The organism is Enterobacter cloacae complex sp. HYC080_NIDB (assembly GCF_056673325.1).
The window spans coordinates 514,509-743,634 of the sequence record NZ_CP114212.1 but is presented as its reverse complement, the minus strand read 5'-3'; the positions used below and the strand labels follow the sequence as shown (position 1 = coordinate 743,634).

The 229,126-nt window shown below is 55.6% G+C and carries 214 protein-coding genes, 3 tRNA genes, 1 other RNA gene, 1 pseudogene and 1 riboswitch (2 of these 220 only partly in view); of the genes and pseudogenes, 110 read left to right on the top strand and 109 right to left on the bottom strand.

Going from position 1 to position 229,126, the window contains the following annotated elements; translation table 11 throughout:
• The 4 genes from ftsP to O1723_RS03530 form a co-directional block, all read right to left on the bottom strand.
• A protein-coding gene (ftsP, locus tag O1723_RS03545) for a cell division protein FtsP (RefSeq protein ID WP_023331309.1) crosses the window boundary here: on the bottom strand, positions 1-595 show its start. It extends 818 nt beyond the left edge of the window; the window shows 595 of its 1,413 coding nt (coding positions 1-595); the start codon lies at positions 593-595; its stop codon lies off the left edge, out of view.
• 58 nt (positions 596-653) lie between these two features.
• Positions 654-1,391, bottom strand: a complete 738-nt coding sequence (gene plsC, locus O1723_RS03540; protein WP_014885242.1) for a 1-acylglycerol-3-phosphate O-acyltransferase — start codon at positions 1,389-1,391, stop codon at positions 654-656.
• Between the two features lie 163 nt (positions 1,392-1,554).
• Entirely contained in the window at positions 1,555-3,813 is a 2,259-nt protein-coding gene (gene parC / locus O1723_RS03535; RefSeq protein ID WP_014885243.1) for a DNA topoisomerase IV subunit A, read from the bottom strand.
• Between the two features lie 118 nt (positions 3,814-3,931).
• Entirely contained in the window at positions 3,932-4,333 is a 402-nt protein-coding gene (locus O1723_RS03530) for a YgiW/YdeI family stress tolerance OB fold protein (protein ID WP_023337800.1), read from the bottom strand.
• Between the two features lie 139 nt (positions 4,334-4,472).
• Between O1723_RS03530 and qseB the strand changes: the two genes are divergently transcribed.
• The 5 genes from qseB (at position 4,473) to lysM (ending at position 8,091) form a co-directional block, all read left to right on the top strand.
• Positions 4,473-5,132 carry a quorum sensing response regulator transcription factor QseB gene (qseB, locus tag O1723_RS03525; RefSeq protein ID WP_014885245.1) on the top strand — a complete coding sequence of 220 codons (660 nt, stop codon included), beginning with the start codon at positions 4,473-4,475 and terminating at the stop codon, positions 5,130-5,132.
• Entirely contained in the window at positions 5,129-6,466 is a 1,338-nt protein-coding gene (gene qseC, locus O1723_RS03520; RefSeq protein WP_014885246.1) for a quorum sensing histidine kinase QseC, read from the top strand. The genes qseB and qseC overlap by 4 nt, the downstream gene beginning before the upstream one ends.
• Before the next feature lie 105 nt (positions 6,467-6,571).
• On the top strand, positions 6,572-7,153 hold the full coding sequence (locus O1723_RS03515) for an NAD(P)H-dependent oxidoreductase (protein WP_014885247.1): 582 nt from the start codon (positions 6,572-6,574) through the stop codon (positions 7,151-7,153).
• Between the two features lie 31 nt (positions 7,154-7,184).
• The gene (locus O1723_RS03510) at positions 7,185-7,499 is read left to right on the top strand and encodes a putative quinol monooxygenase (RefSeq protein ID WP_023337801.1); all 315 of its coding nucleotides are present in this window, start codon (positions 7,185-7,187) and stop codon (positions 7,497-7,499) included.
• A gap of 151 nt (positions 7,500-7,650) precedes the next feature.
• The gene (lysM, locus tag O1723_RS03505) at positions 7,651-8,091 is read left to right on the top strand and encodes a peptidoglycan-binding protein LysM (protein ID WP_023337802.1); all 441 of its coding nucleotides are present in this window, start codon (positions 7,651-7,653) and stop codon (positions 8,089-8,091) included.
• 30 nt (positions 8,092-8,121) lie between these two features.
• On the opposite strand, the gene O1723_RS03500 is transcribed toward lysM, so the two are convergent.
• From O1723_RS03500 to O1723_RS03480, 5 genes are read right to left on the bottom strand one after another with little or no spacing between them, the layout of a single operon-like run.
• Positions 8,122-8,997 carry a MurR/RpiR family transcriptional regulator gene (locus tag O1723_RS03500; protein WP_014885250.1) on the bottom strand — a complete coding sequence of 292 codons (876 nt, stop codon included), beginning with the start codon at positions 8,995-8,997 and terminating at the stop codon, positions 8,122-8,124.
• Positions 8,994-9,944 carry an iron-siderophore ABC transporter substrate-binding protein gene (locus tag O1723_RS03495; protein WP_023337803.1) on the bottom strand — a complete coding sequence of 317 codons (951 nt, stop codon included), beginning with the start codon at positions 9,942-9,944 and terminating at the stop codon, positions 8,994-8,996. Before O1723_RS03495 ends, O1723_RS03500 begins: the two co-directional genes overlap by 4 nt.
• A 9-nt stretch (positions 9,945-9,953) precedes the next feature.
• Complete coding sequence (locus O1723_RS03490) at positions 9,954-10,994, bottom strand: FecCD family ABC transporter permease (RefSeq protein ID WP_023337804.1); 1,041 nt, start codon at positions 10,992-10,994, stop codon at positions 9,954-9,956.
• Positions 10,991-11,974 carry a FecCD family ABC transporter permease gene (locus tag O1723_RS03485; protein WP_023337805.1) on the bottom strand — a complete coding sequence of 328 codons (984 nt, stop codon included), beginning with the start codon at positions 11,972-11,974 and terminating at the stop codon, positions 10,991-10,993. The genes O1723_RS03490 and O1723_RS03485 overlap by 4 nt, the downstream gene beginning before the upstream one ends.
• The gene (locus O1723_RS03480; RefSeq protein ID WP_023337806.1) at positions 11,971-12,783 is read right to left on the bottom strand and encodes an ABC transporter ATP-binding protein; all 813 of its coding nucleotides are present in this window, start codon (positions 12,781-12,783) and stop codon (positions 11,971-11,973) included. The genes O1723_RS03485 and O1723_RS03480 overlap by 4 nt, the downstream gene beginning before the upstream one ends.
• A 384-nt stretch (positions 12,784-13,167) precedes the next feature.
• On the opposite strand from O1723_RS03480, the gene O1723_RS03475 reads away from it, so the two are divergent.
• Positions 13,168-15,309, top strand: coding sequence for a TonB-dependent siderophore receptor (locus tag O1723_RS03475; protein WP_248191207.1), 2,142 nt, complete (start codon positions 13,168-13,170; stop codon positions 15,307-15,309).
• 83 nt (positions 15,310-15,392) lie between these two features.
• On the opposite strand, the gene parE is transcribed toward O1723_RS03475, so the two are convergent.
• From parE to nudF, 5 genes are read right to left on the bottom strand one after another with little or no spacing between them, the layout of a single operon-like run.
• Entirely contained in the window at positions 15,393-17,285 is a 1,893-nt protein-coding gene (parE, locus tag O1723_RS03470; RefSeq protein WP_014885256.1) for a DNA topoisomerase IV subunit B, read from the bottom strand.
• Between the two features lie 28 nt (positions 17,286-17,313).
• Positions 17,314-17,895: an esterase YqiA gene (yqiA, locus tag O1723_RS03465; protein ID WP_023331317.1), complete on the bottom strand. Its 582-nt coding sequence runs from the start codon at positions 17,893-17,895 to the stop codon at positions 17,314-17,316.
• Entirely contained in the window at positions 17,895-18,722 is an 828-nt protein-coding gene (gene cpdA, locus O1723_RS03460) for a 3',5'-cyclic-AMP phosphodiesterase (protein WP_014885258.1), read from the bottom strand. The genes yqiA and cpdA overlap by 1 nt, the downstream gene beginning before the upstream one ends.
• A 27-nt stretch (positions 18,723-18,749) precedes the next feature.
• Positions 18,750-19,172: a DUF1249 family protein gene (locus O1723_RS03455; RefSeq protein ID WP_003862516.1), complete on the bottom strand. Its 423-nt coding sequence runs from the start codon at positions 19,170-19,172 to the stop codon at positions 18,750-18,752.
• Positions 19,169-19,801: an ADP-ribose diphosphatase gene (gene nudF, locus O1723_RS03450; protein ID WP_008502974.1), complete on the bottom strand. Its 633-nt coding sequence runs from the start codon at positions 19,799-19,801 to the stop codon at positions 19,169-19,171. The genes O1723_RS03455 and nudF overlap by 4 nt, the downstream gene beginning before the upstream one ends.
• A 198-nt stretch (positions 19,802-19,999) precedes the next feature.
• Between nudF and tolC the strand changes: the two genes are divergently transcribed.
• From tolC to O1723_RS03435, 3 genes are all read left to right on the top strand, one after another.
• A complete protein-coding gene (gene tolC / locus O1723_RS03445) occupies positions 20,000-21,484 on the top strand; it encodes an outer membrane channel protein TolC (RefSeq protein WP_086527700.1) in 1,485 nt (494 codons plus the stop codon).
• A gap of 194 nt (positions 21,485-21,678) precedes the next feature.
• A complete protein-coding gene (locus O1723_RS03440; protein WP_014885260.1) occupies positions 21,679-22,344 on the top strand; it encodes a DUF1190 family protein in 666 nt (221 codons plus the stop codon).
• A 2-nt stretch (positions 22,345-22,346) separates the two neighbouring features.
• Positions 22,347-23,507, top strand: coding sequence for a glutathionylspermidine synthase family protein (locus O1723_RS03435; RefSeq protein ID WP_023337808.1), 1,161 nt, complete (start codon positions 22,347-22,349; stop codon positions 23,505-23,507).
• A 79-nt stretch (positions 23,508-23,586) separates the two neighbouring features.
• Here O1723_RS03435 and ygiD read toward each other — a convergent pair whose 3' ends face one another.
• Positions 23,587-24,375 carry a 4,5-DOPA-extradiol-dioxygenase gene (ygiD, locus tag O1723_RS03430; RefSeq protein WP_023337809.1) on the bottom strand — a complete coding sequence of 263 codons (789 nt, stop codon included), beginning with the start codon at positions 24,373-24,375 and terminating at the stop codon, positions 23,587-23,589.
• 523 nt (positions 24,376-24,898) lie between these two features.
• On the opposite strand from ygiD, the gene O1723_RS03425 reads away from it, so the two are divergent.
• From O1723_RS03425 to O1723_RS03410, 4 genes are all read left to right on the top strand, one after another.
• Complete coding sequence (locus O1723_RS03425; RefSeq protein WP_014885263.1) at positions 24,899-25,459, top strand: fimbrial protein; 561 nt, start codon at positions 24,899-24,901, stop codon at positions 25,457-25,459.
• Between the two features lie 75 nt (positions 25,460-25,534).
• Positions 25,535-27,973 (top strand): fimbria/pilus outer membrane usher protein, encoded by a 2,439-nt coding sequence (locus tag O1723_RS03420; protein ID WP_023337810.1) that lies wholly within the window; start codon positions 25,535-25,537, stop codon positions 27,971-27,973.
• A gap of 6 nt (positions 27,974-27,979) precedes the next feature.
• The gene (locus tag O1723_RS03415) at positions 27,980-28,741 is read left to right on the top strand and encodes a fimbrial biogenesis chaperone (protein WP_032645305.1); all 762 of its coding nucleotides are present in this window, start codon (positions 27,980-27,982) and stop codon (positions 28,739-28,741) included.
• Complete coding sequence (locus tag O1723_RS03410) at positions 28,725-29,786, top strand: type 1 fimbrial protein (protein ID WP_014885266.1); 1,062 nt, start codon at positions 28,725-28,727, stop codon at positions 29,784-29,786. Before O1723_RS03415 ends, O1723_RS03410 begins: the two co-directional genes overlap by 17 nt.
• A gap of 44 nt (positions 29,787-29,830) precedes the next feature.
• On the opposite strand, the gene ribB is transcribed toward O1723_RS03410, so the two are convergent.
• Complete coding sequence (gene ribB, locus O1723_RS03405) at positions 29,831-30,484, bottom strand: 3,4-dihydroxy-2-butanone-4-phosphate synthase (protein ID WP_014885267.1); 654 nt, start codon at positions 30,482-30,484, stop codon at positions 29,831-29,833.
• Between the two features lie 106 nt (positions 30,485-30,590).
• Positions 30,591-30,741, bottom strand: a riboswitch (FMN riboswitch).
• Between the two features lie 119 nt (positions 30,742-30,860).
• Between ribB and ubiK the strand changes: the two genes are divergently transcribed.
• Positions 30,861-31,157 (top strand): ubiquinone biosynthesis accessory factor UbiK, encoded by a 297-nt coding sequence (gene ubiK / locus O1723_RS03400; RefSeq protein ID WP_014885268.1) that lies wholly within the window; start codon positions 30,861-30,863, stop codon positions 31,155-31,157.
• A 102-nt stretch (positions 31,158-31,259) separates the two neighbouring features.
• Here ubiK and hldE read toward each other — a convergent pair whose 3' ends face one another.
• From hldE to O1723_RS03385, 3 genes are read right to left on the bottom strand one after another with little or no spacing between them, the layout of a single operon-like run.
• Positions 31,260-32,690, bottom strand: a complete 1,431-nt coding sequence (gene hldE / locus O1723_RS03395) for a bifunctional D-glycero-beta-D-manno-heptose-7-phosphate kinase/D-glycero-beta-D-manno-heptose 1-phosphate adenylyltransferase HldE (RefSeq protein WP_248191208.1) — start codon at positions 32,688-32,690, stop codon at positions 31,260-31,262.
• A 40-nt stretch (positions 32,691-32,730) separates the two neighbouring features.
• A complete protein-coding gene (gene glnE, locus O1723_RS03390) occupies positions 32,731-35,586 on the bottom strand; it encodes a bifunctional [glutamate--ammonia ligase]-adenylyl-L-tyrosine phosphorylase/[glutamate--ammonia-ligase] adenylyltransferase (RefSeq protein ID WP_023337813.1) in 2,856 nt (951 codons plus the stop codon).
• Between the two features lie 21 nt (positions 35,587-35,607).
• A complete protein-coding gene (locus O1723_RS03385; RefSeq protein ID WP_023337814.1) occupies positions 35,608-36,909 on the bottom strand; it encodes a CYTH domain-containing protein in 1,302 nt (433 codons plus the stop codon).
• Positions 36,910-37,138: 229 nt separating this feature from the next.
• On the opposite strand from O1723_RS03385, the gene O1723_RS03380 reads away from it, so the two are divergent.
• The gene (locus O1723_RS03380) at positions 37,139-37,759 is read left to right on the top strand and encodes a TIGR04211 family SH3 domain-containing protein (protein ID WP_248191212.1); all 621 of its coding nucleotides are present in this window, start codon (positions 37,139-37,141) and stop codon (positions 37,757-37,759) included.
• A 60-nt stretch (positions 37,760-37,819) separates the two neighbouring features.
• Positions 37,820-39,061: a multifunctional CCA addition/repair protein gene (locus O1723_RS03375; protein WP_014885273.1), complete on the top strand. Its 1,242-nt coding sequence runs from the start codon at positions 37,820-37,822 to the stop codon at positions 39,059-39,061.
• 13 nt (positions 39,062-39,074) lie between these two features.
• Here O1723_RS03375 and bacA read toward each other — a convergent pair whose 3' ends face one another.
• Together bacA and folB are read right to left on the bottom strand one after the other, a co-directional pair.
• Complete coding sequence (gene bacA, locus O1723_RS03370; protein WP_038421017.1) at positions 39,075-39,896, bottom strand: undecaprenyl-diphosphate phosphatase; 822 nt, start codon at positions 39,894-39,896, stop codon at positions 39,075-39,077.
• Positions 39,897-40,002: 106 nt separating this feature from the next.
• Complete coding sequence (gene folB / locus O1723_RS03365; RefSeq protein ID WP_014885275.1) at positions 40,003-40,371, bottom strand: bifunctional dihydroneopterin aldolase/7,8-dihydroneopterin epimerase; 369 nt, start codon at positions 40,369-40,371, stop codon at positions 40,003-40,005.
• Positions 40,372-40,478: 107 nt separating this feature from the next.
• On the opposite strand from folB, the gene plsY reads away from it, so the two are divergent.
• The 9 genes from plsY (at position 40,479) to ureG (ending at position 46,690) form a co-directional block, all read left to right on the top strand.
• Positions 40,479-41,093 (top strand): glycerol-3-phosphate 1-O-acyltransferase PlsY, encoded by a 615-nt coding sequence (gene plsY / locus O1723_RS03360; RefSeq protein WP_014833311.1) that lies wholly within the window; start codon positions 40,479-40,481, stop codon positions 41,091-41,093.
• 111 nt (positions 41,094-41,204) lie between these two features.
• On the top strand, positions 41,205-42,032 hold the full coding sequence (locus O1723_RS03355) for an urease accessory protein UreD (RefSeq protein ID WP_023337816.1): 828 nt from the start codon (positions 41,205-41,207) through the stop codon (positions 42,030-42,032).
• A gap of 10 nt (positions 42,033-42,042) precedes the next feature.
• Positions 42,043-42,345, top strand: coding sequence for an urease subunit gamma (locus O1723_RS03350; RefSeq protein WP_003862556.1), 303 nt, complete (start codon positions 42,043-42,045; stop codon positions 42,343-42,345).
• 10 nt (positions 42,346-42,355) lie between these two features.
• A complete protein-coding gene (locus O1723_RS03345) occupies positions 42,356-42,670 on the top strand; it encodes an urease subunit beta (RefSeq protein ID WP_023331328.1) in 315 nt (104 codons plus the stop codon).
• On the top strand, positions 42,663-44,366 hold the full coding sequence (gene ureC / locus O1723_RS03340; protein ID WP_248191210.1) for an urease subunit alpha: 1,704 nt from the start codon (positions 42,663-42,665) through the stop codon (positions 44,364-44,366). The genes O1723_RS03345 and ureC overlap by 8 nt, the downstream gene beginning before the upstream one ends.
• Positions 44,367-44,375: 9 nt before the next feature.
• A complete protein-coding gene (ureE, locus tag O1723_RS03335) occupies positions 44,376-44,840 on the top strand; it encodes an urease accessory protein UreE (RefSeq protein ID WP_023337818.1) in 465 nt (154 codons plus the stop codon).
• 9 nt (positions 44,841-44,849) lie between these two features.
• A complete protein-coding gene (locus tag O1723_RS03330) occupies positions 44,850-45,389 on the top strand; it encodes a HupE/UreJ family protein (protein WP_023337819.1) in 540 nt (179 codons plus the stop codon).
• Positions 45,389-46,063, top strand: coding sequence for an urease accessory protein UreF (locus O1723_RS03325; RefSeq protein ID WP_014885281.1), 675 nt, complete (start codon positions 45,389-45,391; stop codon positions 46,061-46,063). The genes O1723_RS03330 and O1723_RS03325 overlap by 1 nt, the downstream gene beginning before the upstream one ends.
• Positions 46,064-46,072: 9 nt before the next feature.
• Positions 46,073-46,690, top strand: a complete 618-nt coding sequence (gene ureG, locus O1723_RS03320) for an urease accessory protein UreG (protein ID WP_014885282.1) — start codon at positions 46,073-46,075, stop codon at positions 46,688-46,690.
• An 86-nt stretch (positions 46,691-46,776) separates the two neighbouring features.
• On the opposite strand, the gene tsaD is transcribed toward ureG, so the two are convergent.
• Positions 46,777-47,790 carry a tRNA (adenosine(37)-N6)-threonylcarbamoyltransferase complex transferase subunit TsaD gene (gene tsaD / locus O1723_RS03315; protein WP_014885283.1) on the bottom strand — a complete coding sequence of 338 codons (1,014 nt, stop codon included), beginning with the start codon at positions 47,788-47,790 and terminating at the stop codon, positions 46,777-46,779.
• Positions 47,791-48,026: 236 nt separating this feature from the next.
• Here tsaD and rpsU point away from each other — a divergent pair, with 236 nt between their 5' ends.
• The 3 genes from rpsU to rpoD all read left to right on the top strand — a co-directional run bounded on the left by rpsU (position 48,027) and on the right by rpoD (position 52,113).
• Entirely contained in the window at positions 48,027-48,242 is a 216-nt protein-coding gene (gene rpsU / locus O1723_RS03310; RefSeq protein WP_001144069.1) for a 30S ribosomal protein S21, read from the top strand.
• A gap of 115 nt (positions 48,243-48,357) precedes the next feature.
• Positions 48,358-50,103 carry a DNA primase gene (gene dnaG, locus O1723_RS03305; RefSeq protein WP_023337820.1) on the top strand — a complete coding sequence of 582 codons (1,746 nt, stop codon included), beginning with the start codon at positions 48,358-48,360 and terminating at the stop codon, positions 50,101-50,103.
• A 165-nt stretch (positions 50,104-50,268) separates the two neighbouring features.
• Entirely contained in the window at positions 50,269-52,113 is a 1,845-nt protein-coding gene (rpoD, locus tag O1723_RS03300) for an RNA polymerase sigma factor RpoD (RefSeq protein WP_014885285.1), read from the top strand.
• A gap of 526 nt (positions 52,114-52,639) precedes the next feature.
• Here the strand turns inward: rpoD and mug are convergent.
• A complete protein-coding gene (gene mug, locus O1723_RS03295) occupies positions 52,640-53,146 on the bottom strand; it encodes a G/U mismatch-specific DNA glycosylase (protein ID WP_023337821.1) in 507 nt (168 codons plus the stop codon).
• Between the two features lie 125 nt (positions 53,147-53,271).
• On the opposite strand from mug, the gene O1723_RS03290 reads away from it, so the two are divergent.
• The 4 genes and pseudogenes from O1723_RS03290 (at position 53,272) to O1723_RS03275 (ending at position 56,946) form a co-directional block, all read left to right on the top strand.
• A tRNA-Ile gene (locus tag O1723_RS03290) sits at positions 53,272-53,347 on the top strand.
• A 319-nt stretch (positions 53,348-53,666) separates the two neighbouring features.
• A protein-coding gene (locus O1723_RS03285) for an IS3-like element ISKpn34 family transposase (protein ID WP_100245182.1) occupies positions 53,667-54,787 on the top strand; the annotation gives its coding sequence in 2 pieces (ribosomal slippage) (positions 53,667-53,925 and positions 53,925-54,787; 1,122 coding nt in all).
• Between the two features lie 91 nt (positions 54,788-54,878).
• Positions 54,879-55,511: pseudogene (locus tag O1723_RS03280) on the top strand (phage integrase); the annotation flags it as partial.
• 265 nt (positions 55,512-55,776) lie between these two features.
• Positions 55,777-56,946 carry a coiled-coil domain-containing protein gene (locus O1723_RS03275; RefSeq protein ID WP_014885298.1) on the top strand — a complete coding sequence of 390 codons (1,170 nt, stop codon included), beginning with the start codon at positions 55,777-55,779 and terminating at the stop codon, positions 56,944-56,946.
• Here O1723_RS03275 and O1723_RS03270 read toward each other — a convergent pair whose 3' ends face one another.
• Entirely contained in the window at positions 56,947-57,711 is a 765-nt protein-coding gene (locus O1723_RS03270) for a siderophore-interacting protein (protein ID WP_248191311.1), read from the bottom strand.
• A gap of 147 nt (positions 57,712-57,858) precedes the next feature.
• On the opposite strand from O1723_RS03270, the gene O1723_RS03265 reads away from it, so the two are divergent.
• Complete coding sequence (locus O1723_RS03265) at positions 57,859-58,353, top strand: PadR family transcriptional regulator (RefSeq protein WP_014885300.1); 495 nt, start codon at positions 57,859-57,861, stop codon at positions 58,351-58,353.
• Here the strand turns inward: O1723_RS03265 and O1723_RS03260 are convergent.
• Together O1723_RS03260 and O1723_RS03255 are read right to left on the bottom strand one after the other, a co-directional pair.
• Positions 58,350-59,909 (bottom strand): methyl-accepting chemotaxis protein, encoded by a 1,560-nt coding sequence (locus O1723_RS03260; RefSeq protein WP_023337827.1) that lies wholly within the window; start codon positions 59,907-59,909, stop codon positions 58,350-58,352. The genes O1723_RS03265 and O1723_RS03260 overlap by 4 nt on opposite strands.
• A gap of 336 nt (positions 59,910-60,245) precedes the next feature.
• The gene (locus O1723_RS03255; RefSeq protein WP_014885302.1) at positions 60,246-61,766 is read right to left on the bottom strand and encodes a methyl-accepting chemotaxis protein; all 1,521 of its coding nucleotides are present in this window, start codon (positions 61,764-61,766) and stop codon (positions 60,246-60,248) included.
• 435 nt (positions 61,767-62,201) lie between these two features.
• On the opposite strand from O1723_RS03255, the gene ygjG reads away from it, so the two are divergent.
• A complete protein-coding gene (ygjG, locus tag O1723_RS03250; RefSeq protein WP_023337828.1) occupies positions 62,202-63,581 on the top strand; it encodes a putrescine aminotransferase in 1,380 nt (459 codons plus the stop codon).
• 72 nt (positions 63,582-63,653) lie between these two features.
• Here ygjG and O1723_RS03245 read toward each other — a convergent pair whose 3' ends face one another.
• Positions 63,654-64,256, bottom strand: a complete 603-nt coding sequence (locus tag O1723_RS03245; protein ID WP_014885304.1) for a helix-turn-helix domain-containing protein — start codon at positions 64,254-64,256, stop codon at positions 63,654-63,656.
• Positions 64,257-64,298: 42 nt separating this feature from the next.
• Here O1723_RS03245 and O1723_RS03240 point away from each other — a divergent pair, with 42 nt between their 5' ends.
• The 3 genes from O1723_RS03240 to O1723_RS03230 all read left to right on the top strand — a co-directional run bounded on the left by O1723_RS03240 (position 64,299) and on the right by O1723_RS03230 (position 66,968).
• Positions 64,299-64,985, top strand: coding sequence for a B3/B4 domain-containing protein (locus O1723_RS03240; protein ID WP_014885305.1), 687 nt, complete (start codon positions 64,299-64,301; stop codon positions 64,983-64,985).
• 12 nt (positions 64,986-64,997) lie between these two features.
• Positions 64,998-65,846, top strand: coding sequence for a dihydrodipicolinate synthase family protein (locus O1723_RS03235; RefSeq protein ID WP_014885306.1), 849 nt, complete (start codon positions 64,998-65,000; stop codon positions 65,844-65,846).
• A gap of 150 nt (positions 65,847-65,996) precedes the next feature.
• The gene (locus O1723_RS03230) at positions 65,997-66,968 is read left to right on the top strand and encodes a WaaS/CpsH family glycosyltransferase (protein ID WP_014885307.1); all 972 of its coding nucleotides are present in this window, start codon (positions 65,997-65,999) and stop codon (positions 66,966-66,968) included.
• A 40-nt stretch (positions 66,969-67,008) separates the two neighbouring features.
• Here O1723_RS03230 and lsrG read toward each other — a convergent pair whose 3' ends face one another.
• The 6 genes from lsrG to lsrA are packed head-to-tail and all read right to left on the bottom strand — an operon-like array spanning position 67,009 to position 72,694.
• A complete protein-coding gene (gene lsrG / locus O1723_RS03225; protein ID WP_014885308.1) occupies positions 67,009-67,302 on the bottom strand; it encodes a (4S)-4-hydroxy-5-phosphonooxypentane-2,3-dione isomerase in 294 nt (97 codons plus the stop codon).
• Entirely contained in the window at positions 67,299-68,186 is an 888-nt protein-coding gene (gene lsrF / locus O1723_RS03220; RefSeq protein ID WP_014885309.1) for a 3-hydroxy-5-phosphonooxypentane-2,4-dione thiolase, read from the bottom strand. Before lsrF ends, lsrG begins: the two co-directional genes overlap by 4 nt.
• Positions 68,187-68,197: 11 nt before the next feature.
• Positions 68,198-69,199, bottom strand: a complete 1,002-nt coding sequence (gene lsrB, locus O1723_RS03215) for an autoinducer 2 ABC transporter substrate-binding protein LsrB (protein WP_014885310.1) — start codon at positions 69,197-69,199, stop codon at positions 68,198-68,200.
• A gap of 1 nt (position 69,200) precedes the next feature.
• Positions 69,201-70,178: an autoinducer 2 ABC transporter permease LsrD gene (gene lsrD, locus O1723_RS03210; protein WP_014885311.1), complete on the bottom strand. Its 978-nt coding sequence runs from the start codon at positions 70,176-70,178 to the stop codon at positions 69,201-69,203.
• Positions 70,179-71,210: an autoinducer 2 ABC transporter permease LsrC gene (gene lsrC, locus O1723_RS03205; RefSeq protein ID WP_014885312.1), complete on the bottom strand. Its 1,032-nt coding sequence runs from the start codon at positions 71,208-71,210 to the stop codon at positions 70,179-70,181. It abuts the gene before it with no gap.
• Positions 71,207-72,694 carry an autoinducer 2 ABC transporter ATP-binding protein LsrA gene (lsrA, locus tag O1723_RS03200; protein ID WP_014885313.1) on the bottom strand — a complete coding sequence of 496 codons (1,488 nt, stop codon included), beginning with the start codon at positions 72,692-72,694 and terminating at the stop codon, positions 71,207-71,209. Before lsrA ends, lsrC begins: the two co-directional genes overlap by 4 nt.
• Before the next feature lie 215 nt (positions 72,695-72,909).
• On the opposite strand from lsrA, the gene lsrR reads away from it, so the two are divergent.
• The 3 genes from lsrR to O1723_RS03185 all read left to right on the top strand — a co-directional run bounded on the left by lsrR (position 72,910) and on the right by O1723_RS03185 (position 77,700).
• Complete coding sequence (gene lsrR, locus O1723_RS03195; RefSeq protein WP_014885314.1) at positions 72,910-73,878, top strand: transcriptional regulator LsrR; 969 nt, start codon at positions 72,910-72,912, stop codon at positions 73,876-73,878.
• 34 nt (positions 73,879-73,912) lie between these two features.
• Positions 73,913-75,493: an autoinducer-2 kinase gene (gene lsrK / locus O1723_RS03190; protein ID WP_248191313.1), complete on the top strand. Its 1,581-nt coding sequence runs from the start codon at positions 73,913-73,915 to the stop codon at positions 75,491-75,493.
• Positions 75,494-75,678: 185 nt separating this feature from the next.
• Positions 75,679-77,700 carry an NADPH-dependent 2,4-dienoyl-CoA reductase gene (locus O1723_RS03185; RefSeq protein WP_023337831.1) on the top strand — a complete coding sequence of 674 codons (2,022 nt, stop codon included), beginning with the start codon at positions 75,679-75,681 and terminating at the stop codon, positions 77,698-77,700.
• An 82-nt stretch (positions 77,701-77,782) separates the two neighbouring features.
• Here the strand turns inward: O1723_RS03185 and rlmG are convergent, their stop codons facing one another.
• Complete coding sequence (gene rlmG, locus O1723_RS03180; RefSeq protein ID WP_014885317.1) at positions 77,783-78,919, bottom strand: 23S rRNA (guanine(1835)-N(2))-methyltransferase RlmG; 1,137 nt, start codon at positions 78,917-78,919, stop codon at positions 77,783-77,785.
• Between the two features lie 83 nt (positions 78,920-79,002).
• Between rlmG and O1723_RS03175 the strand changes: the two genes are divergently transcribed.
• The 4 genes from O1723_RS03175 (at position 79,003) to sstT (ending at position 83,246) form a co-directional block, all read left to right on the top strand.
• Positions 79,003-79,506, top strand: a complete 504-nt coding sequence (locus O1723_RS03175; RefSeq protein WP_014885318.1) for a YgjP-like metallopeptidase domain-containing protein — start codon at positions 79,003-79,005, stop codon at positions 79,504-79,506.
• 70 nt (positions 79,507-79,576) lie between these two features.
• Positions 79,577-80,575 carry a Gfo/Idh/MocA family protein gene (locus O1723_RS03170; protein WP_023337833.1) on the top strand — a complete coding sequence of 333 codons (999 nt, stop codon included), beginning with the start codon at positions 79,577-79,579 and terminating at the stop codon, positions 80,573-80,575.
• A 252-nt stretch (positions 80,576-80,827) separates the two neighbouring features.
• Complete coding sequence (locus tag O1723_RS03165) at positions 80,828-81,793, top strand: TerC family protein (protein ID WP_014885320.1); 966 nt, start codon at positions 80,828-80,830, stop codon at positions 81,791-81,793.
• A 211-nt stretch (positions 81,794-82,004) separates the two neighbouring features.
• Positions 82,005-83,246: a serine/threonine transporter SstT gene (gene sstT, locus O1723_RS03160; protein ID WP_479983859.1), complete on the top strand. Its 1,242-nt coding sequence runs from the start codon at positions 82,005-82,007 to the stop codon at positions 83,244-83,246.
• A 139-nt stretch (positions 83,247-83,385) separates the two neighbouring features.
• Here the strand turns inward: sstT and O1723_RS03155 are convergent, their stop codons facing one another.
• The gene (locus tag O1723_RS03155; RefSeq protein ID WP_023337835.1) at positions 83,386-84,873 is read right to left on the bottom strand and encodes a UxaA family hydrolase; all 1,488 of its coding nucleotides are present in this window, start codon (positions 84,871-84,873) and stop codon (positions 83,386-83,388) included.
• A gap of 17 nt (positions 84,874-84,890) precedes the next feature.
• Positions 84,891-86,303 carry a glucuronate isomerase gene (uxaC, locus tag O1723_RS03150; protein WP_248191314.1) on the bottom strand — a complete coding sequence of 471 codons (1,413 nt, stop codon included), beginning with the start codon at positions 86,301-86,303 and terminating at the stop codon, positions 84,891-84,893.
• A 474-nt stretch (positions 86,304-86,777) separates the two neighbouring features.
• On the opposite strand from uxaC, the gene O1723_RS03145 reads away from it, so the two are divergent.
• From O1723_RS03145 to O1723_RS03095, 11 genes are all read left to right on the top strand, one after another.
• Complete coding sequence (locus O1723_RS03145) at positions 86,778-88,076, top strand: MFS transporter (RefSeq protein ID WP_479983858.1); 1,299 nt, start codon at positions 86,778-86,780, stop codon at positions 88,074-88,076.
• A gap of 181 nt (positions 88,077-88,257) precedes the next feature.
• Entirely contained in the window at positions 88,258-89,034 is a 777-nt protein-coding gene (gene exuR, locus O1723_RS03140) for a transcriptional regulator ExuR (protein ID WP_479983857.1), read from the top strand.
• Between the two features lie 343 nt (positions 89,035-89,377).
• Positions 89,378-90,040 (top strand): DedA family general envelope maintenance protein YqjA, encoded by a 663-nt coding sequence (yqjA, locus tag O1723_RS03135; protein WP_014885326.1) that lies wholly within the window; start codon positions 89,378-89,380, stop codon positions 90,038-90,040.
• Between the two features lie 2 nt (positions 90,041-90,042).
• A complete protein-coding gene (gene mzrA, locus O1723_RS03130; protein ID WP_014885327.1) occupies positions 90,043-90,426 on the top strand; it encodes an EnvZ/OmpR regulon moderator MzrA in 384 nt (127 codons plus the stop codon).
• Between the two features lie 143 nt (positions 90,427-90,569).
• The gene (locus tag O1723_RS03125; RefSeq protein ID WP_032645308.1) at positions 90,570-90,938 is read left to right on the top strand and encodes a DUF1090 domain-containing protein; all 369 of its coding nucleotides are present in this window, start codon (positions 90,570-90,572) and stop codon (positions 90,936-90,938) included.
• A gap of 29 nt (positions 90,939-90,967) precedes the next feature.
• Positions 90,968-91,273 carry an ElaB/YgaM/YqjD family protein gene (locus tag O1723_RS03120; RefSeq protein ID WP_008503141.1) on the top strand — a complete coding sequence of 102 codons (306 nt, stop codon included), beginning with the start codon at positions 90,968-90,970 and terminating at the stop codon, positions 91,271-91,273.
• A 1-nt stretch (position 91,274) separates the two neighbouring features.
• A complete protein-coding gene (locus O1723_RS03115) occupies positions 91,275-91,673 on the top strand; it encodes a phage holin family protein (RefSeq protein ID WP_014885329.1) in 399 nt (132 codons plus the stop codon).
• Positions 91,670-91,966: a YqjK-like family protein gene (locus O1723_RS03110; RefSeq protein ID WP_014885330.1), complete on the top strand. Its 297-nt coding sequence runs from the start codon at positions 91,670-91,672 to the stop codon at positions 91,964-91,966. Before O1723_RS03115 ends, O1723_RS03110 begins: the two co-directional genes overlap by 4 nt.
• Positions 91,967-92,246: 280 nt before the next feature.
• A complete protein-coding gene (locus O1723_RS03105; protein WP_014885331.1) occupies positions 92,247-92,639 on the top strand; it encodes a DoxX family protein in 393 nt (130 codons plus the stop codon).
• Positions 92,640-92,710: 71 nt separating this feature from the next.
• On the top strand, positions 92,711-93,697 hold the full coding sequence (locus O1723_RS03100) for a glutathione S-transferase family protein (protein ID WP_023337837.1): 987 nt from the start codon (positions 92,711-92,713) through the stop codon (positions 93,695-93,697).
• 107 nt (positions 93,698-93,804) lie between these two features.
• Positions 93,805-94,170 carry a DUF805 domain-containing protein gene (locus O1723_RS03095; RefSeq protein WP_014885333.1) on the top strand — a complete coding sequence of 122 codons (366 nt, stop codon included), beginning with the start codon at positions 93,805-93,807 and terminating at the stop codon, positions 94,168-94,170.
• Between the two features lie 41 nt (positions 94,171-94,211).
• Here O1723_RS03095 and O1723_RS03090 read toward each other — a convergent pair whose 3' ends face one another.
• Positions 94,212-95,114: a LysR family transcriptional regulator gene (locus O1723_RS03090; RefSeq protein WP_014885334.1), complete on the bottom strand. Its 903-nt coding sequence runs from the start codon at positions 95,112-95,114 to the stop codon at positions 94,212-94,214.
• 104 nt (positions 95,115-95,218) lie between these two features.
• Between O1723_RS03090 and O1723_RS03085 the strand changes: the two genes are divergently transcribed.
• Positions 95,219-95,920: a pirin family protein gene (locus O1723_RS03085; RefSeq protein WP_014885335.1), complete on the top strand. Its 702-nt coding sequence runs from the start codon at positions 95,219-95,221 to the stop codon at positions 95,918-95,920.
• A gap of 39 nt (positions 95,921-95,959) precedes the next feature.
• On the opposite strand, the gene O1723_RS03080 is transcribed toward O1723_RS03085, so the two are convergent.
• From O1723_RS03080 to garL, 11 genes are all read right to left on the bottom strand, one after another.
• On the bottom strand, positions 95,960-97,261 hold the full coding sequence (locus O1723_RS03080) for an L-cysteine desulfidase family protein (protein WP_014885336.1): 1,302 nt from the start codon (positions 97,259-97,261) through the stop codon (positions 95,960-95,962).
• A 20-nt stretch (positions 97,262-97,281) separates the two neighbouring features.
• Positions 97,282-98,613 carry an SLC5/6 family protein gene (locus tag O1723_RS03075; RefSeq protein ID WP_014885337.1) on the bottom strand — a complete coding sequence of 444 codons (1,332 nt, stop codon included), beginning with the start codon at positions 98,611-98,613 and terminating at the stop codon, positions 97,282-97,284.
• Positions 98,614-98,873: 260 nt separating this feature from the next.
• Entirely contained in the window at positions 98,874-99,284 is a 411-nt protein-coding gene (locus O1723_RS03070; RefSeq protein ID WP_023337838.1) for a Spy/CpxP family protein refolding chaperone, read from the bottom strand.
• Between the two features lie 149 nt (positions 99,285-99,433).
• Positions 99,434-101,728 carry a formate C-acetyltransferase gene (gene pflB / locus O1723_RS03065; protein WP_014885341.1) on the bottom strand — a complete coding sequence of 765 codons (2,295 nt, stop codon included), beginning with the start codon at positions 101,726-101,728 and terminating at the stop codon, positions 99,434-99,436.
• Between the two features lie 15 nt (positions 101,729-101,743).
• Positions 101,744-102,952: a propionate kinase gene (gene tdcD, locus O1723_RS03060; protein WP_014885342.1), complete on the bottom strand. Its 1,209-nt coding sequence runs from the start codon at positions 102,950-102,952 to the stop codon at positions 101,744-101,746.
• A gap of 30 nt (positions 102,953-102,982) precedes the next feature.
• Positions 102,983-104,314 (bottom strand): threonine/serine transporter TdcC, encoded by a 1,332-nt coding sequence (gene tdcC / locus O1723_RS03055; protein WP_248191317.1) that lies wholly within the window; start codon positions 104,312-104,314, stop codon positions 102,983-102,985.
• A gap of 9 nt (positions 104,315-104,323) precedes the next feature.
• On the bottom strand, positions 104,324-105,313 hold the full coding sequence (tdcB, locus tag O1723_RS03050) for a bifunctional threonine ammonia-lyase/L-serine ammonia-lyase TdcB (RefSeq protein WP_248191318.1): 990 nt from the start codon (positions 105,311-105,313) through the stop codon (positions 104,324-104,326).
• 114 nt (positions 105,314-105,427) lie between these two features.
• Positions 105,428-106,348, bottom strand: a complete 921-nt coding sequence (gene tdcA, locus O1723_RS03045; protein WP_014885345.1) for a transcriptional regulator TdcA — start codon at positions 106,346-106,348, stop codon at positions 105,428-105,430.
• A 687-nt stretch (positions 106,349-107,035) separates the two neighbouring features.
• Positions 107,036-107,412: RNase P RNA component class A (gene rnpB / locus O1723_RS03040), an RNA gene on the bottom strand.
• 59 nt (positions 107,413-107,471) lie between these two features.
• Positions 107,472-108,362 carry a 2-hydroxy-3-oxopropionate reductase gene (garR, locus tag O1723_RS03035; protein ID WP_014885346.1) on the bottom strand — a complete coding sequence of 297 codons (891 nt, stop codon included), beginning with the start codon at positions 108,360-108,362 and terminating at the stop codon, positions 107,472-107,474.
• Between the two features lie 20 nt (positions 108,363-108,382).
• Positions 108,383-109,153, bottom strand: a complete 771-nt coding sequence (gene garL, locus O1723_RS03030; RefSeq protein WP_023337841.1) for a 2-dehydro-3-deoxyglucarate aldolase — start codon at positions 109,151-109,153, stop codon at positions 108,383-108,385.
• A 359-nt stretch (positions 109,154-109,512) separates the two neighbouring features.
• Here garL and garD point away from each other — a divergent pair, with 359 nt between their 5' ends.
• Complete coding sequence (garD, locus tag O1723_RS03025; protein ID WP_023337842.1) at positions 109,513-111,084, top strand: galactarate dehydratase; 1,572 nt, start codon at positions 109,513-109,515, stop codon at positions 111,082-111,084.
• A 74-nt stretch (positions 111,085-111,158) separates the two neighbouring features.
• On the opposite strand, the gene O1723_RS03020 is transcribed toward garD, so the two are convergent.
• Positions 111,159-111,974 (bottom strand): DeoR family transcriptional regulator, encoded by an 816-nt coding sequence (locus O1723_RS03020; RefSeq protein WP_023337843.1) that lies wholly within the window; start codon positions 111,972-111,974, stop codon positions 111,159-111,161.
• A 251-nt stretch (positions 111,975-112,225) separates the two neighbouring features.
• Between O1723_RS03020 and kbaZ the strand changes: the two genes are divergently transcribed.
• The 11 genes from kbaZ to O1723_RS02965 all read left to right on the top strand — a co-directional run bounded on the left by kbaZ (position 112,226) and on the right by O1723_RS02965 (position 124,312).
• Positions 112,226-113,521, top strand: coding sequence for a tagatose-bisphosphate aldolase subunit KbaZ (gene kbaZ / locus O1723_RS03015; protein ID WP_248191014.1), 1,296 nt, complete (start codon positions 112,226-112,228; stop codon positions 113,519-113,521).
• Between the two features lie 20 nt (positions 113,522-113,541).
• Positions 113,542-114,015 (top strand): PTS N-acetylgalactosamine transporter subunit IIB, encoded by a 474-nt coding sequence (agaV, locus tag O1723_RS03010; protein WP_023331375.1) that lies wholly within the window; start codon positions 113,542-113,544, stop codon positions 114,013-114,015.
• Positions 114,016-114,025: 10 nt separating this feature from the next.
• Complete coding sequence (agaW, locus tag O1723_RS03005; protein WP_023331376.1) at positions 114,026-114,805, top strand: PTS N-acetylgalactosamine transporter subunit IIC; 780 nt, start codon at positions 114,026-114,028, stop codon at positions 114,803-114,805.
• The gene (gene agaE, locus O1723_RS03000; protein ID WP_023337845.1) at positions 114,795-115,673 is read left to right on the top strand and encodes a PTS N-acetylgalactosamine transporter subunit IID; all 879 of its coding nucleotides are present in this window, start codon (positions 114,795-114,797) and stop codon (positions 115,671-115,673) included. Before agaW ends, agaE begins: the two co-directional genes overlap by 11 nt.
• A 16-nt stretch (positions 115,674-115,689) precedes the next feature.
• Entirely contained in the window at positions 115,690-116,124 is a 435-nt protein-coding gene (agaF, locus tag O1723_RS02995) for a PTS galactosamine/N-acetylgalactosamine transporter subunit IIA (protein ID WP_023337846.1), read from the top strand.
• Complete coding sequence (nagA, locus tag O1723_RS02990; RefSeq protein ID WP_023337847.1) at positions 116,121-117,254, top strand: N-acetylglucosamine-6-phosphate deacetylase; 1,134 nt, start codon at positions 116,121-116,123, stop codon at positions 117,252-117,254. Before agaF ends, nagA begins: the two co-directional genes overlap by 4 nt.
• Positions 117,255-117,500: 246 nt before the next feature.
• Positions 117,501-118,649: an SIS domain-containing protein gene (locus O1723_RS02985; RefSeq protein WP_248191011.1), complete on the top strand. Its 1,149-nt coding sequence runs from the start codon at positions 117,501-117,503 to the stop codon at positions 118,647-118,649.
• A 12-nt stretch (positions 118,650-118,661) separates the two neighbouring features.
• The gene (gene kbaY / locus O1723_RS02980) at positions 118,662-119,534 is read left to right on the top strand and encodes a tagatose-bisphosphate aldolase subunit KbaY (RefSeq protein ID WP_023337849.1); all 873 of its coding nucleotides are present in this window, start codon (positions 118,662-118,664) and stop codon (positions 119,532-119,534) included.
• Positions 119,535-119,650: 116 nt separating this feature from the next.
• Positions 119,651-121,222: a maltose/glucose-specific PTS transporter subunit IIBC gene (gene malX, locus O1723_RS02975; protein ID WP_023337850.1), complete on the top strand. Its 1,572-nt coding sequence runs from the start codon at positions 119,651-119,653 to the stop codon at positions 121,220-121,222.
• A 12-nt stretch (positions 121,223-121,234) separates the two neighbouring features.
• Complete coding sequence (locus tag O1723_RS02970; protein WP_023331383.1) at positions 121,235-122,407, top strand: MalY/PatB family protein; 1,173 nt, start codon at positions 121,235-121,237, stop codon at positions 122,405-122,407.
• A 15-nt stretch (positions 122,408-122,422) separates the two neighbouring features.
• Positions 122,423-124,312, top strand: coding sequence for an alpha-galactosidase (locus O1723_RS02965; protein WP_023337851.1), 1,890 nt, complete (start codon positions 122,423-122,425; stop codon positions 124,310-124,312).
• Between the two features lie 64 nt (positions 124,313-124,376).
• Here the strand turns inward: O1723_RS02965 and rsmI are convergent, their stop codons facing one another.
• Complete coding sequence (gene rsmI, locus O1723_RS02960; protein ID WP_014885356.1) at positions 124,377-125,240, bottom strand: 16S rRNA (cytidine(1402)-2'-O)-methyltransferase; 864 nt, start codon at positions 125,238-125,240, stop codon at positions 124,377-124,379.
• Between the two features lie 62 nt (positions 125,241-125,302).
• Here rsmI and O1723_RS02955 point away from each other — a divergent pair, with 62 nt between their 5' ends.
• Genes O1723_RS02955 through dolP form a run of 4 tightly spaced genes read left to right on the top strand, consistent with a single transcriptional unit; the run spans position 125,303 to position 129,003 of the window.
• Entirely contained in the window at positions 125,303-127,453 is a 2,151-nt protein-coding gene (locus O1723_RS02955) for a penicillin-binding protein activator (protein ID WP_248191010.1), read from the top strand.
• Positions 127,411-127,806 carry a YraN family protein gene (locus O1723_RS02950; protein ID WP_014885358.1) on the top strand — a complete coding sequence of 132 codons (396 nt, stop codon included), beginning with the start codon at positions 127,411-127,413 and terminating at the stop codon, positions 127,804-127,806. The genes O1723_RS02955 and O1723_RS02950 overlap by 43 nt, the downstream gene beginning before the upstream one ends.
• A 21-nt stretch (positions 127,807-127,827) precedes the next feature.
• A complete protein-coding gene (gene diaA, locus O1723_RS02945; protein WP_003861754.1) occupies positions 127,828-128,418 on the top strand; it encodes a DnaA initiator-associating protein DiaA in 591 nt (196 codons plus the stop codon).
• A 9-nt stretch (positions 128,419-128,427) separates the two neighbouring features.
• On the top strand, positions 128,428-129,003 hold the full coding sequence (dolP, locus tag O1723_RS02940; protein ID WP_014171764.1) for a division/outer membrane stress-associated lipid-binding lipoprotein: 576 nt from the start codon (positions 128,428-128,430) through the stop codon (positions 129,001-129,003).
• 61 nt (positions 129,004-129,064) lie between these two features.
• Here dolP and O1723_RS02935 read toward each other — a convergent pair whose 3' ends face one another.
• Both O1723_RS02935 and O1723_RS02930 read right to left on the bottom strand, forming a co-directional pair.
• Positions 129,065-130,102, bottom strand: a complete 1,038-nt coding sequence (locus O1723_RS02935) for a permease (protein WP_023337853.1) — start codon at positions 130,100-130,102, stop codon at positions 129,065-129,067.
• A gap of 40 nt (positions 130,103-130,142) precedes the next feature.
• Positions 130,143-130,787 carry an NAD(P)H-binding protein gene (locus O1723_RS02930; RefSeq protein WP_014885360.1) on the bottom strand — a complete coding sequence of 215 codons (645 nt, stop codon included), beginning with the start codon at positions 130,785-130,787 and terminating at the stop codon, positions 130,143-130,145.
• A gap of 128 nt (positions 130,788-130,915) precedes the next feature.
• On the opposite strand from O1723_RS02930, the gene O1723_RS02925 reads away from it, so the two are divergent.
• Positions 130,916-131,434 carry a type 1 glutamine amidotransferase domain-containing protein gene (locus O1723_RS02925; protein ID WP_248191008.1) on the top strand — a complete coding sequence of 173 codons (519 nt, stop codon included), beginning with the start codon at positions 130,916-130,918 and terminating at the stop codon, positions 131,432-131,434.
• Here O1723_RS02925 and O1723_RS02920 read toward each other — a convergent pair.
• On the bottom strand, positions 131,414-131,848 hold the full coding sequence (locus O1723_RS02920; RefSeq protein ID WP_023331387.1) for a YhbP family protein: 435 nt from the start codon (positions 131,846-131,848) through the stop codon (positions 131,414-131,416). The two genes, O1723_RS02925 and O1723_RS02920, sit on opposite strands and share 21 nt — an antisense overlap.
• A 14-nt stretch (positions 131,849-131,862) precedes the next feature.
• Here O1723_RS02920 and O1723_RS02915 point away from each other — a divergent pair, with 14 nt between their 5' ends.
• Positions 131,863-132,192: a GIY-YIG nuclease family protein gene (locus O1723_RS02915; protein WP_023331388.1), complete on the top strand. Its 330-nt coding sequence runs from the start codon at positions 131,863-131,865 to the stop codon at positions 132,190-132,192.
• Here O1723_RS02915 and O1723_RS02910 read toward each other — a convergent pair.
• Both O1723_RS02910 and ubiT read right to left on the bottom strand, forming a co-directional pair.
• A complete protein-coding gene (locus tag O1723_RS02910) occupies positions 132,179-132,682 on the bottom strand; it encodes a GNAT family N-acetyltransferase (protein WP_014885364.1) in 504 nt (167 codons plus the stop codon). The genes O1723_RS02915 and O1723_RS02910 overlap by 14 nt on opposite strands.
• Positions 132,676-133,200: a ubiquinone anaerobic biosynthesis accessory factor UbiT gene (gene ubiT / locus O1723_RS02905; protein ID WP_014885365.1), complete on the bottom strand. Its 525-nt coding sequence runs from the start codon at positions 133,198-133,200 to the stop codon at positions 132,676-132,678. Before ubiT ends, O1723_RS02910 begins: the two co-directional genes overlap by 7 nt.
• Positions 133,201-133,411: 211 nt before the next feature.
• Between ubiT and ubiU the strand changes: the two genes are divergently transcribed.
• The 3 genes from ubiU to O1723_RS02890 all read left to right on the top strand — a co-directional run bounded on the left by ubiU (position 133,412) and on the right by O1723_RS02890 (position 136,379).
• A complete protein-coding gene (ubiU, locus tag O1723_RS02900; protein WP_014885366.1) occupies positions 133,412-134,407 on the top strand; it encodes a ubiquinone anaerobic biosynthesis protein UbiU in 996 nt (331 codons plus the stop codon).
• Positions 134,408-134,414: 7 nt separating this feature from the next.
• Positions 134,415-135,293 carry a U32 family peptidase gene (locus O1723_RS02895; RefSeq protein ID WP_248191006.1) on the top strand — a complete coding sequence of 293 codons (879 nt, stop codon included), beginning with the start codon at positions 134,415-134,417 and terminating at the stop codon, positions 135,291-135,293.
• A 78-nt stretch (positions 135,294-135,371) separates the two neighbouring features.
• Positions 135,372-136,379 carry a luciferase-like monooxygenase gene (locus O1723_RS02890; RefSeq protein WP_014833426.1) on the top strand — a complete coding sequence of 336 codons (1,008 nt, stop codon included), beginning with the start codon at positions 135,372-135,374 and terminating at the stop codon, positions 136,377-136,379.
• Positions 136,380-136,441: 62 nt separating this feature from the next.
• Here the strand turns inward: O1723_RS02890 and mtr are convergent, their stop codons facing one another.
• The 12 genes from mtr to O1723_RS02830 form a co-directional block, all read right to left on the bottom strand.
• On the bottom strand, positions 136,442-137,686 hold the full coding sequence (mtr, locus tag O1723_RS02885) for a tryptophan permease (RefSeq protein ID WP_023331390.1): 1,245 nt from the start codon (positions 137,684-137,686) through the stop codon (positions 136,442-136,444).
• Between the two features lie 142 nt (positions 137,687-137,828).
• Positions 137,829-139,724, bottom strand: a complete 1,896-nt coding sequence (locus tag O1723_RS02880; RefSeq protein WP_023337856.1) for a DEAD/DEAH family ATP-dependent RNA helicase — start codon at positions 139,722-139,724, stop codon at positions 137,829-137,831.
• A complete protein-coding gene (gene yrbN, locus O1723_RS02875) occupies positions 139,717-139,797 on the bottom strand; it encodes a protein YrbN (protein WP_097397692.1) in 81 nt (26 codons plus the stop codon). The genes O1723_RS02880 and yrbN overlap by 8 nt, the downstream gene beginning before the upstream one ends.
• A gap of 107 nt (positions 139,798-139,904) precedes the next feature.
• Positions 139,905-140,789 carry a lipoprotein NlpI gene (nlpI, locus tag O1723_RS02870; RefSeq protein WP_013098912.1) on the bottom strand — a complete coding sequence of 295 codons (885 nt, stop codon included), beginning with the start codon at positions 140,787-140,789 and terminating at the stop codon, positions 139,905-139,907.
• 109 nt (positions 140,790-140,898) lie between these two features.
• A complete protein-coding gene (gene pnp, locus O1723_RS02865) occupies positions 140,899-143,037 on the bottom strand; it encodes a polyribonucleotide nucleotidyltransferase (RefSeq protein WP_014885370.1) in 2,139 nt (712 codons plus the stop codon).
• A gap of 242 nt (positions 143,038-143,279) precedes the next feature.
• Positions 143,280-143,549, bottom strand: a complete 270-nt coding sequence (gene rpsO / locus O1723_RS02860; RefSeq protein ID WP_003861789.1) for a 30S ribosomal protein S15 — start codon at positions 143,547-143,549, stop codon at positions 143,280-143,282.
• A 154-nt stretch (positions 143,550-143,703) separates the two neighbouring features.
• On the bottom strand, positions 143,704-144,654 hold the full coding sequence (gene truB, locus O1723_RS02855) for a tRNA pseudouridine(55) synthase TruB (protein ID WP_014885371.1): 951 nt from the start codon (positions 144,652-144,654) through the stop codon (positions 143,704-143,706).
• A complete protein-coding gene (gene rbfA / locus O1723_RS02850) occupies positions 144,654-145,058 on the bottom strand; it encodes a 30S ribosome-binding factor RbfA (RefSeq protein ID WP_014885372.1) in 405 nt (134 codons plus the stop codon). Before rbfA ends, truB begins: the two co-directional genes overlap by 1 nt.
• 87 nt (positions 145,059-145,145) lie before the next feature.
• On the bottom strand, positions 145,146-147,833 hold the full coding sequence (infB, locus tag O1723_RS02845; protein ID WP_014885373.1) for a translation initiation factor IF-2: 2,688 nt from the start codon (positions 147,831-147,833) through the stop codon (positions 145,146-145,148).
• A 24-nt stretch (positions 147,834-147,857) separates the two neighbouring features.
• Positions 147,858-149,360: a transcription termination factor NusA gene (gene nusA / locus O1723_RS02840; RefSeq protein WP_014885374.1), complete on the bottom strand. Its 1,503-nt coding sequence runs from the start codon at positions 149,358-149,360 to the stop codon at positions 147,858-147,860.
• A 28-nt stretch (positions 149,361-149,388) separates the two neighbouring features.
• On the bottom strand, positions 149,389-149,841 hold the full coding sequence (gene rimP, locus O1723_RS02835; protein ID WP_014833432.1) for a ribosome maturation factor RimP: 453 nt from the start codon (positions 149,839-149,841) through the stop codon (positions 149,389-149,391).
• Between the two features lie 207 nt (positions 149,842-150,048).
• Positions 150,049-150,125 (bottom strand) — tRNA-Met (locus O1723_RS02830).
• A 287-nt stretch (positions 150,126-150,412) separates the two neighbouring features.
• On the opposite strand from O1723_RS02830, the gene argG reads away from it, so the two are divergent.
• The gene (argG, locus tag O1723_RS02825) at positions 150,413-151,759 is read left to right on the top strand and encodes an argininosuccinate synthase (RefSeq protein WP_014885375.1); all 1,347 of its coding nucleotides are present in this window, start codon (positions 150,413-150,415) and stop codon (positions 151,757-151,759) included.
• A 178-nt stretch (positions 151,760-151,937) separates the two neighbouring features.
• Here the strand turns inward: argG and O1723_RS02820 are convergent.
• The 6 genes from O1723_RS02820 to rlmE all read right to left on the bottom strand — a co-directional run bounded on the left by O1723_RS02820 (position 151,938) and on the right by rlmE (position 157,530).
• Positions 151,938-152,024, bottom strand: a tRNA-Leu gene (locus O1723_RS02820).
• 9 nt (positions 152,025-152,033) lie between these two features.
• Positions 152,034-152,366 (bottom strand): preprotein translocase subunit SecG, encoded by a 333-nt coding sequence (gene secG / locus O1723_RS02815; RefSeq protein WP_003861803.1) that lies wholly within the window; start codon positions 152,364-152,366, stop codon positions 152,034-152,036.
• A gap of 223 nt (positions 152,367-152,589) precedes the next feature.
• Positions 152,590-153,927, bottom strand: coding sequence for a phosphoglucosamine mutase (gene glmM / locus O1723_RS02810; RefSeq protein ID WP_014885376.1), 1,338 nt, complete (start codon positions 153,925-153,927; stop codon positions 152,590-152,592).
• Entirely contained in the window at positions 153,920-154,768 is an 849-nt protein-coding gene (gene folP, locus O1723_RS02805) for a dihydropteroate synthase (RefSeq protein ID WP_014885377.1), read from the bottom strand. Before folP ends, glmM begins: the two co-directional genes overlap by 8 nt.
• Before the next feature lie 98 nt (positions 154,769-154,866).
• The gene (gene ftsH / locus O1723_RS02800; protein WP_013098921.1) at positions 154,867-156,801 is read right to left on the bottom strand and encodes an ATP-dependent zinc metalloprotease FtsH; all 1,935 of its coding nucleotides are present in this window, start codon (positions 156,799-156,801) and stop codon (positions 154,867-154,869) included.
• 102 nt (positions 156,802-156,903) lie between these two features.
• Positions 156,904-157,530: a 23S rRNA (uridine(2552)-2'-O)-methyltransferase RlmE gene (gene rlmE / locus O1723_RS02795; RefSeq protein WP_003861812.1), complete on the bottom strand. Its 627-nt coding sequence runs from the start codon at positions 157,528-157,530 to the stop codon at positions 156,904-156,906.
• Positions 157,531-157,657: 127 nt separating this feature from the next.
• Here rlmE and yhbY point away from each other — a divergent pair, with 127 nt between their 5' ends.
• On the top strand, positions 157,658-157,951 hold the full coding sequence (gene yhbY, locus O1723_RS02790; RefSeq protein WP_003861814.1) for a ribosome assembly RNA-binding protein YhbY: 294 nt from the start codon (positions 157,658-157,660) through the stop codon (positions 157,949-157,951).
• Positions 157,952-158,102: 151 nt separating this feature from the next.
• Here yhbY and greA read toward each other — a convergent pair whose 3' ends face one another.
• Positions 158,103-158,579 (bottom strand): transcription elongation factor GreA, encoded by a 477-nt coding sequence (gene greA / locus O1723_RS02785; protein WP_014171793.1) that lies wholly within the window; start codon positions 158,577-158,579, stop codon positions 158,103-158,105.
• Positions 158,580-158,807: 228 nt separating this feature from the next.
• Between greA and dacB the strand changes: the two genes are divergently transcribed.
• From dacB to pmrB, 3 genes are read left to right on the top strand one after another with little or no spacing between them, the layout of a single operon-like run.
• Complete coding sequence (gene dacB / locus O1723_RS02780; RefSeq protein WP_248191004.1) at positions 158,808-160,241, top strand: serine-type D-Ala-D-Ala carboxypeptidase; 1,434 nt, start codon at positions 158,808-158,810, stop codon at positions 160,239-160,241.
• A gap of 2 nt (positions 160,242-160,243) precedes the next feature.
• Positions 160,244-160,906, top strand: coding sequence for a two-component system response regulator PmrA (gene pmrA / locus O1723_RS02775; RefSeq protein ID WP_014885379.1), 663 nt, complete (start codon positions 160,244-160,246; stop codon positions 160,904-160,906).
• Positions 160,903-161,946 carry a two-component system sensor histidine kinase PmrB gene (gene pmrB, locus O1723_RS02770; RefSeq protein WP_014885380.1) on the top strand — a complete coding sequence of 348 codons (1,044 nt, stop codon included), beginning with the start codon at positions 160,903-160,905 and terminating at the stop codon, positions 161,944-161,946. The genes pmrA and pmrB overlap by 4 nt, the downstream gene beginning before the upstream one ends.
• A gap of 34 nt (positions 161,947-161,980) precedes the next feature.
• Here the strand turns inward: pmrB and cgtA are convergent, their stop codons facing one another.
• The 4 genes from cgtA to rplU form a co-directional block, all read right to left on the bottom strand.
• Positions 161,981-163,153, bottom strand: a complete 1,173-nt coding sequence (gene cgtA, locus O1723_RS02765; RefSeq protein WP_014885381.1) for an Obg family GTPase CgtA — start codon at positions 163,151-163,153, stop codon at positions 161,981-161,983.
• Entirely contained in the window at positions 163,150-164,124 is a 975-nt protein-coding gene (locus O1723_RS02760; protein WP_248191001.1) for a DMT family transporter, read from the bottom strand. Before O1723_RS02760 ends, cgtA begins: the two co-directional genes overlap by 4 nt.
• Positions 164,125-164,219: 95 nt before the next feature.
• Positions 164,220-164,477, bottom strand: a complete 258-nt coding sequence (gene rpmA / locus O1723_RS02755) for a 50S ribosomal protein L27 (protein ID WP_004385076.1) — start codon at positions 164,475-164,477, stop codon at positions 164,220-164,222.
• A gap of 19 nt (positions 164,478-164,496) precedes the next feature.
• Complete coding sequence (rplU, locus tag O1723_RS02750) at positions 164,497-164,808, bottom strand: 50S ribosomal protein L21 (RefSeq protein WP_003025032.1); 312 nt, start codon at positions 164,806-164,808, stop codon at positions 164,497-164,499.
• Between the two features lie 257 nt (positions 164,809-165,065).
• On the opposite strand from rplU, the gene ispB reads away from it, so the two are divergent.
• Complete coding sequence (gene ispB / locus O1723_RS02745; protein ID WP_014885383.1) at positions 165,066-166,037, top strand: octaprenyl diphosphate synthase; 972 nt, start codon at positions 165,066-165,068, stop codon at positions 166,035-166,037.
• Positions 166,038-166,266: 229 nt separating this feature from the next.
• A complete protein-coding gene (gene sfsB / locus O1723_RS02740; protein WP_014885384.1) occupies positions 166,267-166,554 on the top strand; it encodes a DNA-binding transcriptional regulator SfsB in 288 nt (95 codons plus the stop codon).
• 61 nt (positions 166,555-166,615) lie between these two features.
• On the opposite strand, the gene murA is transcribed toward sfsB, so the two are convergent.
• The 7 genes from murA to mlaF all read right to left on the bottom strand — a co-directional run bounded on the left by murA (position 166,616) and on the right by mlaF (position 171,408).
• Positions 166,616-167,875: a UDP-N-acetylglucosamine 1-carboxyvinyltransferase gene (gene murA, locus O1723_RS02735; protein WP_014885385.1), complete on the bottom strand. Its 1,260-nt coding sequence runs from the start codon at positions 167,873-167,875 to the stop codon at positions 166,616-166,618.
• Positions 167,876-167,925: 50 nt separating this feature from the next.
• Positions 167,926-168,180 (bottom strand): BolA family iron metabolism protein IbaG, encoded by a 255-nt coding sequence (gene ibaG / locus O1723_RS02730; protein WP_008501458.1) that lies wholly within the window; start codon positions 168,178-168,180, stop codon positions 167,926-167,928.
• A 126-nt stretch (positions 168,181-168,306) separates the two neighbouring features.
• Positions 168,307-168,600, bottom strand: coding sequence for a lipid asymmetry maintenance protein MlaB (gene mlaB, locus O1723_RS02725; protein WP_014885386.1), 294 nt, complete (start codon positions 168,598-168,600; stop codon positions 168,307-168,309).
• A complete protein-coding gene (gene mlaC / locus O1723_RS02720) occupies positions 168,600-169,235 on the bottom strand; it encodes a phospholipid-binding protein MlaC (protein ID WP_014885387.1) in 636 nt (211 codons plus the stop codon). Before mlaC ends, mlaB begins: the two co-directional genes overlap by 1 nt.
• Before the next feature lie 17 nt (positions 169,236-169,252).
• Positions 169,253-169,801 carry an outer membrane lipid asymmetry maintenance protein MlaD gene (mlaD, locus tag O1723_RS02715; RefSeq protein ID WP_014885388.1) on the bottom strand — a complete coding sequence of 183 codons (549 nt, stop codon included), beginning with the start codon at positions 169,799-169,801 and terminating at the stop codon, positions 169,253-169,255.
• 4 nt (positions 169,802-169,805) lie between these two features.
• A complete protein-coding gene (gene mlaE, locus O1723_RS02710) occupies positions 169,806-170,588 on the bottom strand; it encodes a lipid asymmetry maintenance ABC transporter permease subunit MlaE (protein ID WP_010436044.1) in 783 nt (260 codons plus the stop codon).
• A gap of 7 nt (positions 170,589-170,595) precedes the next feature.
• Positions 170,596-171,408, bottom strand: a complete 813-nt coding sequence (gene mlaF / locus O1723_RS02705) for a phospholipid ABC transporter ATP-binding protein MlaF (RefSeq protein WP_014885389.1) — start codon at positions 171,406-171,408, stop codon at positions 170,596-170,598.
• Positions 171,409-171,635: 227 nt separating this feature from the next.
• On the opposite strand from mlaF, the gene O1723_RS02700 reads away from it, so the two are divergent.
• From O1723_RS02700 to npr, 11 genes are all read left to right on the top strand, one after another.
• Entirely contained in the window at positions 171,636-172,613 is a 978-nt protein-coding gene (locus O1723_RS02700; protein WP_014885390.1) for a calcium/sodium antiporter, read from the top strand.
• A 13-nt stretch (positions 172,614-172,626) separates the two neighbouring features.
• Positions 172,627-173,613, top strand: coding sequence for an arabinose-5-phosphate isomerase KdsD (gene kdsD, locus O1723_RS02695; protein WP_014885391.1), 987 nt, complete (start codon positions 172,627-172,629; stop codon positions 173,611-173,613).
• A 14-nt stretch (positions 173,614-173,627) separates the two neighbouring features.
• Positions 173,628-174,194: a 3-deoxy-manno-octulosonate-8-phosphatase KdsC gene (kdsC, locus tag O1723_RS02690; protein ID WP_014885392.1), complete on the top strand. Its 567-nt coding sequence runs from the start codon at positions 173,628-173,630 to the stop codon at positions 174,192-174,194.
• A complete protein-coding gene (lptC, locus tag O1723_RS02685; protein ID WP_014885393.1) occupies positions 174,191-174,766 on the top strand; it encodes an LPS export ABC transporter periplasmic protein LptC in 576 nt (191 codons plus the stop codon). Before kdsC ends, lptC begins: the two co-directional genes overlap by 4 nt.
• Positions 174,735-175,289: a lipopolysaccharide ABC transporter substrate-binding protein LptA gene (gene lptA / locus O1723_RS02680; protein WP_014885394.1), complete on the top strand. Its 555-nt coding sequence runs from the start codon at positions 174,735-174,737 to the stop codon at positions 175,287-175,289. Before lptC ends, lptA begins: the two co-directional genes overlap by 32 nt.
• Before the next feature lie 6 nt (positions 175,290-175,295).
• Positions 175,296-176,021, top strand: a complete 726-nt coding sequence (gene lptB / locus O1723_RS02675; protein ID WP_014885395.1) for an LPS export ABC transporter ATP-binding protein — start codon at positions 175,296-175,298, stop codon at positions 176,019-176,021.
• Between the two features lie 47 nt (positions 176,022-176,068).
• Entirely contained in the window at positions 176,069-177,502 is a 1,434-nt protein-coding gene (rpoN, locus tag O1723_RS02670) for an RNA polymerase factor sigma-54 (RefSeq protein ID WP_014885396.1), read from the top strand.
• A gap of 22 nt (positions 177,503-177,524) precedes the next feature.
• Positions 177,525-177,812 (top strand): ribosome hibernation promoting factor, encoded by a 288-nt coding sequence (gene hpf / locus O1723_RS02665; RefSeq protein ID WP_014171818.1) that lies wholly within the window; start codon positions 177,525-177,527, stop codon positions 177,810-177,812.
• Positions 177,813-177,894: 82 nt separating this feature from the next.
• Positions 177,895-178,386 (top strand): PTS IIA-like nitrogen regulatory protein PtsN, encoded by a 492-nt coding sequence (gene ptsN, locus O1723_RS02660; protein ID WP_008501443.1) that lies wholly within the window; start codon positions 177,895-177,897, stop codon positions 178,384-178,386.
• A 45-nt stretch (positions 178,387-178,431) separates the two neighbouring features.
• Entirely contained in the window at positions 178,432-179,286 is an 855-nt protein-coding gene (gene rapZ, locus O1723_RS02655; RefSeq protein ID WP_014885397.1) for an RNase adapter RapZ, read from the top strand.
• Positions 179,283-179,555: a PTS phosphocarrier protein NPr gene (gene npr / locus O1723_RS02650; protein ID WP_003861872.1), complete on the top strand. Its 273-nt coding sequence runs from the start codon at positions 179,283-179,285 to the stop codon at positions 179,553-179,555. The genes rapZ and npr overlap by 4 nt, the downstream gene beginning before the upstream one ends.
• A 38-nt stretch (positions 179,556-179,593) precedes the next feature.
• Here npr and mtgA read toward each other — a convergent pair whose 3' ends face one another.
• From mtgA to lptF, 5 genes are all read right to left on the bottom strand, one after another.
• The gene (gene mtgA / locus O1723_RS02645; protein WP_248190998.1) at positions 179,594-180,319 is read right to left on the bottom strand and encodes a monofunctional biosynthetic peptidoglycan transglycosylase; all 726 of its coding nucleotides are present in this window, start codon (positions 180,317-180,319) and stop codon (positions 179,594-179,596) included.
• On the bottom strand, positions 180,316-180,969 hold the full coding sequence (elbB, locus tag O1723_RS02640; RefSeq protein WP_014885399.1) for an isoprenoid biosynthesis glyoxalase ElbB: 654 nt from the start codon (positions 180,967-180,969) through the stop codon (positions 180,316-180,318). Before elbB ends, mtgA begins: the two co-directional genes overlap by 4 nt.
• A 232-nt stretch (positions 180,970-181,201) precedes the next feature.
• Positions 181,202-183,535, bottom strand: coding sequence for an aerobic respiration two-component sensor histidine kinase ArcB (gene arcB / locus O1723_RS02635; RefSeq protein WP_248190995.1), 2,334 nt, complete (start codon positions 183,533-183,535; stop codon positions 181,202-181,204).
• A 135-nt stretch (positions 183,536-183,670) separates the two neighbouring features.
• Entirely contained in the window at positions 183,671-184,753 is a 1,083-nt protein-coding gene (gene lptG / locus O1723_RS02630; protein WP_014885401.1) for an LPS export ABC transporter permease LptG, read from the bottom strand.
• A complete protein-coding gene (lptF, locus tag O1723_RS02625; protein WP_014885402.1) occupies positions 184,753-185,853 on the bottom strand; it encodes an LPS export ABC transporter permease LptF in 1,101 nt (366 codons plus the stop codon). Before lptF ends, lptG begins: the two co-directional genes overlap by 1 nt.
• A gap of 266 nt (positions 185,854-186,119) precedes the next feature.
• Between lptF and pepA the strand changes: the two genes are divergently transcribed.
• The 5 genes from pepA to ahr all read left to right on the top strand — a co-directional run bounded on the left by pepA (position 186,120) and on the right by ahr (position 192,778).
• The gene (pepA, locus tag O1723_RS02620) at positions 186,120-187,631 is read left to right on the top strand and encodes a leucyl aminopeptidase (RefSeq protein ID WP_014885403.1); all 1,512 of its coding nucleotides are present in this window, start codon (positions 186,120-186,122) and stop codon (positions 187,629-187,631) included.
• Positions 187,632-187,749: 118 nt separating this feature from the next.
• On the top strand, positions 187,750-188,193 hold the full coding sequence (gene holC, locus O1723_RS02615) for a DNA polymerase III subunit chi (RefSeq protein ID WP_014885404.1): 444 nt from the start codon (positions 187,750-187,752) through the stop codon (positions 188,191-188,193).
• Positions 188,193-191,048, top strand: a complete 2,856-nt coding sequence (locus tag O1723_RS02610; RefSeq protein WP_014885405.1) for a valine--tRNA ligase — start codon at positions 188,193-188,195, stop codon at positions 191,046-191,048. Before holC ends, O1723_RS02610 begins: the two co-directional genes overlap by 1 nt.
• 123 nt (positions 191,049-191,171) lie before the next feature.
• Entirely contained in the window at positions 191,172-191,675 is a 504-nt protein-coding gene (locus tag O1723_RS02605; protein WP_014885406.1) for a GNAT family N-acetyltransferase, read from the top strand.
• An 83-nt stretch (positions 191,676-191,758) separates the two neighbouring features.
• Positions 191,759-192,778: an NADPH-dependent aldehyde reductase Ahr gene (ahr, locus tag O1723_RS02600; RefSeq protein ID WP_014885407.1), complete on the top strand. Its 1,020-nt coding sequence runs from the start codon at positions 191,759-191,761 to the stop codon at positions 192,776-192,778.
• Between the two features lie 43 nt (positions 192,779-192,821).
• Here the strand turns inward: ahr and O1723_RS02595 are convergent, their stop codons facing one another.
• Entirely contained in the window at positions 192,822-194,462 is a 1,641-nt protein-coding gene (locus O1723_RS02595; protein ID WP_014885408.1) for a dihydroxyacetone kinase subunit DhaK, read from the bottom strand.
• A 137-nt stretch (positions 194,463-194,599) separates the two neighbouring features.
• On the opposite strand from O1723_RS02595, the gene O1723_RS02590 reads away from it, so the two are divergent.
• Positions 194,600-196,102, top strand: a complete 1,503-nt coding sequence (locus O1723_RS02590) for a helicase HerA-like C-terminal domain-containing protein (RefSeq protein WP_014885409.1) — start codon at positions 194,600-194,602, stop codon at positions 196,100-196,102.
• Here O1723_RS02590 and mnmL read toward each other — a convergent pair.
• Positions 196,082-197,023, bottom strand: a complete 942-nt coding sequence (gene mnmL, locus O1723_RS02585) for a tRNA modification radical SAM protein MnmL/YtqA (RefSeq protein WP_096059327.1) — start codon at positions 197,021-197,023, stop codon at positions 196,082-196,084. The genes O1723_RS02590 and mnmL overlap by 21 nt on opposite strands.
• Positions 197,024-197,709: 686 nt before the next feature.
• Here mnmL and gltB point away from each other — a divergent pair.
• Both gltB and gltD read left to right on the top strand, forming a co-directional pair.
• Positions 197,710-202,170 carry a glutamate synthase large subunit gene (gene gltB / locus O1723_RS02580; RefSeq protein ID WP_014885411.1) on the top strand — a complete coding sequence of 1,487 codons (4,461 nt, stop codon included), beginning with the start codon at positions 197,710-197,712 and terminating at the stop codon, positions 202,168-202,170.
• 9 nt (positions 202,171-202,179) lie between these two features.
• The gene (gene gltD / locus O1723_RS02575; protein WP_248190993.1) at positions 202,180-203,598 is read left to right on the top strand and encodes a glutamate synthase small subunit; all 1,419 of its coding nucleotides are present in this window, start codon (positions 202,180-202,182) and stop codon (positions 203,596-203,598) included.
• Positions 203,599-203,712: 114 nt separating this feature from the next.
• Here the strand turns inward: gltD and O1723_RS02570 are convergent, their stop codons facing one another.
• The 9 genes from O1723_RS02570 to zapE form a co-directional block, all read right to left on the bottom strand.
• The gene (locus tag O1723_RS02570; RefSeq protein ID WP_014885413.1) at positions 203,713-204,273 is read right to left on the bottom strand and encodes a DUF1120 domain-containing protein; all 561 of its coding nucleotides are present in this window, start codon (positions 204,271-204,273) and stop codon (positions 203,713-203,715) included.
• Positions 204,270-206,690, bottom strand: coding sequence for a fimbrial biogenesis usher protein (locus O1723_RS02565; protein ID WP_023337861.1), 2,421 nt, complete (start codon positions 206,688-206,690; stop codon positions 204,270-204,272). Before O1723_RS02565 ends, O1723_RS02570 begins: the two co-directional genes overlap by 4 nt.
• A 4-nt stretch (positions 206,691-206,694) precedes the next feature.
• On the bottom strand, positions 206,695-207,399 hold the full coding sequence (locus O1723_RS02560) for a fimbria/pilus chaperone family protein (protein ID WP_014885415.1): 705 nt from the start codon (positions 207,397-207,399) through the stop codon (positions 206,695-206,697).
• A 120-nt stretch (positions 207,400-207,519) separates the two neighbouring features.
• Positions 207,520-208,203: a DUF1120 domain-containing protein gene (locus tag O1723_RS02555; RefSeq protein ID WP_023337863.1), complete on the bottom strand. Its 684-nt coding sequence runs from the start codon at positions 208,201-208,203 to the stop codon at positions 207,520-207,522.
• Positions 208,204-208,656: 453 nt separating this feature from the next.
• Positions 208,657-209,151: a ClpXP protease specificity-enhancing factor gene (sspB, locus tag O1723_RS02550; protein WP_014885417.1), complete on the bottom strand. Its 495-nt coding sequence runs from the start codon at positions 209,149-209,151 to the stop codon at positions 208,657-208,659.
• 5 nt (positions 209,152-209,156) lie between these two features.
• A complete protein-coding gene (sspA, locus tag O1723_RS02545; RefSeq protein ID WP_014885418.1) occupies positions 209,157-209,795 on the bottom strand; it encodes a stringent starvation protein SspA in 639 nt (212 codons plus the stop codon).
• A 308-nt stretch (positions 209,796-210,103) separates the two neighbouring features.
• Positions 210,104-210,496, bottom strand: a complete 393-nt coding sequence (gene rpsI, locus O1723_RS02540) for a 30S ribosomal protein S9 (RefSeq protein WP_003860436.1) — start codon at positions 210,494-210,496, stop codon at positions 210,104-210,106.
• A 15-nt stretch (positions 210,497-210,511) separates the two neighbouring features.
• The gene (rplM, locus tag O1723_RS02535; RefSeq protein WP_003860434.1) at positions 210,512-210,940 is read right to left on the bottom strand and encodes a 50S ribosomal protein L13; all 429 of its coding nucleotides are present in this window, start codon (positions 210,938-210,940) and stop codon (positions 210,512-210,514) included.
• A 331-nt stretch (positions 210,941-211,271) separates the two neighbouring features.
• Positions 211,272-212,396 (bottom strand): cell division protein ZapE, encoded by a 1,125-nt coding sequence (gene zapE, locus O1723_RS02530; protein WP_014885419.1) that lies wholly within the window; start codon positions 212,394-212,396, stop codon positions 211,272-211,274.
• Positions 212,397-212,585: 189 nt separating this feature from the next.
• Here zapE and zapG point away from each other — a divergent pair, with 189 nt between their 5' ends.
• From zapG to degS, 3 genes are all read left to right on the top strand, one after another.
• Positions 212,586-212,984 carry a Z-ring associated protein ZapG gene (zapG, locus tag O1723_RS02525; protein ID WP_010436126.1) on the top strand — a complete coding sequence of 133 codons (399 nt, stop codon included), beginning with the start codon at positions 212,586-212,588 and terminating at the stop codon, positions 212,982-212,984.
• 170 nt (positions 212,985-213,154) lie between these two features.
• The gene (gene degQ, locus O1723_RS02520; protein WP_014885420.1) at positions 213,155-214,522 is read left to right on the top strand and encodes a serine endoprotease DegQ; all 1,368 of its coding nucleotides are present in this window, start codon (positions 213,155-213,157) and stop codon (positions 214,520-214,522) included.
• A gap of 92 nt (positions 214,523-214,614) precedes the next feature.
• On the top strand, positions 214,615-215,682 hold the full coding sequence (gene degS / locus O1723_RS02515) for an outer membrane-stress sensor serine endopeptidase DegS (RefSeq protein WP_014885421.1): 1,068 nt from the start codon (positions 214,615-214,617) through the stop codon (positions 215,680-215,682).
• Between the two features lie 90 nt (positions 215,683-215,772).
• On the opposite strand, the gene mdh is transcribed toward degS, so the two are convergent.
• A complete protein-coding gene (gene mdh / locus O1723_RS02510; RefSeq protein ID WP_014885422.1) occupies positions 215,773-216,711 on the bottom strand; it encodes a malate dehydrogenase in 939 nt (312 codons plus the stop codon).
• A 397-nt stretch (positions 216,712-217,108) separates the two neighbouring features.
• Between mdh and argR the strand changes: the two genes are divergently transcribed.
• From argR to yhcN (O1723_RS02495), 3 genes are all read left to right on the top strand, one after another.
• On the top strand, positions 217,109-217,579 hold the full coding sequence (gene argR, locus O1723_RS02505; RefSeq protein ID WP_008502836.1) for a transcriptional regulator ArgR: 471 nt from the start codon (positions 217,109-217,111) through the stop codon (positions 217,577-217,579).
• A 375-nt stretch (positions 217,580-217,954) separates the two neighbouring features.
• Positions 217,955-218,218, top strand: a complete 264-nt coding sequence (gene yhcN, locus O1723_RS02500; protein ID WP_014885423.1) for a peroxide/acid stress response protein YhcN — start codon at positions 217,955-217,957, stop codon at positions 218,216-218,218.
• A 111-nt stretch (positions 218,219-218,329) separates the two neighbouring features.
• Positions 218,330-218,596, top strand: a complete 267-nt coding sequence (gene yhcN / locus O1723_RS02495; protein WP_014885424.1) for a peroxide/acid stress response protein YhcN — start codon at positions 218,330-218,332, stop codon at positions 218,594-218,596.
• A 67-nt stretch (positions 218,597-218,663) separates the two neighbouring features.
• Here the strand turns inward: yhcN (O1723_RS02495) and O1723_RS02490 are convergent, their stop codons facing one another.
• The 5 genes from O1723_RS02490 to aaeX all read right to left on the bottom strand — a co-directional run bounded on the left by O1723_RS02490 (position 218,664) and on the right by aaeX (position 223,641).
• The gene (locus tag O1723_RS02490; protein ID WP_014885425.1) at positions 218,664-218,936 is read right to left on the bottom strand and encodes a barstar family protein; all 273 of its coding nucleotides are present in this window, start codon (positions 218,934-218,936) and stop codon (positions 218,664-218,666) included.
• Positions 218,937-218,980: 44 nt separating this feature from the next.
• Positions 218,981-220,435, bottom strand: coding sequence for an NAD-dependent succinate-semialdehyde dehydrogenase (locus tag O1723_RS02485; RefSeq protein ID WP_023337864.1), 1,455 nt, complete (start codon positions 220,433-220,435; stop codon positions 218,981-218,983).
• 89 nt (positions 220,436-220,524) lie between these two features.
• Positions 220,525-222,492, bottom strand: a complete 1,968-nt coding sequence (gene aaeB / locus O1723_RS02480) for a p-hydroxybenzoic acid efflux pump subunit AaeB (protein WP_014885427.1) — start codon at positions 222,490-222,492, stop codon at positions 220,525-220,527.
• A 5-nt stretch (positions 222,493-222,497) separates the two neighbouring features.
• Positions 222,498-223,430 carry a p-hydroxybenzoic acid efflux pump subunit AaeA gene (gene aaeA, locus O1723_RS02475; RefSeq protein WP_014885428.1) on the bottom strand — a complete coding sequence of 311 codons (933 nt, stop codon included), beginning with the start codon at positions 223,428-223,430 and terminating at the stop codon, positions 222,498-222,500.
• A gap of 7 nt (positions 223,431-223,437) precedes the next feature.
• Complete coding sequence (aaeX, locus tag O1723_RS02470) at positions 223,438-223,641, bottom strand: p-hydroxybenzoic acid efflux pump operon protein AaeX (RefSeq protein WP_003860416.1); 204 nt, start codon at positions 223,639-223,641, stop codon at positions 223,438-223,440.
• Positions 223,642-223,820: 179 nt separating this feature from the next.
• Between aaeX and aaeR the strand changes: the two genes are divergently transcribed.
• On the top strand, positions 223,821-224,747 hold the full coding sequence (gene aaeR, locus O1723_RS02465; protein ID WP_014885429.1) for an HTH-type transcriptional activator AaeR: 927 nt from the start codon (positions 223,821-223,823) through the stop codon (positions 224,745-224,747).
• A 51-nt stretch (positions 224,748-224,798) separates the two neighbouring features.
• On the opposite strand, the gene tldD is transcribed toward aaeR, so the two are convergent.
• Together tldD and yhdP are read right to left on the bottom strand one after the other, a co-directional pair.
• Entirely contained in the window at positions 224,799-226,244 is a 1,446-nt protein-coding gene (gene tldD / locus O1723_RS02460; RefSeq protein WP_023331419.1) for a metalloprotease TldD, read from the bottom strand.
• A gap of 84 nt (positions 226,245-226,328) precedes the next feature.
• A protein-coding gene (gene yhdP, locus O1723_RS02455) for an AsmA2 domain-containing protein YhdP (protein WP_023337865.1) crosses the window boundary here: on the bottom strand, positions 226,329-229,126 show its 3' portion. Its footprint extends 1,000 nt past the window's final position; only the last 2,798 of its 3,798 coding nucleotides appear in the window; its start codon lies off the right edge, out of view — the gene reads right to left on this strand; it ends in the stop codon at positions 226,329-226,331.

Sequence of the window (229,126 nt, the reverse complement as noted above, 5' to 3'; positions counted from 1 at the left end):
ACTCCGGCGTGCCAAAGTTATCCAGGCGCTTGTCCTGAATAATGATCGGGAAATCATCCACGCCGTAGTGGTTCGGGATCGGCAGCGACTTGCTGACCTCATCTTCCACCAGCCACATCCCGGCCAGACCGTTATAGACCTGCTGCGCCGTGCGGTTAGGCGTGTTAGCGTGATACCACAGCGTTGCCGCGCTCTGGCGGATCGGCAGGACGGGTGCCCAGTCGGCGTTGGGAGACATCATGCGCGCCGCGCCACCGATCAGCGGGCCTGGAACCTGTAAACCGCTGATGGTCATGGCAACATTTTCAGTGGTGCGGTTGCTGTAAATGAGCTTAACGTCATCGCCGTTCCACACGCGAACGGTTGGCCCGAGGTAGCGCCCGTTAATGCCCCATACCTGCGCGCGCGTGCCCTGGGTAAAGGACCAGTGGCTGCGCTGTAGCGTCAGAAATAGCGGCTGGCCGCGACGGGATTCAATCAACGGCGGAATGGGTAGCGGCTGTTGCTGCCCGGCGGCGCTGGCTGTCAGCGGCATCGCACCCGCACAGAGGGCAATCCCCGAAGCCTGAATAAACTGACGCCGACTGAGTGACATATAAGCTCCATCTGAAACGACTAACAACGCGGGAATTCGTTTTCCCTTTAACGCCGGATTAAATCTTACCGGCGGCTTCTCTTTCTGCGACTTCTTTGTCCAGCTGCGCAATACGCTGAGCCATCAGCTCGCGGCAATGTGCTGCCAGCTCGCGTACCTGGTCTTTACCGTATTTGCTGGTATCGACAGGCGGCAACATTTCGACAATCACCAGACCATTATTCAGGCGGTTAAGATTAATCTTATTCGAAGTATTGGAAACGCACACAGGAATAATTGGAACACCCGCCGCAATTGCGGCATGAAAAGCGCCCGTTTTAAACGGCAGCAGGCCACGCCCACGGCTACGCGTTCCTTCCGGGAACATCCAGATGGATATTTTGCGCTTTTTAAAATGATTCACCACTTCCGCAATGGTGCTGTGTGCTTTTGCGCGGTTATTACGATCGATCAGCAGGTTACCGGTCAGCCAGTACAACTGGCCAAAAAACGGGATCCACAGCAGGCTCTTTTTCCCCACCGTCACGGTCGGCGGCAGAACGATATTGGAGGCCGTCACCATATCGTAGTTGTTTTGATGGTTGGCGATATAGATGGCATTACCGAAGTTCTCTGCCCCTTCAGGCAGGCGTTTTTCAACCTTCAGACCAAACAACGGTGCAAGGCGGCCGAACATATGGCCGAAGGTGGCAACGTGCTTAGGATTGCGCGGGCTGAACAGGCAATAAATTGAGCCGAAAACACAGACCAGAATACAGTAGATAACGGTAAGAATAAGACGAACAATATATAGCATAGCGACCTCTGAAGCCCCAACAGCTGACAATTATACTTCACCTGTGGCCAGGTAAGGACTTTATTACGAGCGCGTATTGTTAATCGCAACGCACGAATTAACAACGATTTTACGGGAAATTTTATTGAACTTCCCCCTCCGGACGGAGGGGGATATCACGAGACTACTCTTCGCTGTCACCCGCGCTGCTGCGCGCCGGTGAATCTATCTCCACACGGTCGATACGCTGCAGGCCGCGCATCAGCGAACCGCGACGACCGCGTTCGCCCACCACTTTCTGCAGCTCTTCCGGGCGCAGTTTGATCTTACGCTTGCCAACATGAATGGTCAGCGTGCTCTGCGGCGGCAGCAGGAAGAGGTGCGCCAGACCATCTTCACCTTTCGCGGCTTCCGCCGACGGGATGTTGATGATCTTGTTGCCCTTCCCTTTCGACAGCTCCGGCAGGTCGCTGACCGGGAACATCAGCATGCGTCCGGCGGAGGTGATCGCCAGCAGCATATCGCTTTCGTTCTCGATCACCAGCGGCGTCATCACGCGAGCGTTATCCGGCAGGCTAATCAGCGCTTTACCGGCACGGTTACGCGACACAAGATCGTTAAAGGTACAGATAAAGCCATAACCCGCGTCAGACGCCATCAGCAGCTTCTGGTCATCGGCCTCCATCAGCATATGATCAACCGTCGCCCCCGGCGGCAGCGTCAGCTTACCGGTAAGCGGTTCGCCCTGGCCGCGCGCGGAAGGCAGCGTGATCGGGTCGATGGCGTAGCTGCGACCGGTGGAGTCGATAAACGCCACCGGCTGGTTACTCTTGCCTTTCACCGCCGCTTTAAAACTGTCTCCGGCTTTGTAGCTGAGACCCGGCGCGTCGATATCATGGCCTTTGGCGCTGCGCACCCAGCCGCTTTGCGACAGCACAATTGTCACCGGCTCGGAAGGCTGCATGTCATGCTCGTTCATCGCCTTCGCTTCTTCGCGCTCGTGCAGCGGAGAACGACGATCGTCGCCGAAGGCATCAGCATCCGCCTGCAGCTCTTTCTTCAGCAGGTTATTCATCTTGCGCTCGGACGCGAGGATCGCCTGCAGCTGATCGCGCTCTTTTTCCAGTTCGTTCTGTTCACCGCGGATCTTCATCTCTTCCAGTTTGGCGAGATGGCGCAGTTTCAGTTCGAGGATCGCTTCCGCCTGCGTTTCGCTGATGCCAAAGCGCGACATCAGGGCCGGCTTCGGCTCGTCCTCGGTACGGATGATCTCAATGACTTCGTCGATATTGAGGAACGCCACCAGCAAACCTTCGAGGATATGCAGGCGCTTCAGCACTTTCTCCAGACGATGGTTAAGACGACGGCGGACCGTATCGCGACGGAACGTTAGCCATTCGGAAAGGATCTCCAGCAGGTTTTTCACCGCCGGGCGTCCGTCAAGGCCGATCATGTTCAGGTTGATGCGGTAGCTTTTTTCCAGATCGGTGGTGGCAAACAGGTGGTTCATCACCTGCTCCATGTCCACGCGGTTGGAGCGCGGCACGATCACCAGACGGGTCGGGTTCTCGTGGTCAGATTCGTCGCGCAGGTCGTCCACCATCGGCAGCTTTTTATTGCGCATCTGGGAGGCGATCTGCTCCAGCACTTTCGCGCCGGAAACCTGGTGCGGCAGCGCGGTGATCACCACAGCGCCGTCTTCTTTATTCCACACCGCGCGCATGCGCACGGAGCCGCGACCGTTCTGGTAGATTTTGCGGATTTCCGCACGCGAGGTGATGATTTCCGCTTCAGTCGGATAATCCGGCCCCTGAACGATATCCAGCAGCTCGTCGAGCGACGTTTTAGGCTGCTCAATCAGGGTGATGGCGGCTTTCGCCACTTCACGCAGGTTGTGGGGCGGAATATCTGTCGCCATACCGACCGCAATACCGGTGGTACCGTTCAGCAGAATGTTTGGCAGACGCGCAGGCAGCATCTTCGGCTCCTGCATCGTACCGTCGAAGTTTGGCACCCAGTCAACGGTTCCCTGACCCAGCTCGCCCAGCAGCACTTCGGCATATTTAGAGAGACGAGATTCGGTATAACGCATCGCCGCGAAGGATTTCGGATCGTCCGGTGCCCCCCAGTTCCCCTGACCATCCACCAGCGGATAGCGGTAAGAGAACGGCTGCGCCATCAGGACCATCGCTTCATAACAGGCGCTGTCGCCGTGCGGATGGTATTTACCCAGCACGTCACCGACGGTACGGGCGGATTTCTTGAACTTGGCGGTGGCGTTCAGCCCCAGTTCGGACATCGCATAGACGATGCGGCGCTGAACCGGCTTCAGGCCATCCCCGATAAACGGCAACGCCCTGTCCATGATGACGTACATGGAGTAGTTCAGGTAGGCGTTTTCCGTGAATTCATGTAGCGCGAGGCGCTCTGCCATATCGCTCATTACGTGTGATTCCTCAACTCAGAAACCGATGGGTTTCAGGCAATATTGCCGCAGATACTACCCTATCTGACGAGTTGAGTCACAAAGAAAAAGGGCCGGGTGAGCGGCCCTTTTCGGGTTATTTGTTCAGCTTGATAACCTGCTTCACATCGATTTCAAACTCGTTCCAGTCTTTATCGACTTTACCCTGCAGCTCCACTTTATCCTGCGGGGTCACGGTCACGCCGTTCCAGCGCTTGTGGTCAATTTCGACCACCACCGTACCGGACTCATCGCGGAAGGTGTAGCGGTCATCGGACAGGCGCTCGGTAATGTTCCCGCGCAGCTTCACCCAGGCATCGTCCTTCAGATCTTTCACTTTAGCCGCGGTGGTGAGGTTGGCGTTGTTATCGACAAAACCGCCCTGCTGAGTTTGCGTCTGGGCCGGCGTGGCGGATGGGCCACTAAAACCGCCCTGAGCAGCAAAGACCGGCGCGGTGGTCATCATCATGATGGCAGTAATTGCAGCGAATTTTTTCATCGTAATCTCTCCCTTTAATGTCGTTTCGCAGTCCATTAAACAGGGTAATCCTTAACAACTTCTTAAGGGGAAAATTTATTTATTTTTACTGTACACCAGCCGCTTAGAGAGGGTTTACTGGCGGCATCAAGGAGGGAACATGCGTATTTTACTGGTAGAAGATGACAAGCTCATCGGCGATGGCATCAAAGCGGGGTTAAGCAAACTGGGCTTTAGTGTGGACTGGTTTACCGAGGGGAAAACCGGGCAGGCCGCGCTCGCTTCCGCGCCCTATGATGCCGTGGTACTGGACCTGACGCTGCCGGAAATTGACGGTCTGGACATTCTGCGCGCCTGGCGTGAAGGCGGACACAGCGAGCCGGTACTGATCCTGACGGCGCGGGATGCGCTGAACCAGCGTGTTGAAGGGCTGCGCCTCGGGGCGGACGATTATCTCTGTAAGCCTTTTGCCCTGATCGAAGTGGCTGCCCGCCTTGAAGCGCTGGTGCGCCGCAGCCACGGCCAGACGCGCAGCGAACTGCGCCACGGCAAGGTCACGCTCGATCCAGCGAGCCTTATCGCCACGCTGGATGGCGAAACGTTAACGCTTAAGCCTAAAGAGTTCGCGCTGCTGGAGCTGTTAATGCGTAACGCAGGCCGGGTACTGCCGCGCAAGCTGATCGAGGAAAAACTCTATACCTGGGACGATGACGTCTCCAGCAATGCCGTCGAAGTCCATGTTCATCATTTACGCCGCAAGCTCGGAAGCGACTTTATCCGCACCGTACACGGCATCGGTTATACCCTGGGTGACGCATGAAATTGAGCCTGAAGCTGCGCCTGACGCTGCTGTTTTTAGTCCTCTCTCTGACGGCATGGTTCGCCGCCAGCCTGGTGGCCTGGCAGCAGACCACCCACAAGCTGGATAAGCTGTTCGATACGCAGCAGATGCTGTTTGCCAAACGACTGCTGACGATGGAACTGGACGAGCTTCATGCGCCAGCGCGCATGCGAGAGGTGCCGAAAAAAGCCAAACACGGGCATCTTGACGACGACGCGCTGGCCTTTGCGATTTACGCTTCAGACGGCACGATGATCCTGAACGACGGCGAAAACGGCCGCGATATCCCGTATCACTATCGCCGTGACGGCTTTGACGACGGACGGCTTCAGGACGATAACGACGAATGGCGCTTTTTATGGCTGACCTCGCCAGACGGGAAATACCGCGTGGTGGTCGGCCAGGAGTGGGAGTACCGGCAGGATATGGCGCTCGACGTCGTCAGCTCACAGCTGACGCCGTGGCTGGTGGCGCTGCCGGTAATGCTGCTGTTGCTTATTGTCCTGCTGAGTCGGGAACTGAAACCGCTGAAAAAGCTGGCACAGACCCTGCGCGCGCGCTCGCCGGATGCCACCGATGCCCTGCCCACCCAGGGCGTGCCGGCGGAAGTGCGCCCCCTGCTCGACTCGCTGAATCATCTCTTTGCGCGTACCCAGGAGATGATGACCCGCGAGCGCCGTTTTACCTCCGATGCCGCCCATGAATTACGCAGCCCGCTGGCGGCGCTGAAGGTGCAAACCGACGTGGCGCAGCTCTCTCAGGACGATCCGCAGGCGCAGGAAAAAGCGCTGACGCAGCTGCACGCGGGCATCGATCGCGCGTCCCGCCTGGTGGATCAGCTCCTCACGCTGTCGCGTCTGGACTCGCTGGACAGCCTGGACGGTGTAGAACAGATAGCGATGGCCGATTTGCTGCAGTCCGCGGTAATGGATATCTACCCTCCGGCGCAGCAGGCGGGCATTGATATTCGTCTGAACATTAACGCGCCAGAGGTGACGCGCACGGGTCAGCAACTGCTCCTGAGCCTGCTGGTACGTAACCTGCTGGATAACGCCACCCGTTACAGTCCGCGCGGCAGCGTGGTGGATGTGACGCTGGATGCGCGTCGCTTTACCGTGCGCGACAACGGCCCGGGTATTTCCCCCGATGCGCTGGCGCGTCTCGGCGAGCGGTTTTACCGTCCGCCAGGTCAGGATGCCACCGGAAGCGGGCTGGGGTTATCCATTGTGAAACGCATCGCCGCCCTGCACGGGATGCACGTCGCGCTGGGCAACGCCCCTGAAGGCGGCTTCGAAGTGAACGTCAGCTGGTAAAAGATTATTGCATTTAACGCAAAAGACTTTGCACATTTTGCTCATTTTTCCGCTCCGTCCTCGCGCGTAGAATACCCGGCATACTCTCAGTCACGAGGACAAATAATGAGCAACATTTTGATTATCAACGGCGCAAAAGAATTTGCGCACTCTAAAGGCCAACTGAATGACACCCTGACCGAGGTCGCGGATGGTTTCCTGCGCGACGCCGGGCATGATGTTAAGGTCGTGCGTGCGGACAGCGAGTATGACGTGAAGGCGGAAGTGCAGAACTTCCTGTGGGCCGACGTAGTGATTTGGCAGATGCCGGGCTGGTGGATGGGCGCACCGTGGACGGTGAAAAAGTACATGGACGACGTCTTCACCGAAGGTCACGGTTCACTGTATGCCAGCGACGGCCGCACCCGTTCAGACGCGTCGAAAAAATACGGTTCCGGCGGTCTGATTCAGGGCAAAAAATATATGCTTTCCCTGACCTGGAACGCTCCTCTGGAAGCCTTCACCGAAAAAGATCAGTTCTTTGAAGGCGTGGGCGTCGACGGTGCGTATCTGCCGTTCCACAAGGCGAACCAGTTCCTGGGGATGGATCCGCTGCCGACCTTTATCGTCAACGACGTGATTAAAATGCCGGACGTCCCGAGCTATATCGCAGAATATCGCAAGCATCTCGCGAAAATTTTTGCTTAACTGGTAGCCTGGAATTAAAGGAGTAGTCACAATGCTTACCGTTATCGCAGAAATCCGTACTCGTCCAGGTCAACATCACCGTCAGGCGGTGCTGGATCAGTTCGCGAAAATTATCCCAACCGTACTGAAAGAAGAAGGCTGCCACGGCTACTCGCCGATGGTTGACGCCGCTACCGACGCAAGCTTCCAGGCCACCGCGCCAGACTCCATTATCATGGTTGAGCAGTGGGAAACCGTCGCCCATCTTGAAGCGCATTTGCAGACCGCACATATGAAAGCGTGGAGCGATGCGGTGAAAGGTGACGTGCTGGAGACCCACATCCGTATTCTGGAGCAAGGGGTTTAAGTTCGTGGAATTTGCCGGGTGGCACTGCGTGTACCCGGCCTACAAAACCTGAACCGTAGGCCCGGTAAGCGTTAGCGCCACCGGGCTTTTTTCGCACCTTAAACCTCAACTGCTATGCTTATTCTGACTTCATGATTAACAGGAGGATGGAATGGGTCTTTTTAACTTCATAAAAGAAGCAGGCGAAAAGCTGTGGGATAACCTGACCGATCATAAAGGCCAGGGCGACAAAATCACCGAGCACCTCAAGAAACTCAACATTCCCGGTTCAGACAAAGTCCAGGTTAACGTTACCGACGGCAAAGCCAGCGTAACGGGCGACGGGCTGACCCAGGAGCAGAAAGAGAAAATCCAGGTCGCCGTCGGGAACATCGCGGGCGTCAGCGAAGTGGAGAACAATATCACCGCGACCGATGCCAAAGATGAAGCCACCTACTATACGGTAAAATCCGGCGATACCCTGAGCGCCATCTCCAAAACCGTGTACGGCGATGCCAACCAGTACAACAAGATTTTCGAGGCCAATCGCCCTATGCTCTCCAGCCCGGATAAAATCTACCCGGGCCAGACGCTGCGTATTCCTAAAGCGTGATCAACGAGTCGGGGTTACCCCCGACTGTTTTTAACCGCTTTTCTTCCCCGGCTTTAACCCACGATGCAACTCATTGATACGCTTCATTGACTTAATGGTGCGCTGCGGCTCGGTGGAGGCAACGGATAAAACAATCATCTCCAGACACAGCAGCACCGTGCCATGAAGCGGGATTTTACCCTTCTCTCCGCCACGCGGGACGTGGATCACCACGCTGGCCTCTTTACTGAATTGTGAGTCGGTGGCATTGGTCAGCAAAACGGTGGGGATCCCCAGGCGTTTCGCCTCGCGCAGCGTGGTTTGTCCTTCCCGATGCGCAGATTTTTGCGCCATCATGATCAGCACATCACCGCGCTGGAGCCCAATCAACTGTTCCGCAAGCCCTATCCCGGTACGGTTGAGCGGCATGGCGGGGAGTCCCATCCGGCTGAACAATCTGGCGGTGTATTCGGCCAGAATCCCGGACGCGCCAATACCAAATAGGGCAACCTGCCTCGCCTGAGCCAGCAGTGAGACCGCCTGCGCCATTGCGAGGCGGTTGTGGGGTTCAGACAAGACGTTACAGGTATGCTGGTGCCCCTCCAGCACGAAATCAATGCTCGCATTGACGTCGCTGGTAAGCGTATTCACCGTGGTGGAGATCTTTTCGCTGGAGGTCACCACCGGACCAAACCACTGCTCCAGCGTCTGCTTGAGATCGCGCAATCCACCAAAACCGAGTGCCTGGATGGCGCGGACGACGGTAGCATCCGACGTTTTAAGCAGCGTCGCGATCTCCATCGCCGTCTGTTCCATCACCGCTTCACGATTTTCATTGATATAGCGCGCCACCAGCAGCAGCCGCGGCGTAAGCTGGTGCGCCCGCGAGCGGAGGCGGTCGCCGAAAACATCGACTTTTCGGCTCATCGTGACGCCTCCGGCAAAGGACGTCCGGCAATCTGCGACTGCACCTGCGCGGCCATGAGCCCTAACGAGGCGAACGAGTTCGAGATGGCCTCTTCGCGCGAGATCAGTACGTAGTGGCCGGTTCGGCAGGCATTCAGGAACTGACACCAGCCGGGCATGACCGCATCCATTGCTGCCAGCTCATCCTGCGGTTTGCCGCCTGTATCCCCGCGCCAGGTAGCGAAAACGAAATCAGCATCCAGCTCCGGCAGCCGTTCAGCACTGACGTCAATCCGTCCGCCCTCCGGGATGGACTCAATCAGCGGCGGGAAGGTAAACCCGGCATCACGCAGGACGCGCCCCAGCGAATGGTAGCTGTGCATGGTGTTGATTTTCCCCTGATTAGCCTGAATCACCGACACGGTGATTTTGCGTGTGTCGATAGTCGCCTTCAGCGCCTTGATTTGTTCCTGATAGCGGCGTTCAAAAACCTTGAGCCGCGCCTGCGTGCCCGTCAGCTGCGCCAGTTTGCGGTAGATCTCCGGCGCGCCGCCGTCGAGATGATCGATACTCACCGTCGGGGCTATTTTTTCCAGCTGCTCCACCGGCGTATTGCGGGTCGGCTCGGTAATGATCAGATCCGGTTTTGCCGCGGCGATGGCCTCAATGTCGATATCGGCAGTGCCGATAAATTTGATGTCGGAATTATCGAAGTCGACGCCGGTCAACATGCCGCTGGACCGCAGAAAGTGGCTACCGTCCGGTCGCGTGCGGCCATGGCTCGCCACGGGCGGTACGCCAAGCTCAATCAGTGGAATGGTGATATCCAGATCGTGTAACGAGACGATCCGTTTCGGATGTACCGGTACCACCACTTTCCGGTTCAGATCGTCCGTAAACGTCTGGGTCGGCTCGGCCGCACTCACCGCAAAGCCCACCAGCACCAGCATCGCAAACAGTACGCGCATCATAGTCTCCTAAAATCTGTCCCGACGCTGCCAGAGCAGCAGCAGGAAAAAGGGTCCGCCAATCAGTGAAATCACAATGCCCGCAGGCAGCTGCAGCGGGAGGAATGCCAGCCGCCCGACGTTATCCGCCAGCAGCACCAGCAGCGCCCCCAGCACGGCGCTTCCCGTCAGGAGCGCGGTTTGCCCGCCGCGCAGCAGCAGGCGCGCCATATGTGGCGCAATAAGCCCGACAAAACCAATACTGCCCACGCAGGAGACGCAGGCCGCCGTCAGCACCACCGGGGCGAGAACGCGCAGCAGCGCCAGTCGGTTTGTGCGCACCCCCAGCCCCGCCGCCGCGTGGTTGCCGAGCAGCGCCACGTCGGCAGCGCGGGCGGTTAATAAAAGTAGCGCAAATGCCGGAAGCGACCAGGCCGCCGCAATGCTGACCAGCGTCCAGTTTGCCGCGTGCAGGCTTCCCGCCAGCCATAGCATCGCCGTCTGCACGTCGCGCACGTCCGCCGTGGTCATAAAGACGCCCATTGCCGCGGCGAAGGCCCATGAAACGCCGATGCCGATCAGAATGAATCGTGGACGCGAAATATCACGCGCCAGGGCCACCACCAGCAGCGCAGTGAGTAGGCCTCCGGCTATGCCGACCAGCGGCCGCCAGCCTAGTCCCAGCGCCGGAAACTGAAAAATCAGCAGCAGTACCGCCGCGCTACAACCCTCTTTCACGCCGATAAGCCCCGGGTCCGCCAGGCCATTGCGGGTAATGGACTGCATTGCTGCGCCAGCCATGCCGAGCATCGCGCCGCACAGTACCGCCATCAGCAGGCGCGGCAGACGGATATCCATCACGATGTAGTGCGTCTCTGGGGTCAGGCTTTCGGGATAAAACAGCGCCCGCCCGATGGCGGATGCAGGAACGGGAAGCGAGCCGTGCGTCAGGCCAAAAGCGGTTAGCACGCAGGCTGCCAGCGTCAGGACGGCCAGGCACGCCAGCGCTTTTGGACGAACCAGCGCCGAGAAAGCCCCCACGCGTAACGCACGCAATCCAGCCCGGTTCATTTGAACATCCTTGCAGCCATGAAGATAAAGACGGGCGCGCCGACCAGGGCAGTCATGATGCCGGTTGCCAGCTCCCAGGGCGTAAACAGCGTGCGGGCAGCAATGTCCGCCAGCAGCAGAACCAGTGCCCCGCACAAGGCAGAGAGCGGCACCATCACGCGTAAATCAACCGACACCAGACGACGAATGAGCTGCGGCACCACAAGACCGATAAAGCCAATCGGCCCGGCGAGGGAGACCGCCGCCCCGCAGAGTAGCGCGATAGAAAGCAGAGCGAGCAGGTGGATTTTCAGCAGCGACACGCCCAGCCCCTGCGCCATCCTGTCGCCCATCGCCAGCATATTGAGCGAGGGCGATAACCCGAGCGCCAGCATAAACCCCATGGCCGCCACCCACAGGGCAGCGGCGATCGTTTCACCGCTAAGCCCTGCTAAATCTCCCGCCAGCCAGGTCCGCATGGCGAGCAGCGTCTGTTCATCCAGTATGAGCACCGTGGCGGTAATCGACGCGGCAAACGCCGACATCGCCACGCCGCACAGGGTCACCTTCATCGGCGTGAGTCCGGCGCGGCCGGACGAGGAGAACATCAGTACCAGCAGAAACAGCGCAGCGGCGCCAGCGGCGGCAATCAGCGGGCGTCCAAACGGCAGCGTTAGCCCAAGCGCGCTCGTCAGTACCACCGCCAGTGCCGCCCCGGCATTGAGCCCCAGAATATGCGGTTCGCCGAGCGGGTTGCGGATCACGGATTGCAGCAGCACGCCCGCGACGCCGAGGGCAGCACCTGTCACCATCGCGCCGCAGAGACGCAGCAGCCGCAGTTTGATAATGATGTTATGGTCGAAATTGCGCGGGTCGAAATGGAAGAAGGCCTCCACCACCGTCTTCGGGGCGATAAAACGCGCACCGATACCCAGATGCGCAATCGCGCCCATCGCCAGCAGCAAGGTGAAAAGCAGGAAAGCCAGAGAGGTGCGCATCATGGCTGTTCCGTGACCTGGCGGAACGGCATAAAGAACGGTTTGCCGGTCAGCGGATTGATGGACATATGCACGTCGACATCAAATACCGCTTTAATCAACGCCGGCGTGCAGACGTCGCCCTCATGTAATACGCCCTCCACTTTTCCCTGGCGTAAAAAGACCAGTGAATCACCATAATTCACGGCGAAGTTAAGGTCGTGCAGCACCACTACCACGGTACGTCCATGCGCGCGCGTCAGCGTATGCAGCAGCTCCAGGATCTCCACCTGGTAACGGAGATCGAGGAAGGTTGTCGGTTCATCCAGCAGGATATACGGCGTCTGCTGTGCCAGCGCCATGGCGATCCAGCAGCGCTGACGCTGGCCGCCGGACAGGCTTTCGACGGGCCTATGGGCAAACTCCGCCGTGCCGGTCAGGCGCAGCGCCTCTTCCACCGCCCGCTCGTCTTCGTCGCTCCACTGGCGCATAAAATTCTGCCACGGGAAACGCCCGCGCGAGACCAGCTCGAAAACGGTTAACCCTTCCGGCAGCAGCGGCGACTGCGGCAGGATGCCAAGCTGGCGGGCGACCGCTTTCGTCGGCTGCGCGTGGATTGCCTTGCCGTCGAGAACGGCCGCGCCGCCCAGCGGCTGGAGTAAGCGCGCAATCGTACTCAGCAGCGTCGATTTTCCGCAGCCGTTCGCGCCCACCAGAACGGTTATTTTCTGCTGCGGGATCGTAAGGGAGATATCATCAACGATGATTTTTTTCTGGTAACCGGCAGAAAGATTCTCCAGAACCAGTCCCGGTTTTTGGGTGTTGTGAGCCACGTGAATGCCAACGTAATGAAAAACAGCAATAAATATAAATAAAAATCATTCTCTTTTGAGAGTTTGCCGCCGCGTCATGTAGTAGTCAAGTGAAGAAACACCCTTAAAAAACCAGGGGTAACGGGGCATTTACACGCGACACAAAACACAAATAAGTATCTATTTTTCAATCAATTAAATGGTTAACCTTTTGTATTTTCGTCACGTTTCGCCTGTGTAGCCAATTTTTATCTTTTTTCATTTACTACTACATGCCTGCATGATTGAATGATTCTCAATTACATGTTCGATGCCGGTTCTGGCTAACGAGCAGACCATTAAGGGCAATGACTCACACATTCTTCCGTGAAGGTGATTCACGGATATTTCGGGATAACAGATGTAATGGCTACGTTCACACCTTCACTCTCTGGGGTAAAAGGGCGCGCGCTCTTTTCTCTGCTGTTTATCGCACCGCTGGTACAGGCCGCAGACGCTAATACGGCTAAAGACGGCGAAACGCTTACCGTTATCGCCGATCCCACTGCCGTGGCGGAGGCCACCAACGGCTATCAGCCGCTGAACACCTCCACCGCGACGCTGACCACCATGCCCATGCTGGATATCCCGCAGGTGGTGAATACCGTCAGCGATAAAGTGCTTGCGGATCAGCACGCTACCACGCTCGATGAAGCGCTGTATAACGTCAGCAACGTGGTTCAGACCAACACCCTGGGCGGTACGCAGGATGCCTTTGTGCGCCGTGGATTTGGCGCGAACCGTGACGGCTCGATCATGACCAACGGTCTGCGTACCGTCCTGCCGCGTAGCTTCAACGCCGCTACCGAACGCGTGGAGGTGCTGAAAGGCCCGGCCTCAACGCTTTATGGCATTCTCGATCCGGGCGGCCTGATTAATGTCGTCACTAAACGCCCGGAGAAAACCTTCGGCGGCGCAATTTCTGCCACCTCCTCCAGCTTTGGCGGCGGCACCGGACAGGTTGACGTGACCGGCCCGATTGACGGGACCCGTCTGGCGTACCGCCTGACGGGGGAGTATCAGGACGAGGACTACTGGCGCAATTTCGGTAACGAACGCAACACCTTTATCGCCCCCTCCCTGACCTGGTTTGGCGATGATGCCACGGTGACCGTGCTCTATTCCCACCGCGACTATAAAACGCCGTTCGATCGCGGCACGATCTTCGACCTCAACACCAAACAGCCGGTGAACGTCGATCGCAATACCCGTTTTGACGAGCCGTTTAACATCACTGACGGGCAGTCCGATCTCGCTCAGCTTAACGCGGAATACCGCCTTAATAGCCAGTGGACCGCGAAGTTCGACTACAGCTACAGCCAGGATAAATACAGCGATAATCAGGCCCGCGTAATGGCCTACGATGCCAAAACCGGTAACCTCACCCGTCGCGTGGATGCGACCCAGGGCTCAACCCAGCGCATGCACAGCACCCGCGCGGATTTGCAGGGCAACGTGGATATCGCGGGCTTTTACAATGAGATCCTGACCGGCGTGTCGTATGAAAATTACGATCTGCTGCGTACGGACATGATGCGCTGTAAGAACGTCAAAGGTTTCAATATTTACCATCCGGTTTACGGCAAACTCGACAAGTGTACAACCGTCTCCGCCGCTGACAGCGACCAGACGCTGAAGCAGGAGAGTTACTCTGCCTACGCGCAGGATGCCCTGTACCTGACCGATAAATGGATCGCCGTCGCCGGGATGCGCTATCAGTATTACACCCAGTACGCCGGTAAAGGCCGTCCTTTCAACGTTAACACCGACAGTCGCGACGAACAGTGGACGCCAAAGCTGGGGCTGGTTTACAAACTCACGCCGTCCGTTTCGCTGTTTGCTAACTACTCCCAGACGTTTATGCCGCAGTCGTCCATTGCGAGCTATATTGGCGACCTGCCGCCGGAAACGTCGAATGCCTACGAAGTGGGCGCAAAGTTCGACCTGTTCGACGGGGTTACTGCCAACATCGCGCTGTTTGATATTCACAAACGTAACGTGCTGTATACCGAAAGCATCGGGGACGAAACCATCGCCAAAACCGCGGGCCGCGTGCGTTCTCAGGGCGTAGAGGTGGATCTCGCCGGGTCGCTGACGGAGAACACCAACATTATCGCCAGCTACGGCTATACCGACGCGAAAGTGCTGGAAGACCCGGACTATGCGGGTAAACCGCTGCCAAACGTACCGCGCCATACCGGTTCCCTGTTCCTGACCTACGATATTCATAATGCGTTTGCCGGGAATACGCTGACCCTCGGCGGCGGCGGACATGGCGTGAGCCGTCGCTCAGCGACCAACGGTGCGGATTATTATCTGCCGGGCTATTTCGTGGCGGATGCGTTTGCGGCGTACAAGATGAAGCTGCAGTATCCGGTGACGCTGCAGGTCAACGTGAAGAACCTGTTTGATAAGACCTACTACACGTCATCTATCGCGACCAATAATCTGGGCAACCAAATCGGCGATCCGCGTGAAGTGCAGTTTACGGTGAAGATGGAGTTTTGATGTAAAAAAGCCCGGTGGCGCTCACGCTTACCGGGCCTACGATCCATTCCCTCTCCCTGTGGTAGAGAGTTAGGGTAAGGGCATCAGGCCTCAATATCCGCCATATCACCCTTCTCCTGCAGCCAGTTACGTCGGTCTTCCGAACGTTTCTTGGCAAGGAGCATATCCATCATGGCATTCGTTTGCTGTTCGTCTTCGTCGCTGATGGTCAGCTGCACCAGACGGCGCGTATTCGGATCCAGCGTCGTTTCACGCAACTGCATCGGGTTCATCTCACCCAGCCCTTTAAAGCGCTGGACGTTAGGCTTGCCCTTCTTACGCTTCAGCTGCTCCAGCACGCCCGCCTTCTCTTCTTCCGTTAGCGCGTAATAAACCTCTTTGCCGAGGTCGATACGGTACAGCGGCGGCAGCGCGACGTGGACGTGACCGTTTTTCACCAGCGTGCGGAAGTGCTTCACGAAAAGCGCGCACAGCAGCGTGGCAATGTGCAGACCATCGGAGTCCGCATCCGCGAGGATACAGATCTTGCCGTAACGCAGCTGGCTCAGATCGTCGCTGTCAGGATCGATACCGATCGCTACGGAAATATCATGCACTTCCTGCGAAGCCAGCACTTCATCTGAAGAGACTTCCCAGGTGTTCAGGATCTTACCCTTAAGCGGCATGATCGCCTGATATTCACGATCGCGCGCCTGCTTGGCCGACCCGCCCGCCGAGTCACCTTCCACGAGGAACAGTTCGGTACGGTTGAGGTCCTGTGCGGTACAGTCCGCCAGCTTGCCCGGCAGCGCAGGGCCGCTGGTCAGCTTTTTACGTACCACTTTCTTCGCCGCACGCAGACGGCGCTGAGCGCTGGAAATCGCCATTTCAGCCAGCATCTCTGCCGCCTGAACGTTCTGGTTCAGCCACAGGGTAAAAGCATCTTTCACCACGCCGGAGACGAACGCCGCACACTGACGTGACGAGAGACGCTCTTTGGTCTGGCCGGCAAACTGCGGATCCTGCATCTTCACGGAGAGCACGTAGGCGCAGCGATCCCAGATATCTTCCGCCGACAGCTTCACGCCGCGCGGCAGAATGTTGCGGTATTCGCAGAACTCGCGCATCGCATCCAGCAGGCCCTGACGCAGGCCGTTGACGTGCGTACCGCCAAGCATGGTTGGAATCAGGTTGACGTAGCTTTCCGTCAGCAGCTCGCCGCCTTCCGGCAGCCACAGCAGCGCCCAGTCCACCGCTTCGGTGTCACCGCTAAAGTTACCGACGAACGGTTTTTCCGGCAGCGTCGGCAGGCCGTTTACCGCTTCGCACAGATAGTCATTAAGACCATCGGCGTAGCACCAGGTCTGCTCGGTGTTGTTGACGTGATCGGTAAAGGTGATTTCTACGCCGGGACACAGCACCGCTTTCGCTTTCAGCAGGTGCGTCAGGCGAGAAACGGAAAAACGCGGGCTGTCGAAGAAGCTTTCGTCTGGCCAGAAGTGGACGCTGGTACCGGTGTTGCGTTTGCCGCACGTGCCGACAACCTGCAAATCCTGCACCTTTTCGCCGTTTTCAAACGCGATGTTATAGACCTGACCGTCGCGACGGACGTTCACTTCCACCCGTTTGGACAGGGCGTTAACCACGGAGATCCCCACGCCGTGCAAACCGCCGGAGAACTGGTAGTTTTTGTTGGAGAACTTACCGCCCGCGTGCAGACGACACAGGATCAGCTCAACGGCAGGCACGCCCTCTTCCGGGTGGATGTCCACCGGCATGCCGCGCCCGTCGTCGATAACTTCCAGCGACTGATCGGCATGCAGGATGACGTCAACGCGTTTGGCATGGCCCGCCAGCGCTTCGTCCACACTGTTATCAATAACTTCCTGGCCCAGGTGGTTTGGGCGCGTTGTATCGGTGTACATCCCCGGGCGGCGGCGAACCGGCTCAAGCCCGGTGAGGACCTCAATGGCATCAGCGTTATAGGTTTGCGTCATGATTTAAACTAGCAATTCGCATTGATTGTCAGTGGCTGTGCAGTCCAAGAAAATCGACAATCTGGGTGAAATGATTCTCAAAGCCCGTGAAAGCATGGTTTCCGCCTTCTTCTATAGTCTGGCGGCAGGATGCGTAATACGCCACTGCCTGGCGGTAATCCAGCACTTCATCACCCGTCTGTTGCAGCAGCCAGATGAGATCCGGCGCTTCAAGCGGGTCGACCTGCATAACTTTGAGATCGTAAATATGGCGTGACTCTAGCACATATTGCTGCCCGGTGTAGGGGTTCTCGTTTTCACCAAGAAAGTCCCTCAGCAGCTCAAATGGCCGTACCGCCGGATTCACCACAACGGCCGGCAGCATAAAGCATTGCGAGAGCCAGGTGGCGTAGTACCCGCCCAGCGATGAGCCGACCACACCAAACGATTCACCGCCGTGTTCAAGCACGATGGATTCGAGCATTTCCGCCGCCTCCGCCGGATAAGGCGGCAGCTGCGGGATAATCATCTCAACATGGGGGTGATGCTCGCTCAGCCACTGGCGAAACTGTGTCGCTTTTGCGGAGCGCGGCGAGCTGTTGAATCCGTGCAGATAAAGGAGCGTAGACATCAATAGCCTTCTGAAGCGGTATCTGGTCGGAATTGTGCGCCTGCCAGACGGCAGACTTCCGTGGTCAGCGTGCCGTCGGCATGCAGTTCCAGCCAGCGCCAGCCTGGCGCGATAGTATCCAGCGTAAAGTTGGCACAGTGCGGTTTAAACTGCACGCAGGTCGACGGCGTCGCCAGCATGCGGCGCCCGTTCCAGTCGAGATCCTGTTCCTGATGAATGTGTCCGCACAGCAGATGTTTCACGCGGGGGAACTTCGTCAGCACGCGATCCAGCGCGGCGGAGTTACGCAGGCTGTGTTGATCGAGCCAGCTGCAGCCCGCCGGGAGCGGATGATGATGCAGCAACAGCAGGGTATGACGTTCAGGTTCGGCAGCCAGTTTGGTCTCCAGCCAGTCGAGTTGAAACTCGCTTAACTCACCGTGCGGGACGCCAAATACCTGGCTGTCCAGCAGCAGGATCTGCCACTTTTCACCCGCAAAAACACACTTCGCCGGAGAAATCCCCGCGTCCTGGAGCGAGCTGTACATCGCGGGCTGGAAATCGTGGTTTCCCGGCAGCCAGACGCAAGGCACGCTAAAGCTCGCGATGCCTTCAGCAAAATGCTGGTAGGCCGCGGAGGATTGGTCCTGCGCCAGATCGCCTGTTGCAACTATCAGATCGCAGTCGCGATGTTCAGCGTGAATGGCGCTAAGTACTGCCTGATAGCTCTCCCAGGTATTCACCCCGAGCAGCGTCTCATGCTTTTCGGCAAAAAGGTGGGTATCGGTGATTTGTAATATCCTGACTGGCGCCCCACCAGCAACAGTCAGGTTCAACAGGCTTTCCAAATGGTGTCCTTAGGTAGGTTTATGACGCTAACAAACCGGAATCGCCATTGCTCCATGTGCTAAACAATATCTTAGCCAGTCGGCTAAAAACTGGTTAATTTGATGCTTTTCGTCGCGTTGATGCAACTTTTTATTCGGGTAATCATACCGCGCCTTGAAGCGAAAGATCTGCTGACTCGAACACACTTCAGCGACCATCGCATCATGATAGAGGCGCACCGTCATTGACGGCAGGCTCCAGTAGCTAATGCTGGGCGCCGTTTGTTCAATTTCGACCAGCGTAGTGTAGCGCGTTGATTCTGTTATCGTTAACCGATACTGCGCATTGCTCACCTGATAGCTTACCGTTTCGCCGGGTGCGTCATTTCTCGGCAGCAGGCGGCGCAATTGTGCGAAATTGGTTTCGCACAGGCGCATCATTTCTGGGAAGTCAGGTGTATAGCGCTTCATTTTTTCCACTCGTTTCGTAATGTCTGATAATGCAGTTGCAGCCATTGCAGGGCAATGACAGACGCTGCGTTGTCGATTTTCCCCTCTTCTACCCACTGATAAGCCTGTTCCCGGCTCACCACATGAACCCGAATATCTTCGTTTTCATCAGCCAGACCGTGGATCCCTTCCGCCGTCGTGGCGTCCACTTCGCCCACCATGATGGACAAGCGCTCGCTGGTGCCCCCCGGGCTCGCCAGATAACTCAACACCGGTTTTGTACGACCAACCACCAGCCCGGCCTCTTCCAGCGCCTCGCGGCGGGCGACGTCTTCAACCGTCTCGCCCTCTTCGATCATCCCGGCCACCATCTCCAGCAGCCACGGGCTCTCACTGACGTCATAGGCGGCGATGCGGATCTGCTCCACCAGCACAACTTCGTCACGCACTGGGTCAAAGGGTAGCAAGACAGCCGCATGCCCGCGCTCAAAAATTTCGCGTCTGATTTCGCCGCTCATTTCACCGTTAAACAGGCGATGCCTGAAACGGTAAAGATCCATTGAAAAAAAACCGCTATAAAGCGTTTCTCGTGCAATAATTTCTACATCGTTTTTGGCGAATGTCACGGGCAACTTTTCTGGTTTTTGCATGAGTCGAGTCCTGGTAGCAATGGTGATGAAATTGTGAATTTCAAGGCTGTTTGGCTGCCGTTTGTAAGGCTATATGGTAGATTGGTGCAAATTACCGCCAGATGGCACGTAACGCCAACCTTTTGGTGTGGATGATTCTGTTAGAATCGGCAATTATTTTTTAATTAGATCAGCGCTAATACTGCTTCACAACAAGGAATGCAAATGAAGAAATTGCTCCCCATCCTTATCGGCCTGAGCCTGACGGGCTTCAGTGCAATGAGCCAGGCGGAAAACCTGTTACAGGTCTACCAGCAGGCACGTCTGGGCAACCCTGATTTACGTAAATCAGCGGCCGATCGTGATGCTGCGTTTGAAAAGATTAACGAAGCGCGTAGCCCACTGCTGCCGCAGTTAGGTTTAGGTGCAGATTATACCTACAGCAACGGTTTCCGCGACGCTAACGGCGTTAACTCCAATGCTACCAGCGCCTCACTGCAATTAACACAGACGCTGTTTGATATGTCCAAATGGCGTGCCCTGACCCTGCAGGAAAAGAGCGCGGGTATTCAGGACGTCACCTATCAGACCGATCAGCAGACGCTGATCCTGAACACGGCCACCGCGTATTTCAACGTGCTGAGCGCCATCGACGCGCTCTCCTACACTGAAGCGCAGAAACAGGCGATTTACCGTCAGTTGGATCAAACCACCCAGCGCTTCAACGTGGGTCTGGTGGCGATCACCGACGTACAAAACGCCCGTTCACAGTACGACACCGTGCTGGCTAACGAAGTGACCGCGCGTAATAACCTCGACAACGCGCTCGAAGCGCTGCGTCAGGTCACCGGCAACTACTATCCTGAGCTGGCCTCTCTGAACGTGGACAGCTTTAAGACGGATAAACCGCAGGCGGTTAACGCGCTGCTGAAAGAGGCGGAAAACCGCAACCTGAGCTTGCTGCAGGCGCGTCTGAGCCAGGATCTGGCCCGCGAGCAAATTCGTCAGGCGCAGGACGGTCACCTGCCAACCCTGAGCCTGAGCGCGTCAACCGGCGTCTCTGATACCAGCTACAGCGGCTCTAAAACCAATACGTCACAGTATGACGACAGCAATATGGGCCAGAACAAAGTGGGCCTGAGCTTCTCCCTGCCGCTGTACCAGGGTGGTCAGGTTAACTCGCAGGTGAAACAGGCGCAGTACAACTTTGTTGGCGCTAGCGAGCAGCTGGAAAGCGCGCACCGCAACGTGGTGCAGACCGTTCGCTCTTCCTTCAACAACGTGAACGCCTCTATCAGCAGCATCAACGCCTATAAACAGGCCGTGGTGTCTGCACAGAGCTCCCTGGATGCGATGGAAGCCGGTTACTCCGTGGGTACACGTACGATTGTTGACGTGCTCGACGCGACCACCACGTTGTACAACGCGAAACAGCAGCTCTCCAGCGCACGTTACCAGTACCTGATTAACCAGCTGAACATCAAACAGGCTCTGGGTACGCTGAACGAGCAGGATCTGCAGATGCTGAACAGCACGTTGGGCAAACCGGTTTCAACGTCGCCAGAAAGCGTCGCGCCTGAGAACCCGGATCAGGTTGCCGCCGTTGATAACTTCAACGCTAACGGTAGCACCCCTGCGGCACAGCCAGCCGCCGCGCGTAGCACGGCCCCCGCAAGCAGCGGTTCTAACCCGTTCCGTCATTAAGCATTGCCCGATGGCGCTTCGCTTATCGGGCCTACTTAATCGTAGGCCGGGTAAGCGAAGCGCCACCCGGCGCAAAATCACACCCGAACGTAAGCCAACGTAAAGATCCCCCTGATTCCGCCTCTCTTCGCTTCATTTTCAACCACTCATCCTCTATCCTGAGCGTTATTACCACTGGGTCCTGGAAGACAAATATGAAACGGACAAAAACGATTAATCACGCGTCGTTCCGCAAAAGCTGGAATGCGCGCCACCTCACTCCCGTTGCGCTGGCGGTTACGGCTGTCTTTATGCTGGCAGGCTGTGAGAAAAACGACGAAACGGTTTCGCTGTATCAAAACGCAGATGACTGTTCCGCTGCAACCGGTCAGGCCGCAGAATGTAAGACGGCGTACACCAACGCGCTGAAAGAAGCGGAACGCACTGCGCCGAAGTATGCCTCACGTGAAGACTGTGTGGCGGAGTTTGGTGAAGGCCAGTGCCAGCAGACGCCAGCTCAGGCAGGTATGGCGCCGGAAAATCAGGCGCAGGCGCAGTCCAGCGGCAGCTTCTGGATGCCATTAATGGCAGGTTACATGATGGGCCGCCTGATGGGTGGCGGCGCGGGTTACCAGCAGCAGCCGCTGTTTAGCTCGAAAAACCCGGCCAGCCCGGCCTATGGTCAATATACCGATGCCAGCGGCAAAGGCTACGGCGCAGCAACCCCGGGCCGTACCGTGACCGTTCCGAAAACCGCAATGGCGCCGAAACCTGCGACCACCAACACCATCACTCGCGGTGGGTTTGGTGAGTCTGTGGCGAAACAGACCAGCATGCAGCGCAGTGCGTCAGGCACCTCTAGTCGCTCAATGGGCGGCTGATCATGGAACGAGTCAGTATTACCGAACGCCCGGACTGGCGCGAAAAAGCGACCGAGTACGGGTTTAACTTCCACACCATGTACGGGGAACCGTACTGGTGTGAAGATGCTTACTACAAGCTCACGCTCGCTCAGGTGGAAAAGCTTGAAGACGTGACCGCAGAACTGCACCAGATGTGCCTGAAAGTGGTGGAGAAAGTCATCGACAGCGACGAGCTGATGACCAAATTCCGCATTCCAAAGCACACCTGGAGCTTTGTTCGTCAGTCATGGAAAACGAATCAGCCTTCGCTCTACTCTCGCCTCGATCTGGCATGGGACGGCGTGGGCGAGCCTAAGCTTCTGGAAAACAACGCGGATACGCCAACCTCTCTGTACGAGGCGGCATTCTTCCAGTGGATTTGGCTGGAAGATCAGATGAACGCCGGAAACCTGCCGGCAGGCAGCGACCAGTTCAACAGCCTGCAGGAGAAGCTTATCGCGCGTTTCGCCGAGCTGCGCGAGCAGTTTGGCTTCAACCTGCTGCACCTCGCCTGCTGCCGCGACACGGAAGAAGACCGTGGAACGGTGCAGTATCTGCAGGACTGTGCCGCCGAAGCCGACGTGGCGACTGAATTCCTTTATATCGAAGATATCGGTTTGGGAGAAAAAGGTCAGTTTACGGATATGCAGGATCAGGTGATCAGCAACCTCTTCAAGCTCTATCCGTGGGAATACATGCTGCGCGAAATGTTCTCCACCAAGCTGGAAGATGCGGGCGTGCGCTGGCTGGAGCCGGCATGGAAAAGCATTATCTCTAACAAAGCTCTGCTGCCGATGCTGTGGGAAATGTTCCCGAACCACCCAAACCTGCTGCCAGCGTATTTTGCAGAAGATGATTTCCCGCCGATGGAGAAATACGTCGTTAAGCCGATTTTCTCCCGCGAAGGCGCGAACGTGTCGATTATCGAAAACGGCAAAACGGTGGAAGCGGTTGAAGGACCGTACGGCGAAGAAGGGATGATCGTCCAGGCATTCTATCAACTGCCGAAGTTTGGCGACAGCTATACGCTGATTGGCAGCTGGCTGATTAACGACCAGCCCGCCGGGATTGGCATTCGCGAAGATCGCGCGCTTATCACGCAGGATCTGTCACGGTTCTATCCGCATATTTTTGTAGAGTAAGATCTGCCGGGTGGCGGCTTCGCCTGACCCGGCCTACGGTTTTGTAGGCCCGGTAAGCGTAGCGCCACCGGGCATGTTTTCACCCTACCTGCACCGACAGCATACTCAAACTACCCATCTCAATACCATCGACCGGGAGTGTCACCGGCTCCTGACCATCCCACGCGCCAAGAACGTACAGCAGCGGCAGGAAGTGTTCCGGCGTCGGGTTAGAGAGCGAACCGCCTTCGTGATCCAGATAGTTCACTAACGGGTGCTCTTCACCCGGTCCCTGCCAGGTCAGATTGGCTTTCACGTAATCGTTGAAAGCAGTAGCCCACGGGTACGGCGTATTTTCACCGTGCCAGCGTGCCGTGCGCAGGTTATGCACCACGTTGCCGCTCGCCACCAGCATGATGCCTTCATCACGCAGCGTCGCCAGCTTACGCCCCATTTCCAGATGCCAGGCTGCCGGTTTGGTGCTGTCGATGCTGAGCTGCACCATCGGGATATCCGCATCAGGATACATTTTAATCAGCACGCCCCACGAGCCGTGGTCAAAGCCCCAGGCCTCTTTATCCAGCGCTACAGGAACAGGCGCCAGCAGTTCGACCAGATGCTCTGCCAGTGCAGGCGAGCCCGGTGCCGGATAGTGCGTGTCATAAAGGGCCTGCGGGAAGCCGCCAAAATCATGTATGGTTTTTGGCGTTTCCATGGCGGTCACGCCCGTTCCCCGGGTGAACCAGTGTGCAGATACCACCACAATCGCTTTCGGCCGCGGCAACGTCTCCCCCAGCTGACGCCAGGCGCGGGTATAGACGTTGTCTTCGAGAACATTCATTGGGCTTCCGTGGCCTATAAACAGGGCGGGCATACGGGAAGAAGTCATGATGATATCCTTACAGAAGGTGTTAATTTAATGGTGCTACATTACGCGCAATCTGGCGCAGATGAACGCAGATAAGCATGAAGATCATCATCAGGAAATTTGAACATCCGGAACAACTTAAGAAAAGATGAATGTCAGCGATGGGATTGAGCCTGGTTCTGCGCCAGGCAGCAGGCATAGGCGGTGGCAAACATACTAAAAATTAATAAATTCAATGAAAAAATAGTACTCACTGATAGTCTCTTTTTTTTACACGTATTTTTACATTTATTTATTTCCTGAAAGTCAACTTTTAAATAAGACATTATTATCGCTAATATGACCATTGTTTCACGCGACTGAAAAATCCATTTTTCGCTGTTAATCCGATACTAAAGATCACTTCAGATTATATTTTAATGTTGACTACATTTATTTTTAAGAGCAATTAATCGCACTCACTCTTTTTTCACAGGTATAATCTCATGGTAATTTTCTGAAAATTAATATTCAGAGTATGAATTCATTGGAAAAGGATATTTTCATGCATGCAGGTAAAAAAGCACTGTTAGCCGTTGCGATGGCAACAATTGTCTCTGGTTCAGCATTTGCCGCCGATCAGGGCTCCGGGAAAATTAAATTTAAAGGCGTTGTTATTGACGCGCCTTGCAGCATTGCACCAGACAGCGTTGATAAAGAGGTGGATCTCGGTGAAGTGACCACCGCCGTCATCAATGCAAACAAGAAGTCCACCCCCGTTGCGGTAGATATTAACCTGCAGAACTGCGTTCTGTCAGATCCCGACGATGAGACGGCGACGCCAATAACCAAAGTGGAAGTGACGTTCAGCAGCACCGCCACCTACGCATCAGATACCAGCCTTCTGAGCAACACCTATGCAAGCGGTGCTGAAAACGTCGGTGTCCGTCTGCTGGACAACGACGAAGCAAACATCACCCTTGGCTCGGCAAAAACGGTGGATCTGCTGCCTAATTCAGACACCCAGACGCTGCACTTTAAAGCGCGCATGGAAGTGCCAACAGGTACCACTGCCACCGCGGGCCAGGTTGAAGCTAACGCCAACTATGTGCTGATGTATAAATAACGATTAAACATGATCCGTTATACCGACTGGTGATGTTTACCAGTCGGCTTTTTTATTTATTCGAGTAACAGAATGATGAAAAATAAATCACAATCGATAATCATCATTACTGCCATCTTGCTTGCGCACGCCGCCTCTGCCACTGAATTTAATATTAATGCTATCGATAAAGATTTACGGTCTGGCATTGATCTCTCTCGCTTTAAAGAAGAGACGTCCGTTACGCCAGGACGTTATTTTGTCACCGTCGCGATCAACGATATTCCACTGGCAAACGGCTGGGAACTGACCTGGAAAGAGGTTGATAACAAAGCCGAAGTCTGTATTCCCGCAGAACTGGCAGACACCTTTGGCCTGCAGGACACTATTCGTAAGACCCTAACGCTTAAACAGGGCTGCGTGGATTTTACCTCGCAGGCGGATATTAAATTCCGCTTCGAGCAATCAACCCAAACGCTGCACGTCACCGTACCTCAGGCCATGATGCAATTTCGTCCGAACGACTGGATGCCCCCCTCCACCTGGGACAACGGCGTGGCCGGCGTGCTGCTGGACTACAACCTCTTTGCCAGCCATTATCAGCCACAGGAAGGTAGCAGCACGGATAACGCGAACGCCTACGGTACCGCAGGTGCCAACCTGGGTGCATGGCGTCTACGTAGCGATTATCAGTACAATCAAACGCATGCCGAGGGAGGGTCAACCCATAACGGCCGCTTCTCACGCGTCTATATGTTCCGTCCTCTGCCGACGCTTGGCGCGAAACTGACGCTGGGTGAGACAGACTTTCAGTCCGCTATCTTTGATGCCTTTACCTATACCGGGGCGTCGCTGATCAGCGATGAGCGCATGCTGCCCTGGTCTCTTCGCGGCTATGCACCGCAAATCGCCGGGATTGCGCAAACTAATGCCACCGTCACGGTGAGTCTCGCTGACCGCGTGATTTATCAAACTAAGGTGCCACCCGGCCCGTTTGTCATTCAGGATTTGAACCAATCCGTCCAGGGCACGCTGGACGTTAAAATTACCGAAGACGACGGCCGCGTGAGCACGTTTCAGGTGTCCGCCGCCTCCGTGCCCTTCCTGACGCGCAAGGGCCAGGTTCGCTACAAGCTTGCCGTGGGCAAACCCCGCGAAGATGCATCGCATACCCTTGAAGACAGTGCCTTTATGAGCGGCGAGTTCTCGTGGGGCCTGTTCTCCAATACCTCACTGTACGGCGGCACGCTCGCCGATGGCGATAACTATCGCTCCATCGCAGCGGGCATCGGGCAAAACCTCGCGCTGATCGGGGCCCTCTCCTTCGATGTGACCCAGGCGACCAGCCAGCTCCCGAACAAACCCTCTCAGACGGGTTACAGCTATCGCTTCAACTACAGCAAACGCTTTGATACCACGGGAAGCCAGCTTACCCTGGCCAGCTACCGCTACTCCGACCCGCAGTTCCTCAGCTACGCACGCTTCCTGGACAGCGAAAATAATGACAGCCAGTCGGAAAAACAGACGTTTAGCATCACGGCCAGCCAGTACATTCCCGCGCTGTCACTCAATCTCTACCTTAGCCTGCTCCGGCAAACCTGGTGGGACGAAGCGCCATCCAATACGGGCAGCCTGACCGCGGGGTACAACTTCGATCTGGGCCGCTGGAAAAACCTTGGCGTTTCGGCATCGTTCAGCAAAACCCACTATCAAGATCGCGAGGACGACAATCAGTTCTACCTGTCTCTCAGCGTGCCGCTGGATCCTGACCATCGCCTCAGCTATGACCTGCGCAACAGCGACAACCTGAGCCAGACCGTCTCGTGGTACGACACCTCTGATAAGAACAACACCTGGGGCGTTTCTGCCGGTACCGAAAGTCAGCAGACCGATGCAGGCGCGCAGTTCAGCGGAAACTACCAGCACTACTCCCCGCTCGGCGATCTCAACGTTTCCGGAAGTTATAAGGCGAATGACTACAGCTCCCTCAGCGCCAGCTGGAATGGGTCCTTCACCGGTACGGCAAAAGGCATGGCCCTGCACCGCCGCAGCTACGGCAACGAACCGCGTGTCATGGTGAGCACGGACGGCATCAGCAATATTCCGCTCAACATGTCGCGGGACCAGACCAACGCCTTCGGGATCGGGGTGCTTCCTTCGTTCTCCAGCTACTCACCGTCGAGCGTGCAGGTCAACCTGAACGATCTCCCCGAAGGCGTAGACGTGGATAACCGCGTCATGACCTCGACCTGGACAGAAGGGGCCATCGGCTACCGCCAGATCGCCACCCGAGCGGGAAATGATGTTCTGGGCATCCTGCGAACCGCATCGGGCATGCCGCCGCTGGGCGCGCGCGTCCAGATGGCGGATAGCGGTAAAGACGTGGGTATCGTCGCCGACGAGGGCCATGTCTGGCTGGGTGCCGTACAGCCCGAGCAGCAATTCCTGGTAACCTGGGGCGACGCCAGCCAGTGTCGCTTCACGCTACCTTCACACCTCACTAACCTTTCGCAGCTTATGCTGCCGTGTCAGTAAATTATGATGAAACTCACTCCACTGAAAAGCCTGTGCCTGATGTTGATCGGTACAGCATTCGCCACCCAGGCGGCCATCAATCTGGATCGTACCCGCATCGTCTTTCCCGAAACCGACAAGGCCAGCAGCCTGAAGGTCGATAACCAGAGCAAAACGCTCCCCTATCTTGCGCTCTCCTGGATCGAAGACGAAAACGGTCGTAAGGAAGACAGCCACTTTATGGCGCTTCCTCCGATCCAGCGCATTGAACCCGGATCGTCATCCCAGGTCAGGATCGTGAAGCAGGCGGCCACCAACGCGCTGCCAAAAGATCGGGAATCGCTCTTCTACTTCAACCTGCGCGAAGTGCCACCAAAAAGCGACAGCCTCGACGATGATCGCAGCGTCATGCAGGTCGCCATGCAGAGCCGTATCAAGCTGTTCTGGCGCCCGAAGGCTATCGTGAAAAAAGCAGGCGATCGTTCTGAAATGCGCATGGAGGTGACGGCAACGGCAAAAGGGCTGACAATTCATAACCCTACACCTTATTACCTCACCCTCGCCTGGCTAAGCAAAAATGGTAAAACCATGCTGCCCGGCTTTGACAGCCTGATGCTGGCACCCTTTGCCAGCGCCTCTGTCACCACCGGTGGCTATCACGGCAGCTATTACAGCATTGGTTATATCGACGATTACGGCGCACTGCGAAAGCTTGACGCGACCTGTCAGGGGACGTCGATCTGCCAACTTAAGGATGCGAAGGCCACAAGCGATGCGAAAGCTCACTAATGTTTTGATCGCGATGCTGCTGGCGCTGCTGCCCTTAAAAGCCGCGCTGGCGCTCGATTGCTATCTGGGCGCTCAGGGCGGCCCGGTGGAAGAGACAAAAACGATCAGTCCGTTTGCTATCCCCAGCAATGCACAGGTGGGGCAAAAGATCTGGGAATCTGACGACATTAAAATCCCGGTCACCTGTAACCACGATGTGGCCGGCAGCTTCGAAAAAGAGGACGTCTATGCCTGGGTCAACCCCTATCCAGCCGCTTCCGACCCTTACTACGAGCTGGGGGTCACCTATGAAGGCATGGATTATGACGCGACGGGGCAGCCAAACGGCGTAGATACCCGCCAGTGCCTTGATAATAACAACATCACCATGTACACCCCGGAACAAATTAAGCAAATGGGGTGGGAGAACCGACTATGCTCAGGCAATGCCAATGATATTCACACCACGCGCACGTTCATTGCCCGACTGCGCCTTTACGTTCGTATTAAGGCCGTTCCGCCGCACGGCTACAAAAGTTCGCTGGGGGACTACGTCGTGGTGCAGTTTGACGGAAAAGGCGGGGTTAACCAGATGGCCGATGCAAAAAACCTCAAGTACCACATTAACGGGTTAGAAAACATTACCGTCCTCGACTGCGGCGCAACCTTCAGTATTTATCCTGAGAACCAGGAGATAGATTTCGGTACCTTCAGTGCTCGCGACATCGTGAATCAGCAAACGCGCAACCGCACCTTTACGGTTAAAACCACGAAAGTGCAGGACGCCCAGTGTTCAGATGGCTTTAAAATGGACTCATCGTTTTACACGACGGAGTCGCTCTCCGAAAACGATACTGCCCTGTTGATTGGAAATGGCTTAAAGCTACGTATCCTCAATGGAACCCAGCCTTATACCTTCAACCACTACGAAGAGTATGCGGATTTCACCGGGAGTACATTGAACTATGAACAAACCTATACCGCGGAGCTCTCCCCCGACGCGGGAAAAGCCATTCAGTCAGGTCCGTTCGAAACGGTGGTGCTGTTTAAAATTAACTACCACTAGCCACAAAAAAGCCGGGTTTCCCCGGCTTTTTCACATCAGCGGTTTCAGCTGGCTTTGCGCTCGTGCGCCTGGCGGTACTCCACCAGATCTTCAATCGTGACTACCGGCATGTTGTGCAGACGCGCAAAGGTAATGCACTCCGGCGCGCGCGCCATGGTGCCATCATCGTTGGTCAATTCACACAGCACGCCAGCAGGTTTAAAGCCTGCCAGGGTCACCAGATCGATAGTCGCTTCGGTATGACCACCACGGGTCAGCACGCCGCCCGGCTGCGCACGCAGCGGGAAGACGTGGCCAGGACGGTGCAGATCGGAGGGTTTCGCCCCATCCGCAATGGCTGCACGCACGGTGGTCAAACGGTCAGCCGCCGACACACCGGTGGTTACGCCATGTGCAGCTTCAATGGTCACGGTAAAACCGGTCCCGAAGGCGCTGGTGTTGTTTTCAACCATCATTGGCAGATCAAGCTGCTGGCGGCGTTCTTCGTTGATACACAGGCATACGATGCCGCTACCGTGACGGATGGTCAGCGCCATCTGCTCAACGGTCATGTTTTCGGCAGCGAAAATCATGTCGCCTTCGTTTTCACGGTTTTCATCGTCAAGCACCATCACACCGCGGCCTTCGCGCAGTGCATCCAGTGCATGTTCAACACGTTGAATTGAAGTGCCAAAAGAGGAAAGTAGCGTCTGATTCATGGTAAAAAAACCTCATTAACATTATGGTTACCAGAATCAGGGCAGTCTTAGGAGCGCCGAACAAGCGGCAAAAAGATAACGTGAGCGGGCCCATGCCCGACTGGATCGTTACTCTCTCCCATCCGGACTCTAACCGTCGGCCCCGGAATTACACCGGATCTGCTGACCTTTGAGTAGTCACCCAAAGCGCTCGCGGGCTTTCAGCGTGAAGCTGATTTACCGCCGGTGGGGAATTTCGCCCCGCCCTGAGAATAAGCGAGATAACTATAACGCTATTGATTATGCTGGGCAATGCATAAGCATCAAACAATTTTGTTTACCCCGGGCATGACGCGCTACAATGGACACTGACACCTTTCCATCAAGGGAAACGACAATGATTGACCCAAAGAAAATTGAGCAAATTGCGCGTCAGGTTCATGAATCCATGCCAAAAGGCATTCGTGAATTTGGTGATGACGTTGAGAAGAAAATCCGCCAGACGCTGCAGGCGCAGTTGGTTCGCCTTGATTTAGTTAGCCGCGAAGAGTTCGACGTGCAGACGCAGGTTCTGCTGCGCACCCGCGAGAAGCTGGCGCTGCTGGAACAGCGTCTGAGCGAGCTGGAAAACCGTCATGCACCGGAAGAAGTGAAGCCGGCACCGGCGATTCCACCGGTGGATGATCAGGCATAAGTGCGGCCTGTTGTGCCCGGTGGCGCTTCGCTTACCGGGCCTACATGTCCCGGCGCAGCCGCCACGCGACATGAAAAAAACGGGCCAACTGGCCCGTTTTTTTTACTGACTGTCTTTCTGGATCTTCCTGATGATGTTGGTGGTTGAACATCCGTCCTCAAAGTTGAGCACCATCACTTCACCACCGTTGGCCCAGACCTCTTCGCTACCTGCGATTTGCTCCGGCTTGTAATCACCGCCTTTGACCAGCAGGTCCGGCAGAATGCCAGCAATCAGGCGCTGCGGGGTATCTTCTTCAAACGACACCACCCAGTCCACCGCTTCCAGCGCGCCGAGCACAATCATGCGCTGCTCCAGCGGGTTCACCGGACGTGTTTCGCCTTTCAGACGTTTGGTCGACGCATCGCTGTTGACCGCCACAATCAGACGATCGCCCAGCTTGCGCGCATTCGCCAGATAAGAGACGTGACCCGCATGCAGAATGTCGAACACGCCGTTGGTCATCACCACTTTCTCGCCGCGTTTACGCGCAGCGGCAACAGCCACTTTCAGCTCGTCTTCGGTCATGACGCCAAAACCGGTGTCGGCACGCCCGCGCACCGCGTTTTCCAGCTCGATAGGGGAAACGGTTGAGGTCCCGAGTTTGCCGACGACCACACCCGCCGCAGCGTTCGCGAAGTAGCAGGCCTCTTCCAGGGAGTTACCCGCTGCCAGCGTCGCCGCCAGCACGCCGATCACCGTATCACCGGCACCGGTCACGTCGTACACTTCCTGCGCCTGGGTTGGCATATGTAGCGGCGCTTTGCCCGGCTGCAGCAGCGTCATCCCCTGCTCGGAGCGGGTCACCAGCAGCGCAGACAGCTCGAAGTCAGCAATGATCTTCATGCCGCGTTCAACCAGTTCTTCTTCGGTTTTGCACTTGCCCGCCACCGCTTCGAACTCAGAGAGGTTTGGCGTCAGCAGCGTCGCGCCGCGATAGCGCTCAAAATCGGTGCCTTTCGGGTCAATCAGCACCGGCACGTTAGCCTTACGCGCCAGCTGAATCATCGTCTGCACGCTCGCCAGCGCACCTTTAGCGTAGTCGGACAGCACCAGCGCACCGATATTACCCAGCGCCTGGTTAATGCGCTCGTGCAGCGGCTCAGTATCAACGCCTTCAAACCCTTCTTCAAAGTCGAGGCGGATCAGCTGCTGGTTGCGCGACAGCACGCGCAGCTTGGTAATCGTTGGGTGGGTCGGAACAGAAACGAAGTCGCACTTCACGTTCACGTCCGCCAGCGACTTGCTCAGCGCACGCGCCGCATCGTCGATGCCGGTCAGGCCAACCAGACGCGACTGTGCGCCCAGGGAGGCAATGTTCATCGCCACGTTTGCCGCGCCGCCGGGACGCTCTTCAATGGTGTCGACCTTAACCACCGGTACCGGCGCTTCCGGAGAGATACGGCTGGTTGGCCCATACCAGTAGCGATCCAGCATCACATCCCCGACAACCATTACTCCAGCACGTTCAAACTCTGGCAGTGTTACTTTCATTCCTGACTCCAGAAAGATTCACAATTTGCGCGCGATAATATCACACTTGATTTGTTACGCACGGCTCCACCAGCCATTTCTGCCAGCTTGCCGTCACCTGGGCGCGCTCTGCGGCAAAACAGTCCAGCGCGACATGTCCCGGCTGCTCCTGCAACGCCAGGTGATGAAGTTCATCGCGCAGCGTGGTGTAGGCGCGGGTTAAGGCCTGCGCCTCTTGCTCGTCCATAATGTCGTTTTGCGCCAGCAGTTCCAGAATGCGCACGTTATCCGACCAGCGCGTCAGCTTCGGCTTATCGTGGGCGTGCAGCAGCACCAGATACTGAGTGATAAATTCAATATCGGTAATACCACCCTCGTCGGCTTTAATATCAAAGCGATCGCGATGCTTATTGCCCAGATGCGCGCGCATTTTCTCGCGCATCTCGCGCACCTCGGTCTGCAACGTACTGCCCTCGCGCGGGGTGGTCATGACCGCCTTGCGAATCGCATCGAACTGCGCGTGCAGCTGCGGATCGCCATAGACCACGCGGGCGCGCACCAGCGCCTGATGCTCCCACGTCCAGGCTTCGTTTTTCTGATATTCGGCGAAGGATTCCGTTGAGGTCACCAGCATGCCCGCCGCGCCGGACGGGCGCAGGCGCGCATCTACTTCATACAGAATGCCGGACGAAGTGCGGGTGCTGAACAGGTGCATAATGCGCTGGGCCAGGCGCAGATAGAACTGACGCCCGTCGATTTCGCGCTCGCCGTCGGTCATCACGTCCGCCGGGCAATCATGCAGGAAGATCAAATCCAGATCGGAACTGTATCCCAGCTCCCAGCCGCCGAGCTTGCCGTAACCCACCACCGCGAAGCCGCGCCCTTCTCGATCGGCCAGATGTTTTGGCTGACCGTAGCGGGCCACCATCTGCCCCCACGCCTGATGGACAACCGCGTCAATAATCGCTTCCGCAAGCCAGGTTAAGTGATCGCTCACTTTCATCACCGGCAGCGTTCCGGCAATATCGGCCGCCGCCACGCGCAGCATCTGTGCCTGTTTAAACTGGCGCAGCGCCTCAAGCTGTTGCTCTTCGTCCTCTTCAGGCACGCGCAGCAAATACTGGCGCAGCTCGTCACGATACGCATCCGTCGCCGTCGGCTGATAGAGCGTGTTCGGGTCGAGCAGTTCGTCCAGCAGCAGCGGGTAACGCGCCAGCTTGTTCGCCACCATCGGCGACGCGGCGCAGAGCGTTATCAGGTGCTTCAGCGCGCCCGGAAACTCGCTCAGTAGCTCAAGATAGGTGGTACGCGTGATAATCCCGCTCAGCAGCGGCATCATGCGCGACAGCGGCACCGGCGCGTCTTCTCGCGAGCAGACCTCGCTCAGCAGGTGCGGCATCAGATGATCCAGCACCTGACGACCGCGCGGCCCGATGGCGCGTTTGTTCAGTTCGAGACGGAAATCGGCAATTAAGGCCACCACACGATGACGGGCATCATCGCTTAAGTGCGTCAGCACCGGCGTGGTGTCATCTTCCTGGAGCGCATCCTGCCACAGCTCGCGCCAGTGCTCGGAGAGCGCATCATCAGGGGATTCACTTTCATCGTCGCCAATCAGATCGTTAAAGATGCGGCGCACGCCTGCCATGTGTGCGTCCAGCGTTTCGGTCAGTGCCGCCCAGTCGTCCGCCCCCATGCCCCAGGCCAGACGCGCCCGGTTCAGCTCATCGCCCGGCAATGTCTGCGTCTGCTCGTCATTGATGCTTTGCAGCAAATTTTCCAGACGGCGCAGGAAAAGATAGGCTTCGCGAAGGGTTTGCGCGTCGCCGTCCGGCAGCAGGTGCAGTTGCTCAATGGCGCTCAGCGTCGGCAGGAGCGAGCGCGACTGCAGCGACGGCTCTCGCCCGCCGCGAATGAGCTGGAAGACCTGAACGATAAATTCAATTTCACGAATGCCGCCCGCGCCGAGCTTAATATTGTCCTTCAGCCCACGGCGGCGAACCTCGCGGGCAATCATCCCTTTCATATTACGCAGGGACTGGATCACGCTGAAATCAATGTAGCGGCGGAAAACGAACGGGCGCAGCATGGCGCGAAGTTCGTTAGCATAAGCGTCGTCGCTGTCGCCCATGATCCGCGCTTTGACCATTGCGTAACGCTCCCAGTCGCGCCCCTGCTCCTGGTAATAATCCTCCAGCGCGGCAAAGCTCAGCACCAGTGGACCGCTGTCGCCAAACGGGCGCAGGCGCATGTCCACGCGGTAGACAAAGCCGTCCTGCGTCGGCTGGTCCAGTGCCTTGATCAGACGCTGGCCGAGGCGGGTAAAGAACTGGGCGTTGTCCAGCTCGCGGCGCCCGCCGCGCGTCGAGCCGTTTTCCGGCCAGGCAAAAATCAGGTCGATATCTGAGGAGAAGTTCAGCTCGCAACCGCCCAGCTTCCCCATCCCCAGAATCAACAGCGGCTGCGGAACCCCTTCTTCACTGCACGGCGTGCCCCACTCTTTACAGCAGGCGGCGTAGAGCCAGTCTCGCGCGGCGATGATCAGTGTTTGCGCCAGCTCGCTCAACTGCTGCAACGTACTCTCTTCGCTCACCAGCGCCAGCGACTGCGCCCAGGCAATGCGAACCATCACCCGGCGGCGGAACTGACGCAGAACGCGCATCAGCGTCGCTTCATCAGCCACATCTGCCAGCGCGGTTTGCAGCCAGCTGGCATACTGCCGCCACTCATCCGCCTGCGGCGGTGCGCTCTCCAACTCTGCCAGCCAGTCCTGGTTGGCACTCACACTTTCCTGAACAAAATCACTGAACGTGAGCACGCTTTTGGCCTGCTCACTTAACGATGACGCCGGTAAAGACTCGGGCAGACGTTCGCAAACGGTCTGCCAGTGCTGCTGTAACTGCGAAGAAAGCGGCATATCAGGGGTTCCTTGCCAGAATTAACGTTTTCCGCTGTGCAGCCAGTACGGATCCTGCGAAATGGCCTCGTTGCGGAAATGCTCGATCTCAATCTGCTGACGGGTTTCAATGGCATGCTTGAGCCCCTGCCAGTTTTCCAGCCAGGCCTGCGCCTTCACGCCCTCATACGCCCCCGACAGCAGCAACATGCTGTCGATATTACGCGCCAGACGGGGAAGCTGATCGCCGTACTGGTCACCCAGCGGATGTGCAAAGGTCGTTCTCAGCTCGGCAGCGTGACGGGATAGATGGATATCCGCGAAGCGTTTAAAATTATCCGCGATTTTGGTCTGCGCTTTTGCATCCAGGAAGCTGCGCCAGCCGCGCGTCACCAGAAACTCGGTCAGCGCCAGTTTTGCCGCGGCGTTTTGCGGGCTGTAGATCACCGTTTGCGCGGAGACATCGGAATGCATCAGTGTTTCAGTTTGGGTCAGCAGGTCACGTAAGTGAGCACTTGCTTTACGCGGTACGATACCGCCAAACAGTGCCAGGGCATGACGCACCAGCCCAATGGCGGCCAGCACCTGTTTGCTGGCATTTTTCACGCTACGCGCCCAGAGTTCCTCATGGTACTGCCATTGAGAGAGGGCCAGCTCCAGCGCCGCTTCCATGCCCTGTTCAATGCTGGCCTTCGGAACAACACGCAGAATCGGGGTCTCTCTCAGCAGGCGTGGCGCATTCCCGGCCGCCAGGTGATAACCGCGCGCCGCTTTGCTCAGGCTGCCCTGACGTAAACCCGGCTGGCTCACCAGCTTGCGCGCCAGTTTCAGCACGTCGCTCGCATCTCCTTCCAGCAGTTCCAGCTCCAGCTCGCAAATAGGCTCCTGGAACTCACCCGCCTTCACTTCGCCTAAATCCAGCGCGATTTCAATGCGGCTCTTACCTTCCGTCACCAGCCATTTCTCACGGCAAAAATCGGTGCTGAACAGCGGCTGTACCTGCTCTGCCAGCGTGGCAGGCCGTTCACCTTCCGGCCAGACCTCCGCCGGGAAACGATCCAGCTCAAGTTCTGGCTTACTGATGTCGATATTGTATTCCGGGCGCTGGTGCAAACCGCCGACCACGCGGCCGGCGATTTTCATCGTCATCTCGTAGCGCCCGTTTGCGCCGCGGATGCGCAGCCCCATATCGTGGCTACGCAGCCAGTTGTCCGGCGTTTCGTAGTAGATGTTGAGCAACGGTACGGGTTCATGGTGCTCGCCGGAGAGCGTATGCAGATGCTGGCGGAGCGCGTCAACGCTGTCTTTTTCGACGATAAATTTTAATTCGATTTCCTGAGCCATAGCCTTGTACTTTTGCGGGCGTCACAGACGCGTCAATGAGGGCGAACTTCCTCGCCATTTGTTTGTCAGTACATAGTATTTTGCGCCAAATTGCCATGCAATGAGCAATTTGACGGGCGTAAATGTGTAGAGTCGTGACACAGATGATTCTGATTGCTGACGAATGCTTTGCGTAGAGACACTGTTGCCACTACTATCGTTCCACTATTTATGAAAATAACGACTAATGATGCTTAAATTACGCCTGATTGGACTTACTTTACTCGCTTTTAGCGCCGCAACCGCAGTGCACGCTGAAGAGGAGCGTTACGTTTCTGACGAACTGAACACCTGGGTACGCAGTGGCCCCGGAGATAATTATCGCCTCGTGGGCACGGTGAATGCCGGCGAGGAAGTCACCCTGTTACAGACCAATGCGGACACCAACTATGGTCAGGTTCGCGACAGTACCGGCCGTACTTCCTGGATCCCGCTGAAAGAGCTGAGCACCGTACCAAGCCTGCGCACGCGCGTTCCGGATCTGGAAAACCAGGTGAAGACCCTGACCGACAAGCTGAACAACATCGACGGTACCTGGAACCAGCGCACCGCAGAGATGCAGCAGAAAGTGGCACAGAGCGACAGCGTGATTAACGGTCTGAAAGAAGAGAATCAAAAACTCAAAAACGAGCTGATCGTCGCGCAGAAAAAGGTAAACGCCGCGAATCTGCAGCTTGATGACAAGCAGCGCACCATCATCATGCAGTGGTTTATGTATGGCGGCGGCGTGCTGGGCGTGGGTCTGGTGCTGGGTCTGGTCCTGCCGCATCTTATCCCAAGCCGCAAGCGTAAAGACCGCTGGATGAACTAATTCGTCTTCTCTGCCAGACTTACGTATCATTCTGGAAAAGAGAAAACGGGAGAGTTGGGCGTGAAGAGTTATCTGGTCGGTGGTGCGGTACGTGATGCGTTGTTAGGTCTGCCGGTCAAAGATAAAGACTGGGTTGTCGTTGGCGCCACCCCGGAAGAGATGCTCGACGCGGGCTACCAGCAGGTAGGCCGCGATTTTCCCGTGTTTCTTCATCCGAAAAGCCGCGAAGAGTACGCTCTGGCGCGTACCGAACGGAAATCCGGCTCCGGCTATACGGGTTTCACCTGCTACGCCGCGCCTGATGTGACGCTGGAGCAGGATTTGCTGCGCCGCGATCTCACCATTAACGCCCTGGCACAGGACGAAAACGGCCATATCATCGATGCCTACGGCGGGCAGGATGACCTGCGCAACCGTCTTTTACGTCACGTCTCCCCGGCATTTTCTGAAGATCCGCTCCGCGTTCTGCGCGTGGCGCGCTTTGCCGCGCGTTACGCCCATCTGAGCTTCCGCATTGCTGATGAGACGATGGCGCTGATGACGGCCATGACCGAGGCGGGCGAATTAGAACACCTGACGCCGGAGCGCGTCTGGAAAGAGACGGAAAATGCCCTGACCACCCGCAACCCACAGGTCTTTTTCCAGGTCCTGCGTGACTGCGGCGCACTGAAGGTGCTGTTCCCTGAAATCGACGCGCTGTTTGGCGTACCCGCGCCGGCAAAATGGCATCCGGAAATTGATACCGGCGTGCACACGCTGATGACGCTGAGCATGGCGGCCATGCTCAGTCCTGAAGTAGACGTGCGTTTTTCCACCCTCTGCCACGATCTCGGCAAAGGCTTAACGCCGAAAGAATTCTGGCCACGGCATCATGGTCACGGCCCGGCAGGCGTAAAGCTGGTAGAAGGGCTTTGCCAGCGCCTGCGCGTGCCGAATGAGATCCGTGACCTGGCAAAACTGGTCGCTGAATTCCACGACCTGATCCACACATTCCCGATCCTGAAACCCGCCACTATCGTGAAGCTGTTCGATAATATCGACGCCTGGCGCAAGCCGCAGCGCGTGGAGCAGATCGCACTCACCAGCGAAGCCGACGTTCGCGGCCGCACCGGGTTTGAAGCATCCGATTACCCGCAGGGGCGACTGCTGCGCGAAGCGTGGATTGTGGCAAAAGCGGTGCCGACGAAAGACGTTGTCGAGGCAGGATTTAAAGGCCCGGAAATTCGTGAAGAGCTGACGAAACGGCGAATTGAGGCCGTAACGGCGTGGAAGGAAAAGCGTTGCCCTCAGCCGAAAGACTGAGGGCAGTGGGTCATCAGAAGAAGACCACGTAAACGGCAGCTGCGACAATAAAGCGGTAGATCGCGAACGGAATGAACGAGATACGCTTAATCAGCTGCAGGAAGGTTTTGATGGCAATCAGCGCCACGATAAAGGCGGTGATAAAGCCCACGGCAAACATCGGAATGTCACCCGTGGTCAGGAAGCTAATGCTTTTGTAGAGATCCAGCGCGGTGGCGCCCATCATCATTGGCACCGCCAGCAGGAACGAGAACTCCGACGCCGCGTAACGGCTCACGCCCATCAACATCCCGCCGGAAATCGTTGCCCCAGAACGGGAGAAGCCCGGCCACAGCGCCAGACACTGGAAGCAGCCAATGATAAATGCCTGACGATACGTCATATCGTCCAGCCCTTCCGCACGCGGGGTTTTAGGCTTCAGCACTTCGGCAGCAATCAGCAGGAAGCCACCGACCACCAGCGCGTACATCACGTTAATAGGGTTAAACAGCGATTTGATGGCATCGTGGAAAACCAGGCCCAGCACCACTGCGGGGATCATCCCGAGCAGAATATGAATGAGCGTCAGGCGCCCCGAGCCTTCGCCTTCACGCTGCGGCAGACGGCCAAAGTGGATGCCGATCAGGCCAAACAGGCGACGCCAGAACATCACGACCACCGCCAGAATAGAACCGAGCTGAATGACGACTTCAAACGTCTTTGCGGTATCGCCTTCAAAGCCCAGCAGATGGCCAACGATAATCATATGGCCTGTACTGGAAACTGGCAAAAACTCCGTCAATCCTTCGACCACACCCAGTATTGCCGCCACCAGCAGCGAGTGCATATCGCTCATCTATAAACCCCTAAAAAGATATAAAAAAAACGGTCGCCCCAACGGCTCCCGTGAAAGATACAGCTATAAGACCGATATAACCTAAAATGGTTTAGCAATTATGACGTTAAATCTTGCCTTTCAGATTTGTGCCACGCTCGATAATCACGCCCACATTGGCCGCACGCGCTACCGCTCCCGGCTTGCTCAGCTTGATGCGCACCCACGGTGAGTTGAATTTGGTCAGCAGCAGTTCCGCCACCTCTTCCGCCACACGTTCCACCAGCGCAAAACGCTGTCCTTCCACATGGCCGATGACCGTTTCACTGATGTCGGCGTAGCTCAGACAGTCATTCACATCATCGCTTTTTGCTGACTTGCGGTTATCCCAGCCCATTTCGATATCGAACACTAACTTCTGCTCGATGGTCTGTTCCCAGTCGTAAACACCAATTGTGGTGATTACCGAAAGTTGCTCTATAAATACAATATCCATCACGACCTGCCTGCTTTTTGGCTAAACCGGATACCACTTCCGGCGAATTATGCGTATTATCCACAGATGCTGAGAATACAGATACATTTTCAAAACGGAACAGCGTTATGAGTGCAATCGCGCCTGGAATGATCCTCCTCGCCTATCTTTGCGGCTCAATCTCCAGCGCCATTCTGGTCTGCCGCATTGCCGGGTTACCTGACCCGCGTGAAAGTGGTTCCGGGAATCCGGGAGCGACCAACGTACTTAGAATTGGCGGCAAGGGAGCAGCCGTAGCGGTTTTGATTTTTGATGTTCTGAAAGGGATGCTACCCGTCTGGGGCGCTTATGCGCTGGGCGTCACGCCGTTCTGGCTGGGGCTCATTGCGATTGCGGCCTGCGTCGGCCACATCTGGCCCGTTTTCTTCGGTTTTAAAGGTGGTAAAGGCGTTGCAACCGCCTTTGGCGCTATCGCCCCTATCGGCTGGGATCTTACCGGCGTAATGGCGGGCACCTGGCTGCTCACCATCTTGCTGAGCGGTTATTCCTCGCTCGGCGCCATCGTCAGCGCGCTCATTGCCCCGTTTTACGTCTGGTGGTTCAAACCCCAGTTCACCTTCCCGGTGTCAATGCTCTCCTGCCTGATCCTGCTGCGTCATCACGATAATATTCAGCGTCTGTGGCGTCGTCAGGAGACCAAAATCTGGACGAAGCTCAAGCGAAAGAAAAAAGATCCGGAGTAAAACGCGCAACGCCGGCAGCAGAAAACGTATCCATAAGCGACTCATATGACAGCCTTCATTTCCGCCAGGGCATACTGAAACGTATCCCGATGGTGTGGAAATGGATGCAGCATGTTAGCAGCTCAGGTCACTGATAATACGTATAAAGGCTGGCAGGCATCGCTTGCCCTGCTGTTTTGTCACACCCCTGAGAAAACCCTCCTGCACGCCGCCCACCACGTCGGGCCGCTCACCGTTCAACGCCCGTTTTATCCCGAAGGGGAAACCTGTCACCTCTATTTACTGCATCCGCCCGGCGGCATTGTGGGCGGCGATACGCTGGACATTTCCGTTCGGCTGGACGCCAAAAGCCACGCGCTTATCACCATGCCCGGCGCCAGTAAGTTCTATCGCAGCAGCGGCCCGCAGGCCTGTCTGAACCAACACTTTTATCTTGATGATGGATCCACGCTGGAGTGGCTGCCGCAGGATACCATCCTCTTTCCCGGTGCCAATGCCGCACTGCGCTCCGTCTTCCACCTGAAGTCCTCCAGCACGCTGCTGGCGTGGGAGTTGTATTGCCTGGGTCGCCCGGTAATCGGTGAAACCTTCAGCCACGGCACGCTGGAGAGCCGCCTTGAGGTCTGGGTAGACGATGAACCGCGCCTGATTGAGCGTCAGCACCTGAGCGACGGCGATCTTGCGCCCGTTGACGGACATCCGTGGCTCGGCACGCTGCTGTTCTATCCGGCCGGGGAAACGCATCTTGATACGGTCCGCGAGCGCCTCGCACCGCTGGGAAATTATGCAGGTGCAACGCTTACCGACGATCTGCTGTCGGTGCGTTTCCTCTCCCACGATAACCTGATTTGCCAGCGGGTGATGCGCGACATCTGGCAGTCGCTTCGCCCGCTTCTCACCCCTAAAAATGCCTGTTCGCCGCGTATCTGGCAGACATAAGAGAAACGTTATGGAACTGACCCCCAGAGAAAAAGACAAGCTGTTGCTGTTCACCGCCGCGCTGGTTGCCGAACGCCGCCTTGCGCGCGGGGTTAAGCTCAATTATCCGGAATCGGTCGCGCTGATCAGCGCCTTTATTATGGAAGGCGCGCGCGATGGCGAAACCGTCGCCTCGCTGATGGAAGCGGGTCGTCACGTACTGACGCGCGACCAGGTAATGGAGGGCGTACCGGAGATGATCCCGGATATTCAGGTGGAGGCCACCTTCCCGGACGGCTCCAAGCTCGTCACCGTCCACAATCCGATCGTCTAAGGAGCACGTCATGATCCCTGGTGAATACCAGATCCAGCCCGGCACGGTTGCCCTCAACGTCGGGCGTGAAACCCAACAAGTGATTGTTGAAAACCACGGCGACAGGCCGATACAGGTCGGATCGCACTATCACTTTTACGAGGTCAACCCGGCGCTGAAGTTCGACCGGGAAGCCACCAGAGGCTACCGGCTGAATATTCCGGCAGGCACCGCCGTGCGTTTCGAGCCCGGCCAGAAGCGGGAAGTCACGCTGGTACAGGTGACGGGCGCGCAGCGTATTATCGGGTTTCGCGGCGAGGTGATGGGGGAGGTGAAAAATGGCTGACATTTCACGCCGGGCGTATGCCGATATGTTCGGCCCCACCACCGGCGATAAAGTGCGGCTGGCCGACAGCGAGCTATGGATCGAAGTGGAAGACGATCTCACGGTCTACGGTGAAGAGGTCAAATTCGGCGGCGGAAAGGTGATCCGCGACGGTATGGGCCAGGGGCAGATGACCGCCGACGACTGCGTGGATCTGGTGCTCACCAACGCGTTGATCATCGATCACTGGGGGATCGTGAAAGCCGATATCGGCGTCAAGAACGGGCGGATCTTTGCCGTCGGTAAAGCCGGTAACCCGGATATTCAGCCCGGCGTGACGATCCCAATCGGCGCCGCAACGGAAGTGATTGCCGCCGAAGGGAAGATCGTGACCGCGGGCGGGATCGACACCCATATTCACTGGATCTGCCCGCAGCAGGCGGAAGAGGCGCTGGTTTCCGGCGTGACCACCATGATCGGCGGCGGCACCGGCCCTGCGGCGGGCACCAACGCCACCACCTGCACGCCAGGGCCGTGGTACATCGCGCGTATGCTGCAGGCAGCCGATACGCTACCAGTGAATATCGGCCTCCTCGGCAAAGGTAATGGCTCTAACCCGGACGCCCTGCGCGAGCAGGTCGCGGCTGGCGCCATTGGGCTGAAGATCCACGAAGACTGGGGCGCAACGCCCGCGGCGATCAACTGCTCGCTGGAGGTTGCCGAAGAGATGGATTTTCAGGTGGCGCTGCACAGCGACACGCTGAACGAGTCCGGGTTTGTCGAGGACACGCTGGCCGCGATTGGCGGGCGCACCATCCACACCTTCCATACCGAAGGCGCGGGTGGCGGCCATGCGCCGGATATTATCACCGCCTGCGCGCATCCGAATATTCTGCCCTCCTCCACCAACCCGACGCTGCCCTACACGGTGAACACCATCGACGAGCATCTCGACATGCTGATGGTCTGCCACCACCTCGACCCGGATATTGCCGAGGACGTGGCGTTTGCCGAGTCGCGCATTCGCCGGGAGACCATCGCCGCTGAAGACGTGCTGCACGATATCGGCGCGTTCTCGCTCACTTCGTCAGATTCACAGGCCATGGGCCGCGTGGGAGAAGTGATTATCCGTACCTGGCAGGTTGCGCACCGCATGAAGGTCCAGCGCGGCGCCCTGCCGGAAGAGACCGGCGATAACGACAACTTCCGCGTGAAGCGCTATGTCGCTAAGTACACCATCAACCCGGCGCTGACCCACGGCATCGCCCATGAGGTCGGTTCCATTGAGGTGGGCAAGCTGGCGGATCTGGTGGTCTGGTCACCGGCGTTTTTTGGCGTCAAACCTGCCACCATCGTCAAAGGCGGAATGATCGCCTGCGCGCCGATGGGCGATATTAACGCCTCGATCCCCACGCCGCAGCCGGTGCATTACCGCCCGATGTTTGGCGCACTGGGTGCCGCGCGCCACGCCACCCGGCTGACGTTTATCTCCCAGGCCGCCAGCGCGAACGGCGTCCCGCAGCAGCTCAATCTGCAAAGCGCCACGGCGGTGGTGAAAGGCTGCCGGACGGTGAAGAAGACCGACATGATCCACAACGGTTTACTGCCCAATATTACCGTCGATTCGCAAACCTACGAGGTGCGCGTCGACGGTGAACTGATAACCAGCGAACCGGCCGACGTTCTGCCGATGGCGCAACGCTATTTCCTGTTCTGAGGAGTGATGATGATCTATTTAACCCAACGCCTGGACCACGCGCACCCGATTACCGCCAGCGTCACGCTGCCGATTGACGTGCGGGTGAAAAGCCGCGCCCGTGTGGCGCTGAACGACGGCCGCGACGCCGGGCTGATGTTGCCGCGCGGCCTGCTGCTGCGCGGGGGCGACCTGCTGACGACAGACGACGGTAGTGAGGTCATCGAAGTGATCGCAGCGGCAGAGTCGGTCTCCGTGGTGCGCTGCGCCGACCCGTTCCTGCTCGCCCGCGCCTGCTACCACCTGGGCAACCGCCACGTGCCGCTGCAGATCATGCCCGGCGAACTGCGCTATCACCACGATCACGTTCTCGACGACATGCTGCGCCCGTTCGGGCTGGAGGTGACCTTCGACTCCCTGCCGTTTGAACCGGAAGCGGGCGCCTATGCCAGCGATGCCCACAGCCATAGCCACTCTCACGCTCATTCACATTAAGGATTAATTATGCGCAAGTTCCTCCCCCTGTTACTGCTGGCCTTTTCCGTTCCGGCGCTCGCCCATCCAGGCCACGGTGCCGACAGCTTCCAGGCCGGTTTTTTCCATCCCCTGACCGGGCTCGATCACCTGCTGATGCTCACCGGCGCGGGCGTGCTCTCGGCGCTGAGTGGCCGCAAACTCCTGCTGCCGTTTGCCACTCTCGGGATGATGCTCGTTGGCGCTGTTGCGGGCAGTCTGCTCGGCGGATTTAGCGGCATGGAGATGCTGATTATCGCCTCGCTGGCGGTCTGCGGCGTGATGATGTTTAAAACTGAAAACCGTCTGCTGCTGGCGGTACCTGCTCTGGCGATGTTCCACGGCTGGGCACACGGTGTGGAGATGTCCGGCCACAGCTTCTGGCTCTTCACCAGCGGGTTTATGTTCGCCAGCGCCACGGTGCTGTGCGCCAGCTTCGCGGCAGGTTTACTGCTGCGCCGTCATGACGGCCTGCGTAAAACGTTCGGCGGTGGGTTGATTGTCTCTGCCCTGCTGGCGTTGATGAGCTGATGGAGCACGCCCGCCAGTGGCTGCGCCTGATGCAGCTCTCCAGCAGTAGCCTGCCGGTTGGGTCGTTTACCTGGTCGCAGGGGCTGGAGTGGGCGGTAGAGGCAGGCTGGGTCACGAATGCCGACGCCTTTAAACGCTGGCAAATCCAGCAGATGGAGCAGAGCTTTTACTGCGTCGATCTGCCGCTCTTTACTCGCCTGTATCTCGCCTGCGAACAACAGGATTGGGTGGCGGCAAAACGCTGGACGGCATACCTGCTCGCCTGCCGGGAAACGCGCGAGCTGCGCGATGAGGAGCGCAACCGTGGCGCGGCCTTTACGCGCCTGATTAAAAGCTGGGAGCCTGACTGCCCGACTGAATGGCTGACACTGTGTATGCAGAGCCAGCTCTGCGGCATGGCGTGGCTCGGCGTGCGCTGGGGCATTGGCGCGCGCGAACTGGCGCTCAGTCTCGGCTACAGCTGGATTGAGAGCGCGGTGATGGCGGGCGTTAAGCTGGTGCCGTTTGGGCAGCAGGCGGCGCAGCAGTTGATTATCGACCTGAGCGACCACTTCGCCGCCGGGTTCGAAGAGGCATTTTTACGTGACGACGACGCACTGGGCGCAGCCACGCCGCTGTCTGCCATCGCCTCCGCGCGGCACGAAACACAATATTCACGACTATTCCGTTCCTGAGGAGTCAACATGGCTGATTACAAACATCCCCTGCGCGTCGGCGTCGGCGGCCCGGTAGGGTCGGGTAAAACCGCCCTGCTGGAAGCGCTCTGCAAGGCAATGCGCGATACATATCATCTTGCGGTAGTCACTAACGATATCTACACCAAAGAGGATCAGCGCATCCTGACCGAGGCGGGCGCACTGGAGCCGGAGCGCATTGTTGGCGTGGAGACCGGCGGCTGCCCGCATACCGCCATCCGCGAAGATGCCTCGATGAACCTGGCGGCGGTGGAAGCGTTAAGCGAGAAATTCGGCAATCTGGACCTGATCTTCGTCGAAAGCGGCGGGGATAACCTGAGCGCGACGTTCAGCCCGGAACTGGCGGATCTCACTATCTACGTGATCGACGTGGCCGAAGGGGAAAAAATCCCGCGTAAGGGCGGGCCGGGGATCACCAAATCTGACTTTCTGGTGATCAACAAAACCGATCTCGCACCCTACGTGGGTGCGTCGCTCGACGTGATGGCGCGCGATACCAACCGCATGCGTGGCGAACGTCCGTGGACGTTTACCAATCTGAAAGCGGGTGACGGTCTGGCGACGATTATTGCGTTTCTGGAAGAGAAAGGGATGTTGCGGGTGTAATGCGGTTTATCGCCGGGTGGCGGCTTCGCCTGACCCGGCCTACGGTTTTGTAGGCCCGGTAAGCCCAGCGCCACCGGGCAAAAAACTCACGCCTCAGGCAGTTCCGCCAGCGGCCAGCGCGGACGCACGGACACGCTCAGGTCAGACGTTGCCCCCGCGTTCAGACGCACCATCCCGGCGTAAGCGATCATCGCGCCGTTATCGGTACAGAACTCTGGACGGGCATAAAACACTTCCCCGCGACGCTTTTGCATCATCTCAGCCAGCTTCGCGCGCAGCGTGCGGTTGGCGCTGACGCCGCCCGCCATCACCAGACGCTTAAAGCCGGTCTGATCCAGCGCGCGCTTGCACTTGATCATCAGCGTATCGACCACCGCATCTTCGAACGCGCGGGCGATATCGGCACGGGTCTGTTCGCTGTCGTCGTTATTACGAATCGTATTCGCCGCGAAAGTTTTCAGCCCGGAGAAGCTAAAGTCCAGCCCTGGACGGTCGGTCATCGGACGCGGGAAGACAAAACGCCCTTCCGTTCCCTGCGACGCCATTTTCGAGAGCATCGGGCCGCCAGGATAATCCAGCCCCAGCAGCTTGGCGGTTTTGTCGAACGCTTCACCGGCGGCGTCGTCGATCGACTCGCCCAACAGCGCGTATTTGCCAATGCCCGTTACGCTAATCAGCTGCGTATGACCGCCGGAAACCAGCAGCGCAACAAATGGGAACTCAGGCGGATTCTCTTCCAGCATCGGCGCCAGAAGGTGACCTTCCATATGGTGAACCGGAATGGCCGGCACGTCCCACGCGAACGCCAGCGAACGACCTACCGTCGCGCCAACCAGCAGCGCGCCCACCAGACCCGGACCCGCGGTATAGGCCACGGCATCAATATCAGTTGAACGTAACCCGGCCTCTTTCAGCGCCGCCTGAATCAGGGGAACCGTTTTACGCACGTGGTCACGAGAGGCCAGTTCCGGCACGACGCCGCCGTAGTCAGCGTGCAATTTCACCTGACTATACAGTTGGTTGGCCAGAAGGCCTTTTTCGTCGTCGTAAATGGCGATGCCGGTTTCATCGCAGGATGTTTCAATACCCAGTACACGCATGACTTGTTTTACCTCGTTTCACTACCGCGCAGTGTAGAGCCTGGGCGGGGTGATGTAAAACTTTGTTCGCCCCAGGAAGAAGGCTCGTGTATACTCCTCACCCTTATTAAAGTCCCTTTCAAAATCGCATCGGTGCTTTACAAAGCAGCAGCATTTGCAGTAAAATTCCGCACCATTTTGAAATAAGCTGGCGTTGATGCCAGCGGCAAACCGAATTTATTAAAGGTGAGAGTTACATGCCGGTAATTAAAGTACGTGAAAACGAGCCGTTCGACGTAGCACTGCGTCGCTTCAAACGTTCATGCGAGAAAGCAGGTGTTCTGGCTGAAGTTCGTCGTCGTGAGTTTTATGAAAAACCAACGACCGAACGTAAGCGCGCTAAAGCTTCCGCTGTGAAACGTCACGCGAAGAAACTGGCTCGCGAAAACGCACGCCGTACTCGTCTGTACTAATCGCTTGAGGGCCTCAGCCCTCAATTGACAGACAGAGTAGTAGTCGTAAGGCCGTGCTTCCGGAAGGAATGCGCGGCTTGTTTTCGTTTATAAGTCGCTTAAATTTTTGGGGCATATGGCCGGAAGAATCCCACGCGTTTTCATCAACGATCTGCTTGCCAGAACCGACATCGTCGATCTCATCGACGCGCGGGTAAAGCTGAAAAAGCAGGGCAAGAACTACCATGCGTGCTGTCCGTTCCATAACGAAAAAACCCCCTCTTTCACCGTTAACGGTGAAAAGCAGTTCTACCATTGCTTTGGCTGTGGCGCACACGGTAATGCCGTCGATTTTTTGATGAACTACGACAAGCTCGAGTTCGTTGAAACCGTCGAAGAGCTGGCGGCGATGCATAACCTTGAAGTGCCGTATGAAGCAGGCAGTGGGCCAAGTCAGATCGAGCGCCATCAACGGCAAACGCTGTATCAACTGATGGATGGCCTGAATTCGTTTTACCAACAGTCTCTTAAGCACTCTGCGGCTGAGCCTGCGCGTCAATACCTGACAAAGCGCGGACTGAGCGACGATGTGATTGCGCGTTTCGCTATTGGTTACGCCCCGCCCGGCTGGGACAACGTGTTAAAACGTTTTGGCGGCAATAGCGAAGATCGTAAGTCTCTCATCGACGCAGGCATGCTGGTCACCAACGACCAGGGACGAAGCTACGACCGCTTCCGTGAACGGGTGATGTTCCCGATCCGCGATAAGCGTGGCCGGGTGATTGGTTTTGGTGGTCGCGTGCTGGGTGATGCCCTGCCGAAATACCTCAACTCCCCGGAAACCGATATTTTCCATAAGGGCCGCCAGCTTTACGGTCTTTATGAGGCGCAGCAGGATAACGCGGAACCTCCGCGTCTTCTGGTCGTCGAAGGCTATATGGACGTTGTCGCGCTGGCGCAGTACGACATTAACTATGCGGTGGCGTCATTAGGAACGTCCACGACGGCAGACCATATCCAGCTGCTGTTTCGCGTCACCAACAACGTGATTTGCTGTTACGACGGTGACCGCGCAGGACGCGATGCCGCCTGGCGTGCGCTGGAAACGGCGCTACCGTATATGACCGACGGGCGTCAGCTACGCTTTATGTTCCTGCCGGATGGCGAAGATCCGGATACGCTGGTGCGTAAAGAGGGCAAAGCGGCGTTTGAAGCGCGGATGGATCAGGCTCAGCCGCTCTCCACGTTTCTGTTTAACAGCCTGATGCCGCAGGTGGATTTAAGTACCCCTGACGGGCGCGCGCAGCTCAGTACGCTGGCGCTGCCGTTAATCAGCCAGGTGCCCGGCGAAACGCTGCGTATCTATCTGCGTCAGGAGTTAGGCAACAAGCTCGGCATTCTGGATGACAGCCATCTTGAACGTTTAATGCCTAAACAGGCTGAAAACGGCACGGTTCGCCCCGCGCCTCAGCTAAAACGCACAACCATGCGTATACTGATAGGGTTACTGGTACAAAACCCCGAACTTGCGCCGCAAGTGCCATCGCTGGCGGGTTTGAACCACGAAAAATTGCCCGGACTTGGCTTATTTTCAGAACTGGTCAACACGTGTTTGTCTCAGCCAGGTCTGACCACCGGACAACTTTTAGAACATTATCGCGGCACAAAAGAGGCCGCTACCCTTGAAAAATTGTCGATGTGGGACGATATAGCAGATAAGGACATTGCAGAAAAAACGTTCACCGACTCGCTCAACCATATGTTTGATTCGATGCTTGAGTTGCGCCAGGAAGAGTTGATAGCTCGCGAGCGCACGCACGGCTTAAGCAGCGAAGAACGCCGGGAACTCTGGATGATTAACCAGGAACTGGCGAAGAAATAAGTGAAAGACAAAAGTATTTAACGGCTTAAGTGCCGAATATCGATCGGGGAGCCCCCGGCAGCCGCACTGAGAGGCAGCGGCAAAAATATAAGTACGCCCTCGCTTTAAAGGTTGGCAGCCCCATCGCCGACACCAATCAAACGAATTAAGTGTGGATACCGTCTTATGGAGCAAAACCCGCAGTCACAGCTGAAACTTCTTGTCCAACGCGGTAAGGAGCAAGGCTATCTGACCTATGCCGAGGTCAATGACCATCTGCCGGAAGATATCGTCGATTCAGATCAGATCGAAGACATCATCCAAATGATCAATGACATGGGCATTCAGGTGATGGAAGAAGCACCGGATGCCGATGATCTGTTGCTGGCTGAAACCTCCAACAATACCGACGAAGATGCGGAAGAAGCTGCCGCACAGGTACTGTCCAGCGTTGAATCTGAAATCGGGCGTACCACTGACCCGGTCCGCATGTACATGCGTGAAATGGGTACCGTTGAACTGTTGACCCGCGAAGGCGAAATTGACATCGCAAAACGCATCGAAGACGGGATCAACCAGGTTCAGTGTTCTGTTGCCGAATACCCTGAAGCGATCACCTATCTGCTGGAGCAGTACGATCGCGTTGAAGCGGAAGAAGCGCGCCTGTCTGACCTGATCACCGGGTTTGTTGACCCGAACGCGGAAGAAGATCTGGCGCCTACCGCGACTCACGTTGGTTCCGAACTGTCTCAGGAAGAGATGGATGACGACGAAGACGAAGATGAGGAAGAAGACGACGACAGCGCGGACGATGACAACAGCATCGACCCGGAACTGGCGCGTGAGAAGTTTGCCGAGCTGCGTACCCAGTACGAAGTCACGCGTGACACCATCAAAGCGAAAGGCCGCAGCCATGCCGCCGCGCAGGAAGAGATCCTGAAACTGTCTGAAGTATTCAAACAGTTCCGCCTGGTGCCAAAACAGTTCGACTACCTGGTAAACAGCATGCGCGTGATGATGGATCGCGTACGCACCCAGGAACGCATCATCATGAAGCTGTGCGTTGAGCAGTGCAAAATGCCGAAGAAGAACTTCATCACCCTCTTCACCGGCAACGAAACCAGCGAAACCTGGTTCAACGCCGCTATCGCGATGAACAAGCCATGGTCTGAAAAACTGCACGACGTGAAGGACGATGTCTATCGTGGTCTGCAGAAGCTGCATCAGATTGAAGAAGAGACCGGCCTGACCATCGAGCAGGTCAAGGACATCAACCGTCGTATGTCTATCGGTGAAGCGAAAGCCCGCCGTGCGAAGAAAGAGATGGTTGAGGCGAACTTGCGTCTGGTTATCTCTATCGCCAAGAAATACACCAACCGTGGCCTGCAGTTCCTGGATCTGATCCAGGAAGGCAACATCGGTCTGATGAAAGCGGTAGATAAGTTCGAATACCGTCGTGGTTACAAGTTCTCCACCTACGCTACCTGGTGGATCCGTCAGGCTATCACACGCTCTATCGCGGATCAGGCGCGCACCATCCGTATTCCGGTGCATATGATTGAGACCATCAACAAGCTCAACCGTATCTCCCGCCAGATGCTGCAGGAGATGGGCCGTGAGCCAACGCCGGAAGAGCTGGCTGAGCGCATGCTGATGCCGGAAGACAAGATCCGTAAAGTGCTGAAGATCGCCAAAGAGCCAATCTCCATGGAAACACCAATTGGTGATGATGAAGATTCGCATCTTGGTGATTTCATCGAGGACACCACCCTCGAGCTGCCGCTGGACTCTGCCACCACCGAGAGCCTGCGCGCTGCGACGCACGACGTTCTGGCCGGCCTGACCGCCCGTGAAGCAAAAGTGCTGCGTATGCGTTTCGGTATCGACATGAACACCGACCACACGCTGGAAGAAGTGGGTAAACAGTTCGACGTGACCCGCGAACGTATCCGTCAGATCGAAGCGAAGGCGCTGCGTAAGCTGCGTCATCCAAGCCGCTCTGAAGTGCTGCGTAGCTTCCTGGACGACTAACTTGTCCTGACAGTGAAAAAGCTCCCAATCGGGAGCTTTTTTTTTGTTTATTACTTCTTCCTGTGGGCTGTGGGATCCCAGTAATTTATAAGCAAAAGCAATAACGTTGTTTCAGAGCGAATGCAGGCTTTCAGCGATGCTCTGATCCGGCTGTAAATCGCTGAGGCGTTTTCTGCAGGCCGGGGCGAGGCGCATGGATGCGCCGAGAGGGCGGGCTTTACAGGGACGTTACCTCCGCCCGTCCCCGATAAGCCGGAAGGAATAAGCCGAGGGCACCGCGAAGCGGCGATTTACCGCCGGGAGCCCGGGTCGCCAGGGTGGTGGCGCCTGAGCCACCCTGGCACGTTCACAGGTCATGTCGTGACAGAGTAGCAAGGAACATAAAGTGAACGGAATGATCACCACAGCCGTATATTCCCCTCACCCTAACCCTCTCCCCGGAGGGGCGAGGGAACTGTTCCGTGCTGCTATAACGTTGTGGGGATCCCTTAGTCATGTGAGGTGAGGGCATCAGGCCGCAGAGTCCCTAAAGCCCTCGCACCATTAGCGCCTCATCCAGCTCCCGATACGCCTCCACCAGCTTATCCAGCGTTGCCCTGTTAAGCCCGCTTGGATTCGGCAGCACCCACACCTGCGTCGCGCCGATGGTAATGCTCTGCTTACCCCATTTAGCGCCGCGCTGACTGAACGCCTGCTCGTAGGCCTGCTTGCCGAGGATCGCCAGCGCTGCGGGCTGATAGTCCTCGATCTTTTTGACCAACTCCCGTCCGCCGCTGCGGAGCTCATGCAGGTTGACCTCGCTCGCCTGCACCGTCGGGCGCTCAACAAGCATAGTAATGCCGCAGCGCGTATCCAGCAGGTGCTGTTCCTCTTCGGGCCTGAGTAATCTATCGGTAAACCCGGCCTGGTGGATCACTTTCCAGAAGCGATTGCCCGGATGGGCGAAGTGAAAGCCGGTGTGCGCCGAGGACTTACCCGGGTTGATTCCGCAGAACACCACCCGCAGGCCAGGGGCCAGAATATCGTTGATCATTTTTACTCCCGATCAATCCATCGTAAGGGAAGTATAAAGGATTGATTATGCATTGTTTATAAAAACAGCAGGCAGGTGTGAATGGCTGGATTGCTGTAGAGAGTTACTTTATAATTCACCGCCACGGCCCCTTAGCTCAGTGGTTAGAGCAGGCGACTCATAATCGCTTGGTCGCTGGTTCAAGTCCAGCAGGGGCCACCAAATTAAAGCAATAAATACATGCACTTAGGCCACTCTCGAGAGTGGCCTTTTTGTTTTCGCCAGCACAAGTGTCGCAAAAGTGTCGCAAGAAGGTTTAGACCTGCCAAATTGCTCTGAGTTAGACATGACGTTCAGAAGTAGTTTTGGAACAAAAAAGACTCAACTGCAAAAGTTGCTACGATGGCCCCTGATTCACCTGAACAATTTTGCTTGGGCTGTGTTTATGCTACCAACGTATGATGCAATGCTGACCTGCTCCCCGTTGATTAATACACCGTGATGTTAGTAATGTCTTCATAAGCCACATGAGGACATCCCCATGAAGAAGCGTTTTTCCGACGAACAGATCATATGTATTCTCCGCGAGGCCGAAGCCGGCGTTTCTGCCCGTGAGCTCTGCCGTAAGCACGCCATTTCCGACGCCACCTTTTACACATGGCGTAAGAAGTATGGCGGTATGGAGGTGCCTGAGGTTAAGCGCCTGAAGTCGCTTGAGGAAGAGAACGCCAGACTCAAGAAGCTGCTTGCTGAAGCCATGCTGGATAAGGAGGCGCTTCAGGTGGCTCTTGGGCGAAAGTACTGACGACAGACCAGAAGCGGGAAGCCGTGGAAGTCATGTGCGAGGCTAAGGGTCTGTCGCAACGTCGTGCCTGCGGGCTGGCAGGTCTGTCCCTGTCAACCTGCCGATATTCGGCTCAGCGTCCGGCTGCTGACGCGCAGCTGTCTCTACGCATCACAGAGCTGGCACTTGAACGCCGCCGTTTTGGTTACCGGCGTATCTGGCAGCTTCTGCGACGTGAAGGTCTTTGCGTTAACCACAAGCGGGTTTACCGCATCTATCAACTTAATGGCCTGAGTGTAAAACGCAGACGACGTCGTAAAGGGCTGGCAACAGAACGTCTGCCGCTGCTCCGCCCGATGGCGCCCAATCTGACCTGGTCAATGGATTTCGTCATGGACGCACTGGCCACAGGTCGCAGGATCAAGTGCCTGACCTGCGTGGATGATTTCACAAAGGAATGCCTGACGGTCACTGTTGCCTTCGGGATTTCAGGCGTGCAGGTCACGCGTATTCTGGACAGCATTGCGCTGTTTCGCGGCTATCCGGCTACGATAAGAACCGATCAGGGCCCGGAGTTTACCTGCCGCGCACTCGATCAGTGGGCTTTTGAGCATGGTGTGGAGCTGCGACTTATCCAGCCCGGCAAGCCAACGCAGAACGGATTTATTGAGAGTTTTAACGGACGCTTTCGTGATGAATGCCTGAATGAGCACTGGTTCAGCGATATTGTTCACGCCAGGAAGATCATTAATGACTGGCGACTGGATTATAACGAGTGTCGACCACATTCATCACTGAATTACCTGACGCCGGCTGAATTTGCAGCGGGCTGGCGAAACGGGAAATATGAAGAAAAACCAACCGACATTACTAACTGAAGGTTGTATCTAACTCTGGGGGCAGGTCAAAGGGATTCTTACAGAAGAAGAATTCCAGCAGCAGAAAAAATTCATTTTGAATGGTTAATTTATGTCTGTAAGAAAGTTAGCTTACGGCCAACGGGTTGCTGATTTTTACACTGTAGACAGAACTGATGGTAAAGACGGCAAGCGGGTTCGTAGGAAGTTTGTCACTAAAGGCGAAGCGCTGGCGTTTGAAAATTACACACTGCAAAAATTTGAGGACACGCCCTGGTTAGGCCAGGGCAAAGACAAACGTCGTCTTTCGGATATAGTCCATCTATGGTTTGAGCGCCATGGAATAACTTTGCGTGACGGCGAGAAACGTAAAAGCAACATGCTCTGGGCAGATCTGTGCATAGGGTCGCCCCCGGCTACTGAATTCTTAGCCCAGCTTTTCACCGCGTACCGGGCAAAAAGGCTCGATGGCCATTTTGCCCGTACTAAGCGCGTTACTCAGGTTTCGCCTCGCACCATGAACTTAGAGCACGCGTATTTCCTCGCTGTGTTCAATGAATTGAAACGACTTGGCGAATGGGAAGCGCCAAACCCGCTAGATAACATTCGACAGTTCAGAACAGAAGAAAGTGAGATGGTCTTTCTTACTGGAGAGCAGATTGACAGTCTCTTAGAAGAAAGCCACCACAGCTCTGCTAAAGATTTGGAGATGATTGTCAGAATTTGCCTGGCTACTAGTGCTCGCTGAATGACGGGCGCCCCCTTGTTGTCCCCTGAGTTTTCCTCCTGGCATTCGCCAGGCTATATTCCTCCTCTGATTTTTTGCGGCACCCTGTGCAAGCACACACGCAATCAATCAAATGTAGTCCGTCCTGCCGCTCACCCTCACAAACCCTAAAAACTAAAGAAATCCCCCATCGCGCCGATCATCATCCGTGTGTATTATTTCCTGTAGCGTTGCCCACAACTACCCTTAACTCAAATACTTAAGCGCCAAAGCGAAAGGCATCATGAGCACACCGATCAAACGGCTAGAAATCATTAAAAATGCCATTGAACTGGAAGATGACGACATCATCCAGAGCCAGCTGACACGGCTGAAGAATGAAGCGTTTGACGATGAGCTACAGGCAATCGTCGTGGCGCTTGAGCAGAAGAATTACACCGCCGCCATCAGGGCCATTACCGCCTGGCTGCAGGGCCAGCGCGCCATCACCCCGTGGCGCGACCCGCAAGTGGCAGCCAGCAAGCTGGAGCTGAAGGCGCTGGAAGAGCGTCTGCGCGATCTCATCGATCGCCGCAACGCGCGGGTGCAGCAGCTTGATGAGTTCAACGATCTCTATTTCTCCCGTCTGGGTCCCCTGATGCAGCAGATCCTCGCCCTGCGTAAAACCCTGGCGGAGCTGAACCTGCGTCGTCAGCAGGCGGAGGCGCGTCGTCGCGAGGAAGATTACCGTCGCTGCCAGCGCTATATGGCGCAGGCGGTAGAGGTGCTGGCGACGCTCACCCAGCGCTGGCGCGATCTGCCAGCCGACTCCGTGCAGGCGGCTGAAGCGCGCAAGCATCTGGAGCAGCAAAGTAATTTGATTGCTAATTTGCTGGCCGAGGCGCTGGAGCTGGAGAGCGGCTTAACGCGCGAAGAGGAGCCTGCTCGCCAGGCGCGTGACGAAGCCAACGAAGAGTACGAGAAGTATCGCGAGCAACATCACGATGTCGAAATGCGGCTGCGCAAAGGGAAGCTCCTCTCTGAAGAAGATCAGAACGAACTCAAGCGTCTCTGGCGGCAGGCGAGCAAACTCTGTCATCCGGACCTGGTGGCGGACGACCTGAAAGAGGAAGCCAACGCGATGATGGTGCAGCTCAACCAGGCCAAACAGCGTGGCGACGTCAAGGCTATTCGCTCGCTGGTCGCCCGCCTGCAGCAGGGCTTCGAGCCGCTGATGGCCAGCGACAGGCTGAACGATCTGGAACGTATCCGCAAAAAAATGGCGCAGGTACGCGAGCAAATCGACACCTTAGTGAACGAGCTGGCGGAGCTGGAGAAAGAAGAGTCCTGGCTGCTGGTGTCGTCGCTGAGCAATATGGAGGCGTACTTTGCTCAGCAGGAGAAAGCCCTGCACGAGGTTCGCGCCTCGCTCGAACACCAGGTGAACGAAGCGCAAATGGATTCAGCAGCCTGATTATTTAGCGTGCCAGTAGGCGCTGGCACGCACCAACTGTTGATCAATCGCGTCAGTGTCAAACTGACGGCTCAGGCTTTTTACTACCTTTCCTTCCCCGGTCAGCCAGATAAAGTACTCTTCCGCCGGAACGGTCAACGCCGCCAGACGATCCGCCACCGCCTGCTCGCGGTGGCCCACTACCCAGGTGATGTCGACGTCGCTCAGGTGCGCCAGATAGTCCTTATATGCGTCGTTCCCGACCGTTACTACCGCGTGAATTTCTGGGCGAACCGGCAGTTTAGCAAGACTCTCTAAGCGTCGACGTAGCGCAGGCATACCGGATTCATCACACACGTACAGTTGCCAGGCGTAATCTTCCGGCACCACCAGCGAACCGCGCGGCCCACCAATGGTCAACGTGTCCCCCGCTTTCGCCTCAACCGCCCAGTTGCTGGCAATGCCGCCGTCATGAATGAAGAAATCGAGCACCAGTTCATGGCGAGACTCATCATACAGCGGCGTATAGTCGCGCGTCTGCGGACGCACGCCGTCGCCCCAGTCGATGCCTTCATCAGTCACCACGGGCGGCACAAACGCCGCCCCCGGTGCCGGGAAAAAGACTTTGGTGTGGTCGTCGAAGCCGCGTGAGCTAAACCCCTCCAGCGCCTCACCACCTAATACAACGCGCTGGAAACCCGCGCTCACGCGTTCCACGCGGAGCACCGTCAGCTCGCGAAAACGCAGGTCATTACGAACACGCTGTGGGTAACGGGTTGATGCCATTTTTAGCCCCTTCTCTGATGAATACGATATATCTAAATTAATTTTTAAATGATAATGATTACTAATCAGTAAAAAAGCAAGATCTTTTAGATTGCATCTGAATATATCTTAGATATAGTTTAGATATATCAAATTGAAGGAATTACTATGCGACACGAACATGATGGCGGCGGACGCCGACCGCGCTTTTTCGGCCACGGCGATCTGCGGCTGGTGATTCTGGATATCCTGACCCGCAATGCGAGCCACGGCTATGAGCTGATCAAAGAGATTGAGAACCTGACCCAGGGTAATTACACCCCGAGCCCTGGGGTGATCTACCCGACGCTGGATTATCTGCAGGATCAGACCTTTATCACCATTACGGAAGAAGAGAACGGCAGAAAGCGAATTGCGATTACCGTGACGGGCCAGCAGTGGCTGGATGAGAACCAGGAACAGCTTGAGCACATACAGGCACGCATCAAAGCGCGTTCTGTCGGCTTCCAGCTGCGCAAAAACCCGCAGATGAAGCGGGCGCTGGATAACTTTAAAGCGGTGTTAGACCTGAAGGTGAATCAGGGAGAGCTCAGCGACGCGCAGCTTAAGCAGATTATCGGCGTCATTGACCGCGCGGCGCTCGAGATCTCCCAGCTGGATTAAGCCGGAGCGTGTTCGCTCACGCGGAAGACGCGTACCAGCTCTTTCAGGTGCATCGCCTGTTCGTTAAGCGATGCCGCCGCGGCGACGGACTCCTCCACCAGCGCGGAGTTCTGCTGGGTGGTGGCATCAATCAGGCCAATCGCGCTGTTAATCTGCGAGATCCCTTCCGTCTGCTCATGGCTGGCCTGGCGGATCTCACGCAGGATGACGTCCATCTCTTCCACGTTGCCCACCATCCCGTTGATCAGCGCGCTCGCTTTTTCCACCAGGTTCATGCCGTCCTGGGTCTGACTGGTGGAGCTCTCAATAAGCTCACGGATTTCGCTGGCCGACGACGCGCTCTTCTGGGCAAGCTGGCGCACCTCACCGGCCACCACCGCAAAGCCACGACCGTGCTCACCGGCGCGCGCTGCTTCCACGGCCGCGTTCAGCGCCAGAATGTTGGTCTGGAAAGCAATGGCGTCGATCAGGTCGATAATGTCGGACATCCGGTTCGACGTCTCGTTAATCAGGCGCATTTTGCTGGTCACCTGCTTCATCATCTCACCGTTGTTTTTGACCACCGTGGCAGCATCTGCCGAGAGGTTGGTCGCTTCGCCAGTGTGCGAGGCGGTGTTTTTCACCGTCGCGGTGATCTGCTCCATCGAGGCTGCTGTCTGTTCAACGGAACTTGCCTGCTCTTCCGTGCGCGCGGCGAGATCCTGGTTACCCGCAACGATCTGCGCGGCTGCGCTGGAGATATTCTCCGAGCCGGTTTGCACCTGCTGCACAATGTCCAGCAGACGGTTTTTCATCTCCATCAACGCATGCAGCAGTAAGCCCGTTTCGTCTTTGCCGTGCGGCGTGATGCTGCCCGTCAGATCGCCCTCTGAAATGGCCTTCGCAAAATTCACCGCCTCGCCGAGCGGACGGGTGATAGCGCGCACGATAAACCAGCCGATCAGGCTGCCTGCCGCGACGCTAAAGAGGGTGATGAGGATCAGCAGCAGTCGGTTAGACCTGAAATCCCCTTCTACCTGCGCGCCTGCACTCTGCATCTCGCTGTTTTGAATGGCAATCAGCTCCTTCACCTTCGCTTTATAAGCCTGCTGCACGGCAAGGGTGGTGGTCATCATCTCTTGAATGGCACCCGCACGATTGTTGTTCTGCACCGCCTGCAGGATGCGATAGCGCGAGTCCAGATACTGCTGGCGCACGCTACGGATATCCGCCAGCACCTGCTGAGACTTTTCATCCTGCAACGCGTTGTTCAGCTCGCCCAGGATCACCGTGATGTGCTCGCTGATCTCTTTCAGGTGCTGCTGAGATTGCCCCGTGTAAGTCCCCTGCTCGTCCAGCAGCATCAGCTGTTGAGTGCTAATAAATTCCTGGAAGTTATCGATTAACTGGTTCGCTTTTACCGTGGCCGGATAATCACGGGTAATAATGGATTGCATCCCATTATTTGCCCGGTTCAGACTCAGCAGAGACAGGCTCGCGCTGATTGCCATCAGGACAATAAAGAACCCAAACGCCAGAAATAATTTCGTGCCGATTTTTACGTCATGTAAGAACATATTTACTCCATCGATGTGATTATTTCTCAGACGATCGCTGTTATCGGTAACGAATTCGCTAACTTTATGACTTTGATCGTTTTTTTATTTCATAACCATCACAATGGATAGGCAGGGACTATTAATTTCGTCTCATCGATCGTTACCAGACCACCAGAAGCGTGTTTTGCAAAACAGCATCATGGGAAACTGACTTAGGCAGGAATAAATAACTGAGGTGCTTTTTTTAGTTATTTAATATTATATTAACAATAAAGCACATTAATAGTCACAAGCAGCCATAAAAAAGCCGTTTATTCCTTACGGAATAAACGGCTTTTCCGGAACTTTACTGACTCAATGGAGCACGGTTACCGCATCCTTCAGACGCCCGGCACGGTGTTTCACCATGGCAGAAATGTGCGCGCTCTCCTCGACCAGGTCGGCATTTTTCTGCGTGATGCTGTCCAGCTCGGCCACCGCACGGGTTAATTCTGAGAGCCCGGTGGCCTGCTCGGAGGTGGAGTGACTGATCTGAGCGATAAGCTGCGTCACGTTTTTCACCTGCTCGACAATGTCATCCATCGTGCGGCCAGCGGCGTGCACCTGCTCGGAGCCGGACTGCACTTTGCTGGCGCTGGCATCAATGAGTTTACGAATATCGTTAGCCGCACTGGCGCTGCGGCTGGCGAGATGGCGGACTTCGCCCGCGACCACGGCAAACCCTTTCCCCTGCTCACCCGCCCGTGCCGCTTCAACTGCCGCATTGAGCGCCAGGATATTGGTCTGGAAAGCGATGTCGTTTATCAGGGAGGTAATCGAGCCAATTCGCTGCGTGCTGTCGGCGATGTCATCCATGGTTTTGACCACGGTCTGCATCGCATTGCCGCCCTTCGTCGCCGCACTGCTCGCGGCAACGGAGAGTTTATCCACCTCGGCGGCAGTTTCAGAGTTGCTCTGCACGGACGCGGCCATCTGGTTCATCGTTGCGACGGTCTGCTGCACATTCGCTACCGTCTGACGCGTGCGATCGTTCAGATCTTCATTACCCCGGGCCAGCCTGTCGCTGCCGTCACGCACGCTCACCACCTGGCTCGAGACGTCGTTGATCAACCAGCGGCACATCAGCCCCAGCTGGCCTATCGCGCGCAGGGTTAGCCCCAGCTCGTCACTGCGGTTCAAATGCTGCACGCTGTTGCGCTCCCCGGTAGCCACCCTCAGGGCCTGTCGCGCCACGTTTTCGACCGGACGCACAATCTGTTGCTCAAACAGCAGCGTCCCCAGCAGCATGACCACCGCAGCCGCAACGAGCGGCATCCACCCTGCGGAGGTGGCGATCAGCGTGGCGGCGAGGACGGCAAAAAGCACCGCCATTACGCTACGCACCCGCCAGCGCAGCGGCATGGCCGGCAGTTTACCCAGCCAGCCCTTTCCCACCACCAGTCCTTTATGAATACGTTTCTTACAGCTGCCGTCATTCAGCGCGCGGTAGAGCGGCTCCACGGTGGCTATCTCTTCCGCCGTGGCTTTGGTGCGGATCGACATATAGCCCGTCACCTTCCCGTGACGCACCATTGGCACCGCATTCGCGCGCACCCAGTAGTGGTCACCGTTTTTGCGCCGATTTTTGACAATCCCGCTCCACGGTTCCCCCTGTTGCAGGGTGTACCACATATCGGCAAAGGCGGCTTTTGGCATATCAGGGTGGCGCACCATATTGTGCGGCTGGCCCGTCAGCTCATCAAGCGGGTAACCGCTCACCTGCACAAACGTGTCGTTGGCGTGGGTAATGTAGCTGTGGATGTCTGTGGTAGACATTAAGGTGGTGTCATCATCCAGAGGATATTCATTCTGGGTGACATAGGTTGGAGAGGACATTGTGAGCATCCCTTGCAGGTTATTTGAATGTTAAATTTGTGGGTAATTGTTTTTTCGGCGGTAACCAATTTATCTTTAGTTGTTAAACTTGATGGAGATCGCAGATTTCACTTAAACCGCACTTTTTGTGAGAATTTATAATTCATTGATTTGAAATACTTTCTCTTGGAAATTACCTGCAAAGCATGACCTGTTAACGCCCGCTTAAGTGGCATGCATTGCACTCCTTTCGTGCAATTGCGCTTTTATGCCCCGTCCTGCACGTGCTGTGCCTTATCGCTAAATCCCGTTTCGGTTGTATCGGCATGATTAAATATTGTGCAACATTATTTTAACCTGGCGTTTATCCCGATTTTCGTTAAGTCCTCTGAAGTGGCGTAATCCCTGCAATACTTAAACCAGTATCATGTGATACGCGATCCCCGGGAGCATATTTTGAACAGGTTACCTTCCAGCGCCTCGGCTCTTGCCTGTACCGCGCACGCATTGAATCTCATAGAGAAGCAAACGCTTGATCATGAGGAGATGAAACAACTTAACCGAGAGGTCATCGATTACTTTAAAGAGCACGTCAATCCAGGATTTCTGGAGTATCGCAAATCTGTTACCGCCGGCGGGGATTACGGAGCCGTAGAGTGGCAAGCGGGAAGTCTGAACACGCTTGTCGACACCCAGGGACAGGAGTTTATCGATTGCCTTGGTGGTTTTGGTATCTTCAACGTGGGGCACCGTAATCCAGTTGTGGTTTCCGCCGTACAGAATCAACTTGCGAAACAACCTCTCCATAGCCAGGAACTGCTCGACCCGCTTCGCGCCATGCTCGCGAAAACGCTGGCGGCCTTAACGCCCGGCAAACTGAAATACAGCTTCTTTAGTAACAGCGGCACGGAATCGGTCGAAGCGGCGATTAAACTCGCCAAAGCGTACCAGTCGCCGCGTGGGAAATTCACCTTCATTGCCACCAGCGGCGCGTTCCACGGTAAATCCCTGGGCGCACTGTCGGCGACCGCTAAATCCACCTTCCGCAAGCCGTTTATGCCGCTGCTGCCGGGCTTCCGCCACGTGCCGTTCGGCGACATTAACGCCATGCGCACCGCGCTGAGTGAATGCCGTAAAACCGGCGATGACGTGGCGGCGGTGATCCTGGAGCCGATTCAGGGCGAAGGCGGCGTGATCCTGCCTCCGCAGGGCTATTTGCCTGCCGTGCGTCAGCTGTGCGATGAGTTTGGCGCCCTGCTGATCCTCGACGAAGTCCAGACCGGGATGGGACGCACCGGCAAGATGTTTGCCTGCGAGCACGAGAACGTTCAGCCAGACATTCTGTGTCTGGCGAAAGCGCTCGGCGGCGGCGTGATGCCGATTGGTGCTACGGTAGCCACCGAGGAGGTATTCTCGGTGCTGTTCGACAACCCGTTCCTGCATACCACGACCTTTGGCGGTAACCCGCTGGCCTGTGCGGCCGCGCTGGCGACCATCAACGTGCTGCTGGAACAAAACCTGCCTGCGCAGGCGGAGCAGAAAGGCGACATGCTGCTGGATGGCTTCCGCCAGCTGGGCCGGGAATATCCGGATCTGGTGCAGGATGCACGCGGCAGAGGGTTATTGATGGCGATTGAGTTTGTCGACAACGAAATCGGCTATAGCTTCGCGAGCGAGATGTTCCGCCAGCGGGTACTGGTGGCCGGAACGCTCAACAACTCGAAAACCATCCGTATTGAACCGCCGCTGACGCTGACGATTGAGCAGTGCGAGCAGGTGCTAAAAGCGGCACGTAAAGCGCTGGCAGCACTGCGTGTGAGCGTGGAAGAGGCGTAAAAAGCGCCGGGTGACGCTACGCTTACCCGGCCTAAGCAAGCCCGGTAAGCGTTAGCGCCACCGGGCAGTTTTTTACCGGTGAAACTCCGCCACCGTCATGGTGAAGCGAAGCACGGTATCGCCTTCGTTCCCATAGCCGTGCGCCATTTCGGTTTTGGCGACCGCCGACGCGCCAGCCTCAACCTGCGTCACCGTCTCGCCCACCGTCAGCGACAATACCCCCTCGTTCACGTGTAGCAGTTCACATGTGCCTGCCGGGTGCCCCGGTGAAGAGAAGTGTTCCCCCGGCTGCATCTCCCACTGCCACAGTTCAATCATGTCCGGGCCAGCGGTACCCGCCAGTAATCTGGCAGAACCGCCCTTTGCGCCCTGCCACAGAACCGGGATAGCCTGTTTTTCAATAACATGCACGACCGGTTCGCTGGAGACGTTAACAATATCCGCCACGGAAACGCCCAGCGCGGCAGCCAGTTTGCACAGGATAGCGATACTGGGGTTGGCGGCCCCCTTTTCGATTTCCACCAGCATGCCTTTGCTGACGCTGGCGCGGCGGGATAGCTCATCCAGCGACAATTTTTTATCTTTACGCCAGTTGCGGATGCGGTTCGCCACGGCCAGGCTTACTTGGGCAACATCGGCCCCCTGCTCAGTCATTATATTGACTTTATCAGTCATTGGTCACTACCATGGTATAAAACAGTCAATACAGGATTATTTATGTCTCTCGTTACGCCGTCAATAGACCCGCGTCTTGCCGGGATTGCCCCGGGCTTTCGGGCGCTGAGCATTCTGGTTGAAGCCGCACAGATTACCCATCCAGAAGTTGCCCCCGCCGCGCTGACGCAGGCTTGCCAGCAGGTGTTGAATGATGATGTACCGTGGGCACAAGCGCATCTCGCTGCCTGGGATGAGGTATTTAAAAACTTTGGCGCGAAGCCAAAACGTACCCCCTGCTCGGCCTACGCACTGCGAAAGCGGGTGCTTAAAGACGGTTCGCTACCTTCACTCGACCCGGTGGTGGACATCTATAATGCGGTCAGTATTCGCTACGCCATTCCGGTAGGGGGCGAGAATCTCGCGGCCTATTCCGGTGCGCCGCGCCTGACGCTGGCCGAGGGCAATGAACCCTTTGACACCCTGAAAGAGGGCCAGCCGGTGGTGGAATACCCGGATGCTGGCGAGGTCATCTGGCGCGACGATATGGGCGTCACCTGTCGTCGCTGGAACTGGCGACAAGGGATACGCACCCGTCTTGATAGCCAGGCGCAGACCATGTGGTTTATTCTCGAAAGTCTGCCAACGATGCCGTCAGGTGCGCTCGAAGAAGCGGGCGAGGAGCTGGTCAGCAATCTGCAACGATTAATGCCAGGCGCAACGGCTCAGGTTCAACTGCTGGAACTGTAAGAGGACAACACGATGTTTCACGGGTTAAGTGCGTTTCCGTTAACGCCCCTGAAAGAGGGGAAGTTTGACGAGCAGGCCTTTATCAACCTGCTGCGCCCCCTGATCGACGCGGGGGTGGATTCGCTGGGTATTCTGGGTTCAACGGGCAGCTATGCCTACCTCACGGTTGAGGAGCGCACGCACATTACCCGCTGCGTGGTGGAACATGCCAATGACATTCCGGTCATGGTCAGTATTGGCGCACTGAGACTGGATGACATTCTGCGTCTGGCTGAGCACGCGCAGAAGGCGGGAGCATCCAGCGTGCTGATGGCACCGGTGTCGTACCAGCGTTTGACGACGGACGAGGTCTATTCGCTATATGAGACGGTAACTCGCCAGCTCTCCGTCCCGCTGTGCGTTTATGATAATCCCACCACCACCGGGTTTGAGTTTAGCGACGAGCTGATGTTTGCCGTGGCGGCGCTGCCCAATATTGGCTCGGTGAAAATGGGCCACATGCCGGAGGATGTGTCGCAGGTGCGGGCGCGTCTTCCGAAGACGGTCACGCTGGGGATAAGCGGCGACTGGCGGGCAGCATCCGCCCTGCAGGCCGGGTTTGACGTCTGGTATTCCGTCGTCGGCGGGCTGTTCCCTCAGGCGGCACTGGCAATTGCGCACTCGAAAGACAGCATGGAATCAGAACGTCTGGAGCCACTGTGGGCGCTGTTCCGCCGTTACGGCAGCGTGCGGGTGATGGCAGCGGCAGCCGAGATGATGGGAAAAGTGGAGGCACCGGCGCTCCCCTTCCCACTGCAGGCGATTCAGGGTGAGCCGCGCGAGGCGCTTGCTGCGATCCTGGCGGACCTGAAGCTGGCCTGAAAAATGCCGGGTGGCGCTAGCGCTTACCCGGCCTACAAAACTTCATCAATCTGTTGCGTCCCCGATCAAACGTGGAATCTCGCAATAATGATTCCTTTTCCAGTATGAGATATCATTTCCCGATAATCGGCCAGCCACCTCTGAGGGACCATGCGCTATTTTTTTCTGGAATGGGTCAATCCTTTCGAAATCATGATGCTTAATTCGCTTGCTCAGGATCATCCCGTTAAGCAAATTAATCGCATTATGCGACGTTATAAATCAATCAATGCCCTGTTACCAGGCAACGCATTAAAAAAATGGCATAAACGCACCCACTGTGCTGTGAAATTATCAGCAATCAAGCCCGATGATATTGCGATTTGCAATGGATACAGCGTCTTTCCATTCCTGGATTATGTCGCCAGTATGCCTTGTAAAAAAGTGCTGATTCTCCGCGACTCCGTTGAAGCCCTGACACGTAAACGGCGTCACCTTGGGCAACTGGCTCAGGATCAAGATTACATCGAGACCGTTCGCCCGATCTTTGATGCTATTTATAGCTTTGATCCCGCCGATTGCGAACGTTATAACCTGCGTGCAATTGAGCAGTTTTTGCCCTTTAGCTGGAAAGAAATCGAGCAGTTTCAAAAACAAAATCCAACTGAAAATAAAAGCTGTTTTTTTGTCGGTGGCTATGAACCCATTCGCGCAAATGTTGTGCGCACATTGACGCCGGTACTCGAAAATTGCGGCTACAAGACAGATTTCTACCTGCTGGATAAGTACGATAACCAGGATAACTATCCCGATAATTGTCAAAATAAAAAACTGAGCTATCAGGAAAATATTGAAAAAGCCAAACGCTGCTCTGTCATGCTGGAAATAAACAAACCCGAGCAACAGGGATTAACTCTCCGCGCTCTGGAAGCCCTGATTCTGAATAAGAAGCTGATCACCACAAACGCGTCGATTAAAAACATGGCGCTTTACCATCCCGACCGTATTTTCATTTTTAACGGTGTAAATACCGAGAGTCTGGAAGCGTTTCTTCACAGCGGCCTGCCTGAAAGAGATGAAAAACTCCTCAGACAATATTGTGCAGACAGCCTGCTCACAACGTTACAAAAGCATCATCCCTGATCGATGCTTGCCCGGCAGACCGGTCTACCGGGCAAAAAAACTACTCCGGCAACAACCCCACAAAACTGAGTTTTTTGCGCGGCTCCGACATCAGGTCCTCAAGCTTATCCACGCACGCCAGATAGTGCGGCGTCTGCTTATGCGCCAGCACCGCCGCTTCGTCTTTATAGGCTTCGTAGATAAAGAACCGGGTTTTCACCCTCGGATCCTGCAGGACGTCAAAACGCAGGTTTCCCGGCTCCTTAATCGCCCCTTCATGGTTGGCGCGAAACACCGTCAGAAACTCGTCCACCCGCTCGGGTTTGATGTTGATCTCCACTAACGTCACGTTCATTTTGCTTCTCCCTGTTTCTCTTCCTGCCAGAACTGGAACGCTTCACGGGCGCTCATGTTCTCGTGAACCACTTTTTTCACTGCCTTCAGCATGGCGAGCGGCGCGCTGGACTGGAAGATATTGCGCCCCATGTCCACACCGGATGCGCCCTGGTCAATCGCGCGCCAGCACATCTCCAGCGCTTCGTGCTCCGGCAGCTTTTTGCCGCCGGCGATGACGATCGGCACCGGGCAGCTGGCGGTGACTTTTTCAAAGCCCTCATCCACATAATAGGTTTTGACGAACTGCGCCCCCATTTCGGCGGCAATGCGGCTGGCAAGTGAGAAATACCGCGCGTCGCGCGCCATCTCTTTCCCCACTCCTGTCACCGCGAGGGTTGGCATGCCGTAGCGGGCACCGGCGTCGACAAGCTTGATGATGTTGTTGATCGACTGATGCTCGAACTCGCTGCCAATGTAGACCTGTGCTGCGACCGCGCAGACGTTCAGCCGGAGCGCATCTTCCATTGCCACCGCCACGCACTCGTTGGACAATTCGCCCAGAATTGAGTTACCGCCGGAGGCGCGCAGCACAACCGGTTTGTTGGTGGCCGCAGGCACGGTGCTCCGCAGGATACCGCGGGTACACATCAGCACATCGGTTTCGCCAAACAGCGGCGCAATGGAGAGATCGATACGCTCAAGGCCGGTGGTCGGCCCCTGGAAATAACCGTGGTCAAAGGCCAGCATCACCGTGCGGTTGCTTTGCGGGTTGAAGATGCGCGAAAGCCTGGACTGCATCCCCCAGTCCAGCGAACCACAGCCCTTCAGGGTAAACGGCACATTTTGCTGTGGCGTGCCGATGCCAAAATCCTTCCCGTCTTTGATGTCGTCTAAATCAGCCATTTGTTCCCCCGTCAGAAATCGTATTTGTTGATGTTCTCTTTAGTGAACACCACGCGTTCCGGCAGCAGCACGATGCCGTTACCTTTCGCCTCATACTGGTAGCCCTGCACGCTGTTCGGTTCGACCTTCAGCGTACCGATCTCTTTCACGTCCACGCTGTCGCCAACGTTAAGATCGCCTTTTTTCAGTAAACGATCGGCGACATTGACCGCAATTTTGCCCTGTTGCACCACGTCCCACAGGCCGAAGGCTTTTACCGTGCCGCGCTCCACGTATGGACGCATGACGTTTGGCGTGCTGAACCCGACAATCGCCACCCCTTCCCGCTTCAGGTTTTCTGCTGCCTGCGCAGCGGCTGGCAGGGCGTTGGCATCCGGGGCGATGATCGCATCCAGATCCGGATACGCTTTTAAGATCCCCTCGGCGGTTTGCAGGGATTTGGTGGCATCGTTATAGCCAAACTGAGTGGTCACAATCTGCCACTGAGGATGATCTTTCTCGATTTTAGCCTTCGCCTCTTTCACCCACTGGTTCTGGTCGGTGACCGTTGGGCTGGAGTAGAAGAATGCCACTTTGGCATTCGGTTTGGTGACCTGCTTGCCCGCCATCTCCACCAGCAGGCCGCCGAGCTGTTCCGGCGTCCCCTGGTTGATATATATGCTGCGGCACTCCGGTTTGGTGTCGGAATCCCAGGTCAGCACTTTGACGCCGCGCTGCATCGCGCGTTTTAAGGCCGGGCAGAGGCCGTCCGGCGACACGGCAGAGACGATAATCGCGTTGTAGCCCTGGTTAACGAAGTTGTTGATGAGCTGCACCTGGCCGGAAACGCTCGGCTCGGTTGGACCGTCATAGGTGACGTCCACGCCGAGGTCTTTCCCCGCCTCTTTCGCACCGTTGCCGCCGCTGGTGAAGAAGCCAACCCCCACCAGTTTCGGGATAAAGGCAATCCGATCCGCCGCCTGCGCCGAGGCGAAGCTGAGGGCCATTGCCAGGACTATCAGTTTTGTTTTCATCTTACGCTCCGGAAAGTTTTCTAAAGAGAGAACGCACCCATTCGCGGTGCAGACTCAGCGAACGACCCATCACCACCACAACCAGCAGCGCTCCTGAAAGCGCGCTCGATACCTGGTTGGGGATGCCGACCATCTGTAAACCCTGTTGCAGGTACCCCACCAGCAGCGCTGCCAGCGCCGTACCGACAACCGAACCTGACCCGCCGTAGATATTCGCCCCGCCGAGTACGGCGGCGGTGAGCGCAGGCATCAGCAAATCGCGCCCCAGATCTGACCGCGCGGAACCGAAATAGGAGACCATGACCAGTGCGGCAATGGCCGAGGCCACGCCCACCAGACCATACAGCGCGTAGGGCATACCGTTAACCGACAGCGCCGCATAGCTTGCCGCACGCGGGTTCTGGCCAATCAAAAACAGATGACGGCCAAAGCGCCCGCGGTGGGTAATCAGCCAGAAGAAAACGGTAATCACAGCGAACAGCACCAGCGGGAGCGGCAGGCCAACGACCGTGAGATTCGCGAACGCGGTAAAGCTGTCCGGGAAGCCGCCGATGCCCTCATAGCCCGTCGCCCCCGCCATGCCGGAAAGCAGCAACGCCCCGCCACCGTAGAGATAGAGCGTGCCGAGGGTAATCACCAGTGGACTGATGCCGGTGTAGTGGATCAGCGCCGCATTCACCAGCCCGCACAGCAGGCCGAGCAGCAGCGTCAGCGGAATGGCCACCGCCATCGGCCACCCGGCCTGCATCATCACCCCCAGCGCGATGGCGCACAGGCCGATGGTCGAACCCAGCGAGATGTCGATCCCGCCGCTGATAATGACAAGCGTGAGCGGCAGCGCCACGATACCGATACAGATGAAGTCGCTGGTGCTGAACAGCAGCATATTGATGTCGAGCATGCGCGGGTTAATGGCGCCAAAGAGCAGGATCTCCAGCACCAGCAAAACCAGCAGCGCGCTTTCCCAGTTAAGCTTCATTTACGCCACCTCTTTTTTGCGTTTGGGAAAGGGAGTGACGTGCTTTCCCCCTCTGTGACCTGGCTGGAAGCGGCCGTATTTCAGCGCCCGCTGATGGCGCGCCAGCGCCTGACGCAGCCGCCCGTCGAGCACCAGTACGCCCAGCAGCACCAGCCCGGCGATAAAGTCATTCCACCAGGCTGGCAGCCTGAACAGCACCAGTACGGTGTCGATTTGGGTGAGGAAGAAAGCCCCAAGCAAGGCACCGATCAGCGTGCCGGTGCCACCCAGCAGAGAGATCCCCCCGAGCACGCAGGCGGCGATGGCCTTCATCTCCAGCCCGCTGCCGGTCTGGTTGGGGACAAAACCAATTTGCGCGGCAAAGACAATCCCTGCGCAGGCCGCCAGCATCCCGTTCAGGGTAAAGGCGAGCATGCGGGTGCGGTTCACCGCTACGCCCAGCTGACGCGCGGCGGTGAGGTTATCCCCCACCGCGTAGAAATCACGGCCGAACGCGGTACGCGACAGCGTCCACGCGCCCGCGGCGGCGATAATTAACACCACCATACCGAGTGGCGACATGCCGAGGGCAAGCGGTTCAGAGAGAGATTTCAGCCCCGGCGGCAACCCTTCAATCCACTTCCCGCCCGTCCAGAGCAGCATCGCCCCGCGATACAGCCCCAGCGTGCCGAGGGTGGCGACAATCGCCGGGATGCGCAGCCCCACCACCAGCACGCCGTTAAATGCCCCGGCCAGTGCGCCAATCGACAGTGCGAAGAGGATGGAAACGGGCAGGCTGTAGCCGCCATTGAGCGCCACGCCGACGGCGATTGCCGACAGCCCAACGGTCGAGCCCACCGAGACGTCAATATTGCGGGTCAGCATGACCAGCGCGGCACCAATGGCCAGCAGGATCAGGATCTGGGCACTGGCGAAGATCATCCCCAGCGTTTGCAGGCTGAAGTAAGACGGGTTCAGCGCCACCAGCACGGCAAACAGTGCCAGAATGGCGAGAAACGCGCTCAACTCACGGTTCTTTAATAAGGTCTTCATGATTGCCCTCCGAACGCCAGCGCCATCATCCTGTCGAGGCTAACGGCATGGCGCGGCAGCTCGCCGCTGAGTACGCCCTGATGCATCACCAGTACGCGATCGGCAAGGCCCGGGAACTCATCGAGATCGCTTGAGATCATCAGTACCGCGACGTTCTGCGCGGCCACGCTTTTGATGAGTTGGTAGATATCGGCGCGCGCGGAGACGTCCACGCCACGCGTCGGTTCATCGACAATAAGGAGTAAAGGATTGGCCTCCAGACAGCGCGCCAGCAGTACCTTCTGCTGGTTGCCGCCGGAGAGCGTACGCACGGTTTGATCCGCATGGTTGAGCTTAATCCCGAGTGCACGGTGATAGCGCTCTACCACCGCCGACTCCCGCTTGCGCTGCTGCCAGAGAGACGGCTCGTTCAGCGCCACGGTGTTCCAGCGGATCGGCGCGTCGAGGAACAGGCCGGAAACCTGCCTGTCTTCCGGCAGATAGACCAGCCCTTTTTCCAGCCGTGAACTTACCGGATCAGTAGTGATCTCCTGATTCTCCAGCCAGACGCGCCCCCCGCGCACCGGGCGCAGGCCGTAAAGCGTTTCGGCAAACTCGGTGCGCCCGGATCCCACCAGCCCGGCCAGGCCGACGATCTCACCGGCGAAGATCTCAAGACTCAGATCGATAAACCCCTCCCCGGTGAGATCCTCCACGCGCAGCACCGGGAAATCCTGCGGCTGGGTGCGGCGGTTGCCCGGCAACGCCAGCCACAGCTTTTGCGTCTCGCTCAGAGATTTTTCCCGACTCACTGGCGTCATGGCGGCAATCAGGGCGTTATCGTCAAACTGCGCGGTTTCACCGCTCAGCACCACTGCACCGTCGCGCATCACCGAGATGTGGCTCGAAAGCAGGCGAATTTCCGGCAGCTTATGCGAGATAAAAACAATGCCGACGCCAAGCGCCTGCAACGCGCGGATCTGGCGGAACAGGCGTTCGGTTTCGCCGGGCGTGAGCGAGGCGGTGGGTTCGTCGAGGATCAGGATCCTGGCGTTGCGCATTAGTCCGCGGAGGATCTCTACCATCTGCTGATCCGCCACTTCCAGGGTGCTGGCGGTGGCATCAAGGTTAAGCTGGCATTGCAGCTGTTGGAGCTTATCGGCCAGGCGCGGTTCCAGATCCCGTTCACGGGGCAGGCGAAAGAGGATGTTTTCCCGCACCGTCAGGTTGGGGAACAGCAGCGGCTCCTGCGGTACCAGATAAATGCCGAGCCTATGCGCCTGCGCTGGCGTAAGCCGTGCAAAAGACTCCCCCGCAACCGAAAGTTCACCGCTGTCGGGCGTTTCAACTCCGGCGATGATCTTCATCAGCGTCGATTTTCCCGCACCGTTCCCGCCCATCAGGGCGTGTACCTGGCCCGCGAGCAGCGTGAAATCAATGCCTTTTAACACCGGCACGCCCGAGAACTGCTTGCTGATCCCCCGCGCTTCAATAAGTGGTGTCATCATCGCTCCGCTATTGAACAAATGATTTTTAGATTTAATAATGTTCAAAAGCGTAGACGGTGAACTATATTTACAACCGTGCAGGGATCACAGTTTTATTGATTAAGATCCAGATACAACAGAAACCCGCTTAAAGATCCGTTTTGTCGCGTGGCTCACATTTTCCCTTCGCGTCATCACGAACATATGATCTAAATTTTTATAAGAGTTCAATTATGAGCGATAAACGCACTGCGGAAGAAGGACGGTTTGCCGGGCTGGCGCTGGCGGAAGAGGAGCTGGTGGCGCGCGTGGCCTGGTGCTATTACCACGACGGGCTGACCCAGAACGACATCGGTGAGCGACTCGGGCTGCCGCGTTTGAAGATCTCCCGTCTGCTGGAGAAAGGCCGCCAGTCCGGGGTGATCCGCGTGCAGATCAACTCCCGTTACGAGGGCTGTCTGGCGCTGGAAACCGAACTACAGCAGCGCTTTGGGCTGAAGCTGGTGCGCGTGATGCCCGCCCTGAATACGCCGCCGATGAACGTGCGGCTGGGCATTGGCGCGGCGCAGTCGCTAATGGGCGTGCTGGAGCCCGGCCAGCTGTTGGCGGTGGGATTTGGTGAAACGACCATGAGCAGCCTGCAGCACCTGAGCGGCTTTATCAGCTCGCAGCAGATCCGCCTGGTGACGCTCTCCGGCGGCGTCGGGCCGTATATGACCGGTATCGGCCAGCTGGACGCGGCCTGCAGCGTCAGCATGATCCCCGCCCCGCTGCGCGTGTCATCCGCCTCCGTTGCCGGGATCTTAAAACGCGAAACCAGCGTGCGGGACGTGATCCTCGCCGCCACCGCCGCCGACGTGGCGGTGGTCGGCATAGGTTCGGTGAACCAGCGCCGTGACGCCACGATACTGCGCTCCGGCTATATCAGCGAAGGTGAACAGCTGATGTACGCCCGCAAAGGCGCAGTCGGCGACATTCTCGGTTATTTCCTTAATGCCGAGGGGGAATGCGTTGAGGAGCTGGAGATCCATAAAGAATTACTCGGCGTCACGCTCGATGAACTGGCGCAACTGCCCACCATCGTTGGCGTGGCCGGCGGGGAAGAGAAAGCCGATGCGATTTATGCCGCACTTAAGGGTCGCCGTATCAATGGCCTGGTGACGGAGGAGACGACAGCCCGCGCGGTGCTGGCCCTGGCGTAACGGGGATGCCCTGCGCTAACAACGAGGCAAGCTCATGAGTTACCTTTTAGCGTTAGATGCAGGGACCGGCAGCGTTCGCGCCGTGATTTTCGATTTACAGGGCAACCAGATTGCCGTCGGTCAGGCCGAGTGGAAGCACCTGAGCGTGGAGAACGTACCGGGATCGATGGAGTTCGATCTCGACACCAACTGGCGGCTGACCTGCCAGTGCATGCATCAGGCGCTGGAGCGTGCGCACCTGACCGCGGCGGATATCCAGTCCGTTGCCTGCTGCTCCATGCGCGAAGGGATTGTGCTGTACGACCGCAACGGCGAGGCCATCTGGGCCTGCGCCAACGTCGACGCCCGCGCCAGCCGCGAGGTGGCCGAGCTCAAAGAGATCCACGACAACCGCTTTGAATCCGAAGTGTATGACGTCTCCGGGCAAACTCTCGCCCTGAGCGCCATGCCGCGCCTTCTGTGGCTGGCGCACCATCGCCCCGACATTTACCGCAAGGCCGCGACCATCACCATGATCAGCGACTGGCTGGCGGCGAAGCTTTCCGGCGAGCTGGCGGTGGATCCCTCCAATGCGGGCACCACGGGCATGCTCGATCTCTTTTCCCGCGACTGGCGTCCGGCGCTGCTCGACATGGCCGGGCTGCGCGCCGATATTCTCTCCCCGGTGAAAGAGACCGGCAGCGTACTGGGAGCCATTACCCATGAAGCCGCGCAGCAAAGCGGCCTGCGCGAAGGCACGCCGGTGGTAATGGGCGGTGGCGACGTGCAGCTGGGCTGCCTGGGGCTGGGCGTGGTCCGCGCCGGACAAACGGCGGTGCTGGGCGGCACCTTCTGGCAGCAGGTGGTGAACCTGCCGCAGGTGCGCACCGACCCCGATATGAATATCCGCGTGAACCCGCACGTCATCCCCGGCATGGCCCAGGCGGAGTCGATCAGCTTCTTCACCGGGCTGACCATGCGCTGGTTCCGCGACGCCTTTTGCGCAGAAGAAAAGCTGATTGCCGGGCGGATGGGAGTGGACACCTATACTCTGCTGGAAGAGATGGCGAGCCGCGTGCCGGCAGGCTCCCACGGGGTGATGCCGATCTTCTCCGACGCGATGCATTTCAAGCAGTGGTACCACGCCGCGCCGTCGTTTATTAACCTCTCAATCGACCCGGAAAAGTGCAACAAAGCGACGCTGTTCCGTGCCCTGGAAGAGAATGCGGCAATCGTTTCGGCCTGCAACCTGGCGCAGATTTCGCGCTTCTCCGGCGTGACGTTTGAAAGTTTAGTTTTTGCGGGCGGAGGAGCAAAAGGCGCCCTGTGGAGTCAGATCTTAAGCGACGTCACCGGGTTGCCGGTACGCGTGCCGGAAGTGAAAGAGGCGACAGCGCTCGGCTGTGCGATTGCGGCAGGCGCAGGCGCGGGATTATTTGCAGATATGGCCTCAACGGGCGAGCGGCTGGTGAAGTGGAGCCGCGAGTTCACGCCAAATCCCCAGCATCGTGAGCTGTATGACGGCATGATGCAAAAATGGCAGGCGGTGTATGCCGACCAGCTTGGGCTGGTGGATAGCGGGCTGACCACATCGATGTGGCAGGCCCCGGGATTGGTACGGGCAGCGGCGCCGTAAAAAACGCCGGATGGCGCTGCGCTTATTCGTCCTGGGGTTTTGTAGCCCCGGTAAGCGCAGCGCCACCGGGGAAGTTCTTTGAGATCTATCACAATCATTCGATCCCGCTTTTACCTTTCCGTTGCCGCTGGCTAAATTAGTAACTCATCCGACCACATAACAATAATTTTACACTGGAAGAGACTATGAGCCGCTACCCGTCGTTGTTCGCCCCCCTGGATCTGGGGTTCACCACCCTTAAAAACCGCGTGTTAATGGGCTCGATGCACACCGGGCTGGAAGAGCGTCCGGACGGTGCCGAGCGTCTGGCGGCCTTCTACGCCGAGCGCGCGCGGCATGGCGTGGCGCTGATTGTCACCGGTGGCGTAGCACCTGCGTCTTCAGGCGTGACGATGGAAGGTGGCGCGGTGTTGAACGATGCGAGCCAGCTTGCACATCACCGTATCGTTACCGACGCGGTTCACAAAGAGGGCGGCAAAATCGCCCTGCAAATCCTGCACACCGGGCGCTACAGCTATCAGCCGAAACTGGTCGCGCCGTCGGCCATTCAGGCGCCGATTAACCGCTTCACACCGCATGCCCTCAGCCACGACGAGATCATAGCGCTGATTGACGACTTCGCCCGCTGCGCGGCGCTGGCGCGTGAAGCAGGTTATGACGGCGTCGAAGTTATGGGCTCAGAAGGTTATCTGATCAACGAATTCCTTGCCGCCCGCACTAACCAGCGCGAGGACGAATGGGGCGGCGACTATGTCCGCCGCATGCGCTTTGCCGTTGAAGTTGTGCGTGCGGTGCGCGAACGAACAGGAACAGATTTTATTATCATCTTCCGCCTGTCGATGCTCGACCTGGTGGAGGGCGGCGGGACGTTCGACGAAACCGTGCAGCTGGCGCAGGCGATTGAAGCCGCTGGTGCCACCCTCATTAACACCGGGATTGGCTGGCACGAAGCCCGTATTCCGACCATCGCCACACCGGTGCCGCGCGCGGCATTCAGCTGGGTGACGCGCAAGCTGAAAGGCAAAGTGTCTGTTCCGCTGGTCACCACCAACCGCATTAACGACCCGCAGGTGGCGGACGATGTGATATCGCGCGGCGATGCCGACATGGTGTCGATGGCGCGGCCGTTCCTTGCGGATGCCGAGCTGCTGTCCAAAGCGCAAAGCGGACGCGCGGATGAGATCAACACCTGCATCGGCTGTAACCAGGCCTGCCTGGATCAGATCTTCGTCGGCAAGGTGACCTCCTGCCTCGTCAACCCGAGAGCCTGCCACGAAACTAAAATGCCGGTCGTTCCGGCGGCCAGTATAAAACGCCTGGCCGTCGTGGGCGCAGGCCCGGCAGGCCTGGCGTTTGCAGTGAATGCCTCCTCGCGCGGCCACAGCGTGACGCTTTTTGACGCCGCAGGCGAGATTGGCGGGCAGTTTAATATCGCCAAACAGATCCCCGGCAAAGAGGAGTTCTACGAGACCCTGCGCTACTACCGCCGGATGATCGACCTGACGGGCGTCGAGCTCCGGCTCAATCAGTTTGTCAGCGCGGCGGATCTGATCGGTTTTGATGAGGTGATCCTGGCAAGCGGGATCGTACCGCGAACGCCTGCGATCGCAGGTATCGATCATCCAAAAGTGCTGAGCTATCTCGACGTATTGCGTGACAAAGTGCTGGTCGGGAAAAGCGTAGCGATTATCGGCTGCGGCGGAATTGGCTTTGATACCGCCATGTACTTAAGCCAGCCGGGTGAGGCCACCAGCCAGAACATTGCCGAGTTTTGCATGGAATGGGGTATCGACACCAGCCTGAGCCAGTCCGGCGGCCTGCGTCCGGAAGGACCGCAATTGCCGAAAAGCCCGCGTCAGATTGTGATGCTGCAGCGTAAAGCCAGCAAGCCGGGCGAAGGACTGGGTAAAACCACGGGCTGGATCCACCGGGCAACCCTGCTTTCACGCGGGGTGAAGATGATCCCGGCGGTGAGCTACGAAAAGATCGACGACGAGGGTCTGCACGTTACGATCGGCGGTGAACCGCAGCTGTTGCGCGTGGATCATGTGATTTTGTGTGCCGGGCAGGAGCCGAGAAGGGATCTGGCGGATCCGCTGCGCGAAGCCGGAAGAACGGTGCATTTGATTGGCGGATGCGATGTGGCGATGGAGCTGGACGCACGGCGGGCGATTGCACAGGGGACGAAGCTGGCATTAGCGATTTGATTTCTTGCCCGGTGGCGCTGCGCTTACCGGGCCTACAAAACCGTAGGCCTGTGCAAGCGCAGCGCCGCCAGGCAAAACAACCTTAACGACGACGCCCCAGCTTCACCGCCTTCAGCACCACAAACTTGTTGTTCGTCGCGATGGTGACGCAGTTGCCGAAAATTTTCTTCAGCTTGTGGAAGTAGTCCAGGTGGCGGTTCGCCACGATGTACAGCTCGCCGTTGATTTTCAGACAGCGGCGCGCGTGGTGGAACATCTCCCAGGCGACGTTATCCGTCAGGGCATGCTTCTGATGGAACGGCGGGTTACAGAACACGGCGTTGAAGCGGAACGGCTCCACGCCGGAGAGCGCGTTGTTGATCATAAACTCGCAGCGATCCAGCGCCTCTGGCAGGTTAGTTTCCACGTTCAGACGACTGGAGGCCACCGCCATTGGCGATTCGTCGCTAAACACCACGCTGGCGTCCGGGTTTTTCGCCAGCAGCGTCAGGCCAATCACACCGTTCCCGCAGCCCAGGTCGACGATCTCCCCTTCCAGATTTTCCGGCAGATGTTCCATAAAGAAGCGTGCGCCGATATCCAGGCCGGTACGGGAGAAGACGTTCGCATGGTTGTGGATGGTCCAGTCGGTGCCTTCCAGCTTCCAGCTCAGCGTCTCTGGCGCGTCGGCCAGCTCCGGTGCGCTAAACGTACAGTTGATCAGGCGCGCTTTTTTCCAGGCAAGCGTAGTGGTGGTTGGACCGAGGACTTTCTCGAACAGCTCCAGCGTCGACGTGTGGATATCGCGTGCCTTGGCACCCGCGATAATACGGGTTTCTGGCGTGACGACTTTTCGCAGCGCGCGCAGCTGTTGCTCCAGCAGCGCCATGGTTTTTGGCACTTTAATCAGCACTACACCCGGCGCCTGCGGGTACTCCGCGGTGCTGTCGAGGAACTTCACGCTGGATTCGTCGATTTCGTTATGGCGCAGGTTTTCACGCGTCGCCAGCTCGCTTAAGTAAGAATCGCCGATGCTGTAAGGTTTGTGCTCCGCCAGGGCGCAGCCCAGCGCGCCGAATGCATCATTCAGGATCAGAACCGGCCCGAGGATTTCGGTATCATCCAACTGCTGCAGCAGATACTCATCCGCCGCTTCCCACGCCTGAAGCGGGTTAACGTCGTCCGTTTCCGGGAAACGTTTAAGGTTGAGTGAACGGAAACCGTTGTCTAAGTGGCTCATCGGCCCTCCTGAATGGTAAAATTTGGCGTATCCCTGAAAAGGGTGCGTGAGTATACCCGTTTTATTGTCGATTTGGGGCGTTGATGAACCAACTTACTTATCTCCAGGGCTACCCGGAGCATTTACTTTCTCAGGTTCGCAGCCTGATTGCCGAGCAGAAGCTGGGCGCGGTGCTGGAAAAACGCTACCCCGGTACGCACGATTTCACGACCGATAAAGCCCTCTGGCAGTATACGCAGGATCTGAAAAGCCGGTATCTGAAGAGCGCGCCGCCGATCAACAAGGTGATGTACGACAACAAAATCCACGTTCTGAAAAACGCGCTCGGCCTGCACACCGCTATCTCCCGCGTGCAGGGCGGCAAGCTGAAAGCCAAAGCCGAGATCCGCGTGGCGACGGTTTTCCGTAACGCACCGGAAGCCTTTCTGCGGATGATCGTGGTCCATGAGCTGGCGCACCTGAAAGAGAAAGAGCACGACAAAGCGTTCTATTCCCTGTGCTGCCACATGGAGCCGCAGTACCACCAGCTGGAGTTTGATACCCGGCTGTGGCTGACGCATTTATCGTTAAAGAGTAATGCGCAGTAACGCACGCGAATTGTCATGATGACGTGCTACAGTGGTTAAAGGTTCCCCGCTACGGAGTACGTAAACGTTTATGATACGTTTCGCAGTCATTGGAACGAACTGGATCACGCGCCAGTTCGTCGACGCCGCCCACGAAACCGGCAAACTTAAACTCACCGCAGTCTATTCCCGCAGCCTTGAGCAGGCGCAGAGTTTTGCGAATGATTACCTCGTCGAGCATCTCTTCACCTCTCTCGACGAGATGGCGCAAAGCGACGCCATAGACGCGGTGTATATCGCCAGCCCGAATTCCCTGCACTTCCCCCAAACGAAGCTGTTTCTCAGCCATAAAAAGCATGTGATTTGCGAGAAGCCGCTGGCGTCGAATATCCAGGAAGTGGAAGCCGCCATCGCGCTTGCCCGCGAAAACCAGGTGGTGCTGTTCGAAGCGTTCAAAACGGCCAGCCTGCCGAATTTCCTGCTATTGCAGCAGTCGCTGCCAAAAATAGGCAAAGTGCGTAAAGCCTTCATCAACTATTGCCAGTACTCGTCGCGCTATCAGCGTTATCTGGACGGTGAGAACCTCAATACCTTTAACCCGGCCTTCTCTAACGGCTCGATTATGGATATCGGTTTTTACTGCCTGGCCTCTGCAATCGCGCTGTGGGGCGAGCCGCACGGCGTCACGGCCACGGCCAGCCTGCTGGAAAGCGGTGTGGATGCGCACGGCGTCGTGGTGCTGGATTACGGCGATTTCAGCGTCACGCTGCAGCACTCTAAAGTCAGTGATTCTGTGCTGCCGAGCGAAATTCAGGGCGAAGCCGGGTCGCTGGTGATTGAGAAGATTTCCGAGTGTCAGAAAGTGAGCTTTGTGCCGCGCGGCGGTAAAGCGCAGGAGCTGACGCAGCCTCAGCATATTAACACTATGCTCTATGAGGCAGAGGTCTTCGCCCGTCTCGTGGAAGACAACGAAGTGAATCACCCGGGCCTCGCGGTGAGCCGCACCACGGCGAAGCTGCAAACGGAGATCCGCCGTCAGACCGGCGTGGTGTTCCCGGCAGACGGCGTGGGCGCAGAAGCTATCGCGTAAAGCTGTGTAATGAAAAGGCGCAGACCATTGACGAAACCGATGGTCTGACATATTTTGTTACCTGCAAAGGGGAGTAACTTCTTCGCCGGTGGATCGTCATTACGATGCGTGCAAAATCGCATCCGGTCGCCGGGCAACCTTCGTGGTTGTAAGTGAGACCTTGCCGGAAGGCGAGGTCTATGCATAAAAAGCTAACGGCTATCGTCTTCTGACCATAGCCGTTTTTGTTTTTTTATGTGTAAGGAAAATAGTATGCATTCTGTCGGCACTCCAATGTTGTGGGGCGGATTCGCGGTTGTCGTGCTCATCATGCTGGCGATCGACCTCTTTTTGCAGGGGCGTCGCGGTGAGCACGGCATGTCCATAAAGCAGGCCGCCGTCTGGTCCCTGGTATGGGTCACCCTCTCTCTGCTCTTCTGTGCTGCCTTCTGGTGGTACCTGGCCTCAACCGAAGGCCGTGCGGTGGCCGATCCTCAGGCGCTCGCCTTCCTCACCGGCTATCTGATTGAAAAAGCCCTCGCGGTCGATAACGTCTTCGTCTGGCTGATGCTGTTCAGTTACTTTGCCGTGCCTGCGGCGCTGCAGCGCCGTGTGCTGGTCTATGGCGTGCTGGGTGCGATTATCCTGCGTACGATCATGATCTTCGCCGGTAGCTGGCTGATTACCCAGTTCGAATGGCTGCTGTACGTCTTCGGCGCGTTCCTGCTGTTCACCGGGGTCAAAATGGCGCTGGCGAAGGAAGATGAAACCGGTATTGGCGAAAAGCCGCTGGTCAAGTGGATCCGCAGCCACCTGCGCATGACGGATAAGATCGAGAGCGAGCACTTCTTCGTGCGCAAGAACGGTCTGCTATTTGCGACTCCGCTACTGCTGGTGCTGATTCTGGTTGAGCTGAGCGACGTGATTTTCGCCGTAGACAGCATTCCGGCCATCTTTGCAGTGACGACAGATCCGTTCATCGTTCTGACCTCTAACCTGTTCGCGATCCTTGGCCTGCGCGCCATGTACTTCCTGCTGGCAGGTGCCGCAGAGCGCTTCTCGATGCTGAAGTATGGCCTGTCGGTGATCCTCGTGTTCATCGGTATCAAGATGCTGATCGTCGATTTCTACCATATCCCGATCGCTATCTCGCTCGGCGTGGTGTTCGGCATTCTGATCGTGACGCTGATTATCAATACCTGGGTTAACCGCCAGCACGATAAGAAGCAGCAGGTTTAGTGCGTTTTGCCGGGTAAGCGCAGCGCCACCCGGCACTTCCGTTAACCAATAGTTAAAAAACATGACGCAACACGTAAAATCCAGCATTTTACTCTTCCGCCTTGCCCTGCTTTCCCTGATACTCAACCAGGCAAACAAATACTTACATCCGGACATAAATGTGACTTAGAGCACATACAGGATGGAACGCAATTTCACTCAGGAATAACGTATGAGCACACAATCAAGCGGTCTGTTCGCGCGCCTGGCGCAGGGCAGCCTCGTTAAACAAATTCTCGTCGGGTTGGTACTGGGCATTCTGCTGGCAATGGTGTCAAAACCCGCTGCAGAAGCCACCGGGCTTCTCGGCACCCTCTTTGTTGGCGCCCTGAAGGCCGTCGCACCGGTTCTGGTTCTGATGCTGGTCATGGCCTCCATTGCCAACCACCAGCACGGACAAAAAACCAACATTCGCCCTATTCTGTTCCTGTATCTTCTGGGAACCTTCTCCGCTGCCTTAACGGCCGTGGTATTTAGCTTCCTGTTCCCGTCTACGCTGCACCTGACCAGCGCGGCCGGTGACATCACACCGCCGTCCGGCATTGTGGAAGTGCTGCGCGGTCTGCTGATGAGCATGGTATCCAACCCCATCACGGCGCTGATGAACGCGAACTACATCGGCATCCTGGTCTGGGCGATTGGTCTGGGCTTCGCGCTGCGTCACGGCAACGAGACCACGAAAAATCTGGTCAACGATTTATCGAATGCCGTCACCTTTATGGTGAAACTGGTGATTCGTTTTGCGCCAATCGGTATTTTCGGGCTGGTCTCCTCCACGCTGGCCACCACCGGTTTCGACGCGCTGTGGGGCTACGCGCAGCTGCTGGTTGTTCTGGTCGGCTGTATGCTGCTGGTGGCGCTGGTGATCAACCCGCTGCTGGTGTTCTGGCAGATCCGCCGCAACCCGTATCCACTGGTGCTAACCTGCCTGCGTGAGAGCGGGGTGTATGCCTTCTTCACCCGCAGCTCTGCGGCAAATATCCCGGTTAACATGGCGCTGGCGGAGAAGCTGAAGCTGGACCGCGATACCTATTCCGTGTCGATCCCGCTGGGTGCGACCGTGAACATGGCGGGCGCGGCAATCACCATCACCGTGCTGACCCTGGCAGCGGTACATACCTTAGGTGTTCCGGTCGATCTACCAACGGCGCTGCTGCTGAGCGTGGTGGCTTCTCTGTGTGCCTGTGGCGCGTCCGGCGTGGCGGGTGGCTCGCTGCTGCTGATCCCACTGGCATGTAACATGTTCGGTATCCCGAACGAGATCGCCATGCAGGTTGTGGCCGTCGGCTTTATCATCGGCGTATTGCAGGACTCCTGCGAAACGGCGCTGAACTCCTCAACCGATGTGCTGTTCACCGCAGCGGCCTGTCAGGCGGAAGACGCGCGTTTAGCGAAGAACACTCTGCGCGGTTAAAAAGAAAAGCCCGGTGGCGGCTACGCCTTACCGGGCCTACAAGGTAAATGCAAAACGGCAACATGTGTTGCCGTTTTTAATGTTTGTACCAGCTCCCCGTGGGAGAGGGCCGGGGTGAGGTCACCAGCCCGCACTCAACCTAAAGCGTCACACCACTCTTAAAGATCGCCAGCTCGCGAAAATCGTTCTTCTCATTGCAGGTCTGTCTGCCGCTGGCAAACGCCACGATGGCGTCCACGAACTCCGTCAGCAGCTGCGGCATCGCTTTGCCGTGAATCAGCTGGCCTGCGTCGAAATCAATCCAGTGCTTTTTCTTCGCCGCCAGCTCGCTGTTGGTCGCGATTTTGACCGTCGGCACAAAGCCACCGTACGGCGTGCCGCGACCGGTACTGAACAGCACCATGTGGCAGCCAGCCCCCGCCAGCGCGCTGGTGGCGACCGCATCGTTACCCGGTGCGCTCAGCAGGTTCAGACCGTGGGTTTTCAGGCGCTCGCCGTAACGCAGGACGTCCACGACCTGGCTTGCCCCCGCTTTCTGGGTACAACCGAGGGATTTCTCTTCAAGCGTCGTGATCCCGCCCGCTTTGTTACCCGGCGACGGGTTCTCATAAATCGGCTGATTATGGGCGATGAAGTACTGTTTGAAGTCGTTCACCATGGTGACGGTCTTCTCAAACGTCTCTTCGTCGCGGCAGTGGCTCATCAGAATGCGCTCTGCGCCGAACATTTCCGGCACCTCGGTCAGCACCGTTGTGCCGCCGTTAGCGATCACGTAATCCGAGAAGCGGCCCAGCATCGGGTTCGCCGTGATGCCGGACAGGCCATCGGACCCGCCGCACTCCAGACCAAACTTCAGCTCGCTTAGCTTGCCCGGCTGGCGTTTATCGTGACGCATCACCTCGTACAGCTGGTGCAGATGTTCCACGCCCGCCTCCACTTCGTCATCCTGGTGCTGACATACCATAAAATGAACGCGCGCCGGGTCAAATTCGCCCAGCGTGTCGCGGAAGGCATCGACCTGGTTGTTTTCACAGCCGAGGCCAATCACCAGCACCGCTCCCGCGTTAGGGTGGCGCACCATGTTTTGCAGCATAGTGCGGGTGTTGATATGGTCGTCGCCGAGCTGCGAACAGCCGTAGGTATGGCTGAAGAGATGTACGCCGTCGGTACCCTCGGCATCGTGTGTCTCTTTCAGAAAACGCGTCTGGATCTGGCGTGCGATGCCGTTCACGCAGCCGACGGTTGGAAGGATCCACAGCTCGTTGCGGATCCCCACCTCACCGTTCGCACGACGGTAGATCTGCACGTCCCGATCCGCCGCCTGCTCTTCTTCCGACTGGAAATCAGGTTGATAGCTGTACTCGTCAAGATCGCTCAGATTTGTGCGGGTGTTGTGGGAATGAATATATTCACCCGGCGCAATATCCGCCAGTGCATGACCGATGGGCAAGCCGTACTTCACCACGTTCTCCCCTTTCGCAATGGGGATCAGGGCAAACTTGTGTCCACGCCCAACGGCCTGGCGTAACGTCACCGACTGGTTGTTGAAGGTCACTTCCGTCCCTTCGGTTAAATCTGCCAGCGCGACGGCAACGTTATCCAGCGAATGGATTTTGATGTATTGCATATCAACCTCAGACGGCCTTAGTTCAGTTCAATGGCGAAGTAGTCACGCGCATTGTTAAAGCAGATGTTTTTCACCATGTCGCCCAGCAGCTGGATATCGGCTGGCGCTTCGCCTGCGTGAACCCAACGGCCAATCATCTGGCACAAAATGCGGCGGAAATATTCATGGCGCGTATAGGACAGGAAGCTGCGGCTGTCAGTCAGCATGCCGACAAAGCGGCTCAGCAGGCCAAGCTGTGCCAGCTGCGTCATCTGACGCTCCATGCCATCTTTCTGGTCGTTGAACCACCAGCCGGAACCGAACTGCATCTTGCCCGGCATCCCTTCGCCCTGGAAGTTGCCAATCATGGTGCCCAGCACTTCGTTATCGCGCGGGTTCAGGCAGTACAGGATGGTTTTGGGCAGCAGGTTTTGTTCGTTCTGTTTGCTCAGCAGTTTAGATAACTCTTCCGCCAGCGGGCGATCGTTGATGGAGTCAAAGCCCACGTCAGCACCGAGCAGTTTGAACTGACGCTGGTTGTTGTTGCGCAGCGCGCCGATGTGGTACTGCTGTACCCAGCCGCGACGGGCGTATTCCGCACCGAGGAACACCAGCACCGCCGTTTTAAACTGCGCCACGTCGTGCTCGTTAAGCGTTTCATCCGAGAGACGACGCGCCAGAATGCTGTCCAGCTCGGCTTCGCTGGCGTCCGCAAACAGCACCACGTCCAGCGCATGGTCAGAGACTTTACAGCCATGTGCCGCAAAGTGATCCAGACGTTTGGTCAGCGCGGTTTGCAGATCGGCGAAACGGCGGATATCGGTATCGGACACCTCGGCCAGCTTCGCCATGTAATCGTTGAAGGTGGCCTGTTCGATGTTGAAAGCTTTGTCCGGGCGCCAGCTTGGCAACACTTTAATATCGAAAGAGGTATCTTTCGCCACGACAGCGTGATGTTCCAGGGAGTCAATGGGATCGTCGGTGGTACCCACCATCTTCACGTTCATCTGCTTCATGATACCGCGTGCGGAGAAGTTATCCTGCGCCAGCAGTTCGTTGCACTGGTCCCAGATTTCATCCGCAGTGGCAGGTGAAAGCAGTTTTCCGGTGATGCCAAACGGACGGCGCAGTTCCAGATGGGTCCAGTGAAAGAGCGGGTTGCCGATCGTGTGTGGAACCGTCGCGGCCCAGGCGTCAAACTTCTCGCGGTCGCTGGCGTCGCCGGTACACAGGCGCTCAGCCACACCGTTGGTGCGCATCGCACGCCATTTATAGTGGTCACCCTTCAGCCAGATGTCATACAGGTTTTTGAAACGGTAATTTTCGGCAACCTGCTGCGGCGGCAAGTGGCAGTGGTAGTCGAAAATCGGCTGGTCTTTGGCATAGTCATGGTACAGACGGCGAGCAAATTCGGTATCTAGCAGAAAATCGTCAGTCATAAACGGCGTCATTATCGTCATCCTCATTACGGGAGCGTCAGAAAGCGTATGTTCATATGCTGCAAAGTTATCACACCAATTTCCATCGGCAGACGTTTTTTTCGTGAGTAAGATCAATAAACGCCAACAAATAAATCCCCCTGAATGACGTAAACTCTTCTCCACCCCGCGCCAGTACTGGCTTCATCCGCAAAGCAGAATGCCCACACAAATAATCATACATTTGTGATGTCACTCACCTTTTAAAGTTGTATGACAAGTTATCTTTTCGCCGTCGCAAACCATAAGCCGACGGAATGCATTGCCGGTGTGAAACATCGGATTTAACGGTACGGATACCGACTGAAAGACGCTTACTGATGGCAAAGTTCGGGCCGTTCCGGAAACACCTTCCGGCTACGCCCCTCCCGTTACACAGCTGCTCCCGGAAACGGTTGAGAGGTTGCCGTGCTCTGGCACGGAAATAACATAACGATGAGGTTTTAGATGCGTAAAATTAAAGGGTTACGTTGGTATATGATCGCACTGGTGACGCTGGGTACCGTGCTGGGCTACCTGACGCGTAACACCATAGCGGCGGCGGCGCCTACGCTAATGGAAGAGCTGCACATTTCAACCCAGCAATATTCCTACATCATTGCGGCCTACTCCGTGGCTTATACCATTATGCAGCCGGTTGCTGGCTATGTTCTGGATATTTTAGGCACCAAAATCGGCTATGCCTTCTTCGCCGTCACCTGGGCCATTTTCTGTGGCGCAACGGCGCTGGCAGGCAGCTGGGGCGGGCTCGCGCTGGCGCGTGGTGCAGTAGGTGCCGCCGAAGCGGCAATGATCCCGGCAGGGCTGAAAGCCAGCTCCGAATGGTTCCCGGCGAAAGAGCGTTCCATTGCTGTCGGATACTTCAACGTGGGGTCGTCGATTGGCGCGATGATTGCACCGCCGCTGGTGGTGTGGGCTATCGTGATGCACAGCTGGCAGCTGGCGTTCATTATCTCAGGCGTGCTGAGCTTCGCATGGGCAATGGCGTGGCTGATTTTCTACAAGCATCCGCGCGACCAGAAAAAACTCTCCGAAGAAGAACGCGAATACATTATTGGCGGTCAGGAAGCGCAGCATCAGGTCAACAACGGCAAGAAACTGTCCGTCTGGCAGATCCTGGGCACCCGTCAGTTCTGGGGTATTGCCCTGCCGCGCTTCCTCGCTGAGCCTGCCTGGGGGACGTTCAACGCGTGGATCCCGCTGTTCATGTTTAAGGTCTACGGCTTTAACCTGAAAGAGATCGCGATGTTCGCCTGGATGCCGATGCTGTTCGCCGATCTGGGCTGTATCGTGGGTGGCTACCTGCCTCCGCTGTTCCAGCGCTGGTTTGGTGTGAACCTGATTGTCTCCCGTAAAATGGTCGTGACCATGGGCGCGCTGCTGATGATTGGACCGGGGATGATTGGCCTGTTCACCAGCCCTTACGTGGCTATCGCGCTGCTGTGCGTTGGCGGTTTTGCTCACCAGTCACTTTCCGGCGCGCTGATTACGCTCTCGTCTGACGTCTTCGGCCGTAATGAAGTCGCCACCGCTAACGGCCTGACCGGGATGGCGGCATGGACTGCAAGTACGCTGTTTGCGCTGGTAGTGGGTGCCCTGGCAGACACCATCGGCTTTAGCCCGCTGTTCGCCGTGCTGGCCGTCTTCGACCTGATGGGTGCGGTAGTGATCTGGACGGTACTGAAAAACAAATCCGCCGAGGAACTGCAGAAAGAGACGCTCGGGAAACCGGCCACGCAGAGTTAGCATCGCTGTGCCGGGTGGCGGCTTCGCCTTACCCGGCCTACAAAACCCGTAGGCCCGTGCAAGCGAAGCGCCGCCGGGCATTAAAGGCCGCTCCGTAGCGGCTTTTTTCATGTCAAAATCTGGAGAGTGGCACGCAGAAGTGGTATAACAAATCATCTGCCGTACCCTGCCTGGAGCGCATATGGACATCACCGAACCACGTCGTTTATATCAACAACTTGCTGCGGAGCTGAAAGATCGCATCGAGCAAGGCGTCTATCTTGTCGGTGATAAACTTCCCGCCGAGCGTTTCATTGCCGATGAAAAAAGCGTGAGCCGTACCGTCGTGCGTGAAGCCATTATCATGCTGGAAGTGGAAGGCTATGTTGAGGTCCGCAAAGGCTCCGGTATTCATGTGATTTCCAATCAGCCTAAACACTCTCCGGTAACGGATGAAAGTCTGGAATTCGCCAGCTATGGTCCGTTTGAGCTGCTCCAGGCTCGCCAGTTAATCGAAAGCAATATTGCCGAATTTGCCGCGACGCAGGTGACCAAGCAGGACATCATGAAGTTAATGGAAATTCAGGAGAACGCCCGCAAAGAAAAATGTTTCCGGGATTCTGAGTGGGACCTGCAGTTTCACGTCCAGGTTGCGCTGGCAACCCAGAATACGGCGCTGGGGGCAATCGTTGAGAAAATGTGGACTCAGCGCGTTCACAACCCTTACTGGAAAAAACTGCACGATCATATCGATTCCCGCACCGTCGACAACTGGTGTGACGATCATGATCAAATCCTTAAGGCGCTGATTCGTAAAGATCCTCACGCGGCAAAACTGGCGATGTGGCAACATCTGGAAAATACCGAGCAGATGCTGTTCAATGAAACCAGCGACGACTTCGAATTTAACGCAGACCGCTATCTTTTTGCTGATAATCCAGTGGTTCATCTTGATACGGCACCCAGTGCCGCAAAATAGATGACCTTTCTGCTGACAGGCGCTTCGCTGCGCCTTCCGGCTTAAGTGGGTAAGCAAAACATATATAGTGTCAGCCTTTGTAAATCCCCTCGCTCACTTCCAGGGCTTACGCCAAAATCACCTCACCCTGCAAATTCTGTGACGCAGAACGTTGGGCTTTGTTACAATTGGATTCACTTCGTTATTTTGTAAGTTAGTGCTTGCTAACCAGCCAATTAACAGGGAACAGTGTTGGCCACACCGCAATGTGTCCGCGAGCGACCATAATGAAATCACAACAATGTCGCCGTACTGTTTGTCCCGGCTAACAGGCGTGACGTTAACCGATTTCCAGGAACACTGAATGGAACTTTTGACTCAACTACTGCAAGCCCTCTGGGCGCAGGATTTTGAAACGCTGGCCAACCCTTCCATGATTGGCATGCTCTATTTTGTCTTATTTATGATCCTGTTCCTGGAGAATGGTTTGCTGCCTGCGGCCTTCTTACCGGGTGACAGTTTGCTTGTGCTTGTCGGTGTGCTGTGTGCCAAAGGGGCAATGGCATTCCCGCAAACCGTTTTATTACTGACCATCGCGGCCAGCCTCGGCTGCTGGGTAAGTTATATCCAGGGAAGGTGGCTGGGCAATACCCGGATCGTACAGAACTGGCTTTCTCATCTGCCGGCGCATTACCACCAGCGGGCGCATCACCTTTTCCATAAGCACGGGCTTTCCGCACTGCTGATGGGCCGCTTTATTGCCTTTGTGCGCACCCTGCTGCCCACCATTGCCGGGCTGTCCGGGTTGAGCAGCACGCGCTTCCAGTTCTTTAACTGGATGAGCGGCCTGCTGTGGGTGCTGATCCTGACGACGCTGGGCTATGCGCTGGGTAAAACACCGGTCTTCATGAAATACGAAGATCAGCTGATGTCTTGTCTGATGCTGCTTCCAGTGGTTCTGCTGGTCTTCGGCCTGATTGGCTCGCTGGTCGTTCTGTGGAAGAAAAAGTACGGAGCGCGAGGTTAACGATGGTTATCTCTCCCCTCGCCCTGCGCCGTTCTGCCTGTGCATTCATTGTACTGATGTTCCTCTGCGCCCTTCTGCTGGCCTGGAGCGCGCTTTCACATGAGGAATCTACGCTGGCCATTCGTCCGGTTAATCAGGGCGCCAGCGTGCCCGACGGTTTCTCTGTCTGGCATCATCTGGACGCGAACGGGATCCGCTTTAAAAGCATTACGCCGAAAGACGATGTGCTACTGATCAAGTTTGACTCCCGCACGCAAAGCGCCGCGGCGAAAGCGGTTCTTGACCGTACGCTGCCGCGTGGGTATATCATTGCCCAGCAGGAAGATGACAACCAGCCAGCGGCGTGGCTGTCATTGATTCGCGATACGTCGCATCGGTTTGGATAATTACCAGGATTCCGAATCTTTTCACTCACTTTGGTGAATCCCCCGTTTACTTACTATGCTTAAGTACGCGGAGCACCCCTCGAATGTACTCCGCATCATTCTGGAAAGCGGCTTACGCCGCAACACAATGGAAGGTTTCGATAATGAAATTCCGCATGACTCTGGCTCTGGCCCTTTTTTCTTTAAGCACAGCGACCTTCGCCAACTCTCTCTGTCAGGAGAAAGAACAGGATATTCAGCGTGAGATCGGTTATGCCGAAAAGCATAACAATCAGCACCGTGTTGATGGTCTTAAAAAAGCGCTGAACGAAGTGAAAGCAAACTGTACAGACAGCAAGCTACGTGCCGATCATCAGAAAAAAATCGCTGAACAGAAGGACGAGATAGCCGAGCGCCGTCAAGACCTGCAGGAAGCGAAAGAGAAAGGGGATGCGGAAAAAATTGCTAAGCGCGAGAAGAAGTTGAAAGAAGCGCAGGACGACCTGAAAGCGCTGGAAGCTCGCGATTATTGAGTTAACGGAAATCTCAACAGGAGAGAATCATGTCAAAAGATACGACGTCTGAACATCTGCGCGCTGAACTGAAATCCCTGGCCGATACCCTTGAAGAGGTGTTGAACTCTTCCGCCGACAAGTCGAAAGAAGAAGTGAGCAAGCTGCGTAGCAAAGCGGAGCAGGCGCTGAAAGAGAGCCGCTACCGCCTGGGTGAAACCGGTGATGCACTGGCAAAACAGACCCGTGAAGCGGCGGCTCGCGCGGACGAATATGTGCGCGATAATCCATGGACGGGGGTAGGTATTGGTGCCGCCGTCGGTGTGGTACTGGGTGTTCTTCTGACGCGTCGTTGATATGGAAGATCCTCGTCACGCACAAGGGCCTGCTAACAACGTCCTCGGCATCGGCCAGCGTATTTTAACCACGCTGGTCGGGATTGCCGAAACGCGCGTCCGGCTTGCAGTGGTCGAGCTGGAAGAGGAGAAAGCAAATCTCTTCCAGATGCTGCTGATGCTCGGCCTGACCATGCTCTTCGCCGCATTTGGTCTGATGAGCCTGATGGTGTTAATCATCTGGGCCATTGATCCGCAGTATCGACTCAACGCGATGATTGCCACCACCGTCGTTTTGCTGGTCGCCGCGTTGATTGGCGGCATCTGGACGCTGCGCAAAGCACGCAAGTCGACTTTCCTGCGCCATACGCGTCAGGAGCTGGCTAACGATCGCGCCCTGCTGGAGGATGACAAGCCGTGAGCGATAAAGCCGAACGTCAGAAGCGCAAAGCCTACCTGTTAAGTCAGATCCAGCAGCAACGGCTGGATCTTTCTGCCAGCCGTCGCGACTGGATTGACGCGACGCGGCGGTTTGACCGTGGCTGGAATACCTTTCTGAGCCTGCGTTCATGGGCGCTGGTCGGCAGTAGCGTCATGGCTATCTGGACGGTTCGTCATCCAAATATGCTCATCCGCTGGGCACGCCGCGGTTTTGGTGCCTGGAGCGCCTGGCGTTTGGTGAAAGCGACGTTGCGTCAGCAGCAGTTGAGGTAGCCTTCTCGCCGGGTGGCGGCTTCGAGGTAAAAGCAAAACGGTAACTCAGGTTACCGTTTTTTGTTTTTGCGCCCTCTCCCCGTGGGAGAGAGTTGGGGTGAGGGCACCAGCGCGTACCTGTTTTTACTCAATATCTTTGAAGAAGATTGACAGTTTTCCTTGCTAACAATTGTCACCCGCCCCGTTTATTATCCTCTCCATCGACAGCATATCCGCGGTATCTACCCGGAATTGCACACAAATAAAGTTCAGCCGCTGATGTGGTTTCCTGGAGAGTAAAATGAAAAAATTAGAAGATGTTGGTGTACTGGTAGCGCGTATTCTGATGCCAATCCTGTTTATCGTAGCGGGTTGGGGAAAAATCACCGGTTATGCGGGTACCCAGCAGTACATGGAAGCCATGGGCGTGCCGGGGTTCCTGCTGCCTCTGACCATTCTGCTTGAGTTCGGCGGCGGCCTGGCGGTTCTGTTCGGTTTCCTGACCCGTACCACCGCGCTGTTTACCGCGGGCTTCACCGTGCTGACAGCGTTCATCTTCCACAGCAACTTTGCGGAAGGCGTGAACTCTCTGATGTTCATGAAAAACCTGACCATCGCGGGTGGCTTCCTGCTGCTGGCAGTCACTGGCCCGGGCGCATACAGCATCGACCGCCTTCTGAATAAGAAGTGGTAAGCACGCTATACTGAATAAACACAAAGCGAGGAGACCTCTCCTCGCTTTTGCTATCTGACGGAGGAGAAAAAATGGGACAACTCGTAGACGGCGTCTGGCAGGATGTCTGGTATGACACAAAATCCACCGGAGGACGCTTTAAGCGCTCTGTTTCGGCCTTCCGTAACTGGCTGACCGCCGATGGCGCACCTGGCCCGAGCGGTGAAGGCGGCTTCGCGGCCGAGAAAGATCGTTATCATCTTTATGTTTCTCTGGCCTGCCCGTGGGCACACCGCACGCTGATTGTGCGCAAACTTAAAGACCTTGAATACCTCATTCCGGTTTCGGTGGTCAACCCGCTGATGCTGGAAAACGGCTGGACGTTTGACAGTGATTTCCCCGCCGCGACCGGCGACGATCTTTACCACCACGATTTCCTCTACCAGCTTTATTTGCGCGCCGATCCGCACTACACCGGACGCGTTACTGTCCCGGTACTGTGGGACAAGAAAAACCAGACGATTGTCAGCAACGAATCTGCGGAAATCATCCGCATGTTCAATACCGCGTTTGATGCACACGGCGCCCGCGCCGGGGACTACTACCCGGTTGAGCTGCGCGATAAAATTGACGAGCTGAACAGCTGGATCTACGACAACGTCAACAACGGTGTCTATAAAGCCGGGTTTGCGACCAGCCAGAAAGCCTATGACGACGCGGTCGGGAAAGTGTTTGAATCGCTGGAGCGTCTGGAGCAGATCCTCGGCCAGCATCGCTATCTGACAGGCGACCGCCTGACGGAAGCCGATATTCGTCTGTGGACCACGCTGGTGCGCTTTGATCCGGTCTATGTCACTCACTTTAAGTGTGACAAGCATCGTATCAGTGACTATCTGAACCTGTATGGTTTCCTGCGCGACATCTACCAGATGCCGGGCATAGCCGAAACGGTCGACTTCGACCATATCCGCACCCACTATTTCCGCAGCCACAAGACCATTAATCCGACGGGCATTATCTCCATCGGCCCGTGGCAGGATCTGGATGAGCCGCACGGTCGCGACGTGCGTTTTGGATAAATATCAAGGGCATCACCAGATGCCCTTTTTTAATTCACAATCTCCATCTATCCTTATCTCGATCGCTTAAAAAACAAGTGATTGACCGATTATTGAGGCAAGGAAAAATGGACTGGTATTTAAACGTACTGCGCAACTATATTGGATTTGGTGGCCGCGCCCGCCGCAAAGAGTACTGGATGTTCATTCTGGTGAACTTCATCTTCGCGCTGGTGCTAAGCATCGTGGATAAAATTCTGGGCTGGGAGTGGGCGAGCGGGGAAGGCGTTCTCACCTCAATTTACGGCTTATTTATTCTGTTGCCTTCCTGGGCCGTGCAGTTTCGACGCCTCCACGATACCGATCGTTCGGCGTGGTGGCTGTTGCTGCTGCTGATCCCGATCGTGGGATGGATTGTGATTTTGATCTTCAACTGCCAGTCCGGTACGCCGGGCGAAAACCGCTTTGGTCCGGATCCTAAGATCGCTGCGTAAATTATTGCCCGGTGGCGCTTACGCTTACCGGGCCTACACGCTTATTTGTTGTGGTGCGCAAAGAGTTTGGGTATTTCGCGCAGGCACCACGATTTGGCTTCGCCCATGCTGTCGCGGCGCCAGGCCATAATAATGTCCACTTCGCTGGTGTACTCCGGGCTCACAACGCGCAGACGCCCTTCCGCAATATCTTTTTCCACAAACGGATACGGCATGGTTGCCACGCCAAGCCCGGCCAGCAGCGCCTGTCGTTTGTCTTCCAGTGAAGTGACCGTCAGACGAGGCTGTTTATCCAGCAGCTGCACCGTCAGTACCGGACGTTCACGCGCGGTATCAGCGACCGCCACGCCGCGATACTTCACGCGCGTCACCTCAGAGAGCGGCTCTGGCTCCTGGTGAATCGGGTGATTGGGTGCGGCAACGTAAACGTTCATCACGCTGTAGAGCTTGCGCGAGTTGATTTCCGACGACGAGCGGAAGTGCATATCCGGCGCAATAACGATATCCGCCCTGCCCGTCTCCAGGCGCTCCCACGCGCCTGCCAGCACTTCGGTAATGATCGACAGCTGCGTGTTCGCTTTATCAGCCAGACGGTCAACCAGCGGGAACAGCGCTTCAGTAGGCACCAGCGCTTCGGTCACTAACGTCAGATGGGTTTCCCAACCGCGCGCCAGCGCTTCGGCATCGGTCGTTAACTTATCCGCCGCTTCCAGCAACACGCGACCGCGCTCCAGCAGCATTCGGCCCACGTTGGTGAATTTTGTTCGATGACCGGAGCGGTCAAACAGCACCACGTCCAGCTCCTCTTCCAGCTTCTGCATGGTGTAACTCAGCGCCGACGGAACGCGCCCCAGTTCATCAGCGGCTGCCGCAAAACTGCCGCGCCGGTCAATCGCGTCCATGACGCGAAGCGCCTCAAGCGTCAATGCTCTCTCTTTAGCCATCTCGTTCTCATTCAGGAAATTTGAACATACCGGGCAGAATATCTGGCTAACAATGCAGCGTCCATACCTTTACCATTGTTTTAGTGTAAAGAGAGGTCAAGTTTATGATTACGACAAGAACAGCTAAACAGTGCGGACAAGCCGATTTCGGCTGGCTGCAGGCCCGCTACACCTTTTCTTTTGGACACTACTTTGACCCTAAACTCCTCGGTTACGCTTCATTACGCGTGTTGAACCAGGAAGTGCTCGCCCCTGGCGCGTCCTTCCAGCCGCGTACGTACCCGAAAGTCGATATCCTGAACCTGATCCTGGAAGGCGAGGCAGAATACCGCGATAGCGAGGGCAATCATGTCCAGGCAAAGGCTGGCGAAGCGTTGTTAATTTCCACACAGCCGGGCATCAGTTACAGCGAGCATAACCTCAGCAAAGATAAAACGCTGACCCGTATGCAGTTGTGGCTGGACGCCTGCCCTGAGCGGGAAAACCCGCTGGTACAAAAGGTAGATTTAACGGGCGATAAGCAGCAGCTGATTGCGTCGCCTGATGGCAGCAAAGGCAGCCTGCAGCTGCGTCAGCAGGTATGGCTGCATCATATCGAACTGAAGAAAGGTGAGCAGGCGAGCTTCCAGCTTCATGGACCGCGTGCGTATTTACAGTCCATCCACGGTACGGTGCATGCGGTAACGCATACGGAAGAGAAAGAGGCGCTCACCTGTGGTGACGGGGCGTTTATTCGTGATGAAGCGAATATTACCCTGGAGGCCGATACGGCATTGCGGGCGCTACTGATTGATTTACCGGTGTAATTAACCTTACCCCTCTCCCAAACGGGAGAGGGGTATTCTTTACACCTTACTCGCCATAATCTCGATAATCTGCCGATCCGTTGCCTGCATCGAGCGGCACGCCAGTGCGCACAGGTTGGAAATAGACTGTTCCACATCGTGCGCCACAATCCCCTCATTGCCCGTTACGGCAGAATCGTCCAGCGCCATCATGACTGCTTTCCAGGCACTGTTGACGCTGGTGGAGACTTTCATCGCGCAGCTATTGGAGGCGCCATCACAGATCATCCCACTGACATCCCCGATCATACTGCCGATTGCCATCGCAACCGTCTTGTAGCTTCCGTCCATCAGCCACGCCATACCTGCCGCTGCGCCCATTGCCGCCGTCGTTGCTGCACACAATGCGGACAAGCGCGGAAGCTGGTAGTGGATATAAATGGCCGACAGATGTGAAAGCATCAGCGCCCGCGCCAGCCGCTCGTCGTCAGCCTGAACGTGTTCAGCCACAACAACAACCGGCATAGTCGCGGTGATCCCCTGGTTTCCTGACCCGGAATTACTCATCGCTGGCAGTGTCGCACCGCCCATGCGGGCATCCGAGGCCGCGCTGGTGCGGATAACAATATCTGAACCCAGATCCTGTGCCATCCATCCGCGGGTGCGCTGTTTATCGAGCGTCGCACCAATGTGCAACCCCCATTGCCCGCTGAGCCCTTCACGTGAGAGCGCATCGTTCAAACGCCCGGCATCAAGGATAAACCGGATCGCATCGAACGGGACCTGCTCGACAAACTCCAGGATCTGCGAAAGCGTCGTGGTTGACAGCACCGCCAGGGGGTCACTCCCTGCCTCTGCCTGTTGATCGTCCAGCCTGAAGCGCGTTTCGCCCTGACACACCACCTCCACCACACGGGTATGCCCGCCCGCGATAGTCACCATCGCCGAGGCATCACCGGCGTATACACAGGCTCGTGAATAGAGAATCTCTTCGCACGGTTCCTGAAGTTTCACCTGCACCTGACCGGCATTCAGCAGCGCTTTAGCCCGTACCAGCGCATCCGCGCTGGCATCTTTCAGTACCTCCAGCCCCGCCTGCGCATTACCACCGATGGCGCCCAGCGCCGCCGCAATCGGCAACCCGACCATGCCGGTACCCGGCACCGTTACGCCCAGCCCGTTCTTCATCAGGTTCGGCGATACCCACGCCTCAATCTGTGTTACGTCGCCTGACAGGTGCTCTGCGGCAATTGCACAAGCCAGCGCCAGAGAAACGGGTTCGGTGCACCCCAGTGCAGGTTTAACTTCTTCCTGCACCACGCGAATAAATTGATTCCATAAAGGATGAGTTTGCTCAGACATCGTTACGACCTTAATTACCCTCAGGAGAATGCGAGGAAAGGAGAAACACAAAGCAGCAGCCCGGTGATAACAATAATCACCAGCGACACGCCTTTATATTTATGCAGTGCTGGCACTTTATAGACCAGCCATGCAGGGATCAGGCAGCCCACCATGCCGAAGATAGGGCTACAAATGGAGGTGAAGCTCAATACCGGCGCGTTTAAGACAATCGCGCTCCAGGCCAGCAGAATGGCGAATAACATGATGCCGCGCTGGACGGTGCTTTCATTGATTTTCTCTGTTGGCATTTTGCGGCGTAGGACGTTCATCACGATCCCCTGCGTGGCCTCACGAAAGCCCAGATAGACGCCGAAGAATGCCGTCATCACGGCAAAGATATTGAGAATTACGCTGACGATTTTGACCCAGCCCGCACCGTCGCCGCTGATAAATTGCGCCGCGATCGCCAGGGCAGAGATATTCTGCTCGTAGGCTTTGACCGCTTCGTCGTGTCCCATTGCCAGGGTGAAAGAGACAGCGTAAAAGAAGACCGTCACAAACAGTACGCCAAAAGCGATATTCATTGCCCGCAATGCTTTGTGTCGCGCCACTTCAACGGACTTTTCCCGTGAGCGGTACGAGATAACCATCGGGCTTAAAGTCTGAATAAACAGAATGGAGGTTAAGGTAAAGGGCAACGTAATAATGGCGTTTTTAATCAGCAGACCCACCGGTGGCAGCATGCCCACATTGGCTAAATGCCAGAGGCCAATCATCGACAGCCCCAGCGCGGCAACCACGAATAGTTTGGTCAGCACCATCAGGCTGGAGACCTTAAACAGCAGCTTTTCACCGCGTGAAGAAATGGCGACCAGAATGCAGATCAGGAATAAACCGTAGAACGGATTGTCAGACAGCAACCCGTCGGTCACACCGAAAGTATGCAAATACGATGCGCTGTCGTTGGTGATGGCAGTGGAATAAACAAACATCCAGATCACCAGCATCACGAAATAGAGCGCACCTAATAGGATGCCCCAGTTTTTACCTAAGTAACCGCTAATTACGCTTGGGTAGTCTTTGCATTCCGGAGACTCCGCCAGCGTATTAATAAACAAACGCTGGAACAGATACATGGCCGGATAACCAATAATCGACGAGAGCAAAAAGACCCACAATCCCATTAATCCAACCTGCACAGGGAGAAAAACAATCCCCGCGCCAATGGCCATCCCGATACTCATGATGACCCACCCCGTGTCGGTGCTGTCGAATTTAATCGCTTCTCGCCACTCGCTTTCACTCATTCCCGCCCGCCTTGCCGCAGGGGAATCATTCACAATCACACTGCTGTTTGTTGCCGTATCCATTGGGTACTCGCTTATTTTGTAGGGTAAACAGTTGTTTTTATTAGATTCCGATCGCCAGCGATTGCGAGTCAGAGAATGCAGGTGTGTGTTATTGATGTGGGAAGATCATATCCGGAGCGAGGGAGAAAAAAGTCACAAGTTTTATGGGGATTTTCAAAGACTGGAGGAAAAATTTCTTTTTTTAATTCTTTAAATGCATAACTTTTCTAAAAGTGACGACGATCAAGAAATAAAAACCCGCGCCGTGCGCGGGTAGGAAATCACTCAGCCAGCGCGTTAGCCATATCGGTTTTGACCTGCTTACGCTGCTCCGGCGTCAGCACCTGGCTGACGTCAAAGTAATATTTCACTCGGTAGTAGCGCGCCTGCTGCTCAATCTTACTGAAGGCAGAGAGCTGGCTTTTCACCGGGCTTTCGTCCCATTTACCCGCCTGGAACATGTCGATCAGCGCACCGTCCTTCACGCCCGTCATTGGGATCTTGCTGACGTTTTGCTCCAGTTGCTGATGCAACTCTTTAATCTTATTAATCTGCTCATTGCTGAGCTTCAGGTGCTGTACCAGCGGATCCTGCGATGGAGACGGGGCTGCCTCAACGTTCGCGGCCTGCGCGGTAAAACTGCACACCGCCAACGACGCTGCAATCAAAGCAATACGGGTCATTTTCATCATCTTACTGTCCTTACATTTTGTTATTGGGAAAAGCAGGAACATTGTTTTTCAAGAGCGGATGAATATGTGTGAGTAATTATATAAACAATTTTGTATGTTTAGCGGGCAAAAAAGTGCCCCCTGCGTTGAGGGGGCATGTGAACACACTTTTAGATAGATTGAGTAAACGTCCTCGATATCACATCCTGCTGCTGCTCGCGCGTCAGGGCATTAAAGCGCACGGCATAGCCTGAAACACGAATGGTCAGATTCGGGTAATTTTCCGGATGCGCAATGGCGTCCAGCAGCATTTCCCGGTTCATTACGTTGACGTTCAGGTGCTGCCCGCCTTCAATGGCCGCTTCATGGTGGAAGTACCCGTCCAGCAGCCCCACCAGGTTGGTTTTGCGCACCAGCTCATCTTTGCCCAGCGCCTGCGGCACGATAGAGAAGGTGTAGGAGATCCCGTCCTTCGCATAGGTGAACGGCAGCTTGGCCACCGACGTCAGCGAGGCCACCGCCCCTTTTCTGTCACGGCCGTGCATCGGGTTCGCGCCAGGGGCAAACGGCGTGCCACCGCGGCGACCGTCCGGCGTATTCCCGGTCTTCTGACCGTAAACCACGTTGGAGGTAATGGTCAGAATAGACTGGGTCGGCACCGCATTGCGATAGGTCGGCAGCGCCTGAATTTTCTTCATAAAGCGCTCAACCAGGTCGCAGGCGATGCTGTCCACGCGGTCGTCGTTGTTGCCGTACTGCGGATAGTCACCTTCGATGACGAAATCAACCGCCAGACCGGTGTGGTCGCGCACCGGTTTCACCGTGGCGTATTTAATCGCGGAGAGAGAGTCCGCCGCGACCGACAGCCCGGCGATGCCGCAGGCCATGGTGCGATAGACGTCACGGTCATGCAGCGCCATCAGTGAGGCTTCGTAGCTGTACTTATCGTGCATGTAGTGAATGAGATTCAGCGCGCTGATGTACTGCACCGCCAGCCAGTCCATAAAGTGATCGAGGCTGGCCATCACGGTGTCGTAATCCAGCACCTCATCCAGCAATGGCGCGGTTTTCGGGCCGACCTGAATCTTCAGCTTCTCATCCACTCCGCCGTTGATGGCGTACAGCAGTGTTTTCGCAAGGTTGGCGCGGGCGCCAAAGAACTGCATCTGCTTGCCGATCACCATCGGGCTGACACAGCAGGCAATGGCGTAGTCGTCGCTGTTGAAGTCGACTCGCATCAGATCGTCGTTCTCGTACTGCAGTGAGGAGGTGACAATCGACACCTGCGCGGCATATTTCTTAAACGCAATCGGCAGCTGTTCAGACCAGAGGATCGTCAGATTGGGCTCCGGCGCAGGCCCCATGGTGTGCAGGGTGTGCAAATAGCGGAAGCTGTTTTTGGTCACCAGCGTGCGGCCGTCCAGCCCCATTCCGCCAATCACTTCCGTCGCCCAGATCGGATCGCCCGAGAAGAGCGTGTCGAACTCCGGCGTGCGCAGGAAGCGGACCATGCGGATCTTCATGATGAAGTGGTCGATCAGCTCCTGCGCCTGCACCTCATTTAGCCGTCCGGCCTGCATGTCGCGCTCAATGTAGATATCAAGGAACGACGCCGTGCGCCCCAGCGACATCGCCCCGCCGTTCTGGGATTTCACCGCCGCCAGGTAGGCAAAGTAGACCCACTGCACCGCTTCCTGCGCGTTCATCGCCGGACGCGCAATATCAAAGCCGTAGTTCGCCGCCATCTGCTGGATCTGGAGCAAAGCACGCTTGTGCTCCGCCAGCTCTTCACGCAGGCGGATCGTCGCTTCGAGATCGTCACCGCGTTCCAGCTTCGGCTGGAGATCCGCAAACTGCAGCTCACGCTCGCGCACCAGATAGGTGATGCCGTACAGCGCCACGCGTCGGTAGTCACCGATGATGCGCCCGCGTCCGTAACCGTCCGGCAGACCGGTCAGTACGCCGGATTTACGGCAGCGCATCATCTCCGGCGAGTAGACGTCAAACACACCCTGGTTATGGGTTTTACGCAGGTCGGTAAACAGGTATTCAAACTGCGGATCCATCTCGCGGCCATAGGCTTCAAACGAGCTGCGGATCATGTTGATCCCGCCATACGGATGCAGGGCACGCTTGAGCGGTTTATCGGTTTGCAGCCCGACGATCGTCTCCAGATCCTGATCGATATAACCCGGCCCGTGAGCGGTAATGGTGGTGGCAATGTTAGTATCAAAATCTACCGGGGCGTGGGTGGCATTCTCCTGACGAATGCCGACCATCACCTTCTGCCACAGCGCCGTCGTTGCTGGCGTCGCCTGCGCGAGGAAAGCTTCGTCGCCTTCATAAGGGGTGTAGTTATGCTGAATAAAATCGCGCACGTTGACGGCGTTTTTCCATTCTTCACCGCGAAAGCCAGCCCATGCGTCGCTGTAGGGCGCGACGCCTGTATCGATTGTTACGTTCATGTGTTTCTCGCTATATCAGGCGTAAGCCGCAGCCGGGGTGACCTTCCCAAGACGGAGGGCGTCCAGCGCGATCATTTTTTCTTCATTGGTAGGGACAACCGCGCAGACTACGCGGGAGGAATCGGTGCTGATGACGCGCTCGCCCGCGCTGCCCGGCAGGGCATTTTTAGCCTCGTCGAGGAGGATGCCGAAGACCTTCAGATGCTCCGCCACCAGCGCGCGGATCAGTTTCGAGTTTTCACCAATACCACCGGTAAAGATCACGCCATCCAGACGATGCAGCGATGCCGCGTGACCGGCGATATGCCGCGCAATCCGGTGGACAAAGGTGTGGATCGCCAGCTGCGCCCGTTGATTGCCCTCGTGCCAGGCTTTCTCCAGCGCGCGTAAATCGGAGGAGATGCCGGATATCCCCAGCAACCCGGACTCTTTGTTAACCACGCGCTCCAGCTCATCAAATGACTGGCCGGTTTGCTGGGCAATCCACGCCATCGCGCCAAAATCCACGTCGCCGCAGCGCGTGCCCATCACCAGCCCTTCCAGCGGCGTCATGCCCATGGAGGTATCGACGCTCTCACCGTTGCGCACCGCGCAGATGGAGGCCCCGTTACCAAGATGAGCAATCACCAGCCCGCTGTCGTCGGGGGACAGCCCGAGAAGCGTATGCGCCTGTCCGGCCACGTAACGATGGGAAGTGCCGTGAAAACCGTAACGCCGTACGCCCAGCGCTTCAAAATAGCGGTACGGCAAGCCGTACAGATACGCCTGAGGCGGCAGCGTCTGATGGAAGCTGGTATCGAATACCGCCACCTGCTGCACGCCCGGGAACAACCGCTCTGCGGCTTCCACGCCGCTTAAGTTGGCGTAGTTATGCAGCGGTGCCAGCGGGGAAACCTGACGGATCTGCTCAATCACCTCTTTCGTAATCAGGGTCGACTCGCTGAAGAGGTCGCCGCCGTGCGCAATGCGGTGGCCAATTAAGGCCACGCTGCTCATCAGGTTGCGCTTCTCCAGCTCCAGGGCGATGGCTGCCAGCGCCCCTTCGTAGTCCTGGTGAGCCAGTTTGACTGGCTCACCCCCGTTCACGGAAATAAAGGCCTTTTCGGTGTTAATACCGTCCGCAATGCCCGTCATCAGGGCCTCACAGCTGCTGGCGTCGAGCACCGAAAACTTAACAGAGGACGAACCGCAGTTAATAACCAGTACTACCGGAAACTCAATCATCATATGACTCCGCTCTTCCTGAGCTATGGGTTAGAACAGTTTGTAAACAATATTCAGAATGGTCAGCAGGCCCACAACCGTGACGAAGATGTTCTCGGGTTTGCCCTTATATTTCGCCATGGCTGGCGCTTTGCGGATGGCGTACATCGGCAGCAGGCACAGCAGAGAGGCGATGATCGGTGCGCCCATGGCTTCGATAAGGTCGAGAATGTTCGGGTTGGCATAGGCCACAACCCAGGTGGAGCCCATGATGAAGACCATGCTGATGGTGTTCAGCTTGCCAACGGAAACCTTCTTCTTATCCCCCTTATAACCGAACTTGAGGATCAGGCCGTTCAGCCCTTCCAGGGTGCCCAGATAGTGCCCAAAGAAGGATTTAAAGATAGCGACCAGCGCGATGATGGACGCACCGTATTCCAGCACCGTGGCAAACGTCGATTTGGTTCCCGACATGGAGGCAAAGTGGTTCGCCAGATAAGAGAGCACCGGAATGTTCTGCGCTTTGGCATCCGCCATGTTCTGCGGAGAGAGCGTAAACAGGCAGCTAAAGGCGAAGAACATCACTACGGCGACCATCAGCATGCTGGCGCGACCGATGATTTTGGAACATTTCTGCTCGGTAAACGCTTTACCGAACTCGGGCTCGTACTCTTCACGCTTGGAGACCACAAATGAGGAGACGATGGGCGAGAAGTTGAAGGAGAAGACCATGATGGAGATCCCCAGCCACACCGTGACCAGAATGCCGTCATGACCGGTAAAGGAAATATCGCTCAGGTTGACCTGGTCGATCACCGCCGAGTTCCAGTATGGGATCAGCGACAGGGAAATCAGCACCAGGCTGGCGATGAACGGGAACACCAGGAAGCTCATCACCTTCACCATCAGATCTTTACCAAACCAGATCACAAAGGCCATCAGCAGCAGCAGGAACAGCGCCACTACACCACAGTTCAGCGCAGGCAGCTGGAGCTGGTTTTCCCAGAACGTCATAAAGGTGTTGGTAATGGTCACGCCGTAAATCCACAGCAGTGGGCAAATGGCAAAGAAGTAGAGGAAGGTGATGACCACCCCACCGGTCTTGCCGAAGTGCTCTTCCACCGTTTCGGTAATGTTGCCGGAGACATTACTGCCGGACAGGCACAGACGCGCCAGCGCGCGGTGACAGTAAAATGCAATCGGGAACGCGAGGACCAGCATCAGCAGGATGGGGATCAACCCGCCAAAGCCTGCGCGAATAGGGAAGAACAGCACGCCTGCGCCAATGGCGGTTCCGAACAGGCCCAGCGTCCAGGTGGTATCAGACTTACGCCAGGAGGACGTTTTTGTCTGGCCAACGATAATGCTTTCTGTGTTGCTCATAGGTCACCTTTATGCGTCAACGAAGCCGGTAATTTGGGAAACACGGGAGAGATCGATATTGCCGCCGGAAATAATGCAGACGGTTTTTCGGCTCTGAATATAGTGGTCAAGTTTGCCGCTTAATAATGCCGCGCAGGCCAGCGCGCCAGCACCTTCCGTCACCACTTTATTTCGCTGAATAAGCGCAATCATGCTGTTGCGAATATCGTCTTCGCTCACCAGCACAATGTCATCAACCAGTTCGCGGACGATTTCGAAGATTAATTTACCCGGACGAGATACGTCGCAACCGTCAGCTAATGTACCGGTGACGCGATGGTTGGTGATTTCTCCGGCCTGGTATGATGCCGCCATCCCATGAACATTTTCAGACTGTACGCCAATAATATTAATGGTCGGGTTAATGGATTTAATGGCCGTTGCAATCCCGGCAATTAATCCGCCACCGCCGATGGGAACAATCACGTTATCCACATCATACAAATCTTCGAGAATTTCCAGGCCAATGGTGCCCTGTCCGGCGATCACTTTCGGATCGTCATACGGCGGGATAAAAATGCGCCCTTCCATCTCGACGATTTCACTCACTTTCGCGATGGTGTCATTGAAGTTCTCGCCGTGAAGCACCACTTCAGCCGAGTAGTCACGCGTCGCGGCTACTTTAGACTTTGGCGCGCCCATCGGCATCACCACTTTGCCGTCAATGCCGAGCATTGCACACGAGAGCGACACACCCTGCGCGTGGTTTCCCGCCGAGCAGGCGACGACGCCCTTACGCTTTTCAGCATCGGTCAGCGAGCTTAATTTATTAAACGCACCGCGAATTTTAAACGAGCCGGTACGCTGCATATTTTCAAACTTCAGGAATATTTCACCCTTACAGCGCTCGCTGAGATAATTCGAACGCGGCATGCCGGTTTTATAGATTTTACCCGCCAGGCGTTTTCTGGCGTCCTGAATATCTTCAATCGTTACCGGAAGGTCGTAGGTAATGTGCATAATATCCTCGTTATAATAATTCATTCTTTTCAGGCAAAGTCAGGGTATCAGAGCATAAAATTATCTCTGGGTGTTTTTTATAAAATGTTTATTGCTTCTAAGGAGATCAATATTTCATCGTCGTCTTTCACCGGTGAGTGAGGCATATTGTTTTGCCAGTTCAACCAATACTGACGCGGATTTTTTAATTCTGTAATTTTTCGACCACACGGCGGCATAACGCGCCACGGGTAATTCATCCTCTACCGGCAGAACAATAAATTGATCCGAGCCGAACGGAGCAATCATGTCGCGTGGAATCACCGTCAGATAATCGGCATTCAGGACAAGGTTATAAATGGTGACCACGGAATCGGTCTGGACGATGTTTTCAATACTGATGTGGTTGTCTTGCAGAGTGGTCAGAAGTTCTTTGTAGTAGCCCATATCGGTTTGCGGCATCACCCACTGCTCATGCGTGAGCGATGCCAGTGTCGTCGGGCCGGTGCACGTTCGTGATTTACTGGCGACCAGCACAAATTCTGACTCAAACAAGGGCTCGACGTGCAGATCCTGCAGCAGCATCTCATCACTCAGCGTGCCGATGGCGAAATCCAGCCGACCATCGCGAATGGCTGGCAGGAAAGAGGAGAGCTGGGCTTCATACATAGATACACGCGCTTTCGGGAACACTTCCTTGAATTTTTTGATCATTTCGGACAGGAAGGTGAAACCAATCAGTGATGGGTAGCCAAAGGAAACGTCCATCACGGTGCTGAAACTCAGGCTGTTGATCTCGCTCACCATGTTTTTCATTTCGCGGGTGATCGACTCTGAGTAGGAGAGCAGCACCTGGCCTGCGGCAGTCAGTTTTACGCCCGTGTTTTTACGCACCATGACTTCCACGCCGAAGTAGGATTCGATATCGCTGATGATTTTGCTGACGGCGGGTTGCGTCAGGCCCAGTTGTCTTGCAGCAGAACCTATGGAGCCACTTTTAATGACTTCCTGAAATACCACGAGGTGCTGTGTTTTCGGTAGAATAATAGTGTTCATAATATTCTGCGCTTATTTCCCTATGACGCAGCGGATTCTACCCAATATTGTTTCAGGGGGTATGTGCTGTTACTCACAATTTGCCTTCCCGCGTTATTCACCGGAACAACAAAAAACATAAAAAACCTTTATAATCAATTAAGTAAGCTTGTCAGATCACACCATTACGCTGATATCGATCAACAAAACTAACACTAATAAATTTATTTTATGGCGATAACCTGGATAAATTTTTCTGCGTTAATAAAATCAATAAAGACGATCTTTCAGGCAATTAAAGACCAATAAATAACCGTTATTCAGTTGAAACATTCTTTCAATTTATCAATTTTTACAGATGCTTTTAGGCTGGCTTTCGATAAAAAGAGGAATACGTCACACATTCGCAGGATGAATGTTTTTAAATGCAATATGTAGATATCAAACATGAAAACATATTGATTCATTAAGACAACAATCACAACAAATTAACAACACCGTGGATTAACCCCTTTTCAGCGCGAAATTTTGTGATAACGATCGCCTGTAGATTGCTTGAGGCCATTGAAGAGATAAAAACAGTGAAATGTGCTTAATGTCGCAAATATGAGAATTGATGTCGTTTGTGGGGTTGTCGGGTGGCGCAGCACTTAACCGACCTACAACCACCTGAAAGCAAAAACCCCGCCGAAGCGGGGTTTTTTAAAAAGTTGAAGCTGACCGATAAGCCGGGTTCTGTCGTGGACAGTCATTCATCTAGGCCAGCAATCGCTCACTGGCTCAAGCAGCCTACCCGGGTTCAGTACGGGCCGTACCATGTGAACCCCTATTTGGCCTTGCTCCGGGTGGAGTTTACCGTGCCACGGACTGTTACCAGCCGCGCGGTGCGCTCTTACCGCACCCTTTCACCCTTACCTGATCCCGCTTGCGCGGGCCATCGGCGGTTTGCTCTCTGTTGCACTGGTCGTGGGTTTCCCCCCCAGGCGTTACCTGGCACCCTGCCCTATGGAGCCCGGACTTTCCTCCCCTCCGCCCGTCTCCCCCGAAAGGGACGACGACGAAGCGGCGACTGTCTGGTCAGCTTCGGCGCGCAGTATAGAGGGTTTGCGCGCCGCTGTCACCTTCAGGTGCAGACAAGACGTAATTAACGCGCGACTTCTACCTTTGCCAGTTTTTCGTAGTAGCACGCAATCGCACTGTGATCGGCCATGCCCAGACCATCTGCACGCAACGCCTGCATCATCTCCATCACCGCCGCGGTCAGCGGCAGCTGTGCGCCTACACCGTGGGACGTATCGAGCGCGTTCGCCAGATCTTTAATGTGCAGGTCGATACGGAATCCCGGCTTGAAGTTACGGTCCATCACCATCGGCGCTTTGGCATCCAGGACGGTACTTCCCGCCAGACCACCGCGAATCGCCTGATAGACCAGGTCCGGGTTAACGCCCGCTTTGGTTGCCAGCGTCAGCGCTTCAGACATCGCGGCGATGTTCAGCGCCACAATGACCTGGTTCGCCAGCTTGGTCACGTTGCCCGCGCCAATTTCACCCGTATGCACCACGGAGCCTGCCATCGCTTTCATCAGGTCATAGTATTTATCGAAAATAGCTTTATCCCCGCCGACCATCACCGACAGCGTGCCGTCGATCGCTTTCGGCTCACCGCCGCTGACCGGCGCGTCCAGCATATCCACGCCCTTCGCTTTTAGCGCCTCGCTGATTTCACGACTTGCAAGCGGTGCGATAGAGCTCATATCAATCAGCACCAGGCCGGGCTTTGCGCCCTCAATGATGCCGTTCTCCCCCAGCGCGACCTCTTTAACATGCGGGGAGTTTGGCAGCATGGTAATGATGACATCGCACTGCTCAGCAATCGCTTTGGCGGTGGAGGCTGTTTCTGCGCCAGCCGCCATCACCTCGGCCACAGATTGCGGATTATGATCGGAGATCACCAGTGAGTAACCCGCTTTGATGAGGTTCTTACTCATTGGTTTACCCATGATCCCCAGGCCAATAAAACCCACTTTCAGCGTCATAACTGTTTCCTCAATGATGGTTATTTTTTAAAAGCGTCCGCTAATTTCTGCGTCGCTGAGCGGAACACCCCGAGATCGCTGCCGACGGCAACAAAGGTGGCTCCCCACTCCAGATAACGTCGGGCGTCGGCTTCAACCGGCGCCAGTATGCCGCTCGGTTTACCGTGTGCTTTGGCGCGAGCAAATATGTGCTGGATCGCACGCTGCACGTCAGGGTGGCTGGCATTGCCCAGGTGGCCAAAGGCGGCAGCCAGATCGCTTGGGCCGACAAAGATACCGTCCACACCGTTTGTGGCTGCAATAGCGTCGAGGTTATCAACCCCCTGCTGGCTCTCAATCTGCACCAGAACAGTGATGTTGCTATTGGACTGCGCGAAGTAGTCCGGCACGGTGCCGAACATGTTGGCGCGGTGTGAGACGGAGACGCCGCGGATCCCTTCCGGCGGGTAGCGCGTTGACGCCACGGCCAGCGCCGCTTGTTCCTGGGTTTCCACAAACGGGATGAGGAAATTGTAGAACCCGATATCCAGCAAACGTTTGACGATCACCGGGTCATTGGTTGGCACTCGCACCACCGGGGCGCTGGCGCTGCCTTTCAGGGCCATCAGTTGCGGAATAAAGGTGCTGATATCATTTGGCGCATGTTCGCCGTCGAGCACCAGCCAGTCAAAACCAGCAAGGCCCAGCACTTCAGTACTTATTGGGTTTGCCAGCGCAGACCAACAGCCAATCTGGATCTGGTGCGCCGCAAGGGCCGCTTTAAACGTATTCGGGAAGATATTGTTATTCATCACTTATACCTTTTTAATTCCGCAGTTTGAGCCGGGATTATTTATTGCGAAACACACTGTTTTTATATTTATTTCTCTGACTGAATGTTGGCAATATAAAATCGTCCTTCAGTATAATCGTCACTTCACAACAGCACATTGTTTTTATGCTCAAGTATTGCGCCTCATTTCAACGCCATTTTGAGCATATGCACAACGCTGTGGGCGCTAATGCACAGAATCAGGGATTAGTCAGCCTGACGCGATCGCGATCACATTTTTACCGGTCTTCTGCTGACATTCTTTATTTCCTCGAGAATAAAACGATTATCCAACGGGTTAAATTTACTATCTGACACTTTGCCGGAGAAATGTGAATAATGGCCGATATTGAAATTAGAGAGGCATCGCCGACGGCGTTTTATATAAAAGTTCACGATACGGATAACGTGGCGATTATTGTCAATGACAATGGCTTAAAAGCGGGAACACGCTTCCCGGACGGACTGAAGTTAATTGAACATATTCCCCAGGGGCATAAGGTCGCACTGGTCGATATTCCTGCCCATGGGGAGATCGTGCGTTACGGTGAAGTCATCGGCTATGCCGTTCGCGCAATTCCGCAGGGAAGCTGGATTGAGGAGTCGCTGGTTGAGCTGCCAAAAGCGCCACCGCTGAACACCCTGCCACTTGCCACCCGCGTACCGGAACCGCTTCCCCCACTGGAAGGCTATACCTTTGAAGGCTATCGCAATCCGGACGGCAGCGTCGGTACCAAAAATCTTCTTGGTCTCACCACCAGCGTACACTGCGTGGCGGGCGTGGTGGATTACGTGGTGAAAATCATCGAACGCGATCTGCTGCCGAAATACCCGAACGTCGATGGCGTGGTTGGCCTGAACCATCTCTATGGCTGCGGCGTAGCGATCAACGCGCCAGCGGCGGTCGTGCCGATCCGTACCATTCATAATATTGCCCTCAACCCGAATTTTGGCGGCGAGGTGATGGTGATTGGTCTGGGGTGCGAAAAACTCCAGCCTGAGCGTCTGCTGCAGGGTACCGAAGACGTCAAAGCCATTCCGGCAGACGAGGCCAGCATTGTACGCTTGCAGGACGAACGCCACATTGGGTTCCGGTCTATGGTCGACGATATTCTGCAGGTTGCCGAGCGTCACCTGGATAAGCTCAACCGACGCCAGCGCGAAACCTGCCCCGTGTCCGACCTGGTGGTGGGCACCCAGTGCGGCGGCAGCGATGCGTTCTCTGGCGTGACGGCCAACCCGGCGGTGGGCTTTGCGTCCGATCTGCTTGTTCGTTGCGGTGCGACGGTGATGTTCTCTGAAGTGACCGAAGTCCGTGATGCCATCCATTTACTGACGCCGCGCGCCGTCAATGAAGACGTGGGCAAGCGCCTGCTTGAGGAGATGGCCTGGTACGATAACTATCTCGACATGGGTAAAACCGACCGTAGCGCGAATCCGTCTCCGGGAAACAAAAAAGGGGGCCTGGCGAACGTCGTGGAAAAAGCCCTGGGTTCAATTGCTAAATCCGGCCAAAGCGCGATTGTGGAAGTCCTCTCTCCGGGACAGCGGCCGACCAAACGCGGCCTGATCTACGCGGCAACGCCTGCCAGCGATTTTGTTTGCGGCACCCAGCAGGTGGCATCCGGCATTACGGTACAGGTCTTTACCACCGGACGCGGCACGCCGTATGGCCTGATGGCAGTCCCGGTGATCAAAATGGCGACGCGCACCGAGCTGGCAAACCGCTGGTACGACTTAATGGATATCAACGCGGGAACCATCGCCACCGGAGAAGAGAGCATTGAGGACGTGGGCTGGAAGCTATTCCACTTCATTCTGGACGTGGCAAGCGGGCGCAAGAAAACGTTCTCGGACCAGTGGGGATTACATAACCAGCTGGCGGTGTTTAACCCGGCACCAGTGACGTGATGACTTCCCACCCTGCCCTCTCCCTACGGGGGAGAGGGCAAAAAAAACAGCGAACGGTCCCCTCTCCCGGTGGGTTAGGGTGAGGGGGAAACCAGCACTACATCAATCCCGCTTTTACGCAATCCATCCAGACTTTCCGCCGGAATGCCCTCATCGACAATAATCATATCAATCCTTTGCGTATCAATGATTTTATGCAGGCTTGAGCGGTTGAACTTGCTGGAATCAGTCACAACGATAATGCGCTCTGCCACCTCGCACATTTTGCGATTCAGACGCGCTTCATCCTCGTTATGCGTGCTCACGCCACGATCCAGATCGATGGCATCAACGCCCAGGAACAGCAAATCAAAGTGATAATTCTGTAAGGACTGTTCCGCCTGGTCGCCATAGAAAGACTGCGACTGACGACGCAAGTGGCCGCCGGTCATCAGCAGTTCCACCCCTTCCGCTTCCAGCAACGCATTCGCCACATTCATTCCATTGGTCATGGCAATGACATCCGTGTGCTGGCGCAGCATTCTGGCAATTTCAAAGGTCGTGGTGCCAGAGTCGAGAATAATGCGATGGCCCGGCTTCACCAGCGCGGCGGCGGCCTGAGCGATGCTGCGCTTGACCGCCGTATTGAGCGAACTTTTATCCTCAACGGAGGGCTCGATGCCGGGCACATTACCTTCACAAATTAGCGCCCCGCCGTAAGCGCGAACAGCGATGCCCTGCCTTTCCAGGAATGCCAGATCGTTACGGATCGTCACTGTCGATACGCCATATAAATGAGAAAGATCGTTAACCTGCACGCTTCCCTGCGCCCGCAACCGCTGAATGATCTGCTCTCGCCTTTCACTGGTACCGGTGACGCGCTTTTCTGCGGATGAATCGGAGCTATTCATATGAAGTCCTTAATCAATACACTTTCGTTTCATTTCGTTTTGCCTATTAACGCCTTTCTTTTTGTGGAATGCAAGCGCTGTCTGGGGGACATACGCAAACAAGCTCAACGCTGAAACCTTTCATTATGTTTCTTTTGTGAAACAGATCGGAAAACTATTATCTTTCGTTTTATTTTTACATCACCATAATGCAGGATTAAATGAAACAAAACGAAAGATTACTACCAACGCCATCCGAAATGGAGAGGAAAGTGAAACATCTGACAGAAATGGTGGAACAACATAAACGGGGGAAGGCAAACGGAATTTATGCCGTCTGTTCCGCACATCCACTGGTACTTGAAGCGGCCATTCGTTACGCCCAGTTACGCTGCACGCCACTGCTGATCGAAGCGACCTCAAACCAGGTGGATCAGTTTGGCGGCTACACCGGCATGACGCCCGCCGATTTTCACGGTTTCGTTAGCAGGCTGGCGGAGTTCCTTGGTTTTCCGACGTCACAATTGATCCTCGGCGGCGATCACCTGGGCCCAAACCGGTGGCAAAACCTGTCGGCTTTACAGGCGATGGCGAACGCCGACGATCTGATCAGAAGCTACGTCACTGCGGGGTTTAAGAAGATCCATCTGGACTGCAGTATGCCCTGCGAGGACGATCCGGTTCCCTTAACCGATGCCATCGTCGCTGAGCGCGCCGCGCGTCTGGCCAAAATTGCCGAAGACACCTGCCGGGCGAAATTTGGTGTAGCCGATCTGGTCTACGTTATTGGCACGGAGGTGCCGGTTCCCGGTGGTGCACATGAAACGCTGAGTGAACTTGAAGTCACCACGCCTGAGGCGGCGCTCGCCACGCTTGAAGCGCATCGCCATGCATTTGAGAAAGTGGGGTTGAACGACATCTGGCCACGCATTATCGGCCTGGTGGTTCAGCCTGGCGTGGAGTTCGACCACGCCCACGTCTGCGATTATCAACCGCAAAAAGCCATCGCCCTGAGTGAAATGGTTGAAACCTATGACACGCTGGTATTTGAAGCGCACTCCACTGACTACCAGACATCACAGGCGTTGCGCCAGCTGGTGAAAGATCACTTTGCAATCTTAAAAGTCGGCCCGGCCCTGACCTTTGCCCTGCGTGAAGCGCTGTTCTCACTGGCCGCCATTGAAGAGGAGCTGCTGCCAGCCAAAGCCAGCTCTGGCCTGCGTCACGTACTGGAAAACGTGATGCTCGATCGCCCCGAGTACTGGCAAAGCCATTATCACGGTGACGGCAACGCACGGCGGCTGGCACGGGGCTACAGCTACTCCGACCGCGTGCGCTATTACTGGCCAGACAGCGAGATTGACGATGCCTTTGAACGACTGGTCCGCAACCTGGATGACGAACCCATCCCGCTGCCGCTCATCAGTCAGTATTTGCCGTTGCAATACGGCAAAGTTCGCGAGGGCGCTCTCAAGTCGACACCGCGGGAACTCATCATTGACCACATTCAGGACATACTCCAGCAGTACCATGCCGCCTGCGAAGGCGTACCGACTCAACACGCATAATTAAAAAAGAGGAAAACACTATGCCAAACATTGTCTTATGCCGCATTGATGAACGCCTGATCCACGGACAGGTGGGCGTTCAGTGGGTAGGGTTTGCGGGGGCGAACCTGGTTCTGGTGGCAAATGACGAGGTTGCAGACGATCCGGTTCAACAGAACCTGATGGAAATGGTACTTGCGGAAGGGATCGCCGTGCGCTTCTGGTCTCTGCAAAAAGTTATCGACAACATTCACCGCGCCGCTGACCGCCAGAAGATTCTGCTGGTCTGTAAATCACCCGCCGATTTTTTAACGCTGGTAGAGGGCGGCGTGCCCATCACCCGTATTAACGTCGGAAACATGCATTACGCCAGTGGCAAACGGCAAATTGCCAAAACGGTATCTGTCGACGCGAACGATATCACTGCGTTCAACGGCCTGAAAGCGGCCGGGGTGGAATGCATCGTTCAGGGCGTTCCAACAGAGGCTGCTTTGGATCTCTTTAAACTGCTATGAGGGATTCACAATGGAAATCAGTCTGTTGCAGGCTTTCGCGCTGGGGCTTCTCGCCTTTATCGCGGGCCTGGATATGTTTAACGGGTTAACACACATGCACCGCCCGGTGGTACTGGGGCCACTGGTTGGTCTGATTCTGGGCGATCTGCATACCGGCATTCTGACCGGCGGCACGTTAGAGCTGGTCTGGATGGGTCTGGCGCCGCTGGCTGGTGCGCAACCGCCAAACGTGATTATCGGCACCATTGTCGGCACCACGTTTGCCATTACCACAGGCGTGAAACCGGATGTCGCCGTTGGGGTCGCTGTACCGTTTGCTGTTGCGGTACAAATGGGCATTACCTTCCTCTTCTCCGTGATGTCCGGCGTCATGTCCCGTTGCGATCGCATGGCGGCTAATGCGGACACGCACGGTATTGAACGGGTTAACTATCTTGCCCTGCTGGCGCTGGGTATCTTCTACTTTCTCTGCGCTTTTCTGCCAATTTACTTCGGTGCGGAGCACGCGAAAACCGCCATTGATGTCCTGCCGGAACGTCTGATAGACGGTCTCGGTGTTGCAGGCGGCATCATGCCAGCCATCGGCTTCGCCGTGCTGCTGAAGATCATGATGAAAAACGTCTACATCCCTTACTTCATTATCGGTTTTGTCGCTGCGGCCTGGCTGAAACTTCCGGTGCTGGCGATTGCGGCTGCTGCGCTGGCGATGGCGCTGATCGACCTGATGCGTAAATCACCTGAACCGACTGCGTCAACGGCCCAGAAAGAGGAATTCGAAGATGGCATCTAATCAAACCACTCTGCCAGGCGTGTCTGAAAGTGAAGAGACCCTGCTCACCGGCGTAAACGAAAACATCTATGAAGACCAGAGCATCGGTGCCGAACTGACGAAAAAGGACATTAACCGTGTCGCATGGCGCTCCATGCTATTACAGGCCTCGTTTAACTACGAGCGTATGCAGGCCTCCGGCTGGCTGTATGGATTACTGCCTGGGCTGAAAAAGATCCACACCAACAAGCGGGACCTGGCGCGGGCGATGAAAGGCCACATGGGGTTCTTTAATACCCATCCGTTCCTGGTCACCTTTGTTATCGGCATCATTCTGGCGATGGAGCGCTCCAAGCAGGATGTGAACAGCATCCAGAGCACCAAAATTGCCGTGGGCGCGCCGCTCGGCGGCATTGGCGATGCCATGTTCTGGCTCACGCTGCTGCCCATCTGCGGCGGTATTGGTGCCAGCCTGGCGCTACAGGGTTCGATTCTGGGTGCGGTGATCTTTATCGTGCTGTTTAACGTGGTGCACCTCGGCCTGCGCTTTGGTCTGGCGCACTACGCCTACCGGATGGGCGTTGCCGCGATCCCGTTGATTAAAGCCAACACCAAAAAGGTCGGCCACGCTGCGTCTATCGTCGGGATGACGGTGATCGGCGCGCTGGTAGCAACCTATGTGCGCCTGAATACCACGCTTGAAATCAAAGCCGGGGATGCGGTTGTCAAACTGCAAGCCGACGTCATCGACAAGCTGATGCCCGCATTTCTGCCGCTGGTCTATACCCTGACCATGTTCTGGCTGGTGCGTCGTGGCTGGAGCCCGCTGCGCCTGATTGGTATCACCGTGGTGCTGGGCGTTGTCGGTAAATTCTGTCACTTCCTGTAAAAGCAAAGAGGTCGCGATGTTAGGCATCATTTTGACGGGTCACGGTGGGTTTGCCAGCGGACTTGAACAGGCGATGAAGCAGATCCTCGGCGAGCAGCCGCAGTTTATCGCCATCGATTTCCCGGAAACCTCCTCGACTGCGCGGCTAACCGCGCAGCTTGAGCAGGCGGTAACTGAACTGGATCCCCAGTACGATATCGTGTTTCTTACCGATCTGCTCGGCGGTACGCCGTTTCGCGTAGCGTCAACGCTTGCGATGCAAAAGCCGGGAAGGGAAGTGATCACCGGCACCAACCTGCAACTTCTGCTGGAAATGGTGCTGGAACGCGACGGGTTAAGTAGCGAAGCGTTTCGTCTGCAGGCGCTCGCGTGTGGCCATCGCGGCCTGACCAGCCTGGTGGATGAGCTTGGGCGCTGTCATGAGGAAGCCCCTGCAGAGGAAGGGATATGAGCCAGCTGCTGCGCGCGCGACGGATCCTTACCGAACAGGGCTGGCTGGACGACCACCAGCTACGCATTGAAAGCAGTGCGGTTGCGGCGATTGAACCCATCCCGGCGGGCGTTACGACGCGGGATGCGGAGCTGCTTTGCCCGGCCTATATCGACACGCACGTCCACGGCGGCGCTGGCGTGGACGTCATGGATGATGCGCCCGGCGTGCTGGACACCCTGGCAATGCATAAAGCCCGCGAAGGCGTGGGCGCATTTCTGCCCACCACCGTGACCGCGCCGCTGAAGGCAATCCACGCCGCGCTGATGCGTATCGCCCGGCGCAGTCAGTCCGGCGGCTCGGGCGCGCAGATCCTGGGCAGCTATCTGGAAGGACCGTACTTTACGCCGCAGAACAAAGGGGCGCATCCGCCGGAGCTGTTCCGGGAGCTGGATATCGTCGAGCTGGACAGGCTGGCTGACGTTTCACAGGGCACGCTACGGGTGATGGCGCTCGCGCCAGAAAAACCCGGCGCGCTGCAGGCGATTCGCCATCTTAAACAGCGCGGGATACGCGTGATGCTGGGCCACGGCGCTGCCACGTACCGGCAAACACTTGCCGCGTTTGATGCGGGTGCCGACGGGCTGGTTCACTGCTACAACGGCATGACGGGGCTGCACCACAGAGAGCCCGGAATGGTCGGCGCAGGGCTTACGGACAAACGGGCGTGGCTGGAGCTGATTGCCGACGGGCACCACGTCCATCCGGGGGCGATGCGCTTATGCTGCTGCTGCGCGCAGGAGCGCGTGGTGCTGATTACCGATGCAATGGAGGCGGCAGGTATGCCGGACGGACGGTATACGCTTTGTGGCGAAGAGGTCTCGATGCAAAACGGTGTGGTTCGAACCGGCTCCGGCGGGCTGGCGGGCAGCACGCTGTCGCTGGATGCCGCGGTCAGGAATATGGTGGAGTATGCGGGCGTAACCGCCGAAGACGCTATCCATATGGCCTCGCTGCACCCTGCCCGGCTGTTGGGCGTTGACGGTCAGCTAGGATCCTTAGCCCCGGGTAAACGCGCCAATATCATTGCGCTGGACGGGGGTTTACACCTCCAGCAGATCTGGATTCAGGGACAGGCTCTCTCCCTTTAGCCCTTTCATTGTGTCTCCTGTTGGCCTTACGGCACCCGATCGTAAGGCCTTTCTTTTCCTTTCCTTAACTCTTCCCTTTCCTTTCACGATCACACTTTTCGTTTTATTTCTTTTATTTCATTGAAGTTTCGATTTCTTTTCTATAGATTTTATTTAACTGCTTAAGTGAACAAGTGAAACGAAACGAAAGATAGCGACACGATTGCCAGCGTCTGATGTGGAATTCACACGACTAAGGACTGAGTTATGCCACAAACCACTACCGCCGCGACAACCGGCACCTGGACAGAGGAAGAGATCCGCCAGCAGCCTGCCAGCTGGATCCGCTCGCTCAACAACATCGATAAACTGCGTGCTTCGATCGACAGTTTCCTGACGCCGCTGCTGCGCAAGGAGGATCTGCGGATCGTCCTGACCGGCGCGGGCACATCCGCCTTTATCGGCGATATCGTTTCTCCCTGGCTCGCGAGCTACACCGGGAAAAACTTCACTGCCGTGCCGACAACCGATCTGGTCACGAACCCGGTGGACTACTTCAGCCCTGCGCATCCGCTGCTGCTGATTTCGTTTGCCCGCTCCGGCAACAGCCCGGAAAGCGTCGCGGCCGTCGAGCTGGCAAACCAGTTCGTGCCGGAGTGCTACCACCTGTCGATCACCTGCAACGAGGCGGGGAGCCTGTACCAGAACGCCGTCGACAGCGATAACGCCTTTGCCCTGCTGATGCCTGCCGAAACGCACGATCGCGGGTTCGCGATGACCAGCAGCATTACCACCATGATGGCGAGCTGTCTGGCGGTGTTCGCGCCGGAAACGATCAATAGCCACACCTTCCGCGACGTCGCCGATCGCTGTCAGGCGATCCTCACCGCGCTCGGCGATTTCAGCCACGGCGTCTTTGGCAATGAAGCGTGGAAACGCGTCGTCTATCTGGGAAGCGGCGGCCTGCAGGGCGCGGCGCGCGAATCGGCGCTGAAGGTGCTGGAGCTGACGGCGGGCAAGCTGGCGGCGTTTTACGATTCCCCGACGGGCTTCCGTCACGGGCCGAAGTCGCTGGTCGATAGCGAAACGCTGGTGGTGGTGTTTATCTCCAGCCATCCGTATACGCGTCAGTACGATCTGGATCTGCTGGCCGAGCTGCGCCGCGATCGCCAGGCCCTGCGCGTCGTCGCCATCGCCGCTGAAAACGATCCGGTCATTGAAGCGGGTCCGCACATTCTGCTGCCGCCTTCACGTCCGTTTATCGATATGGAACAGGCGTTCTGCTTCCTGATGTATGCCCAGGTCTTTGCACTCACCCAGTCGCTCAGCGTAGGCAATACGCCCGATACGCCATCCGCCAGCGGGACGGTCAACCGTGTAGTGCAGGGCGTTGTTATTCATCCGTGGCAGGCTTAAGAGGATCGGATCATGAGTATCATTTCAACCAAATATCTTCTGCAGGACGCACAGGCAAAAGGCTACGCCGTTCCGGCGTTCAACATCCACAACGCGGAGACGATCCAGGCGATCCTTGAAGCGTGCAGCGAAATGCGATCGCCGGTGATCCTCGCGGGCACGCCGGGCACCTTTAAGCATATTGCGCTGGAAGAGATCTACGCCCTGTGCAGCGCGTACTCCCACACCTACAACATGCCGCTGGCGCTGCATCTCGATCACCACGAATCGCTGGATGATATACGCCGCAAGGTCAACGCGGGCGTGCGCAGCGCGATGATCGACGGCAGCCACTATCCGTTTGAACAAAACGTGAAACTGGTGAAGTCGGTGGTCGATTTCTGCCACCTCAACGACTGCAGCGTCGAAGCCGAGCTGGGCCGTCTGGGCGGCGTGGAAGATGACATGAGCGTAGACGCCGAAAGCGCGTTCCTCACCGATCCGCAGGAGGCGAAACGCTTCGTCGAACTGACCGGCGTTGATAGCCTTGCCGTCGCCATCGGCACCGCACACGGCCTGTATACCAAACGTCCGAAAATCGACTTCCAGCGGCTGGCGGAAATCCGCGAAGTGGTCACCGTGCCGCTGGTGCTGCACGGCGCGAGCGATGTGCCGGATGAGTTTGTTCGCCGCACCATCGAGCTGGGCGTATGCAAAGTCAACGTGGCCACCGAGCTGAAAATTGCCTTCTCTGACGCGGTTAAAGCCTGGTTTGCCGAAAACCCGCAGGGGAACGATCCGCGCTTCTACATGCGGGTAGGCATGGACGCCATGAAAGAGGTGGTCAGAAGCAAGATCGCCGTTTGCGGCTCGGCAAACCGGCTCCTGCTTCCTGCCGAAGCCTGATCCCATCGCGCATTACGTCAATACCTAAAAAATAACTATAAGCCTCGCAAATATGAAGGCGCGTCCTTAAGCCGGACAGCGCCTTCCATTATCCTAAAAATCCGAGGAGTCCCTACATGACACAGGAAAAGTCGTTTAAATCGAAAGCGTGGGAATTTTTCCAAAGCCTGGGAAAGACGTTTATGTTCCCCGTCTCTCTGCTGGCCTTTATGGGGTTGCTGCTGGGTATCGGTAGCTCCATCACCAGCCCTTCCACTATTAAAAGCTTTCCCTTTCTGGGCGGCGAGTTAACGCAGCTGACCTTTGGCTTTATCGCCATGGTGGGCAGCTTCGCCTTTACCTATCTGCCGCTGATGTTTGCCATGGCTATCCCGATGGGCCTCGCCAAACGCAACAAGGCCGTGGGCGCTTTTGCCGGGTTCGTTGGCTATATGCTGATGAACATGAGCATCAACTACTACCTGACCGCCACCCACCAGCTTGCCGACGCCGCCACCATGAGACAGGTAGGACAATCGATCGTGCTGGGGATCCAGACCCTGGAGATGGGCGTGCTGGGCGGCATCGTGGTGGGGGTAATCACTTACTTCCTGCATGAGCGTTTTCAGGACACGGTGCTGCATGACGCCTTTGCGTTCTTTAGCGGCATTCGTTTTGTGCCCATCATTACCGCACTCACGCTGTCGCTGGTCGGGCTGTTTATCCCGCTGTTGTGGGAATACGTGGCGCTGGGCATTGCCGGAATTGGCCATATCATTCAGAGCACCAGCGTTTTCGGACCGTTCCTGTACGGTGTAGGCGTGCTGCTGCTTAAACCCTTTGGTCTGCACCATATCCTGCTGGCGATGGTGCGCTTCACGCCGGCAGGCGGCATTGAGATGGTCAACGGCCATGAAGTGGCCGGTGCGCTGAATATCTTCTACGCCGAGCTGAAAGCCGGACTGCCGTTTAGCCCGCACGTTACCGCGTTTCTGTCACAAGGCTTTATGCCGACCTTTATCTTTGGCCTGCCTGCCGTGGCGTACGCCATCTACCGCACCGCGCGTCCGGAAAACCGCCCGGTAATTAAGGGGCTGCTGCTTTCCGGCGTGCTGGTTTCCGTCGTCACCGGTATTTCAGAACCGATTGAGTTTCTGTTCCTGTTTATCGCCCCCGCGCTTTACGCCTTCCATATCGTGATGTCGGGCCTGGCGCTGATGGTGATGGCCCTGCTGGGGGTCACCATCGGCAACACCGACGGCGGGATTTTGGATCTGCTGATCTTCGGCGTGATGCAGGGGATGTCGACCAAATGGTATCTGCTGTTCCCGGTCGGTATCGCCTGGTTTGCCATCTACTTCTTCGTCTTCCGCTGGTACATCCTCAAACACGATATCAAGACGCCGGGACGTGAAGTGGACGCGCAGGGTGCGCAGCAGGCCGTCGAAGCCAACACCCGCGCGCGTGGAAAATCGAAATACGATCACGGGCTTATCCTGCGCGCGCTCGGTGGCAAAGAGAACATCGAGTCGCTCGACAACTGCATCACCCGCTTGCGCCTGGTCGTGAAGGAGATGGGGCTTATCGATCAGCAGGAGCTGAAAGCGGCTGGCGCCCTGTCGGTGGTGGTGCTGGATGCTCACAGCGTTCAGGTGATCATCGGCCCGCAGGTGCAGAGCGTCAAAACCGGCATTGAAGCCTTAATCTAACAGGGGGTTGTTGTGTTTGATTTCGACAAAATCATCGAGCGTAAAAGCGATAAGTGCCGTAAATGGGACCATGCGTTTGTCTGCTCACGCTTTGGTGATGTCCCGCAGGGGTTTATCCCGCTGTGGATCGCAGACATGGACTTCACCTCGCCGCCGGCCGTTATTGAAGGCTTCCAGCGCATCGTGGAGCACGGCACCTTTGGCTATACCTGGAGCTTCGACGAATTTTACGACGCGGTGATGGCCTTCCAGCGCACGCGTCATCAGGTTGAGGTGGAGAAGTCGTGGCTCACCCTGACCTACGGCACCGTCTCCACGCTGCATTACACGGTCCAGGCGTTCTGCACGCCTGGCGATAGCGTGATGATGAACACGCCGGTCTACGATCCGTTTGCGATGGCGGCACAGCGCCAGGGCGTGCGGGTGCTTGCTAACCCGCTGTCCGTGAAGGAAAACCGCTATCAGCTGGATTTTAATCTGGTTGAAGATCAGCTCAAAACCCACCGTCCAAAACTGTGGTTCTTCTGCTCGCCGCATAACCCCTCGGGCAGGATCTGGCGCGCGGATGAGATACGTCAGGTCTCCGATCTCTGTAAACGCTACGGCACGATTCTGGTGGTCGATGAGGTTCACGCAGAGCACATTCTGAAAGGCACATTCGTCAGCTGTCTGACCTCGGGCTGTGCCGCACTGGACAACCTGATCGTGCTGACGTCGCCAAATAAAGCCTTCAACCTAGGCGGGCTGAAAACGTCCTACTCCATGATCCCGGACGATTCGCTGCGCCAGCGCTTCCGCCAGCAGCTTGAGAAGAACTCGATTACCTCACCCAATATGTTTGGCGTATGGGGGATTATTCTCGCCTACCAGCACGGCCTGCCGTGGCTCGACGCGCTCAACGACTATCTGCAAGGCAATGCCCGCTACCTTGCGGACGCTATTCAGACCCACTTCCCGGCGTGGAAGATGATGAACCCGGAATCGTCGTATCTGGCCTGGATAGACGTAAGCGCCGACGACCGCAGCGCCACAGAGTTGACCCAACATTTCGCCCAGCAGGCCGGTGTCGTGATTGAAGACGGCAGCCACTACGTGCAAAACGGCGAAAACTACCTGCGGATTAACTTCGGCACCCAGCGCTACTGGCTGGAGCAATCCATCAACCGAATGCTGAAGCATTTCTGATTAGGATCTTAACCGATGAAAAAAGTGCTCACTCTCTCGCTGCTGGCCCTGTTTGTTTCTCAAGGTGCTCTGGCCACCAACTACGTGCTCAATAACGACAATATTGCTCTGTCATTTGATGACGCAAACTCAACGGTAGTGGTTAAGGACAATAAGGCTAACCATCCGCTCACGCCGCAGGAGCTGTTCTTCCTGACGCTGCCGGACGAGACAAAAATCCACACCGCGGATTTCACCATTAAGCACGTCGAAAAGCAGGACAACGCTATTGTCGTCGACTTTACCCATCCGGACTTTAACGTAACGGTGAAGCTGAACCTGGTGAAGGGAAAATACTCCAGCATCGACTACACCGTTGCCGCAGTCAGCCAGCCGCGAGACGTGGCGAAAATTACCTTCTTCCCGACGAAAAAGCAGTCTCAGGCACCCTATGTTGACGGGGCGATCAACAGCTCGCCGATCGTTGCTGATTCGTTCTTTATTTTGCCGGACAAGCCCATCGTTAACACTTACGCCTATGAAGCGACCACCAATCTCAACGTAGAACTGAAAACGCCGATCCAGCCAGAGTCGCCGGTCAGCTTTACCACCTGGTTCGGCACCTTCCCGGAAATCAGCCAGCTGCGCCGCAGCGTGAACCAGTTTATTGATGCCGTGCGTCCGCGACCGTACAAGCCTTATCTGCACTACAACAGCTGGATGGATATCGGCTTTTTCAATCCGTACACCGAGCAGGATGTTCTGGGGCGGATGGACGAGTGGAATAAGGAGTTCATTACCGGACGCGGCGTGGCGCTGGACGCCTTCCTGCTGGACGACGGCTGGGACGACCTTACCGGGCGCTGGCTATTTGGCCCGGCATTCAGCGACGGTTTTGGCAAGGTTCGGGAAAAAGCCGACAGCCTGCACAGCTCGGTCGGACTGTGGCTCTCGCCGTGGGGAGGCTACAACAAGCCTCGCGACGTTCGCGTCTCGCATGCAAAAGAGTATGGGTTTGAAACCGTCGACGGGAAGCTGGCCCTGTCAGGACCGAACTACTTTAAGAACTTCAATGAGCAGATCGTTAAGCTTATCAAAAACGAACGCATTACCTCATTCAAGCTGGACGGGATGGGTAATGCCAACGCGCATATCCAGGGCAGCCCGTTTGCCTCGGATTTTGACGCCTCTATCGCTCTGCTACATAACATGCGCAGCGCCAACCCAAATCTGTTTATCAACCTGACGACCGGCACCAACGCCAGCCCATCCTGGCTGTTCTACGCCGACTCGATCTGGCGCCAGGGCGATGACATTAACCTGTACGGGCCCGGCACGCCGGTACAGCAGTGGATGACCTACCGCGATGCCGAAACGTACCGCTCCATTGTGCGCAAAGGCCCGCTGTTCCCGCTGAACTCGCTGATGTACCACGGGATCGTCAGCGCGGAAAACGCCTATTACGGGCTAGAGAAAGTACAAACGGACAGCGATTTTGCCGATCAGGTCTGGAGCTACTTCGCGACCGGCACGCAGCTGCAGGAGCTGTATATCACTCCTTCAATGCTGAACAAGGCGAAGTGGGATACCCTTGCGCAGGCGGCAAAATGGTCGCGGGAAAACGCCAGCGTGCTGGTGGATACCCACTGGATAGGCGGAGACCCGACGGCGCTTCAGGTTTACGGCTGGGCGTCATGGAATAAAGACAAAGCCATTCTTGGTTTGCGAAACCCGTCGGACAAGCCGCAAACCTACTATCTGGATTTAGCGAAAGATTTCGAAATCCCGACAGGAGAGGCAGCGCAGTTTAGTCTGAGAGCGGTATATGGCCGTAATGCAACCGTACCGGGACAATACAAAAACGCCGTGGTGATTACGCTACAACCGCTGGAAACGCTGGTGTTTGAGGCGGTGCCAGGAAAATAAAAAGTGTTCAGATCTGTAGGCCGGGTAAGGCGCAACCGCCGCCCGGCAAAAAGACGGCTGGGGCTTACTCCCCCTGCTGCTCCAGCGCGTACTTATACAGGGCATTCTTCTTCACGCCGTGAATTTCCGCCGCCAGCGCAGCCGCTTTTTTAAGCGGCAATTCGGCCTGTAGCAATGCCAGCGTGCGCAGCGCATCGGCTGGCAAGGCATCCTCTTCTGCTTTATGCCCTTCGACAATCAGCACCATCTCACCTTTGCGGCGGTTTTCGTCTTCCTTCACCCACGCCAGCAGTTCACCCACCGGTGCGCCGTGAATGGTTTCCCAGGTTTTGGTCAGCTCGCGCGCCAGCACGACGTAGCGGGACTCACCCCAGACGGTAACCATATCGTCCAGGCTTTCCAGCAGGCGGTGGGTGGATTCGTAGAAAATCAGGGTGCGCGGTTCCGCTTCCAGGTCTTTTAAGACGTCGCGACGGCCTTTGGATTTGGCGGGCAGAAAACCTTCATAGCAGAAACGGTCAGACGGCAGACCTGCGGCGCTTAACGCAGCAATCGCGGCGCACGGTCCCGGCAGGGGCACAACGCGAATGCCGGCTTCACGGCAGGTACGCACCAGATGGTAGCCGGGGTCGTTAATCAGCGGCGTTCCCGCGTCGGAGACCAGCGCAATGTTCTGCCCCTCCTTGAGCTTCGCCACCAGCGTGTCGGCTTTTTGTTGCTCATTGTGATCGTGCAGGGCAAACAAACGGGCGTTAATCGCGAAATGCTGCAGCAGTAAACCGGTATGACGAGTGTCCTCAGCCGCAATTAAATCAACGGCTTGCAATACAGTGAGTGCACGTTGGGTAATATCAGACAAATTCCCGATAGGAGTAGGTACAATATAAAGCTGGCCTTGAGAATTATCTGCCGTTTCGTGTTGTTTCATTGTTTCGTCCGTATTGCCGATTTAATATTGAGCATTGCGTAAAAAAAATCACTGGATACAGTATGGTACCGTTAACGTTTCTTCGAAAAAAAGCCACGCGCAGCGTGCCGCTTCTGCTGGCAGCCCTGATCTTTGCAGGCTGCGGCACCCAGGCACCTGACCAGAGCACCGCCCATCTTGAGGGTTCCGCTCAGGCTGATTCTGGCTTTTATCTGCAACAAATGTCGCAGAGTTCAAATGATACCAGGATCAACTGGCAATTACTCGCCATTCGTGCACTGCTGAAAGAGGGAAAAACCCAGCAGGCTGCAGAGCTGTTCGGCCAGCTGCCGAAAGATCTTAACGATACCCAGCGTCTTGAGCAGAGCCTGCTCTCTGCCGAGCTGAAGGTCGCGCAGAAAGAGTATGACGGCGCGAAAAAGATCCTGGGTAGCATCGACCTGAGCGCGCTGGATAAAAACCAGCAGGCACGCTTCTGGCAGGCGGGTATCACCGCTGAACAGGGGCGTCCTTCCCTGACGCTGCTCCGCGCGCTTATCGCTCAGGAACCGCTGCTTGCCGGTGCCGACAAGCAGAAAAATATTGATGCCACCTGGCAGGCTCTTGCCGCCATGACCCCGGATCAGGCAAAGGCGCTGGTCATCAACGCGGATGAGAACGTGCTGCAGGGCTGGCTTGATCTCCAACAGATGTGGTTTAACAACCGCACCGACCCTAAGATGCTGAAGGCCGGTATTACCGACTGGCAGACTCGCTACCCGCAAAACCCGGGCGCCAAAATGCTGCCAACCCAGCTGGTGAACGTGCAGAACTTTAAGCCAGCATCGACCAGCAAAATTGCACTGCTTCTGCCGCTGAATGGTCAGGCGGCGGTGTTTGGCCGTACGATTCAACAGGGCTTTGAAGCGGCGAAAAACGGCACTATGCCGGTGACGGGCAGCGCGGTGCCGGTGCAGGCAGCACAGGCGGCCAACGTGAACGATGTTGTCAGCCCTTCCGCCGCCGAGACCAGCGATCTGACCACGGCGCAAACCCCGGCGCAAGGCACGATGCAAAACCCGGTGACCGCACCGACGACGCCTCCGCCTGCTGCAGAACCAGCAACACAGGCGCCAGTGGAGACACCTGCTTCTCCTGCAGCGCCTGAGGCAACAGCAGAACAAACTCAACAACAGCCAGCACAACCAACCACTCCACCTGCCGCGCAGCCGCAGGCCGTGGCGACCACCAGCCCTAACCCTGGCACCGAACTGAAAATTTACGACACCAGTTCGCAGCCGCTTGACCAGGTACTGGCTCAGGTGCAACAGGACGGGGCGAGCATCGTTGTCGGTCCGCTGTTGAAAAACAACGTGGAAGAGCTGATGAAGAGCAATACCACGCTAAACGTGCTGGCGCTCAACCAGCCGGAGCAGGTTCAGAACCGGGCCAATATTTGCTACTTCGCGCTCTCTCCGGAAGACGAAGCTCGCGATGCGGCACGTCATATCCACGAGCAGGGTAAACAGGCTCCACTGTTGCTCATCCCGCGCAGTACGCTGGGTGATCGCGTAGCGAATGCCTTCGCCGATGAGTGGCAGAAGCTGGGCGGCGGTATCGTGCTGCAGCAGAAATTCGGTTCCGTCTCAGAACTGCGCGCGGGCGTAAACGGCGGAGCGGGTATCGCGCTTAACGGCAGCCCGGTGACCGCCAGCCTGCCACAGCAGCAGGGCGTGACCATTGGTGGGCTGACCATCCCTGCCCCACCTACCGACGCGCAGATCGGCGGCGGTGGAAAAGTGGATGCGGCTTATATCGTTGCCACACCGCAAGAGATCGCCTTTATCAAACCGATGATTGCGATGCGTAACGGCAGCCAGAGCGGCGCAACACTCTATGCCAGTTCCCGCAGCGCGCAAGGCACCGCTGGCACGGATTTCCGTCTGGAAATGGACGGCCTGCAGTACAGTGAAATTCCGATGCTCGCGGGCAGCAACCCGGCGCTGATGCAGCAGGCGCTGAGCAGCGTACGTAACGACTACTCACTGGCGCGTCTGTATGCCATGGGAGTCGATGCATGGGCGCTGGCGAACCACTTTACCCAGATGCGTCAGGTACCGGGCTTTGAGCTTAACGGCAACACCGGCGATCTGACCGCGACGCAGGACTGCGTGATCAACAGGAAGTTATCATGGCTCAAATACCAGCAGGGACAAATCGTCCCGGCCAGTTAAGCCGTAAAGAGACCGGCGATGCGTGGGAGTTAAAAGCGCGTCGCTGGCTTGAAGGCAAAGGACTGCATTTTATCGCCGCTAACGTTCGCGGACGTGGCGGCGAAATTGATCTGATCATGAAAGAGGGTCAGGTGATTGTGTTTGTAGAAGTCCGCTTTCGACAGTCTTCCCGTTTTGGCGGTGCTGCCGCCAGCGTGACGCTCGCCAAACAACATAAATTATTACAGACTGCCCACTTGTGGCTTGCCCGCCATAATGGGAGTTTTGATACTGTGGATTGCCGGTTCGATGTGATAGCCTTCACCGGAAATGAGATCGAATGGCTTAAAAACGCTTTTGGCGAAGACGCATAATTACGATTTAAAAGGGATAACGTGCTCGAAAGAATTAAAGTGTGCTTCACAGAAAGCATCCAGACTCAGATTGCCGCGGCGGAAGCCCTTCCGGACGCGATCTCTCGTGCTGCAATGACGCTGGTGCAATCCCTGCTTAATGGCAACAAAATCCTCTGTTGTGGCAACGGTACCTCAGCCGCCAACGCACAGCATTTTGCTGCCAGCATGATTAATCGTTTTGAAACCGAACGCCCGAGTTTACCTGCCATTGCACTTAATACCGATAATGTGGTCTTAACAGCGATTGCTAATGATCGTCTGCATGACGAAATTTACGCAAAGCAGGTGCGCGCCCTGGGGCATGCCGGTGATGTGCTGCTGGCCATCTCCACGCGCGGCAACAGCCGGGACATTGTCAAAGCCGTTGAAGCCGCGGTCACCCGTGACATGACTATCGTCGCCTTAACCGGCTATGACGGTGGTGAACTGGCGGGTCTGCTGGGGCCGCAGGATGTGGAAATCCGCATTCCGTCTCACCGTAGCGCACGTATTCAGGAGATGCATATGCTCACGGTAAACTGCTTATGCGATTTGATCGATAACACGCTTTTCCCTCACCAGGATGATTAAGGAGTTTTTATGAAGGCTTTATCGACCCTCGCAGTCCTTATGTCTGCATTGCTGCTTCAGGGATGTATCGCTGCGGCTGTCGTGGGTACTGCCGCAGTAGGCACCAAAGCGGCGACCGATCCACGCTCTGTAGGAACGCAGGTGGATGACGGTACGCTGGAGCTGCGCGTCAACAGTGCGCTGTCGAAAGACGAACAAATTAAGAAAGAAGCGCGTATCAACGTGACGGCTTATCAGGGCAAAGTCCTGCTGACGGGTCAGTCACCGAATACCGAACTCTCCAGTCGCGCGAAACAGATCGCCATGGGCGTTGAGGGCACTACGGAAGTCTTCAATGAAATCCGTCAGGGCCAGCCAATCAGCCTGGGTACGGCGTCGTCTGACACCTGGATCACCACAAAAGTCCGTTCCCAGCTGCTGGGTTCAGATCAGGTGAAATCCTCAAACGTAAAAGTGACGACCGAAAACGGTGAAGTGTTCCTGCTGGGTCTGGTTACCGACCGTGAAGGGAAAGCGGCAGCGGATATCGCCAGCCGGGTCAGCGGCGTGAAGCACGTCACCACCGCGTTTACTTACATCAAATAAAAAAACCTCACTTGAAGGGATTTTTGTAGGCCCGGTAAGCGTAGCGCCACCGGGCTTTTTTTCACAGAAGCGCAATGCTTCCCACCAGCACCCCACTTAACGCTACCAGCCCCGCTGTCAGCCACAGCGCTTTTGCCGGGAAAGACTTACGCAGCATGACAAGCGACGGCAAACTAATGGCCGGCAAGGTGATAAGCAGCGCCAGCGCGGGCGCGGTGCCCATGCCAGCCAGCATCATGGTCTGAACAATCGGAATTTCAGCCGCCGTTGGGATCACAAACAGGCAGCCAGCAACGGCCATCGCAATCACCCACATCAGCGTGTTATCAATCGCGCCATCCGCATGCGGGAACAGCCAGACGCGCGCCGCGCCGAGTACCAGAACCGCCAGGATATAAACCGGAATGGTGCTCCAGAAAAGTTGCCACAGCGCTTTACCCCAGCGGGCAAAGAAACTGCCCTGCGGCTCGCTGATGTCCAGCTCAACAGAAGCGGGCTCTGGCGCTTTCTCTTTCACCAGATTTTGCACCAGCGTCGCCACCACCAGCACCGTCAGCAGCCCGGCAACCAGGCGGATAGCCGCAAAATGCCAGCCGAGGACAAAGCCCATAAACACCAGCGTTGCTGGGTTGAGCAGCGGGTTGCCCATCCAGAACGCCAGCGCACCGCCCATCGAGACACGCTGACGGCGCATTCCTGCGGCCACAGGGGCTGCACAGCATGAACACATCATGCCCGGCAGAGAGAAAATCGTCCCCAGCAAGGTGCCCTGAAAGCGTGGCTGCCCGAGGGTTTTCACCAGCCAGTTTCGCGGAATAAGTACCTGAATCAGCGACCCCAACAAGACGCCTAATACCGCAGCTTTCCAGACAGCCAGGAAGTAGACCATGGCGTAGTCCCACGCCGCCTTCAGCGGGCTGGCATCCGCCTGCGCGAGTATCGATTTACCAATGCTGTGCGTTTCGGCGGCGGTGAAGGCCTTGCCATAGTACGGCTGCCATTTCACATACCAGAGGCCAATGATGACCACGAGAAAGAAGAGTGCGGGCTTCCACCATTGGACAGGTGTCGCCGCCTGAGATGAAGACTGACCAGTCATACCATTCCCCGGAGAGTGTTATTGAATAAGCCGGAGAAGTTTACGCCTCGCCCTGCGCGATTTCACGCAGTTTTGCCGAAGGGATGATATTGACCCCTTCCTGCGACGGTGCCAGCGCCTCTTTCAGCATCGCCTGCGCGACATCCCGCGCCTCAATGGACTTCCAGTTACCCGGCAGGATGCGAAACAGCGGAGCGAAAACAGACTCGTTAAAGCGCCGTTCGTCGCGGTGCCCCATCAGCATGGAAGGCCGCACAATGGTCAGATATTCCCACTTCTGGGCAATCAGCGCCTCTTCCATCTTGCCCTTCACCTGGTTGTAAAAAAACGGCGAGCCGGTGCTCGCGCCGTGCGAACTGACCACCAGAAAATGCTTTGCCCCCAATTTTTTCGCCGTCAGTGCGGTATCCACCACTAGGGTGTAATCCGCATGGACAAAGGCTTCTTTACTGCCCGCCTCACGCCGCGTCGTACCGAGGCAGCAAAAGGCGATATCAATCGGGTCCTGCACCTGCGCCAGCGCGTCGGTGAGCTGCGGGTCGTGTGGGTTAAAGACGCCAGAGATATCCAGCAGCGGGCGACGCGTCGGTGCGGCGATATAGTTAATATGGCGATCCTGGATCAGCAGCCGCAGCAGATGCCCGCCGACCAGCCCGGTTGCGCCCGTAATCAGTACCTGGCTCATCGTATCCCCTTTACAGAATTGTCCGTTTGCGAACTCAGCGTGGTCGACCACACTTAGAAGTCTGTTACAGGTAAGTATTTACCACAAGCGGAGAAAAATCAGTCTGAAGCCAAAACAACGGAGGAAGCATGGGCAAGAAAATCGCAGTCTTGATTACCGACGAGTTTGAAGATTCAGAATTCACCTCTCCTGCAGAGGCATTCCGCAAGGCGGGACATGAGGTCATTACCATTGAGAAAGAAGCGGGCAAAACGGTGAAAGGCTATAAGGGCGAAGCCAGCGTGACCATCGACGAAACCATCGATAACGTCAGCCCGTCTGATTTCGACGCCCTGCTGTTACCCGGCGGCCATTCACCGGATTACCTGCGCGGGGACGAGCGTTTCGTCACTTTCACACGTGACTTTGTCGCTACCGGAAAACCGGTCTTTGCTATCTGTCACGGCCCGCAGCTGCTGATCAGCGCCGACGTGGTCCGCGGACGTAAGCTGACGGCGGTGAAACCGATCGTTATCGATCTGAAAAATGCGGGGGCTGAGTTTTACGATCAGGAAGTGGTCAACGACAAAGACCAGTTGATCACCAGCCGGACCCCGGACGATCTTCCGGCGTTTAACCGGGAAGCGCTACGCCTGCTCGGCGCGTAGCCAGTGAAGCTTCTTGCCAAAGCCCAGCGTGTTGTCGGTAAATTTCAGCTCATCGAGGCGGATTTCCCACACCGGGGCTTTTAGCGCAGCGGCAACCGGGAAGCGGCGCGTGTAGTGCTTACGGCGCGCGTCGCTCTCTTCTCCCTCCAGCCGACGGATCTCTCCTTTGAACTGCACGCCACGGATCAGCGCGACCGTTTTGGGCTGGCCATTTACCGTACCCGCCACCTTCGCCTGCTGGCCGGTCATTTGCGCATGCCGCGTTTTGTCTTCGCTCATGACATAGAAGGCTACACGCTCGGGATCGTAGTAATAAAAGGCGTTCGCGCACCACATCTCTTCGTCTTTACAGACGCACCAGGTGACGACATGCTGCTTCGCCAGCCAGCGGTTAATGGCTGCCAGTGTTTCCATTTTCGCTCTCTCTCATGCTATGGTGCGTTCACCTTAACATACTGAATCTGTTTACCGTGTGCTGGTTTCTCTATCTCGTCCGAACCGCTGATAACGCACTCTACACCGGGATCACTACCGATGTGGCGCGGCGTTTTTTACAACATCAAACGGGGAAAGGGGCAAAAGCGCTGCGGGGGAAAGGTGAACTTCAGCTGGCTTTTTACGCCGCCGTCGGCGACAGGTCGCTGGCGCTCAGGCTGGAATACCGAATTAAACAGCTGACGAAGCGCCAGAAAGAGCGCCTCGTTACCGGAGACGGCTCATTTGAGGCGCTACGCGAAAGCCTGCTCAGAAACGATTGAAGTGATCGTGGTAATCAACCAGGCCACTCACACCGTTCAGGGCATCATCCGCCAGGCGATGTACCTGGAAGGCAGATTCGGTACCCGGCCAGCGGCAGCGCAGATCGTAATGCGCGGCCTGCTCGAAGCCTAAGCGGCCATAAAATGCCGGATCGCCCAGCGTGACCACGGCGGCATAGCCAAACTCATTCAGCGAGTCCAGCCCTTCATACACCAGCTGGCGCGCCAGGCCCTGGCCGCGATAGTTCTCATCGACCGCCAGCGGTGCCATGCCTACCCACTGCAGATCTTCGCCCTGAACAATTACCGGGCTGAAGGCAACATAGCCAACAACCTGACCTTCGTCATCGGTGGCTACCAGCCCTAAAGTAATCAGGCCGTCTTCACGGAGATCGTGGACCAGTTGGGCCTCCGCATCGCTCTCAAAAGCGCGGCGTAACAACGCATCGATACCCGGTGCATCAATCCCAATTTCGACTCGAATCAGCATGGCTCACCTACTGAAGTGTGTTTACTGTCAGGCGGGGTTTTCAGCCCGGCCTCAACGAAATCTGCCATTTGCATCAGCATCACGCGCAGCGCTTTCGGCATCTGCTCCAGCTCAATGGCATCCATTAAATTTTTCACGTACAGACCCAGCTCCGTATCGCCTTCAATGACCAGACGGCGCTGGAAGAATAACGTATCCGGGTCCTGTTTACGCGCGGCGATCATCAGCAGATCGCTGGCACTGGCGCTAAAGCTCACATCCGCCTCGGCGGACTCACGCACAATGAGTTGATCATTCTCAACCGAGGTAAACCAGCGCAGCCCGATGTCACGCACCTCAATGCTCAGCCAGCGGCCTTCCAGAAACTCCAGCTCGCCGTCCTGCAGCGCCTGGCGGAATTGCCAGCTCAGGACCTGCTCGAGCACCTGACGTTTTAGCGCGAACGGCGCCAGTTTCACCGGCACGCTCAGCATTGATGGACCGAATTGTACGAGACGTGAACGCAGTTTATCCAGCACGAGCTTTACTCCCTGATAGCAATAGTCCCGCTATTTTGCCATATCCGACGCACAACATAGCGGCGTAAATCAACAAACCGTCGTCCGGTGACGCTCATTATTGGTGTCATCAATACGCCATTAGCTGCCTTAAATCAAAAATTGTCGCCCAGGGGTTAATTAAAATCCCAGCTCGTTAACAATTTTGCGATCGACTACATCAGGATAATTTATGGAGCTGCTCTGCCCTGCCGGTAACCTACCGGCGCTTAAGGCGGCCATCGAAAATGGGGCCGATGCGGTCTATATCGGGCTGAAAGATGATACCAACGCCCGCCATTTTGCTGGCCTCAACTTTACGGAGAAAAAGCTTCAGGAAGCCGTTAACTTCGTTCACCAGCACCGCCGCAAACTGCATATTGCCATTAATACCTTTGCGCATCCTGACGGCTATGCCCGCTGGCAGCGCGCGGTAGATATGGCCGCACAGCTGGGTGCCGATGCGTTAATCCTGGCCGACCTCGCCATGCTTGAGTATGCGGCAGAACGCTATCCGCATATTGAGCGCCACGTCTCTGTTCAGGCATCAGCCACGAATGAAGAGGCCGTGCGTTTTTATCATCAACACTTTGACGTCGCTCGCGTGGTGCTGCCCCGCGTGCTCTCCATTCATCAGGTTAAGCAACTCGCGCGCGTCACGCCAGTGCCACTGGAAGTTTTTGCCTTTGGCAGCCTGTGCATCATGGCCGAAGGCCGTTGCTACCTTTCTTCTTATTTAACCGGTGAATCACCCAATACCGTTGGGGCCTGCTCTCCTGCCCGCTTTGTCCGCTGGCAACAAACCCCGCAGGGGCTGGAATCACGCCTGAATGAAGTGTTGATTGACCGCTATCAGGACGGCGAAAACGCGGGTTATCCAACGTTATGCAAAGGCCGATATCTGGTTGACGGTGAGCGCTACCACGCGCTGGAAGAGCCTACCAGTCTCAACACGCTGGAGCTGCTGCCGGAACTGCTGGCGGCGAATATTGCCTCGGTAAAAATTGAAGGTCGCCAGCGTAGCCCGGCCTATGTGAGCCAGGTGGCGAAAGTCTGGCGTCAGGCTATCGACCGCTGCATGGCGGACCCGCAAAACTATGCTCCGCAGGCAGCCTGGATGGAGACGCTCGGTTCTATGTCCGAAGGCACGCAAACGACGCTTGGCGCGTATCACCGTAAATGGCAGTGAGATAACCATGAAATATTCATTAGGACCGGTGCTCTACTACTGGCCAAAAGAGACGCTGGAAGATTTTTACCAACAGGCCGCCACCAGCAGCGCTGATGTGATTTATCTCGGTGAAGCCGTGTGCAGCAAGCGCCGCGCCACCAAAGTGGGCGACTGGCTGGAGATGGCGAAAAGTCTCGCCGGAAGCGGTAAACAGGTGGTGCTCTCGACGCTCGCGCTGGTGCAAGCCTCGTCCGAACTGGGTGAACTGAAACACTACGTTGAAAACGGTGAGTTCCTGCTGGAAGCGAGCGACCTGGGCGTGGTGAACATGTGCGCCGAACGTAAGTTACCGTTCGTCGCGGGTCATGCATTGAACTGCTATAACGCCGTCACGCTGCGCCTGCTGCTCAAACAGGGAATGACGCGCTGGTGTATGCCAGTGGAACTCTCCCGCGACTGGCTGGTAAACCTGCTGACGCAGTGTGACGATCTCGGCATTCGCAATCAGTTTGAAGTGGAAGTGCTGAGCTACGGCCATCTTCCGCTGGCTTATTCCGCGCGCTGCTTTACCGCGCGTTCGGAAGATCGCCCGAAAGACGAGTGTGAAACCTGCTGCATCAAGTACCCGAACGGGCGCAGCGTGCTATCCCAGGAAAATCAGCAGGTGTTTGTCCTGAACGGGATCCAGACCATGAGCGGCTATGTCTATAACCTGGGCAACGAACTGGCGTCGATGGACGGCCTGGTGGACATAGTGCGTTTATCCCCTCTGGATACCGGCGTGTTCGCGATGCTGGATGCCTTCCGCGCAAATGAAACCGGCGCAGCTCCGCTGCCGCTAACGGCAAACAGCGACTGTAATGGTTACTGGAAACGCCTGGCCGGGCTGGAACTGCAGGCCTAAAAAAGGCTCACTTTGTTAACAACGGTTATCATTTTTTAATGCAGTATTAAAGATTGACCGTCGACAAAGTGAGCTGTTATGACTGACAAAACCCTTCCGTTTTCGGTGCTGGACCTGGCGCCGATCCCACAAGGCTCCTCGGCCAGAGAAGCCTTTTCGCATTCTCTCGATCTGGCTCAACTGGCTGAAAAGCGTGGCTACCATCGCTACTGGCTGGCCGAGCACCACAACATGGTCGGCATTGCCAGCGCCGCCACCTCGGTCCTGATTGGTTATCTGGCGGCGAACACAACGACATTGCATCTGGGCTCCGGTGGCGTGATGCTGCCGAACCACGCCCCGCTGGTGATTGCCGAGCAGTTTGGCACGCTGAATACCCTCTATCCTGGCCGTATTGATTTGGGGCTGGGTCGTGCGCCGGGTAGCGACCAGCCGACCATGCGCGCCCTGCGTCGCCATATGAGCGGCGATATCGACAACTTCCCGCGCGATGTGGCTGAACTGGTTGACTGGTTTGACGCGCGCGATCCGAACCCGCACGTGCGCCCGGTGCCGGGCTACGGCGAGAAGATCCCGGTGTGGCTGCTGGGTTCAAGTCTTTATAGCGCGCAGCTTGCCGCGCAGCTGGGTCTGCCGTTTGCGTTTGCCTCGCATTTCGCACCGGATATGCTGCATCAGGCTCTGCATCTCTATCGTACGAACTTTAAACCGTCTGAACGTCTGGAGAAACCGTACGCGATGGTGTGTATTAATATCATTGCCGCCGACAGTAATCGCGATGCTGAATTCCTGTTTACCTCCATGCAGCAGGCGTTTGTGAAGCTGCGCCGCGGTGAGACCGGGCAACTTCCACCGCCAGTGGAGAATATGCATCAGCTGTGGTCTGCCTCTGAGCAGTATGGCGTGCAGCAGGCGCTGAGCATGTCGCTGGTGGGGGATAAAGCGAAAGTGCGACACGGTCTGGAAGCGGTGCTGCGTGAAACGCAGGCGGATGAGATTATGGTTAACGGCCAGATTTTCGATCACCAGGCGCGTTTGCATTCGTTTGATTTGGCGATGCAGGTGAAAGAGGAGTTGGTGGGGTAGTTTTTTGCTTTGCTCCCTCTCCCTTTGGGAGAGGGTCGGGGTGAGGGGGCAAGCCGCACGTTTTACTGGTATACCGGCAACAGATTAAAGCTCGACAGTACGTGAACCACCGCGTTACCCACCCCAAACACCAGGATCAGTGCAATCATCGGTTTGCCACCCCAGACGCGGAATTTAGGGCTACCGAAGCGTTTACGTGATTTACGCGCCAGCAGCGCCGGCACAATCGCCGCCCAGATGGTTGCCGCCAGACCCGCATAGCCGATGGCGTACAGGAAACCGTTCGGCCACAGCAGCCCCCCCGCAACGGGCGGCAGGAACGTCAGCAGCGCCGTTTTGAAACGCCCCATCGCGGAATCATCAAAGCCAAACAGATCCGCCAGGTAGTCAAACAGACCCAGCGTCACGCCAAGGAAAGAGCTCGCCACGGCAAAGTTGGAGAAGATCACCAGCAGCAGATCCAGGCTACGGCTGTTCAGCACGCCGCTCAACGCCTGAACCAGCACATCAATGTTACCGCCCTTCTGCGCAATATCGATGAACGCCGGGCGCGGGATGTTGCCCATCGTACCAAGCAGCCAAATCACATACAGGCCCAGCGCCAGCAGCGTACCGTAGACCAGACACTTCACGATGGTGCGTGGATCTTTGCCGTAGTACTTCATCAGGCTCGGCACGTTACCGTGGTAGCCAAACGATGCCAGACAGAACGGCAGCGTCATCAGCAGATACGGGGTGTAGGAAGTATTCACTTCCGCGACATTAAACAGCGTGGCGGGCGTGACGTGCCCCAGCAGGCTACCGAAGGTCAGGAAGAAGGTGATGACCTTTGCGCCCAACACAATCGCCGTCATGCGGCTCACCGCTTTGGTACTCATCCAGACGATAAAGGCCACGCCCAGAGCAAAACACAGACCCGCCAGACGCGCCGGAACATTTAGCGACATCTCAGCAAAGGTGTGGTGCAGTATCGAGCCGCTCGCGGAAATGTACGCGTAGGTCAGAATGTAGAGCACAAACGCGATGGAAAGCCCGTTTACCAGGTTCCAGCCCTTGCCCAGCAGATCTTTGGTGATGGTGTCGAAGCTGGAGCCAATGCGGTAGTTGAGGTTCGCCTCAAGGATCATCAGCCCGGAATGGAGCATACAGAACCAGGTAAAGACCAGCGCCGCCAGCGACCAGAAGAACCACGCACCGGACATGACCACAGGCAGGGAAAACATCCCGGCACCTATAATGGTTCCGCCGATGATCACCACGCCGCCAAGCAGCGAAGGTGACGTTTGGGTGGTGGTTAGTGTCGCCATACAGCCTTTTCTCCAGTCAATTATGCGGTTCTGCATTTTAGTGTGACGCACTGTACCAGTACAAGAGTACAAAGGGAATAAAAAAAGCCCCGATAGCATTTATCGGGGCTGTATATTTTACTTTACGTCAGAAGCGTAAGGCTTACGCGTCACCGAAACGACGACGGCTGGTGCCTTCTTCACGACGTGGGCCACGGTTTTCGCGGCGCTCGCCGGAGAAACGACGACCTTCACCACCGCGACCTTCTGTGCGACCGCCTTCACGACGCTCGCCGCCGAAACTGCGGCCACCGCCACGACGTTCGCCGCCACGGTCAGGACGTGGCTGAGCATCGCCCAGCAGCTGCATGTTCATCGGCTTGTTCAGGATGCGGGTGCGAGTAAAGTGCTGCAGTACTTCACCCGGCATACCTTTTGGCAGCTCGATGGTAGAGTGGGATGCGAACAGCTTGATGTTACCGATGTAACGGCTGCTGATGTCGCCTTCGTTAGCGATAGCGCCAACGATGTGACGAACTTCAACACCATCATCACGGCCCACTTCAATGCGGTACAGTTCCATATCGCCCGCTTCACGGCGTTCACGACGTGGACGGTCTTCACCACCACGCTCTGGACGGTCACCACGTGGGCTACGATCGTTACGGTCGCCACGACGTTCAAAGCGATCGTCACGGTCACGGAATTCACGCTTAGGACGCATTGGCGCATCAGGTGGCACGATCAGAGTACGTTCGCCCTGCGCCATTTTCAGCAGTGCCGCAGCCAGGGTTTCCATGTCCAGCTCTTCGCCTTCAGCCGTAGGCTGAATCTGCGACAGCAGTGCACGGTACTGATCCAGATCGCTGCTTTCCAGCTGCTGCTGTACTTTCGCGGCGAATTTTTCCAGACGGCGTTTGCCCAGCAGTTCTGCGTTTGGCAGTTCAGCTTCTGGAATAGTCAGCTTCATGGTGCGTTCGATGTTACGCAGCAGACGACGCTCGCGGTTCTCAACGAACAGCAGCGCACGGCCCGCACGACCCGCACGACCGGTACGGCCGATACGGTGAACGTAAGACTCGGAATCCATCGGGATGTCGTAGTTAACAACCAGGCTGATACGCTCAACGTCCAGACCACGTGCTGCCACGTCGGTTGCAATCAGGATATCCAGACGACCGTCTTTCAGGCGCTCCAGCGTCTGCTCACGCAGAGCCTGGTTCATGTCACCGTTCAGTGCTGCGCTGTTGTAGCCGTTACGCTCCAGCGCTTCAGCCACTTCCAGGGTCGCGTTTTTGGTACGCACGAAGATAATCGCCGCATCAAAATCTTCCGCTTCCAGGAAACGTACCAGCGCTTCGTTTTTGCGCATGCCGTACACAGACCAGTAGCTCTGGCTGATGTCCGGGCGAGTGGTGACGCTGGACTGAATACGCACTTCCTGAGGATCTTTCATGAAGCGTTTGGTGATACGACGAATCGCCTCTGGCATGGTGGCAGAGAACAGCGCGGTCTGATGACCTTCTGGGATCTGCGCCATGATGGTTTCGACGTCTTCGATGAAGCCCATACGCAGCATTTCATCTGCTTCGTCCAGTACCAGACCGCTCAGTTTAGAGAGATCCAGCGTACCGCGCTTCAGGTGATCCAGCAGACGGCCCGGCGTACCGACAACAATCTGTGGGCCCTGGCGCAGGGCGCGTAACTGCACGTCATAACGCTGGCCACCGTAAAGGGCTACCACGTTTACGCCGCGCATATGTTTAGAGAATTCCGTCATGGCTTCAGCAACCTGAACAGCCAGTTCACGGGTTGGAGCCAGGACAAGGATCTGCGGTGCACGCAGGTCCGGATCGATGTTGTTCAGCAGCGGCAGCGAGAACGCTGCAGTTTTACCGCTACCAGTCTGGGCCATGCCCAGCACGTCACGACCAGAAAGCAGGTGTGGGATACACTCAGCCTGGATCGGAGATGGTTTTTCGTAACCCAGATCGTTAAGGGCTTCAAGGATAGGAGCCTTCAGGCCCAGATCTGCAAAAGTGGTTTCGAATTCAGCCATGTAGTACAAGTGCCTCGATATTAATGGCGGCCAGTCTACTTAGCTCATCGTGAAAATGATTAGCAATTTTCATTGAAAAGTGTGAACCGGCTCAAAGTAGGTGTATTGACGAACAACAACGCCCTCACCAGTTAAGGTGATGGCAATCAAAAGATTACGGGCTGATGTTTATGTCGTCAGCTATTGCTGGTCCGATTCTGCCAGGTCGTCTTGCTCCTGGCCCAAGAGCGATAATTCCAACAATGCATAACGGTGCTCAACGAAGTTGTGTACGTTGTTAGCAACCGCTAATTTGAACAGTGCCGTAGCGCTGTCCTTATCCCCCAGACTTAGGTAGTACTTACCTAAATAGAAGTTGGTTTCACTGAGATGCTCAGCGAGCGAGGTGTTATCCGTTGCGTCCGCCTTGAGGCGTTCCATCAGCGTTGCTTCGCTAATGTTGCCCAGGTAGAACTCGACAATGTTCCATCCCCACTGTTCCTTGTCCGATTTATCGAAGCGCTGTTTCAGGGCCTCTTTTGCCTGCTTCTCATCGAGCTTCTGCTCAACGATGTAAAGCCACAGGCTACGGAAAGGATCATTAGGATCGTCTTGATAAAACGCCAGCAGATCATCTTGCGCTAACTTATCACGACCGCCGTAGTACAATGCGATACCGCGATTCAAGTGCGCGTAGTTGTAAGTTGGATCAAGCTCAAGTACAGAATCAAACGCTTCATAGGCAGCATCAAAATTGCCTGCCTGCGTTAAATAAATGCCTAAGTAATTGAATACTTCAGGCATATCAGGTCGGATAGCCAGCGCTTGTGAAAAATCATTTCGCGCTAATGCCCTCAGACCGAGACTATCATACAACACTCCGCGCTCATATAAAAGCTGTGCGCGTTCGTCATCGGTTAAAGCCCGACTGGCAAGAATTTGTTCCATGCGTGCCAGAATCACTTCCTGCTGCAAAGTCGGTTGCAATGGCACTGCGAGGACTTCGCTCTTACGCCAGGCAGAGTTGCTGCATCCTGCCAGCGTTAAAGCTGTCGCAACGAAACACCAGCGCAAAAAAGGCTTCATTTCCCACTCCCGAAGACAACTATTGGATGAACGTCCTGTCCCCCGGCGGCTTAACAAGGCGTCCTGCCTGATACCAGGCCCTCCGCAATGCGGAGGGCAAATGGCAACCTTACTCGCCTTGCTGTTCAGCAGCCGGAATTTCCGGCGCCGCAGCAGGCTGAGACTGCTCGGTTGCTTCTTTAATGCTCAGACGGATACGGCCCTGGCGGTCAACTTCCAGAACTTTAACCGGTACTTCCTGACCCATCTGCAGGTAATCGGTCACTTTCTCAACGCGCTTGTCAGCGATCTGAGAGATGTGAACCAGACCTTCTTTACCGCCACCGATGGCAACGAACGCGCCAAAGTCAACGATACGGGTCACTTTACCGTTGTAGATACGGCCCACTTCGATTTCAGCGGTGATCTCTTCGATACGACGGATAGCGAATTTCGCTTTCTCGCCGTCGGTTGCTGCGATCTTCACAGTACCGTCATCTTCGATTTCGATGGTGGTGCCCGTCTCTTCGGTCAGCGCACGGATTACGGAACCGCCCTTACCGATAACATCTTTGATCTTGTCTGGATTGATCTTGATGGTGTGGATACGTGGAGCGAACTGAGAAATGTCGCCACGCGGCGCGTTAATCGCCTGTTCCATCACGCCCAGGATGTGCAGACGCGCACCTTTAGCCTGGTTCAGAGCAACCTGCATGATCTCTTTGGTGATACCTTCAATTTTGATATCCATCTGCAGTGCAGAGATACCGTCGCGGGAACCCGCCACTTTGAAGTCCATATCGCCGAGGTGATCTTCGTCACCCAGAATGTCAGACAGAACAACGAAGTTGTCGCCTTCTTTCACCAGGCCCATTGCGATACCCGCAACAGCGGCTTTGATCGGCACGCCTGCATCCATCAGTGCCAGAGAAGCACCACATACGGAAGCCATGGAAGAAGAACCGTTAGATTCGGTGATTTCAGACACCACACGAACGGTGTACGGGAATTTGTCAGCTTCTGGCATCACGGCCAGCACGCCGCGCTTCGCCAGACGACCGTGACCAATTTCACGACGCTTCGGCGAGCCAACCATGCCGGTTTCCCCTACGGAGTACGGAGGGAAGTTGTAGTGGAACAGGAAGTTGTCAGTGCGCTCGCCCATCAGTTCGTCGATGATCTGTGCGTCACGAGCGGTACCCAGGGTCGCGGTGACCAGGGCCTGCGTTTCACCACGGGTAAACAGTGCGGAACCGTGAGTACGTGGCAGTACGCCAGTACGCACATCCAGACCACGGATCATGTCTTTTTCACGGCCATCAATACGCGGCTCGCCGGCCAGTACGCGGCTACGAACAACGTTTTTCTCGATAGCGTGCAGGATTTCGCCAATTTCGTTAGCGTCCAGCGTTTCGTCTTCAGCAACCAGGGTCGCGGTCACTTCAGATTTGATCACATCAACCTGAGCATAGCGCTCCTGTTTGTCGGTGATGCGGTACGCGTCGCTCAGACGAGACTCTGCCAGTGCCGCAACACGTGCGTTCAGCGCGTCGTTTGCTGCTTCTGGCTGCCAGTCCCAACGTGGCTTACCGGCTTCTTTCACCAGGTCGTTGATGTTCTGGATAACAATCTGCTGCTGATCGTGGCCGAAGACCACAGCGCCCAGCATCTGGTCTTCGCTCAGCAGTTCTGCTTCGGATTCAACCATCAGAACCGCCGCTTCAGTACCGGCAACAACCAGGTCCAGCTTACTTTCTTTCAGCTCTTCCTGAGTTGGGTTCAGCACGTACTGGTCATTGATGTAACCCACGCGCGCGGCACCGATTGGGCCATTGAATGGAATACCAGACAGTGACAGGGCAGCAGATGCACCGATCATCGCAACGATGTCCGGGTTAACCTGTGGGTTAACGGAAACTACGGTTGCGATAACCTGTACTTCGTTAACGAAGCCTTCCGGGAACAGCGGACGAACCGGGCGGTCAATCAGACGCGCGATCAGGGTTTCGCCTTCGCTTGGACGGCCTTCACGACGGAAGAAACCACCAGGGATTTTACCGGCAGCGTAGGTACGCTCCTGGTAGTTAACGGTCAGCGGGAAGAAGTCCTGACCTGGTTTAGCTTTTTTCTGGCCCACTACGGTGACGAACACCGCGGTGTCATCCATGCTTACCATAACGGCAGCAGTAGCCTGACGTGCCATCATGCCGGTTTCCAGCGTGACGGTATGTTGACCATACTGGAATTTACGAACGATCGGATTCAGCAAAATTCTGTCCTTTCTTAAATGTATGACAGCACACCACCGGCGTGCTGTCGATTTAACCCGACCTTCTTCGCATCCTCGCGACTAATGACAACCGACACCCCCATGGGTGAAGCCTCTCATTAGCCGCGCGAACCTCTGCAATGAAGATCATTTATAGCAACAATACAATAGTTTCCAGTGAATTGCTGCCGTCTGGTTGAAAAAAGGGGCCATCAGGCCCCCTTTTCTGAAACTCGCAAGACTTAGCGACGCAGACCCAGACGCTCGATCAGCGCGGTGTAACGTGCAACATCTTTACGTTTCAGGTAGTCGAGCAGTTTACGACGCTGAGAAACCATACGCAGCAGACCACGACGGCTGTGGTGATCTTTTTTGTGCTCTGCAAAGTGACCCTGCAGGTGGTTAATCTGTGCAGTCAGCAGAGCAACCTGAACTTCGGTAGAACCGCTGTCGTTAGTACCACGACCAAACTCAGAAACGATTTTAGCTTTAGCTTCAACGCTTAGAGACATTTTAAAACTCCAAAGTATAAAGAATGTAAGGGTGCCGATCTCTAATTCAGCGACCCCATGTACGCCTCGCAGATTGTTAAACAATTTACCAGGCGTTAAGCGGCAATATTCTACTCGTCTCCCCTGCTTATCGCAAGATGAGGCGTTATCACCGTCACGCGTCGACCGGATATTCGACGACCAGACGACGCGGCGCAACGCGCCCTTCGCCATCCATTTCGCCCATGCCGATAAACTTACCGTCGTCACCTTCGGTCACACGCACCAGCCCTTCCAGCGGAGCTTCCGCCGTGCGAACCGGGTTGCCGTTCTTAAAGTAAACGGACGATGTTAAAGGAAGATTAACCACCGGGAAGTCCGCTGCCGGACTGTCCATTGGCATCAGCAAGGGATCCAGCAACGCTGCTGGCGCGATCCCCTGTACTTCCGCCTGTTCAACCAGCTCGCGCAGGTGCTCAAGCGTCACCATCCGCTCAACCGGGTACTTACTCACCGCCAGACGGCGCAGGTAGATAACATGCGCACCGCAACCTAGTTTTTCACCGAGGTCGTCGATGATGGTACGAATGTACGTCCCTTTCGAACAGTGCACTTCCAGCTCCAGCTCATCACCTTCGTGGCGAATAAAGAGCAGCTCATACACGGTTATCGGACGAGCTTCGCGCGGAACGTCAATGCCCTGACGCGCATATTCGTAGAGTTTCTTGCCCTGGTATTTCAGGGCGGAATACATCGACGGCACCTGCATCGTGTCCCCGCGGAAGCTCTCCAGCGCAGCGTCAAGCTGTTCAGCACTGAAGGTCACCGGACGTTCTTCCACGACCTGGCCATCCGCGTCGGAGGTATCCGTGCGCTGGCCGAGCTTCGCGATAACGCGGTAACGCTTATCGGAGTCGAGCAGATACTGGGAAAACTTTGTCGCCTCTCCCAGGCAGATCGGCAGCATACCGGTCGCCAGCGGATCGAGCGCGCCGGTGTGGCCCGCCCGGTTGGCGTTATAAAGACGCTTCACTTTTTGCAGCACGTCGTTGCTGGATGCCCCCTGCGGTTTGTCCAGCAGCAGCACGCCATGCACGTCGCGACCACGACGACGAGGACGACTCATTAGTCCTCCTTGCTGTCGTCCGTCGGGTTAACACGACGTTCGTCGTCATGTTTCACCACGCTGGTCACCAGATTGGACATGCGCATACCTTCTACCAGCGAGTTGTCGTAGAAGAAGGTCAGCTCAGGCACGATACGCAGACGCATCGCTTTGCCGAGCAGAGAGCGGATAAACCCGGAGGCTTCCTGCAGCGCTTTAATGCCGTTCTTCACGGCCGCTTCGTCCTGATCGTTCAGGAAGGTGACGAACACTTTGGCGTAGGCCAGGTCACGGGACATTTCCACGCCGGACACGGTGGTCATCACGCCGATGCGAGGGTCTTTAATTTCGCGTTGCAGGATAAGCGCGATCTCTTTTTGCATTTCCTGCGCCACGCGCTGTGGGCGACCAAATTCTTTCGCCATAATAAATTCTCCAGACAAAAAAGGGGCTTAAGCCCCTTTTGAAATAATTGCCGGATGGCGCTTCGCTAACCCGGCCTACGATCTCAATTAATCGATGCTGCGTTGGATCTCGATGATTTCGAACACTTCGATCATATCGCCAACGCGTACGTCGTTGTAGTTCTTCACACCGATACCACATTCCATGCCGTTACGGACTTCGTTAACGTCATCTTTGAAGCGGCGCAGAGATTCCAGCTCACCTTCGTAGATAACCACGTTGTCACGCAGTACGCGGATTGGGTTGTGACGCTTGATGGTACCTTCGGTAACCATACAGCCCGCGATCGCACCGAATTTCGGTGATTTGAACACGTCACGCACTTCAGCCAGACCGATGATCTGCTGTTTCAGCTCAGGAGACAGCATGCCGCTCATCGCCGCTTTCACTTCGTCGATCAGGTTATAGATGACGGAGTAGTAGCGCAGATCCAGGCTTTCCGCTTCGATCACGCGGCGAGCAGAAGCATCAGCACGCACGTTGAAGCCCACCAGGATGGCGTTGGACGCAGCAGCCAGGGTCGCGTCGGTTTCGGTGATACCACCTACGCCAGAACCGATGATCTTCACTTTCACTTCGTCGGTAGACAGTTTCAGCAAGGAGTCGGAGATCGCTTCCACAGAACCCTGAACGTCAGCTTTCAGCACAACGTTCACTTCGTGAACTTCACCCTCGGTCATGTTAGCAAACATGTTCTCGAGTTTAGATTTCTGCTGACGAGCCAGTTTAACTTCACGGAATTTGCCCTGACGATACAGTGCCACTTCACGCGCTTTCTTCTCGTCACGCACGACGGTCACTTCGTCACCGGCAGCCGGCACACCGGACAGACCGAGGATTTCAACTGGAATGGACGGACCCGCTTCCAGCACTTCCTGACCCAGTTCGTTACGCATCGCACGAACACGACCGTATTCGAAGCCACACAGAACGATATCGCCCTTAAGCAGGGTACCTTCACGAACCAGAACGGTTGCAACCGGGCCACGACCTTTATCCAGGAAGGATTCGATCACCGCACCGCTCGCCATACCTTTACGCACGGCTTTCAGCTCCAGAACTTCAGCCTGCAGCAGGATAGCGTTCAGAAGGTCGTCAATACCGGTACCCGCTTTAGCAGATACTGGGATGAACTGTGCTTCACCGCCCCACTCTTCCGGCATAACGCCATACTGAGACAGTTCGTTTTTAACACGGTCCAGATCGGCTTCTGGCTTATCGATTTTGTTGACTGCAACAACCAGAGGCACCTGCGCCGCTTTCGCGTGCTGGATAGCTTCGATGGTTTGCGGCATTACGCCGTCGTCTGCAGCAACAACCAGCACAACGATATCCGTTGCCTGAGCACCACGAGCACGCATAGACGTAAACGCTGCGTGGCCTGGGGTATCCAAGAAGGTAATCATACCGTTGTCGGTTTCTACGTGGTAAGCACCGATGTGCTGGGTAATACCACCCGCTTCGCCAGAGGCAACTTTCGTAGAACGAATGTAGTCAAGCAGAGAGGTTTTACCGTGGTCAACGTGACCCATAATGGTCACAACCGGTGCACGCGGTTCAGCCGCAGCGCCAGTATCACGGTCGCTCATTACGGCTTCTTCCAGCTCGTTTTCACGACGCAGGATAACTTTGTGGCCCATCTCTTCGGCAACCAGCTGCGCGGTTTCCTGGTCGATAACCTGGTTGATGGTCGCCATTGCGCCCAGCTTCATCATCGCTTTGATGACCTGAGAGCCTTTAACCGCCATCTTGTTCGCCAGTTCGCCAACGGTGATGGTTTCGCCGATCACGACGTCACGGTTAACAGCCTGAGCGGGCTTCTGGAAGCTCTGCTGCAGAGCGGAACCTTTACGCTTGCCACCTTTACCACCGCGAACAGCAGCGCGTGCTTCTTCACGATCGGCTTTGGATTCAGCGTGCTTGTTACCTTTCTTCGCAGGACGCGCAGCTTTTGCATTACGACCACGGCCACGGCCGCCTTCTACTTCACGGTCGTTGTCATCTTCAGCCTGACGTGCGTGCTGAGAAGTGGTGACGTGGTAGTCGCTGGTGTCTTCAGTCGGTTCAACGGTATTCACACCGTTCTTCTCGTTTTCTTCTGCCATACGGCGTGCTTCTTCAGCGACGCGGCGAGCTTCTTCTTCGAGCTTGCGGCGTGCTTCTTCTTCGGCTTTACGCTTCAGTTCGGCAGCTTCATTTTCACGACGGGCTTTTTCAGCCTGGGCAGTTTTGGTCATTTCGTCTGTCTGTTGATTGCTCACTTTGTCTTTTTCCGCAGCGTCACGCTTCACTTTATCACTGGCGTCGCGTTTCGCTTTTTCTGCGGCCTCACGTTCAGCTTTTAATTCTGCCTCGCGTTTGGCGGCAGCTTCCGCCTCACGCTGAGCTTGTTCTTCCGCTTCACGCTGTGCCTGCTCTTCCGCGGCAAGGCGTTCTGCCTCTTGCGGATCACGTTTTACAAAGGTGCGCGTCTTGCGGACTTCAATTTGTACCGATTTACTTTTGCCACCGGTACCAGGAATATTCAACGTGCTGCGCGTTTTGCGCTGCAGCGTTAACTTGTCAGGCGTAGAACCGTGCTCACGGTTCAGGTGCGTTAACAAGGTTTGTTTTTCTTGCGCGGTCACCGAGTCATCAGCGGACTTCGGGATCCCTGCATCAGCAAATTGCTGTACCAGGCGGTCCACGGAGGTCTGAATCTCAGCAGCCAGCGATTTTACAGTTACATCAGTCATGCTGTTCCTTCCTGCTACAGTTTATTACGCTTCGTCGCCGAACCAGCAAATATTACGTGCGGCCATGATGAGTTCGCCGGCTTTCTCGTCGGTTAAACCTTCGATATCAGCCAGGTCATCAACGCCTTGCTCAGCGAGATCTTCCAGCGTACAAACACCACGGGCAGCCAGCTTGAACGCAATCGCACGATCAAGACCTTCCAGATTCAGCAGGTCATCAGCCGGCTTCTTATCGCCAAGGCTTTCTTCCTGAGCCAGTGCCAGGGTGGTCAGTGCGTTTTTAGCGCGTTCACGCAGGGCTTCAACGGTTGGTTCATCCAGACCGTCAATTTCCAGCAGCTCTTTCATTGGCACATAGGCCAGTTCTTCCAGCGTAGAGAAACCTTCCTCAACCAGAACAGTGGCGAAATCTTCGTCAATGTCGAGGTATTTGGTGAAGGTATCGATCGCCGCATGGGCTTCAGCCTGATGCTTGGCCTGCAGGTCGTCAACGGTCATTACGTTGAGTTCCCAGCCGCTCAGCTGTGACGCCAGACGTACGTTCTGACCGTTACGGCCAATCGCCTGCGCCAGGTTGCCCGCTTCAACAGCGATATCCATGGTGTGTTTGTCTTCGTCAACAACGATAGACGCCACATCTGCCGGAGCCATTGCGTTGATCACGAATTGCGCCGGGTTGTCATCCCACAGAACGATATCAATACGTTCGCCGCCCAGCTCGGTAGATACCGCCTGAACACGCGCACCACGCATACCGACGCAAGCACCGACCGGGTCGATACGCTTGTCGTTCGTTTTCACCGCAATTTTCGCACGGGAGCCCGGATCGCGAGCCGCCGCTTTGATTTCGATGACTTCTTCACCGATTTCCGGTACTTCGATACGGAACAGTTCAACCAGCATTTCCGGTTTAGAACGGGTCACGAACAGTTGAGCACCACGCGCTTCAGGACGCACGGCGTACAGCACACCACGGATACGGTCGCCCGGGCGGAAGTTTTCACGCGGCAGCATGTCTTCACGCAGGATCACCGCTTCAGCGTTACCCGGCATCCCTTCGGATTTGATCTCCAGAGAGATGTTGTCGCGGTTTACTTTCTTCACCACGCCGGTAATGATTTCGCCTTCCTGATCGCGGAACTGGTCAACCACCAGTGCGCGCTCGGCTTCGCGCACTTTCTGCACGATAACCTGTTTCGCGGTCTGGGTAGTGATACGGTCAAAGGTGACAGATTCAATCTGATCTTCAACGTAGTCACCCACGTTCAGACTTTCGTCTTCAAAACGTGCCGCTTCCAGCGTGATCTCTTTGGTCGGCTGGGTCACTTCTTCAACAATTACCCAACGACGGAATGTATCGAAGTCACCGCTTTTACGATCGATTTCTACGCGAACATCGATCTCTTGTTCGTATTTTTTCTTGGTTGCTGTAGCCAGTGCACTTTCCAGCGCTTCGAAAATCTTCTCACGCGGCAGTGATTTCTCGTTGGAGACGGCTTCAACAACAGCCAAAATTTCTTTGTTCATCGCGGGCTTTTCACCTCAATCCAGACTGTTAAAAGTGGGGAACCAGGTTCGCCTTCTGGATATTACTCAGCGCGAACACTTCATCTTTGCCTTCGACTGTCACCGTGATCATTTCACCATCAACGGCTTTGATAATTCCCTGCCATTTACGGCGGTTCTGTACGGCCATACGCAGAACGAGAGCCACTTCTTCACCGGTAAAGCGCACATAGTGCTCGGCCGTGAACATCGGACGATCGAGGCCAGGTGAGGAAACTTCCAGGTTGTACGCAACGGTAATTGGGTCTTCAACATCAAGAACCGCACTCACCTGGTGGCTGACATCAGCACAATCATCAACATTGATGCCATCTTCACTATCAATATAGATGCGCAGCGTCGATGTACGGCCGCGAACGAATTCGATGCCGACCAGTTCGTAGCCCAGTGCTTCGACCGGTGCAGTAATCATCTCTGTTAATTTTTGCTCTAATGTGGACAAGCCCACCCCCAAGACATAAAAAAAGGGCGTAAAGCCCAGTTATTCTGTAGTCAGATAACAAAAAACCCCGATAAATCGGGGCTTTAGATAACTGAACCCTATAGCCACAACTGTGGCCTGGAGCACTCTCCGAAAGAATTTTTTCAAATCCAGCTACGAAGGCTCTGAGTCTTCACAGTATATTTGAAAAAGAACTTTATGGGAAAGTGGTTGCGGGGGCCGGATTTGAACCGACGACCTTCGGGTTATGAGCCCGACGAGCTACCAGGCTGCTCCACCCCGCGCCTGAAACGTGGCAAATTCTACGCGTTTTGGACAGAATTTGCAAATAATGCTGGGATTTGGTACCGAAGACGGGACGTAAAATCGGCGTTTAGTATATTGATAGTTGACCCCACCTGTCAACCCAACTTCCATCAGACGAAACAGACCAAATTTTTTACAAAAAACGCACGAGTCTCTTCCGGTATTCGATAAAAGATGATTAAATGAATACTCACTTATTTTGCATAAAAATGCACAAGAGAGCGAAAGCGGTCTCTAATCAGTCAATCAAGCAGGGTTTTATTCTATGACGACGATTCTCAAGCATCTTCCGGTAGGACAACGTATTGGCATCGCTTTCTCAGGCGGCCTGGATACCAGCGCTGCACTGCTGTGGATGCGCCAGAAGGGAGCGGTTCCGTATGCATATACTGCGAACCTGGGTCAGCCGGATGAGGACGACTACGATGCTATTCCTCGTCGCGCGAAAGAGTATGGCGCAGAAAACGCGCGCCTGATTGACTGCCGTAAGCAACTCGTCGCAGAAGGTATTGCGGCTATTCAGTGTGGTGCGTTCCATAACACCACCGGCGGTCTGACCTATTTCAACACCACTCCACTGGGTCGCGCCGTTACCGGCACGATGCTGGTTGCCGCGATGAAAGAAGATGGCGTGAACATCTGGGGTGACGGCAGCACCTATAAAGGTAACGATATCGAACGTTTCTATCGTTATGGCCTGCTGACCAACGCCGAGCTGCAGATCTACAAACCCTGGCTGGATACCGACTTCATCGACGAGCTGGGTGGCCGTCATGAAATGTCCGAGTTTATGATTGCCTGCGGCTTTGACTACAAGATGTCCGTTGAGAAAGCCTACTCCACCGACTCCAACATGCTGGGTGCGACGCACGAAGCGAAGGACCTGGAATTCCTGAACTCCAGCGTGAAGATCGTTAACCCAATCATGGGCGTGAAATTCTGGGATGAGAACGTGAAGATCGCGGCAGAAGAGGTGACCGTACGTTTCGAGCGTGGTCATCCGGTTGCCCTGAACGGTAAAACCTTCTCTGACGACGTAGAGCTGATGCTGGAAGCGAACCGCATTGGCGGCCGTCACGGTCTGGGCATGAGCGACCAGATTGAGAACCGTATTATCGAAGCGAAAAGCCGTGGCATTTATGAAGCACCGGGGATGGCGCTGCTGCATATCGCTTATGAGCGTCTGCTGACCGGGATCCACAACGAAGACACCATTGAGCAATATCACTCTCATGGTCGTCAGCTGGGTAAACTGCTGTATCAGGGTCGCTGGTTCGATCCGCAGGCGCTGATGCTGCGTGATGCGCTGCAGCGCTGGGTGGCGAGTGCCATTACCGGTGAGGTCACTCTGGAACTGCGTCGCGGTAACGACTACTCCATCCTGAACACCGTGTCTGACAACCTGACCTATAAAGCAGAGCGTCTGACCATGGAGAAAGGTGAGTCGGTGTTCTCGCCAGATGACCGTATTGGTCAGCTGACCATGCGTAACCTGGACATCACCGATACCCGTGAAAAGCTGTTCAACTATGTTGAGAATGGTCTGCTCTCCGCAAGCTCCGGTAACGGCCTGCCGCAGGTGGAAAACCTGGAGCACAGCGATAAGAAGTAATCGCTATTCAGAAATGCAGAAGGCACTCTTAGGGTGCCTTTTTTATGCCCTTTTGTAGGGCGGGTAAGCGCAGCGCCACCCGCCATTTTGCCCGGTGGCGCTGCGCTTACCGGGCCTACGAAAACAAAAAGTACAGACGAAAAAAAAGACGTCTTTCGACGTCTTTCTTCTGGAATATTGGTACCGAGGATGGGACTCGAACCCACAAGCCCGTTAGGGCACTACCACCTCAAGGTAGCGTGTCTACCAATTCCACCACCTCGGTACGGAATACTTACTGCGGGATATCGCTGGTTGGCTTCGCCGGTGCAGCTGGCTGAGTCTGCTCAGTTTTCGCTGGCGCGCTCAGGTTTTCCCACTCGCTTCCTTTACTGGTCTTGTTGCTGTTGATATTGCCCAGCACCAGACTGATGATGAAGAACAGCGTAGCCAGAATCGCTGTCGTACGGGTCATGAAGTTCGCAGAACCACTTGAACCGAACAGCGTACCGGAAGCGCCTGCTCCGAAGGAGGCTCCCATATCAGCGCCTTTACCTTGCTGCAGCATAATCAGCGCTACGAGAGCGATGGCTACAATAAGGAAAATAACTAAAAGAGCTTCGTACATAATCAACCTGTTCCTTGCGGATTTGCCGCATACCAATGCTTCGACCAATTAGCAGGATTTTTGTTTCCCACTGAAGCGGGTGTGAATACTAACCAAAGCGAATGGCCTTCGCAAGGGCATTTTTGAGCCATTGTATCAACTGCGGAAAAAAACAGCAAAAAGCCATTAATTGCTTAAAACAAAGGCGACAAAAGTCGCCTTTTTAAACAGTTAGCGTGCAAGTTTATGCAGCTTTAACGGCATCAGCAATACGGTGGGCAAATTCAGTCACCTGCGCTTCATCCTCACCTTCCACCATAACGCGAATCAGTGGTTCAGTTCCGGACTTACGCAGCAGCACGCGGCCACGGCTTCCCAGCGCCGCTTCAACGTCAGCCATTACCGCTTTCACATTGTCATTTTCCAGCGGATCGCCTTTACCTGCCGTGAAACGCACGTTCACCAGGATCTGCGGGAACATTTTCATGCCGCTGCAGAGATCGTGCAGGCTCATATGGTTACGGGCCATCGCTGCGACGACCTGAAGCGCAGCCACGATGCCGTCACCGGTGGTGGTTTTGTCGAGCAGGATCACGTGGCCTGAGTTTTCTGCGCCAATGCGCCAGCCTTTCTCCTGAAGCTTCTCCAGCACGTAACGGTCACCCACTTTCGCGCGAACAAACGGGATACCCAGCTGTTTCAGCGCCAGCTCCAGACCCATGTTACTCATCAGCGTGCCGACGGCACCACCGCGCAGTTGACCCTGACGCAGCCCTTCGCGGGCGATGATGTAGAGGATCTGATCGCCATCAACCTTGTTGCCTTCGTGGTCGACCATGATCACGCGATCGCCGTCGCCATCCAGCGCAATACCCAGGTCGGCCTTCTCTGCCAGCACGCGCGCCTGCAGGGCACGCACGTCCGTCGCGCCAACCTGCTCGTTAATGTTCAGACCATCCGGCTCGCAGCCAATGGTGATCACTTTGGCGCCCAGCTCGCGGAATACGTTTGGCGCAATGTGGTAGGTCGCACCGTTGGCGCAGTCCACCACAATTTTAAGGTGGGCAAGGCTCAGTTCGTTCGGGAAGGTGCCTTTGCAAAACTCAATATAGCGACCCGCGGCATCGACGATACGGTTTGCTTTACCCAGCTCTGCGGAGTCCACGCAGGTGATCTCTTTTTCCATTTCGGCTTCAATGGCTTCTTCCACTTCATCCGGCAACTTGGTGCCATCAATGGAGAAGAACTTGATGCCGTTGTCATAGAACGGGTTATGGGAGGCCGAAATCACAATTCCCGCTTCCGCGCGGAAGGTACGGGTCAGATACGCAACAGCAGGCGTTGGCATTGGGCCAGTAAAGGAAGCTGACAGCCCGGCGGCTGCAAGTCCGGCTTCCAGCGCCGATTCCAGCATATAACCTGAAATACGGGTATCTTTACCAATAATGATCTTACGGGAGCCATGACGTGCGAGTACCTTGCCAGCAGCCCAGCCAAGCTTAAGGACAAAATCAGGCGTGATAGGCGCATCGCCGACACGCCCACGGATACCATCGGTCCCAAAATATTTACGATTACTCATAGCGTTTGTTTTCCTTCGCTGCCAGTGTGGCTTCCACCACGCGCATGGCTTCTACTGTTTCTTTGACGTCATGGACACGAATAATATGCGCGCCTTGCATCGCCGCAATGACCGCGCAGGCCAGACTACCACTCAGGCGCTCGCTCGGCCCTACGTTAAGCAATTGGCCAATCATCGATTTTCTCGACATCCCCACCAGCAGCGGCAGGCCGAAGTGATGGAATTCCGATAAGCGCGCAAGCAGTGCATAGTTGTGGGAGAGATTTTTACCGAAACCGAACCCCGGGTCGAGCAGCAATTTCTCTTTTGGGATGCCTGCACGCTCACAGCGTTCAATATGCTCAATAAAGAAGCGATTCACATCAGCAAAGACATCGTCATACTTCGGCGCCTCCTGCATGGTTTTCGGCTGCCCCTGCATGTGCATCAGGCACACAGGCAACCCTGTCTCAGCAGCGGCTTCGATTGCACCGGGTTCAGTCAGCGAGCGGATATCATTAATAATGTGAGCACCCACTCTCGCCACTTCACGAATCACTTCTGGTTTGGAGGTATCGACGGAGATCCATACCTCAAAACGTTGTGCGATTGCCTCAACGACCGGCACCACGCGCGCCAGCTCTTCTTCCACCGACACATCCGCTGCCCCTGGGCGCGTCGATTCACCGCCGACATCAATGATGGTAGCACCTGCGTTGATCATTAAATTCGCGTGCTTAACCGCGTCGATAAGCGTGTTGTGCGTGCCGCCGTCAGAGAAGGAGTCAGGGGTAACATTCAGGATACCCATCACATGAGGATGTGAGAGATCGAGATGCGAGTCCTGGGCGAAGAGTTTCATGGCTAAATCCCTGGTATCAATATGGTTAAATGAAAAAGAAAAACCCCGGAGCAAGCTCCAGGGTTTGAGATACAGACAAACGCTTCAACAGCAGTGACTTACTTGTCGCCCAACTGTTCTGACATGGTGTTGCCCGGGTTCGGCGTACGCGGTTCATCGACCGGACGCGGCGCACGCGGGGTGCCATTGTTGTCAGAATTGTTGGAAGCACCTGGGTCTTCCCAGCCTGCTGGCGGACGCACTTCGCGGCGAGCCATCAGGTCGTCAATCTGCGGTGCATCGATGGTCTCATATTTCATGAGCGCATCTTTCATCGAATGCAGGATGTCCATATTGTCGTTCAGGATCTGACGCGCGCGACCGTAGTTACGTTCAATCAGCGCTTTCACTTCCTGGTCGATGATACGAGCCGTCTCATCGGACATATGTTTCGCTTTTGCCACGGAGCGGCCCAGGAATACTTCACCCTCTTCCTCTGCATAAAGCAGCGGACCGAGTTTGTCGGAGAAGCCCCACTGAGTGACCATGTTACGTGCCAGGTTTGTCGCCACTTTAATGTCGTTCGACGCACCGGTAGAAACATGTTCCGGCCCGTAGATGATCTCTTCCGCCAGACGACCACCGTACAGGGTTGAAATCTGGCTTTCCAGTTTCTGACGGCTGGCGCTGATCGCGTCGCCTTCAGGCAGGAAGAAGGTCACACCCAGCGCACGACCGCGCGGAATAATCGTCACTTTGTGTACCGGATCGTGCTCCGGTACCAGGCGGCCGATAATCGCGTGACCGGCTTCGTGATATGCCGTGGACTCTTTCTGCGCTTCCGTCATCACCATGGAGCGACGTTCCGCACCCATCATGATTTTGTCTTTCGCTTTCTCGAACTCCACCATGGACACCACGCGCTTGTTACCGCGAGCGGCGAACAGAGCAGCTTCGTTGACCAGGTTAGCCAGATCCGCACCGGAGAAGCCCGGGGTACCACGCGCAATAATTGCCGCGTCGATATCTGGCGCCAGCGGTACGCGACGCATGTGCACTTTCAGAATCTGTTCACGACCACGAACATCTGGCAGACCGACCACAACCTGACGGTCGAAACGGCCTGGACGCAGCAGCGCCGGGTCAAGTACGTCCGGACGGTTAGTTGCGGCGATAACGATAATACCTTCGTTACCTTCGAAGCCGTCCATCTCAACCAGCATCTGGTTCAGGGTCTGTTCACGTTCATCGTGACCACCGCCCAGGCCCGCGCCACGCTGGCGGCCTACGGCGTCGATTTCATCGATGAAGATAATGCATGGTGCTGCCTTCTTAGCCTGCTCGAACATGTCACGCACACGAGATGCACCGACACCCACGAACATTTCGACGAAGTCAGAACCTGAAATAGTAAAGAACGGTACCTTCGCTTCACCTGCGATAGCTTTCGCCAGCAGGGTTTTACCGGTACCCGGAGGGCCGACCATCAGCACGCCTTTCGGGATCTTACCGCCCAGTTTCTGGAAACGGCTCGGCTCACGCAGGTATTCAACCAGTTCACCGACTTCTTCTTTCGCTTCGTCACAACCGGCAACGTCAGCGAACGTAGTCTTGATCTGGTCTTCCGTCAGCATACGCGCCTTGCTCTTACCGAACGACATGGCACCTTTGCCACCGCCGCCCTGCATCTGGCGCATAAAGAAGATCCAGACGCCGATAAGAAGCAGCATCGGGAACCAGGAAATGAAGATTGAAGCCAACAGGCTTGGTTCTTCTGGCGGCTCGCCTACCACTTTGACGTTTTTGGTCAGAAGGTTATCAAGCAGCTTAGGATCGTTCACCGGGATGTAAGTCGTGTAACGGTTACTATCTTTCTTGGTAACGTTGATCTCACGTCCGTTGATACGCGCTTCGCGAACCTGGTCCTGATTGACCTCCTGCAGGAAGGTAGAATAATCCACCTTGCGGCCATTCGACTCGCTGGGCCCAAAGCTCTGGAATACTGACATCAGCACAACGGCAATGACCAGCCAGAGTATTAGGTTTTTCGCCATGTCACTCAAGGGATTAACCTCATATTACAACTGTGTTAAAAACAGCGTCAGGATACTCTATATCCAGTTTCATTCAAACTTTCGCCTGAAATCTACCGGTTATCATTTTCGCCCGGTCGCTACAATATACACTTCGCGGGAACGGGCCCGGGAAGAGTCCGGCTTACGAACTTTGACCTTCGCAAACAGGGAGCGAATTTCCTTAAGATACTCCTCGAAACCTTCGCCCTGAAACACCTTCACAACAAAACTACCACCAGGCGCTAGTACATCACGACACATTTCTAACGCTAGCTCCACCAGATACATGGCGCGGGGGATATCCACCGCCGGTGTTCCACACATATTTGGTGCCATATCGGACATGACAACCTGGACCTTACTGTCACCTACACGATCAAGTAACGCTTTAAGCACTAATTCATCACGAAAGTCGCCCTGAAGGAAGTCGACACCGACGATAGGATCCATTGGTAAAAGATCGCACGCGATGATTCGGCCCGTTCCGCCGATCTGCGTTACCGCATACTGGGACCATCCGCCAGGTGCCGCACCGAGGTCAACAACAGTCATCCCCGGCTTAAAAAGTTTGTCACTTTGCTGTATTTCATCAAGTTTAAACCAGGCACGGGAACGCAACCCCTTTTTCTGCGCCTGTTGAACATATTTATCGCTAAAGTGTTCCTGAAGCCAGCGGCTAGAGCTGGCAGAACGCTTTTTACCTGTCATTTAACATTTCCGTCCTGGTTCATCGTTACTTGCCTGTGACGTAAATTTCTACGCAGCTATTTGGCGATATAAGGGAGATGGCGGTAGAATGAACCGTTTTCAATCCCAACGTAAGCAAAAATATACGATGAATCTGAGTACTAAACAAAAACAGCACCTTAAAGGTCTGGCACATCCGCTCAAGCCTGTAGTGATGCTTGGCAACAATGGTTTGACCGAAGGGGTGCTTGCCGAGATTGAACAAGCGCTGGAACACCACGAGCTGATCAAGGTGAAAATCGCCTCTGAAGACAGAGACACTAAAAACCTGATCGTGGAAGCCATCGTGCGCGAAACCGGCGCCTGTAATGTACAGGTCATCGGTAAAACGCTGGTGCTCTACCGCCCATCTAAAGAGCGTAAAATCTCGCTGCCACGCTAAGGATATCCTGAATCGAACACATTTTCTGTGTGAAACGAGGGATTTCTGTCAGCAGGCGAGCAAAATGCCATGCTCCTTGAGTTGATAAAAGGCCGCTATGCGGCCTTTTTCTTTTCTTTACAATGTATCAACATCTTACCAGAGATGCGAATTACAGGTATTCAACCTTGATAATTTCGTATTCCACTTCACCGCCAGGCGTGCGAATGGTAACAACATCATCCTGCTCTTTGCCAATCAGGCCGCGAGCAATCGGAGAGTTCACGGAAATCAGGTTCTGTTTGAAGTCTGCTTCATCATCACCCACGATGCGATAGGTCTGCTCTTCGTCGTTGTCCAGGTTCAGCACGGTCACGGTTGAACCAAAGATCACACGCCCATTGTTAGGCATCTTGGTGATATCGATAACCTGCGCATTGGACAGTTTTGCTTCGATATCTTTGATACGTCCTTCACAGAAGCCCTGCTGCTCACGCGCCGCGTGGTATTCAGCGTTCTCCTTCAGGTCGCCATGCTCACGCGCATCCGCGATAGCGGCGATAATTTCAGGGCGACGAACGGATTTCAGGAAATCCAGCTCTTCGCGCAGTTTTTCGGCACCACGTAAGGTCATCGGAATAGCTTGCATTTGTTATACCTCTTAAACATTCCTGTTGGGAGCAGTGTTCCCTGCTCCTGCCCCCCTAAGCGGGCAAGAAGCAAAAAGAAAACCGACCCGGGAGCAACGCCCCAGGTCAGCAGCAATTTTTCAATTTGATACGCATTTTACCGCGAAGTTCACTATGGGTCATCGTTTACTTTGCAGTGCTATGCACCGTAGTATGACGGTTTGTTTTCGGGTTGTTAGCGCGAGATTATGCGATTTTCCAGATTTATCATCGGATTGACTACCAGTATAGCGTTCAGCGTTCAGGCCGCGAATGTTGATGAGTACATTAATCAGCTACCCGCAGGTGCTAACCTTGCATTGATGGTGCAGAAGGTCGGGGCGCAGACGCCAGAGATTGACTATCACAGTCAACAGATGGCGCTGCCTGCCAGTACCCAAAAGGTGATCACGGCCCTCGCCGCGCTGCTTCAGCTCGGCCCTGACTTTCGTTTTACCACCACGCTTGAGAGCAAAGGCAACATTGAAGGCGGTGTGCTGAAAGGCGATCTTATCGCCCGTTTTGGCGGCGATCCGACCTTTAAGCGCCAGGATATCCGCAATATGGTGGCGGTGCTGAAAAAATCCGGTGTGACGAAAATCGAGGGTAACGTGCTGATCGACACCTCGATTTTTGCCAGCCATGATAAAGCGCCAGGCTGGCCGTGGAACGACATGACGCAATGCTTTAGCGCACCACCCGCCGCCGCGATTGTTGACCGCAACTGCTTTTCAATTTCCCTTTACAGCGCGCCCAAACCGGATGATTTAGCGTTTATCCGCGTGGCATCCTACTACCCGGTGACCATGTTTAGCCAGGTGCGTACGCTGGCCAAAGGCTCCCCGGATGCCCAGTATTGCGAACTGGACGTGGTGCCTGGCAATCTTAACCGTTTCACGCTCACCGGCTGTCTGACCCAGCGCGCCGATCCCCTGCCGCTGGCCTTTGCAATACAAGATGGCGCGAGCTACGCGGGCGCCATTCTGAAGGATGAACTGAAGCAGGCAGGCATTAGCTACTCCGGTACGCTGCTCCGCCAGACGCAGGTCAACCAGCCCGGAACGGTCATCGCCAGCAAACAGTCGCCTCCGCTGCACGATTTGCTGCGAATTATGCTGAAAAAGTCTGACAACATGATTGCTGATACGGTGTTCCGCATGATCGGCCACGCGCGTTTTGGCGTGCCGGGAACCTGGCGCGCGGGCTCAGACGCTGTGCGCCAGATCCTGCGCCAACAGGCGGGAATCGATCTGGGTAATACCATTGCTGTCGATGGTTCCGGATTATCGCGTCATAATTTGATCGCACCGGCAACCATGATGCAAGTGCTTCAGTACATTGCACAACATGACTCTGAGCTAAACTTTATTTCAATGCTGCCGCTTGCCGGGCATGACGGTTCTCTGCAGTATCGCGCCGGGCTTCACGCGGCCGGCGTAGATGGCAAAGTATCCGCTAAAACAGGTTCACTGCAGGGCGTTTACAATCTTGCAGGGTTCATCACGACCGCCAGCGGACAACGCATGGCCTTCGTACAGTATCTTTCCGGCTATGCCGTCGAACCGACCGATCAGCGCAACCGTCGTATTCCGCTGGTTCGCTTCGAAAGCAGGCTTTATAAAGACATTTATCAGAATAACTAGCGATGAAACTACTCATAGTTGAAGATGATCTGTTATTACAGGAAGGACTCGCGCTGGGGCTTGCCAACGAAGGGTATGCTCTGGATTGTGCCGGTACCGCGGCAGAGGCGGATTCCCTGATCCAGAGCGGCGAGTACAGTCTGGTGATCCTCGATTTGGGTTTGCCGGACAAAGACGGCGCGACGCTGCTCACCCAATGGCGTCGGCGCGGCATCGCTAACCCGGTGTTGATCCTGACGGCACGCGATGCGATTGAAGATCGTATTACCGGCCTCGATGCTGGCGCAGATGACTATCTGGTGAAGCCCTTTGCGCTCGCAGAACTTCAGGCCCGCGTGCGGGCGCTTATCCGGCGCTATCAGGGGCACAGCGATAATCTGCTGACGGACGGCGACATCACGCTCAATCTGCAAACCCAGCAGGTACTGCGTCAGTCCCAGCCCGTTGAAGTGACCCCAAAAGAGTTCGCCCTCCTGACCCGCCTGATCATGCGCAGCGGGCAAACGGTGCACCGTGAAACGCTGCAACAGGACATTTACTCCTGGCAGGACGATCCCGGCTCTAACACCCTGGAAGTCCACATCCATAACCTGCGTCGCAAGCTTGGCAAAGACCGGATAAAAACCGTCCGCGGCGTTGGCTATCGTCTGGAGAGCCAGAAATGAACAGCATGCGTCGGCGATTAATGGTGTTGCTGGCGGTCATTCTGTTATTTTTCCAGCTGATAAGCGTGATTTGGTTGTGGCATGAAAGCCGTGAGCAGATTGGCTTTCTGGTGAATGAAACGCTGTCTGCAAAAGCCCGCAATAACCATGTCGAAAAAGAGATCCGCGAGGCGATTGCATCTCTTCTGGTCCCTTCCCTGGTGATGGTCAGTTTCACACTGCTGTTTTCATTCTGGGCGGTCACCTGGATAACCCGGCCTCTGAATAAACTCCGCGACAGCCTCGCTAACCGTTCGGCGGATAACTTAACGCCGCTGCCTATGTATTCCGACATGGAAGAAATAGGCGCCGTTACCACCTCTCTCAACCAGCTACTCGCCAGGCTGGACAGTACCATTCAGCAGGAGCGTCTCTTCACCGCAGACGCCGCCCACGAACTGCGAACGCCACTGGCCGGGATCCGGCTTCATCTGGAGTTAATGGCGCAGTCAGGCTCTCCGCAGGCAACAACGTTAATCAGCCGTATCGATCAGCTCATGCATACCGTTGAACAACTGCTGATGCTGGCCCGTGCCGGACAGGCGATGGCGAGCGGTCACTATGAGACCATTAACTGGACGGACACGATCATAACGCCCCTTGGTCTTGAGCATGAAGCCAAAGAACATACGGTGATATGGCCGGCCAAAAGTAACCTTACGGTGCAGGGTGACGCGGTGCTTTTGCGACTGATGCTGCGTAACCTGCTGGAAAATGCCGGACGTTACAGTCCACCAGGCACAACAATCACCGTGGCACTAACCGAGGTTGCGGGAGGTACGCTGGTCAGCGTGAGCGATCAGGGGCCCGGCATCGATGAAGCACATCGACAGTCGATCACCGAGCCGTTCCGTCGGCTTGATCAGCGCTACGGCGGTAGCGGCCTGGGCCTGAGTATCGTACAGCGTATCCTGCAACTCCACCGCGGTAAGCTGGCGCTGGAGAACGGTGCTGAAGGCGGCCTGATAGCAAGCTGCTGGCTCCCCTCAACGCTGGAATAAAAAAAGCCCCCGGAATGGGGGCTTTAGACAGATATCAGTGCTTGTAGATGAACTCGACACCTTCTTCGTCGTCTTCATCCCAGTCATCGTCCCAGTCGTCTTCCTCTTCCGCTTCCAGCTCTTCGAGCTGCTGACGGTGGTAGTCATCCCACATGAATTCGACTTTTTCTGGCTGTTTCGCTTCTTCAGCCTGAACAACCGGGTTTTCGATGATAAAGGTCATCACATCCCAGCAGAGATCTTTCACGCCAACCTGGCTTGCCGCGGAGATCAGGTAGTATTTATCTTCCCAGCCCATCGCTTCAGCAATCGCTTTAGCTTTCGCTTCCGCTTCCGCTTTATCCATCAGGTCGATCTTGTTGAAGACCAGCCAGCGCGGTTTAGACGCCAGTTTTTCGCTGTATTTTTCCAGCTCACCGATGATGATCCGGGCATTTTCAACCGGATCGGAACCATCAATAGGATCGATATCAATGAGGTGCAGCAGTACGCGGCAACGCTCAAGGTGTTTCAGGAAGCGAATGCCGAGACCGGCACCTTCCGCTGCACCTTCGATCAGACCCGGGATGTCAGCAACAACGAAGCTCTTCTCGTTATCCATACGGACAACACCCAGGCTCGGTACCAGCGTGGTAAACGGATAGTCCGCCACTTTTGGTTTCGCCGCAGAAACCGCGCGAATAAAGGTCGATTTACCGGCATTTGGCATACCCAGCATGCCCACGTCTGCCAGGAGCATCAGCTCCAGCTGCAGATCGCGCTTATCGCCCGGCGTACCCATCGTTTTCTGACGCGGAGTACGGTTAACGGACGATTTGAAGCGACTATTGCCCAGACCGTGCCAGCCGCCTTTTGCAACCATCAGGCGCTGACCGTGTTTGGTCATGTCACCCATGGTTTCACCGGTGCCCTGGTCAATCACGCGCGTACCAACCGGCACTTTAATGGTCACGTCTTTACCGCGTTTACCGGTACAGTCGCGGCTCTGACCGTTCTGACCACGTTCAGCGCGGAAGGATTTTTCGAAACGGTAGTCGATCAGCGTGTTGAGGTTCTCATCCGCCTCCAGCCACACATCACCACCATCCCCGCCGTCGCCGCCATCCGGGCCACCTCGAGGAATATATTTTTCACGGCGGAAGCTCACGCAACCGTTGCCGCCATCACCAGCCACAACCAGGATCGTTGCTTCATCAACAAACTTCATTTTACTCTCCGTAACTCATTCGCCTGAGCGGGGACCGCTTCATTTTTGCGCCAACGTCCCCAAAGACGATGACCAATGGCGGAATACATCGCGCCCGCAACCACGACAAACGCACCGAGATAGCCCAACAGGTTGAGCATCGGTCTGACGAAGACATCGGGCCAGGCCATTGATAACAAATCTGAAAATAACAGGGTAAACAGCGGAGTCAGCGTGATCAATGCGCTAACCTGTGCTGCCTGCCAGCGCGCCATTGCTTCAGCAAGCGCGCCATAACCAACCAGCGTGTTAAGCCCACAAAAAATGAGGCACGCCAGCTGCCAGTCGCTCAGCTGGGTAATGACACCCGGCTTTGCTAACGGCAATAATGCAACTGTACATAAAGTGTACAGCAAAAAAAGGATCTGCTGTGAGGCCAGGCGCCGCAATAACACCTTTTGCGCGACGCCATAGATTACCCAGACCGTAGCTGCTCCCACACCAAAAATCACACCCCAGGTGTAATCCGTCAGGCGGGTAAAAATTTCGATCAGGCTGGTGTTAAAGAACATCACCAGACCACACAGCAACATGCTCGCCCCGATAATCTGCGTCCCACGCATCTTCTCCTTGAGGATAAACACGCTGGCGACCATCATGCCCACAGGTGAAAGCTGACCAATCACCTGTGACGCTGTAGGGCTAAGATACTGCAGAGAAGAGCTGAACAGGATGAAGTTACCAAACAGACCGCCCGTCGCGATAGCCAGCAGCACCAGCCAGCGCGGTTTGCGGAAAAGTCGCAAAGGCGGAAGCTTACCTTTGATAGCCAGAATGGCGCCGAGGCCGATGCTTGCCATCAGAAAGCGATAAAAGACCACCGTAGGCGGCTCCATCACTTCCAGTACTTGCTTCATTGCAATTGGCAGCGCACCCCAGCACATTGCGGTCGTGAGCGCCAAAAGAATACCAATGCCGGCCTGCTGCTTCATGCCCGTTTTCCCTACAGAAAATTTTCCGGGTTTCCAATGTAAAAAGCCCCGCAACACGTTGCGGGGCTTTAATCCGTTACCTGACCGAGAAAACCTTACTCAGCAACGATGCTGATGTATTTACGGTTGTTCGGGCCTTTAACTTCAAATTTCACTTTACCGTCTGCTTTAGCAAACAGAGTGTGGTCACGACCGCAACCTACGTTGTTGCCAGCGTGGAATTTGGTACCACGTTGACGAACAATGATGCTACCCGCCAGAACGGATTCGCCACCGAAACGCTTAACGCCCAGGCGTTTAGCTTCTGAATCGCGACCGTTACGTGTGGAGCCGCCAGCCTTTTTATGTGCCATTTAAATCTCTCCTCAGGTCTTAGGCGCTGATGCCAGTAATTTTCACATCAGTGAACCACTGACGGTGGCCCTGCTGCTTACGGTAGTGTTTACGACGACGAAACTTAACGATTTTAACTTTCTCGCCACGACCGTGAGCAACAACTTCAGCTTTGATAACGCCGCCATCAACGAAAGGAACGCCGATTTTGACTTCTTCACCGTTTGCGATCATCAGAACTTCTGCGAACTCAACAGATTCGCCAGTTGCGATGTCCAGCTTTTCCAGGCGAACGGTCTGACCTTCGCTTACTCGGTGTTGTTTACCACCACTTTGGAAAACCGCGTACATATAAACTCCGCTTCCGCGCACATCCTCGTATGATTCAGAGTGCGCTATAAATATTCACAATAGGGCGCGAATATTACGCAAAACGCGAGCCTTTGACAAGTGCTACCATCAATACATGAAGAAAAAAAACACAACACGTACGGTAACGTTTAACTGAGCCGTTTTTTCAGTACAATCAGCACTACTATTGATAAACCGAAACCCTTCGTTACCCCATTGAAGATGGGATCAACAGGATGAAAAGCCCGGCTTTTGCGATGAATTTAGAAAAAATCAATGAGTTAACCGCGCAAGATATGGCGGGTGTGAATGCAGCAATCCTGGAGCAACTCAACTCTGACGTTCAGTTGATCAATCAGTTGGGCTATTACATTGTCAGCGGCGGCGGTAAACGCATTCGCCCGATGATTGCCATTCTGGCTGCCAGAGCCGTTGGCTATCAGGGAAATGCCCACGTCACGATCGCCGCACTGATCGAATTTATTCACACAGCGACGCTTCTGCATGACGATGTTGTGGATGAATCCGATATGCGTCGCGGTAAGGCCACGGCCAATGCCGCCTTCGGTAATGCCGCCAGCGTTCTGGTCGGGGATTTTATCTATACCCGCGCCTTCCAGATGATGACCAGCCTGGGCTCGCTGAAAGTGCTGGAAGTGATGTCAGAAGCCGTAAACGTCATCGCTGAAGGCGAAGTGCTGCAGCTGATGAACGTCAACGATCCGGATATTACTGAAGAAAACTACATGCGCGTCATCTACAGCAAAACAGCGCGCCTGTTTGAAGCGGCCGCGCAGTGCTCCGGCATTCTGGCTGGCTGTTCTGAGGCTCAGGAAAAAGGGCTCCAGGACTATGGTCGCTATCTGGGGACAGCCTTCCAGCTGATTGATGATTTGCTGGACTACAGTGCGGACGGCGAAACGCTCGGCAAAAACGTGGGCGATGACCTGAACGAAGGCAAACCGACCCTGCCGCTGCTCCATGCGATGCGCAACGGAACTGAAGACCAGGCGAAAATGATCCGTGAGGCGATCGAACAGGGAAATGGTCGCCATCTTCTGGAACCGGTACTGGAAACTATGGCGATCTGCGGTTCACTGGAATGGACGCGTCAGCGTGCCGAAGAAGAGGCTGATAAAGCCATCGCTGCCCTTCAGGTTATTCCAGACAGCCCGTGGCGTGATGCCCTTATTGGCCTTGCCCACATCGCTGTTCAACGCGATCGTTAATCCTTTCACACCTCCCCGTTTCCATCGCGGGGAGGTTCTAAAACACCCCAGTAAATTCCGTATTCATGTAAATTCATCGGTTTAGAGACCGCATGAATAAAGGCATGTCTTATTCTGAATATCCCTTCAAGTAACGCGAACTTTTTAGAACAAGAGTTTGAAATGGGTATAGTAAGCCAGTCGTTTCAGAAGAAACGGCGTAGGTGAATCCGCACTTAAGGACAGCGTTATGGATACGAAATTTATCGACTGGCATACGGCAGATATCATTGCGGCACTGCGCAAAAGAGGGACGTCACTGGCAGCAGAGTCCCGCCGCCATGGTCTGAGTTCTTCCACCCTGGCCAACGCCCTGACCCGCCCCTGGCCAAAGGGAGAATTAATTATCGCGACGGCGCTGGAAACGCACCCGTGGGTGATCTGGCCCTCGCGCTACCACGATCCCATTACCCATGAATTCATCGACAGAACGCGCATGATGCGCCAGAGAAAGTTAAAGAAAGAACCACAGGAATAACGCGCTTTTTAGCAGGAACAGCAACCCCCCGGTCATCTCTGGCAGGGGGCTGCCGGAACGATTACTCGCCCTTCACACGCTCGATATTGGCACCCAGCGCGCGCAGTTTGTCTTCGATACGCTCATAACCACGATCGATGTGGTAAATACGATCCACCACCGTAGTACCTTCCGCAATACACCCCGCCAGCACCAGGCTTGCAGACGCACGCAGATCGGTTGCCATCACCTGAGCACCTGACAGTTTCTCCACGCCGTGGCAAATCACGGTATTGCTCTCGATCTCAGCATGCGCACCCATACGGATCAGTTCCGGTACGTGCATAAAGCGGTTCTCGAAAATGGTCTCTGTGATGAAGCCTGTCCCTTCGGCAACCAGGTTCAACAGGGTGAACTGCGCCTGCATGTCCGTTGGGAACGCCGGATGCGGCGCCGTACGTACATTGACCGCTTTTGGACGCTGACCGTGCATATCGAGGCTGATCCAGTCTTCGCCGATTTCGATATCCGCGCCTGCATCACGCAGTTTCGCCAGCACCGCATCCAGGGTATCAGGCTGCGCGTTGCGACAAACAATCTTACCGCCAGAGATCGCTGCGGCCACCAGGAAGGTGCCGGTTTCGATACGGTCGGGCAGAACGCGATACACACCGCCGCCCAGACGCTCAACGCCTTCGATGGTGATACGGTCAGTACCCTGGCCGGAGATCTTCGCCCCCAGCGCCACGAGGAAGTTGGCAGTATCCACAATCTCTGGTTCACGCGCGGCGTTTTCGATGATGGTCGTGCCTTCTGCCAGCGTTGCCGCAGACATGATGGTGACGGTTGCGCCCACGCTCACTTTGTCCATGACAATGTGCGCGCCTTTCAGACGACCGTTGACGGAGGCTTTAACGTAACCTTCTTCCAGCTTGATCTCAGCGCCCAGTTTCTCCAGACCATAGATATGCAGATCAACCGGACGCGCACCGATGGCGCAACCGCCCGGCAGTGAAACCTGACCCTGACCAAAACGCGCCACCAGCGGGCCAAGCGCCCAGATGGATGCACGCATGGTTTTCACCAGATCGTAAGGCGCAGAGAAGTTGTTCACGTTGCTGGCATCGATCCAGACGGAACCGTTACGCTCAACTTTCGTGCCCAGCTGGGTGAGCAGCTTCATGGTGGTGTCGATATCTTTCAGCTTCGGTACGTTCTGAATTTCTACCGGCTCTTCCGCGAGCAGCGCAGCAAAGAGGATTGGCAGCGCGGCGTTTTTCGCGCCAGAAATTGTGACTTCGCCCTGGAGACGCGTTGGCCCCTGTACACGAAATTTATCCATTTTGTGCTCTCTTATAAATTCAACCGTGCTGCGGGCCTGTCGCCCTCAGCTCAAAAACCGTTTAGTTTGCGATCGCGTGCCCACTCTTGCGGGGTGAACGCTTTAATCGACAGGGCGTGGATGCGGTTATCCGCAATATATTCCATCAGCGGCGCGTACACAGCCTGCTGTTTCTTCACACGGCTCATACCGTCGAACATCTCACCCACAGCAATAACCTGGAAGTGACTGCCATCGCCAGTGACGTGGGCTTCCTGAAGGGAGAGTGCATTCATCAGCACTGTCTGGATTTCATGATTTTCCATGGGTTCTTAATCATCTGATAGTGAAAACAAGCCCAACATCTTAGAGCAAAGTGGCGTCGTCTTAAACAAGCAAAAAGCCCCGACGATGAAACTGTCAGGGCTTTCGGAAGTAACGCACTGAAAATATTAACGAGGCAGGACGTCCGGAGGCAAATTGTAGAGTTGGGCAAGGGTAACGACATTATCGCTCGCGCCATGAAGCCTGACGCTTGTCCCCTGCTTTTTCCCCACAGCGACCAGATGGGCGAGCAGTGCAACACCTGCCGTATCCACCCGCGTGACGTCGGTTAAGTCGATGAGCGTCACGCCCTGCATCGCGTCGTGGCGTTTATCCCACAGTGGGTTCAGCAGGTCCTGATCAAGTTCACCGGACAGCTTTAACGTCTCACCTTCACGCGACCAACTGAGTTGCTGCGACATTACTTTTTCTCGTCCAGAGTAATTTTCTGACGCGCAATAGACTGCAGTTGCGCGGTCAGGCCATCAATACCTTTGGTGCGCAGCAGGTCACTCCACTCGTTCTGTTTGGTGGTGATCATGCTTACCCCTTCGGCAATCATGTCATAGGCCTGCCAGTGCCCGGTCTGGCTGTTTTTACGCCACTGGAAATCCAGGCGCACCGGTGGACGGCCGTTAGGATCGTTGATCGTCACGCGGATAGGCACAATGGTGGCATCACCCAGCGGCTGCTCGGGAGCAATCTGATAGGTCTGGCCGTGGTACATCGCCAGCGCCTGACCATACGCCTGTTTCAGGTATTCACGGAACGCAGCAAAGTAGGCTTCACGCTGCGCAGGCGTCGCATCTTTGTAATAACGTCCCAGCACCAGCGCACCAGCATATTTGATCTGCACATAGGGCAGCAGTTCCTGGTCTACCACGTCACGCAGATAATCAGGATTCGCGCGAATTTTTGGCTGTTCGTTTTTGAGACGGTCGAAGGTTTTCTTCGCAGCTTCGTCCATCAGTTTGTACGGGTTGCTTTGATCCGCAGCATGAGCCGCAGTCAGGGGAGCAATGACCAGCATGGCAACCATTAACAGTCGTTTAAACATGAATGACTTCTCCTGAATTAATTCGTCGCACCTGGGGTCGGCGCAGCGTTGGTATGGTCTTCACTCTGCGCAGGGGCATCGTCAGACTTTTTATCATCCCCTTTACTGTTGTAAAGGAACTGACCAATCATATCTTCCAGCACCATCGCGGACTTCGTATCCTGGATAACGCTACCGTCTTTAAGGATAGTCGTTCCAAGCTCAGGGTCTTCAAAGCCAACGTTGAGCGCCAGGTATTGCTCTCCCAGCAGGCCGGAAGTACGGATTGACAGGGAGCTGGTGTCCGGAATGTGGTTGTAACGCTCTTCGATATCCATCGCAACGCGCGGCAGATACGTTTTCTCATCAAGCGTTATGTCTGATACACGCCCGATAACAACGCCACCAATACGCACCGGTGAGCGCGCTTTCAGGCCGCCGATATTATCGAAGGTGGCATAGACACGGTATGTCGGCTCGGTGCGCACTGAGGTGATATCCGCCGCTCGCAGACAGATAAACAGTGCGGCCAGCAGCGCCAGCAGCAGAAACACGCCGACCCAAATTTCATTTTTTCTCGTTTGCATGAACTCAATTCCCAAACATCAGTGCGGTGAGCACAAAATCCAGACCCAGTACGGCCAGCGACGAATGTACGACAGTACGTGTAGTTGCACGGCTAATGCCCGCCGACGTCGGAATGGCATCATAACCATTGAACAAGGCGATCCAGGTGACCGTAATGGCAAATACCACGCTTTTAATCAGGCAGTTAACCAGATCCATTCGCAGATCGATGGCATCCTGCATGGCGGACCAGAAGAAACCGGCATCAATGCCTTTCCAGTGGACCCCCACCAGCGAACCACCCCAGATCCCCACGGCGACAAACAGAATAGTCAGTAGCGGTAACGAGATCACCCCCGCCCAGAAACGCGGAGAGATGACCCGACGCAGCGGGTCGACCGCCATCATCTCCATGCTGGAGAGTTGCTCGGTGGCGCGCATCAGGCCAATTTCTGCCGTGAGTGCTGACCCTGCACGACCGGCGAACAGCAGCGCCGCCACAACCGGCCCCAGTTCACGCAGCAGTGAGAGCGCCACCAGCATCCCGAGGCTGGTTTCCGCACTGTAGGTGGTCAGAACGAGGTAGCCCTGTAGCCCCAGCACCATACCGATAAACAGGCCGGAGACAATGATGATGAGCATCGACAGCACACCGACATTATAAAGCTGCCGCACCAGCAGAGGCGCGTGCTTGCGAAACTCCGGCTTGCCAACCAGCGCGTTGAATAACATTAATCCGGCACGCCCGAACGTCCTGATGGTTTTTATGCCACGGTGTCCAAGGGCGGCCAACGCATTTAACAGCATGAGTGGCTTAACTCCCTAATCCCAGTAAATCGTCACGATAATCGCCCGCCGGGTAGCGGAACGGTACGGGTCCGTCAGCAATACCATCGAGGAATTGCCGCACGCGCGGATCGCAATTTTCCTGAAGCGCCTGGGCGCTGCCGTGTGCGACGATCTTTTTGTCCGCCACGATATAGGCGTAATCGGCAATGCTCAACACTTCCGGTACATCGTGAGACACCACAATACAGGTTACGCCGAGCGCGCTGTTCAGTTCAGAGATAAGCTTCACCAGCACGCCCATCGTGATGGGATCCTGTCCGACAAACGGTTCGTCGAACATGATTAAATCGGGTTCTAATGCAATGGCTCGCGCCAGTGCGGCACGTCGCGCCATCCCGCCAGACAGTTCTGAAGGCATCAGTTTTGCAGCCCCCCGCAGACCGACAGCTTCAAGCTTCATCATCACCGTGCTTTTCAGCAGTTCAGGCGGCAGGCTGGTATGTTCGCGCAGCGGATAAGCCACGTTATCAAAGACGTTCATGTCGGTGAACAGCGCCCCCGACTGAAAGAGCATACTCATACGTTTGCGGACAGTATACAGGCGCGAGCGCGACATCTCCGGGATGTTTTCGCCATCGAAGAGGATTTCACCGCTGTCAGGTGGGATCTGCCCACCAATAAGGCGCAGAAGGGTCGTTTTACCGATCCCGGACGGCCCCATGATGGCGGTAATTTTGCCACGCGGTACGGTCAACGAAATATCATCGAATATCAATCGATTACTACGCGAGAAACTCACACCGCGGACATCGACTAAATTCGCCATCGTTTGGCTCATTTATGGTTCCTTTCTTACCCTGCTCACGTTTAAGCGTGCAGCCTGAATCAGCCCTAAACTCAGCATTTTTACAGAATATTAGCCATTGAGGTTAGCGAAAGCTGGCATTTGTTTTACTTTTCCTGCGCATAAAGTCAAAATTAGGAATTCGTTACGCCTCAGACCGTATGCAGTCCAGTCATTCCCGCGCGATGGACCGACAAGTATACCTGAAGAAAGGACTTTTGATGCTTTTAGCAACAGCACTGTTAATAATTGGTTTACTTTTGGTGGTCTACAGTGCTGACCGTTTAGTGTTTGCTGCATCAATCCTGTGTCGCCTGACGGGCGTACCGCCGGTTGTCATCGGGATGACCGTTGTCAGTGTTGGCACGTCGCTTCCTGAAATCATCGTCTCTGTCTCGGCATCGTTGCACGGTCAGTTAGACCTTGCAATTGGCACCGCGATTGGCTCTAACATCGTCAACATCTTACTGATCCTGGGCCTGGCGGCGCTGCTCCATCCATTTCGCGTGCATTCTGATGTTCTGCGCCGGGAATTGCCGCTAATGTTAATCGTAAGTCTGCTGGCAGGCTGCGTATTTTATGATGGCGTACTGAGCTACAGCGACGGCATTTTCCTGCTGGCGCTAGCCGTCATTTGGCTGCTGTATAGTGTTAAAATCGCCCGCCAGGCTGAGAAACTGGGTCATGACAGCCTCACGCGTGAGCAGGTCGCCGAGCTCCCGCGCGAAGGTACGCTACCGGTCGCCCTGCTCTGGCTTGGCGTCGCGCTGATTATTATGCCGATGGCAACGCGCATGGTCGTGGATAACGCGACGGTGCTGGCGAACTTTTTCGCCATGAGTGAACTGACGATTGGCCTGACGGTGATTGCTATCGGCACCAGCCTGCCGGAGCTGGCCACCGCCATTGCGGGGGCACGTAAAGGGGAAGATGACATTGCCATTGGTAATATCATCGGTTCCAACATATTTAATATCGCGATTGTGATGGGTCTGCCGGCCCTGATAACGCCAGGGCCCTTCAACCCTCTGGCATTCTCTCGCGATTACGGAGTGATGTTGTTGGTCAGCGTGATATTCGCCCTGCTCTGCTGGCGGCGGCAACGACAGATCGGCAAAGGCGCAGGTGCGCTGCTGACAGGTGGATTTATCGTATGGATGGCGATGCTGTACTGGCTCTCGCCTCTTCTCTCTGGGTAAACGGAAACGCATTATGTCGCAAATAGAATTGCAGCCGGGTTTTGACTTTCAGAAAGCAGGCAAAGACGTTCTGGAGATTGAACGTGAAGGTCTGGCGCAGTTAGATCAGTACATTAATCAGGATTTTAGTCTGGCCTGTGAGAAGATGTTTTACTGTGCCGGTAAAGTCGTAGTGATGGGGATGGGCAAATCCGGTCATATTGGCCGCAAAATGGCGGCAACCTTTGCCAGCACCGGAACCTCCTCCTTCTTTGTCCACCCGGGAGAAGCCGCACACGGCGACCTGGGGATGGTCACGCCGCAGGATGTTGTCATCGCGCTGTCCAACTCCGGTGAATCCAATGAAATCCTGGCGCTAATCCCGGTACTGAAGCGCCTGCAGGTGCCGCTGATTTGCATGACCAGCCGCCCTGAAAGCAGCATGGCGCGTGCAGCCGATATTCACCTGTGCGTAAAAGTACCCAAAGAAGCCTGTCCTCTCGGTCTGGCTCCAACGTCCAGTACCACCGCGGCCCTGGTCATGGGCGATGCACTTGCCGTTGCGTTGCTGGAAGCGCGTGGTTTTACGCCGGAGGACTTCGCGCTTTCCCACCCGGGTGGCGCGCTGGGGCGCAAGCTGCTGCTTCGGGTAAACGACATTATGCACACCGGGGATGAGATCCCTCACGTCAGTAAAGAGGCCTCCCTGCGTGATGCGCTGCTGGAAATCACCCGCAAGAATCTGGGCATGACGGTCGTGTGTGACGACCTGATGAAAATTCAGGGGATCTTCACCGATGGCGACCTGCGTCGCGTGTTCGACATGGGTGTAGATGTCCGTACACTTGGCATTGCCGATGTCATGACGCCCGGCGGGATTCGCGTGCGTCCGGGTACGCTGGCCGTGGATGTGCTGAACCTGATGCAGTCCCGCCATATCACCTCCGTTATGGTTGCCGATGGCGACCAGTTGCTGGGTGTGGTACATATGCATGATCTGCTGCGCGCAGGCGTAGTGTAATGAAGGATAAGACAATGAGTAATGCGGGTGCATCCCTTGCAACCTGTTATGGACCGGTTAGTAACCAGATGATGGCAAAGGCGGAAAATATTCGTCTGCTCATCCTTGATGTCGATGGCGTACTCTCCGATGGCCTGATTTACATGGGCAATCATGGCGAAGAGCTGAAAGCGTTTAACGTCCGCGATGGCTACGGAATTCGCTGCGCGCTCACCTCGGGTATCGAGGTGGCTATCATCACCGGGCGGAAAGCTAAACTGGTAGAAGACCGCTGTGAAACCTTAGGGATTACCCATCTGTATCAGGGGCAATCCGATAAAATGGCAGCGTTCAACGATTTACTGGGTAAACTGGCGATCGCGCCGGAAAACGTGGCCTATGTCGGGGACGATTTGATTGACTGGCCAGTGATGGCTGAAGTCGGTCTCAGCATTGCGGTTGCTGACGCTCACCCGTTGCTGCTCCCACGCGCTGATTACGTTACCCACATCAACGGTGGCCGTGGTGCCGTACGTGAAGTCTGCGACCTGCTTCTGCTGGCGCAGGGCAAGCTTGATGAGGCCAAAGGGCAATCAATATGAGTAAAACCAGACGTTGGGTTATCATTCTGCTTTCGCTTGTCGCACTGGTATTGATTGGCGTGAACCTGGCCGATCGCGACGATACGCAAAAGGAAGTGATCAACAATAACGATCCAACCTACAAAAGCGATCACAGCGACACCGTGGTCTATAGCCCGGAAGGTGCGCTGAACTATCGCCTGGTTGCCCAGCATGTGGAATATTTTTCCGATGAGGGCGTTTCGTGGTTTACCCAACCCGTCATGACCACATTCGATAAAGACAAAGTGCCGACGTGGTCAATTAAGTCAGATCGGGCCAAACTGACAAATGACCGTATGCTTTATCTGTATGGCCACGTTGAAGTCAACGCCCTGACCGCTGACTCGCAACTGCGGAAAATTACGACCGATAATGCCCAGATCAACCTGGTAACCCAGGACGTGACCTCGCAGGATCTGGTCACACTGTATGGCACAACATTTAATTCCAGCGGTTTAAGAATGCGCGGGAACTTACGCAGCAAGAACGCCGAGCTGATTGAAAAGGTTAGAACCTCCTATGAAATTCAAAACAAACAAACTCAGCCTTAAAGTAATTATCGCCAGCGCGATGCTGGCGACCAGTCTCCCCGCGCTTGCTGTAACGGGTGATACCGACCAGCCGATCCACATCGAGTCTGACACTCAGTCCCTCGATATGCAGGGTAACGTCGTCACCTTCACGGGTAACGTCGTGATGACGCAGGGCACCATCAAAATTAACGCCGATAAAGTGGTCGTTACCCGTCCGGGTGGCGAGCAGGGCAAAGAGATCATTGATGGTTACGGCAACCCGGCCACCTTCTACCAGATGCAGGACAACGGCAAGCCGGTGAAAGGCCGCGCCTCGCATATGCACTATGAGCTGGCGAAAGACCTGGTTATCCTGACCGGAAACGCGTATCTGGAACAGCTGGACAGCAACATTACCGGCGACAAGATCACCTATCTGGTGAAAGAGCAAAAAATGCAGGCCTCCAGCGAGAAAGGCAAACGCGTAACCACCGTGCTGGTTCCGTCTCAGCTGCAGGATAAAGGCAAGGGTCAGGCCCCGGCACAGAAGAAGAGTAACTAATTCGTTATGGCAACATTAACTGCAAAAAATCTCGCGAAGGCCTATAAGGGCCGCCGTGTCGTAGAAGATGTCAGTCTGACCGTCAACTCCGGCGAAATTGTGGGCCTGCTTGGCCCTAACGGTGCGGGTAAAACCACCACCTTCTACATGGTGGTTGGCATTGTCCCGCGTGATGCCGGCAACATCATCATCGATGATGAAGACATCAGCCTGCTGCCACTGCACGCGCGCGCGCGTCGTGGCATCGGCTATCTGCCGCAGGAAGCCTCTATTTTCCGCCGTCTGAGCGTCTTTGATAACCTGATGGCGGTTCTGCAAATTCGTGACGACCTGACCAGCGAACAGCGTCAGGATCGCGCCAACGAGCTGATGGAAGAGTTTCACATCGAGCACCTGCGCGACAGCCTGGGTCAGGCATTGTCCGGCGGTGAACGCCGTCGTGTTGAGATTGCGCGCGCGCTGGCTGCAAACCCTAAATTTATCCTTCTGGATGAACCGTTTGCCGGTGTTGACCCAATCTCCGTCATCGACATTAAACGTATCATTGAGCATCTGCGTGACAGCGGGCTTGGCGTGCTGATCACCGACCACAACGTGCGTGAAACGCTTGCCGTCTGTGAGCGCGCGTACATTGTGAGCCAGGGCAATCTGATCGCCCACGGTACGCCGCAGCAGATCCTCGAAAACGATCATGTTAAGCGCGTCTATCTTGGGGAAGACTTCAGACTCTGATAGGGTAGAGGTAACGTAACGCCGAACCGGAGAAAAATGCTCTGAACATGAAGCAAGGTTTGCAATTAAGGCTCAGCCAACAACTGGCGATGACGCCGCAGTTACAGCAGGCAATTCGTCTGTTGCAACTGTCCACCTTAGAACTCCAGCAGGAGCTCCAGCAAGCGCTGGACAGCAATCCCCTGCTGGAGCAAGCCGATCTTCATGATGAGGTAGATACACAGCAGTCCCAGGATACAGAATCGCTCGATACCGCAGATGCACTCGAACAAAAAGAGATGCCGGACGAGCTTCCTCTGGATGCCAGCTGGGATGAAATTTATACCGCCGGCACCCCTTCCGGTACGCGTGCAGACTACCAGGACGATGAGCTGCCGGTTTATCAGGGCGAAACCACCCAGTCGCTGCAGGATTACCTGATGTGGCAGGTGGAGCTGACCCCGTTCTCCGATACCGATCGTGCCATTGCCACCTCCATTGTCGACGCCGTTGATGACACCGGCTATCTGACCGTCACGCTGGACGACATTCTGGAGAGCATGGGCGATGAAGAGATTGAGCTGGAAGAGATTGAAGCCGTTCTGAAACGTATTCAGCGTTTCGATCCCGTAGGCGTGGCAGCGAAAGATCTGCGCGACTGCCTGCTGATCCAGCTTTCTCAGTTCAGCAAAGAGACGCCATGGCTCGACGAAGCACGCTTAATCATCAGCGATCATCTGGATCTTCTCGCTAACCACGACTTTCGTAGCCTGATGCGCGTTACGCGCCTCAAAGAAGAGGTGCTGAAAGAGGCGGTGAATCTGATTCAGTCCCTCGATCCGCGGCCTGGTCAGTCGATCCAGACGAGTGAACCCGAGTACGTGATCCCGGACGTGCTGGTCAGAAAACATAACGACCGCTGGGTCGTTGAACTGAACTCTGACAGCATCCCTCGCCTGCAAATCAACCAGCAGTACGCCTCCATGTGCACCAGCGCGCGCAACGACGCCGATAATCAATATATTCGTAGCAACCTTCAGGAAGCGCGATGGTTGATCAAGAGTCTGGAGAGCCGAAATGATACCCTGCTTCGCGTGAGCCGCTGTATCGTCGAACAGCAGCAAGCATTCTTTGAGCAGGGCGAAGAATATATGAAACCGATGGTACTGGCGGATATCGCTCAGGCCGTCGAGATGCATGAATCAACCATTTCCCGCGTCACCACGCAGAAGTATCTGCACAGTCCGCGCGGTATTTTTGAGCTTAAGTATTTCTTCTCCAGCCACGTGAGTACCGAGGGCGGCGGCGAAGCGTCGTCAACGGCGATTCGCGCACTGGTGAAGAAGTTGATCGCCGCGGAGAACCCCGCGAAGCCACTGAGTGACAGTAAGTTAACCACCATGCTGTCCGATCAGGGTATTATGGTGGCACGTCGTACTGTTGCGAAGTATCGAGAGTCTTTATCCATTCCGCCGTCAAACCAGCGTAAACAACTGGTGTGACACAACCGATAAGGAAGACACTATGCAGCTCAATATCACAGGACACAATGTCGAGATTACTGAGGCCTTACGTGATTTTGTGAACGCTAAGTTCGCGAAACTCGAGCAGTATTTCGAAAGGATCAACCAGGTCTACGTTGTGTTGAAAGTGGAGAAAGTGACTCATATCTCGGATGCGACCCTGCATGTAAACGGGGGTGAACTCCATGCCAGTGCGGAAGGGCAAGACATGTACGCTGCTATCGACGGCTTGATTGATAAGCTTGCGCGACAGCTCAATAAACATAAAGATAAACTGAAACAACACTAATTGTCCGGGCAGTTAACGGGTGCAGGACGGCCTGTTGTGAAAAACAACAGGCCATTTGTACAGTTAGCGCTTAGGTGAAATTATGATGAACAACGATTCCGCTCTTCAACTGAGCAATGTCCTTAACCAGGAATGTACCCGCAGTGCCGTTCACTGCCAGAGCAAAAAACGTGCGCTGGAGATCATCAGTGAACTGGCTGCAAAACAGCTGGGCCTGCCGCCGCAGGTGGTGTTCGAAGCGATCCTGACCCGTGAAAAGATGGGCAGTACCGGTATCGGCAACGGCATCGCGATCCCGCACGGCAAGCTGGAAGAGGACACCCTGCGTGCCGTCGGTGTGTTTGTGCAACTGGAAACGCCAATTGCCTTTGATGCCATTGATAATCAGCCTGTCGATCTCCTCTTCGCGCTGCTGGTTCCTGCCGACCAGACCAAAACCCATCTACACACGCTTTCGCTGGTCGCTAAACGTCTGGCCGATAAAACCATCTGCCGTCGACTGCGCTCAGCCCAAAGTGATGAAGAGCTTTATCAGATTATCACTGAAGCAGAAGGCAATCAGGATGACGCGTAACCAGGAGATGGCCTTCACATCTGTTGTCCTGAGGAGAAACGGAACATGGTGCTGATGATTGTCAGCGGTCGTTCAGGGTCGGGGAAATCCGTTGCCCTGCGCGCGCTGGAAGACATGGGTTTTTACTGCGTAGATAACCTGCCGGTGGTGTTATTGCCCGATCTGGCGCGTACCCTGGCGGAGAGACAAACCTCTGCTGCCGTCAGTATCGACGTTCGTAACATGCCCGAGTCGCCTGAAATCTTCGAGCAGGCAATGAGTAACCTGCCTGACGCATTCTCGCCTCAGCTGCTGTTTCTCGATGCCGATCGCAATACCCTGATCCGCCGCTACAGCGATACCCGGCGTTTGCACCCGCTTTCCAGTAAAAATCTCTCGCTGGAAAGCGCCATCGACGAAGAGAGCGATCTGCTGGAACCGCTGCGTTCACGCGCCGACCTGATTGTCGATACCTCAGAGATGTCCGTTCATGAACTGGCGGAAATGCTGCGTACCCGCCTGCTGGGCAAACGCGAGCGCGAACTGACGATGGTGTTCGAATCCTTTGGCTTTAAGCACGGTATTCCGATTGATGCGGACTATGTTTTCGACGTGCGCTTCCTGCCGAACCCGCACTGGGATCCTAAACTGCGTCCTATGACCGGCCTGGATAAACCCGTTGCGGCGTTCCTCGACAGGCACACAGAAGTTCACAATTTTATCTACCAGACGCGAAGCTACCTTGAGCTATGGTTACCTATGCTGGAGACAAACAATCGTAGCTACCTGACGGTGGCGATTGGCTGTACCGGCGGTAAACATCGTTCGGTCTACATTGCCGAACAGCTGGCCGACTATTTCCGCTCGCGCGGCAAGAACGTTCAGTCCCGTCATCGCACGCTGGAAAAACGTAAAACATGACCGTAAAACAAACCGTTGAGATCACCAACAAGCTGGGAATGCACGCACGCCCGGCGATGAAACTGTTTGAGCTGATGCAGGGTTTTGATGCAGAAGTTCTGTTGCGCAATGATGAAGGCACCGAAGCGGAAGCGAACAGCGTTATCGCCCTGCTGATGCTGGATTCTGCCAAAGGGCGCCAGATTGAGGTCGAGGCCACCGGCCCTCAGGAAGAGGAAGCGCTGGCGGCGGTGATTGCGCTGTTTAATGCCGGGTTTGACGAAGATTAGGTCTGCCATTCTGGCGGGTGGCGCTGCGCTTACCCGCCCTACATCAGATGATTACGCTGCATAAACCCCTCTCCACCCAGCTGTCGCATCTGACGCATGATCCATGCCTGACGGCTTCGCACGTAGCCTGATGGGGCACTGGCCTTAAAGCGAAGAGGATTAGGCAGTACAGCGGCTAACAGCGCGGCCTCCGACATGCTTAGCCTGCTGGCAGGTTTATTAAAATAGCGTTGTGATGCAGCTTCGACACCAAATACCCCCTCCCCAAACTCGGCAATATTGAGATAGACGGTCAGAATGCGCTTTTTGCTCCAGACTGTTTCCATTCCAAGCGTCAGCCCCGCTTCCAGCCCTTTTCGCACCCAGCTTCGGCCATCCGACAGGAACAGATTTTTTGCCGTCTGTTGCGACAGGGTAGACGCACCGCGCACGCGATTTTCATGGCGTTCGTTATGGGCAAGCGCCTTTTCAATCGCGGCCACATCGAACCCCCAGTGCTCCGGGAACTTCTGATCTTCCGCCGCGATGACTGCCAGCCCCATCCACGGTGAGATCTCGTCCGTACTCACCCAGTCAGAATGCGCGACATAGCCAAAATCACCGGAGAACCACGCGCTGAGCTGACGCTCAACCATAACGGCTGAAAACGGTACTGGCAAAATGCTGAACACGGCCAGTCCGCCTCCCCAGAACACCGCCAGCACGAGTACGATGCGCAAAAGAAGGTATTTCACCCATTTTCCTGCGGAAGACTGTCGGCTCATTCCGTCAGCACCAGTACCCGGGCTACCAGTTTTTCAATACCCTCAGCCGCTTGCGCGATATTCTGCGCCAGCATGTACGCGGGCGTGGTGACAATTTTGTTCTCTTCATCCACGACAATGTCATCGACCGGGCACGGAACGTGTTCGCCACCCATCTCCTCGATGACCTCAGCAGTATCGATATCGGTCCCGATTGTCAGCCGTAAGGGGAAATCAAAAATGTTTGGCAGCATGGCCGGTGCAATGCAGATAAAGCCCAGCGGCTTACCCGCCGCATGCATCGCCTGCGCCAGCGCTTTTAAATCCGCGTCCACCTTGCAAGCCGCGCCTTCAGCAGCAAAAGTGCTGAGATTTTTCGCGGCACCAAAGCCACCCGGCACAATGAGCGCATCCAGTTCAGCAGCATTTGCCTGGGCCAGCGGACGAATTTCTCCCCGGGCAATACGCGCGGCTTCAATCAACACATTACGGGTTTCGGCCATTGGCTCGCCGGTCAGATGGTTAATGACATCCGCCTGATTTTTATCTGGCGCAAAACACATCACCTCTGCACCCTGTTTTGCCAGAGCCAGTAGGGTAATTACGGCTTCATGTATCTCTGAGCCATCATAAACACCGCATCCGCTCAGGACGACACCCATTTTTTTCATCTTGACGATCCTTCTTTGCAACTTGCTGAAGCACATTAATAATTTTGATTAAAACGCTATGCTTCACACATTTCACTGATTCATGTAACAAACCATTTAAGATTTGCTATCTTATCTGCGTGCGGCCTAAATTTTTCAGGCGGCGCCCATTCGAAAATAACGTTTAAAAACAGGCGCAGCCACGATTTCCCTGGTGTTGGCGCAGTATTCGCGCACCCCGGTTAAACCGGGGTCATTTTTTTCTGGCGTCCACCCAGGCTTTAAGCACCGCCACATCGTTCTGCCACTCTTGTTTCATCTCTTCAACCCAATCACCCACGTTATCTTCCCAGGCGGGTAAATCAGGCGACTGAATCTGTTGACCCAGCTGCTGCAGGTGACGTAACCCGACCGAGCCGGCGGCCCCTTTGATTTTATGCCCTTCTTCCACGATGCCCTTCTGGTCCCGTGCCGTCAGGTTTGACTCCAGCACGCTCAGATAGCCCGGCATCATTTTTTCAAACACAGCCAGACCGTCGGTAATCAGTTTCGGGCCGACCAGGTCAATGTACTGCTCCAGCATCGCGGTATCGAGTATCGTTTGGGCTTTTGCGCTATCAACAGACGTCATGGTGCTCTCCTCTTCATCACGGGTATCCCAGAACTTCTTGATCATGGCGGTCAGAGCAGGCACCGCCAGCGGCTTGCTGAGTACATCGTCCATACCGGCGTCGAGATACTCTTTTTTGTCTTTCAGTACGTTTGCCGTTAGCGCCACCAGCGGCGGCAGTTCGTCAGCCGCGTACTGACGCGTCAGTTCACGCGAGATATCCAGCCCGGTCATATCCGGCAACTGGATATCCAGCAGAACGAGGTCATATTCGCCCGGTGTAAACATCTCCAGCGCGGCTTTACCGGTCATTGCCACATCCACGCTGTTGCCCAGTTTTTCCAGCACCGAGCGCGCCACAATGACGTTCAGCTCAATATCTTCCACCAGCAGGACGTGCAGGGATGGCAGCGGCATATCGTCGTTTTCAAAGGTATCCTCAACTTCTTCCGCCACCGCTGGCGCATGCACCGTCAGCGTAAAGGTCGATCCTTTGCCCGGCTGGCTGGCAACGGTAATATCACCGCCCATGCTCTTCGCCAGCCGTTTAGACACCGCCAGGCCAATACCGGTCCCGGTGGCAGGTTTTCCGCCGTTGCTGTCCTTCACCTGGTAGTACATCGCGAAAATTTTGTCCTGCTCTTCCTGTGGAATACCGATCCCGGAGTCCTCCACCTCGAAGTGCAGCATGTCGCCTGCGTCATAGCGGATACGCACCGCCACCTGCCCTTTCTGGGTAAATTTCACCGCGTTGCTGATCAGGTTCCACAGGATCTGGCGCAACCGCGTACCGTCGGTAACCACTTTATGCGGCAGCGGCAGGGTGGGCTCCATGACGAACCTCAGCCCTTTCTGCTGCGCCTGAAGACCAGACAGATTTTCCAGATCGGCAAGGAAACTGGTGAAATCAATCGGCTGGTTATCAAGCTGAACCTTACGGCGTTCCATCTTATCCATATCGATAATATCGTTGAAGATATTACCCAGCGTAACCGCCGAGACATGAATTGTTTTCAGGTACTTTTCCTGCTCTGCAGTGAGATCGGTATCCAGCAAAATACGGCTCAGCCCCACAATGCCATTGAGCGGCGTACGCAGTTCGTGGCTAATGGTGGAGATAAAGGTGGTTTTATCGCGGCTGGCGCGCTCCAGGGCATCCTGATAGCGCTTACGCTCGGTGATATCACGGCCGAAGCCCATCAGGCCGTGGCGTTTCCCTACGCGGTCATAATAGGGCACCTTACGGATCTCAAAGCAGGCTTTGCGGCCATCCGGATAATCCAGCCACTGCTCGTAGGTCAGCGAGACGTTATGGCGGAACACTTTTTCGTCCGTTTCCATAACCTTGGCGGCCGCCTCCTCAGAGTAAACGTCCTGCGGCTTCAGGTGAATCAACTGCTTCTCGCTTTTTCCGGTCAGGAGTTCCATCGCCCGGTTACAGCCGGAAAACTCTTTATCTTCGTTGCGGTAGAACACCAGATCCGGCGAAGCATCCAGGAACGAACGCAGGAAAGAGGATTGCTGCTCAAGCTGGATCTGCGTCACCTCGCGCTCTTTCATTTCAACTTTCAGCTGTTCCAGCGTGGCCTGACGCTCCGCCTCCGCCTTCTCACGATCTGAAATTTCCTGATTCAGCTGCGCAATGTTGTCTTTAAGCTGAACGTTGAGTTTCAGATCGCGCTCGCGCATCTCCTCCAGTTTATCCACCAGTTTTGACAAGCGCTGACGAGACTCCTCAAGCTGTTCAACCACGACGGAAAGGAAATAGACGGCCCAGGGGGTAATAAGCAAGCCAAAGAAGATAGAGCGGATGACGTCGATACTCTCGACCTGGCCATGCAGAACCATGGTGACGGCCATTTGCACGACAATGGCCAGTACGACCAGCGCCAGCGCCAGCAGCATGGAGAAACGCACCAGCCCAAGCTTCATCATCAGGTCGACGTAATACTGGGCAAGCATTCGAATTTGCTTCATAGAGGATCCCTTCACGACTTTATCGCTCAATAATACTCAAATTCGGGGCAGGACGTTGAAGGTTGTGAGAAAAAGTGCGGGGTGAAACAGGAGATTAGCCTCGCTCCCGGTCAACCGGAAGCGAGGAGAGGTCTGTCAGGAGCGTTTCAAAAGCAGCCAGAGGCTGATCAGGAAGAAACTGGCACTCGGCAGCAGCGCGCCAATAATCGGCGGGATACCGTACACCAGCGTCAGCGGTCCGAAGATTTGATCGAGAACGTAGAAGACAAAGCCGAAACTGATCCCCGTCACCACGCGCACGCCCATCGGTACGCTACGCAGCGGACCGAAGATAAACGACAGCGCCATCAGCATCATTACCGCCACGGACATCGGCTGGAAGATCTTGCTCCACATGTTGAGCTGATAACGTCCGGCATCCTGCCCGCTCGCCTTCAGGTACTTCACATAGTTGTGCAAGCCGCTGATAGAGAGCGCATCAGGATCCAGCGCCACGACGCCGAGTTTATCCGGCGTGAGGTTGGTCTTCCACGTGCCGCTGACGGTCTGCGAACCGGTGATCTGTTTTGGATCGGTCAGGTCAGATTCATCCACCTGCGACAAACGCCACTGCTTATGTTCGGGGTCAAACTTTGCCGAAGAGGCATGTCGTACTGACTCCAGGCGGCGCTGGTCATTGAAGGCGTAGATGCTCACGCCGCCCAGTTCATCATCGCCTTTTACCCGTTCGATGTAGACGAAGTTTTTACCATCTTTCGCCCACAGCCCTTGCTGCGTCGAGAGTAGTGAACCACCGTACATCGCCTGAGCACGATAGTTACGCGCCATCTGCTCGCCCTGCGGTGCCACCCACTCACCAATCGCCATGGTCAACAGCACCAGCGGGATAGCGGTTTTCATTACCGACAGCGCAACCTGCATACGGGTAAAGCCTGAGGCCTGCATCACCACCAGCTCGCTGCGCTGTGCCAGCATGCCCAGCCCGAGGAGTGCCCCCAGCAGGGCCGCCATTGGGAAGAAGATCTGCACATCTTTTGGCACGCTGAGCAGGGTGTACATCCCCGCGCCCAGCGCGTCATAACTGCCCTGCCCGGCTTTTTTCAGCTGGTCGACAAATTTGATAATGCCGGAGAGCGACACCAGCATGAACAACGTCATCATGATGGTGGTAAAAATGGTTTTACCGATATAGCGGTCAAGAACGCCAAACGCCTGCATTAGATGGCTCCTTTACGCGAAAACCGGGCACGTATGCGGCGCACTGGCACCGTATCCCACAGGTTTAATCCCAGCGCCAGTAAGATGTACAAGCTGTTAACGAACCACGTCCAGACCATAGGATCCAGCTTACCCTTCGCGCCGTTAGAGCGAATAGAGGTTTGTAGCAGGAAATAGATCAGGTAAAGCAGCATCGCTGGCAGCATAGAGAGCACGCGCCCCTGACGCGGGTTCACCACGCTCAGCGGAACCACAATCAGTGCCATCATAAACACGGTGAATACGAGCGTAATACGCCAGTGGAACTCTGCACGCGCTCTGTCGGTGTCGGTGTTCCACAATGTACGCATATCCATTTGCTCGGTATCCGTCGGATCGAGCGCCACCGCCTGATGGCCGATAATAGCCTGATAGTTCTGGAAATCCGTAATACGGAAGTCGCGCAGCATCGCGGTGCCTTCAAAGCGAGTGCCTTTATTCAGCGTGACAATCTGCGAACCATCTTTACTCTGCGCCAGCTGACCGGAATCTGCCACCACGACGGATGGACGCGCGTTACCTTTAGGTCGCAGCTGGGCCAGGAATACATCGTTGAATTTACTGCCGTCAACGCTCTCAATGAACAGCACAGAGTTACCGTCGGTCGCCTGCTGGAACTGCCCCTGCGCTAACGCCGCCATGCCGGGGTTCGCTTTCGCTTCGGCCAGAACTTCGTCCTGATGACGAGAAGACATGGGGCCCGCCCACATCACATTCACTGCCGCCACGATCCCGGTGAACAGCGCCAGTATCATCGCCGCTTTCACCAGTACGGCTTTGCTCAGGCCACAGGCATGCATCACCGTGATTTCACTCTCGGTGTACAGCTTGCCGAGCGTCATGAGCAGGCCGAGGAAAAGACTCAGCGGCAGGATCAGCTGCGCCATTTCCGGGATCCCTAAACCAAGTAGGGAAAGCACCAGATTCGTTGGAATTTCGCCGTCAACGGCCGCACCGAGGATCTTAACCAGCTTCTGACAGAAAAAAATCAGCAGCAGGATGAAGAGGATCGCCAGTTGGCTTTTGAGCGTCTCCCGCACCAGATATCTTATGATTATCACTTTAAATACGCCCGTAAAAACCCGTCTCTTTGCTGGAAAATCGCTTGTTTCATGGCTTAAACGTCATTTATTCTCTTGAGTCGTCGAAATCATCGCTAAGATTAAAACATCCGGCGGATTCACGCTTCAGGACTTTTTCTGACGTGTCGAAACCGTAGTAACGTAAGATTAACACGAAGTCACCACAACAGCGGACATGAGTTACGAAAGGTTTCAATTCTATCCGTAGCAGCCGCTGTTGTCTTTAAGATTCAGGAGCGTAGTGCATGGAGTTCAGTGTAAAAAGCGGTAGCCCGGAGAAACAGCGGAGTGCCTGCATCGTTGTGGGTGTCTTTGAACCACGCCGACTCTCCCCGATCGCCGAGCAACTCGATAAAATCAGTGACGGCTATATCAGCGCCCTGCTGCGCCGTGGCGAACTGGAAGGCAAACCTGGGCAGACGCTGTTACTGCACCATGTTCCAAACGTCCTGTCAGAGCGTATTCTACTGATTGGCTGCGGCAAAGAGCGCGAGCTGGACGAGCGTCAGTATAAGCAGGTCATTCAGAAAACCATTAATACGCTGAATGATACCGGTTCAATGGAAGCCGTCTGCTTCCTGACCGAGCTGCACGTTAAAGGCCGTAACACTTACTGGAAAGTCCGTCAGGCGGTTGAAACCGCAAAAGAGAGCCTGTACAGCTTCGATCAGCTGAAGACCAATAAAAGCGAGCCGCGTCGTCCGCTGCGTAAAATGGTCTTCAATGTGCCAACCCGTCGCGAACTGACCAGCGGCGAACGCGCTATTCAGCATGGTCTGGCGATTGCCGCCGGTATTAAAGCGGCGAAAGACCTCGGCAACATGCCGCCGAACATCTGTAACGCTGCCTATCTGGCCTCTCAGGCGCGCCAGCTGGCAGACTCCTACAGCAAAAACGTCATCACTCGCGTCATCGGTGAACAGCAGATGAAAGAGCTGGGGATGCACTCCTATCTGGCGGTCGGCAACGGCTCGCAGAACGAATCCCTGATGTCGGTCATCGAATACAAGGGCAACCCGTCGGAAGATGCGCGCCCTGTCGTGCTCGTCGGTAAAGGCCTGACCTTCGACTCCGGCGGCATCTCCATCAAGCCTGCCGAAGGCATGGATGAGATGAAGTACGACATGTGCGGCGCGGCGGCGGTTTACGGCGTGATGCGCATGGTCGCGGAGCTCCAGCTGCCCATTAACGTGATCGGCGTTCTGGCAGGCTGCGAAAACATGCCTGGCGGACGCGCCTATCGTCCGGGTGACGTGCTGACCACGATGTCAGGCCAGACCGTTGAAGTGCTGAACACCGATGCCGAAGGCCGTCTGGTGCTGTGCGACGTGCTGACCTACGTTGAGCGCTTCGAGCCTGAAGCGGTGATTGACGTCGCCACATTGACGGGTGCTTGCGTGATTGCACTGGGCCACCACATCACCGGACTGATGTCGAACCACAATCCGCTGGCGCACGAGCTTATCGGGGCATCTGAACAGGCTGGCGATCGCGCATGGCGTCTGCCGCTGGGTGACGAGTACCAGGAACAGCTGGAGTCTAACTTTGCGGATATGGCGAACATCGGCGGTCGTCCTGGTGGGGCTATCACCGCGGGCTGCTTCCTGGCACGCTTCACCCGCAAGTATAACTGGGCACACCTGGATATCGCGGGTACCGCATGGCGCTCCGGTAAAGCCAAAGGTGCCACCGGCCGTCCGGTGGCGCTGCTGTCGCAGTTCCTGCTCAATCGTGCGGGTTTTAACGGCGACGAGTGATGTAAAACGCCGGGTAGCGGCTTCGCCTTACCCGGCCGACAACGTCGCTCAACCGTAGGCCGGGTAAGCGTAGCGCCACCCGGCTTTGCATTTAAATCCACGACAAGAAGCCCCATATATGAAGAATGCAACGTTCTACCTTCTGGACAACGACACCCATCAGGATGGCCTCAGCGCCGTCGAACAGCTGGTGTGTGACATTGCCGCAGAACGTTGGCGCGCAGGTAAACGCGTTCTGATTGCCTGTGAAGATGAACAGCAGGCGATTCGCCTTGATGAAGCCCTGTGGGCCCGCCCACCGGAGAGTTTTGTCCCGCATAACCTGTCGGGCGAAGGTCCGCGCGGTGGCGCCCCGGTCGAGATCGCCTGGCCACAAAAACGCAACAGCAGCGCGCGCGATATTCTCATTAGCCTGCGGGCAGACTTTGCAGATTTTGCCACCGCTTTCACAGAAGTGGTAGACTTTGTCCCTTACGAAGAATCTTTGAAACAACTGGCGCGCGAACGCTATAAAGCGTACCGCCTGGCTGGTTTTAACCTGAATACGGCAACCTGGAAATAATGGAAAAGACATATAACCCACGCGATATCGAACAGCCGCTTTACGAGCACTGGGAACAGCAGGGCTATTTCAAGCCTAACGGCGACGAAAGCAAAGAGTCCTTCTGCATCATGATCCCGCCGCCGAACGTCACCGGCAGTTTGCATATGGGACATGCTTTCCAGCAGACCATCATGGACACCATGATCCGCTACCAGCGCATGCAGGGTAAAAACACCCTGTGGCAGGCGGGGACTGACCACGCGGGTATCGCGACCCAGATGGTGGTTGAGCGTAAAATTGCCGCTGAAGAAGGAAAAACCCGCCACGACTACGGTCGCGACGCCTTCATCGACAAAATCTGGCAGTGGAAAGCGGAATCCGGCGGCACCATTACCCGTCAGATGCGCCGCCTCGGCAACTCCGTGGACTGGGAGCGCGAGCGCTTCACCATGGATGAAGGCCTGTCCAATGCCGTGAAAGAAGTTTTCGTCCGTCTGTACAAAGAAGACCTGATTTACCGTGGCAAGCGCCTGGTGAACTGGGATCCGAAACTGCGTACCGCCATCTCTGACCTGGAAGTGGAAAACCGCGAGTCTAAAGGCTCCATGTGGCACATCCGCTATCCGCTGGCCGACGGCGCAAAAACCGCAGACGGTAAAGATTATCTGGTCGTTGCCACCACCCGTCCGGAAACCCTGCTGGGCGATACCGGCGTGGCCGTTAACCCGGAAGATCCGCGTTATAAAGATCTGATCGGCAAATTTGTAGTGCTGCCGCTGGTAAACCGCCGTATTCCGATCGTGGGCGACGAACACGCCGACATGGAAAAAGGCACTGGCTGCGTGAAAATCACTCCGGCGCACGACTTCAACGACTATGAAGTGGGTCGTCGTCACGCCCTGCCAATGATCAACATTCTGACCTTCGACGGTGATATCCGTGAAAGCGCAGAAGTGTACGACACCAAAGGCAACGAATCTGACGTTTACTCCAGCGAGATCCCGGCTGAATTCCAGAAACTGGAACGTTTTGCCGCGCGTAAAGCGATTGTGGCTGCCGTTGACGCACTCGGCCTGCTGGAAGAGATTAAACCTCACGACCTGACCGTGCCGTACGGCGATCGTGGTGGCGTAGTTATCGAGCCAATGCTGACCGACCAGTGGTACGTCCGTGCCGATGTGCTGGCGAAACCGGCGGTGGAAGCGGTTGAAAACGGCAGCATCCAGTTTGTGCCGAAGCAGTACGAAAACATGTACTTCTCCTGGATGCGTGATATTCAGGACTGGTGTATCTCCCGTCAGCTGTGGTGGGGTCACCGCATCCCGGCGTGGTATGACAACGAAGGTAACGTCTACGTTGGCCGCAGCGAAGATGAAGTGCGTCAGGAAAACAACCTGAGCGCTGACGTTGCGCTGCGTCAGGACGAAGACGTACTGGATACCTGGTTCTCTTCCGCGCTGTGGACCTTCTCCACCCTTGGCTGGCCTGAGAACACCGACGCGCTGCGTCAGTTCCACCCAACCAGCGTGATGGTGTCCGGTTTCGACATCATCTTCTTCTGGATTGCGCGCATGATCATGATGACCATGCACTTCATCAAAGACGAAGACGGCAAGCCTCAGGTTCCGTTCCATACCGTCTACATGACCGGTCTGATCCGTGACGATGAAGGCCAGAAGATGTCCAAATCCAAGGGTAACGTTATCGACCCACTGGATATGGTTGACGGTATTTCGCTGGAAGATTTGCTGGAAAAACGTACCGGCAACATGATGCAGCCGCAGCTGGCAGAGAAAATCCGCAAGCGCACCGAGAAGCAGTTCCCGAACGGGATTGAGTCTCACGGTACCGACGCCCTGCGCTTCACCCTGGCGGCGCTGGCCTCGACCGGCCGCGACATCAACTGGGACATGAAGCGTCTGGAAGGTTACCGTAACTTCTGTAACAAGCTGTGGAATGCCAGCCGCTTCGTGCTGATGAACACCGAAGATCAGGATTGCGGCTTCAACGGCGGCGAGATGACCCTGTCCCTGGCGGACCGCTGGATCCTGGCGGAATTCAACCAGACCGTGAAAGCGTTCCGTGAGGCGCTGGACAGCTACCGCTTCGATATCGCAGCGGGCATTCTGTATGAATTCACCTGGAACCAGTTCTGCGACTGGTACCTGGAGCTGGCGAAGCCGGTGATGAACGGCGGTTCTGAAGCGGAGCTGCGCGGCACGCGCAACACGCTGATTACCGTTCTGGAAGGTCTGCTGCGCCTGGCGCATCCGGTCATTCCATTCATTACCGAAACCATCTGGCAGCGCGTGAAGGTGATTGCAGGTATCAATGCCGATACCATCATGCTGCAGCCGTTCCCGGAATTCGATGCTGCGCGCGTTGATGAAGCCGCTGCTGCCGATACCGAATGGCTGAAGCAGGCGATTGTTGCCGTGCGTAACGTTCGTGCAGAAATGAACATCGCCCCGAGCAAGCCGCTGGAACTGCTGCTGCGCGGCTGCAGCGAGGCTGCCGTGCGTCGCGTGAACGAGAACAGCACCTTCCTGAAAACGATGGCGCGTCTGGAAAGCATCACCGTGCTGCCTGCAGATGACAAAGGTCCGGTTTCCGTGACCAAAATCATCGACGGCGCCGAGCTGCTGATCCCGATGGCAGGTCTGATCGACAAAGATGCTGAGCTGGCGCGTCTGGCGAAAGAAGTGGCGAAAGTCGACGTAGAAATTGGCAAAATCGAAAGCAAACTGGCGAACGAAGGCTTTGTCGCCCGTGCGCCGGAGGCGGTCATTGCCAAAGAGCGTGAGCGTCTGGTTGCCTTCGCAGATGCGAAGACCAAGCTGATTGAGCAGCAGGCGGTTATTGCTGCCCTGTAATGCTTTTACCCCTTACGCTTCAGGGCGTAAGGGGTACCCTTCCTGAAAACTCCTCGCTTGCACTCCCTTTTCTGCGGTGCTATTAACAGCAGTTGTGTGTCAATTTTTGTCATGAGTAATACTATGAGCGTGATTACCCCCGTCGCGACGACGATGCGTCGGATCACTGAGCAGGACAACCCGGCTATTGCCACCGTTATCCGCACCGTTTCTGCGGAGTATGGGCTGACAGCGGATAAAGGCTATACCGTTGCTGACCCCAATCTTGACGAGCTTTTTCAGCTCTACAGCCAACCGGGCCACGCCTATTGGGTCATTGAGCAGGACGGCCAGGTCGTGGGCGGTGGCGGCGTTGCGCCGCTGAGCTGCAGCGAGCCGGACATCTGTGAGCTACAGAAAATGTATTTCCTGCCGTCCGCTCGCGGACAAGGGCTGGCAAAAAAACTGGCGCAGCTCGCCCTTGATCATGCTCGTACTCAGGGTTTTACGCGCTGTTACCTCGAAACAACCGCCTTCCTCAAAGAGGCCATCGGCCTGTATGAACATCTTGGCTTTGAGCATATCGATGCGCCGCTGGGCTGCACGGGCCACGTCGACTGCGAAGTGAGAATGCTGAAAAATCTGTAAATTTTGTTCCTGCCCCCTTCTGTTAAGCGGCCGTAAACTGAATGCTCTACACTCTCAGTTCACACCACAACGGGGGAAACACGATGTCGAAGATAAAAAGCTACGCCGCACCGCAGGCGGGTGCAGAACTTGAGCTGTACGAATACGATGCGGGCGAACTAAAAGCAGAAGACGTCGAAGTGCAGGTTGATTACTGCGGGATCTGTCACTCGGATCTCTCGATGATCGACAACGAATGGGGCTTCTCGAGCTATCCACTGATTGCCGGGCATGAAGTCATTGGTCGCGTCGCGGCGCTCGGTAGCGCCGCCCAGGACAAAGGGCTGAAGGTCGGCCAGCGCGTAGGTATTGGCTGGACGGCACGCAGCTGCGGTCATTGTGATGCTTGTATCAGCGGCAACCAGATCAACTGCCTTGAAGGCGCGGTGCCAACCATTCTGAACAAAGGCGGATTTGCCGATAAACTGCGTGCCGACTGGCAATGGGTTATCCCCCTGCCGGAGAGCATTGATATTGAATCCGCCGGTCCGCTGCTGTGTGGCGGTATCACCGTCTTTAAACCACTGCTGATGCACCACGTCACTGCGACCAGCCGCGTAGGCGTCATTGGTATTGGCGGCCTGGGACATATTGCCATCAAACTGCTGCACGCAATGGGCTGTGAAGTGACGGCGTTCAGCTCGAACCCGGCAAAAGAACAGGAAGTGCTGGCGATGGGTGCGGATAAAGTGGTGAACAGCCGCGATCCCGAGGCGCTGAAGGCGCTGGCGGGTCAGTTTGATCTGATCATCAACACCGTCAACGTCGATCTCAACTGGCAGCCATACTTTGAAGCGCTGGCCTACGGCGGTAACTTCCACACCGTGGGTGCGGTAATGAAGCCTCTGCCGGTTCCGGCGTTTACCCTGATCGGCGGAGATCGCAGCGTATCCGGTTCCGCGACCGGTACGCCGTACGAGTTGCGCAAGCTGATGAAGTTCGCCGGACGCACCAAAGTGGCGCCCACCACCGAGCTTTATCCGATGTCGAAAATTAACGAAGCTATCCAGCACGTACGCGACGGGAAAGCCCGGTATCGCGTGGTGTTGAAAGCGGATTTTTGATGTGAGTTTGCCGGGTGGCGGCTTCGCCTTACCCGGCCTACTTTTACCGCTGTGCCAATACGTTAAATACTTCTGCCACCGCAACCGCCCCCGGATCCATCACGCCATCCAGGTTCTCTTTGTTCACATACGACGAGCGCCCAGCTCCTGCCTTCTCCATTTTTGCCGTTGCTTCTGCCCCCAGCTGCGCTGCCTGCGCCGCTGCCTGAAGATCATTTTTCTGCAACGCCTCCAGCGCCGGTTGGAGCGCATCGATCAGGGTGCGATCGCCGAGATCCGCGCCGCCATACTGCTTCATTTGCGCCAGCCCGCTCAGCAGTGCATCCGGAAGCGATTTTCCGTCATGCAGCTTTTGCCCGGCTGCCGTAAAGAAGATCGACATCAGTACGCCACTCGATCCGCCCATCACCGTTGCCAGCCGCTCCCCTACCAGCAGCAGAAGCTTAGAGACATCATCAAGCGGAAGCGCATGCTCCTCCAGACGCTGCGCAATATCCCGCGCGCCTTGCGCAAAGGTGGAGCCGGTATCGCCGTCGCCCACTTTGGCATCCAGCGCGTTCAGACGATTTTCCAGTTGGATCAGCGTCCTGGCTACCGAGGAGACAGACTTTTCGACCTGTGGGTTTTCCGACGGAGTGTATTCCACGCGGTCATGGATGGCGCTATGTGCGACGGTACGCAGTGGCGCAAACGCCACGGGTTTCTGCCAGCCCAGCGTTTCCACCTCTTCATGAAGCGCTTTTTCGAACAGATCGTTGAGCTTCAGCAGCGTCAGCGAAAAACCCTTCATATCCAGAGCGCTTACCAGCGGGGCCGGGCCAATAAGATAAGCAATACTCTCTTTCAGCGCCGAGTGCGCCAGCTCTTTGGTCAGTAACGCCATTTCCAGCGCCGATACGCCACCAAGATTGTTAATCAGCACCGCAAAGCGCCCTTCACCCGCCTGCGCTTTCAGAGGGGTCACCAGCGTGTCGATAATCGCTTTGCTGTTTTGTGTGTCGACAACGGAAGCGCCCGGCTCACCGTGGATCCCCAGCCCCAGCTCGACATGACCCTGCTTAATGCGTCCCTCTTCATCGTCACTGCCCGGCAGGTTGCAGGTTTGCATCGCCACGCCCAGACTCCAGAGGTTATCGCAGGCCTGTTGCGCAATATCCCGCACTTCACTCAACGATTTCCCCTGCTCCGCCGCATAGCCCGCAATCTTATGCACCAGCGCCGTACCGGCAATACCGCGCGGCTGTTTGTTGTCGGGCAGCGCGATATCGTCCGCCACAATCACCATTTCGACCTTCAGCCCGTAACGTTTGGCCTTCTCGGCCGCCAGACCGAAGTTCAGCCGATCGCCGGTGTAATTTTTGACAATCAGCAGGCAGCCGCGATCGCCCGTGACCGCGACAATGGCATTCAGCACCGCATCCACGCTCGGCGAGGCAAACAGATCGCCGCAGACGGCAGCCGTCAGCATGCCTTTGCCGACAAACCCGGCATGCGCGGGCTCGTGGCCAGAGCCGCCGCCGGAGATCACCGCCACGCGGCTTTTGTCCCAGTCACCGCGCGCGACAATCCTGATAGCAGGATCAATATCGAGTTTGACGAGATTCGCGTGTGGCGCAGAAAGCAGTATGCCTTCAATGGCATCGTTGACCAGCTGTTTGCGATCGTTAAAGAAGAATCTGGACATAGTTTCCCACTATTTTGTTAACCGTATGCAAAAGCATAGTCCGCGCTGGATAATGCGCCGCAAAGTCAGCAATTTACTCAGCCATTTTGCCGTCAGGTTGCCTATACTCCACCCAGGACTAAGAGAGGAAGCGCATTATGAGTACACCATTGTTAATTGCCCGGACGCTGGAAAAAGAGCTGTATCTGCTGCCCGCGATGGCGAACCGCCACGGCCTGATCACCGGCGCGACCGGGACGGGGAAAACCGTCACCCTGCAGAAGCTGGCGGAGTCGCTTTCAGAGATTGGCGTGCCGGTCTTTATGGCTGACGTGAAAGGCGATTTAACCGGTGTGGCTCAGGAGGGTACCGCCTCTGAAAAATTGCTCGAGCGGCTGAAGAATATTGGCATCACGGACTGGACGCCGCATGGCAACCCGGTGGTGGTATGGGATATCTTCGGTGAGAAAGGCCACCCGGTCCGCGCAACCGTCTCCGACCTCGGCCCGCTGCTGCTCGCCCGTCTGCTTAACCTTAACGATGTCCAGTCCGGGGTACTGAATATTATCTTCCGCATCGCCGATGACCAGGGACTGCTGCTGCTCGATTTCAAAGATCTGCGGGCCATTACCCAGTACATCGGGGATAACGCTAAATCTTTCCAGAACCAGTACGGCAATATCAGCAGCGCTTCTGTCGGCGCGATTCAACGCGGGTTACTGACTCTGGAACAACAGGGTGCCGAACACTTCTTTGGTGAACCGATGCTGGATATCAAAGACTGGATGCGCACCGACAGCAGTGGAAAAGGCATCATCAACATTCTGAGCTCAGAGAAGCTCTACCAGATGCCGAAACTCTACGCCGCCAGCCTGCTGTGGATGCTCTCCGAGCTTTATGAGCAGCTGCCCGAAGCGGGTGACCTGGAAAAACCGAAGCTGGTGTTCTTCTTTGACGAAGCGCACCTGCTGTTCAACGACGCCCCACAGGTCTTGCTGGATAAGATTGAACAGGTCATCCGCCTCATCCGCTCCAAAGGCGTCGGCGTCTGGTTTGTCTCGCAAAATCCGTCGGATATCCCCGATAACGTGCTCGGGCAGCTCGGCAACCGCGTCCAGCATGCCCTGCGCGCCTTCACGCCAAAGGATCAGAAAGCGGTGAAAGCCGCCGCGCAAACCATGCGTGCGAATCCAGCCTTTGATACCGAAGCCGCCATTCAGGCGCTGGGCACCGGTGAAGCGCTGATATCGTTCCTTGATGCGAAGGGCAGCCCATCCATCGTGGAACGTGCGATGGTGATTGCGCCCTGCTCGCGTATGGGGCCCGTCACTGATGATGAACGTAACGGCCTGATTAACCATTCTCCGGTTTACGGTAAGTACGAAGACGAGGTGGATCGCGAGTCCGCGTTTGAGATGCTGCAAAAAGGCGTGCAGGCAACAACGGAGTCCCAGGATGCCCCTGCCGCAAAAGGGCAGTCCGTCGCCGTAGATGATGGCATTCTCGGTGGACTCAAAGACATTCTGTTTGGCAGCACCGGTCCGCGCGGCGGCAAACGCGACGGCGTGGTGCAAACCATGGCGAAAAGCGCGGCGCGGCAGGTCACCAATCAGATTGTACGCGGCATGCTGGGGAGTTTGTTAGGCGGCCGTCGCCGGTAGACGGGGAACCCACGGGCGCCCCAGCGCCGAACCCTGTACGCCGTTTTGCTGCAGATAGCGGTCAATTTCCACCATCCCCGTCCAGCGGTTCTCACACCAGAGCGGTGCCAGAAGCGTTGGACGGCGGGCGCTGGCCGAGATGCGATGGTAAACAATCTCCGGCGGCGTGTGGCGAATCATCTCCCCCGCGGTCACCGTATAGTCCTCAAGCTCAATACCGCTTAACCGCCCCGCTTGCCAGGCTTTCGCCATAATGCTTCCCGTAACGATGTGCAGCGGATGCAGCTTGATACCGTCCACGCCGGTCTCAACGACCTTTTCCAGCGTCTCCAGGCCGTGCTGCTGCCCTTCGCCAGGGAGACCGACAATCAGGTGCGAACAGACCTTCAACCCACGCGCGCGCGCGAGGCGTGTGGTGCGCTGGTAACAGGCGAAATCATGGCCACGGTTAATGCGGTGCAGGGTTTTGTCATGTGCGGTCTGCAAGCCCAGTTCCAGCCAGATCTCGTAGCCTTGCTCCTTATACTCACTGAGCAAGTCCAGCACCGCGTCCGGCACACAGTCCGGACGCGTACCGACGCACAACCCCACAATGTTCGCCTGCGTGACTGCCTGCTGATACATGGACCGCAGCACCTGCACTTCCGCCCAGGTACTGGTGTACGCCTGGAAATAGGCCAGATACTGCTTTGCGCGGTTAACCCGGCTGGCCTGATGTGCGAGCTGCTCTGCAATAGATTTATGCTGCTGAGCTTCGTCAGCAAAGGAGGCCACGTTACAGAAAGTGCAGCCACCGCGCCCGATGGTGCCATCGCGATTCGGACAGCTAAAACCGCCGTGCAGCGTCAGCTTGTGAACCTTTTGCCCGTAGCGCTGCAAAAGATCCCCACCAAACATATTGACTAATTTCTGTAACTGCATAATCTGATAGACCGTCCCGAAGAAAGGGGACAAGCCTGCCATTTTTAGCCTCTGTCGGCGATGACCTGGATCAATCGCCCAGGACGGCCTTTATCTATATGAATAAATACTCAAGATTACTGCAGTTTCATTCACACCACCTGTGATTACTTTTCCTTATGTTCTGATTGTTTTTTTCATTTATAGCGCCAGCACTGAAAAACAGTGACTTTATGCGGGTTTAGAACCCATGCCAGATTATTGTTCTGCGTTAAAACCACTATTCAGCACGCTACGTTGATAATACCGCTTACATATAGTGAGACAGATCACACTCCGTTGCGGTCTACAAGGGCTTTTAATCAATGTAAAAATAGTTAAATTCCCTTTATTTACAAATACATAGTCACTCTTTAGCACATTTTTGGATAAATAAGATTGCCATTTGACCTGTGTACCAATTCCCGATAAGTTGGAAATCCGCTGGAAGCTTTCTGGATGAGCGGCCTGCTCATCATATTTATGCAGTAATTGAGATTCCCTCTGAAGCAAGTCCTCAAACTTGTTTACCTGCGCGAAAGGATGAAAAGAGGGCGAATGCGAGGTACGCGTATGAAGCGCAAACCCCGTCGCCATGCTCTTTCTGCGCCTGTGCGCCACGGTAAAGTTCAGAGAGAAGCCCGACGAGCCTGGGGAGGTTCACTGATATGTTGTACGATAAATCCCTTGAGAAGGATAACTGTGGTTTCGGCCTGATCGCCCACATAGAAGGCGAACCTAGCCACAAGGTAGTGCGTACCGCTATTCACGCACTGGCCCGTATGCAGCACCGTGGCGCCATCCTTGCTGATGGTAAAACCGGCGACGGTTGTGGCCTGCTGCTGCAAAAACCGGATCGTTTCTTCCGTATCGTTGCGGAAGAGCGCGGCTGGCGTTTAGCCAAAAACTACGCTGTCGGTATGCTGTTCCTGAACCAGGATCCTGAAAAGGCTGCCGCTTCACGCCGCATCGTTGAAGAAGAACTTCAGCGTGAAACCCTGTCGATTGTCGGCTGGCGCGATGTGCCAACCAACGAAGGGGTGCTCGGTGAAATCGCCCTCTCCTCACTGCCTCGTATTGAGCAGATTTTTGTTAACGCGCCTGCGGGCTGGCGTCCGCGCGATATGGAACGCCGCCTGTTTATCGCCCGTCGCCGCATTGAAAAACGTCTCCAGGACGATAAAGAGTTCTACGTCTGTAGCCTCTCCAACCTGGTCAATATCTATAAAGGTCTGTGTATGCCGGCTGATCTGCCGCGCTTTTACCTGGACCTGGCGGACCTGCGTCTGGAATCGGCCATTTGCCTGTTCCACCAGCGCTTCTCCACCAACACTGTTCCACGCTGGCCGCTGGCGCAGCCGTTCCGCTATCTGGCGCACAACGGCGAGATCAACACCATCACCGGTAACCGCCAGTGGGCTCGCGCCCGTACTTATAAGTTCCAGACGCCACTGATCCCTGACCTGCACGACGCTGCGCCGTTCGTGAATGAAACTGGCTCGGACTCAAGCTCCATGGACAACATGCTGGAGCTGCTGCTGGCGGGCGGGATGGACATCGTGCGCGCCATGCGTCTGCTGGTGCCACCGGCATGGCAGAACAACCCGGATATGGACCCTGAGCTGCGCGCCTTCTTCGACTTTAACTCCATGCACATGGAGCCGTGGGACGGCCCGGCGGGCATCGTTATGTCCGACGGTCGTTTTGCCGCCTGCAACCTGGACCGTAACGGTCTGCGTCCGGCGCGATACGTCATCACAAAAGACAAGCTCATCACCTGTGCCTCTGAAGTCGGTATCTGGGATTACCAGCCTGATGAAGTGGTCGAGAAAGGCCGCGTCGGTCCGGGCGAGCTGATGGTTATTGACACCCGCGGTGGGCGCATCCTGCACTCTGCCGAAACCGATCACGATCTGAAGAGCCGTCATCCATACAAAGAGTGGATGGAGAAGAACGTGCGTCGTCTGGTGCCGTTTGAAGATTTGTCGGACGAAGAAGTGGGCAGCCGCGAGCTGGACGACGATACGCTCGCAAGTTTCCAGAAACAGTTTAACTACAGCGCGGAAGAGCTGGACTCGGTTATCCGTGTGCTCGGTGAAAACGGCCAGGAAGCAGTCGGCTCCATGGGTGACGATACCCCATTTGCCGTGCTCTCCAGCCAGCCACGCATCATTTATGACTACTTCCGCCAGCAGTTCGCGCAGGTTACTAACCCGCCAATCGATCCGCTGCGTGAAGCCCACGTGATGTCCCTGGCCACCAGCATCGGTCGCGAGATGAACGTCTTCTGCGAAGCCGAAGGCCAGGCGCACCGTCTGACCTTTAAATCGCCGATCCTGCTGTACTCCGACTTCAAACAGCTCACCACCATGACCGAGGAGCACTACCGCGCCGACACGCTCGACATTACGTTTGACGTGAACGACGCGAGCCTCGAAGAGACGGTGAATGCGCTGTGTGACAAAGCCGAACAGATGGTGCGTAACGGTACCGTTCTGCTGGTGCTGTCTGACCGCAATATCGCGAAAAACCGTCTGCCGGTGCCTGCGCCAATGGCGGTGGGTGCTATCCAGACGCGTCTGGTGGATAAGAGCCTGCGCTGCGATGCCAACATCATTGTTGAAACCGCCAGTGCCCGCGACCCGCACCACTTTGCCGTGCTGTTAGGCTTTGGTGCGACGGCGATCTACCCGTACCTGGCCTACGAAACGCTGGCCCGTCTGGTGGATACCCGCGCGATCGACAAAGATTACCGTACTGTGATGCTGAACTACCGCAACGGCATCAACAAAGGCCTGTACAAGATTATGTCCAAAATGGGCATCTCGACCATTGCCTCTTATCGCTGTTCGAAGCTCTTTGAAGCGGTCGGCCTGCATGATGACGTGGCAAATCTCTGCTTCCAGGGCGTGGTTAGCCGTATCGGTGGAGCCGGTTTTGCTGACTTCCAGCAGGATCTGGTGAACCTGTCCAAACGTGCCTGGCTGGCACGTAAGCCGCTGGATCAGGGCGGTCTGCTGAAATACGTTCACGGTGGTGAATACCACGCCTATAACCCGGACGTGGTGCGCACGCTGCAGCAGGCGGTGCAGAGCGGTGAATACAGCGATTATCAGCAGTATGCTGAGCTGGTGAACAACCGTCCGGCGGCGACGCTGCGCGATCTCATTGCCCTAAATCCGGGTGATGAAGCGGTCAGCATTGACGACGTTGAGCCTGCTTCCGAGCTGTTCAAACGCTTCGACACCGCGGCAATGTCCATCGGCGCACTGAGCCCGGAAGCCCACGAGGCGCTGGCCGAAGCCATGAACAGCATCGGCGGTAACTCCAACTCCGGTGAAGGCGGTGAAGATCCGGCGCGTTACGGCACCAATAAAGTGTCCCGTATCAAGCAGGTGGCATCCGGTCGTTTTGGCGTGACGCCTGCGTACCTGGTCAACGCCGACGTGATTCAGATTAAAGTCGCTCAGGGTGCGAAACCGGGCGAAGGCGGTCAGTTGCCGGGGGATAAAGTTACCCCGTACATCGCCAAACTACGCTACTCGGTGCCGGGCGTGACGCTGATCTCCCCGCCACCGCACCACGATATCTACTCTATCGAGGACTTAGCGCAGCTGATTTTCGACCTGAAACAGGTCAACCCGAAAGCGATGATCTCCGTGAAGCTGGTTTCCGAACCGGGCGTGGGCACCATCGCCACCGGCGTGGCGAAAGCTTATGCGGATCTCATTACCATCGCCGGCTACGACGGCGGTACCGGTGCAAGCCCGCTCTCCTCCGTGAAATACGCGGGCTGCCCGTGGGAGCTGGGCCTGGTGGAAACCCAGCAGGCGCTGGTGGCGAACGGTCTGCGTCATAAGATTCGTCTTCAGGTGGACGGTGGCCTGAAAACGGGCCTCGACATCATCAAAGCCGCGATCCTCGGTGCGGAAAGCTTCGGCTTCGGTACAGGCCCAATGGTGGCGCTCGGCTGTAAATACCTGCGTATTTGCCACCTGAACAACTGCGCAACCGGTGTGGCGACCCAGGATGAGAAGCTGCGTAAGAACCACTATCACGGGCTGCCGTTCAAAGTGACCAACTACTTTGACTTCATCGCCCGGGAAACCCGCGAGCTGATGGCGCAGCTGGGCGTGAAGCGTCTGGTGGATCTGATTGGCCGTACCGACCTGCTGAAAGAGCTGGAAGGCTTCACGGCGAAGCAGCAGAAGCTGGAGCTCAGCAAGCTGCTGGAAACCGCGCAGCCACACCCAGGCAAAGCGGTGTACTGCACCGAGAACAACCCACCGTTTGACAATGGCGTGTTGAATGCGCAGCTGTTGCAGCAGGCGAAACCGTATGTGGACGAGAAGCAGAGCAAGACGTTCTGGTTTGATATCCGCAACACCGACCGTTCCGTGGGCGCGTCGCTCTCCGGTTATATCGCGCAAACGCACGGTGACCAGGGGCTGGCAGCGGATCCGATTACCGCGCACTTCAGCGGCACTGCGGGTCAGAGCTTCGGGGTGTGGAACGCAGGCGGCGTTGAGCTGTACCTGACCGGTGACGCCAACGACTACGTCGGTAAAGGCATGGCGGGTGGTCTGCTGGCAGTGCGCCCTCCGGTCGGCTCTGCCTTCCGCAGCCACGAAGCGAGCATCATCGGTAACACCTGTCTGTACGGCGCGACCGGCGGTCGTCTGTTCGCCGCGGGCCGTGCGGGTGAGCGTTTTGCGGTGCGTAACTCCGGTGCCATCACCGTGGTGGAAGGAATTGGCGATAACGGTTGTGAATACATGACGGGCGGGATTGTTTGCGTTCTGGGTAAAACCGGCGTGAACTTTGGCGCAGGCATGACGGGCGGTTTTGCCTACGTCCTGGATGAAGACGGTGAGTTCCGCAAACGCGTGAACCCGGAACTGGTGGAAGTGCTGGACGTTGATACGCTGGCTATCCATGAAGAACACCTGCGCGGTTTGATTACCGAACACGTGCAGCATACCGGTTCTTCGCGCGGCGAAGAGATCCTGGCGAACTGGCCGGCGTTCTCAGCGAAATTTGCGCTGGTTAAACCGAAGTCCAGCGATGTTAAAGCCCTGTTGGGTCACCGTAGTCGTAGCGCAGCAGAGCTGCGCGTGCAGGCGCAGTAAGGAATTCAGATGAGCCAGAACGTATACCAGTTTATCGACCTGCAGCGTGTTGATCCGCCAAAGAAACCGCTGAAGATCCGTAAAATTGAATTTGTTGAGATTTACGAGCCGTTTTCAGAAGGCCAGGCCAAAGCGCAGGCAGACCGCTGCCTGTCCTGCGGTAACCCTTATTGCGAATGGAAATGTCCGGTCCATAACTACATCCCGAACTGGCTGAAGCTGGCCAACGAAGGGCGTATTTTTGAAGCCGCCGAACTCTCTCACCAGACCAACACCCTGCCGGAAGTGTGCGGCCGCGTGTGTCCTCAGGACCGCCTGTGTGAAGGCTCCTGTACCCTGAACAACGAGTTTGGTGCGGTGACCATCGGTAACATTGAGCGCTTCATCAATGATAAAGCGTTCGAGATGGGCTGGCGTCCGGATATGACCGGCGTGAAGCAAACCGATAAGCGCGTGGCGATCATCGGTGCGGGCCCGGCGGGCCTGGCCTGTGCGGACGTGCTGACCCGCAACGGCGTGAAGGCGGTGGTCTTTGACCGTCATCCGGAAATCGGTGGTCTGCTGACCTTTGGTATTCCGGCCTTCAAGCTGGAAAAAGAGGTCATGACCCGTCGCCGTGAAATCTTCACCGGCATGGGCATTGAGTTCAAACTGAATGTGGAAGTGGGCCGCGACGTGCAGCTCGACGATCTGCTGAAGGATTACGACGCGGTGTTCCTCGGCGTTGGCACCTATCAGTCCATGCGCGGCGGCCTGGAGAACGAAGATGCGCCGGGCGTTTATGATGCCCTGCCGTTCCTGATTGCCAATACCAAGCAGATTATGGGCTACGGCGAAACCGCCGACGAGCCGTTCGTCAGCATGGAAGGCAAACGCGTGGTGGTGCTGGGCGGCGGTGATACCGCGATGGACTGCGTGCGTACCTCTATTCGTCAGAATGCGGCGCACGTCATCTGCGCCTACCGCCGTGACGAAGAGAACATGCCGGGCTCTAAACGCGAAGTGAAAAACGCGCGTGAAGAGGGCGTGGAATTCCAGTTCAACATCCAGCCTCTGGGTATTGAAGTGAATGCTAACGGCAAAGTGAGCGGCGTGAAGATGGCGCGCACGGAGATGGGTGCGCCGGATGCGAAAGGCCGTCGTCGTGCAGAGATTGTCGCAGGCTCTGAGCATGTGATCCCGGCTGATGCCGTGGTGATGGCGTTCGGTTTCCGTCCTCACAGCATGGAGTGGCTGGCGAAGCACAGCGTTGAGCTTGACTCTCAGGGTCGTATTATCGCCCCTGAAGGCAGCGATAACGCTTTCCAGACCAGCAACCCAAAAATCTTCGCGGGTGGCGATATCGTTCGCGGATCTGACCTGGTGGTTACAGCCATTGCCGAAGGGCGTAAAGCGGCCGACGGGATTATGAACTACCTGGAAGTGTAAGAAAAAAGCCGGAGGGTATTTACCCTCCGGCTTTTTTTATGCGGTTTACAGCCATTGATTATCACCCTACCCCGCATGCAGCTCCGCTTTTAAGGAGTGCCGCGAAGAGAAGGGTTACTTCGTCAATAAACTCCAGGACAAATCACTTTCCAGCGTAGTTTGATCTGTCAGATGGCTGAACGCGCTATCGTTGAGAACCGGCGAGAGCGTTACGTTGAAACTCATCTGCTGGCCGGAAGGAACCTGGTTATTCTCAAGCGCAATCACCGCCTCGTTATTACGCAGGTAGAGAGGTGTCGGCGTACCGTTTTCAGGCGTAAAATTTAGCTGATCAACTGTTTTACCCACACTGTAACTTTTGCCATCGACGGTCATGTTGTCAATTTTGACCGCGACACCACCGGACTGCCCAAAAAGAAACCGCCCCTTATCTCCAGCTGTACCGCGCAGTAACACCGCCATCTGCTGAGTCTGAGGACAGAAAACGTTGACCGTGATGTCACGATCGGCCATTTTGTGCCAGTCCTGTTGCGTCGCTTCGATCGTATCCCGACGCATCTCGTGATAATCCACCACCGGCTGTGAGAGGCTGATCTGGCAGTCTTCAGCATGGGTTACCCCTGTCATACCGAGCATCAGCAAGGCTACTAAGCCCGATAAGTGTCGACTGTTCATCGGCAGACTCCGTTCACTTCTTCGTAGAAGGCATTTTCGTCACGCTTATCAGCCAGAGTGTAATCAATCTTACACAGTCGGTTATTGTTACCGTCTAGCGCGTAGAGGGCGCTCAGCTGATCGGCATCGTTAATAAAGACGTGGCCATCATCAACCGTGGTCACGATATAGTTACCTTTCTCATCAACAATCGAGATCCCTTTATTCAGGGGCTGACCGTTAGCCTGCTTTACGCTCAGCATGACGCGGCGGCTGTTGAGTACTTTGAAATCAATCTCGCTGACCGAAGCATGGCCTGCGGCGATATATTTCGTGCCGTTAGCAAGCGTCATACTCTGCGGCAGCTTGTTAGCATCAATTTCTATGCGGGAGTTATGCCATTCGTTGAGAGAAGGCACCACGGCCTGGCCCCATGGATCGGTCCAGACGGTGCCTTGCGGAGTGGAAATTTCAACGCCGCTCTTCTTCTCGCTCAGTCTGGCAATCGCGAAGGTATCCTGAATCGAATACGGCGAGAAAGTCACGCCCTCTTTATGCATGGCCACGCCACCCGACAATGTCGCACTGTAGTTCCGCTGATTATCACCACTGGTTCCGCCCCCCACGCTTAGCTGCGTATAGTGGAGGTTAGTATTGATGTTGCCATTGAAGCTGTTGTCTTTGGTATCCTGATCGCGATCGGCTGAGATGTAATAGTGCGTATTGTCTCCCAGCGAGCCGCTGTTAGACACGCCATAGGTGGTGCTATCACCCTGTTTACGCATATAGGAGCTGATCGACTGACTGCCACCGAGCGGGATGCTCACGTTGACGTAGAACATCTCATTGTCCTGATCGTCATCGACATTACCTACCGCACTTTGCCAGTTCATGGACACTGACGCGTACGAAAAGGTCTTGCCCCAGGACAGCAGGAGATAACGTGAGTCATCCCTACCACCATTGGTCTGGTTGTAGTTGAACCCTGCGCTGAACACCCCCGCCAGAGGGGAGGAGAAACGAACGTTGCCAGAATAGGTATTGTCATATCCCTGATAATCGTCATCCATTGCGTCAGCCATTTCGCGGTACTCGCCGCTGTAATGCGTCGCACTGCCTGAAAGACCGACATACTCGTTCAGGATATAATCACTTTGCAGATCGGTTTTTACTCCGCTGCTGCTGTCACCAAAGCTCGCACTGCTGACTGCTGCGCCCGTTGAAAGAGTCCAGTCATCGTTTATCAGGAACTCTGTTCTGCCGCCTGCTGCCTGGTAGTTTTCCGCAGCTGCACCAGAAGCCAGGAGATTCATCCACGGTGAGATGCTCCAGCCGTCAGAAATGTTCATTACCAGCGGATCGCTATATTCGCTTTCGATGCTGCGCACCTGACCTACAGAAAGGGTCAGTCCCTGTGGGCGTGAAAGGTTGCGCGCCCTTACCTGAGACGCCGGGACAATAAACCGGTTAGTCGCACCATCGGACTCTACCACCGAGACGTCCAGATCCACATTGTTGCGAACCACGGGCACGTCATCCAGCGTGAAGGGGCCAGCAGGCACAAGGGTACTGAAGACCAACTGCCCGTTCTGGCGGACTTCTACACGTGCCTGGGAAGACTGGGCGATACCGGAAACACTCACGCCAGAGCTTGTTTTCGCCAGGCCGCTGGTCGGCATAAACTGCACGCCGGTAATCGGCACGCCGCTCAACACGTTAGACATGGCGTTGATTTCACCCACCTGCATCGTCATCTTCTGCGCGGCAAATACATGTTCTGCATAGGTGTAAATGCTTTCAGCATTTCGGCTACCGTTGTCATCCGTCAGGATATAACGGCTGCGCAGCGCCCAGTCCATCGTGTTGAATCCGGCTTCCAGGCTGGCCTGAGAGTAGCGGCTAGTGTCGTTGTCACCATAGTCGTTATGGGTACTGAACAATGAATAGTTCAGCAGCGCCGCCGTTCCGCCATGCTGAAAGTTTTTGATATCTCCCGACAGACTGTTCACCGCTTCAGCTGGCAGATAGAGTTCAACGGCTTCCTGGTTAGGCAAAGCGTTGATGATGGCTTTAGGATAGTTATCACGAATATCGTGACACGCCTCATCGGACTTTATTGGCACAGGCATCAGCCCGGCAAACTCCATGAGATCGTTGTCAAAGCAAAGCACGCCATCTTTGTTGAAACGAACTGCAGCCATTCCTCGCTCTTTCCCATTGACCTTCACCGAAACGGAGTGGGTTCCGGGTAAAAATCGCGGTGCTTCAGCGAAGTAATGGTTGAGATCTTTATTCAACCCCAGCGTTTGCATAATCCCCGTATCGAAGGTGACTTCCCTCGCCAGGACGGATGTCGAATCAAGTAATACCAGAGGTAATGTGCCGCAAAGAATGGCGCGGACACAAAATGCAAGGCGGCTTTGTTTAATCACCGTCATATCCCTATTTATTTAATTCCGATGTAAAGCTCGGTACCTCAACGCCATAGCGGCTGGCCGGGAAAAACTTAACGCTGCTGTCACCGCTGACTTTCTTTTTCATATCAGCCGTTAGCGTTTCGCCAGGAAGAATGTAGGTTTTGGACAGAGTGGCACTCACACCTGAAGGCAGCAGCATTACGTTCTGCCCAAGACGGACCACATATTTGCTAGGGTTTTTCACGGTGACAGACGCGCCGTTTGAAGACCACTTAAGGAACTTCCAGGCATCAGTAACCACTCCCAGAGATGCCGGACGAATAAGCACGGGGATATCCTGGCGAATGTTTATACCGATCTTGATTTTTTTATCATCGTTTTTAGGTGGAATACCGTCGAACGTGACGCGTTTATAATGCTCAACGTCCAACGGTTGTTTATTCTGAAGAATAAAGCGCAACTGCTGCGTCTGACCTGGCTCAAGACGTACCACTGGCTGCGTCGCAATAAGCTTAAGACCGGTATCATCCGGCAGATCAACGACATTTGTATATAAAAGTGAAGGGTGCGAGTCGGTATTCTTGACGTTTATCGTTCCACTGTGCGTCGCTTCATCAATGATTAACAGACTGGTTTCAGGCACCATGCCTTCTGCATGTACAGCAACACTGGCAGACAATAATGTGGCAGTAATAAGTGTATTAATTAAAGTGGATTTTAAACCTTGCATAATAATATCTCCTTGAAAGCAACAACAGAACAGTCCATGTTTATCGCGCCGTTAAAAAGAGAGTAAATGCAGCGCATTTACTCTCCGGTAATTAAATAACATTTACTCGATTAAAAAGTCTTACAGATAACGCAGACTGATTGTTACCTGACCGTCAAGCTGGGTGTCATCAGTGATCGCCAGCGTGGTGGTATCCTGGATCGCCAGGGAGGTTACCAGTGGGAAGGTTGCAGTTTCGAACGCCAGAGGAGCCAAAGAGCCAACAGTCGCAACGGTGAAATCACGATAGTTGTCGCCCTGAGTAGAACCGTTGCTGCTCTTAGTCCATACACCTGCAGAGCCCTGCTGGTAAATTGGATCAACAGTAGCACCATCAGCCACTACGCTGTCAGTTTTAACAAACATTGAATAAGAACCGATGCTTACTGGTGTTGCACCTGCAGTTTTACCGACACCATAAAGCTGGCTTTCAGAAGTCTGAGAATCCCCACCAAACATGCCATTCTCAACTTCGAGTTTCGCGTTTGAATCTTTGCGATCGTCAACCATGTTCCAGGAGACTTTCGTTGCCGCGGTGCAATTAATGGTCAGGTCGATATTTTTCTGACCCAGCTGGTTAACCGCTGTAGCACTCAAATTGCCCAGATTAATTGTACCGTAGTCAACGGTACCACCATTACTTAATGTTGGCGTACATGCTGCATTTGTCAGCGTACCCTTAACCTTCAGAACAGCGGTAGGGTTAGCAGCAAATGCTGATGTTACACACAGAGAAAGGGCGGTAGCGAGTAATACTTTTTTCACTTGTTAATCCTTAACATACGAGAAATTGCAATATTAAATCACGTAATGGTAAATGCCTTTACCGATTACTGATTGTAGTCATGCTTGTCAGCATGCGCCCATAATATTATTTTTATAAATACATGCAATTTAGCAAAATTAATTTTGATATTAAGAATATCAAAAAACTGATTATTTCCTTAATTTATTAAGGAATTACTCGTTTAAAAAGGAGATTAACATCAAAAAAATAATATTACTCAAAATTTACCTTTACTTTTATCACTATTTTGATATTGGCTTAAATCACAATAATTCACAGGAATTATAAATCCATTTAATTATTAACCAAGTGATGAAGAATCAAGAGGTATAAACAATGCTTGTTTATACCTATCGTCACGATTATTTGAAATAAGAATAAAAAAAAGCCAGTGATATCACTGGCTTTTAATAAACAGGCCGCAAGCGGATTTATTTCACTACGCGTAGTGCTGGACGACCACCGCGCGGCGGCGGTGTGTCATCAGGATCGTCGTCGTCGTGATGGTCGGGCTTATCGCCGTCGATCACCGACATGACCGTTTCACCTTCAGCGCCAGCTTCTTCATCGTCATTGACGTGAATTGCGTCTTCGTCATACGCCGCTTCCGGCTCAAACATGGTGCCTGCACCGTTTTCACGCGCATAAATCGCCAGCACCGCAGCCAGCGGCACAGAAACCTGACGCGGTACACCGCCGAAACGCGCGTTAAAGCGCACTTCGTCGTTGGCCAGTTCGAGGTTACCCACCGCGCGTGGCGCGATGTTCAGCACGATTTGTCCGTCGCGTGCATATTCCATTGGAACCAGCACGCCCGGCAACGTCACATCCACAACCAGGTGCGGCGTGAGCTGGTTATCCAGCAGCCATTCATAGAAGGCGCGCAGCAGATACGGACGGCGTGGGGTCAGTTGTGACATTTCCACAGTCATTAGCCTCGGCCGAGACGCATTTCACGTTCCGGTTCAGTTAAAGATGCCAGGAAAGAGTCGCGCTCAAATACGCGGGTCATATAGCCCTTCAGCTCTTTCGCGCCAGGACCGCTGAACTCTACGCCCAGGGTTGGCAGACGCCACAGCAGCGGCGCCAGGTAGCAATCCACCAGGCTGAACTCATCGCTCAGGAAGAAGGGTTTTTGGCCAAACACAGGGGCAATAGCGAGCAGCTCTTCACGCAGTTGCTTACGCGCTGCATCGGCTTCAGAAGCGGAACCGCTGGTGATGACGTTCATCAGCGAGTACCAGTCTTTTTCGATACGCTGCATGTACAGGCGGCTTTCACCACGCGCAACAGGGTAAACAGGCATCAGCGGCGGATGCGGGAAACGCTCATCCAGGTATTCCATAATGATACGGGATTCCCACAGGGTCAGCTCGCGATCCACCAGCGTCGGTACGCTTTGGCTCGGGTTGAGATCGATCAGATCCTGAGGCGGGTTATCCTTTTCCACATGCTCGATCTCAAAACTGACACCTTTCTCGGCCAGCACGATACGAACCTGATGGCTATAAATGTCAGTAGGACCAGAAAACAGCGTCATTACCGAACGTTTGTTGGCAGCGACAGCCATGAAAACCTCCAGGTATATTCAGAATTTTTACTGCTACCGGCCCAACAGGGGCCAGCCAGATGTTGTATCGCCCATCCCAGAGAAGACACATTGTTCAGGAATCGAACAAAAATCGAGTATTCACCGACATTTGGGCAGAAAATTGGATGATAGTTTACCAGATTTTGATGGCTTTGTGGTGAGGGGATTCTGGAAAAGAGGAAAAAGAGAAGATATATGCATGGATATTGTGGATAACCTGCGCATTATCCATAAAAAAACCCGCCGAAGCGGGTTTTTCGCCAATCGTCCTGCGTAAGCAGAATGGATTAACGTTTGGAGAACTGTGGACGACGACGTGCTTTACGCAGACCCACTTTCTTACGTTCAACCTGACGAGCGTCACGAGTAACGAAGCCAGCTTTACGCAGTTCAGAACGCAGGGATTCGTCGTACTCCATCAGAGCGCGGGTGATACCGTGACGGATCGCACCTGCCTGACCGGAGATACCACCACCTTTAACGGTGATGTACAGATCCAGTTTTTCTACCATGTCAACCAGTTCCAGCGGCTGGCGAACTACCATGCGGGCAGTTTCGCGACCGAAGTATTGTTCCAGAGAACGCTGGTTGATTACGATTTTACCACTGCCCGGTTTGATGAAAACGCGAGCTGCGGAACTTTTGCGGCGACCAGTGCCGTAGTATTGATTTTCAGCCATTGCCTATAATCCCGATTAGATGTCAAGAACTTGCGGTTGCTGTGCCGCGTGGTTGTGCTCGTTGCCTGCGTAAACTTTCAGTTTACGGAACATAGCACGACCCAGCGGGCCTTTTGGCAGCATGCCTTTAACCGCGATTTCAATCACACGCTCAGGACGGCGAGCAATCATCTCTTCAAAGGTCGCTTCTTTGATACCACCGATGTGGCCGGTGTGGTGGTAGTACATTTTGTCAGTACGCTTGTTGCCGGTTACAGCAACTTTATCAGCGTTCAGAACGATGATGTAATCACCGGTATCAACGTGCGGAGTGTATTCCGCTTTATGCTTACCGCGCAGGCGACGAGCCAGTTCAGTAGCCAGACGGCCCAGAGTTTTACCGGTCGCGTCAACAACATACCAGTCGCGCTGTACGGTTTCTGGTTTAGCTGTAAAAGTTTTCATTAAAAGCTTACCCAAATAATAAGTTACACGTTGGTGAACACCCAAACGTTTAGTCAGTTGAGGTTCACACGACAAAGTCCGGCAAACCTACCCCTTCGAATAGCACATGCCGACACATAGAAAGTTTCGGGAAAAAAACCTTCTCGTAACGTGGGGTCGCAAGATTATAGAGAAGTTGAGGTCAAAGATCGACCCTTAAATGTGATTTGGAATGGGTTTTTCGGGGGTTAAGTATTGTGCGGTCTGGTGCCCTCACCCCCGGCCCCTCTCCCACAGGGAGAGGGGAGCATTTATCTCACCCCCAGCCCCTTTCCACGGGAGAGGGTGGCATTTATGGCATATGCTCCCGCTTCAGGTATTCCTCGCTCTGCATCTCCTGCAGGCGCGACAGGCAGCGCTGGAACTCAAACTTAAGCCGCTCGCCCTGGTAGATCTCATATAAAGGTACCTCGGCGCTGACCACCAGCTTAACGTGGCGCTCATAAAACTCGTCCACCAGGGCAATGAAGCGTCGCGCTTCACTTTCCATCAGTTTCGTCATCACCGGCACATCCAGTACCATCACGGTGTGGAAGAGACGCGAAAGCGCAATGTAGTCGTGCTGACTACGGGCATCCACGCAGAGCGTCGTAAAGGAGACCGCCAGCGTTTGGTTTTCGACGCCGAGCGTTGGCAGCGGGCGATGGTTTATCTCCAGCGTCGGTGCATGTTCACGTTTTGTGCCCGCCAGCGCCAGCCACAGTTTATCCATCTCGCGGGTAGTCTGTGCATTGAGCGGTGAAAGCCACAAATGGGCCTGGGTCAGCGTGCGTAACCGGTAATCCACCCCGGCATCCACGTTCATGATGTCGCAGTGTTGCTTAATAGCATCAATAGCGGGCAAGAAGCGCGCCCGTTGCAGGCCGTTGCGATAGAGCTCGTCGGGCGGAATATTCGAAGTCGCCACCAGCGTGATCCCTCGGGCGAACAGGGCTTTCATCAGGCCGCCTAGCAGCATGGCGTCGGTGATGTCAGACACAAAAAACTCATCGAAGCAGAGCACGTCTGTTTCCGCCTTGAATCTGTCGGCCACAATCTCCAGCGGATCGCTTTTGCCCTGCAGCGCGGTCAGTTCCTCATGCACCCGCAGCATAAAACGGTGAAAGTGCAGACGCTGCTTACGTGCGCCAGGCAGGCTGAGATAGAACAGGTCCATCAGCCAGGTTTTTCCGCGCCCGACCCCGCCCCACATATATAAACCACGCACCGGAGCCTGAGTCTGTGGCGTTTTTTTACCGAGCAATCGTCCAAATGCCGCTTTTAGCCCACTGCTCTGATCAACGTCAGCGGGTTTTGCCGTGAGTTCCTGATAAATCATCTCCAGGCGGTTTACCGCCTCACGTTGAACATCATCTGGTTGGTGCGTGCCCTCGTTAAGGGCCTGTTGATATCGCGACGCAGGGGACAGGTTTTGCATAATCTTATTGTTATTCCTTCAATTAACGCTCACCAGCAGGCGTGACTGATGAAAAAAAGGCCGTTCTACACTACGCGATGATACGTCAGGATTCCACTTCTGCGGAAATAGCGGTTATAGTGGCATTATCAGGCACAGGCAGGAGCCGAGCCAACACCCTACGGAACAACAAGACAACGGGAGAAGTTCATGACCTGGGAATATGCGCTAATCGGTTTAGTCGTCGGCATCGTGATCGGTGCTGTGGCCATGCGTTTCGGTAACCGCAAATTGCGTCAGCAGCAGTCACTGCAGTACGAACTGGAAAAGAACAAAGCAGAGCTGGAAGAGTATCGCGAAGAGCTGGTTAGCCACTTTGCCCGTAGCGCTGAGCTGCTGGACAATATGGCAACCGACTACCGTCAGCTGTATCAGCATATGGCGAAGAGCTCCAGCAGCCTGCTGCCGGAAATGACCGCGGAAACGAACCCGTTCCGCAACCGTCTGGCAGACTCGGAAGCCGGTAACGATCAGGCTCCGGTTCAGATGCCTCGTGACTATTCTGACGGCGCATCCGGTCTGCTACGCGGTGGCGCAAAACGCGATTAATCGCACAACCTGAATATATTTTACGGGCGCATCCCTTGCGCCCGTCCTTTCTTCCCGTCCCCAGCTATTATTTAGTCAAACGCCTCATTGTTCAGCGGTAGAAAATTCAATAACATCATCATGATTTTGGGCCGTTCTTCTTTCATTCCAGGATACGAGAGTCAGCATCAATGAAGAAAAAAAACCAGCTGTTGAGCGCTTTAGCGTTAAGTGTCGGGTTATCCCTCTCGGCGTCCTTCCCTGCCAGTGCGGCGTTGCCCTCACAGGTACCGGGACAAGCAGCCATTCCAAGCCTCGCGCCGATGCTGGAAAAAGTGTTGCCTGCGGTTGTCAGCGTGCAGGTTGAAGGCACAGCAGTACAAAGCCAGCGCGTACCGGAAGAACTGAAAAAATATTTTGGTGATGAGGGCCCTGACCAGCAGGCACAACCCTTTGAAGGTCTGGGTTCCGGCGTCATTATTGATGCGGCCAAAGGCTATATCCTGACCAACAATCATGTCATCAGCCAGGCCGATAAAATCAGCGTACAGCTGAACGATGGTCGCGAATTTGACGCCAAACTGATTGGCGGCGATGACCAGAGTGACATCGCACTGCTGCAGGTACAAAACCCGAGCAACCTGACCCAGATTGCCATTGCGGATTCCGACAAACTCCGCGTCGGTGATTTTGCCGTTGCCGTGGGCAACCCCTTTGGTTTAGGACAAACCGCCACCTCCGGCATTATCTCTGCGCTGGGACGTAGCGGCCTGAATCTGGAAGGTCTGGAAAACTTTATCCAGACCGATGCCTCGATCAACCGCGGGAACTCCGGCGGGGCGTTGCTCAACCTTAACGGTGAGCTGATTGGGATTAACACAGCGATACTGGCGCCGGGCGGCGGCAGTATCGGGATCGGCTTTGCTATCCCGAGCAATATGGCCAAAACGCTGGCACAGCAGCTTATCCAGTTTGGCGAAGTCAAACGCGGGCTGTTGGGTATCAAAGGCATGGAGATGAGTGCGGATATTGCGAAGGCATTCAATATTAACGTGCAGCGTGGTGCTTTTGTCAGCGAAGTGCTGCCAAACTCCGGCTCGGCAAAAGCAGGCATCAAATCAGGCGATGTAATCGTCAGCCTCAACGATAAGCCATTGAGCAGCTTTGCTGAATTGCGCTCGCGTATTGCCACGACTGAGCCCGGTGCGAAGGTGAAACTCGGTCTGATCCGTGACGGTAAGCCGTTGAACGTCGAAGTGACACTGGATAAGAGTACCTCGTCATCGGCCAGCGCGGAGCTTATCGCCCCTGCGCTGCAAGGGGCGACGTTGAGCGACGGACAACTGAAAGACGGTACGAAAGGCATTCGCATCGACACCGTTGAGAAGAGCAGCCCTGCCGCGCAGGCCGGATTGCATCAGGAAGACGTCATCATTGGCGTAAACCGTACTCGCGTGCAATCCATCGCTGAACTTCGCAAAGTGCTGGAGAGCAAGCCGGCGGTCATTGCCCTGCAGGTGATGCGCGGCAATGAGTCCATCTACATTCTGTTGCGCTAAGCATTTGCTATCCCGGACATCACCGCTGCGTGTGATGTCCGGATAACTCATGTTATGCTGCAAATCGTTCCTTTTATCACGACACGCGCATCATGCTTTCAAAGCTCTTACGTTCCATTGTTATCGGTTTGATTGTCGCTGGCCTGCTGCTGCTGGCGATGCCGTCTTTGCGTCAGTTCAATAAACTGTCCGCTCCCCAGTTCGACAGCGCGGATGAAACGCCCGCAACCTATAACACGGCCGTTCGCCGTGCCGCCCCTGCCGTGGTTAACGTTTATAACCGCGGCCTCAATAGCTCGGCCCATAACCAGCTTGAGATCCGCACGCTGGGCTCCGGGGTAATTATGGACGAGCGCGGCTACATTATTACCAACAAACATGTGATCAACGATGCCGACCAAATCATCGTTGCCCTGCAGGATGGTCGCGTGTTTGAAGCATTGCTGGTGGGTTCTGACAGCCTGACCGACCTTGCCGTGCTCAAAATCAATGCCACCGGGGGTTTGCCGGTCATTCCGATTAACCGCAAACGCACGCCACACATTGGCGACGTGGTCCTGGCTATTGGTAACCCTTACAACCTCGGCCAGACGATCACGCAGGGGATTATCAGCGCAACCGGTCGAATTGGCCTTAACCCGTCAGGGCGGCAGAATTTCCTGCAAACCGATGCGTCAATCAACCACGGTAACTCGGGTGGCGCGCTGGTTAACTCGCTGGGCGAACTGATGGGCATCAATACCCTCTCGTTCGATAAGAGCAACGACGGCGAGACGCCGGAGGGGATCGGCTTTGCTATTCCCTTCCAGCTGGCGACCAAGATTATGGATAAGCTGATTCGCGACGGGCGCGTCATCCGCGGCTATATCGGCATTGGCGGGCGCGAAATTGCACCGATGCATACCCAGGGCGGCGGTATCGATCAGATTCAGGGCATTGTGGTCAACGAGGTATCGCCTGGCGGTCCGGCGGCTAACGCGGGGATTCAGGTGAATGATGTCATTGTCTCGGTTAACGGCACACCGGCCGTCTCTGCCCTGGAGACGATGGACCAAGTGGCAGAAATTCGTCCGGGTTCGATCATCCCTGTTGAAGTCATGCGTAACGATAAAAAACTGACGCTGCATGTGACGGTTCAGGAATATCCGGCAACAAACTGACAGCCATAAAAAAACCGAAGCCAGTCAGTGCTTCGGTTTTTTTTGCCGGGTGGCGCTAACGCTTACCCGGCCTACGGCAGTTGGCTCGTTTTACTTATTAACGAACTCTTCGCCCAGCGTGATATCTTTCTTCAGCGTATCCAGCATGCCTTCCATCGCGTTTTGCTCAAACGCGCTCAGCGTACCGATAGACTTACGTTCTTCAATACCATTTTTACCCAGCAGCAGCGGCTGAGAGAAGAAGCGGGCATGTTCGCCATCGCCTTCAACGTAAGCGCATTCAACAACGCCTTTTTCGCCCTGCAGAGCGCGAACCAGTGACAGACCGAAACGTGCCGCCGCCTGGCCCATAGACAGCGTTGCAGAACCGCCACCCGCCTTCGCTTCCACCACTTCGGTGCCCGCGTTCTGGATACGTTTGGTCAGGTCAGCCACTTCCTGCTCGGTAAAGCTCACGCCTGGGATCTGCGACAGCAGAGGCAGAATGGTGACACCAGAGTGACCGCCAATGACAGGCACTTCCACTTCTGTTGGCTGTTTGCCTTTCAGCTCAGCAACAAATGTGTTGGAACGGATGATATCCAGCGTGGTCACGCCGAACAGTTTGTTTTTATCGTAAACACCTGCTTTCTTCAGCACTTCTGCCGCGATAGCGACGGTGGTGTTCACTGGGTTAGTGATGATGCCGATGCACGCTTTCGGGCAGACTTCAGCGATCTGCTGCACCAGGTTTTTCACGATGCCCGCGTTGACGTTGAACAGGTCTGAACGATCCATGCCTGGCTTACGCGCCACGCCTGCAGAAATCAGCACCACGTCAGCACCCTGCAGTGCAGGACGTGCATCTTCACCGGAGAAGCCTTTGATTTTGACAGCTGTCGGGATGTGGCTCAGGTCAACCGCCACACCTGGGGTTACCGGAGCAATATCGTACAGGGAGAGTTCTGAGCCTGAAGGCAGTTGGGTTTTCAGTAGTAGGGCAAGCGCCTGGCCGATACCACCAGCAGCGCCGAGGACTGCGACTTTCATCCTAAACTCCTTATTATGGTTAACTTAAGTATCTGTAAATCCGTTGCCGCGACCTTAATTCAGCAAGTCTTTAATTACAATTTTCGAAGCTAAAGAATTTGAGGTCACGCGTCTTTATCTCTCATCAGAAGGCTATCTGACGACAAAAGGCAACGCATTAAGAGGGGGTTACAATACACCCTGCCCCGCCACCAAAACAACATCATTTTGATAACATTTAATTTACTTTTAAGCTTATTTGCGTGGCGTGACCCAGGCATGTTTTCTGATAACGAAATCTGATAAAATCACTCCCTTTCATAACATTATTTCAGCCTTGCGCTGAGTAGATAATTTGCATAAAAATTCATCCAGATGCATAATAATGTTGTTTCTTTCGTCATATTCCGGGTGACTTATGCGAAGCTCGTCTAAGCAAGAAGAATTAGTAAAGGCGTTTAAAGCGCTACTCAAAGAAGAGAAATTCAGTTCTCAGGGAGAAATTGTTCAGGCGCTGCAGGAACAAGGTTTCGATAACATCAATCAGTCGAAAGTCTCCCGCATGTTAACTAAGTTTGGCGCGGTACGTACCCGTAACGCGAAGATGGAGATGGTCTATTGCCTGCCGGCTGAACTTGGAGTGCCGACCACTTCCAGCCCCCTCAAAAATCTGGTTCTGGATATCGACTATAACGACGCCGTGGTGGTGATCCACACAAGCCCTGGTGCCGCACAGCTGATTGCCCGCATGCTGGACTCGTTAGGTAAAACGGAGGGCATCCTGGGTACCATCGCAGGCGACGACACCATTTTTACCACCCCGGCCAGCGGTTTCTCCGTAAAAGATCTCCACGAAGCGATTCTGGTTCTGTTCGAACAGGAACTGTAATCCTCTCTCCCCGTAGCGCTGCTACGGGGAACATCCTGCTCCAGCCTCGTTTTCCCCTGAATTCCACTGCCTCTGGTTTTAACAAATAGTGCTTTTTACCGCCTATTAACATTCATCTGGTGAATGATAAATCAAAAAATCGCACAAAAAATCAAAAGCAGGTATCCATATGATTTTCTTAGATTTAACCACACATAAAGCTCAAAAATCACTCAATATTATGCATTTTGGTTATAAAAAACGGTGTATTTAACACGTAATAACACAGGAAACCATTAGTCTGGTATTAATTTTTGCCGTTATTAGTGTATACTTGATTTTGTGATGAGGGTCACGAAACAAGACCCCACTAAAAAATTCGACGAGGTAAGAATCATGAAAATCAAAACTACTGTAGCGGCGCTGAGCGTCCTGTCTGTCCTGTCCTTCGGTGCTTTCGCGGCTGACGCTATTAATGCTGACCAGGCACAATCCCGTGAGGCAATCGGTACGGTTTCGGTCGGTGCAGTCGGCACGTCGCCAATGGACATGCATGAAATGCTGAACAAAAAAGCGGAAGAAAAAGGTGCATCATCTTATCGCATCATCGAAGCGCGTTCCGGTGACCACTGGCACGCAACCGCAGAGCTGTACAAATAAGTTTTAGTTATCACTGAAGATGTAATTCTCCACTCAACGGCACCAGGCATAAAAATAGCGGTTCAACCCTTCTCGCCGTTGAGCAAAAAACCTTTTCCAGGAGTAAAGACTATGAAAACCAAATTGATCATCGCAACCCTCGGTCTGGCATCCGTTCTCTCTTTCGGCGCAAGCGCAGCCGTACAGCAAGTGAATGCCGACCAGGCACAAAATCTGCAGCGTATGGGCAGCGTATCCGTCACGTCGGTCACCGGCTCACCGATGGATATCCGTCAGGAACTTGCCGCCAAAGCTGAAAAAGCAGGCGCCAGCAGCTATCGCGTCACCGAACTGAATCAGGGTGACCACTGGCATGCCACGGCAGAACTGTATAAATAAACCCTCGTCGTATCTCATCATACGACTTGCCCCTGGCCTGATGGTCAGGGGCTTTTTTATGGCTTGCTCAGTGGCGAGCATTGAAACGCAGTTGTCCTTCCAGCTCTTCTTCCGCTTCATCGAACAGTAATATCAGCGCCCCGAAACGTCTGCGCAGCTTATCGGGCAGATGGATAAACTCTATTTCCAGCGGTAGCGGCAACAGACTGCCGGTTACCACATCCCACAGCGTATCCAGATTCGTCACGCTTTGCCGTTCAAGATCAAACACCCGAGTAAATTCCCGATAGAAGTCTTCCTGACTGTCTATCTCATCAAAATCAAAGGTATAGGTTTTCATTACCAGCCACCAGTCCAGGCGAGCGGCAGATGCCGCTCCATCTATTATAATCCCCCGATATGCAGGGTTTTAACTTCCAGATACTCTTCCAGCCCCAGCACCGATCCCTCACGCCCCAGGCCGGATTCTTTTACGCCGCCAAAGGGCCCCAGCTCTGTGGAGACGGCGCACTCGTTAATCCCAATCATTCCGCTTTCAATTGCCTGTGAAACGCGGAAGACCCGCGAGAGATTCTGTGTATAGAAGTACGCCGCCAGACCATAAGGCGTGTTGTTGGCACGCTGGATGACTTCATCTTCTGAGGTGAAACGGAAGCACGCCGCGACCGGGCCAAACGTCTCCTCTTCTGCCAGCTTCATCCCTTCATGACAGTCCCCCAGTACGGTTGGCATCCAGAAATTGCCGCCAAGGGAATGAGGTTTACCGCCCGCCAGCACGGTTGCGCCACGCGCAACAGCGTCGTCAACATGTTCACGTACCTTGTCGACCGCCGCGCCTTCAATCAACGGCCCGACGACGACGCCGTCCTCAAGACCATTTCCCACCTTCAGCGCATTCACTGCATCAGCAAGTTTATTCACGAATTTGTCGTAGACGGTTTCCTGAATATAGAAGCGGTTCACGCTGACGCACACCTGCCCGGCATTGCGAAACTTATTGGCGATCGCGCCTTTCACAGCCGCGTCGATGTCTGCATCCTCAAAGACGATGTACGGAGCATTTCCCCCCAGCTCCATCGAGACTTTTTTCATGGTTTCTGCGGCGTTACGCACCAGCGTTTTGCCAACCGATGTCGAGCCGGTGAAGGAGATTTTTCGCACGTCCCGGCTGGCCATAATCGCGTCGCTGATTTCGTGCGTATTCCCGGCGACTGCGTTGAGTACCCCATCCGGTACGCCGGCCTGTTTTGCCAGCGTCAGCAGCGCAAAAGCGCTGAGCGGCGTGTTATTGGCCGGTTTGATTACCCCGGTGCATCCGGCTGCCAGCGCCGGGCCTAACTTGCGGGTGAGCATCGCCATCGGGAAGTTCCACGGCGTGATAGCCGCGACAACACCGATCGGTTCACGGGTCGCCAGAATGCGCGAGCCGGGTTTGATCGGAGGAATAATTTCACCGTTCGCACGCTTGGCCTCTTCGGCAAACCACTGGATAAAGCTGGCGGCGTACTCCACTTCACCTTCCGCTTCTTTCAGGGGCTTACCCTGTTCGGTGGTCATTAGCCGTCCGAGCCAGCTTTTATTCTCAATAATCAGTTCGTACCAGCGGTAAAGAATGGCCGAACGCTCTTTCGCGGTTTTGGCGCGCCATGCAGGGAAAGCCTGGGTGGCGGCAGCAATTGCTGCTTCGGTCTCTGCTTTGCCGGCTTTCGCGACGCGGGCGATGACTTCCCCGGTAGCCGGGTTAAGCACATCAAACGTCGTATCCAGCGGTTTCCAGAGGCCGTTAACCAGATAGCCGGTCTGAAAAAGGGTATTGTCCTGAAGCGCCTGGGTCGTCATGTGTCCTCCCTTTCTGAATGTAAGAACGTGCTGGAATAAGTATAGCCACAAAAAAACCGACGCTTTTGGCGTCGGTTTTTTTACTTCAGTCAGTTATCGGTGAGGGCATTTTGATAGCGACGCAGCATCAGCGCCAGCCGCCCTACCGGTTCGGTGACCTGAAGCGGTGCATCCCAGTGCTTAAGCTTTTCCTGATAGATATCGAGCTCTTCAAGCAGCTGCGTAAAGTAACGGCGACGTTTGTCATCACTGCTGGCGGAAAGCACATGGTCCGCGGTACGACGCAGCTGACGGTGCCAGGCGGAGAGATCGTCGTTGATCGGCACCGGTGCACTGCGCAGACGCTGGTGCGCGATAATCATGGTTAACGCCAGGCGGAACTTCGCGATGTCGCCCGGAAACTTATTCAGCAGTAAAAACAGCTGCTGATAGAGCGCCGGGAGGTGGTTCTCTTTACGACGCGCGGTATTGGTGGTCATCGACGACACGGCGGCAGAAACAAACTGATTCAATAACACACGCCCCGTCCGCGCCTGTGAGTTATCTCGCACCAGCAGAATGACCATCATCGCCAGGAAACAGCCCACCAGCTGGCCCAGCGCGCTGTCGAGGAACTGGCTGAAATGGAAAGTCATCGGGTTATCGAGCACGATGATGTTAATCGTACTCGCCAGCGCCCCCAGCGATCCCAGGCGACGCTTTTGCACTTCAATGCCGATAAAGAACGCCATCACCGCCAGGCTAATACAGAGCAGCAACATGCTTTGTTGCGTCGACGGGATGATGACCAGGAAATAGAGCGCCCCTATCGGCAGGGCGGCAATGGTACCGTAGAGGAAATCAACGGCAACCATACGCGGGTTAGGCAGACGCATCGCCAGTGCGGTCACAACGGCAATCATCACCATCGCGCCGCTGCCAGACGTCCAGCCTGTCCACAACCAGAACAGCGTACCGAGCATACAGGCAAGCGTGGTACGCCAGAAGTTGACCATCGCGTGGTGACGTTCGGCAGATTCGGCCTTGATGACCACTTCACCCTGGAGGACCTCTTCTTCCGCCGCGCTAATTTTGGTGTTGCCGATCACGCCACGTTTCAGCAGCAAATAGCGCGTCGCGGCCCCGACCCAGGTGTAGATGGTCACCGGCGTGTCGCGCTCCCCGGTCCAGGCGATCACCCGACGCATACGCTTAAGCTGTTTATGCACGTCCTGCACGGTTTCCACCGGCTCGGCAAACAGCTCACGGAACGTATCGGTGACCGCTTCCGGACGGGTGTTCTGGATGAGATACGTTTCACACGCCTGGGTAATCAGCGTCAGGGAGACAGTATTGAGGGCTTTCAGGCGGCGGTTCGCACGGGCCCAGCGCGAGGACTCCATGTTGAGGTTGCTACGCATCCCCTCCAGCGCCTGCGTCCGGCGAACCAGCCCGCTCCAGGCGTTATCCACCTCTTCACTGTCGCCATGCTTAATGCACAGCTGCATCAGCTGGTACTGGGCAACGATCAGCGCGTCAAGTTCACGGTCGACTTCCTGTTTGATGGAGCGTGGAGAGAAAAGCAGGTCAGCGACAATCGCACTCACAATACCGATCACAATCTCGCTGCAGCGCTCCACGGCAAACTGCGGCGCGAGCAAAGGTTCAGACTGAATGGTGATGATAATAATCAGCGCGGTATAACCCGCCAGCCCCCAGGCGTAGGAGTTTTCCACTTTCACCAGAGACGAAATCCAGGTGCAGAAACCCGCCCAGATACAGCACACCATCAGCATCAGCAATGGCGTGCGGATCATCAGAATAATAATGGTGAGTGCCGCGAAACAGCCGATAAACGTCCCGATGATACGCAGCATCCCACGATAGCGGATCGCGCCAGAATAGGGTTCCCCGCCCGCGGCAAAGGCAGGACCCGCCGCAACTATTGCAGCCGTCAGGACCGCCCAGCGAGGGGTTTCAAGCTGGAAGTGAAAGCCAACAAACAGCGCCAGCACAATGGCACAGGCCAGCTTCACGGCGAAGCGAATGTGCTGGCTGGCGATGGAAAAGATACCCATGGCGATTAACCAAACTCGCGCAGGCGATGGGCAATTTTACGGAAGAAGGAGTCCTGGCTGGCATCCCGATCTTTTTCACCGGTGATCACCACCGTCGCCGTGGTCCCCGCTGGCCACAGGTTGCCCTGCTGTTCATCAAGGTGAATACGTACCGGCACACGCTGCGCCAGACGCACCCATTCCAGGTTGGAATCCACCGTCGCCATTCCTTTAGTATCGTTAGAGCTGCTGGAGTTGGTCACCCCTGCAGCGACACTGTCGACGGTACCTTTGAAGACGCGGTTACTGCCCAGCGGCGTGATTTCCGCACGATAACCCGGACGCACGCCTTCCAGCTTGGTCTCTTCCATATAGGCGAGCACGTAGAAGGAGTTCTGTTTAACCAGCGCCACGGCAGTGGAGCCACGGGTAATAAACTCCCCGGCATAGACATTGAGGTTAGTGACCCAGCCGTCGGATGGCGCGCGGATCACGGTGCGCTCCAGATCGAGCTTAGCGAGATCGCGCGTGGCTTGCGCTTTCGCCAGCTGGTGCAGCACGGTTTGCAGCACGTTGTTAGACTGGTCTATCTCTTCACGGGACATGGCCTGAACGCCCAACTGGTTACGGCGGCCCGCCTCACGGCGTTTTTCCGATGCCAGCGCCTGGTAATAGGCGACATCTGCTTCCGCTTCTTCCAGCGCCTTCTGGTAACGAGGCTGGTCGATGGTGAACAGAACCTGATCTTTTTTCACCAGCTGGTTATCGTGAACATTCACCGCCGTGATTAGACCAGCCACATCGGGGGCGATGGCCACGACATCAGCGCTGAAGCGCGCATCACGCGTCCACGGTGATTCGGTGTAATAGACCCAGGCACGAAAAATAGCGATGAAGGCGAGGATAACCAGCGCCATCGTGATGGCAGTGCGGGAGATTTTTCTTGTTAGCGTTTTCACATCAACCTCAGACAAACATGCGCGATATCAGGTAAAACAGGCAGCAATACAGCGCGGTATTGAACAATGCAGGGTGCCAGACGAAATCGTAAATCCCGGTAGGGACCAGCACCTTGCGCACCAGCCAGAAGATCGCCAGTGATAAAAGTAGCTCGAAAAATATCGGTGGGAACGACAGACCGAACACCACGATAACGGGAAACAGACTCATGTTGACCTTGATAAGAGAGAGTGCAGGCTTCAGAATTTTTTAGCGCACGCCATCGCAGAAGAGCAAGAAACGTCGGGCGAGAATGGCGCAGCCGTTATGTAATTAATAATATATTAACGTAACTGTTATGCTGTTATCTATAATATGTGATCTAAATCACTTTTAAGCCAGAGTGAACAATGGAACGTTTAAAACGCATGTCGGTCTTCGCCAAAGTGGTTGAACTGGGTTCGTTTACCGCCGCGGCACGTCAGCTTCAGATGAGCGTCTCATCCATTAGCCAGACGGTCTCTAAACTGGAAGATGAGTTACAGGTCAAGCTGCTCAACCGCAGTACCCGCAGCATTGGGCTGACGGAGGCGGGTAAAATTTACTATCAGGGCTGCCGACGCATGATGCACGAAGTGCAGGACGTCCATGAACAGCTCTACGCCTTTAACAACACCCCGATCGGCACACTCCGTATAGGGTGTTCTTCAACTATGGCACAAAATGTACTCGCTGCCATGACCGCGGATATGCTGAAGGAGTACCCCGGGCTTACCGTCAATCTGGTGACAGGTATCCCGGCGCCGGATCTGATCGCCGATGGTCTGGACGTGGTGATCCGCGTGGGGGCGTTGCAGGATTCCAGCCTCTTCTCGCGTCGACTGGGCAGCATGCCGATGGTTGTCTGCGCCTCGAAAAGCTATCTTGCGCAGTACGGCGTTCCGGAGAAACCCGCGGATCTCACCAACCACTCCTGGCTGGAGTACAGCGTGCGACCCGACAATGAATTCGAGCTGATTGCCCCGGAGGGGATCTCCACCCGGCTGCTGCCGGAAGGGCGATTCGTCACTAACGATCCGATGACTATTTCGCGCTGGCTGGTGGCCGGTGCGGGGATCGCCTACGTCCCGTTGATGTGGGTGATCAATGAGATCAACAGCGGCGTGCTGGAGATCCTTTTCCCTCGCTATCAATCCGATCCGCGCCCGGTCTACGCCCTGTATACCGAAAAGGACAAGCTGCCGCTCAAAGTGCAGGTGTGTATCAACTATCTGACCGACTATTTTGTGGACGTGGCGGAGCTGTTTCAGGGGATGCGGGGAAGAAGGAAAGAATAGGCCTTTCCCCTCTCCCCGTTGGGGAGAGGGTTAGGGTGAGGCGGTGAAAAACTACGCTGTACCGCCCACCGTCAGATTATCCACTTTCAGGGTTGGCTGGCCGACGCCAACCGGCAGGCTCTGGCCCTCTTTACCGCAGACGCCCACGCCGTTGTCCAGCTTCAGATCGTTACCGACCATAGAGATCTGCTGCATGGCTTCGATACCGGAACCAATCAGGGTCGCACCTTTTACCGCTTTGGTCACTTTTCCCTTCTCAATCAGATACGCTTCTGAGGTAGAGAAGACAAATTTACCGGAGGTGATGTCCACCTGGCCGCCGCCAAAGTTTGGCGCAAAGATACCGTAATCTACAGACTCGATAATCTCCTGCGGCGTGGATTTGCCCGGCAACATGTAAGTATTGGTCATGCGCGGCATTGGCAGGTGCGCGTAAGATTCACGACGGCCATTACCCGTTGGCGCGACACCCATCAGGCGCGCGTTGAGTTTGTCCTGCATGTAACCTTTCAGCACGCCGTTTTCAATCAGCACATTGTACTGGCCTGGCGTACCTTCATCATCGATAGCCACCGAACCGCGACGGTCAGGCATGGTGCCATCATCCACCACGGTGCACAGCTCAGATGAGACGAGCTGTCCAATCTGACCGCTGAACACGGATGTCCCGCGACGGTTAAAGTCGCCTTCCAGACCGTGGCCCACCGCTTCGTGCAGCAGCACGCCCGGCCAGCCTGCGCCCAGCACCACCGGGAATGTCCCGGCGGGAGCCGCAACAGCATTAAGATTCACCAGCGCCATGCGCACGGCTTCTTTTGCCCACGCGTCAGCGCGCGCTTCGCCATCTACATCGCCCAGGAACCAGTCATAGCCGAAACGACCGCCGCCGCCGCTGGAGCCACGCTCGCGTTTACCGTTGTCATCAACCTGCACGCTGATGGAAAGACGCACCAGCGGACGCACATCGGCGGCCAGCGTACCGTCCGTTGCCGCCACCAGAATCAGTTCATAAACACCGCTCAGGCTGGCAGAGACTTCCTGCACGCGTTTATCTGCAGCACGCGCCACTTTGTCCACGCGGCGCAAAATATCCAGCTTCTCTTCGCGGCTCATGCTTTGCAGCGGATCGATACTGGTATAGAGCGCAGAGTGCGACACTTCACCGAGGGTTTTCACACGGCCATCGCCAGTATCACGCACAATGGTACGTGCAGCCTGCGCACTTTGCTCCAGTGCAGCCAGGCTAATCTGGTCGGCATAGGCAAAACCGGTTTTCTCACCGCTGACGGCGCGCACGCCGACGCCCTGGTCAATGTTATAAGAACCATCTTTGATGATGCTGTCTTCTAAAACCCAGGATTCGTGATAGCTCGACTGGAAATAGAGATCGCCGTAGTCGAGACGGCGTTCGGTCAGTTGACCAAGAATGGAGAACAGGTCCTGATGGCTCAGGCCGTTCGCTGCGAGCAAATGTTCACTTACCAGGTTCAGACTCATCGTATTGCTACTCGTTCGTTGCCGCCCGTGGCGGTATAAAAATCGTATTTATTGAGAGTGAGGCAATTACCTGCCCACGTCAAATCATTGCTGTGCATCTTTGCGCGGCTGGCGCAGTACCTCGTTAATCTGGGGTTTATCCACCGGACCGGTAATGCGATAGCGCAGAATCGAGACTTTGCTCCACAGCGGCCCCAGCACTTTACTGGCAGCAAATACCGCCGCACCCACTATCGGGTTCACCACAAACGCCGCCGCCACGCCCACGCTCGCGGAAATTTCCGGCGCCACCACGGCTTCCATATCCAGCTCACGGCGTACCAGATTGACTGAGCCTTTCATGGCGATATCCGCTTCCAGGCCGTCTACCAGCGTGTCATCCGTATGCATCACGCCGTCCTTTATCCACGCCGTGCTGCGGATGGAATCGTAGTAGAAACCTTCGCTGAAGGTGTCGCTGAAATCGAAGCGCAGCTTGCGCAGCAGCGCATCAAAACTCAGCAGGCGCAGGATCTGCCCGGCGCGCCCCGTGCTCACATCGGCGATTTCCCCCTTGCCAAAGCGGGTTTTTAAAATGCCGTTCAGTGACGCTTCGTCTGGCTTCCACGGCGCGTCTCGCCAGTGAAGATCGTAATTCACGTCAAATGACGATCCCCGTAGCGGCGTAGTGATGCCAAAGAAATTGGTTGCCGCATCCAGTTTGTTGCCTTTAATGTCGCCCTTCAGGGAGGTCCGCTGTTCGCCCGGGTTATTGACCCATTCCCCTGCGGCCGTCATGCGGCCAAAACCGGTATCGACCAGGCCGCCGGAGAGCGTAAGCGTATTCCCCTGGATGGCAAAATCGCCGTCGATACGGCCATATTTTTGCCCCCACAGCCAGCATTCCGCGCAGCGCAGCTGGAGATCGGGCCAGCCGCTAAAATCGACGCGGGAGGCTTGACTCAGCGGCGATGTATTCGCCGGTTGATCTTTACTCGCGGTGGCCGGGTTGTAGTAGAGATAGCGAATCGCTGCCTGCCACGGCGCGTTATTACGCATGGTAAGCGTGCCGTTGATCTCCCGACCCTGCGCCTCCACTTTGGAGCCATTCGCGGTGGGCTGAGAAACAATGCTAAGGTTGTTCCACTGCTGTCCGCCCAACATCAGCGACGGCGTGCGTACCGTAACGGTTTGCGGGAACTGGGCGGCTTCATCCACGTTTTGTCCAACGCCTTTCTGGAACAGCGCCAGCCACTCCGCGCCATCCATCGGCGGAAGATTGAGCTCAACGCCCTCATGGTCGGGCAGTGGCGGCGTGGTTTTGCTGTCCGTCGTCCAGATAGCCCTGTCGAGGGTGAGTTTGCGATTAAGCAGCCAGCGGCTGTTGAAATGGTTTGTGCTGCCCGCATTTCCGGTCAACGCAAAGCTGTTCAGGTTGCCATCGACGTTGACCTTCACCGGCAGCGATTGTCCGGCCTGTTTATCCAGCGGCGCGGGCAACTGGCTGTGGATGTTTTTCAGGTCACCCGTGATATCGACCTTATACTGCACGCCTGCGTGATACGGCAGCTCAATAGCCACTTTGCCATTCCAGGCTACCGCGCCATCCACTGATGACGCGATCGGCTTCGGCAGGACGTCCATACGCGCAGGCTGCCAGTTACCGTCCAGATTGACGGCCACCTGGTAAGCTTTTTCACCCTCAGTGGTTGTGAAGTCAATATTCACCGGCTGATTAAACCAGCTGGCGGTCAGCGGCTCGCTCTTGAGGTTACCATTCACAAAACTGAACTGCCCGCTGAGGTTTTTCAGGGTGCTCTCAAGCGGTTTAATGTACAGACTGTTGTTCTTCAGACGGACATCACCTTTGGCGGTGGTCATCTCACCGTCCAGCGGGATATCAAGATGTAAGCGAGCATTCACATCGCCATCAAGCTGGAGCTGCTGCAGTGTCGCCGCCAGAGACTCTTTCAGCGGCGTCTCCTCAAAGTACGGCCCCACCGCTTTACCTGGACCGTTAATGTCGGCATCAATAAGCAGCTTCTCTTTTGAGTAGTCCGGGATGTTAGCCGTCAGGTTGCTGGCCGTCACGCCGCCCAGCGCAACGCTGTCTGACTTCATCCATAAGCCGTCATTGAGGAAGTTAAGTTCGATATCCAGGTTTTTCAGCGCAGGCCAGCCAGGCTGGAACGCGAAGGTGGCGTTGTGCAGCGGCACCAGCACCTGGAACTGACCTTCATTATGTTTGTACGGGAAAAGGTGCGGATTACCACCGTAGACCAGTGTGGCATTATCCGCCTGACCGCCCTGAATCGCGCCGCTCAGATAGTCGACCAGCGCTTTCCCCATCAGGTTTTCCGGGAAATAGCGCCAGGCCTGAGAACCATCATCGGTACTGATGCCGGCCAGAATACCCAGCCAGGGCTCATCGCCATCTGGCTGCAGGTAGCGGAAATCGCCGCGTGCATGTACCGCTTTGGCTTTGACGTCGATATGCCTGCCATCAAGCTGGAAGCCCTTATCATTACGGAGCCAGTTCAGCACCGCATTGCCCTGTTCAATTTCCAGCGGCGCACGGAAGACCGTCTCGTAAGGCATTTTGGCGTTGTGCATATCCACCGTCAGCCTGCCGTTTTCCACGCTACCTTCCAGCTTGCCGCTGAAGTGCTCGGCTCCTGGAAGCAGCTTCCACTGCTTCCAGGCAAGATCGTTCCACGAGGCCTGGAAACGGGTTTTATCTGTGGCCTGAAGCGGGATATCCAGCGCCAGCGCATCAATCTTGCCGCTCGGCTGCGTTGCCAGCCAAATCTCGCCCAAATCCGGGGAGAGTTTCGCCGCCATCGAGCGCAGGCCTTCGATGGCTGTCAGATCCAGGTTACTGGCGCGGATACGCAGCTCATCGC

What these genes read in the sequence shown, in the direction of transcription:
- plsC (WP_014885242.1), bottom strand. Translation starts at nt 1,391, where the DNA reads ATGCTATATATTGTTCGTCTTATTCTTACCGTTATCTACTGTATTCTG.
- parC (WP_014885243.1), bottom strand. Translation starts at nt 3,813, where the DNA reads ATGAGCGATATGGCAGAGCGCCTCGCGCTACATGAATTCACGGAAAAC.
- O1723_RS03530 (WP_023337800.1), bottom strand. Translation starts at nt 4,333, where the DNA reads ATGAAAAAATTCGCTGCAATTACTGCCATCATGATGATGACCACCGCG.
- qseB (WP_014885245.1), top strand. Translation starts at nt 4,473, where the DNA reads ATGCGTATTTTACTGGTAGAAGATGACAAGCTCATCGGCGATGGCATC.
- qseC (WP_014885246.1), top strand. Translation starts at nt 5,129, where the DNA reads ATGAAATTGAGCCTGAAGCTGCGCCTGACGCTGCTGTTTTTAGTCCTC.
- O1723_RS03515 (WP_014885247.1), top strand. Translation starts at nt 6,572, where the DNA reads ATGAGCAACATTTTGATTATCAACGGCGCAAAAGAATTTGCGCACTCT.
- O1723_RS03510 (WP_023337801.1), top strand. Translation starts at nt 7,185, where the DNA reads ATGCTTACCGTTATCGCAGAAATCCGTACTCGTCCAGGTCAACATCAC.
- lysM (WP_023337802.1), top strand. Translation starts at nt 7,651, where the DNA reads ATGGGTCTTTTTAACTTCATAAAAGAAGCAGGCGAAAAGCTGTGGGAT.
- O1723_RS03500 (WP_014885250.1), bottom strand. Translation starts at nt 8,997, where the DNA reads ATGAGCCGAAAAGTCGATGTTTTCGGCGACCGCCTCCGCTCGCGGGCG.
- O1723_RS03495 (WP_023337803.1), bottom strand. Translation starts at nt 9,944, where the DNA reads ATGCGCGTACTGTTTGCGATGCTGGTGCTGGTGGGCTTTGCGGTGAGT.
- O1723_RS03490 (WP_023337804.1), bottom strand. Translation starts at nt 10,994, where the DNA reads ATGAACCGGGCTGGATTGCGTGCGTTACGCGTGGGGGCTTTCTCGGCG.
- O1723_RS03485 (WP_023337805.1), bottom strand. Translation starts at nt 11,974, where the DNA reads ATGATGCGCACCTCTCTGGCTTTCCTGCTTTTCACCTTGCTGCTGGCG.
- O1723_RS03475 (WP_248191207.1), top strand. Translation starts at nt 13,168, where the DNA reads ATGGCTACGTTCACACCTTCACTCTCTGGGGTAAAAGGGCGCGCGCTC.
- parE (WP_014885256.1), bottom strand. Translation starts at nt 17,285, where the DNA reads ATGACGCAAACCTATAACGCTGATGCCATTGAGGTCCTCACCGGGCTT.
- yqiA (WP_023331317.1), bottom strand. Translation starts at nt 17,895, where the DNA reads ATGTCTACGCTCCTTTATCTGCACGGATTCAACAGCTCGCCGCGCTCC.
- O1723_RS03455 (WP_003862516.1), bottom strand. Translation starts at nt 19,172, where the DNA reads ATGAAGCGCTATACACCTGACTTCCCAGAAATGATGCGCCTGTGCGAA.
- nudF (WP_008502974.1), bottom strand. Translation starts at nt 19,801, where the DNA reads ATGCAAAAACCAGAAAAGTTGCCCGTGACATTCGCCAAAAACGATGTA.
- tolC (WP_086527700.1), top strand. Translation starts at nt 20,000, where the DNA reads ATGCAAATGAAGAAATTGCTCCCCATCCTTATCGGCCTGAGCCTGACG.
- O1723_RS03440 (WP_014885260.1), top strand. Translation starts at nt 21,679, where the DNA reads ATGAAACGGACAAAAACGATTAATCACGCGTCGTTCCGCAAAAGCTGG.
- O1723_RS03435 (WP_023337808.1), top strand. Translation starts at nt 22,347, where the DNA reads ATGGAACGAGTCAGTATTACCGAACGCCCGGACTGGCGCGAAAAAGCG.
- ygiD (WP_023337809.1), bottom strand. Translation starts at nt 24,375, where the DNA reads ATGACTTCTTCCCGTATGCCCGCCCTGTTTATAGGCCACGGAAGCCCA.
- O1723_RS03425 (WP_014885263.1), top strand. Translation starts at nt 24,899, where the DNA reads ATGCATGCAGGTAAAAAAGCACTGTTAGCCGTTGCGATGGCAACAATT.
- O1723_RS03420 (WP_023337810.1), top strand. Translation starts at nt 25,535, where the DNA reads ATGAAAAATAAATCACAATCGATAATCATCATTACTGCCATCTTGCTT.
- O1723_RS03415 (WP_032645305.1), top strand. Translation starts at nt 27,980, where the DNA reads ATGAAACTCACTCCACTGAAAAGCCTGTGCCTGATGTTGATCGGTACA.
- O1723_RS03410 (WP_014885266.1), top strand. Translation starts at nt 28,725, where the DNA reads ATGCGAAAGCTCACTAATGTTTTGATCGCGATGCTGCTGGCGCTGCTG.
- ribB (WP_014885267.1), bottom strand. Translation starts at nt 30,484, where the DNA reads ATGAATCAGACGCTACTTTCCTCTTTTGGCACTTCAATTCAACGTGTT.
- ubiK (WP_014885268.1), top strand. Translation starts at nt 30,861, where the DNA reads ATGATTGACCCAAAGAAAATTGAGCAAATTGCGCGTCAGGTTCATGAA.
- hldE (WP_248191208.1), bottom strand. Translation starts at nt 32,690, where the DNA reads ATGAAAGTAACACTGCCAGAGTTTGAACGTGCTGGAGTAATGGTTGTC.
- glnE (WP_023337813.1), bottom strand. Translation starts at nt 35,586, where the DNA reads ATGCCGCTTTCTTCGCAGTTACAGCAGCACTGGCAGACCGTTTGCGAA.
- O1723_RS03385 (WP_023337814.1), bottom strand. Translation starts at nt 36,909, where the DNA reads ATGGCTCAGGAAATCGAATTAAAATTTATCGTCGAAAAAGACAGCGTT.
- O1723_RS03380 (WP_248191212.1), top strand. Translation starts at nt 37,139, where the DNA reads ATGCTTAAATTACGCCTGATTGGACTTACTTTACTCGCTTTTAGCGCC.
- bacA (WP_038421017.1), bottom strand. Translation starts at nt 39,896, where the DNA reads ATGAGCGATATGCACTCGCTGCTGGTGGCGGCAATACTGGGTGTGGTC.
- folB (WP_014885275.1), bottom strand. Translation starts at nt 40,371, where the DNA reads ATGGATATTGTATTTATAGAGCAACTTTCGGTAATCACCACAATTGGT.
- plsY (WP_014833311.1), top strand. Translation starts at nt 40,479, where the DNA reads ATGAGTGCAATCGCGCCTGGAATGATCCTCCTCGCCTATCTTTGCGGC.
- O1723_RS03355 (WP_023337816.1), top strand. Translation starts at nt 41,205, where the DNA reads ATGTTAGCAGCTCAGGTCACTGATAATACGTATAAAGGCTGGCAGGCA.
- O1723_RS03350 (WP_003862556.1), top strand. Translation starts at nt 42,043, where the DNA reads ATGGAACTGACCCCCAGAGAAAAAGACAAGCTGTTGCTGTTCACCGCC.
- O1723_RS03345 (WP_023331328.1), top strand. Translation starts at nt 42,356, where the DNA reads ATGATCCCTGGTGAATACCAGATCCAGCCCGGCACGGTTGCCCTCAAC.
- ureC (WP_248191210.1), top strand. Translation starts at nt 42,663, where the DNA reads ATGGCTGACATTTCACGCCGGGCGTATGCCGATATGTTCGGCCCCACC.
- ureE (WP_023337818.1), top strand. Translation starts at nt 44,376, where the DNA reads ATGATCTATTTAACCCAACGCCTGGACCACGCGCACCCGATTACCGCC.
- O1723_RS03330 (WP_023337819.1), top strand. Translation starts at nt 44,850, where the DNA reads ATGCGCAAGTTCCTCCCCCTGTTACTGCTGGCCTTTTCCGTTCCGGCG.
- O1723_RS03325 (WP_014885281.1), top strand. Translation starts at nt 45,389, where the DNA reads ATGGAGCACGCCCGCCAGTGGCTGCGCCTGATGCAGCTCTCCAGCAGT.
- ureG (WP_014885282.1), top strand. Translation starts at nt 46,073, where the DNA reads ATGGCTGATTACAAACATCCCCTGCGCGTCGGCGTCGGCGGCCCGGTA.
- tsaD (WP_014885283.1), bottom strand. Translation starts at nt 47,790, where the DNA reads ATGCGTGTACTGGGTATTGAAACATCCTGCGATGAAACCGGCATCGCC.
- rpsU (WP_001144069.1), top strand. Translation starts at nt 48,027, where the DNA reads ATGCCGGTAATTAAAGTACGTGAAAACGAGCCGTTCGACGTAGCACTG.
- dnaG (WP_023337820.1), top strand. Translation starts at nt 48,358, where the DNA reads ATGGCCGGAAGAATCCCACGCGTTTTCATCAACGATCTGCTTGCCAGA.
- rpoD (WP_014885285.1), top strand. Translation starts at nt 50,269, where the DNA reads ATGGAGCAAAACCCGCAGTCACAGCTGAAACTTCTTGTCCAACGCGGT.
- mug (WP_023337821.1), bottom strand. Translation starts at nt 53,146, where the DNA reads ATGATCAACGATATTCTGGCCCCTGGCCTGCGGGTGGTGTTCTGCGGA.
- O1723_RS03275 (WP_014885298.1), top strand. Translation starts at nt 55,777, where the DNA reads ATGAGCACACCGATCAAACGGCTAGAAATCATTAAAAATGCCATTGAA.
- O1723_RS03270 (WP_248191311.1), bottom strand. Translation starts at nt 57,711, where the DNA reads ATGGCATCAACCCGTTACCCACAGCGTGTTCGTAATGACCTGCGTTTT.
- O1723_RS03265 (WP_014885300.1), top strand. Translation starts at nt 57,859, where the DNA reads ATGCGACACGAACATGATGGCGGCGGACGCCGACCGCGCTTTTTCGGC.
- O1723_RS03260 (WP_023337827.1), bottom strand. Translation starts at nt 59,909, where the DNA reads ATGTTCTTACATGACGTAAAAATCGGCACGAAATTATTTCTGGCGTTT.
- O1723_RS03255 (WP_014885302.1), bottom strand. Translation starts at nt 61,766, where the DNA reads ATGTCCTCTCCAACCTATGTCACCCAGAATGAATATCCTCTGGATGAT.
- O1723_RS03245 (WP_014885304.1), bottom strand. Translation starts at nt 64,256, where the DNA reads ATGACTGATAAAGTCAATATAATGACTGAGCAGGGGGCCGATGTTGCC.
- O1723_RS03240 (WP_014885305.1), top strand. Translation starts at nt 64,299, where the DNA reads ATGTCTCTCGTTACGCCGTCAATAGACCCGCGTCTTGCCGGGATTGCC.
- O1723_RS03235 (WP_014885306.1), top strand. Translation starts at nt 64,998, where the DNA reads ATGTTTCACGGGTTAAGTGCGTTTCCGTTAACGCCCCTGAAAGAGGGG.
- O1723_RS03230 (WP_014885307.1), top strand. Translation starts at nt 65,997, where the DNA reads ATGCGCTATTTTTTTCTGGAATGGGTCAATCCTTTCGAAATCATGATG.
- lsrG (WP_014885308.1), bottom strand. Translation starts at nt 67,302, where the DNA reads ATGAACGTGACGTTAGTGGAGATCAACATCAAACCCGAGCGGGTGGAC.
- lsrF (WP_014885309.1), bottom strand. Translation starts at nt 68,186, where the DNA reads ATGGCTGATTTAGACGACATCAAAGACGGGAAGGATTTTGGCATCGGC.
- lsrB (WP_014885310.1), bottom strand. Translation starts at nt 69,199, where the DNA reads ATGAAAACAAAACTGATAGTCCTGGCAATGGCCCTCAGCTTCGCCTCG.
- lsrD (WP_014885311.1), bottom strand. Translation starts at nt 70,178, where the DNA reads ATGAAGCTTAACTGGGAAAGCGCGCTGCTGGTTTTGCTGGTGCTGGAG.
- lsrC (WP_014885312.1), bottom strand. Translation starts at nt 71,210, where the DNA reads ATGAAGACCTTATTAAAGAACCGTGAGTTGAGCGCGTTTCTCGCCATT.
- lsrA (WP_014885313.1), bottom strand. Translation starts at nt 72,694, where the DNA reads ATGACACCACTTATTGAAGCGCGGGGGATCAGCAAGCAGTTCTCGGGC.
- lsrR (WP_014885314.1), top strand. Translation starts at nt 72,910, where the DNA reads ATGAGCGATAAACGCACTGCGGAAGAAGGACGGTTTGCCGGGCTGGCG.
- lsrK (WP_248191313.1), top strand. Translation starts at nt 73,913, where the DNA reads ATGAGTTACCTTTTAGCGTTAGATGCAGGGACCGGCAGCGTTCGCGCC.
- O1723_RS03185 (WP_023337831.1), top strand. Translation starts at nt 75,679, where the DNA reads ATGAGCCGCTACCCGTCGTTGTTCGCCCCCCTGGATCTGGGGTTCACC.
- rlmG (WP_014885317.1), bottom strand. Translation starts at nt 78,919, where the DNA reads ATGAGCCACTTAGACAACGGTTTCCGTTCACTCAACCTTAAACGTTTC.
- O1723_RS03175 (WP_014885318.1), top strand. Translation starts at nt 79,003, where the DNA reads ATGAACCAACTTACTTATCTCCAGGGCTACCCGGAGCATTTACTTTCT.
- O1723_RS03170 (WP_023337833.1), top strand. Translation starts at nt 79,577, where the DNA reads ATGATACGTTTCGCAGTCATTGGAACGAACTGGATCACGCGCCAGTTC.
- O1723_RS03165 (WP_014885320.1), top strand. Translation starts at nt 80,828, where the DNA reads ATGCATTCTGTCGGCACTCCAATGTTGTGGGGCGGATTCGCGGTTGTC.
- sstT (WP_479983859.1), top strand. Translation starts at nt 82,005, where the DNA reads ATGAGCACACAATCAAGCGGTCTGTTCGCGCGCCTGGCGCAGGGCAGC.
- O1723_RS03155 (WP_023337835.1), bottom strand. Translation starts at nt 84,873, where the DNA reads ATGCAATACATCAAAATCCATTCGCTGGATAACGTTGCCGTCGCGCTG.
- uxaC (WP_248191314.1), bottom strand. Translation starts at nt 86,303, where the DNA reads ATGACGCCGTTTATGACTGACGATTTTCTGCTAGATACCGAATTTGCT.
- O1723_RS03145 (WP_479983858.1), top strand. Translation starts at nt 86,778, where the DNA reads ATGCGTAAAATTAAAGGGTTACGTTGGTATATGATCGCACTGGTGACG.
- exuR (WP_479983857.1), top strand. Translation starts at nt 88,258, where the DNA reads ATGGACATCACCGAACCACGTCGTTTATATCAACAACTTGCTGCGGAG.
- yqjA (WP_014885326.1), top strand. Translation starts at nt 89,378, where the DNA reads ATGGAACTTTTGACTCAACTACTGCAAGCCCTCTGGGCGCAGGATTTT.
- mzrA (WP_014885327.1), top strand. Translation starts at nt 90,043, where the DNA reads ATGGTTATCTCTCCCCTCGCCCTGCGCCGTTCTGCCTGTGCATTCATT.
- O1723_RS03125 (WP_032645308.1), top strand. Translation starts at nt 90,570, where the DNA reads ATGAAATTCCGCATGACTCTGGCTCTGGCCCTTTTTTCTTTAAGCACA.
- O1723_RS03120 (WP_008503141.1), top strand. Translation starts at nt 90,968, where the DNA reads ATGTCAAAAGATACGACGTCTGAACATCTGCGCGCTGAACTGAAATCC.
- O1723_RS03115 (WP_014885329.1), top strand. Translation starts at nt 91,275, where the DNA reads ATGGAAGATCCTCGTCACGCACAAGGGCCTGCTAACAACGTCCTCGGC.
- O1723_RS03105 (WP_014885331.1), top strand. Translation starts at nt 92,247, where the DNA reads ATGAAAAAATTAGAAGATGTTGGTGTACTGGTAGCGCGTATTCTGATG.
- O1723_RS03100 (WP_023337837.1), top strand. Translation starts at nt 92,711, where the DNA reads ATGGGACAACTCGTAGACGGCGTCTGGCAGGATGTCTGGTATGACACA.
- O1723_RS03095 (WP_014885333.1), top strand. Translation starts at nt 93,805, where the DNA reads ATGGACTGGTATTTAAACGTACTGCGCAACTATATTGGATTTGGTGGC.
- O1723_RS03090 (WP_014885334.1), bottom strand. Translation starts at nt 95,114, where the DNA reads ATGGCTAAAGAGAGAGCATTGACGCTTGAGGCGCTTCGCGTCATGGAC.
- O1723_RS03085 (WP_014885335.1), top strand. Translation starts at nt 95,219, where the DNA reads ATGATTACGACAAGAACAGCTAAACAGTGCGGACAAGCCGATTTCGGC.
- O1723_RS03080 (WP_014885336.1), bottom strand. Translation starts at nt 97,261, where the DNA reads ATGTCTGAGCAAACTCATCCTTTATGGAATCAATTTATTCGCGTGGTG.
- O1723_RS03075 (WP_014885337.1), bottom strand. Translation starts at nt 98,613, where the DNA reads ATGGATACGGCAACAAACAGCAGTGTGATTGTGAATGATTCCCCTGCG.
- O1723_RS03070 (WP_023337838.1), bottom strand. Translation starts at nt 99,284, where the DNA reads ATGATGAAAATGACCCGTATTGCTTTGATTGCAGCGTCGTTGGCGGTG.
- pflB (WP_014885341.1), bottom strand. Translation starts at nt 101,728, where the DNA reads ATGAACGTAACAATCGATACAGGCGTCGCGCCCTACAGCGACGCATGG.
- tdcD (WP_014885342.1), bottom strand. Translation starts at nt 102,952, where the DNA reads ATGATTGAGTTTCCGGTAGTACTGGTTATTAACTGCGGTTCGTCCTCT.
- tdcC (WP_248191317.1), bottom strand. Translation starts at nt 104,314, where the DNA reads ATGAGCAACACAGAAAGCATTATCGTTGGCCAGACAAAAACGTCCTCC.
- tdcB (WP_248191318.1), bottom strand. Translation starts at nt 105,313, where the DNA reads ATGCACATTACCTACGACCTTCCGGTAACGATTGAAGATATTCAGGAC.
- tdcA (WP_014885345.1), bottom strand. Translation starts at nt 106,348, where the DNA reads ATGAACACTATTATTCTACCGAAAACACAGCACCTCGTGGTATTTCAG.
- garR (WP_014885346.1), bottom strand. Translation starts at nt 108,362, where the DNA reads ATGACGCTGAAAGTGGGTTTTATTGGCCTGGGGATCATGGGTAAACCA.
- garL (WP_023337841.1), bottom strand. Translation starts at nt 109,153, where the DNA reads ATGAATAACAATATCTTCCCGAATACGTTTAAAGCGGCCCTTGCGGCG.
- garD (WP_023337842.1), top strand. Translation starts at nt 109,513, where the DNA reads ATGGCCGATATTGAAATTAGAGAGGCATCGCCGACGGCGTTTTATATA.
- O1723_RS03020 (WP_023337843.1), bottom strand. Translation starts at nt 111,974, where the DNA reads ATGAATAGCTCCGATTCATCCGCAGAAAAGCGCGTCACCGGTACCAGT.
- agaV (WP_023331375.1), top strand. Translation starts at nt 113,542, where the DNA reads ATGCCAAACATTGTCTTATGCCGCATTGATGAACGCCTGATCCACGGA.
- agaW (WP_023331376.1), top strand. Translation starts at nt 114,026, where the DNA reads ATGGAAATCAGTCTGTTGCAGGCTTTCGCGCTGGGGCTTCTCGCCTTT.
- agaE (WP_023337845.1), top strand. Translation starts at nt 114,795, where the DNA reads ATGGCATCTAATCAAACCACTCTGCCAGGCGTGTCTGAAAGTGAAGAG.
- agaF (WP_023337846.1), top strand. Translation starts at nt 115,690, where the DNA reads ATGTTAGGCATCATTTTGACGGGTCACGGTGGGTTTGCCAGCGGACTT.
- nagA (WP_023337847.1), top strand. Translation starts at nt 116,121, where the DNA reads ATGAGCCAGCTGCTGCGCGCGCGACGGATCCTTACCGAACAGGGCTGG.
- O1723_RS02985 (WP_248191011.1), top strand. Translation starts at nt 117,501, where the DNA reads ATGCCACAAACCACTACCGCCGCGACAACCGGCACCTGGACAGAGGAA.
- kbaY (WP_023337849.1), top strand. Translation starts at nt 118,662, where the DNA reads ATGAGTATCATTTCAACCAAATATCTTCTGCAGGACGCACAGGCAAAA.
- malX (WP_023337850.1), top strand. Translation starts at nt 119,651, where the DNA reads ATGACACAGGAAAAGTCGTTTAAATCGAAAGCGTGGGAATTTTTCCAA.
- O1723_RS02965 (WP_023337851.1), top strand. Translation starts at nt 122,423, where the DNA reads ATGAAAAAAGTGCTCACTCTCTCGCTGCTGGCCCTGTTTGTTTCTCAA.
- rsmI (WP_014885356.1), bottom strand. Translation starts at nt 125,240, where the DNA reads ATGAAACAACACGAAACGGCAGATAATTCTCAAGGCCAGCTTTATATT.
- O1723_RS02955 (WP_248191010.1), top strand. Translation starts at nt 125,303, where the DNA reads ATGGTACCGTTAACGTTTCTTCGAAAAAAAGCCACGCGCAGCGTGCCG.
- O1723_RS02950 (WP_014885358.1), top strand. Translation starts at nt 127,411, where the DNA reads ATGGCTCAAATACCAGCAGGGACAAATCGTCCCGGCCAGTTAAGCCGT.
- dolP (WP_014171764.1), top strand. Translation starts at nt 128,428, where the DNA reads ATGAAGGCTTTATCGACCCTCGCAGTCCTTATGTCTGCATTGCTGCTT.
- O1723_RS02935 (WP_023337853.1), bottom strand. Translation starts at nt 130,102, where the DNA reads ATGACTGGTCAGTCTTCATCTCAGGCGGCGACACCTGTCCAATGGTGG.
- O1723_RS02930 (WP_014885360.1), bottom strand. Translation starts at nt 130,787, where the DNA reads ATGAGCCAGGTACTGATTACGGGCGCAACCGGGCTGGTCGGCGGGCAT.
- O1723_RS02925 (WP_248191008.1), top strand. Translation starts at nt 130,916, where the DNA reads ATGGGCAAGAAAATCGCAGTCTTGATTACCGACGAGTTTGAAGATTCA.
- O1723_RS02920 (WP_023331387.1), bottom strand. Translation starts at nt 131,848, where the DNA reads ATGGAAACACTGGCAGCCATTAACCGCTGGCTGGCGAAGCAGCATGTC.
- O1723_RS02915 (WP_023331388.1), top strand. Translation starts at nt 131,863, where the DNA reads ATGCTATGGTGCGTTCACCTTAACATACTGAATCTGTTTACCGTGTGC.
- O1723_RS02910 (WP_014885364.1), bottom strand. Translation starts at nt 132,682, where the DNA reads ATGCTGATTCGAGTCGAAATTGGGATTGATGCACCGGGTATCGATGCG.
- ubiU (WP_014885366.1), top strand. Translation starts at nt 133,412, where the DNA reads ATGGAGCTGCTCTGCCCTGCCGGTAACCTACCGGCGCTTAAGGCGGCC.
- O1723_RS02895 (WP_248191006.1), top strand. Translation starts at nt 134,415, where the DNA reads ATGAAATATTCATTAGGACCGGTGCTCTACTACTGGCCAAAAGAGACG.
- O1723_RS02890 (WP_014833426.1), top strand. Translation starts at nt 135,372, where the DNA reads ATGACTGACAAAACCCTTCCGTTTTCGGTGCTGGACCTGGCGCCGATC.
- mtr (WP_023331390.1), bottom strand. Translation starts at nt 137,686, where the DNA reads ATGGCGACACTAACCACCACCCAAACGTCACCTTCGCTGCTTGGCGGC.
- O1723_RS02880 (WP_023337856.1), bottom strand. Translation starts at nt 139,724, where the DNA reads ATGGCTGAATTCGAAACCACTTTTGCAGATCTGGGCCTGAAGGCTCCT.
- yrbN (WP_097397692.1), bottom strand. Translation starts at nt 139,797, where the DNA reads ATGAAAATTGCTAATCATTTTCACGATGAGCTAAGTAGACTGGCCGCC.
- nlpI (WP_013098912.1), bottom strand. Translation starts at nt 140,789, where the DNA reads ATGAAGCCTTTTTTGCGCTGGTGTTTCGTTGCGACAGCTTTAACGCTG.
- rpsO (WP_003861789.1), bottom strand. Translation starts at nt 143,549, where the DNA reads ATGTCTCTAAGCGTTGAAGCTAAAGCTAAAATCGTTTCTGAGTTTGGT.
- truB (WP_014885371.1), bottom strand. Translation starts at nt 144,654, where the DNA reads ATGAGTCGTCCTCGTCGTCGTGGTCGCGACGTGCATGGCGTGCTGCTG.
- rbfA (WP_014885372.1), bottom strand. Translation starts at nt 145,058, where the DNA reads ATGGCGAAAGAATTTGGTCGCCCACAGCGCGTGGCGCAGGAAATGCAA.
- infB (WP_014885373.1), bottom strand. Translation starts at nt 147,833, where the DNA reads ATGACTGATGTAACTGTAAAATCGCTGGCTGCTGAGATTCAGACCTCC.
- nusA (WP_014885374.1), bottom strand. Translation starts at nt 149,360, where the DNA reads ATGAACAAAGAAATTTTGGCTGTTGTTGAAGCCGTCTCCAACGAGAAA.
- argG (WP_014885375.1), top strand. Translation starts at nt 150,413, where the DNA reads ATGACGACGATTCTCAAGCATCTTCCGGTAGGACAACGTATTGGCATC.
- secG (WP_003861803.1), bottom strand. Translation starts at nt 152,366, where the DNA reads ATGTACGAAGCTCTTTTAGTTATTTTCCTTATTGTAGCCATCGCTCTC.
- glmM (WP_014885376.1), bottom strand. Translation starts at nt 153,927, where the DNA reads ATGAGTAATCGTAAATATTTTGGGACCGATGGTATCCGTGGGCGTGTC.
- folP (WP_014885377.1), bottom strand. Translation starts at nt 154,768, where the DNA reads ATGAAACTCTTCGCCCAGGACTCGCATCTCGATCTCTCACATCCTCAT.
- ftsH (WP_013098921.1), bottom strand. Translation starts at nt 156,801, where the DNA reads ATGGCGAAAAACCTAATACTCTGGCTGGTCATTGCCGTTGTGCTGATG.
- rlmE (WP_003861812.1), bottom strand. Translation starts at nt 157,530, where the DNA reads ATGACAGGTAAAAAGCGTTCTGCCAGCTCTAGCCGCTGGCTTCAGGAA.
- yhbY (WP_003861814.1), top strand. Translation starts at nt 157,658, where the DNA reads ATGAATCTGAGTACTAAACAAAAACAGCACCTTAAAGGTCTGGCACAT.
- greA (WP_014171793.1), bottom strand. Translation starts at nt 158,579, where the DNA reads ATGCAAGCTATTCCGATGACCTTACGTGGTGCCGAAAAACTGCGCGAA.
- dacB (WP_248191004.1), top strand. Translation starts at nt 158,808, where the DNA reads ATGCGATTTTCCAGATTTATCATCGGATTGACTACCAGTATAGCGTTC.
- pmrA (WP_014885379.1), top strand. Translation starts at nt 160,244, where the DNA reads ATGAAACTACTCATAGTTGAAGATGATCTGTTATTACAGGAAGGACTC.
- pmrB (WP_014885380.1), top strand. Translation starts at nt 160,903, where the DNA reads ATGAACAGCATGCGTCGGCGATTAATGGTGTTGCTGGCGGTCATTCTG.
- cgtA (WP_014885381.1), bottom strand. Translation starts at nt 163,153, where the DNA reads ATGAAGTTTGTTGATGAAGCAACGATCCTGGTTGTGGCTGGTGATGGC.
- O1723_RS02760 (WP_248191001.1), bottom strand. Translation starts at nt 164,124, where the DNA reads ATGAAGCAGCAGGCCGGCATTGGTATTCTTTTGGCGCTCACGACCGCA.
- rpmA (WP_004385076.1), bottom strand. Translation starts at nt 164,477, where the DNA reads ATGGCACATAAAAAGGCTGGCGGCTCCACACGTAACGGTCGCGATTCA.
- rplU (WP_003025032.1), bottom strand. Translation starts at nt 164,808, where the DNA reads ATGTACGCGGTTTTCCAAAGTGGTGGTAAACAACACCGAGTAAGCGAA.
- ispB (WP_014885383.1), top strand. Translation starts at nt 165,066, where the DNA reads ATGAATTTAGAAAAAATCAATGAGTTAACCGCGCAAGATATGGCGGGT.
- sfsB (WP_014885384.1), top strand. Translation starts at nt 166,267, where the DNA reads ATGGATACGAAATTTATCGACTGGCATACGGCAGATATCATTGCGGCA.
- murA (WP_014885385.1), bottom strand. Translation starts at nt 167,875, where the DNA reads ATGGATAAATTTCGTGTACAGGGGCCAACGCGTCTCCAGGGCGAAGTC.
- ibaG (WP_008501458.1), bottom strand. Translation starts at nt 168,180, where the DNA reads ATGGAAAATCATGAAATCCAGACAGTGCTGATGAATGCACTCTCCCTT.
- mlaB (WP_014885386.1), bottom strand. Translation starts at nt 168,600, where the DNA reads ATGTCGCAGCAACTCAGTTGGTCGCGTGAAGGTGAGACGTTAAAGCTG.
- mlaC (WP_014885387.1), bottom strand. Translation starts at nt 169,235, where the DNA reads ATGTTTAAACGACTGTTAATGGTTGCCATGCTGGTCATTGCTCCCCTG.
- mlaD (WP_014885388.1), bottom strand. Translation starts at nt 169,801, where the DNA reads ATGCAAACGAGAAAAAATGAAATTTGGGTCGGCGTGTTTCTGCTGCTG.
- mlaE (WP_010436044.1), bottom strand. Translation starts at nt 170,588, where the DNA reads ATGCTGTTAAATGCGTTGGCCGCCCTTGGACACCGTGGCATAAAAACC.
- mlaF (WP_014885389.1), bottom strand. Translation starts at nt 171,408, where the DNA reads ATGAGCCAAACGATGGCGAATTTAGTCGATGTCCGCGGTGTGAGTTTC.
- O1723_RS02700 (WP_014885390.1), top strand. Translation starts at nt 171,636, where the DNA reads ATGCTTTTAGCAACAGCACTGTTAATAATTGGTTTACTTTTGGTGGTC.
- kdsD (WP_014885391.1), top strand. Translation starts at nt 172,627, where the DNA reads ATGTCGCAAATAGAATTGCAGCCGGGTTTTGACTTTCAGAAAGCAGGC.
- kdsC (WP_014885392.1), top strand. Translation starts at nt 173,628, where the DNA reads ATGAGTAATGCGGGTGCATCCCTTGCAACCTGTTATGGACCGGTTAGT.
- lptC (WP_014885393.1), top strand. Translation starts at nt 174,191, where the DNA reads ATGAGTAAAACCAGACGTTGGGTTATCATTCTGCTTTCGCTTGTCGCA.
- lptA (WP_014885394.1), top strand. Translation starts at nt 174,735, where the DNA reads ATGAAATTCAAAACAAACAAACTCAGCCTTAAAGTAATTATCGCCAGC.
- lptB (WP_014885395.1), top strand. Translation starts at nt 175,296, where the DNA reads ATGGCAACATTAACTGCAAAAAATCTCGCGAAGGCCTATAAGGGCCGC.
- rpoN (WP_014885396.1), top strand. Translation starts at nt 176,069, where the DNA reads ATGAAGCAAGGTTTGCAATTAAGGCTCAGCCAACAACTGGCGATGACG.
- hpf (WP_014171818.1), top strand. Translation starts at nt 177,525, where the DNA reads ATGCAGCTCAATATCACAGGACACAATGTCGAGATTACTGAGGCCTTA.
- ptsN (WP_008501443.1), top strand. Translation starts at nt 177,895, where the DNA reads ATGATGAACAACGATTCCGCTCTTCAACTGAGCAATGTCCTTAACCAG.
- rapZ (WP_014885397.1), top strand. Translation starts at nt 178,432, where the DNA reads ATGGTGCTGATGATTGTCAGCGGTCGTTCAGGGTCGGGGAAATCCGTT.
- npr (WP_003861872.1), top strand. Translation starts at nt 179,283, where the DNA reads ATGACCGTAAAACAAACCGTTGAGATCACCAACAAGCTGGGAATGCAC.
- mtgA (WP_248190998.1), bottom strand. Translation starts at nt 180,319, where the DNA reads ATGAGCCGACAGTCTTCCGCAGGAAAATGGGTGAAATACCTTCTTTTG.
- elbB (WP_014885399.1), bottom strand. Translation starts at nt 180,969, where the DNA reads ATGAAAAAAATGGGTGTCGTCCTGAGCGGATGCGGTGTTTATGATGGC.
- arcB (WP_248190995.1), bottom strand. Translation starts at nt 183,535, where the DNA reads ATGAAGCAAATTCGAATGCTTGCCCAGTATTACGTCGACCTGATGATG.
- lptG (WP_014885401.1), bottom strand. Translation starts at nt 184,753, where the DNA reads ATGCAGGCGTTTGGCGTTCTTGACCGCTATATCGGTAAAACCATTTTT.
- pepA (WP_014885403.1), top strand. Translation starts at nt 186,120, where the DNA reads ATGGAGTTCAGTGTAAAAAGCGGTAGCCCGGAGAAACAGCGGAGTGCC.
- holC (WP_014885404.1), top strand. Translation starts at nt 187,750, where the DNA reads ATGAAGAATGCAACGTTCTACCTTCTGGACAACGACACCCATCAGGAT.
- O1723_RS02610 (WP_014885405.1), top strand. Translation starts at nt 188,193, where the DNA reads ATGGAAAAGACATATAACCCACGCGATATCGAACAGCCGCTTTACGAG.
- O1723_RS02605 (WP_014885406.1), top strand. Translation starts at nt 191,172, where the DNA reads ATGAGCGTGATTACCCCCGTCGCGACGACGATGCGTCGGATCACTGAG.
- ahr (WP_014885407.1), top strand. Translation starts at nt 191,759, where the DNA reads ATGTCGAAGATAAAAAGCTACGCCGCACCGCAGGCGGGTGCAGAACTT.
- O1723_RS02595 (WP_014885408.1), bottom strand. Translation starts at nt 194,462, where the DNA reads ATGTCCAGATTCTTCTTTAACGATCGCAAACAGCTGGTCAACGATGCC.
- O1723_RS02590 (WP_014885409.1), top strand. Translation starts at nt 194,600, where the DNA reads ATGAGTACACCATTGTTAATTGCCCGGACGCTGGAAAAAGAGCTGTAT.
- mnmL (WP_096059327.1), bottom strand. Translation starts at nt 197,023, where the DNA reads ATGCAGTTACAGAAATTAGTCAATATGTTTGGTGGGGATCTTTTGCAG.
- gltB (WP_014885411.1), top strand. Translation starts at nt 197,710, where the DNA reads ATGTTGTACGATAAATCCCTTGAGAAGGATAACTGTGGTTTCGGCCTG.
- gltD (WP_248190993.1), top strand. Translation starts at nt 202,180, where the DNA reads ATGAGCCAGAACGTATACCAGTTTATCGACCTGCAGCGTGTTGATCCG.
- O1723_RS02570 (WP_014885413.1), bottom strand. Translation starts at nt 204,273, where the DNA reads ATGAACAGTCGACACTTATCGGGCTTAGTAGCCTTGCTGATGCTCGGT.
- O1723_RS02565 (WP_023337861.1), bottom strand. Translation starts at nt 206,690, where the DNA reads ATGACGGTGATTAAACAAAGCCGCCTTGCATTTTGTGTCCGCGCCATT.
- O1723_RS02560 (WP_014885415.1), bottom strand. Translation starts at nt 207,399, where the DNA reads ATGCAAGGTTTAAAATCCACTTTAATTAATACACTTATTACTGCCACA.
- sspA (WP_014885418.1), bottom strand. Translation starts at nt 209,795, where the DNA reads ATGGCTGTCGCTGCCAACAAACGTTCGGTAATGACGCTGTTTTCTGGT.
- rpsI (WP_003860436.1), bottom strand. Translation starts at nt 210,496, where the DNA reads ATGGCTGAAAATCAATACTACGGCACTGGTCGCCGCAAAAGTTCCGCA.
- rplM (WP_003860434.1), bottom strand. Translation starts at nt 210,940, where the DNA reads ATGAAAACTTTTACAGCTAAACCAGAAACCGTACAGCGCGACTGGTAT.
- zapE (WP_014885419.1), bottom strand. Translation starts at nt 212,396, where the DNA reads ATGCAAAACCTGTCCCCTGCGTCGCGATATCAACAGGCCCTTAACGAG.
- zapG (WP_010436126.1), top strand. Translation starts at nt 212,586, where the DNA reads ATGACCTGGGAATATGCGCTAATCGGTTTAGTCGTCGGCATCGTGATC.
- degQ (WP_014885420.1), top strand. Translation starts at nt 213,155, where the DNA reads ATGAAGAAAAAAAACCAGCTGTTGAGCGCTTTAGCGTTAAGTGTCGGG.
- degS (WP_014885421.1), top strand. Translation starts at nt 214,615, where the DNA reads ATGCTTTCAAAGCTCTTACGTTCCATTGTTATCGGTTTGATTGTCGCT.
- mdh (WP_014885422.1), bottom strand. Translation starts at nt 216,711, where the DNA reads ATGAAAGTCGCAGTCCTCGGCGCTGCTGGTGGTATCGGCCAGGCGCTT.
- argR (WP_008502836.1), top strand. Translation starts at nt 217,109, where the DNA reads ATGCGAAGCTCGTCTAAGCAAGAAGAATTAGTAAAGGCGTTTAAAGCG.
- yhcN (WP_014885423.1), top strand. Translation starts at nt 217,955, where the DNA reads ATGAAAATCAAAACTACTGTAGCGGCGCTGAGCGTCCTGTCTGTCCTG.
- yhcN (WP_014885424.1), top strand. Translation starts at nt 218,330, where the DNA reads ATGAAAACCAAATTGATCATCGCAACCCTCGGTCTGGCATCCGTTCTC.
- O1723_RS02490 (WP_014885425.1), bottom strand. Translation starts at nt 218,936, where the DNA reads ATGAAAACCTATACCTTTGATTTTGATGAGATAGACAGTCAGGAAGAC.
- O1723_RS02485 (WP_023337864.1), bottom strand. Translation starts at nt 220,435, where the DNA reads ATGACGACCCAGGCGCTTCAGGACAATACCCTTTTTCAGACCGGCTAT.
- aaeB (WP_014885427.1), bottom strand. Translation starts at nt 222,492, where the DNA reads ATGGGTATCTTTTCCATCGCCAGCCAGCACATTCGCTTCGCCGTGAAG.
- aaeX (WP_003860416.1), bottom strand. Translation starts at nt 223,641, where the DNA reads ATGAGTCTGTTTCCCGTTATCGTGGTGTTCGGTCTGTCGTTCCCACCG.
- aaeR (WP_014885429.1), top strand. Translation starts at nt 223,821, where the DNA reads ATGGAACGTTTAAAACGCATGTCGGTCTTCGCCAAAGTGGTTGAACTG.
- tldD (WP_023331419.1), bottom strand. Translation starts at nt 226,244, where the DNA reads ATGAGTCTGAACCTGGTAAGTGAACATTTGCTCGCAGCGAACGGCCTG.